194 protein-coding genes, 4 tRNA genes, 1 other RNA gene, 5 pseudogenes and 2 riboswitches (1 of these 206 cut by a window edge) are annotated in these 226,825 nt (G+C 72.9%); of the genes and pseudogenes, 105 read left to right on the forward strand and 99 right to left on the reverse strand.

All coding sequences use genetic code 11. The annotated features are described in order from the left end of the window. Nucleotides 1-230 precede the first annotated feature (230 nt). Nucleotides 231-566, forward strand: a complete 336-nt coding sequence (locus ABGB06_RS10185) for a hypothetical protein (RefSeq protein ID WP_347587570.1) — start codon at nt 231-233, stop codon at nt 564-566. Nucleotides 567-658: 92 nt separating this feature from the next. Here the strand turns inward: ABGB06_RS10185 and rnpB are convergent. Then, nucleotides 659-1,068: RNase P RNA component class A (gene rnpB, locus ABGB06_RS10190), an RNA gene on the reverse strand. A gap of 173 nt (nt 1,069-1,241) precedes the next feature. Between rnpB and ABGB06_RS10195 the strand changes: the two genes are divergently transcribed. Together ABGB06_RS10195 and ABGB06_RS10200 are read left to right on the forward strand one after the other, a co-directional pair. Next, the gene (locus tag ABGB06_RS10195; protein ID WP_347587572.1) at nt 1,242-1,982 is read left to right on the forward strand and encodes a GAF and ANTAR domain-containing protein; all 741 of its coding nucleotides are present in this window, start codon (nt 1,242-1,244) and stop codon (nt 1,980-1,982) included. A 235-nt stretch (nt 1,983-2,217) separates the two neighbouring features. Next, nucleotides 2,218-3,069, forward strand: a pseudogene (locus ABGB06_RS10200) (AraC family transcriptional regulator); the annotation flags it as partial. Here ABGB06_RS10200 and ABGB06_RS10205 read toward each other — a convergent pair. Next, complete coding sequence (locus ABGB06_RS10205; protein ID WP_347587574.1) at nt 3,011-4,069, reverse strand: DMT family transporter; 1,059 nt, start codon at nt 4,067-4,069, stop codon at nt 3,011-3,013. The pseudogene ABGB06_RS10200 and the gene ABGB06_RS10205 overlap by 59 nt on opposite strands. Before the next feature lie 22 nt (nt 4,070-4,091). Next, the gene (locus ABGB06_RS10210; protein ID WP_347588377.1) at nt 4,092-4,919 is read right to left on the reverse strand and encodes an AraC family transcriptional regulator; all 828 of its coding nucleotides are present in this window, start codon (nt 4,917-4,919) and stop codon (nt 4,092-4,094) included. Between the two features lie 307 nt (nt 4,920-5,226). Between ABGB06_RS10210 and yaaA the strand changes: the two genes are divergently transcribed. Continuing rightward, complete coding sequence (yaaA, locus tag ABGB06_RS10215) at nt 5,227-6,018, forward strand: peroxide stress protein YaaA (protein ID WP_347587576.1); 792 nt, start codon at nt 5,227-5,229, stop codon at nt 6,016-6,018. 575 nt (nt 6,019-6,593) lie between these two features. On the opposite strand, the gene ABGB06_RS10220 is transcribed toward yaaA, so the two are convergent. From ABGB06_RS10220 to ABGB06_RS10230, 3 genes are read right to left on the reverse strand one after another with little or no spacing between them, the layout of a single operon-like run. Beyond that, nucleotides 6,594-7,976 (reverse strand): bifunctional RNase H/acid phosphatase, encoded by a 1,383-nt coding sequence (locus ABGB06_RS10220; RefSeq protein WP_347587578.1) that lies wholly within the window; start codon nt 7,974-7,976, stop codon nt 6,594-6,596. Nucleotides 7,977-7,983: 7 nt separating this feature from the next. Beyond that, entirely contained in the window at nt 7,984-8,727 is a 744-nt protein-coding gene (locus ABGB06_RS10225; protein WP_347588379.1) for a C4-type zinc ribbon domain-containing protein, read from the reverse strand. Then, a complete protein-coding gene (locus tag ABGB06_RS10230; RefSeq protein ID WP_347587580.1) occupies nt 8,724-9,581 on the reverse strand; it encodes a Nif3-like dinuclear metal center hexameric protein in 858 nt (285 codons plus the stop codon). The genes ABGB06_RS10225 and ABGB06_RS10230 overlap by 4 nt, the downstream gene beginning before the upstream one ends. A 216-nt stretch (nt 9,582-9,797) precedes the next feature. Here ABGB06_RS10230 and ABGB06_RS10235 point away from each other — a divergent pair, with 216 nt between their 5' ends. From ABGB06_RS10235 to ABGB06_RS10245, 3 genes are all read left to right on the forward strand, one after another. Next, nucleotides 9,798-11,828 carry a hypothetical protein gene (locus tag ABGB06_RS10235; RefSeq protein WP_347587581.1) on the forward strand — a complete coding sequence of 677 codons (2,031 nt, stop codon included), beginning with the start codon at nt 9,798-9,800 and terminating at the stop codon, nt 11,826-11,828. A gap of 170 nt (nt 11,829-11,998) precedes the next feature. Continuing rightward, on the forward strand, nt 11,999-12,601 hold the full coding sequence (locus ABGB06_RS10240; protein WP_347588381.1) for a class I SAM-dependent methyltransferase: 603 nt from the start codon (nt 11,999-12,001) through the stop codon (nt 12,599-12,601). 171 nt (nt 12,602-12,772) lie between these two features. Then, nucleotides 12,773-13,570 carry a hypothetical protein gene (locus tag ABGB06_RS10245; RefSeq protein ID WP_347587583.1) on the forward strand — a complete coding sequence of 266 codons (798 nt, stop codon included), beginning with the start codon at nt 12,773-12,775 and terminating at the stop codon, nt 13,568-13,570. Nucleotides 13,571-13,717: 147 nt separating this feature from the next. Here ABGB06_RS10245 and ABGB06_RS10250 read toward each other — a convergent pair whose 3' ends face one another. From ABGB06_RS10250 to ABGB06_RS10260, 3 genes are all read right to left on the reverse strand, one after another. Then, nucleotides 13,718-14,722, reverse strand: coding sequence for a prenyltransferase (locus ABGB06_RS10250; RefSeq protein WP_347588383.1), 1,005 nt, complete (start codon nt 14,720-14,722; stop codon nt 13,718-13,720). Between the two features lie 98 nt (nt 14,723-14,820). After that, nucleotides 14,821-15,570: a methyltransferase domain-containing protein gene (locus ABGB06_RS10255; protein WP_347587585.1), complete on the reverse strand. Its 750-nt coding sequence runs from the start codon at nt 15,568-15,570 to the stop codon at nt 14,821-14,823. 12 nt (nt 15,571-15,582) lie between these two features. After that, nucleotides 15,583-16,926: a glycosyltransferase family 4 protein gene (locus ABGB06_RS10260; protein ID WP_347587587.1), complete on the reverse strand. Its 1,344-nt coding sequence runs from the start codon at nt 16,924-16,926 to the stop codon at nt 15,583-15,585. Nucleotides 16,927-17,092: 166 nt separating this feature from the next. Between ABGB06_RS10260 and ABGB06_RS10265 the strand changes: the two genes are divergently transcribed. From ABGB06_RS10265 to ABGB06_RS10290, 6 genes and pseudogenes are all read left to right on the forward strand, one after another. Beyond that, nucleotides 17,093-17,779 (forward strand): TetR family transcriptional regulator, encoded by a 687-nt coding sequence (locus ABGB06_RS10265; RefSeq protein WP_347587589.1) that lies wholly within the window; start codon nt 17,093-17,095, stop codon nt 17,777-17,779. Continuing rightward, a riboswitch (cobalamin riboswitch) is annotated at nt 17,776-17,911 on the forward strand. (Overlaps the previous gene by 4 nt.) A gap of 103 nt (nt 17,912-18,014) precedes the next feature. Further along, nucleotides 18,015-19,415 carry a prenyltransferase/squalene oxidase repeat-containing protein gene (locus ABGB06_RS10270; RefSeq protein ID WP_347587591.1) on the forward strand — a complete coding sequence of 467 codons (1,401 nt, stop codon included), beginning with the start codon at nt 18,015-18,017 and terminating at the stop codon, nt 19,413-19,415. Beyond that, a complete protein-coding gene (locus ABGB06_RS10275) occupies nt 19,412-20,098 on the forward strand; it encodes an SCO2322 family protein (protein ID WP_347587593.1) in 687 nt (228 codons plus the stop codon). Before ABGB06_RS10270 ends, ABGB06_RS10275 begins: the two co-directional genes overlap by 4 nt. Before the next feature lie 455 nt (nt 20,099-20,553). Beyond that, a pseudogene (locus tag ABGB06_RS10280) lies at nt 20,554-21,627 on the forward strand (CbiQ family ECF transporter T component); the annotation flags it as partial. 443 nt (nt 21,628-22,070) lie between these two features. Then, nucleotides 22,071-23,744, forward strand: coding sequence for an ATP-binding cassette domain-containing protein (locus tag ABGB06_RS10285; protein WP_347587595.1), 1,674 nt, complete (start codon nt 22,071-22,073; stop codon nt 23,742-23,744). Further along, nucleotides 23,741-24,664, forward strand: a complete 924-nt coding sequence (locus ABGB06_RS10290) for an ECF transporter S component (RefSeq protein WP_347587597.1) — start codon at nt 23,741-23,743, stop codon at nt 24,662-24,664. The genes ABGB06_RS10285 and ABGB06_RS10290 overlap by 4 nt, the downstream gene beginning before the upstream one ends. An 86-nt stretch (nt 24,665-24,750) precedes the next feature. Here the strand turns inward: ABGB06_RS10290 and ABGB06_RS10295 are convergent, their stop codons facing one another. Continuing rightward, entirely contained in the window at nt 24,751-25,695 is a 945-nt protein-coding gene (locus ABGB06_RS10295; protein ID WP_347587599.1) for a peptidoglycan-binding protein, read from the reverse strand. Nucleotides 25,696-25,911: 216 nt separating this feature from the next. On the opposite strand from ABGB06_RS10295, the gene ABGB06_RS10300 reads away from it, so the two are divergent. Continuing rightward, on the forward strand, nt 25,912-27,969 hold the full coding sequence (locus tag ABGB06_RS10300) for an MDR family MFS transporter (protein ID WP_347587601.1): 2,058 nt from the start codon (nt 25,912-25,914) through the stop codon (nt 27,967-27,969). A gap of 180 nt (nt 27,970-28,149) precedes the next feature. Further along, complete coding sequence (locus ABGB06_RS10305) at nt 28,150-28,800, forward strand: HAD-IA family hydrolase (RefSeq protein ID WP_347587602.1); 651 nt, start codon at nt 28,150-28,152, stop codon at nt 28,798-28,800. Between the two features lie 80 nt (nt 28,801-28,880). Here the strand turns inward: ABGB06_RS10305 and ABGB06_RS10310 are convergent, their stop codons facing one another. Together ABGB06_RS10310 and ABGB06_RS10315 are read right to left on the reverse strand one after the other, a co-directional pair. Further along, complete coding sequence (locus ABGB06_RS10310; protein ID WP_347587604.1) at nt 28,881-29,480, reverse strand: TMEM165/GDT1 family protein; 600 nt, start codon at nt 29,478-29,480, stop codon at nt 28,881-28,883. A 222-nt stretch (nt 29,481-29,702) separates the two neighbouring features. Further along, on the reverse strand, nt 29,703-30,413 hold the full coding sequence (locus ABGB06_RS10315; RefSeq protein WP_347587606.1) for a superoxide dismutase family protein: 711 nt from the start codon (nt 30,411-30,413) through the stop codon (nt 29,703-29,705). 225 nt (nt 30,414-30,638) lie between these two features. Here ABGB06_RS10315 and ABGB06_RS10320 point away from each other — a divergent pair, with 225 nt between their 5' ends. Next, the gene (locus ABGB06_RS10320; protein WP_347587608.1) at nt 30,639-31,283 is read left to right on the forward strand and encodes a VTT domain-containing protein; all 645 of its coding nucleotides are present in this window, start codon (nt 30,639-30,641) and stop codon (nt 31,281-31,283) included. A 57-nt stretch (nt 31,284-31,340) separates the two neighbouring features. Here ABGB06_RS10320 and ABGB06_RS10325 read toward each other — a convergent pair whose 3' ends face one another. Together ABGB06_RS10325 and ABGB06_RS10330 are read right to left on the reverse strand one after the other, a co-directional pair. Continuing rightward, nucleotides 31,341-32,450, reverse strand: coding sequence for a methyltransferase (locus tag ABGB06_RS10325; RefSeq protein WP_347587610.1), 1,110 nt, complete (start codon nt 32,448-32,450; stop codon nt 31,341-31,343). Nucleotides 32,451-32,527: 77 nt separating this feature from the next. Beyond that, on the reverse strand, nt 32,528-33,370 hold the full coding sequence (locus ABGB06_RS10330) for a helix-turn-helix domain-containing protein (RefSeq protein ID WP_347587612.1): 843 nt from the start codon (nt 33,368-33,370) through the stop codon (nt 32,528-32,530). Between the two features lie 180 nt (nt 33,371-33,550). Here ABGB06_RS10330 and ABGB06_RS10335 point away from each other — a divergent pair, with 180 nt between their 5' ends. Together ABGB06_RS10335 and ABGB06_RS10340 are read left to right on the forward strand one after the other, a co-directional pair. Beyond that, nucleotides 33,551-34,231, forward strand: a complete 681-nt coding sequence (locus ABGB06_RS10335; RefSeq protein ID WP_347587613.1) for a UdgX family uracil-DNA binding protein — start codon at nt 33,551-33,553, stop codon at nt 34,229-34,231. Between the two features lie 376 nt (nt 34,232-34,607). Then, nucleotides 34,608-35,543, forward strand: coding sequence for a sulfotransferase domain-containing protein (locus ABGB06_RS10340; RefSeq protein WP_347587615.1), 936 nt, complete (start codon nt 34,608-34,610; stop codon nt 35,541-35,543). 83 nt (nt 35,544-35,626) lie between these two features. On the opposite strand, the gene ABGB06_RS10345 is transcribed toward ABGB06_RS10340, so the two are convergent. The 3 genes from ABGB06_RS10345 to ABGB06_RS10355 form a co-directional block, all read right to left on the reverse strand. Further along, entirely contained in the window at nt 35,627-35,818 is a 192-nt protein-coding gene (locus ABGB06_RS10345; RefSeq protein ID WP_347587617.1) for a hypothetical protein, read from the reverse strand. Between the two features lie 44 nt (nt 35,819-35,862). After that, complete coding sequence (locus ABGB06_RS10350; protein WP_347587619.1) at nt 35,863-36,954, reverse strand: helix-turn-helix transcriptional regulator; 1,092 nt, start codon at nt 36,952-36,954, stop codon at nt 35,863-35,865. Between the two features lie 966 nt (nt 36,955-37,920). After that, a complete protein-coding gene (locus ABGB06_RS10355; protein ID WP_347587621.1) occupies nt 37,921-38,487 on the reverse strand; it encodes a flavoprotein in 567 nt (188 codons plus the stop codon). A gap of 123 nt (nt 38,488-38,610) precedes the next feature. On the opposite strand from ABGB06_RS10355, the gene ABGB06_RS10360 reads away from it, so the two are divergent. From ABGB06_RS10360 to ABGB06_RS10375, 4 genes are all read left to right on the forward strand, one after another. Further along, nucleotides 38,611-39,837, forward strand: a complete 1,227-nt coding sequence (locus ABGB06_RS10360; RefSeq protein ID WP_347587623.1) for a helix-turn-helix domain-containing protein — start codon at nt 38,611-38,613, stop codon at nt 39,835-39,837. 196 nt (nt 39,838-40,033) lie between these two features. Further along, nucleotides 40,034-40,339, forward strand: coding sequence for a hypothetical protein (locus ABGB06_RS10365; protein ID WP_347587625.1), 306 nt, complete (start codon nt 40,034-40,036; stop codon nt 40,337-40,339). Between the two features lie 416 nt (nt 40,340-40,755). Then, entirely contained in the window at nt 40,756-41,208 is a 453-nt protein-coding gene (locus ABGB06_RS10370; protein ID WP_347587627.1) for a type II toxin-antitoxin system antitoxin SocA domain-containing protein, read from the forward strand. After that, entirely contained in the window at nt 41,209-41,670 is a 462-nt protein-coding gene (locus ABGB06_RS10375; protein ID WP_347587628.1) for a hypothetical protein, read from the forward strand. Nucleotides 41,671-41,732: 62 nt separating this feature from the next. Here ABGB06_RS10375 and ABGB06_RS10380 read toward each other — a convergent pair whose 3' ends face one another. Further along, entirely contained in the window at nt 41,733-42,452 is a 720-nt protein-coding gene (locus ABGB06_RS10380) for a restriction endonuclease (RefSeq protein ID WP_347587630.1), read from the reverse strand. A 249-nt stretch (nt 42,453-42,701) separates the two neighbouring features. Between ABGB06_RS10380 and ABGB06_RS10385 the strand changes: the two genes are divergently transcribed. After that, nucleotides 42,702-44,024 (forward strand): MFS transporter, encoded by a 1,323-nt coding sequence (locus ABGB06_RS10385; protein ID WP_347587632.1) that lies wholly within the window; start codon nt 42,702-42,704, stop codon nt 44,022-44,024. A 32-nt stretch (nt 44,025-44,056) separates the two neighbouring features. Next, nucleotides 44,057-44,806 carry an SDR family oxidoreductase gene (locus ABGB06_RS10390; protein ID WP_347587634.1) on the forward strand — a complete coding sequence of 250 codons (750 nt, stop codon included), beginning with the start codon at nt 44,057-44,059 and terminating at the stop codon, nt 44,804-44,806. A gap of 83 nt (nt 44,807-44,889) precedes the next feature. Here ABGB06_RS10390 and ABGB06_RS10395 read toward each other — a convergent pair whose 3' ends face one another. After that, nucleotides 44,890-45,342, reverse strand: coding sequence for a MarR family transcriptional regulator (locus tag ABGB06_RS10395; protein WP_347587636.1), 453 nt, complete (start codon nt 45,340-45,342; stop codon nt 44,890-44,892). After that, nucleotides 45,303-45,833: a MarR family transcriptional regulator gene (locus ABGB06_RS10400; protein WP_347587638.1), complete on the reverse strand. Its 531-nt coding sequence runs from the start codon at nt 45,831-45,833 to the stop codon at nt 45,303-45,305. The genes ABGB06_RS10395 and ABGB06_RS10400 overlap by 40 nt, the downstream gene beginning before the upstream one ends. Before the next feature lie 71 nt (nt 45,834-45,904). Between ABGB06_RS10400 and ABGB06_RS10405 the strand changes: the two genes are divergently transcribed. The 3 genes from ABGB06_RS10405 (at nt 45,905) to ABGB06_RS10415 (ending at nt 47,706) form a co-directional block, all read left to right on the forward strand. Further along, complete coding sequence (locus ABGB06_RS10405) at nt 45,905-46,369, forward strand: NUDIX domain-containing protein (protein ID WP_347587640.1); 465 nt, start codon at nt 45,905-45,907, stop codon at nt 46,367-46,369. Nucleotides 46,370-46,592: 223 nt separating this feature from the next. Continuing rightward, on the forward strand, nt 46,593-46,991 hold the full coding sequence (locus tag ABGB06_RS10410) for a hypothetical protein (RefSeq protein WP_347587642.1): 399 nt from the start codon (nt 46,593-46,595) through the stop codon (nt 46,989-46,991). A gap of 523 nt (nt 46,992-47,514) precedes the next feature. Beyond that, nucleotides 47,515-47,706: a hypothetical protein gene (locus tag ABGB06_RS10415; RefSeq protein WP_347588385.1), complete on the forward strand. Its 192-nt coding sequence runs from the start codon at nt 47,515-47,517 to the stop codon at nt 47,704-47,706. Between the two features lie 330 nt (nt 47,707-48,036). On the opposite strand, the gene ABGB06_RS10420 is transcribed toward ABGB06_RS10415, so the two are convergent. Continuing rightward, nucleotides 48,037-48,108: transfer RNA gene (locus ABGB06_RS10420), tRNA-Val, on the reverse strand. Between the two features lie 219 nt (nt 48,109-48,327). Between ABGB06_RS10420 and ABGB06_RS10425 the strand changes: the two genes are divergently transcribed. The 3 genes from ABGB06_RS10425 to ABGB06_RS10435 all read left to right on the forward strand — a co-directional run bounded on the left by ABGB06_RS10425 (nt 48,328) and on the right by ABGB06_RS10435 (nt 50,650). Then, on the forward strand, nt 48,328-49,584 hold the full coding sequence (locus ABGB06_RS10425; RefSeq protein ID WP_347588386.1) for a hypothetical protein: 1,257 nt from the start codon (nt 48,328-48,330) through the stop codon (nt 49,582-49,584). A 26-nt stretch (nt 49,585-49,610) separates the two neighbouring features. Continuing rightward, nucleotides 49,611-49,844, forward strand: coding sequence for a zinc ribbon domain-containing protein (locus tag ABGB06_RS10430; RefSeq protein ID WP_347587644.1), 234 nt, complete (start codon nt 49,611-49,613; stop codon nt 49,842-49,844). A gap of 65 nt (nt 49,845-49,909) precedes the next feature. Then, nucleotides 49,910-50,650, forward strand: a complete 741-nt coding sequence (locus ABGB06_RS10435) for a DUF4383 domain-containing protein (RefSeq protein ID WP_347587646.1) — start codon at nt 49,910-49,912, stop codon at nt 50,648-50,650. Here ABGB06_RS10435 and ABGB06_RS10440 read toward each other — a convergent pair. From ABGB06_RS10440 to ABGB06_RS10450, 3 genes and pseudogenes are all read right to left on the reverse strand, one after another. Continuing rightward, nucleotides 50,619-51,544, reverse strand: a pseudogene (locus ABGB06_RS10440) (HAD family hydrolase). The gene ABGB06_RS10435 and the pseudogene ABGB06_RS10440 overlap by 32 nt on opposite strands. After that, nucleotides 51,541-54,426, reverse strand: a complete 2,886-nt coding sequence (locus ABGB06_RS10445) for a phosphoribosyltransferase (RefSeq protein ID WP_347587648.1) — start codon at nt 54,424-54,426, stop codon at nt 51,541-51,543. The pseudogene ABGB06_RS10440 and the gene ABGB06_RS10445 overlap by 4 nt, the downstream one beginning before the upstream one ends. Then, nucleotides 54,423-55,625 carry an HpcH/HpaI aldolase/citrate lyase family protein gene (locus ABGB06_RS10450; RefSeq protein WP_347587650.1) on the reverse strand — a complete coding sequence of 401 codons (1,203 nt, stop codon included), beginning with the start codon at nt 55,623-55,625 and terminating at the stop codon, nt 54,423-54,425. The genes ABGB06_RS10445 and ABGB06_RS10450 overlap by 4 nt, the downstream gene beginning before the upstream one ends. A 112-nt stretch (nt 55,626-55,737) precedes the next feature. On the opposite strand from ABGB06_RS10450, the gene ABGB06_RS10455 reads away from it, so the two are divergent. After that, entirely contained in the window at nt 55,738-56,523 is a 786-nt protein-coding gene (locus ABGB06_RS10455; RefSeq protein WP_347587652.1) for a TerD family protein, read from the forward strand. Between the two features lie 24 nt (nt 56,524-56,547). Here ABGB06_RS10455 and ABGB06_RS10460 read toward each other — a convergent pair whose 3' ends face one another. From ABGB06_RS10460 to ABGB06_RS10480, 5 genes are all read right to left on the reverse strand, one after another. Then, entirely contained in the window at nt 56,548-57,303 is a 756-nt protein-coding gene (locus ABGB06_RS10460; RefSeq protein ID WP_347587654.1) for a Tellurium resistance, read from the reverse strand. An 89-nt stretch (nt 57,304-57,392) separates the two neighbouring features. Then, nucleotides 57,393-58,538 carry a DUF475 domain-containing protein gene (locus ABGB06_RS10465; protein ID WP_347587656.1) on the reverse strand — a complete coding sequence of 382 codons (1,146 nt, stop codon included), beginning with the start codon at nt 58,536-58,538 and terminating at the stop codon, nt 57,393-57,395. Nucleotides 58,539-58,589: 51 nt separating this feature from the next. Beyond that, nucleotides 58,590-59,183 carry a TerD family protein gene (locus tag ABGB06_RS10470; RefSeq protein WP_347587658.1) on the reverse strand — a complete coding sequence of 198 codons (594 nt, stop codon included), beginning with the start codon at nt 59,181-59,183 and terminating at the stop codon, nt 58,590-58,592. A 186-nt stretch (nt 59,184-59,369) separates the two neighbouring features. Continuing rightward, nucleotides 59,370-59,828 carry a peroxiredoxin gene (locus tag ABGB06_RS10475; RefSeq protein ID WP_347587660.1) on the reverse strand — a complete coding sequence of 153 codons (459 nt, stop codon included), beginning with the start codon at nt 59,826-59,828 and terminating at the stop codon, nt 59,370-59,372. Nucleotides 59,829-59,928: 100 nt separating this feature from the next. After that, entirely contained in the window at nt 59,929-60,363 is a 435-nt protein-coding gene (locus tag ABGB06_RS10480) for a DUF3052 domain-containing protein (protein WP_347587662.1), read from the reverse strand. A 370-nt stretch (nt 60,364-60,733) separates the two neighbouring features. On the opposite strand from ABGB06_RS10480, the gene aceE reads away from it, so the two are divergent. Further along, nucleotides 60,734-63,466 carry a pyruvate dehydrogenase (acetyl-transferring), homodimeric type gene (gene aceE / locus ABGB06_RS10485; RefSeq protein ID WP_347587664.1) on the forward strand — a complete coding sequence of 911 codons (2,733 nt, stop codon included), beginning with the start codon at nt 60,734-60,736 and terminating at the stop codon, nt 63,464-63,466. A 354-nt stretch (nt 63,467-63,820) separates the two neighbouring features. Continuing rightward, a complete protein-coding gene (locus ABGB06_RS10490; RefSeq protein ID WP_347587666.1) occupies nt 63,821-64,705 on the forward strand; it encodes a DUF4429 domain-containing protein in 885 nt (294 codons plus the stop codon). Between the two features lie 515 nt (nt 64,706-65,220). Here ABGB06_RS10490 and ABGB06_RS10495 read toward each other — a convergent pair. Beyond that, nucleotides 65,221-66,249 carry an aldo/keto reductase gene (locus ABGB06_RS10495; RefSeq protein ID WP_347587668.1) on the reverse strand — a complete coding sequence of 343 codons (1,029 nt, stop codon included), beginning with the start codon at nt 66,247-66,249 and terminating at the stop codon, nt 65,221-65,223. After that, complete coding sequence (locus ABGB06_RS10500) at nt 66,246-66,647, reverse strand: MerR family transcriptional regulator (RefSeq protein ID WP_347588388.1); 402 nt, start codon at nt 66,645-66,647, stop codon at nt 66,246-66,248. Before ABGB06_RS10500 ends, ABGB06_RS10495 begins: the two co-directional genes overlap by 4 nt. Nucleotides 66,648-67,152: 505 nt before the next feature. Between ABGB06_RS10500 and ABGB06_RS10505 the strand changes: the two genes are divergently transcribed. Further along, nucleotides 67,153-67,998 (forward strand): serine hydrolase domain-containing protein, encoded by an 846-nt coding sequence (locus ABGB06_RS10505; protein ID WP_347587670.1) that lies wholly within the window; start codon nt 67,153-67,155, stop codon nt 67,996-67,998. Between the two features lie 461 nt (nt 67,999-68,459). Here the strand turns inward: ABGB06_RS10505 and ABGB06_RS10510 are convergent, their stop codons facing one another. From ABGB06_RS10510 to ABGB06_RS10530, 5 genes are all read right to left on the reverse strand, one after another. After that, nucleotides 68,460-69,131 carry a pirin family protein gene (locus ABGB06_RS10510; RefSeq protein ID WP_347587672.1) on the reverse strand — a complete coding sequence of 224 codons (672 nt, stop codon included), beginning with the start codon at nt 69,129-69,131 and terminating at the stop codon, nt 68,460-68,462. 28 nt (nt 69,132-69,159) lie between these two features. Then, complete coding sequence (locus ABGB06_RS10515; protein ID WP_347587674.1) at nt 69,160-70,314, reverse strand: serine hydrolase domain-containing protein; 1,155 nt, start codon at nt 70,312-70,314, stop codon at nt 69,160-69,162. Between the two features lie 73 nt (nt 70,315-70,387). After that, nucleotides 70,388-71,197 carry an ABC transporter permease subunit gene (locus ABGB06_RS10520; RefSeq protein WP_347587675.1) on the reverse strand — a complete coding sequence of 270 codons (810 nt, stop codon included), beginning with the start codon at nt 71,195-71,197 and terminating at the stop codon, nt 70,388-70,390. Then, on the reverse strand, nt 71,194-72,657 hold the full coding sequence (locus ABGB06_RS10525; RefSeq protein WP_347587676.1) for a DUF1349 domain-containing protein: 1,464 nt from the start codon (nt 72,655-72,657) through the stop codon (nt 71,194-71,196). The genes ABGB06_RS10520 and ABGB06_RS10525 overlap by 4 nt, the downstream gene beginning before the upstream one ends. A 5-nt stretch (nt 72,658-72,662) precedes the next feature. Further along, nucleotides 72,663-73,595 carry an ATP-binding cassette domain-containing protein gene (locus tag ABGB06_RS10530; RefSeq protein ID WP_347587677.1) on the reverse strand — a complete coding sequence of 311 codons (933 nt, stop codon included), beginning with the start codon at nt 73,593-73,595 and terminating at the stop codon, nt 72,663-72,665. Between the two features lie 167 nt (nt 73,596-73,762). Here ABGB06_RS10530 and ABGB06_RS10535 point away from each other — a divergent pair, with 167 nt between their 5' ends. The 13 genes from ABGB06_RS10535 (at nt 73,763) to ABGB06_RS10595 (ending at nt 88,844) form a co-directional block, all read left to right on the forward strand. Then, nucleotides 73,763-74,821 (forward strand): histidine kinase, encoded by a 1,059-nt coding sequence (locus ABGB06_RS10535; protein ID WP_347587678.1) that lies wholly within the window; start codon nt 73,763-73,765, stop codon nt 74,819-74,821. Between the two features lie 361 nt (nt 74,822-75,182). Beyond that, the gene (locus ABGB06_RS10540; protein WP_347587680.1) at nt 75,183-75,866 is read left to right on the forward strand and encodes a response regulator transcription factor; all 684 of its coding nucleotides are present in this window, start codon (nt 75,183-75,185) and stop codon (nt 75,864-75,866) included. A 636-nt stretch (nt 75,867-76,502) separates the two neighbouring features. Then, nucleotides 76,503-77,693 carry a helix-turn-helix domain-containing protein gene (locus ABGB06_RS10545; RefSeq protein ID WP_347588390.1) on the forward strand — a complete coding sequence of 397 codons (1,191 nt, stop codon included), beginning with the start codon at nt 76,503-76,505 and terminating at the stop codon, nt 77,691-77,693. 109 nt (nt 77,694-77,802) lie between these two features. After that, entirely contained in the window at nt 77,803-78,771 is a 969-nt protein-coding gene (locus ABGB06_RS10550; protein WP_347587682.1) for an ACP S-malonyltransferase, read from the forward strand. Nucleotides 78,772-78,783: 12 nt separating this feature from the next. Beyond that, a complete protein-coding gene (locus ABGB06_RS10555) occupies nt 78,784-79,782 on the forward strand; it encodes a ketoacyl-ACP synthase III (protein WP_347587684.1) in 999 nt (332 codons plus the stop codon). Between the two features lie 100 nt (nt 79,783-79,882). Continuing rightward, nucleotides 79,883-80,131 (forward strand): acyl carrier protein, encoded by a 249-nt coding sequence (locus tag ABGB06_RS10560; RefSeq protein ID WP_347587686.1) that lies wholly within the window; start codon nt 79,883-79,885, stop codon nt 80,129-80,131. A gap of 91 nt (nt 80,132-80,222) precedes the next feature. After that, complete coding sequence (locus tag ABGB06_RS10565; protein WP_347587688.1) at nt 80,223-81,485, forward strand: beta-ketoacyl-[acyl-carrier-protein] synthase family protein; 1,263 nt, start codon at nt 80,223-80,225, stop codon at nt 81,483-81,485. A 63-nt stretch (nt 81,486-81,548) separates the two neighbouring features. Further along, nucleotides 81,549-81,670, forward strand: a riboswitch (cobalamin riboswitch). A gap of 139 nt (nt 81,671-81,809) precedes the next feature. Beyond that, on the forward strand, nt 81,810-82,859 hold the full coding sequence (locus ABGB06_RS10570) for a hypothetical protein (protein WP_347587690.1): 1,050 nt from the start codon (nt 81,810-81,812) through the stop codon (nt 82,857-82,859). Next, nucleotides 82,856-84,013 (forward strand): CbiQ family ECF transporter T component, encoded by a 1,158-nt coding sequence (locus tag ABGB06_RS10575; RefSeq protein ID WP_347587692.1) that lies wholly within the window; start codon nt 82,856-82,858, stop codon nt 84,011-84,013. Before ABGB06_RS10570 ends, ABGB06_RS10575 begins: the two co-directional genes overlap by 4 nt. Then, nucleotides 84,010-85,857, forward strand: coding sequence for an ATP-binding cassette domain-containing protein (locus ABGB06_RS10580; RefSeq protein WP_347587694.1), 1,848 nt, complete (start codon nt 84,010-84,012; stop codon nt 85,855-85,857). The genes ABGB06_RS10575 and ABGB06_RS10580 overlap by 4 nt, the downstream gene beginning before the upstream one ends. A gap of 82 nt (nt 85,858-85,939) precedes the next feature. Then, the gene (locus ABGB06_RS10585; protein ID WP_347587696.1) at nt 85,940-86,869 is read left to right on the forward strand and encodes an ECF transporter S component; all 930 of its coding nucleotides are present in this window, start codon (nt 85,940-85,942) and stop codon (nt 86,867-86,869) included. Next, nucleotides 86,866-88,305: a prenyltransferase/squalene oxidase repeat-containing protein gene (locus ABGB06_RS10590; RefSeq protein ID WP_347587698.1), complete on the forward strand. Its 1,440-nt coding sequence runs from the start codon at nt 86,866-86,868 to the stop codon at nt 88,303-88,305. Before ABGB06_RS10585 ends, ABGB06_RS10590 begins: the two co-directional genes overlap by 4 nt. A gap of 56 nt (nt 88,306-88,361) precedes the next feature. Continuing rightward, on the forward strand, nt 88,362-88,844 hold the full coding sequence (locus tag ABGB06_RS10595) for a DUF4430 domain-containing protein (protein ID WP_347587700.1): 483 nt from the start codon (nt 88,362-88,364) through the stop codon (nt 88,842-88,844). 34 nt (nt 88,845-88,878) lie between these two features. On the opposite strand, the gene ABGB06_RS10600 is transcribed toward ABGB06_RS10595, so the two are convergent. Then, on the reverse strand, nt 88,879-89,793 hold the full coding sequence (locus tag ABGB06_RS10600; protein ID WP_347587702.1) for an NAD(P)-dependent oxidoreductase: 915 nt from the start codon (nt 89,791-89,793) through the stop codon (nt 88,879-88,881). A 24-nt stretch (nt 89,794-89,817) separates the two neighbouring features. Then, nucleotides 89,818-90,312: a DUF3145 domain-containing protein gene (locus ABGB06_RS10605; protein WP_347587704.1), complete on the reverse strand. Its 495-nt coding sequence runs from the start codon at nt 90,310-90,312 to the stop codon at nt 89,818-89,820. A gap of 173 nt (nt 90,313-90,485) precedes the next feature. Between ABGB06_RS10605 and ABGB06_RS10610 the strand changes: the two genes are divergently transcribed. The 11 genes from ABGB06_RS10610 (at nt 90,486) to ABGB06_RS10660 (ending at nt 105,750) form a co-directional block, all read left to right on the forward strand. Further along, entirely contained in the window at nt 90,486-91,409 is a 924-nt protein-coding gene (locus ABGB06_RS10610) for a GDSL-type esterase/lipase family protein (protein WP_347587706.1), read from the forward strand. 155 nt (nt 91,410-91,564) lie between these two features. After that, the gene (locus ABGB06_RS10615; RefSeq protein WP_347587708.1) at nt 91,565-92,725 is read left to right on the forward strand and encodes a mandelate racemase/muconate lactonizing enzyme family protein; all 1,161 of its coding nucleotides are present in this window, start codon (nt 91,565-91,567) and stop codon (nt 92,723-92,725) included. 33 nt (nt 92,726-92,758) lie between these two features. Further along, nucleotides 92,759-93,781 carry an alcohol dehydrogenase catalytic domain-containing protein gene (locus ABGB06_RS10620; RefSeq protein WP_347587710.1) on the forward strand — a complete coding sequence of 341 codons (1,023 nt, stop codon included), beginning with the start codon at nt 92,759-92,761 and terminating at the stop codon, nt 93,779-93,781. A gap of 58 nt (nt 93,782-93,839) precedes the next feature. Beyond that, nucleotides 93,840-94,943: a hypothetical protein gene (locus tag ABGB06_RS10625; protein WP_347587711.1), complete on the forward strand. Its 1,104-nt coding sequence runs from the start codon at nt 93,840-93,842 to the stop codon at nt 94,941-94,943. Nucleotides 94,944-95,045: 102 nt separating this feature from the next. Continuing rightward, nucleotides 95,046-96,167: a multiple monosaccharide ABC transporter substrate-binding protein gene (gene chvE, locus ABGB06_RS10630; RefSeq protein ID WP_347587713.1), complete on the forward strand. Its 1,122-nt coding sequence runs from the start codon at nt 95,046-95,048 to the stop codon at nt 96,165-96,167. 41 nt (nt 96,168-96,208) lie between these two features. Beyond that, nucleotides 96,209-97,903 (forward strand): multiple monosaccharide ABC transporter ATP-binding protein, encoded by a 1,695-nt coding sequence (mmsA, locus tag ABGB06_RS10635; protein WP_347587715.1) that lies wholly within the window; start codon nt 96,209-96,211, stop codon nt 97,901-97,903. A gap of 1 nt (nt 97,904) precedes the next feature. Next, on the forward strand, nt 97,905-99,152 hold the full coding sequence (gene mmsB, locus ABGB06_RS10640) for a multiple monosaccharide ABC transporter permease (protein WP_347587717.1): 1,248 nt from the start codon (nt 97,905-97,907) through the stop codon (nt 99,150-99,152). Between the two features lie 58 nt (nt 99,153-99,210). Then, nucleotides 99,211-100,380 carry an aldose epimerase family protein gene (locus ABGB06_RS10645; RefSeq protein ID WP_347587719.1) on the forward strand — a complete coding sequence of 390 codons (1,170 nt, stop codon included), beginning with the start codon at nt 99,211-99,213 and terminating at the stop codon, nt 100,378-100,380. A 172-nt stretch (nt 100,381-100,552) separates the two neighbouring features. Beyond that, nucleotides 100,553-102,100: a methionine--tRNA ligase gene (locus ABGB06_RS10650; RefSeq protein ID WP_347587721.1), complete on the forward strand. Its 1,548-nt coding sequence runs from the start codon at nt 100,553-100,555 to the stop codon at nt 102,098-102,100. Between the two features lie 72 nt (nt 102,101-102,172). Then, the gene (locus ABGB06_RS10655; RefSeq protein WP_347587723.1) at nt 102,173-104,773 is read left to right on the forward strand and encodes an ATP-dependent Clp protease ATP-binding subunit; all 2,601 of its coding nucleotides are present in this window, start codon (nt 102,173-102,175) and stop codon (nt 104,771-104,773) included. 101 nt (nt 104,774-104,874) lie between these two features. Next, nucleotides 104,875-105,750 (forward strand): protocatechuate dioxygenase, encoded by an 876-nt coding sequence (locus tag ABGB06_RS10660; RefSeq protein WP_347587725.1) that lies wholly within the window; start codon nt 104,875-104,877, stop codon nt 105,748-105,750. A 51-nt stretch (nt 105,751-105,801) separates the two neighbouring features. Here the strand turns inward: ABGB06_RS10660 and ABGB06_RS10665 are convergent, their stop codons facing one another. Together ABGB06_RS10665 and ABGB06_RS10670 are read right to left on the reverse strand one after the other, a co-directional pair. Further along, nucleotides 105,802-107,346 (reverse strand): alpha-N-arabinofuranosidase, encoded by a 1,545-nt coding sequence (locus ABGB06_RS10665; RefSeq protein WP_347587727.1) that lies wholly within the window; start codon nt 107,344-107,346, stop codon nt 105,802-105,804. A 36-nt stretch (nt 107,347-107,382) separates the two neighbouring features. Beyond that, nucleotides 107,383-108,183: a carbohydrate ABC transporter permease gene (locus ABGB06_RS10670; protein ID WP_347587728.1), complete on the reverse strand. Its 801-nt coding sequence runs from the start codon at nt 108,181-108,183 to the stop codon at nt 107,383-107,385. Between the two features lie 199 nt (nt 108,184-108,382). Here ABGB06_RS10670 and ABGB06_RS10675 point away from each other — a divergent pair, with 199 nt between their 5' ends. Then, on the forward strand, nt 108,383-109,429 hold the full coding sequence (locus ABGB06_RS10675) for a hypothetical protein (RefSeq protein ID WP_347587730.1): 1,047 nt from the start codon (nt 108,383-108,385) through the stop codon (nt 109,427-109,429). A 146-nt stretch (nt 109,430-109,575) separates the two neighbouring features. On the opposite strand, the gene ABGB06_RS10680 is transcribed toward ABGB06_RS10675, so the two are convergent. The 3 genes from ABGB06_RS10680 to ABGB06_RS10690 form a co-directional block, all read right to left on the reverse strand. Beyond that, the gene (locus tag ABGB06_RS10680; RefSeq protein WP_347587732.1) at nt 109,576-110,481 is read right to left on the reverse strand and encodes a carbohydrate ABC transporter permease; all 906 of its coding nucleotides are present in this window, start codon (nt 110,479-110,481) and stop codon (nt 109,576-109,578) included. Between the two features lie 88 nt (nt 110,482-110,569). Further along, complete coding sequence (locus ABGB06_RS10685) at nt 110,570-111,517, reverse strand: sugar ABC transporter permease (RefSeq protein WP_347587734.1); 948 nt, start codon at nt 111,515-111,517, stop codon at nt 110,570-110,572. Then, nucleotides 111,514-112,857 (reverse strand): extracellular solute-binding protein, encoded by a 1,344-nt coding sequence (locus ABGB06_RS10690; protein WP_347587736.1) that lies wholly within the window; start codon nt 112,855-112,857, stop codon nt 111,514-111,516. Before ABGB06_RS10690 ends, ABGB06_RS10685 begins: the two co-directional genes overlap by 4 nt. 345 nt (nt 112,858-113,202) lie before the next feature. Between ABGB06_RS10690 and ABGB06_RS10695 the strand changes: the two genes are divergently transcribed. Further along, a complete protein-coding gene (locus tag ABGB06_RS10695; RefSeq protein ID WP_347587738.1) occupies nt 113,203-114,534 on the forward strand; it encodes a PQQ-binding-like beta-propeller repeat protein in 1,332 nt (443 codons plus the stop codon). Nucleotides 114,535-114,557: 23 nt separating this feature from the next. Here ABGB06_RS10695 and ABGB06_RS10700 read toward each other — a convergent pair whose 3' ends face one another. The 3 genes from ABGB06_RS10700 to ABGB06_RS10710 form a co-directional block, all read right to left on the reverse strand. Beyond that, nucleotides 114,558-115,424 (reverse strand): SMP-30/gluconolactonase/LRE family protein, encoded by an 867-nt coding sequence (locus ABGB06_RS10700; RefSeq protein WP_347587739.1) that lies wholly within the window; start codon nt 115,422-115,424, stop codon nt 114,558-114,560. A 99-nt stretch (nt 115,425-115,523) separates the two neighbouring features. After that, the gene (locus tag ABGB06_RS10705; protein WP_347587741.1) at nt 115,524-116,300 is read right to left on the reverse strand and encodes an IclR family transcriptional regulator; all 777 of its coding nucleotides are present in this window, start codon (nt 116,298-116,300) and stop codon (nt 115,524-115,526) included. A gap of 241 nt (nt 116,301-116,541) precedes the next feature. Next, the gene (locus tag ABGB06_RS10710; protein WP_347587743.1) at nt 116,542-116,838 is read right to left on the reverse strand and encodes a YtxH domain-containing protein; all 297 of its coding nucleotides are present in this window, start codon (nt 116,836-116,838) and stop codon (nt 116,542-116,544) included. 185 nt (nt 116,839-117,023) lie between these two features. Here ABGB06_RS10710 and ABGB06_RS10715 point away from each other — a divergent pair. Further along, nucleotides 117,024-117,096: transfer RNA gene (locus ABGB06_RS10715), tRNA-Asn, on the forward strand. A 188-nt stretch (nt 117,097-117,284) separates the two neighbouring features. Then, a tRNA-Ile gene (locus tag ABGB06_RS10720) sits at nt 117,285-117,358 on the forward strand. Between the two features lie 300 nt (nt 117,359-117,658). Here ABGB06_RS10720 and ABGB06_RS10725 read toward each other — a convergent pair. Next, nucleotides 117,659-117,905, reverse strand: a pseudogene (locus ABGB06_RS10725) (site-specific integrase); the annotation flags it as partial. Nucleotides 117,906-118,387: 482 nt separating this feature from the next. On the opposite strand from ABGB06_RS10725, the gene ABGB06_RS10730 reads away from it, so the two are divergent. Next, nucleotides 118,388-120,055 carry an extracellular solute-binding protein gene (locus tag ABGB06_RS10730; RefSeq protein WP_347587745.1) on the forward strand — a complete coding sequence of 556 codons (1,668 nt, stop codon included), beginning with the start codon at nt 118,388-118,390 and terminating at the stop codon, nt 120,053-120,055. Between the two features lie 346 nt (nt 120,056-120,401). On the opposite strand, the gene ABGB06_RS10735 is transcribed toward ABGB06_RS10730, so the two are convergent. Then, on the reverse strand, nt 120,402-120,527 hold the full coding sequence (locus ABGB06_RS10735) for a hypothetical protein (protein WP_347587747.1): 126 nt from the start codon (nt 120,525-120,527) through the stop codon (nt 120,402-120,404). Between the two features lie 289 nt (nt 120,528-120,816). Between ABGB06_RS10735 and ABGB06_RS10740 the strand changes: the two genes are divergently transcribed. From ABGB06_RS10740 to ABGB06_RS10750, 3 genes are all read left to right on the forward strand, one after another. Further along, nucleotides 120,817-123,192 (forward strand): xyloglucanase, encoded by a 2,376-nt coding sequence (locus tag ABGB06_RS10740; protein WP_347587749.1) that lies wholly within the window; start codon nt 120,817-120,819, stop codon nt 123,190-123,192. A gap of 216 nt (nt 123,193-123,408) precedes the next feature. Next, entirely contained in the window at nt 123,409-124,083 is a 675-nt protein-coding gene (locus ABGB06_RS10745; RefSeq protein ID WP_347587751.1) for a hypothetical protein, read from the forward strand. A 30-nt stretch (nt 124,084-124,113) separates the two neighbouring features. Then, nucleotides 124,114-124,509, forward strand: coding sequence for an SGNH/GDSL hydrolase family protein (locus tag ABGB06_RS10750; RefSeq protein ID WP_347587753.1), 396 nt, complete (start codon nt 124,114-124,116; stop codon nt 124,507-124,509). A 213-nt stretch (nt 124,510-124,722) separates the two neighbouring features. Here ABGB06_RS10750 and ABGB06_RS10755 read toward each other — a convergent pair whose 3' ends face one another. The 5 genes from ABGB06_RS10755 to ABGB06_RS10775 form a co-directional block, all read right to left on the reverse strand. Beyond that, nucleotides 124,723-126,432 carry a glycoside hydrolase 43 family protein gene (locus tag ABGB06_RS10755; protein WP_347587754.1) on the reverse strand — a complete coding sequence of 570 codons (1,710 nt, stop codon included), beginning with the start codon at nt 126,430-126,432 and terminating at the stop codon, nt 124,723-124,725. A 145-nt stretch (nt 126,433-126,577) separates the two neighbouring features. Continuing rightward, nucleotides 126,578-130,015 carry a discoidin domain-containing protein gene (locus ABGB06_RS10760; protein ID WP_347587756.1) on the reverse strand — a complete coding sequence of 1,146 codons (3,438 nt, stop codon included), beginning with the start codon at nt 130,013-130,015 and terminating at the stop codon, nt 126,578-126,580. Between the two features lie 63 nt (nt 130,016-130,078). Beyond that, nucleotides 130,079-131,038, reverse strand: coding sequence for a carbohydrate ABC transporter permease (locus tag ABGB06_RS10765; protein ID WP_347587758.1), 960 nt, complete (start codon nt 131,036-131,038; stop codon nt 130,079-130,081). After that, complete coding sequence (locus ABGB06_RS10770) at nt 131,035-131,973, reverse strand: sugar ABC transporter permease (protein WP_347587760.1); 939 nt, start codon at nt 131,971-131,973, stop codon at nt 131,035-131,037. The genes ABGB06_RS10765 and ABGB06_RS10770 overlap by 4 nt, the downstream gene beginning before the upstream one ends. 10 nt (nt 131,974-131,983) lie before the next feature. Then, entirely contained in the window at nt 131,984-133,306 is a 1,323-nt protein-coding gene (locus ABGB06_RS10775; protein WP_347587762.1) for an extracellular solute-binding protein, read from the reverse strand. A gap of 362 nt (nt 133,307-133,668) precedes the next feature. Between ABGB06_RS10775 and ABGB06_RS10780 the strand changes: the two genes are divergently transcribed. The 3 genes from ABGB06_RS10780 to ABGB06_RS10790 all read left to right on the forward strand — a co-directional run bounded on the left by ABGB06_RS10780 (nt 133,669) and on the right by ABGB06_RS10790 (nt 138,004). Beyond that, nucleotides 133,669-134,766, forward strand: a complete 1,098-nt coding sequence (locus ABGB06_RS10780) for a LacI family DNA-binding transcriptional regulator (RefSeq protein ID WP_347587764.1) — start codon at nt 133,669-133,671, stop codon at nt 134,764-134,766. 108 nt (nt 134,767-134,874) lie between these two features. Continuing rightward, nucleotides 134,875-135,891 carry a hydroxyacid dehydrogenase gene (locus ABGB06_RS10785; RefSeq protein ID WP_347587766.1) on the forward strand — a complete coding sequence of 339 codons (1,017 nt, stop codon included), beginning with the start codon at nt 134,875-134,877 and terminating at the stop codon, nt 135,889-135,891. A gap of 832 nt (nt 135,892-136,723) precedes the next feature. Beyond that, nucleotides 136,724-138,004, forward strand: coding sequence for an alginate lyase family protein (locus tag ABGB06_RS10790; protein WP_347587768.1), 1,281 nt, complete (start codon nt 136,724-136,726; stop codon nt 138,002-138,004). A gap of 169 nt (nt 138,005-138,173) precedes the next feature. Here the strand turns inward: ABGB06_RS10790 and ABGB06_RS10795 are convergent, their stop codons facing one another. Next, the gene (locus ABGB06_RS10795; protein WP_347587770.1) at nt 138,174-138,737 is read right to left on the reverse strand and encodes a hypothetical protein; all 564 of its coding nucleotides are present in this window, start codon (nt 138,735-138,737) and stop codon (nt 138,174-138,176) included. Nucleotides 138,738-138,815: 78 nt separating this feature from the next. On the opposite strand from ABGB06_RS10795, the gene ABGB06_RS10800 reads away from it, so the two are divergent. After that, nucleotides 138,816-139,394 carry a hypothetical protein gene (locus tag ABGB06_RS10800; protein ID WP_347587771.1) on the forward strand — a complete coding sequence of 193 codons (579 nt, stop codon included), beginning with the start codon at nt 138,816-138,818 and terminating at the stop codon, nt 139,392-139,394. Between the two features lie 225 nt (nt 139,395-139,619). Here ABGB06_RS10800 and ABGB06_RS10805 read toward each other — a convergent pair whose 3' ends face one another. The 3 genes from ABGB06_RS10805 to ABGB06_RS10815 all read right to left on the reverse strand — a co-directional run bounded on the left by ABGB06_RS10805 (nt 139,620) and on the right by ABGB06_RS10815 (nt 142,700). Further along, nucleotides 139,620-140,024 carry a type II toxin-antitoxin system VapC family toxin gene (locus tag ABGB06_RS10805; protein WP_347587773.1) on the reverse strand — a complete coding sequence of 135 codons (405 nt, stop codon included), beginning with the start codon at nt 140,022-140,024 and terminating at the stop codon, nt 139,620-139,622. Next, the gene (locus ABGB06_RS10810) at nt 140,021-140,173 is read right to left on the reverse strand and encodes a hypothetical protein (RefSeq protein ID WP_347587775.1); all 153 of its coding nucleotides are present in this window, start codon (nt 140,171-140,173) and stop codon (nt 140,021-140,023) included. The genes ABGB06_RS10805 and ABGB06_RS10810 overlap by 4 nt, the downstream gene beginning before the upstream one ends. A 451-nt stretch (nt 140,174-140,624) precedes the next feature. Continuing rightward, nucleotides 140,625-142,700 (reverse strand): DUF262 domain-containing protein, encoded by a 2,076-nt coding sequence (locus ABGB06_RS10815; protein WP_347587777.1) that lies wholly within the window; start codon nt 142,698-142,700, stop codon nt 140,625-140,627. A gap of 491 nt (nt 142,701-143,191) precedes the next feature. Between ABGB06_RS10815 and ABGB06_RS10820 the strand changes: the two genes are divergently transcribed. Further along, nucleotides 143,192-144,358 (forward strand): DUF371 domain-containing protein, encoded by a 1,167-nt coding sequence (locus ABGB06_RS10820; protein ID WP_347587779.1) that lies wholly within the window; start codon nt 143,192-143,194, stop codon nt 144,356-144,358. Between the two features lie 124 nt (nt 144,359-144,482). On the opposite strand, the gene ABGB06_RS10825 is transcribed toward ABGB06_RS10820, so the two are convergent. Further along, the gene (locus ABGB06_RS10825) at nt 144,483-145,145 is read right to left on the reverse strand and encodes a class I SAM-dependent methyltransferase (protein WP_347587781.1); all 663 of its coding nucleotides are present in this window, start codon (nt 145,143-145,145) and stop codon (nt 144,483-144,485) included. A 26-nt stretch (nt 145,146-145,171) separates the two neighbouring features. Next, the gene (locus ABGB06_RS10830) at nt 145,172-145,666 is read right to left on the reverse strand and encodes an RNA methyltransferase (protein WP_347587783.1); all 495 of its coding nucleotides are present in this window, start codon (nt 145,664-145,666) and stop codon (nt 145,172-145,174) included. Nucleotides 145,667-146,084: 418 nt separating this feature from the next. Between ABGB06_RS10830 and ABGB06_RS10835 the strand changes: the two genes are divergently transcribed. Then, a tRNA-Leu gene (locus tag ABGB06_RS10835) sits at nt 146,085-146,166 on the forward strand. A 7-nt stretch (nt 146,167-146,173) separates the two neighbouring features. Here ABGB06_RS10835 and kdpC read toward each other — a convergent pair. Genes kdpC through kdpF form a run of 4 tightly spaced genes read right to left on the reverse strand, consistent with a single transcriptional unit; the run spans nt 146,174 to nt 150,686 of the window. Further along, complete coding sequence (kdpC, locus tag ABGB06_RS10840; protein ID WP_347587785.1) at nt 146,174-146,797, reverse strand: potassium-transporting ATPase subunit KdpC; 624 nt, start codon at nt 146,795-146,797, stop codon at nt 146,174-146,176. A 15-nt stretch (nt 146,798-146,812) separates the two neighbouring features. Further along, nucleotides 146,813-148,924: a potassium-transporting ATPase subunit KdpB gene (gene kdpB, locus ABGB06_RS10845; RefSeq protein WP_347587787.1), complete on the reverse strand. Its 2,112-nt coding sequence runs from the start codon at nt 148,922-148,924 to the stop codon at nt 146,813-146,815. After that, nucleotides 148,921-150,585 carry a potassium-transporting ATPase subunit KdpA gene (gene kdpA, locus ABGB06_RS10850; protein ID WP_347587789.1) on the reverse strand — a complete coding sequence of 555 codons (1,665 nt, stop codon included), beginning with the start codon at nt 150,583-150,585 and terminating at the stop codon, nt 148,921-148,923. Before kdpA ends, kdpB begins: the two co-directional genes overlap by 4 nt. A gap of 11 nt (nt 150,586-150,596) precedes the next feature. Beyond that, nucleotides 150,597-150,686: a K(+)-transporting ATPase subunit F gene (gene kdpF / locus ABGB06_RS10855; RefSeq protein ID WP_347587791.1), complete on the reverse strand. Its 90-nt coding sequence runs from the start codon at nt 150,684-150,686 to the stop codon at nt 150,597-150,599. 373 nt (nt 150,687-151,059) lie between these two features. Between kdpF and ABGB06_RS10860 the strand changes: the two genes are divergently transcribed. Further along, nucleotides 151,060-151,470, forward strand: a complete 411-nt coding sequence (locus ABGB06_RS10860; protein WP_347587793.1) for a four-helix bundle copper-binding protein — start codon at nt 151,060-151,062, stop codon at nt 151,468-151,470. Between the two features lie 57 nt (nt 151,471-151,527). Continuing rightward, the gene (locus tag ABGB06_RS10865) at nt 151,528-152,046 is read left to right on the forward strand and encodes a hypothetical protein (RefSeq protein WP_347587795.1); all 519 of its coding nucleotides are present in this window, start codon (nt 151,528-151,530) and stop codon (nt 152,044-152,046) included. A 285-nt stretch (nt 152,047-152,331) separates the two neighbouring features. Here the strand turns inward: ABGB06_RS10865 and ABGB06_RS10870 are convergent, their stop codons facing one another. Both ABGB06_RS10870 and ABGB06_RS10875 read right to left on the reverse strand, forming a co-directional pair. Continuing rightward, nucleotides 152,332-153,393, reverse strand: coding sequence for a LacI family DNA-binding transcriptional regulator (locus ABGB06_RS10870; RefSeq protein ID WP_347587797.1), 1,062 nt, complete (start codon nt 153,391-153,393; stop codon nt 152,332-152,334). Next, nucleotides 153,390-154,520 (reverse strand): substrate-binding domain-containing protein, encoded by a 1,131-nt coding sequence (locus ABGB06_RS10875; RefSeq protein WP_347587799.1) that lies wholly within the window; start codon nt 154,518-154,520, stop codon nt 153,390-153,392. The genes ABGB06_RS10870 and ABGB06_RS10875 overlap by 4 nt, the downstream gene beginning before the upstream one ends. Nucleotides 154,521-154,785: 265 nt before the next feature. Here ABGB06_RS10875 and ABGB06_RS10880 point away from each other — a divergent pair, with 265 nt between their 5' ends. The 10 genes from ABGB06_RS10880 (at nt 154,786) to ABGB06_RS10925 (ending at nt 167,301) form a co-directional block, all read left to right on the forward strand. Further along, nucleotides 154,786-155,289, forward strand: coding sequence for a hypothetical protein (locus tag ABGB06_RS10880; RefSeq protein WP_347587801.1), 504 nt, complete (start codon nt 154,786-154,788; stop codon nt 155,287-155,289). Further along, nucleotides 155,286-156,578, forward strand: a complete 1,293-nt coding sequence (locus ABGB06_RS10885) for a sugar ABC transporter substrate-binding protein (RefSeq protein WP_347587803.1) — start codon at nt 155,286-155,288, stop codon at nt 156,576-156,578. The genes ABGB06_RS10880 and ABGB06_RS10885 overlap by 4 nt, the downstream gene beginning before the upstream one ends. Continuing rightward, a complete protein-coding gene (locus tag ABGB06_RS10890; protein WP_347587805.1) occupies nt 156,575-157,567 on the forward strand; it encodes a sugar ABC transporter permease in 993 nt (330 codons plus the stop codon). Before ABGB06_RS10885 ends, ABGB06_RS10890 begins: the two co-directional genes overlap by 4 nt. Next, entirely contained in the window at nt 157,560-158,462 is a 903-nt protein-coding gene (locus ABGB06_RS10895) for a carbohydrate ABC transporter permease (protein WP_347587807.1), read from the forward strand. Before ABGB06_RS10890 ends, ABGB06_RS10895 begins: the two co-directional genes overlap by 8 nt. A 16-nt stretch (nt 158,463-158,478) precedes the next feature. Further along, nucleotides 158,479-160,536: a beta-galactosidase gene (locus ABGB06_RS10900; RefSeq protein ID WP_347587809.1), complete on the forward strand. Its 2,058-nt coding sequence runs from the start codon at nt 158,479-158,481 to the stop codon at nt 160,534-160,536. A gap of 87 nt (nt 160,537-160,623) precedes the next feature. Then, complete coding sequence (locus ABGB06_RS10905; RefSeq protein ID WP_347587811.1) at nt 160,624-161,649, forward strand: LacI family DNA-binding transcriptional regulator; 1,026 nt, start codon at nt 160,624-160,626, stop codon at nt 161,647-161,649. 198 nt (nt 161,650-161,847) lie between these two features. Next, a complete protein-coding gene (locus ABGB06_RS10910; RefSeq protein WP_347587813.1) occupies nt 161,848-163,047 on the forward strand; it encodes a CaiB/BaiF CoA-transferase family protein in 1,200 nt (399 codons plus the stop codon). Between the two features lie 23 nt (nt 163,048-163,070). Beyond that, nucleotides 163,071-164,261 (forward strand): extracellular solute-binding protein, encoded by a 1,191-nt coding sequence (locus ABGB06_RS10915; protein WP_347587815.1) that lies wholly within the window; start codon nt 163,071-163,073, stop codon nt 164,259-164,261. 5 nt (nt 164,262-164,266) lie between these two features. Beyond that, the gene (locus ABGB06_RS10920; RefSeq protein ID WP_347587817.1) at nt 164,267-164,824 is read left to right on the forward strand and encodes a MaoC/PaaZ C-terminal domain-containing protein; all 558 of its coding nucleotides are present in this window, start codon (nt 164,267-164,269) and stop codon (nt 164,822-164,824) included. A 5-nt stretch (nt 164,825-164,829) separates the two neighbouring features. Next, entirely contained in the window at nt 164,830-167,301 is a 2,472-nt protein-coding gene (locus ABGB06_RS10925; protein ID WP_347587819.1) for an extracellular solute-binding protein, read from the forward strand. Between the two features lie 38 nt (nt 167,302-167,339). Here ABGB06_RS10925 and ABGB06_RS10930 read toward each other — a convergent pair whose 3' ends face one another. The 5 genes from ABGB06_RS10930 to ABGB06_RS10950 form a co-directional block, all read right to left on the reverse strand. After that, nucleotides 167,340-168,773 carry a sugar ABC transporter substrate-binding protein gene (locus ABGB06_RS10930; RefSeq protein WP_347587821.1) on the reverse strand — a complete coding sequence of 478 codons (1,434 nt, stop codon included), beginning with the start codon at nt 168,771-168,773 and terminating at the stop codon, nt 167,340-167,342. 16 nt (nt 168,774-168,789) lie between these two features. Further along, nucleotides 168,790-169,719: a carbohydrate ABC transporter permease gene (locus ABGB06_RS10935; RefSeq protein ID WP_347587823.1), complete on the reverse strand. Its 930-nt coding sequence runs from the start codon at nt 169,717-169,719 to the stop codon at nt 168,790-168,792. A gap of 24 nt (nt 169,720-169,743) precedes the next feature. After that, entirely contained in the window at nt 169,744-170,691 is a 948-nt protein-coding gene (locus ABGB06_RS10940) for a sugar ABC transporter permease (RefSeq protein ID WP_347587825.1), read from the reverse strand. A gap of 302 nt (nt 170,692-170,993) precedes the next feature. Further along, a complete protein-coding gene (locus ABGB06_RS10945; protein ID WP_347587827.1) occupies nt 170,994-172,265 on the reverse strand; it encodes a hypothetical protein in 1,272 nt (423 codons plus the stop codon). Nucleotides 172,266-172,468: 203 nt separating this feature from the next. After that, nucleotides 172,469-173,413: an alcohol dehydrogenase catalytic domain-containing protein gene (locus ABGB06_RS10950; RefSeq protein ID WP_347587829.1), complete on the reverse strand. Its 945-nt coding sequence runs from the start codon at nt 173,411-173,413 to the stop codon at nt 172,469-172,471. A 104-nt stretch (nt 173,414-173,517) separates the two neighbouring features. Here ABGB06_RS10950 and ABGB06_RS10955 point away from each other — a divergent pair, with 104 nt between their 5' ends. After that, a complete protein-coding gene (locus ABGB06_RS10955) occupies nt 173,518-174,090 on the forward strand; it encodes a flavoprotein (RefSeq protein ID WP_347587831.1) in 573 nt (190 codons plus the stop codon). A 129-nt stretch (nt 174,091-174,219) separates the two neighbouring features. Here the strand turns inward: ABGB06_RS10955 and ABGB06_RS10960 are convergent, their stop codons facing one another. The 4 genes from ABGB06_RS10960 to ABGB06_RS10975 are packed head-to-tail and all read right to left on the reverse strand — an operon-like array spanning nt 174,220 to nt 175,152. After that, complete coding sequence (locus tag ABGB06_RS10960) at nt 174,220-174,528, reverse strand: hypothetical protein (protein WP_347587833.1); 309 nt, start codon at nt 174,526-174,528, stop codon at nt 174,220-174,222. Further along, on the reverse strand, nt 174,519-174,758 hold the full coding sequence (locus ABGB06_RS10965) for a hypothetical protein (RefSeq protein WP_347587835.1): 240 nt from the start codon (nt 174,756-174,758) through the stop codon (nt 174,519-174,521). The genes ABGB06_RS10960 and ABGB06_RS10965 overlap by 10 nt, the downstream gene beginning before the upstream one ends. After that, complete coding sequence (locus tag ABGB06_RS10970) at nt 174,755-174,913, reverse strand: hypothetical protein (protein WP_347587837.1); 159 nt, start codon at nt 174,911-174,913, stop codon at nt 174,755-174,757. Before ABGB06_RS10970 ends, ABGB06_RS10965 begins: the two co-directional genes overlap by 4 nt. Beyond that, nucleotides 174,910-175,152: a hypothetical protein gene (locus ABGB06_RS10975; protein WP_347587839.1), complete on the reverse strand. Its 243-nt coding sequence runs from the start codon at nt 175,150-175,152 to the stop codon at nt 174,910-174,912. The genes ABGB06_RS10970 and ABGB06_RS10975 overlap by 4 nt, the downstream gene beginning before the upstream one ends. Nucleotides 175,153-175,425: 273 nt before the next feature. Here ABGB06_RS10975 and ABGB06_RS10980 point away from each other — a divergent pair, with 273 nt between their 5' ends. Continuing rightward, nucleotides 175,426-176,763, forward strand: coding sequence for a tetratricopeptide repeat protein (locus tag ABGB06_RS10980; RefSeq protein ID WP_347587841.1), 1,338 nt, complete (start codon nt 175,426-175,428; stop codon nt 176,761-176,763). Between the two features lie 135 nt (nt 176,764-176,898). On the opposite strand, the gene ABGB06_RS10985 is transcribed toward ABGB06_RS10980, so the two are convergent. Then, nucleotides 176,899-177,798 carry a hypothetical protein gene (locus ABGB06_RS10985; protein ID WP_347587843.1) on the reverse strand — a complete coding sequence of 300 codons (900 nt, stop codon included), beginning with the start codon at nt 177,796-177,798 and terminating at the stop codon, nt 176,899-176,901. 151 nt (nt 177,799-177,949) lie between these two features. Between ABGB06_RS10985 and ABGB06_RS10990 the strand changes: the two genes are divergently transcribed. Continuing rightward, nucleotides 177,950-178,225: a hypothetical protein gene (locus tag ABGB06_RS10990; RefSeq protein WP_347587845.1), complete on the forward strand. Its 276-nt coding sequence runs from the start codon at nt 177,950-177,952 to the stop codon at nt 178,223-178,225. A 15-nt stretch (nt 178,226-178,240) separates the two neighbouring features. Here ABGB06_RS10990 and ABGB06_RS10995 read toward each other — a convergent pair whose 3' ends face one another. From ABGB06_RS10995 to ABGB06_RS11035, 9 genes are all read right to left on the reverse strand, one after another. Next, a complete protein-coding gene (locus tag ABGB06_RS10995) occupies nt 178,241-179,257 on the reverse strand; it encodes an FAD-dependent oxidoreductase (RefSeq protein WP_347587847.1) in 1,017 nt (338 codons plus the stop codon). Between the two features lie 43 nt (nt 179,258-179,300). Then, nucleotides 179,301-179,921, reverse strand: a complete 621-nt coding sequence (locus ABGB06_RS11000) for an L-threonylcarbamoyladenylate synthase (RefSeq protein ID WP_347587849.1) — start codon at nt 179,919-179,921, stop codon at nt 179,301-179,303. A 120-nt stretch (nt 179,922-180,041) separates the two neighbouring features. Further along, entirely contained in the window at nt 180,042-182,828 is a 2,787-nt protein-coding gene (locus tag ABGB06_RS11005; RefSeq protein WP_347587851.1) for a family 78 glycoside hydrolase catalytic domain, read from the reverse strand. A gap of 109 nt (nt 182,829-182,937) precedes the next feature. After that, nucleotides 182,938-183,804: a carbohydrate ABC transporter permease gene (locus ABGB06_RS11010; protein WP_347587853.1), complete on the reverse strand. Its 867-nt coding sequence runs from the start codon at nt 183,802-183,804 to the stop codon at nt 182,938-182,940. Next, nucleotides 183,801-184,724: a sugar ABC transporter permease gene (locus ABGB06_RS11015; protein WP_347587855.1), complete on the reverse strand. Its 924-nt coding sequence runs from the start codon at nt 184,722-184,724 to the stop codon at nt 183,801-183,803. Before ABGB06_RS11015 ends, ABGB06_RS11010 begins: the two co-directional genes overlap by 4 nt. Before the next feature lie 103 nt (nt 184,725-184,827). Next, entirely contained in the window at nt 184,828-186,153 is a 1,326-nt protein-coding gene (locus ABGB06_RS11020) for an ABC transporter substrate-binding protein (RefSeq protein WP_347587857.1), read from the reverse strand. Nucleotides 186,154-186,453: 300 nt separating this feature from the next. Beyond that, complete coding sequence (locus ABGB06_RS11025; protein WP_347587859.1) at nt 186,454-187,488, reverse strand: LacI family DNA-binding transcriptional regulator; 1,035 nt, start codon at nt 187,486-187,488, stop codon at nt 186,454-186,456. 175 nt (nt 187,489-187,663) lie between these two features. Then, complete coding sequence (locus tag ABGB06_RS11030) at nt 187,664-191,350, reverse strand: helix-turn-helix domain-containing protein (RefSeq protein ID WP_347587861.1); 3,687 nt, start codon at nt 191,348-191,350, stop codon at nt 187,664-187,666. 590 nt (nt 191,351-191,940) lie between these two features. Continuing rightward, nucleotides 191,941-192,621 carry a TetR/AcrR family transcriptional regulator gene (locus tag ABGB06_RS11035; protein WP_347587863.1) on the reverse strand — a complete coding sequence of 227 codons (681 nt, stop codon included), beginning with the start codon at nt 192,619-192,621 and terminating at the stop codon, nt 191,941-191,943. A 212-nt stretch (nt 192,622-192,833) separates the two neighbouring features. Here ABGB06_RS11035 and ABGB06_RS11040 point away from each other — a divergent pair, with 212 nt between their 5' ends. From ABGB06_RS11040 to ABGB06_RS11055, 4 genes are all read left to right on the forward strand, one after another. Then, the gene (locus ABGB06_RS11040; RefSeq protein ID WP_347587865.1) at nt 192,834-193,748 is read left to right on the forward strand and encodes a shikimate dehydrogenase; all 915 of its coding nucleotides are present in this window, start codon (nt 192,834-192,836) and stop codon (nt 193,746-193,748) included. Nucleotides 193,749-193,839: 91 nt separating this feature from the next. Further along, a complete protein-coding gene (locus ABGB06_RS11045) occupies nt 193,840-195,687 on the forward strand; it encodes a TIM barrel protein (RefSeq protein ID WP_347587867.1) in 1,848 nt (615 codons plus the stop codon). Between the two features lie 82 nt (nt 195,688-195,769). Further along, on the forward strand, nt 195,770-197,170 hold the full coding sequence (locus ABGB06_RS11050) for an Nramp family divalent metal transporter (protein ID WP_347587869.1): 1,401 nt from the start codon (nt 195,770-195,772) through the stop codon (nt 197,168-197,170). 95 nt (nt 197,171-197,265) lie between these two features. Then, nucleotides 197,266-197,913 (forward strand): CatB-related O-acetyltransferase, encoded by a 648-nt coding sequence (locus ABGB06_RS11055; protein WP_347587871.1) that lies wholly within the window; start codon nt 197,266-197,268, stop codon nt 197,911-197,913. Between the two features lie 31 nt (nt 197,914-197,944). On the opposite strand, the gene ABGB06_RS11060 is transcribed toward ABGB06_RS11055, so the two are convergent. Continuing rightward, nucleotides 197,945-200,698, reverse strand: a complete 2,754-nt coding sequence (locus tag ABGB06_RS11060; protein WP_347587873.1) for a tetratricopeptide repeat protein — start codon at nt 200,696-200,698, stop codon at nt 197,945-197,947. Between the two features lie 68 nt (nt 200,699-200,766). After that, the gene (locus tag ABGB06_RS11065) at nt 200,767-201,945 is read right to left on the reverse strand and encodes an alpha/beta fold hydrolase (RefSeq protein ID WP_347587875.1); all 1,179 of its coding nucleotides are present in this window, start codon (nt 201,943-201,945) and stop codon (nt 200,767-200,769) included. 138 nt (nt 201,946-202,083) lie between these two features. Between ABGB06_RS11065 and ABGB06_RS11070 the strand changes: the two genes are divergently transcribed. Together ABGB06_RS11070 and ABGB06_RS11075 are read left to right on the forward strand one after the other, a co-directional pair. Continuing rightward, on the forward strand, nt 202,084-204,303 hold the full coding sequence (locus ABGB06_RS11070) for an NADP-dependent isocitrate dehydrogenase (protein WP_347587877.1): 2,220 nt from the start codon (nt 202,084-202,086) through the stop codon (nt 204,301-204,303). A 135-nt stretch (nt 204,304-204,438) separates the two neighbouring features. Continuing rightward, nucleotides 204,439-206,496: an ABC transporter ATP-binding protein gene (locus ABGB06_RS11075; protein ID WP_347587878.1), complete on the forward strand. Its 2,058-nt coding sequence runs from the start codon at nt 204,439-204,441 to the stop codon at nt 206,494-206,496. 27 nt (nt 206,497-206,523) lie between these two features. Here ABGB06_RS11075 and ABGB06_RS11080 read toward each other — a convergent pair whose 3' ends face one another. Further along, complete coding sequence (locus ABGB06_RS11080) at nt 206,524-207,960, reverse strand: RICIN domain-containing protein (protein ID WP_347587880.1); 1,437 nt, start codon at nt 207,958-207,960, stop codon at nt 206,524-206,526. A 451-nt stretch (nt 207,961-208,411) separates the two neighbouring features. On the opposite strand from ABGB06_RS11080, the gene ABGB06_RS11085 reads away from it, so the two are divergent. Next, nucleotides 208,412-209,014, forward strand: a complete 603-nt coding sequence (locus ABGB06_RS11085) for a gamma carbonic anhydrase family protein (protein ID WP_347587882.1) — start codon at nt 208,412-208,414, stop codon at nt 209,012-209,014. A 30-nt stretch (nt 209,015-209,044) separates the two neighbouring features. Here the strand turns inward: ABGB06_RS11085 and ABGB06_RS11090 are convergent, their stop codons facing one another. Continuing rightward, complete coding sequence (locus ABGB06_RS11090) at nt 209,045-209,725, reverse strand: VanZ family protein (protein WP_347587884.1); 681 nt, start codon at nt 209,723-209,725, stop codon at nt 209,045-209,047. Between the two features lie 261 nt (nt 209,726-209,986). Here ABGB06_RS11090 and ABGB06_RS11095 point away from each other — a divergent pair, with 261 nt between their 5' ends. The 3 genes and pseudogenes from ABGB06_RS11095 to ABGB06_RS11105 form a co-directional block, all read left to right on the forward strand. Continuing rightward, nucleotides 209,987-210,283, forward strand: coding sequence for a hypothetical protein (locus tag ABGB06_RS11095; protein ID WP_347587886.1), 297 nt, complete (start codon nt 209,987-209,989; stop codon nt 210,281-210,283). 297 nt (nt 210,284-210,580) lie between these two features. Further along, the gene (locus tag ABGB06_RS11100) at nt 210,581-211,078 is read left to right on the forward strand and encodes a DUF6069 family protein (RefSeq protein WP_347587888.1); all 498 of its coding nucleotides are present in this window, start codon (nt 210,581-210,583) and stop codon (nt 211,076-211,078) included. Between the two features lie 321 nt (nt 211,079-211,399). Continuing rightward, nucleotides 211,400-211,549: pseudogene (locus tag ABGB06_RS11105) on the forward strand (glycosyl transferase); the annotation flags it as partial. 86 nt (nt 211,550-211,635) lie between these two features. Here ABGB06_RS11105 and pip read toward each other — a convergent pair. Further along, the gene (pip, locus tag ABGB06_RS11110; protein ID WP_347587890.1) at nt 211,636-212,610 is read right to left on the reverse strand and encodes a prolyl aminopeptidase; all 975 of its coding nucleotides are present in this window, start codon (nt 212,608-212,610) and stop codon (nt 211,636-211,638) included. Nucleotides 212,611-212,763: 153 nt separating this feature from the next. Between pip and ABGB06_RS11115 the strand changes: the two genes are divergently transcribed. Next, the gene (locus tag ABGB06_RS11115; RefSeq protein ID WP_347587892.1) at nt 212,764-213,489 is read left to right on the forward strand and encodes a hypothetical protein; all 726 of its coding nucleotides are present in this window, start codon (nt 212,764-212,766) and stop codon (nt 213,487-213,489) included. Between the two features lie 5 nt (nt 213,490-213,494). Here ABGB06_RS11115 and ABGB06_RS11120 read toward each other — a convergent pair whose 3' ends face one another. Further along, nucleotides 213,495-214,433, reverse strand: a complete 939-nt coding sequence (locus tag ABGB06_RS11120) for an alpha/beta hydrolase (protein WP_347587894.1) — start codon at nt 214,431-214,433, stop codon at nt 213,495-213,497. 171 nt (nt 214,434-214,604) lie between these two features. Between ABGB06_RS11120 and ABGB06_RS11125 the strand changes: the two genes are divergently transcribed. Both ABGB06_RS11125 and ABGB06_RS11130 read left to right on the forward strand, forming a co-directional pair. Further along, nucleotides 214,605-215,459: a maleylpyruvate isomerase family mycothiol-dependent enzyme gene (locus ABGB06_RS11125; RefSeq protein WP_347587896.1), complete on the forward strand. Its 855-nt coding sequence runs from the start codon at nt 214,605-214,607 to the stop codon at nt 215,457-215,459. A 251-nt stretch (nt 215,460-215,710) separates the two neighbouring features. Further along, nucleotides 215,711-216,916 carry a Cmx/CmrA family chloramphenicol efflux MFS transporter gene (locus tag ABGB06_RS11130; protein WP_347587898.1) on the forward strand — a complete coding sequence of 402 codons (1,206 nt, stop codon included), beginning with the start codon at nt 215,711-215,713 and terminating at the stop codon, nt 216,914-216,916. Here the strand turns inward: ABGB06_RS11130 and ABGB06_RS11135 are convergent. After that, nucleotides 216,900-217,274 (reverse strand): hypothetical protein, encoded by a 375-nt coding sequence (locus ABGB06_RS11135; RefSeq protein ID WP_347587900.1) that lies wholly within the window; start codon nt 217,272-217,274, stop codon nt 216,900-216,902. The genes ABGB06_RS11130 and ABGB06_RS11135 overlap by 17 nt on opposite strands. 30 nt (nt 217,275-217,304) lie before the next feature. Next, nucleotides 217,305-217,934, reverse strand: a complete 630-nt coding sequence (locus ABGB06_RS11140) for a hypothetical protein (protein WP_347587902.1) — start codon at nt 217,932-217,934, stop codon at nt 217,305-217,307. Between the two features lie 8 nt (nt 217,935-217,942). Here ABGB06_RS11140 and ABGB06_RS11145 point away from each other — a divergent pair, with 8 nt between their 5' ends. After that, complete coding sequence (locus tag ABGB06_RS11145) at nt 217,943-218,161, forward strand: hypothetical protein (RefSeq protein ID WP_347587904.1); 219 nt, start codon at nt 217,943-217,945, stop codon at nt 218,159-218,161. A 69-nt stretch (nt 218,162-218,230) separates the two neighbouring features. Here ABGB06_RS11145 and ABGB06_RS11150 read toward each other — a convergent pair whose 3' ends face one another. Continuing rightward, entirely contained in the window at nt 218,231-218,971 is a 741-nt protein-coding gene (locus ABGB06_RS11150) for a Clp protease N-terminal domain-containing protein (RefSeq protein ID WP_347587906.1), read from the reverse strand. A gap of 138 nt (nt 218,972-219,109) precedes the next feature. Next, entirely contained in the window at nt 219,110-219,562 is a 453-nt protein-coding gene (locus ABGB06_RS11155) for an Lrp/AsnC family transcriptional regulator (RefSeq protein ID WP_347587908.1), read from the reverse strand. Nucleotides 219,563-219,703: 141 nt separating this feature from the next. On the opposite strand from ABGB06_RS11155, the gene ABGB06_RS11160 reads away from it, so the two are divergent. Continuing rightward, a complete protein-coding gene (locus tag ABGB06_RS11160) occupies nt 219,704-220,336 on the forward strand; it encodes a LysE family translocator (RefSeq protein WP_347587910.1) in 633 nt (210 codons plus the stop codon). On the opposite strand, the gene ABGB06_RS11165 is transcribed toward ABGB06_RS11160, so the two are convergent. Next, a complete protein-coding gene (locus ABGB06_RS11165; protein WP_347587912.1) occupies nt 220,333-221,589 on the reverse strand; it encodes a serine hydrolase domain-containing protein in 1,257 nt (418 codons plus the stop codon). The two genes, ABGB06_RS11160 and ABGB06_RS11165, sit on opposite strands and share 4 nt — an antisense overlap. 143 nt (nt 221,590-221,732) lie before the next feature. Between ABGB06_RS11165 and ABGB06_RS11170 the strand changes: the two genes are divergently transcribed. After that, nucleotides 221,733-222,548 carry a metalloregulator ArsR/SmtB family transcription factor gene (locus ABGB06_RS11170; protein WP_347588392.1) on the forward strand — a complete coding sequence of 272 codons (816 nt, stop codon included), beginning with the start codon at nt 221,733-221,735 and terminating at the stop codon, nt 222,546-222,548. A 305-nt stretch (nt 222,549-222,853) separates the two neighbouring features. Here ABGB06_RS11170 and ABGB06_RS11175 read toward each other — a convergent pair whose 3' ends face one another. Both ABGB06_RS11175 and ABGB06_RS11180 read right to left on the reverse strand, forming a co-directional pair. Next, complete coding sequence (locus ABGB06_RS11175) at nt 222,854-223,057, reverse strand: DUF397 domain-containing protein (RefSeq protein WP_347587914.1); 204 nt, start codon at nt 223,055-223,057, stop codon at nt 222,854-222,856. After that, nucleotides 223,054-223,890, reverse strand: a complete 837-nt coding sequence (locus ABGB06_RS11180) for a helix-turn-helix transcriptional regulator (protein WP_347587916.1) — start codon at nt 223,888-223,890, stop codon at nt 223,054-223,056. Before ABGB06_RS11180 ends, ABGB06_RS11175 begins: the two co-directional genes overlap by 4 nt. A 133-nt stretch (nt 223,891-224,023) precedes the next feature. Between ABGB06_RS11180 and ABGB06_RS11185 the strand changes: the two genes are divergently transcribed. Then, nucleotides 224,024-224,479, forward strand: coding sequence for an ATP-binding protein (locus tag ABGB06_RS11185; RefSeq protein ID WP_347587918.1), 456 nt, complete (start codon nt 224,024-224,026; stop codon nt 224,477-224,479). A 94-nt stretch (nt 224,480-224,573) separates the two neighbouring features. On the opposite strand, the gene ABGB06_RS11190 is transcribed toward ABGB06_RS11185, so the two are convergent. Continuing rightward, nucleotides 224,574-225,476 carry a hypothetical protein gene (locus tag ABGB06_RS11190; protein ID WP_347587920.1) on the reverse strand — a complete coding sequence of 301 codons (903 nt, stop codon included), beginning with the start codon at nt 225,474-225,476 and terminating at the stop codon, nt 224,574-224,576. 139 nt (nt 225,477-225,615) lie between these two features. Here ABGB06_RS11190 and ABGB06_RS11195 point away from each other — a divergent pair, with 139 nt between their 5' ends. Then, nucleotides 225,616-226,548, forward strand: coding sequence for a phosphotransferase (locus ABGB06_RS11195; RefSeq protein ID WP_347587922.1), 933 nt, complete (start codon nt 225,616-225,618; stop codon nt 226,546-226,548). A 227-nt stretch (nt 226,549-226,775) separates the two neighbouring features. On the opposite strand, the gene ABGB06_RS11200 is transcribed toward ABGB06_RS11195, so the two are convergent. Beyond that, nucleotides 226,776-226,825: the 3' portion of a hypothetical protein gene (locus ABGB06_RS11200; RefSeq protein WP_347587924.1), read on the reverse strand. The gene runs 118 nt beyond the window's last position; the window shows 50 of its 168 coding nt (coding positions 119-168); its start codon lies off the right edge, out of view; the stop codon is at nt 226,776-226,778.

The following is a 226,825-nucleotide window of genomic DNA, read 5'->3' on the forward strand; positions in this document are numbered from 1 at the left end:
GGAGATCGACATGCTGTATCCGCGGCGGCTGACCGCCTGGCCGGCCGACTGGGACGTCGACACCGGCACGCTCCGCCTCGAGGGCGGGCCCGCGCCCGCCGCCCGGGTCCTCCGGCTCCGGACTCCGAACTGACGCCGCTCCCCGCGAGCGCGCGACGCGCTCACGGCGTTCCGGCGTCCGTTCACGGGGTGGCGCCGACAACCCTCCATACGTCCTGAAAGGTCGGGTCGTGAAGCACTTCACCATGCCAGGCACCGAGATCACCGCGCCGAACGTCGTGCTCGGCCTGATGCGTATCGCCGACAAGACCGATGACGACATCCAGGAACTCGTACGCACGGCCCGCGACGCCGGTATCGACTTCGTCGACCACGCCGACGTGTACGGGAACGAGTTGCGCCGAGCTGACCTTGGTGGCCGAGCACCGGCGCGGACACGGGGCGATGTACGACGCGTCAACCACGGCTGGCTGGAACCGCGCCGAACGTCACACCAAGCCTCCCCTACACGCTCAGTTATGGCCTGGGCTTCACTATTCCGCGAGGGTCGGCAGCAGCTGCAGTAGCCGCCAGAGCACCACGGGACGCCCGGAATTCGACCCGGGCCCACGTGATCACCTTCGGCACAACGCTTCTGACCTGCGCAAACACAGGCCGGCGGACGAGGCGGCCTGTACGCCGGGTTCTGTTCCCTCGGGGTCTTGCGGCCCCGGGGGTGGCGGCCATCCATCTAGGGTCGGTGTCGCCACCGACCTCCAGCGGTCTACCCGCGGACTCGGGCGGGCCGCCCTCGATCGTCCGCGCAGGGGCACGTTCCCGTGCCCCCTCTTGACCTTGCTCCGGGTGGGGTTTACCGAGCCGCCCAGGTCACCCTGGGCGCTGGTGGTCTCTTACACCACCGTTTCACCCTTACCGGCTCGCGGCCGGCGGTCTGTTTTCTGTGGCACTGTCCCGTGGGTCGCCCCAGGTAGGCGTTACCTACCACCCTGCCCTGTGGAGCCCGGACGTTCCTCGGCGGGAGTTCCGGGAGGACCCGGAGGCTCCCGACGCGGCCGCCCGGCCGGCTCGTCCGCCGTGTGGACCATGGTACCCGCGGGAACGCGCCGGTCGGCGTCCGTGTCCGGGATCGCGATCTTCGTTTTCTGGACGGCACGGATCGTTCTCTTCGTCTGTTGCCTTTTCCGGCATGGTGGCCGGCCAGGACGGTGGTACCCGGACGCGCGGAGCGGGAGGTGACACACGTGTTCGTTGGGGCGGATGCCGCGGACGGGGCCGGTCGGGCCGTGGACGAGGAGGGCCTCGCGGTGCGGCTGGCGGATCTGGCGCTGACGCTGGCGGCGGAGGAGGAGCCGGCCGAGGTGCTCAGGCAGGTGGTCGACGCCGCCGCGCGGGAGATACCGGGCACGGCCCACGCCGGCTGCGCGTCGGTGCTCGGCGCCGGGCGGCCCGCGGATCCGGCGTGCACCGACACGCTGGGTGGCCGGCTGGACGCCCTGCAGTACGCGCTGGGCGAGGGTCCGTGCCTGGACGCCGTGGCGCTCGGGGCCGCGGTGCGCGCGAACGATCTCGGGTCCGAGGACCGGTGGCCGGGGTTCACCGCCGCCGCGGTGCGGCAGGGGGTGGGCTCGGCGCTGTCGTTCCCGCTGCTGGTCCCGGCCGGGCCGGTGGGCGCGCTGACGGTCTACGCGGACCGGGCGGGCGCCTTCCCCAACGACGCGGTGCGGGCGGGCGAGATGCTCGCCGCGCACGCCGCGATCGCGGTGTCGCACGCGCGCGAGAAGGCCCAGCTGCGCCTGGCGTTGGACAGCCGCGACACGATCGGGCAGGCGCTCGGCATGCTGCGGGAGCGGTACGGGATCAGCGCGCGGCGCGCCTTCCGGGTGCTGGTCGCCCGCTCGCAGGACACGAACATCAAGCTGCGCGACGTGGCGGCGCATCTGGTCGAGACGGGCGAGCTCCCCCAACGCGGCCCCCATCACTGATCGAACCCCCTTTCGAGACCTTCCTTCGCAACGCGGCCATCCCGGCGTAGGGTGAGAAAACCGGCACCGCCGGCGCGGTGCGCTGACGCACCTGACATGCGAGCGCACCCCTGCCGGAAGGACGTCGATGACCCCTCCCCCGAGACCCGGGACGTTGCGGCCCACCATCCCGCGGCAGGCCGGGCCGCCGGGCGCCGAGTTCGCCACCAGCGACCCGGAGCACGCGCACGCCTTCATGCGCAGCTCCTACGCGGACAACACCATGCGGATCACCGGCAGCGCCGAGGGTTTCCGGATGACGCACTCGGTCCGCGACGCCGGCCCCGTCTCGGTCGCCGTGATGCTCCACACCATGGGCGTCGAACACGTCGCCCAGCCGACCGGGCGGCTGCTCGTCTGCCGGGTGCTCGACGGGCGGATCGAACGACGCACCGCCGGCGAGGTCGTGCGGGCCGGCCGGGACGACATCTTCCTCGCCGCCTCGCCCGAACTGCCCTACGCGGTGCGGTGGGACCGGCTCCGGGTGCAGATCGTCACGCTCGACCTGGCGCTGCTGGCCGACGTCGCCGGCGAGTTCGGCGGCCGGGCGGCCGGTCCGCCGCGGTTCACCAGCCACCAGCCGTCGTCCGCCGCCGCCGGCCGGTACGTCGGACGGCTGATCGACCTGATCGCGTCCGATCTGCCCGCCCACCCGCGGGCGGCGGCGAGCCCGCTGCTGGCCACCACGGCCGCCCGTGGTCTGGCCGCCGCGGTGCTCTCGGCGTTCCCCGGCAGCTACCTGGACGCGCGGGCCGCCACGGACCCCGTGGACCGGGCGGCCAGGTCGCCGGTCACGCTGCGGCGGGCGGTCGAGTTCATCGACGCCCACGCGCACCGCCCGATCGGCCTGGCCGACGTCGCCGACGCCGTCCACGTGACGTCCCGGACCGTGCAGCTCGCCTTCCGGCACCATCTCGACACGACGCCCACCGCGTACCTGCGCCGGGTGCGTCTCGACCACGCGCACCGGGAGTTGCTCGCCGCGGAGCCTACGGGCGACGCGACGGTGACCGCCATCGCGTCCCGTTGGGGCTTCCACCATCCGGGCCGTTTCGCGGCCGCCTACCGCCACGCCTACGGCTGCGCTCCGCGGCAGACCCTGCAACGGGCCGGTCAGGGCTGACCGGGCCCACCGGGCCGGCCTCGGGCGCGGCCGGCTCCGTCGCCCCCGCGCGGTCCCGGGCGGTGGCCAGCAGGCAGCCGGTCAGGATGAGGCCGAAGGAGCCGAGGACGGTGGCCGTGAGCGGCTCGTCGAGGAGGGCCACGCCGGCGACCACGGCGACCGCCGGGCTGACGTAGGTGAAGACCATGGCCCGCGAGGCGCCGACCTCCCGGATCAGCTCGAAGAAGATGACGAACCCGAGCGCCGTGCAGATCACCCCGAGCCCGGCGAGCGAGGCCAGCACCTCGGCCGACGGGCGGGTGTCGGGCCAGGTCGCGACGGCGGGCGGCGCGTAGACGACGGCCGCCAGGGTCAGGCAGGTCGCGGTCAACGGGAGCGTGGGCACCTCGCGCAGCCGGCGCGCGGCGATCAGCGGGGCGGCGGCGTAGCCGACCGCGGTGAGCAGCACCTCGGTCAACGACCAGGCGCTGCCGCCGCTGAGCTGCGGCGCGGCCAGCAGCGCCACGCCGCCGAGGCCCACGGCCAGGCCGGCCCAGCGGCGGACGCCCAGCCGCTCGTCGCCGCCGGTCAGCCGAGCCAGCACCACGGCGAGTATCGGCACGGCCGCGATCAGCAGCCCGGTGGTGGAGCTGTCGAGGTGCCGCTCGGCGTCCGACAGCAGCGCCCAGGGCCCGATGATCTCGAACGCGGCGAAGCCGAGGATCGGCACGGCGTGCCCGCGCAGTTGCCCGAACCGGCCCGCGCGCAGCGCCAGCGGCAGCAGCAGCGCGGCGCCGAGCGCGGTGCGGGCGAAGACCACCATGGGCACCGAGACGCCCCCGCCGGCGTCTCCGCCGCCGCCGTCCACGGCGACCTTGATCATCAGGTACGGGATGCCCCAGATGACGCTCATCAGGGCGAACAGGAACCAGCCACGAGCCGACATGGCGGCCATCCTGCTGCCGCGGTCAGACGTTGTCTTGAACGCTGTTGCGGTACGCGCCCGGGGTCACGCCGGTCACCCGCCGGAACCAGCGGGTCAGATGCGCCTGGTCGGCGAAGCCGACGAGCTCCGCCACCTCGGCGGGGCGCCGCCCGGCCGCCAGCAACGCCCGGGCCCTGGCCACCCGGTGCTGCGCGAGCCAGGCGTACGGCGGCATGCCGGTGCTGGTGCGGAAGGCGCGCAGCACCTGGTAGCGGGAGAGGCCGAGGTCGGCGGCGATCTCGGCGAGCGTGGGCGGGGTCCGCGGCTGGTCGGCGAGCCGCTCCCGTACGACGCGCGCGACGTGCTCGCCGCCCGACACGGTCCTGACCGGACGGGCGCTGTCGGGCGCGGCGTGCCGGCGGACCAGCGCCGCGAGCAGCCACACCACCTCGGACTCCCAACGCAACGGGTCCGGTTCGCCGGTGGCCGCGCGATGCGCCCTGGCCAGCGCGGCGGCCAACCCCTCGTCCTGGACCACGCCGTCGCGGAAGTAGGGGCGCCCGCGGACGCCCTCGGTCAGCAGCCCGGCGGCGGGGTAGAACGCGCGGTAGGCGAAGCCGCCAGGCCGGGCGGCGGAGCCGGTGTGCGGCTCGTCGGGCTCCAGGATCACGATGGTGCCCGGGCCGGCGAGCAGGCGGCCCCGGCGGTAGTCGATGTGCTCGAGGCCCGACAGGCAGACGCCGATGGAGAACTCCTCGTGCACGTGCGGCGCGTAGCAGTGCCGCTCGAAGCGGGCCGTCATCAGGTCGAGCGGGGGCGCGCCGGGCGACAGCCTGACCCGCGACCACCTGGCGCGTTCCCCGTGCCCCAGTGTCCGGGTGACCACGGGCGCGGGCGGCGGAAGGTCGGCGGCGGGGGCGCCTCCCGCGCCGCCCTGGTCCGCGGGACGCTCGTCGAGGGGGGCGCCTCGGCGGGCGGGGGCGCGCCGTCGCGCGCGCCGGTTCGGATCGTGCACGTCGCCGCCTCCCTTCTGCTCCCCCGGCCTGCGGGGGCGTGGGGGGTCGGACGCGATGCTACGACGCGCCGGCGCGGGACGTCGGGGTCCGGGTGCGGTACGGGCTGGGCCCGTACCGCCCGGCGGTCACCGGCCGGGCGGCGCGTGTCGTAGCCTGCGGACCATGCTCGTACTGCTGCCGCCGTCCGAGGGGAAGGCCAGGGTGACCTCGGGGGCGCCCGCCGACCTCGGGAAACTGTCGTTGCCGTCGCTCGCCCCCGCCCGGGAGGCGGTGCTCGACGCGCTGGTCGGGCTGTGCCAGGGCGACGCCGAGAAGGCGCGCGAGGCGCTCGGGCTGAGCGAGGGACAGCGCGACGAGGTGACGCGGAACGCCGGGCTGCGCACGGCCCCGGCCCGCCAGGCCGGCGCCGTGTACACGGGCGTGCTCTACGAGGCGCTCGGCCTGGCCACGCTCGACGAGGCGGCCCGGCGCCGGGCCCGCCGGTCGCTGCTGGTGTTCTCCGGCCTGTGGGGCGCGGTGCGGATCGGCGACCGCATCCCGCCGTACCGCTGCGCGGGCGGCGCGCGGCTGCCCGGGATCGGGGCGCTGCCGACGTTCTGGCGGGAGCCGATGGCGCGGGCGCTGCCGGAGGCGGCGGGCTCGGCCCGTTCGGGGCTGGTGCTCGACCTGCGGTCGACGTCCTACGCCGGCATGTGGCGGCCGACCGGCGAGTTGGCCCGGCGCACCGCGACACTGCGGGTGCTGCACGAGCAGACGGTGGGCGGGGTGACCCGGCGAAGCGTGGTCAGCCACTTCAACAAGGCCGTCAAGGGCCGCGTCGTCCGCGAGCTGCTGACCGCGGGAGCGACCCCACGCACCGTCGAGGCGCTGGCCGCCGCGCTGCGCGACCTCGGCCACACCGTCGAACCGGGCCCGACCCCCGGCGCCCTGGACCTGGTGGTCACGGAGCTCTGACGAGCGGAGCGGCGACGGGGGGCGTGACGAACGCGCCGCGCGCGGCCCATGCTGTCCGGATGGCGCGCCTCGATCCCCAGGACAACGATCACCAGGACAACGTGCGGCGGCTGCTGTACGAGCTGTGCGTCGAACTCGGCTTCTGCCTGCCGCCGGAGGATGCGCGCCGACTGTGCGAGGCGCCACCGGCCGACGCCGGCGACTTCACGGACGCCGTGTTCGCCGCGGAGGGGATGGATCCCGCCGAGCACCCCGACCTACGCCGTCAGATGCGCGCGGCGGTCGAGCGGCACCGGCGCGCCTGGGCGCGGACGCCAGACCACGGCGCCGGTGACGCGACAGGAGACAGGCCCGCCCGCGCGGCACCGGCCTGGCCGGGAACGAACCCGCCAGCCACGGCGCCGGGCGCCCAGGCACCGGCCGACACGACAGGGGACAGACCCACCCACACGGCACCAGACGCCGCTGACGCGACAGGGGCCATGCCCACCCACGCGGCACCGGCGCGCTGCGGCGTCGGGCGCCGGCGGCCGCTGCCGCCGGCGAGCCACGCGCGGCGCGCGGCTCGCCGGGGGTCACGCGAACGGCAGGTTCACCGTGCGGACCGAGGCGTTGCCGTCGGGGTAGTAGGCGATCTCGCTGAGGGACGCCGCGGACAGCTCGATGCGGAACATGCTCTCCGCGGGGGCGCCGAGGGCGAGGCGGAGCAGCGTCTTGATCGGCGTGACGTGCGTGACCACCAGGATCGTCCGGCCCGGATAGCGGGCGATCGCCCGGTCCCTGGCCACCGCGACGCGGCGGGCCACCTCGGCGAAGCTCTCGCCGCCCCCGGTCGGCGGAACCTCCGCGGAGGCCAGCCAGGCGGCCAGGTCGTCCGGGTGGCGCTCGCGCACCTCGGCGAAGGTCAGGCCCTCCCAGGCGCCGAAGTCCGTCTCCCGCCACTCCTTGTCCTGGTGCACGTCCAGGTTCAGGCGGAGCGCGACCGCCTCGGCGGTCTGCCGGCAGCGCAGCAGCGGGGAGCTGATGAGCGCCGTCACGTCGTCGCGGCCGGCGAACGCCGCGGCGAGCGTCTCGGCCTGTTGCCAACCGACCGGCGACAGCTCGGGGTTGGCGCCGCTGCTGCCGGAGAAGCGTTTGTGCGGGGTGAGCGCGGTCTCGCCGTGCCGCAACAGCAGGAACGTGGTGGGCGCCCCGGCCGGCGGGTCCCAGCCGACGGGCGGCGCCACGGGGGCGGCGGCCGCGGCCTGACCCGCCGCGGCGGGGCCCGAAGGGCGCTCCGCCGCGCCGGGGGCACCGCCCACGGCCGGATCGAAGAGCGGCGCCTGCTGCGGGACCGCCCCGAGCCCGGCCGCGCCAGGCCCGGCCGGCTCGCCGGGGTCGGGCACGCCGGCGCCGGTCCGGCCGATCACGGCCTCCGCGGCTGCCTCGGCGGCGGCCCGTTCCTCCGCCAGGGCCTCCCGTTCCTCGTCCTCGTCGAGACCGACCAGGCCGTCGAACCCGCCGGACCCGTCGTCCGCCGTGGAGTTCTCGGGGCGCCAGGGCTGGCCCCGACGGCCGGCGTCCATCGCCTCGTTGGCCAGCCGGTCGGCGTGCCGGTTCCGCTCGCGCGGAATCCACTCGTACCGCACCGCGTTCCGCGGGAAGATCCCCGCGGCCTCCGTCGCCAGCGGCCGCAGGTCGGGGTGCTTGATGCGCCACCGGCCCGACATCTGCTCGACGACCAGCTTCGAGTCCATCCGGACCCGTACCTGGGCGTTCGGGTCCAGCGCGTGCGCCGCGCGCAGCCCGGCGATCAGGCCCCGGTACTCGGCGACGTTGTTGGTGGCCCGCCCGATGTACGCGGCGGTCTCGGCCAGCGCCTGTCCGGAGCGCGCCTCGCGCACCACCGCGCCGTACCCGGCGGGGCCCGGGTTGCCGCGGGAGCCGCCGTCGGCCTCGATGATGAAGGATCGGTTCATCGGCGGCTCACAGGCCCGAGTCGGGGGTGCGCACCAGGATGCGGCGGCAGTTCTCGCAGCGCACCACCGCGTCGGGCTCGGCGGACCGCACCTCGCCCAGCTCGGTGATGTTCAGCTCGAGCCGGCAGCCCTCGCAGCGCCGCTGGTACAGGCGGGCGGCGCCGACTCCGCCGTGCTGCTGGCGCAGCTTGTCGTAGAGGGCGAGCAGGTCGGCCGGGATGTCGCCGGCGACCGCGGCGCGTTCCTCGCGCGCCGCATCGGCCTCGGCGTCGATGTCGCGGCACGCCTCGTCCCGGCGCCCCGCCACCTCGGCGGTCCTGGCCTCCAGCTCCTCGACCCGGGTCGAGAGCTCCTTGGCGCGGGACTGGGCGGTCTCCTGGCGTTCCATGATCTCCAGGACGATGTTCTCCAGATCGTCCTGGCGCCTGGCCAGCGAGGCGATCTCGCTCTGCAGGCTCTCCAGGTCCTTCGGGTTGGTGACCAGGCCCGAGTCGAGCCGCTGCTGGTCCCGGGCGGCGCGCTGACGCACCTGGTCGACGTCCTGTTCGGCCTTGGTCTGCTCGCGCGCGGTGTCGCTCTCCTGGGTCTGCGCCGCCACCAGCAGATCGCGCTGCTGGGCGAGCTCACCGTCCAACGAACGGAGCTCGGCCAGCTCGGGCAGGTTCTCCCGCCGGTGCGCGAGCTGGGTGAGGCGGACGTCCAGGTCCTGGAGGTCGAGCAGGCGGATCTGATCGGCGGGCGCGGCTTTCAGTTGGGGGCTCCTGAGGTGACGAGGGAGGGGCGATGGCTGATCCAGGGATCGGTGACCCGGTGCGAGACATGGGTGCGCAGGTCCCAGCCGTGCCGGTCGGAGACCTCGTCCAGCTGCGCGGCGGCCTGCTCGCACCAGGGCCACTCGGTGGCCCAGTGCGCGGCGTCGAGCAGCGCGAGTCCCGACCGGCCGGCGTGCTCGCGGGCCTCGGATGCGGGGTGGTGCCGCAGGTCGGCGGTGAGGTACGCGTCCACGCCGGCGGCGCGGACGTCGGCGAACAGGCTGTCGCCCGAGCCGCCGCAGACCGCGACCGTGCGGATCGGGCGCTGCGGGTCACCGGCGACGCGGACGCCCTGCGCGGTGGCGGGCAGCCGGGCGGCGGCCCGTTCGGCGAACTCGGCCAGGCTCAGCGGCTCGTCGAGCGCGCACACCCGGCCGAGCCCACGGCGGCCGGCCGGATCGTTCGGGTCGGGCACGAGCGGTCCGGTGACCCGCAGGCCCAGGGCGCCGGCGAGGGCGTCGGAGACGCCGGGGTCGGCGCGGTCGGCGTTGGTGTGCGCGACGTACAGCGCGACGTCGTTCCTGATCAGGGTGTGCACGACGCGGCCCTTGAACGTGTCGGCCGCGACGGACGTGGTGCCCCGCAGGTACAGCGGGTGGTGGGTGATCAGCAGTTGGACACCCAGCGCGATCGCCTCCTCGGCGATCTCGGCGACCGGGTCGACGGCCAGCAGCACCCCGTTGACCTGCGTCGTGGGATCTCCACAGACCGTGCCCACGGCATCCCATCCCTCAGCCGTATCGGGAGGCCATAGGGTGTCGAGCGCGATGATCACTTCGGAGAGTACGGGCACGGGCCCAGGCTACCTGCCCACAGGAGACGCGGAACCGCCGCGATCGGGGCATCTCCCAGGCCCTCAGGGTCTGCGAGAGGGTCGGCCGGAGATACACAGACACCCCCCACAGATCAGCCGAATCCGGAATTCCTCACCCTTAGGCGTGAAGCCAGTCAAGCGGAGTTGCCCGGCAGACAGCATGAACCTAGCGTCCTCGCTGGAGGTGAGGCCTACATGACAGCCCCGTCTTCCGAAGCTTCCGCGGCGACCGCCGCGACCGGGCCGTCCCCGGACGCCGCGGCCCCGGACGCCACGGTCGCGGACGCCGCGGTCGCGGACGCCGCGGCGACCGCGCCGATCCCCGCGCAGGCATCGCCGGACGCCGCGCCCGTACTTCCGACATCGCCCGTAACCCCCGGCCAGTCGGGGCCGTTGACGATCGCCGCCGACGGTTCCTACGCCGCCCGCCTCGTCACCGTGGTCAGCGCGGACGGTTCGGGCGGCGGCTGGTGTCCCGAGCGCTGGACCCTGGACGGACCCGAACCGTACGCGGTGCGGCTGCCCGGCGGGCAGCCGGAGGAGCCGACCAGTCCGGTGCTGCCGCTGCCCGACGGGCGGGTGCTGATCGGCCGCCGGGCGGACGGCCGTTGGCACTTCTCGCTGCTCTACCCCTCGGGCCCCGACACGGGCGAGCTCTCGCTGGGTGCCGTGGAATGCGAACGGTTGACGCTGCTGCCGCCGAGTCCCGACGGCTCGCGGGTCTACGCGCTCGTTCCCGACCCGGACGACGGCCCCGACGACGGCCCGAGCACCGCGCTGTGGCTGGTGTCCGGCGGTTCGTTCGGGCCCGAACTCGTGGCCACGCTGGAGGGCCGCTGCTCGGGCGGCGCCTGGTTGGACCGCGAGGGCCGACTGCTGGCGCTCGACCGCACCGACGCGTCGGGCCGCACCCGGGCCGTGACGGTGACCGTCGACGCGGAGCGCGGCGGCCCGCCGACCGAACTGCTGCGCATCGCCGAGGACAGCAACGACCGGCTGCTGCTGGCCGATCCGGACAGCGGGCTGCTGCTGGTGCGTTCCGACGCGCCGGGCCAGGACCGGATCGGCTGGGGCGTGCTCGGCAGCCACCGGCCGGTGCGGTTCCCCGAGGCGCTGCACGTGCCGGACGCGACGATGCTGCCGTTCGCGGTCCAGCCGGGGCAGATGCTGCTGCCGGAGAGCTGCGGGGTGGCGCTGCGGATGACCACGGCCGAGGCCGACTGGGTGGCGGTGTGGCGGCCGCAGCAGCGGGAGTTGCAGCACCTCGCGGCGCCCGAGGGGTGGCTGGCCGGCACCGGCCGGTGGACGGCGGAGGGCGAGTTGCTGCTCCCCTACACCACGGCGCACGTGCCGTGCGGCCTGGCCCGCATCGCGGTAGCGGTCCCCGAACCGCAACCCCTCCCCCCGGCCCAACCCCCGGCCCCAACCCCGACCCCGGCGACGCCGGAACCGGACCCGGAACCGGCTTCGCTGTCGGAGGCGACGGCCCCGACGGCCGAGGAACCAGCCCCGGACCCGACGCCGGACCGGGCACCAGACCCGGCGGACCTGCCGGTGCAGGAGCCGGCCCCGGCCTCGGAACCGACCGCAACGGCCCTTCCGGCCACGGAAACGCCCCCGGCACAGGACGCGGACGCGGCGGACCTGCCCGTGCAGGAGCCGGTAGCGGCGCCGGCGCCGCTACCGGACGTCGCGGACCTGCCCACCCAGGAACCGACACCGCTGCCCCTGCCGGTGCCCCTGCCGGATCTCGCGGACCTGCCGGTCCAGGAGCCAACACCGGCGCCCCTGCCGGACGTTGCGGCCCCGCCGGCCGCGGAGGCGACGACCACCACACCCGCACCGGCACCGGCACCGGCACCGGCTGTCGCGTCGGCCGAGACAACGACGTCACCGGACCTGATCGGCACGCCTGCCACCGACGCGGGCATGCGGCCGGACCCCCACCTCGGCTGGCAACCGCCGGTGGAGACCGCGACACCCGAGGCGGATCCGACCGGACCCGCCGCCCCGGCGGCCCAGGAGCCGGCCCCGGAGCGAGCCCGGGAGCCGATGGCCGCGCCGTCGTCGGTCCCGGACTCCAGCTCCCACTGGTTGCCGGCCGCCGAGCCGGTCCCGGCGAGCGAACCCGCCACGGCCCTCCAACCCGGCAACGGCCCCGCGAACGAGGGCGTGACCAAGCCCGTGCCGCTCCAGCAGGCGCCGCTCGCCCGGGTCGCGCACTGACGCCAGGCCCGTCGACCCCGTGCCGTGGCGGGACCCGCTCGGCACCAGGGTTGGCGGGTAGGGCAGCATGGGGCCAGACGACGGGGACCACAGGGGGACGCGTGGGTAAGCCAGTCGCGGCCGAGGTGGGCGCGGAACTGCTCGCCGCCTTCGAGGCGGCGAGGGGTTTCATGCCCCGCGACGAGGGCCTCGCCCTGCACGCGGCGGCCGTCGAGGCCGCGACGCTCGGCCTGCCGCTGCTGGAGATCGGCAGCTACTGCGGGCGTTCCACGCTGCTGCTCGCCGACGCCGCCCGCCGGGCCGGCACGGTGGTGGTGACCGTCGACCACCACCGGGGCAGCGAGGAACAGCAGCCGGGGCAGGAGTTCCACGACCCCGACCTCGCCGACCCCGCACGCCCCGGCCGGATGGACACGCTGCCGGCGTTCCGCCGCACGGTGGCCGACGCGGGCCTGGAGGACCACGTCATCGCCGTGGTCGGCGGCTCCGCGCGGGCGGCAGCGGCGCTCGGCGGGGCTGGCGGCGGACGGTTCGGCCTGGTCTTCGTGGACGGCGGCCACACCGACGCGCACGCCACCGCCGACTACGAGAGCTGGGCGCCGAAGCTCGCGCTCGGTGGCCTTCTGGCGATTCACGACGTGTTCCCCGACCCCGCGCTGGGCGGCCAGGCCCCGTACCGCGTGTGGCGGCGGGCGGCGACCTGCGGCGCCTTCGCCGAGGTCGCGGAGCACGCGTCGCTGCGCGTACTCAGACGCATCGGGGAGGGCATCTGACCAGCGGCTGTCGTACGGCAATCCGCAAGGTCACGACCACATCACAAGCGTGTCGCGTGGGATACAGATAATCCCACCCGGCGGCTTCCGGCTCAGGTTCATCCGTACGATGGGGGCCGGCCCGCCCTCATCTGACCAGACCATGACGACAAGACCGACAAAGGATCTGACGTGAACAACCGCTCGCTCAGTCGAGGCGACGCAGTAGTGATCGGAGCAGCGGTCCTGCTCTTCATCTTCTCGTTCCTCGACCTCTACGAAGTCTCCTACGAGGGAATGTCGGACAGCGTTAACGCCTGGGAGTCCGACTACTTCCCGGTCCTTCCGACGGTCTACCTCAACGGCTTGATCGCGGCCGGTCTCATCGTGGGTTCGCGGTTCATGTCGCAGCCGGAGAGGCCGATCGCCGGTCTGCGCCTCGACCAGTGGGGCACGGCCCTCGCGGTGACTCCGGTCTGGGCGGCGATCTGGACGCTCATCGGCGGCCCGGAGGGTCTCGACAAGGGCGTGGGCCTGATCCTCGGCTTCTTCGCCGCCGCGCTGCTGGCGTTCGGCGCCATCGCGTCGCCGCTGATCCCGGCCCTCAAGGCACCGCTGACCAGCAGCACCCCGGGACAGCCGGGCGGCATGGGCCAGCCCTACGGCGGCCAGCAGCAGGGCTACGGCTACCCGGGCGCCCCGCAGCAGCAGCAGCCGGGGCAGCCCTACGGCGCGCAGCCGCAGCAGAACCTGGCGGCCGCTCCCGGCCAGCCCCAGGCCGGCGCCGACCCGAACTTCCAGCCGTTCTGGTTCGCGGTGCCCGCGGCCCGGCCGCTGTACGGCGAGGACGGCTCGCCGACGCCGGTGGCCGAACTGGCGCCCGGCACCTGGTACCTGGCGGTGGAGCAGCGCGGTCAGGCGCTGGTGGCGCAGACGCAGGACGGTCGTCGCGGCGTGCTCCAGGACACCTCCGGCATCCAGCGCGGCTGATTATCCTCCAGGCGAACCGGGGGCGGACCCGGTACAACGCCCCACGTCGGCCCGTCCGGACCCATGGCTCCGGACGGGCCGACGCCGTTCCCGCGTGTGCGCGCCGGTGACCGGTCAGGCACCGGTCAGGCACCGGTCAGGCCCCGGTCAGGCGGGGCAGCAGTCGCGGGCGGGGTCGCGGTCCAGGCCGCGGGGCAGTGCGGTCGGGTCGAAGACGGCGCGGGTGGGCCGGTGGCCGGTGAGCGCGGCGGCGGCCAGCAGCACGGAGCCGGCGGTCCAGGTGGTGCGCTCCCGCGGCCAGACGGTGTCGTCCGCGTACACGTAGCCGGTCCAGTACAGGCCGTCGGGCGCCCGGAGGTGGCCGAGCCAGCCCAGCACCTCGGCCGCGCGCCGCGGCTGGCCCGCCACCCACAGCGCCAGCGCCAACTCGGCGCTCTCCCCGCCGGTGACCCAGCGGTTGGGCAGCACGCAGTGCGCGCCGAGGCCCGGCACCACGAAGTCGTCCCAGCGGCCCGCCAGTCGGGCGGTGGCGGCGGGGCCGCGGACGACGCCGGCGAGCACGGGGTAGTACCAGTCCATGGAGTAGTGGGACTTGTCCAGGAAACGTTCGGGGTGGTCGCGCAGGGCGTGGCCGAGCCGGCCGACGGCCAACTCCCACTCCGGCTGCGGGTCGCGCTGCGCCTCGGCGAGCGCGAGGGCGCAGCGCAGCGCCTGGTAGGCGGAGGAACAGCCGGTGAGCAGCGCGCCGTCCGACGCCGTGCCGTCCGCGTCGCGGCGCCAGCCCAGCTCCCCGCCGGGCCGTTGCAGCGTCAGCACGTACTCGACGGCGGCGCGGACGTGCGGCCACATGCCGCGGCGGAACGCGTCGTCGCCGGTGGCGAGATAGTGGTGCAGCACGCCGACGGCCGGGTAGGCGCAGAAGTTGCTCTCCCGGCCCCGGTCGGTGGGGCGGCCGGGGCCGTCGTCGGCGTAGGCGGCGTACCAGGAGCCGTCCGGGTTCTGGCGGTTCGCGAGCCACCGGTACGCGGCGGCGGCGCGTTCGTGGGCGCCGGCGCTGTCCAGGGCCATGGCGGCCTCGACGTGGTCCCACGGGTCGAGGTGGTGCCCGCGGTACCACGGTATGCCGCCGTCCGCCCGCTGCACGGCGGCGATGCCGGCGGCCGTCTCGGCGACCTCGGCGGCGCCGAGCGGGCTCGCGGCCGGCGCGTGGTCGTCGCCCGTGCCGGCCCGACCACCCGGCCCGGGCCCTGTCACCCGGCCTCCCGGCCAGGGCCTGGCCGCGCCGGCTCGTGCGGTTTGGTCGCGTAGGCGACGAAGCTCTTGCCGATCAGGGGGTCGAGCGCCCGTTCGGCGAGCCGGGTGGCCAGCGGGCGGCGGGTGATGTCCCAGACCAGCAGCTTGTGGTAGGCGCGGACCGGCAGCGCGGTGTCGTTGTCCACGCCCATCGCGCACTTGAGCCACCAGTACGGCGCGTGCAGCGCGTGCGCGTGGTGCGTGCCGTAGGGGGTGAGCCCCGCGCCGCGCAGCCGGTCGAGCAGCTCGTCGGCGCGGTAGATGCGGACGTGGCCGCCCTCCACCTCGTGGTACGCGTCGGACAGCGCCCAGCAGACGCGTTCCGGACCGTGGCGCGGGACGGTGACCGCGAGCCGGCCGCCGGGGCGGAGCACCCGGACGGCCTCGGCCAACGCGCCCTTGTCGTCGGGTATGTGCTCCAGGATCTCGGCGGCGATCACCGCGTCGAAGCTGTCGTCGGGGAACGGCAGCGCGAGGGCGTCGCCCGCCACGGCGACGGCACTCGCCCCGGGCGGCGCCTCGCCGGCCTCCCGCATGGCGGCCAACCAGCCGGTGACCGTGCGGAGTTCGTCCCGGTCCTGGTCCAGGGCGACGACGTGGGCGCCGCGCCGGTAGCACTCGAAGGCGTGCCGTCCCGCGCCGCAGCCCAGGTCGAGCACCCGGTCGCCGGGGGCGAGCGGGAAGCGGGCGAAGTCCACGGTCAACACGCGGTCGGCTCCTCAGTCTCGGTCGGGCTGGTCCTCGGTCTCGGCCTGTGCCACGCCACGCGCCGCGGTGGGCCGCCGCCCCGCCGCCAACGCGGCGCGGTAGTGCTCGACGGTGCCGCGCGCGGCCTGCTCCCAGGTGAAACGTCGCAGCACCCGCTCCCGTCCGGCCGCGGCGATCCGCTCGCGCAGCGCCGCGTCCCCGAGCAGCCGGCCCAGGGCGGCGGCGAGCGCCCCCGCGTCACCCGGCGGCACGGCCAGGCAGCTGACCCCGTCGGGGCCCGCGACCTCGGGGATGGCGCCGCCCGTCGAGGCGACCAACGGCGTGCCGGTGGCCATGGCCTCGGCGGCGGGCAGGCAGAACCCCTCGTACAGCGACGGCACGCAGGCGACCTCGGCGCCGCGCACCAGGTCGGCCAGCTCCGCGTCGCTGATGCCCCTGACGAACTCGACGGCGCCCGAGGCCCCGCCGAGGCCGAACGCGTCGAGCGCGGCGGCCACCGGGCCGTCCGCCGGGCGGGCGCCGACCACCACCAGATGCGCGCCCGGATGTTCGGTGCGCACCTTGGCCAGCGCCTCGACCAGGTGCAGCAGGCCCTTCAGCGGCGCGTCGGCGCTGGCCGTGGTGACGATGCGGCCCGGCACCCGGGGCACGGCCGGATCCGGGTGGAAGACCCGGGTGTCGGCGCCGATGGGCACGACGTGCACCCGTCCGGCCCGCACCCGGAAGTCCTCGACGATCTCCCGCCGGGAGGCGGCGGAGACGGTCAGCACGGACGGCAGCCGGCGGGCGACCCGGCGCTGCATCCGGGTGAAGCCGTACCAGCGGCGCAGCGACATCCGGCGCTGCCAGGTCGGCGCCGCGGCCAACTCCAGCCGGCGGTCGACGGTGATGGGGTGGTGGATGGTGGTGACCAGCGGCCGGGCCGCGCCGCCGGGCACCAGCAGGCCGTAGCCGAGCGTCTGGTTGTCGTGCACCACGTCGAACTCGCCCCGCCGGGCCGCGAGATGGCGGCGGGCGCGGAGCGAGAAGGTCAACGGCTCGGGGAAGCCGCCGCTCCACATCGTGGCGACCTCCAGCACGTCGATCCAGTCGCGGAACTCGTCGCGGGACGGCGTGCGGAACGGGTCGGGCTGCCGGTAGAGGTCGAGGCTGGGCAGCTCGGTGAGGGCGACGCCCGGGTCGAGCACGGGGTACGGCTGGCCGCCGATGACCTCGACCCGGTGGCCCAGCCTGGCCAGTTCGCGGGAGAGGTGCCGGACGTAGACGCCCTGGCCGCCGCAGAACGGGTTGCCCTTGTAGCTGAGAAGCGCGATCCGGAGCGGACGGTCTTCCCCCGGTCCAGGCTCCGCGGTCACTCAGGCCCCCGTTCGCGTGCTACTCGCAGGTATGGAAGTGATCTGAACGATAACGTGCCCGCGCACCGGGGGGCACCTCCCCGCCCCGGGCCAGGGGCGGGCCGGGGCGGGGCATGGGGCAGCGTGCCGGGGGACGAAATTCGTCGTCCGATGGTCTGATGGACGGATGAGGCAACCGCAGCAGCCGTCCGGACCGGCCGCCCAGCCGGCGGCGGACGACACCCCCCTGGGTCTGAGGGAGACCCCGACCGCGGCGCTGGCCCGCACCGAGCGGCAGCGGGCCCGCCGGCGGCGCATCCTGGACGCCAGCACGTCGCTGGCCTCGGCCGGCGGCTTCGACGCGGTGCAGATGCGGGAGGTCGCCGAGACCGCGCAGGTGGCACTCGGCACCCTCTACCGGTACTTCCCTTCCAAGGTGCACCTGCTGGTCGCCGTGCTGCACGACCAGTTGGAGCGGCTCTGGGACACCCTGCGGGAGCGGCCGTTGGTCGAGGCGGACCCGGCGGACCGGCTGGCGCACGCGCTGCGCCGCGCGTTCCGCGCGCACCAGCGCGAACCCCGGCTCGCGGAGGCCATGATGCGCGCCCTGCTCTTCGCCGACGCCTCCGCACGGGCCGAGGTCACCGCCGTCTCGGCGCTCACCAGCCGGCTGTTGCTCGACGCCTCCGGGCTGCCGGAACCGGCCTCGGCCGCCGAGGCGGAGCACCGGCTGAGCGCGATCCGGGTCATCCAGCACACCTGGCAGTCCACGCTGGTCTACTGGCTCTCCGGCACGATCACCCTGGCCCAGGCGCACGCCGACCTGGAGACCGCCTGCCGCCTGGTGGCCCCGTACCCCGCGCCCGACCGTTAGAGTGAGCGCACAGTTCGCCCGCGAGTGGGGGAAGCCGGTGCGAATCCGGCGCTGACCCGCAACCGTGAGCGTGCCCGCTGCCTTCCGCGGCGCGGCGCGCGAGCCGGGATGCCCACTCGTGGTCCGCACTGGGCCCGTCGAGGAATACGGAGCTGAGCCCGGTGCCCACAGCGCACAGCCGCGCCGTGTGGTCCGCCGTGCCCGGTGACCGACCAGCACAGCGAAAGGCTGACACGTGTCCTTCACCGCGCCGCTGCGCCGCAGCGCACTCGTCCTGGCCTCCGCCGCCGCCCTGGCCGCGGCGGCGACCCCGGCGGTGGCCGACTCCGGGGACGGCGAACCGGCCGACCGGCTGGACCAGGAGGCCCTCTTCGGCGAGGGCGACCCGACGTACGACGGGGTGCTGCGTCAGTCCCTGGCGCTGCTCGCCCAGCACACCGCCGGCTACACCCCGGCCGAGGAGGCCGTCGACTGGCTGGTGGAGCAGCAGTGCGACGACGGCTCCTATCTCTCCTACCGGGCGGACACCGGCGAGCCCTGCCAGGACGTCACCGCCGCCGACAGCAACGCCACCGCGTTCGCCGTCCAGGCGCTGAGCGCGCTCGGCGGCCACGAGGGGTCCGTGGCGGACGGGCTGCGCTGGCTGCGCGGCGTGCAGAACGCGGACGGCGGCTGGAGCTTCAACCCCGGCGGGGCCAGCGACGCGAACTCCACCGCCGTCGTCGTCGGCGCCTTCGCCGCCGCCGGCGAGGACCCGGCCGAGGTGCGGCTCGAGGACGCGTCCCCGTACGACGCGCTCGGCGCGCTGCAACTGGGCTGTGACGCGACGGAGGAGGAGCGCGGCGCGTTCGCCTGGCAGCCCGACGCCGAGTCGGGCGAGCTGTTCGCCAACGACGTGGCCACGGTGGACGCGGTGCTCGCCGCGCAGGGCAGCGGGGTGCTGGTCGACCCCGAGCAGGCCGCCGACGCCCCGGCCGTCGAGCCGCCGTCCTGCGACGGGGACACCGGTGAGACCGGTGAGACCGACGAGACCGGCGAGACCGGCGAGACGACGGAGGACCCGACCGACGGGGCGACGGACGGGGCGAGCGACGAGGCCACCGGGGAGGGCGTGGACGACGGCGCGGCCGAGGAGCAGCCGGTTCACCTCCAGGTCGGGGCGGCCGGCGCCCGGTACCTGGCGGGCGCGCTCGACGCGCGGGAACAGCACCTGGTGACGCTCGCCGAGGACGGGGAGGAGCAGCCCGACTACGCCAGCACGGCGAAGGCCGTGCTGGCCCTTGTCGCCGGCGGCGAGCGGGAGGCCGCCGAGGGGCCGCTCGACTGGCTGCAGGAGCAGCACGTGTCCTGGACGGGCTACGCCAAGAGCCCGGCGGCGCTCGCCACGCTGGTGCTGGCCGCCCACGCCGGCGACGTGTCCCCCGAGGACTTCGGCGGCACCGACCTGATCGCCCAGCTCAACGCGTTGGGCCCCGGGCCCGAGGAGGCGGCGGACGGCGCGGCGGCGGACGCCGCGTCGGACGGGGGCGGCGGCGTGAGCGTGCTGCTGTGGGTCGGCGGCATCGCCTTGGTGCTGGGCATCGCCGTGGGCGTCGTGCTGGGCCGCCGGCGGCGGGCCGGCCGGGCGGCGGAGTGATCGGCCGGGTGATCGGCGCGCTGCGGGGACCGGGCGCGCTCGCCGCCGCGGGCGCCGTCCTCGCCACGACGGCGCTGTTCGCCGCGCCGGCGCGGGCGGACGGCTCGGGCTACCGCTACTGGTCGTTCTGGGAGGGTGCGGCCGACGGCGCCTGGGCGTACGCCGCCGAGGGACCCGGCACGGCCCGGACGCATCCGGGCGACGTGCTCGGCTTCCGCTTCGCGGTCAGCCAGGAGGCGTCCGACGCGCACCAGCCGCGCGGCGCGGCGGACTTCGCCGCCATCTGCGGCGCGGACGGGGGCGGCGACGACCAGGGGGTCGCGCTGGTCATCGACTTCGGCGAACGGGCGGACGCGCCGGACGGCGACCACCCGCCCGAGCCGCGCACGGAGTGCGCCCGCGTCCCGGACGGCGCGACGGCCGCCGAGGCGCTGGCCGAGGTCGCGGAGCCGCTGCGCTACAACGCCGACGGCCTGCTGTGCGCCATCGCCGGCTATCCGGAGCAGGGCTGCGGCGAGCAGCTCACCGAGGGGGGTGGCGCCGGCGACGAGGCCGGCGACGACACGGCCGCGGACGACGCGGGCGGCGGCGGTGGTCCGGTCGCGATCGCCGCCGGCATCGGCGTGGTGCTGCTGCTCGCCACCGCGGCGGCCCGCCGCGGCCGCCGCGGCCGACAGGACTGACCCCGCCCATGTATCCCGCCGCCTCGGCCCTGCGCCGCCCGCCGCCCGCGCGCCCAGTCCGGCGCGGACCGTCCCCGCGGCACCCCGGGCGGGCGTGGCTGGCCGTGCGCGCCGCGCTGGCCGCGGGCCGGAACGTGGCGCACGCGTCGTGGCACGCCGACGGTCGTTCCCGAGGTCCTGGGACCCGCCGGCCGGTCGCGGGACCTGCCCCCAGCTACGGGTACGTGGCGCGGCAGCGGTCCGCGCCCGTCCCGGCGACCCGGGGAGCAGGGTCGCCCGGAGATGACGCCGGTCCCGGCCGCGACGCCGGAGCGTCCGGGGTCGTCCTCCGGGGCCTGGCCGGCCCCGGTCCCCGGGACGGCGCACCGCCCGCCTCCTCACCCGCCGCTCCGCACCGGGCGGGCGGGGCGCGGCGAGGCGGTACGCGTTGGTGGGCGCCCGGGTGGGCGCGGGCGCTGCGTGCGCCCCGGGCCGAGCGGGGCAACGCGCTGCACGCCGGCGCGTGGTGGCTGTGGGCGCTGGGTCTGGCCGCCGCGGCCTCCCGGACCACCAACCCGTTGCTGCTCGCGCTGATCGTCGCCGTCGCCGGCTATGTGGTCGCCGCCCGCCGCACGGACGCGCCGTGGGCCCGGGCCTTCGGGGTTTTCCTGGTGCTGGGCGGGCTGGTGGTCGTCATCCGGATCGTGTTCGCGATCGCGCTCGGCTCCCCGATCGGCGGCACTCGGGTGCTGTTCGCGCTGCCCGAGGTGCCGTTGCCTGACTGGCTGGCCGGGGTGCGGCTCGGCGGCCGGGTGACCGCCGAGGCGCTGGTGTTCGCCGGCTACGACGGGCTCCGGCTGGCCACCCTGCTGATCTGTCTGGGCGCCGCCAACGCCCTGGCCAACCCCGCCCGCCTGCTGAAGTCACTCCCCGGGGCGCTGTACGAGTGGGGGGTCGCGGTGGTGGTCGCCATGACCTTCGCCCCGCATCTGGTCTCCGACCTGCTCCGGATGCGCGCGGCGCGCCGGCTGCGCGGGCGGAGCGACCGGGGCGCACGTTCGGTGCTGCAGGTCGCGCGGCCGGTGCTGGAGGGCGGGCTGGAACGCGCCGTCGCGCTCGCCGCGGCCATGGACGCCCGCGGCTACGGCCGCGCGGTACAGGTGCCGCCCGCCGTCCGGCGCGCGACGACCGCGCTGAGCCTGGGCGGACTGCTGGGGGCGTGCGCCGGCTGCTACGGGCTGCTGGCCGCCGAGGGCGCGGGCTACGGCGCGCCGCTGCTGGTCGGTGGCCTGTTGGCCGGGCTCGCCGGCCTGTGGTTGGGGGGGCGGCGCAGCCTCCGCACCCGCTACCGGCCCGACCGCTGGGGCGTGCGGGCCTGGTTGGTCACCGGCTCCGGCCTGGCCGTGGTCGCCGGCCTGCAGGTCGTGGCGTCGGCCCACCCCGGCGCGCTGCACCCGCCGGCCGTCCCGCTCACCGCGCCCGCCTTCCCGCCCGGGGCCGCCGCGGCCATCCTCCTCGGCCTGCTCCCCGCCGTCGTGGCCCCCCGCCCGGTCGGCGCCCGGGACACACCGGCGGAACAGCCGGCGTCGTTGACCCGGCCGTCCCCGACCGCGCCGGACCGCCGGCACCGCGCGGAGCCACCTGGGGCGACGGGCACCCTCCGCCCGGCGGCCGTGCCGACCGGCCCGGGCACCGACTCCCACCCCGCCCGCGCCCCCCGCGCGGACGTCGCCTCGGACGAGGGCGACGCGCCGCCGCGTCAGCGCGGCCAGGGCGTATCACCCGCGCCCGACGACGCGCCCGGCCCGGGTCGCGCCGACGCCACCACCGATTCCCCTGACCAGGGAGGCAGCGCCGTGGCCAGGTCTCCGGGCCGCCGGGCCCGGGCCGTACCGCCGCCGGCCCGACCGGGGCCGTCCGACGGGCCGCCTGCCGCGGGCTCGCGGCGCCCGTCCGCGGAGAGCGGAGAGGCGGAAAGCCGCGGAGGTGCGTCGTGATCACGTTCTCCGAGGTGTCCGTCACGTACGACGGGGCCGGGGCGCCGGCGGTCGACGGGGTGGACTTCCACCTCGCCGAGGGCGAGCTGTGCCTGGTGGTCGGCCCGTCGGGCGCGGGCAAGTCGACGCTGCTCGGGGCCGTTTCCGGGCTGGTGCCGCATTTCACCGGCGGCACGCTGCGCGGCCGGGTGACGGTGGCCGGCCGGGACACCAGAACGCACCGGCCGCGCGACCTCGCCGACGTCGTCGGCACCGTCGGCCAGGACCCGCTCGCGCATTTCGTCACCGACACGGTCGAGGACGAACTCGCGTACGGCATGGAGTCGCTCGGCGTGCCCCCGGACACCATGCGACGGCGGGTGGAGGAGACGCTCGACCTGCTCGGCCTGGCGGAGCTGCGGGACCGGCCGATCGCCTCGCTCTCCGGCGGCCAGCGGCAGCGCGTCGCGATCGGTTCCGTGCTCACCCCGCACCCCCGGGTGCTGGTGCTGGACGAGCCGACCTCGGCGCTCGACCCGGTCGCCGCCGAGGAGGTGCTCGCCGTGCTGCAACGCCTGGTCCACGATCTGGGCACCACCGTGCTGATGGCCGAACACCGGCTGGAGCGGGTGGTGCAGTACGCCGACCAGGTGCTGCTGCTGCCCGGACCCGGCGCCCCGGTGGAACTGGGCGAGCCCGCGGCGGTCATGGCCCGCTCCCCCGTCCACCCGCCGGTGGTCGCGCTGGGCCGGCTCGCCGGCTGGGACCCGCTGCCGCTCACGGTGCGCGACGCCCGCCGCCGCGCCGCGTCCCTCGGGCGGCGCCTGGCCGCGCCACCGCGGCAGCCCGCGCCGGCGCCGACGCCGGCCAAGCCCGCGGCCGGCGCGGACCCGCTGGCCTCCGTACGTGGCCTGACCGTGCGTCGGGGCCGGGCCGAGGTGCTGCGGAAGGTGGACCTGACGCTGCGCCCGGGCGAGATCGTGGCGCTGATGGGCCGCAACGGCGCCGGCAAGTCGACGCTGTTGCGCGCCCTGCTCGGCCTGCACGCCCCGGCCGCGGGCGGCGTGCGGCTGGCCGGCGCGCCCGAGCCGCCGCACCGCACCGACCCGGCGGCGCTGCTGCGGCACGCCGGGCTGGTGCCGCAGGACCCGCGCGATCTGCTGTTCGCCGAGACGGTGGCCGACGAGTGCGCGGCGGCGGACGCGGACGCCGCCGCGGCGTCCCGGGAGCGCCTCGCCGAGGGACGCTGCCGGGCGCTGGTGTCCCGGCTGCTGCCCGAGGTGCCGGACGCCGCCCACCCCCGGGACCTGTCGGAGGGGCAACGACTGGCGCTGGCCCTGGCCGTGATCCTCACCGCCGCCCCGCCGCTGCTGCTCCTCGACGAGCCGACCCGGGGCCTGGACTACGCGGCCAAGGCGCGGCTCGCCGGGATCCTGCGGGAGCTGGCGGCGGAGGGACACGGCACCCTGCTGGCCACCCACGACGTGGAGCTGGCCGCCGAACTGGCCGACCGGGTGGTGGTGCTGGCGGACGGCGAGGTGGTGGCCGACGGGCCGACGGCCGAGGTGGTGGTCGCGTCGCCGGCGTTCGCGCCGCAGGTCACGAAGGTGCTGGGCGGCCCGTGGCTGACGGTCGACCAGGTCGGGGCCGCGCTGGCCGGCCCCGCCGAGACCGGGGAGGCGCCGGCGTGAGCACCCCGCCCGACGCCCGCCCCGACCCGCGCCCCGGCGCTCGGGTCACCGCCGTGCGCCTCGGCTGGCGCTCCGCGACGGCGCTCGCGCTGGTGTCGGCCGCCGGCGTGGCCGCGTTCGGCTGGCCGCTGCTGGCCGACCCCTCGTCCTCGCTGGCGCACTCCGCCGACGCGCCGTGGCTGTTCGCCCTGCTGCTGCCGCTGCTGCTGGCCGTGGCCGGCGCCACCGTCGCCGACACCGGCCTGGACGCCAAGGCCGTGGCGATGCTGGGCGTGCTCGCCGCCGCGGGCGCCGCGCTGCGCCCGCTGGGCGCGGGCACCGCCGGGCTCCAGCCGATGTTCTTCCTGATGGTGCTGGCCGGCCGGGTGCTGGGACCGGGGTTCGGCTTCGTGCTGGGCGCGGTGTCGATGTTCGCGTCGGCCCTGCTGACCGGCGGCGTGGGGCCGTGGCTGCCGTTCCAGATGCTGGCCATGGGCTGGGTCGTCCTGGGCGCCGGGCTGCTGCCGGGCGCCGACCGGCTGCGCGGCCGTCCGGAGCTGCTGCTGCTCGCCGGGTACGGCGTCGTCTCCTCGCTCGGCTACGGCCTGGTGATGAACCTGCAGGGCTGGCCGTACCTGGCGGGCATGAGCTCGAACATCTCCTACGTGCCGGGCGACCCGCTCGCCGACAACCTCGGCCGTTACCTCGCCTACGTGCTGACCACCTCGCTCGGCTGGGACATCCCGCGGGCGCTGCTCACCGCCGGGCTGGTGCTCGGCTTCGGCGGCACGGTGCTGCGGGCGCTGCGCCGGGCCACCCGGCGGGCGGCGTTCGACGTCCCGGCGCGGTTCGCCGAAGCGCCGACCCCCGCCGCGCCGGCGGCACCGGCAGCACCGGCAGCACCGGCAGCACCGGCAGCGGCACCGGACGCCGACCGCTAGGGCCGGGTCCGCCTGCGCACCATCGCCGTCTCGCTCACCAGGCCCCGCACCGGACGCCGGCCGCCAGGGCCGTCAGGGCTGGCCGGTCAGGGCTCCTCGGTGGCCGTCTCCAGGGTGAGGCGGGTGTTCCGGCCGTACACGCCCTCGGCGTCGCCCTGGATCCCGTAGGCGACCTGGAAGGTGGCCACCGCCTCCCGGGTCGCCGAGTCGAAGCGACCGTGGGCCTCGCCCATGTAGACCCAGTTGAGCTGGCGCAGCCGCTTCTGCAGCTCGACCACCTCCCGGCCGACGTCGCCCTCGCGCAGCACCAAGGGCGTCGGGCCCTCGGTCTCGGTCGGCGGGGCGGAGGTGCTGGGGTCGCCGGTCGCGGTGGGCGGCGTCGAGCCGGGGTCGTCCGGGTCGGGCTCCGGATCCGCGGTGGCGGACGGGTCGCTCGTCTCCTCGGGCGTCGGCTCGGGCGACGCCGACGCGGAGGCCGAGGGGCGCGGGGTGGGGTCGTCGGAGGTGTCGGGGCGGTCGTCCGGGGTGCCGGACGGCCCGTCCTCGCCGGCCTCGCCCGGGGCCGGCCGGTCGCTGCCGCCGCCGGCGTCCTGGTCGGGGTCGTACGGCACCAGTCCGCCGTCCGGGAGGGCCAGCGTCGGATTGACCTCGGCGAGCTGCCCGTCCTGCGGCTGGCTGCCGCCGAACAGCGACGCGGCCAGCGCGGTGCAGCCGACCACCGCGGCCATGGCGCCGCCGGTGGCCGCGGCGAACCTGGTGCGCGAGGCCCTGCGGTGGGCGCCGCCGGACGTGGACGGCGGGCGCACCGGAACGGCGGGCTCCTCCGGGGGCGGCGGCCGGTGGCGCAGCGGCCTGGGCGGGGTGGGAGCCGGGGCGGCGACCAGCGGGAAACGGGCCACGTCCGCCGGGTCGGGGCCGTGTTCCGGCGGTTTCACGGGGCGGGACAGGGAGTGCGTGACGCAGTCGCACGACGGCTCGCCGGACGGCAGCGCGGGCCGGCTACAGATCAGACAGTCGACCCGGTCGTCCACGGGACCCTCCCCCTTCGCCTGGCCTTCCCCTGCCCAGTCGTTTGGCAGCGATTATGCCGGAGTCAGGGCCCCCACGGCCGGGGATCGGCCATCTCCGCCAACAGGCTGGTTTGCCCCGGTTCCGGCACAATGATCCGGACAAACAAACCATCCCGTCCGCCCGATCCCCACCCGCACCACACGGCACCCGCACCGCACCCGCGCAGGAGGCGCCCGATGACGGCGCACACCTCCCCCGACACCACCCCGCGAGCGCCGGGCGGGCACCCCCGGAGCACCCTGTGGCTGTCGCTGGGCGCCCTGTTGCTCGGCATGTTCCTGGCGGCGCTCGACCAGACGATCGTGGCCACCGCGCTGCCCACCATCGTCAGCGACCTGGGCGGCATCGACCATCTCTCCTGGGTGGTCACGGCGTATCTGCTGGCCGCCACCGCGGGCACGCCGCTGTGGGGGAAGCTGGGCGACCAGTACGGGCGCAAGCGGCTGTTCCAGACCGCGATCGTCATCTTCCTGGTGGGCTCGGCGCTGTGTGGGATGGCCCAGAACATGGCGGAGCTGATCGGCTTCCGCTTCCTGCAGGGGCTGGGCGGCGGCGGGCTGATGGCGCTGTCGATGGCGATCGTGGGGGATCTGGTGCCGCCCCGGGAACGCGGCCGGTACCAGGGCCTGTTCGGCGCGGTGTTCGGCGCGACGAGCGTGCTCGGGCCGCTGCTCGGCGGCCTGTTCGTGGACCATCTGAGCTGGCGTTGGGTGTTCTACGTCAACCTCCCGGTGGGCCTGGTCGCGCTCGTCGTGGTCGCCGCCGTGCTGCACATCCCGGCCCGGGAGCGGCGGCACGTCATCGACTACGCGGGCACGGTGCTGATCGCCGCCGTGGCGGTCTGCCTGGTGCTGGTCGCCTCGCTCGGCGGAGCGACCTGGCCGTGGGACTCGCCGGGGATCGTCGGCCTCGGCGTGCTGGCGGTGGCCTGCGCCGGGGCGTTCGTGGTCGTGGAGCGGCGGGCGGTGGAGCCGGTGCTGCCGCCGGGCCTCTTCCGGGTGCGCACCTTCGCGCTGTGCTGCGGGATCGCGTTCGTCATCGGCTTCGCGATGTTCGGCGGACTGACCTACCTGCCGACGTTCCTCCAGGTGGTGCACGGCATCTCGCCGACGTTGTCGGGGGTGCACATGCTGCCGATGGTGCTGGGCCTGCTGGCCACCTCGACGCTCTCCGGGCAGCTGATCAGCCACACCGGCCGGTGGAAGGTCTACCCCGTGCTCGGCACCGCGGTCACGGCGGCCGGCCTGGTGGCACTGCACGGGCTGGACGAGCGCAGCGGCGACCTGGCGATGAGCGCGGCGTTCCTGCTGTTCGGGCTCGGCCTCGGCATGGTGCTCCAGGTGCTGGTGCTCGCGGTGCAGAACGCGGTCGGGTACCAGGACCTGGGGGTGGCCACCTCGGGGGTGACGTTCTTCCGCTCGATCGGGGCCGCGTTCGGCGTGGCGGTGTTCGGCACGATCTTCGCGCGCCGCCTGGCGGACGGGCTGGCCGACGCGCTGCGCGGGGTCACGCTGCCGCCCGGGGTGTCGGCGGACTCCCTGCTGCACGATCCGCGCGGCGTGGCGCGGCTGACCGGGGACGCCCGGCGGGGCGTGCTGGACGCCTACTCGGACGCGATCACCAGCGTCTTCCTGTACGCGGTACCGGTGGTGGCGATCGCCCATCTGCTGGCCTGGTCGCTGCGGGAGGACCCGCTGCGCGGCAGCGTGCAGGCGCCGGAGGCCAGCGAGACCGTGGCGCCGAACCCGGTGGCGCGCAGTTCGCGGGACGAGTGCGCCCGGGCGCTCTCGGTGCTGGGGACCCGGGCCGGGCGGCGCGAGGTGTACGCCCGGATCGGCGCCGAGGCCGGCGTCGACCTGCTGCCGGCCGCCTGCTGGTTGCTGCTGCGGATCCGGCGGCTGGGGTCGGTCGATCCGGCCGTGCTGGCCGAGCGGAACGCGGTGCCGCTGGACGTGGTGCTGCCCGCGGCGCGGCAGTTGGAGGGGCGCGGGCTGGCGTCGCGGGACGGGATGGCGCTGACGGCCACGAAGGCGGGGCGGGAGCTGGCGGAGCGGCTGGCGCGGGCCAGGGAGGACGCGCTGGCCGAGCTGCTCGGCGACTGGTGGACCCCGGAGCGGCCGCGGGATCTGGCCGAGCTGGTGCGGGAGCTGAGCCGGGAGCTGGCCGGATCCGATAACGACTGCCCGCGCGCCGAGGCGGCCAAACGAACGGAAAATGGCGTGAAACACGCATGAACGGGAGTGAACGCGCGCGAACAGGCGGGTGAAAGGTCGATCTCGGTCCCGGAAGGGGTGGCGGAACCGGTCCCCGATTTGTATCGTGGAGAAACAAAGTGGTTCCGCCCGCTTCCCCGACCAGAATCCGGGCGGAGCCACTGGCTTGTCCGCCCATCGTCACGTCGGGAGCCCGCCCTCATGGAACTGACCGCCCGCGCGCTGCTGTTCGACATGGACGGCACGCTGGTCGACTCGGACGCCGTGGTGCTGCGCGTCTGGAGCCGCTGGGCCGCCGCGCACGGCGTGGACATGGCCGAGGTGCTGAAGATCGTGCACGGCCGCCAGGCGTACGCCACCATGGCCGAGTTGCTGCCCGAGCGCCCGATGGCGGTCAACCACGCGGAGGCCGCGGAGCTGCTGGCCCGCGAGACGGCCGACGTCGAGGGCGTGACGCCGGTGCCCGGCGCGCCCGCGCTGCTGGCCGCCGTCGCCCGCCTGCCGCACGCCCTGGTCACCTCGGCCGACGTCGCCCTGGCCGGCGCCCGGATGCACGCCGCCGGGCTGCGCATGCCGCCGACCATGATCACCGCGGAGTCGGTCAGCGCCAGCAAGCCCGACCCCGAGGGATTCCTCAAGGGCGCCGCCGAACTGGGCGCCGACCCGGCCGACTGCGTGGTCTTCGAGGACTCGGGGGCGGGCATCGAGGCCGGACGCGCGGCCGGCATGCGAGTGGTGGGCGTCGGGCCGCGCGCCGGAGCGCACGCGCCCACCGCGCTCGTGGACACCCTGGAGCGGGTGCGGGCCGAGGCGCTGCCGGACGGCGGCGTGCGGCTGGTCATCGCGGACTGAGCGACGGCGCTCCACGCCAGAGCCGGCCCGCACCGTCCGCGCACCACACCGGGCCCGCCACCAACGCGCTCGCGGGCCGGTCAGCCGGCGATCGCCTCGTAGAGGCTGAACGCGGCGAGCACCAGCATCACCCCCGCGGCGACGGTGCTGATCAGCCGCAGCGGCACCCAGCGCAGCAACGCCCGGCCGCCCACGATGCCGAGCGCCGCGACCGCCCACAGGGCCAGCACCGCGCCGACCCCGACCGACAGCGGTTGGTCGTAGCCGGCGGCCAGGTTGGCGGTCATGATCTGCGTGATGTCGCCGAACTCGGCGACCAGGATGAGCATGAAGCCGCTGCCGGCCACCTTCCAGAACGACGGGTCGCTCGGCACCCGCGCGCCCTCGGCCTCGTCGTCCTCGGCCCCCCGCTTGCGCGACTCGATCAGCACCAGCACCGCGCCGCCCAGGAAGAGCAGCCCCACCACGGCCTGCAGCGGGCGTTGCGGCAGCAGGGTCAGCACGCTGCCGGCCGCCACCGCGAGCACCACGTGCACCACGAAGGCGGCGGCCACACCGACGAAGACGTACGAGGCGCGGAACCGGGTGCCGAGCAGCAGCCCGGCGAGCGCGGTCTTGTCGGGAAGCTCGGCCAGGAAGATGACGCCGAAGACCACGGCGGCGGTGGTGAGACTGAACACGGGGGACCCTCGACTCCTTCGTGGACGCGTCCCGCGCCGAGAGTCCGCGGGCAGCGCACGCTTCGGCACGGCAGCGACCGTGACGATGCGACACGTGACACTGCGGCCGAAGGTCTCGCTGGCGGGCGGCGACCGAGGTCGGCGACGCCCGCTCCGGGCACCGGGCCCGGCCGTTCGCGCGAGGCGGTCGGCGGGCCAGTATGTCGATGGTCCGGCGAAGAGCTACTCCCCTTCAGACGGCACCACTGTAGGCGATGCCGGCTCCCCGACGAACGGCACCGTGACGCAGGCCACCCGGTCGCCCGCGTGGCCCGGCGTGCCGCCGTGGTGTCCGGTCTCGGTGGCGTGCTCGTGCAGCACCACCGAACCCGCCCCGCCCTCCCGGAAGCTCCAGTCCTGCAGCGCCACGGCCCGCCCGTCGCCCGACGCGTCCGCGGTGAAGTCGAGCCACACCTCGTTCCCCGGATTGGCCAGCCCCGGATCCTCGCCGGGCCGGTCCTGGTAGTGGCCGCCGGCCGCCGCGGGATCGTCGGCGCACGGCTCCGTGTGCACGTGACCGCCGAAGGTGTGCCCGGGCGCCACGCCGTCGACCGCCACGGCGACCATCGTCCCCTCCCCCACCTGGTGCTGGGTCACGGTGATGGCGGCGCCCGCCGGCACCAGCGTCGCGTCGTAGGTCAGCGCCACCGGGGTGCCGTCCTCCACCGGCGCGCCGTCCTCCAGCGGGCGGGTGGCCGCGACGGCCGTGGTGCCCGCCAGGAGCGACACGGCCGGCACGACCCCTGCGGCCGGTGCGGCCGGTGCGGCCGGCAGGAACACCGCCTGCACCCGGAGCACCTCCCCCGCGCCGCCGGCCGCCGACGTCCCGCTTCCCGCCCCGGCCAGCACGCCCACCAGCACCGCCGCCGCCCCTGCCGCCATCGCCTTGCGCATCGCCCACTCCGTTCTGCCCGGGCCCCGTCGAACCCCGTCCGCAGGGCTCAACGCGCGCCACCCCACCCGCGACACGGCCGAGCCGCGGCGAGCGCGAAGCGAGACACGGACTACCCGTACCCGGATACACCGTGCGAACGGTGCAGGCGTACGCTGTACGGCGAACGGACGCCCGTTCGGGGCGTCACCGTCCACCGGCAGGTGCGGCAGGGATCGGGGAGCGCCGTGGAGGAGACCTTGGGGACGTTGCTCTACGCCCCCTGGATCTACGTCATCATCGTGCTGTCCATCCTGCTCGACGTCTTCCTGCCGGTGCTGCCGAGCGGCGCGCTGGTGATCACCGCGGCGACCGTCGCGGCCGGCACCACGGCGGACGCGGCCGGCCTGCCGGCGCCGGCCGACGACGTCCACCTCCCCCAGGCGCCGTTGCTCCTGCTGTGCGCCGCCGGCGCCTCGTTCCTCGGCGATCTCCTGGCCTACCGGCTGGCGCGCCGCGGCGGGCGCCGCTTCCAGGACAGCATCACCCGCTCCCGCCGGCTCGCCACCGCCCAGGCGCGGGTCGGCACGGCGCTGGAGCGCGGCGGCGGCCCGCTGGTCGTGCTGGCCAGGTTCGCCCCGGCCGGGCGGGCGGTGGTCAGCCTCGGCTCCGGCGCCACCCGGCGCCGGCCGCGCGACTTCCTGCCCTGGTCCGCGCTGGCCGCCGTGTGCTGGGCCGGGTACAGCGTCGGAATCGGCTATCTCGGCGGCCGCCTGCTGGGCGCGAGTTGGTTCAGCACCGGCCTGTCGCTGCTGGCGCTGGTCGCGGCCGGGGCGCTCGCCGCCCACTGGCTCCGCCCCGCCGAACCGCCCGCCGCGGCCCAGACGGGCTGAGGCCCGCCCGGCCGAGGCCCGTTCGGGCGAATCCTTCGGGCGGCCCGTTCGGGCGGCTCAGCCGGCCTCGGCCTCGATGAGGGAGTACGGCGCGGCCTCCGGGAGCGGGATCACCGACACGAGGGACAGGCCGGCGCGCCGGCACACGTCCTCGAAGTCCCCGCGGGTGCGCTCCCTGCCGCCCACGTTCACCAGCATGTTGAGGTCGCTGAGATAGGTGAGTCCCTCGTCGGCGGCATGGGCCCCGGCCTGGGACGCGGCGTCGGCGGTGTCGGTGTCGGTGTCGGTGTCGGTGTCGGTGTCGACGACGTCGGGCAGCACCGGCTCCACGATCAGCACGCGGCCGCCGGGCGGCAGCACCGCGCGGCAGTGGCCGAGGATCGTGACCGCCTGCTCGTCCGTCCAGTCGTGCAGGACGCTCTTCATCAGGTAGAGGTCCGAACCCTCGGGTACCGCGCGGAAGAAGTCGCCGGCGACCAGCGTGCAGCGCTCCGTCAGCCCGTTCCGGCGCAGCGTCTCCGGCGCCTGGGCCAGGCCGTCCGCCGTGTCGAGGAGGACACCGGTGAGTGCCGGATGCGCGGTCAGCACGCCGGCCAGCAGCGTTCCGTCGCCGCCGCCGACGTCCGTTACCGCGCGGTACCGGCCGAAGTCGAAGGCGCGCGGCAGGACGGCGGCGGTCTCGCCGGCGGCCTGGCTCATCGCCGCGTTGAAGTCCGCCGACAGCTCGGGGTGCTGGGCGAGATGGCTGAAGAAGTCCGTGCCGAAGACGGCGTCGAACGCGACGTCGCCGGTGCGGACGCTGTCGTCCAGATGCTCCCAGGCGCGCACGACCACGGGCTCGGTGAACACCCGCACCAGGGACGTGAGTGAACCGGGGCGGCGGGGGTCGAGGTGGGCGCCCGCCGGGGTGACCGAGAACGAGTCGGGGGCGTGTTCCCGCAGCAGGCCGAGGCCGGCCAGGGCGCGCAGCAGCCGGGTCATGGGCTGGTGCGCCGCGCCGGCGTCGGCGGCCACGTCGGCGGCCCGGCGCGGCGCGTCGCCGATCAGCTCGACCACCCGCAGCCGGACGGCGGCGCGCAGGGTCTGCGCGGCCATGCTCCCGAAGACGAGCCGGACGATCAGGCCGCGGTCGGCCGTCTCCGCCGTTGGGACATCGGTGCTCAGCACAGGGGGTTTCCTTCCCGTCGTTCTTCTCGGGATTCTCGTGACTATTGGGGTTATCAGAATTATTGGGGCTTGTGGGGTCAGTGGGGTTCTTCCCGGCCGGCGGACGTCGCCGTGTCCACCAGGGCACTCGGCGTACACCCGGCGAACGCCTGTACGTCGCGGTGCAGATGCGGCTGGTCGACGTACCCGCACGCCAGGGCCACGTCGGCGGCGTTGGCGCCCGCGCTGAGCGCCCGGGCGGCGTGGTCGAAGCGGACCAGCATGGCGGCGCGTTTGGGGGTGAGGCCGATCTGGGCGCTGAACCTGGACCACAGCCGCTTGCGGCTCCAACCGCACGACGCGGCGAGCTCGCCGACCCGCACCCGGCCGCGACGGGCCACGATGTCGGCCCAGACGGCGGCGACCTCGGGCGCGATCGACGGCGCCCGCGCGGCCCGCCGCAGGAGGAACTCGTCGATCAGCATGAGGCGTTCCGCCCAGGTCGGGACGTCGGCCAGCCGCTCGCGGAGGAGGCGCTCGGGCCGCCCCCACAGGTCCCCGAGGCCGGTGACGGCCCCGTCCAGCTCGCGCGGGGAGACGCCCAGCAGCGCGTAGGCGGCCCGGGGCGACAGGCGCAGCTCGACGCACTCGACCCGCGCGCCGCGGATCCGGGCGGGACCGGGAGACAGCCCGGCGACGAGGGTCCGCGACGATCGCCGCCCGGCGCCGCCCTCGACCGTGAAGGGATCGTCCCCGATCCCGATGACCACGATCACGGCGGGCTGCGGCAGCACCCGCATGTCCAGCCCGGCGGCGGCCAGGTCCCGGAACCCGGCCATACCGACCCCGTCGAGGGAGGAGCCGCCGCGGGGGCGGACGACCTCCCAGCCGTTCCCGGCCTCGCGGTCCCCGGGATCGGCCCGCACGTCGTGGCTGCGCATGCCTCCACCATCGCCGACGCCGGCGCCCCGCGTCTTGGACGAAAGTTCCCGTCCGGCGCCGGTGCCGGTGCCCGCGCCGGAAGGGTGAATCCACCCGCGGGAACGCCCGTGCCGCACCGGCCGCACCGATGTGGCCTGGATCAACCGCGTGAAATCCACCCGTAGGGGTACTCATGCCCCATGAGTGAGACGGACGAGCGATCCGAGGCGCCCGAGGCGTACGACGCGGGGCCCTTCGTGCCCGACCGCGCGGACCTCGACGGGCTGCGCCGGGCCGCCGCCGGCTGCCACGGCTGCCCACTGTTCCGCGACGCCACCCAGACGGTGTTCGGCGCCGGGTCCGCCGACGCGCGGGTGATGCTCGTCGGCGAGGAGCCCGGCGACCAGGAGGACCGGCAGGGCGAGCCCTTCGTCGGCCCCGCCGGGCGGCTGCTGACCCGGGCGGTCGACGAGGCCGGCATCGACCCGGCGCAGATCTATCTCACGAACGCCGTCAAGCACTTCAAGTTCACCCGGCAGGAACGCGGCAAGCGGCGCATTCACAAGGCGCCGAGCCTGCGCGAGGCCAGCGCCTGCAAGCCCTGGCTGGCGGCGGAGCTGCGGCAGGTCGAGCCCGAGGTGCTGGTGACCCTCGGCGCCACGGCGAGCCGGGCGCTGCTGGGCTCGTCGTTCCGGGTGACCCGGCAGCGCGGCCTGCGGATGCCGCTGCCCGAGAGCCTGGCGGACGGCGCGACCGGGACGCTGGTGGCCACGATCCATCCCTCGGCCGTGCTGCGGGCCGACGACGCGGACCGGGAGGCCGCGTTCGCCGGTCTGGTCGCCGATCTTCGGGTCGCCGCCGGCGCGTTGGACTCCGGCTGAGCCCTGGACTCCGGCTGAGCGGGCCTTGGTGGTGTGTCCGCTCAGCCGGTCGGGACCCGGATCTGTGGGATCTGCTGGATCTCCGGAGATCCAGCAGATCCCACAGATCGAAGATCCAGAGTTCCGGAGATCGGGAACGCCCCCTCCTCAGGAGGCGGGTATTTCTGCGAGCATGACGTGAGTGAATCTCCTCCCGGCCTCCGCGTCCGGAACGGCTTCCCCCGCTCGTCGCCCGGTTCCCGGCGGTGAACAGGCCGGATGCCGACCTAACGGATCGACAAAGAGGACGTTGCAGATATTTCGGTCACATTAACGGCCATGAATAGGGGGGAGGCGCTATTGCCTAGGGGTGGGTATCCGGGCGCAGACTTCTCCCATGGACCTGCAGCTGACCCCGCGCCAGACCCCACAGCGCACGTACCGAAGTTTCACGCTGGACAGCAAGCTCTGGGATCGGTACGAGCCTCGTCCCGGAGACATCGTCATCTCCACTCCGGCCAAGGTGGGGACGACCTGGACGCAGCGGATAGCCTCCGTACTCGTCTTCCAGAGCACCGAGTTGCCGGCGCCGTTGCTGGACATCAGTCCGTGGCTGGAGAGCCCGTTCGTTCCCATCGACGTGATGCTGAAGACGCTTGAGGGGCAGGAGCACCGGCGCTTCATCAAGTGTCACCTCCCGATGGACGCCTTACCGATCTACGACGAGGTGTCCTACATCGTCGTCGGCCGGGACCTGCGCGACGCCGCGGTGTCGACGCACAACCAGATGGTCGGGATGAACGACTCCCGCCACTTCCAGCCACCCGGACTTCCCTCGGGCGATGACGTCTACCTGCGCGAGCATCCCGAGGTGCCGACGGACATCCGGGAGTTCTGGCAGAAGTTCTTCACGGAGAGCCCGTTCCCCTGGGAGTCCAACGGCTGGCCGTACAACTCGCCCACCTACCACCTCGAGTCGTTCTGGAAGCACCGGGACGAGTCCAACATCATCTTCCTGCACTACCAGGACATGCTCGACGACCTGGACAAGGAGATGCGCCGCGTCAGCGCGTTCCTCGGCATCCCGGTCAACGAGGAGATCTGGCCCAGCCTGGTGGAGGCCTGCACGTTCTCCGACATGAAGGCCAAGAAGGACAAGATGTTCGCCGGTCCGATGGCGACCGTGCTGAACAAGTTCGAGTTCTTCCACAAGGGCACCAACGGCCAGTGGGTCGACGTGCTCTCCGAGCGGGAGCTCGCCGTCTACGAGGCCGCCATGGAACCGCTTCCGGCCGATCTGCGCAGCTGGCTGGCCCGCAGCGCGAGGGCCTGAACCCGCGCCTCACCCGAAGGTCCGGTTCCCCGCCTGCCCGGCGGGGCCCGGACGGCCTCGCGTCTCACGGACGGTCTCGCGTCTCACGGTCGGGCCGTGGCGTGCGGTTTGCCGCGGACGGCCGCCAACCAGGCGGCCCGCAGCCGGTCGAGCTCGGTGCGTTCCTTCGCGCTCCAGGGCCTGCGACCGTGGGCGCTGACGTACTGCCGGATCGCCTCGTTGACGGCACTGGCGTCGGGCCAGGCCGGGGTGCGGTCGTGGCGTGCTTGCGTCATGCGTGGTCCCCCCTCTCCGGGTAATGGTGGCTTCGGTGCGTCGGCTAGCCGAAGGCGGCGGCCGGCGGGCCGACGACGGCGCCGATCGGGAACGCCGGCCCGTGCCGGTCGCGACCGCCGCGGGCGGCGCGCCACAGGGCACGGAAGTTGACCGGATCGCCGCCCAGGGCGCTGACGAAGCGGTCCACCCTGCCCCAGTCGGGCAGCTCCCACCCGTACAGCAACTCGGCGATGTCCGCCCGGCTCAGCACGCCACCGCTGGCGTCCCGCACGGAGTCCGGATGCGGCTGCCCCGCGGCCAGGTGCAGGTCGCGCAGCGTGTCGTGGAAGGCGGCGGGCGAGATGGCCACCGCGGTGGGATGGCCGCGGGAGTCCTCCCACAACGGCAGCAGGTCCGCCGGATCGCCGCCGCACGCCTCGACCAGACCGCGGGTCACCCGCCACGAGGGGCGACGATCGCCCGAGAGCACCCGGGAGACGTAGGAGGCGGAGACGCCGGCCCGTTCGGCGAGGGCCCGCAGCGTCTGCCGGCTGCCCCGGTGCAGCGCGGAGAGCGCGCAGGCCAGCGGGCCGGGATCGGGTCCCGCCGGCTCCTGCCGCTGGCCCGGTGGCAGGATCACCGCCGGACCGTCCTCCGTTCCCGTCCCCTCGCCCCCCTCGGCCCTCTCGGTCGCGCGGCCGTCGTCCTCGCGCCGACGCCGCTGCCGCAGCCGTCGCTCCACCGCGACCGCGGCGAAACGGCGGCTGACCGTGCCCGGCGCCAGGTTCAGCTGGCTGGCGATCTGGGCCAGGGACGCCCCGCGCTCGCGGGCCTGCCGGACCGCGCCGGCCTCCAGGTCGTCGAGGTCGACGCGGAGTTCCTGGACCTGCCGGAGCACGCCGAGCGCGGTCCGCTCGGTGTCGTCGTCCTCGTGGACGGCCCGTACCAGGGTGTCGGCGCGGCGGCCGACGGCGTCGGCGATCCACCCAATCCCGTCGTCGCCCCTCTTCCCGGCCGCCGGCGACCGGGGGCCCTGCGCCGAACGGTAGGCCGCGTCCCGGCACGGCTTCCCGCAGTACTCCCGGGGGCGACCGCGGTCGTTGGGCACGAAGGGCCTGCGGCAGGCCGGATTCTTGCATTCCTTGCAGAGTGACATCGTTCCTCGACTGGCTCGGTGATACGGGTTCCACGGACGGTTACTGACGTTTCGTCGCGCGTGCATGACGCATATGCACGTGCAGCACGCGGAAATTCCGGGCACGGCCCCGGTCGGGGCGACGACCACCGCCGCCCCGACCGGCTCCCTCACCGTCAGCCCGCCCGAAGACGCCAATACCGGCGGTAGCAGCACCGTCCCCCGAACGCGGCCACCAGCGTCGCCAACCCTTCCCATGCCTGGGGCGGGGCCGCGAACACCACCAGGGGGACCGCCAGCACGGCGAGGAACGCCGCGACGGAGGCGTTGACGCCCTTGGCAGACCAATCCGTGGTTTCCCCCGCGCACAATCGCGGAATGGTACGGTCAGCACGCTGCGGCGCCCTCTTCACCAGGGACGATCGCTGCAGCGGGGGTCGTTCGTGGATCATGGAGATTCCCCTCCGGTTTCCATGTTCGATTTCTCAGAACGAAGGAGCCCGGCCTGGCCTACCAAACCAATTGGCCGGGCCCTTCGTGTGCCAGGACGCTACCGCCACACGCTGTGGAAGGCCAGCACTACTAGCTGTTAAAAGCACGCCGGTATCGGCCTGCGGCGAAACGCCCCTGAGACAATGCAAAACCAGTCAATAACAGTCAGGATTCGCCCTCCTTCGATCAATCATTTGTTCGGGAGGGCTGCATATTGCCGATCTCACGGGACTCAACGAGATCGAGCATATTTTTACGGGCGCAGGGCGTGGTCGGCGCTGGCCATCCGCGGAGGGGCGCGCTAGGCTTGTTGTTAGAGCCCGTTGGAGGGCTCCGGAAAAGGCAAGCAAGCCAGGAAACTGGATCTTCGACCGCAAGGTTGGAGTAGCCACCGGAGCCTTCCAGCGGGCTCACTCCTGTCTGGGAGCGGCGCCGCCCGACTACGGAGCGGGCACGCGTGCCACCTGCCTGTGATCAATTATGTGCGGCGAACTGTCAGTCCCGATCGTTCCCGAAATCCCCGGCCCGCGCGTCGCCGTCGGACAGGGCGGCGACGGCTCTGTCCCAGGGAAAGGCGGCCGGATCGCCCTGCCGAGGCGGGTGCGGTGCGTAGCCGTCCGGGCCCAGCAGCACCCGGACCCCCTGCTCGCGCAGCGTCGCCACCGCCCGCGGCACGGCCGGCTGCGCCCCCAACGCCGTGGACCAGTACGGCATCGCCACCACCGGTACCCCCATGTGCACGGCCTCCGCCGGCAGACCGAGCGACAGCGTGTCCGTGATGCCGGCCGCCCACCGGCACGCGCTGGTCGTCGTCAACGGCGCCACCAACATCGCGTCCGCCGCCGGCAACCCGCCCCGCTCCCCCGGCAGGGTGTACCGGTGCCGCACCGGATGCCCGGTCAGCACCTGCAGGTCGGGGGTCCGTCCCTGCCACCAGCGCGCGGCCGTCGGGGACAGCACGAGACAGGTGTCCCACCCGGCCGCCCGCGCGACGCGCACCCCACGATCCACGTACTCGGCCGGCCCGGCGGCACACGCGATCAGATACAGAACGCGACTCATCCGCGGAGTCCACACCGCTCCGCGAGCCCGCGCAAGTCCGTCCTGGCGGAAACGGACACGAACGTCACATCCCGACCCTATGCTGGCAAGTGACCGGCAAGCGGCACAGGACAGGGGATCGTCATGCACGCTGACGGTGCAACGGGCCGCCGAGTTCGACAGGCACGCGACGACCTCGGCCTCACTCAGGAGCAGTTGGCCGACCGCGCAGGGCTGAGCGTGGGCGTGGTGAAGAAGGTCGAACGCGGGGGCACCTGCCGCATCGACACCTACCACGCGCTGGCCCAGGCCCTCGGGCTCCGGACCAGCCAGCTGTTCGAGCAGCCGAGCATAGCGGCCAACCTGCACGCCGGAGACCAGGTCTTCAGCCTCATGCCCCTGCGCCAGGCCATCTCCCCTCCGGTGGACATCACCGGCCATCCGAGCCTGGGAGACGCTGGCGAAGAGCCGAACCTGCCGAGTCTCCGGCAGGCCGTCGAAGCCCTCGGGACGCTCTACGACCGCGACGACTACGCCGCACTCGGCGCGGCCCTGCCCGGCCTGATCGTCAGCGCGCACCACGCCGTGGCGCACTTCGACTCGGGCTCCGATCGGGCTGCCGCGCTGTCCCTGCGCGCCGACGTGCTCCTGGAGGCCGGTAGGTACCTGACCCAGGTCCGAGCCTACGACCTGGGGCACATCGCGCTGGCCGACGCCGTACGCGACGCCGTGGCGGCCGGCGACGCGACCACCGCGGCGTCCGGCGTCTACCTTCAGGGTTGGACGCTGCTCCGGCAAGGACGCCTGGACGAGGCCGAGCGGCTCTCCGTGGCGACGGCCGACCGGGTCGAGCCCCGGCTGTCGCGGGCCACTCGCGCCGACCTCGGCGTGTGGGGACGACTGCTGCTCCGCGCGTCGTCGTCGGCCGCACGGAACAACAGGACCAGCGAGGCACGCGACATGCTCCGGCTGGCACGCTCGGCAGCCACGGCCCTCGGGCGCGCCACAGCGACGGCGCCGCACAGCTACGGGCGGTTCGACTCGTCGTCGGTGGCGCTCATGGGCATCGAGAACAACATGGTCGTCGGGCGCCATGACCGGGTGCTAGCGCTCTCGGCCCGTCTGCCGCGCGGCTTGGAGTTGTCCTCGGACAACCGCCATCGGCACATGCTGAGCGTGGCCTATTCCCAGGCGAAGCTGCGGAAGACCAGCGAGGCGTTCGGCGTGCTGCAGCAGCTGCGGGCCTCGACGCCGGACTGGCTTCAGCACCAGCAGTTGGGGCGCGACACGTTCCGGGCGGCGCGGAAGGGCCGGCGCGCCGCTCTCACTCGGGAACAGCGGGAGCTCGGGGAGTTCCTCCGGGTGACGTGAAGGGCACGATCCGTGTCCCAGTTCCGGTGCCCTCTCCCGACGGGGCACGTTCCGCGCCTGTCTCCTACCGGCTGACGGCTCGTAACTTCTGGCATTGACGTTCCGTACACATCGCGTCACCGGAGCCGAACATGCCTGAGCCCGCCGCATCATCCCCGCCCACCCGTCCCGAGTGGCTGCCGTTACCGTCCGCGGCGTGCGGAGCGCCCCGTGCGGGCGGTGGTTCGACGCCGTGGTCGTGGACGCGTTCGATGCCGTACTGGCCATCGGCCGGATACAGCACCGTTCGGGGCCGGTCATCGAGGACCAGGTGGAGGACGCCGTCAGCTGGCTGGTGCCCATCGACACCGCCGACGCCTGGGGCCTGCGGGGCATCCGAATCCTGGGGGGCAGGAGATCTGGGTCCCGCCGCCGGGCTGGCGCGGAGCGATCCAGTGGCTGGTCGAACCACCCGCCGTGGGCGACTGCCTCACCAGCCCGGAACTGCTGCGCGGCACGCTGACCGCCGTGCTCGGAGCGACCCGCCGTGCCTGAGTCGCGGGAGCTGCCGGCTCCGCCCACGGGAACCGGCCTCGTGGTGGTGTGGTGCCCGCCCGGACGAGGACCACGACTGCCCGGAACGACCCCACCCCGACCTCGGAGGCCCGCCGCCGTGCCATGCACACCCATGCCCGACATCCCCCGCGCCGAGGCGATAGCCGGGCGAGCAGATGATCATGATCGTCACTCGAACTGGTGAATGCTCATCCGATGAGTCACATCTTGTCCGCATCTTCACCCGCTCTCTTCTGATCACCTCGCACCCCCGATAGGCTGGGACAACTGGGGGAAAAACGCATCCCCGCCGCCTGCCCGCGAGCGGTGCGCACACGGGCAACGTGACTACGGTGGGCCGGAGAGATGGCGAGGGGAGTAAGCATGGCAAGCGTGCATGACGTGGCCGCCTACGTACTGAGCGCCAGAGGCCCGATGTCGGCGATGAAGCTCCAGAAGCTGTGCTACTTCGCCTACGGGTACCACATGGCTTGGGAGGATCGCCGGCTCTTCCAGGAGCGGTTCGAGGCGTGGGCGAACGGTCCGGTCGTCCCGGACCTGTATGCGCGGCATCGCGGCCGGTTCCAACTCGCGGCAGGGGAGATTGCCGGTGACCCAACGGCCCTGGACGCCGGCGAGCGTGAATCGATCGACGTTGTTCTGAGAAGTTTCGACTCCTACAGCGCCCACCAGCTCTCCGCGATGACGCACGAGGCAGGGCCCTGGGTGTACGCGCGGCGCCGAGCCGGGGTGGGCGACCTGGACCGCAGTGACGAGCCGCTGACCGACACCGAGATCGCCGACTACTTTGGCGCCCTGCTGTACAGCGAGAGCTGAGTGGGCAAGGCAAAGAAGAAGGTCACCGCGCCGAAGGTCCCTCCGACGCCGGGGAAGGTCACAGGCAATCCCGCACGCCTCCTGCCAGGTGCTCATTCTTCGCACGAACGGGTCTCGTGGCGTTTCACGCACGTCGATCACGAGAGCAGGTGGGGCTTCGCCGCGATGGGGTCCGTCGTGCTGTGTGAGGTGTTACGGAAGCTCGCGCACTGCGAGACGATGACCCTCAACGAGTTGCGGACGACACGACGGTTCTTCAAGGAGTACGAACTCCCGAGCGGGCTGTGCGGCGAGGCGCTGGATCGACTGGCACGCACGGGCCGCGACGACATGACGAAGATCCACCGACTGGAGTTCACCGGAACCCAGCGGCTCTACGGATTCCTGGAGGGAAGCGTCTTCCACGTCGTGTGGTGGGACCCGAAGCACGAGGTGTACCCGAGTTCCAAGAGGAACACCTGATCACGACGGAGAAGCACGTCCCGGGACAACCCCGTGCTCCCGCGCGGCACATCCGAGCGGCTTCAGCTCGCGCGCTTCTGCCTGCGCCTTCTGCTGGTCTTGCCATACGCCTTGTTCCACTCCGTCAGGTGACGGCGGTCGCCCTGGCCGCCGCTGCCGATCTCGAGCAGGGACTCCAGCGTGGCGCCCTTGAGCCACGAGGCGAGCAGGTTGCGGCCGATGGCGACGATCTCGTTGTCCTTCGCGTACTTCTCGGCATCAGTGGTGAACCTGGTGTTCGTCACGAAGATCGCGACATCGGCCGTGAAGTTCGTCCTTGCCCCTAACAGGCGCTGCATGTCGCCGCTCACGACCGACCGGTGAGTGGCGAAGAGCTTGCACTGGACCACCATCGACCGACCATCCGGTAGCACGCCCGTCACGTCCCTGCCTCGGTCTCCTCCTTGGCCGACCCACTCGACCTCGGTGCAGCCGCCCTCACGGAGCAACGCGGCCACCATCCGCTCGAAGTCGCGCCAGTGGAGCTTGTCCACCTCCTCCAACGTCCGGTTCGCGTCCAGCACCCGCTGTTCCGCGCGGAAGACCTCGTCCCTGCGGCGGATCTCCCGGTGCGTGCGCCAGCCCCACCACACCAGGGCCGCGAGTCCGCCCAGCGCTGCCGCCGCGAGCACGAACGGCCAGGTGCGCGACCAGAAGACGACCAGCACCGCCACCAGCAGCGCGACGCCGGCGACCGCAGACCGCCGGTTCCGCCTACGCCGCCATCCACGCCGACGCGCCATCAGCCTCATCCCCTCCCCCATCAACCTCCGGCACCAAGGGTGAGGGAGGAGACACCCAGCGCGAAAGGGTGCCTCGCGACCGTTAAAGGGCTTGACCCATCAGCCGGCGCTGATCGAAACTGCTCGTCTTGCCCTTTTCGGGGTAGGGCCGCACGCGGAACGCCGTGTGGCTGGGACACACCCCGAAAGGATGCAGCCGTGCGTGCATGGCTTCCCGACGCTCGCGGCCATCGGCGCCTGCTTGCGGCGTTGTCCATCGACGCTCTGGGCAGCGGCCTCTTTCTTCCCTTCTCGATCCTCTACTTCACCGCGACGACCGACCTGGCCCTCGGTGAGGTCGGGCTGGCGCTGTCCATCGCCGCGCTGGTGCGCATTCCCGCGACCGCGGCCTCCGGGATGTTCTGCGACCGGTTCGGCGCGCGCACCACGGTGATCGTCTCCAACCTCGCCCAGGCCGTCGGGTTCGTCGCCTACCTGGTGGTGGGCTCCTTCAGCAGCCTGCTACTCGCCGCGATCGTCGTGCAGCTCGGCAACTCGGCGTTCTGGGTGGCCTATCCGGCCCTGGTCCACGACGTCGCCGAGGGGCGGAGCCAGGAGCCCTGGTTCGCGTTGATCACCGCGTTGCGCCATGCGGGGCTCGCCGTCGGCGCGCTCGGCGCCAGCCTGGCCCTCGCCATGGGCGGGACGAACGGCTACACCGCGATCGTGGCCGTCAACGCCGCGTCGTTCGCCGTCGCGGCGCTGCTGACCCGGCTCGACCGGGGCCGGTCCGGCGGCGGTCGCGTCCCGCGGGCCAGCGACGGCGACGGCGACGCCGCCGCGAGCAGCAGCAGCTGGTCCGGTGTGCTCCGCGACCGCCCCTTCCTCGGCTTCGTCGTCCTCAACCTCGGCTTCGCCCTGCTCTCCCTGGCCTTCGTCATCGCCGTGCCCGTCTTCCTGGTCACCACGGTGGGCCTGCCGCCGTGGATCCCCGGCACGGTCCTCGCGGTCAACGCGGTGCTCGGCGCGCTGGGCGCCACGCCCATCGGCGCGGCCCTCACCGGGCGCCGGCGCAGCCACACCCTGGTGGTGTCGCAGGCCGTCGTCGGCGGCGCGTTCGTCGCGGTGCTGTGCTCCGCCTACGTGCCGCTGGCGGTCAGCGTCTGCCTCGCGCTCACCGCGGTGGTCCTGGTGACCACCGGCGAGCTCATGCAGGGCCTGATCGTGCCGTCCATCGTCAACGACCGTGCCACCGCGGCGAGTCGAGGCCGGTACAACTCGCTCTACCAGATGGCGTTCAGCACCGGCGACATCGTCACGCCCGCCCTGATGACCACCCTCCTCGCCCACGGACCCGTCGCCACCTGGACGCCGCTGGTGGCCCTCGCGGCGCTCGACATGCTCGGCATCGTCCTGCTGGCCCGCCGGCTGCCCGCGATGCGGTACCGCGTCAATCGTCCGCACGTCGTCGCCGAGGCGGCGACGGTCGAGCACCCAGCGGTCGAGCACCCAGCGGACGGGCGCGCGGCGGACGAGCACGCGCCGGCCGGCGATCGTGTGTCGAAATCCGACGAGCCGTCTCGTCGTCACTGACGATGACCCTGACGACGAGGAAGGATCGGGACATGCTGCTGGAGAACAAGGTGGCCGTGGTGTACGGGGCGGGAGGGGCGATCGGTGGCGCGGTGGCCCGCGCGTTCGCGCGCGAGGGGGCGCACGTCCACCTCGCCGGGCGCACCGGGGGGAAGCTCGACGAGCTCGCCGACGCGATCCGCGCGGAGCACGGCGTGGCCGAGGCGGGCGTCGTCGACGCCCTGGACGAGCAGGACGTGGACGCCTACGTCGACGGCGTCGTCATGCGCGAGGGGCGGATCGACGTCTCGTTCAACCTCATCGGGTACGGCGACGTGCAGCGGCCGTTGACCGAGATCTCCGTGAACGACTTCCTTCAGCCGATCACGACCGCGACCCGCTCCCAGTTCCTCACCACCAGGGCGGCGGCGCGCCACATGACCGCGCGCGGGTCCGGGGTGATCCTGACGTTCGGCGGGAGCGGCCCGCAGACGCTCCCGGGGCTGGGCGGCTTCAAGACCGCGCTGGACGCGTTGGAGGGCCTGCGCCGCCAGTGGGCGCTCGAACTGGGCCCCTTCGGCATCCGCGTCGTCACCCTCAAGACGGGCGGCATCCCCGAAACGCTGCCCGAGGGGTTCCCCGGCGGTGAGGAGATCCGCGCCAGCCTCCGGCAGGCGACGCTGCTGGGCCGCGCGGCCACGCTTCACGACGTGGGCGAGACGGCCGCCTTCGTCGCCTCCGACAAGGCCCGCACGCTGACCTCGACCGAGGTCAACATCTCCTGCGGCGCGATCGTGGACTGATCCTCGGGCCGCCCGCTGTCGCTGGTCAACAGGCCAGGACCAGCGGGCGGCCGCATCCGGTTCGCGTCGGTCATGACGACGCCTCAGGCGGCGGCGTCCGCCAGCTCGGCGTTCGCGCGCTCCGTGACCAGGGTCAGCACGCCGCCCGCGACCGCGAGCTCGTCGGCCGTGATACCCGCGTACAGCCGGGCGGCGATCTCGGCGGCCTCGGCCGTGGTGCTCTCGTGCAGCTCCCGTCCGGCGTCCGTGAGCCGCAGCCGGGACGGATCCGCCGGGTCCTCCTCCAGCCGTCTCGCCGCCGTCAGTTCCCCGATCACGGCGTGCACGACCGAATCGTCGGTCTTCAGCAGGCCGTTGACCTCGGTGACCAGTGCGCCGCGGTCGATGGACTCGCCCGCCGCCACGACGACGCGGAGCGTCACGCTCTGGTGGAACGTGGCGCCGTGCCGGTCCAGCACGCGCTCCAGGAGGGCTCGCCCGGCGAAGTGGGCCAGGGCTATGACCCGGCCGTTGACCGTGGGTGTGGTGGTGGACATGACTGCTCCTCGGTGTCGTTCCCGGTGTCTTCGGTGGATGTGTCGAGTGGCGCGTCGAGCAGGGTCACCAGCTCCTGCTTGAACTGCCGGGTGCGCGGGCTGTCCTGTCCGCCGAGCGGCGCCAGCAGCTGGTCCAGCAGGTCCTGGACCACCCCGATCGCGCGGCGGACGACGTCGCGCCCCTGCTCGGTGAGCGCCAGCTGCACGGCGCGCGGGTCCTTCGGGTCCCGGGTGCGGGTGAGGAGTCCGGCGGACTCCAGGGCGCGGGCGAGTTTGGAGACGTACAGCGGTTCCAGCCCGGTCTGGTCGGCGAGCCGCCGCTGGCTGGGCCGCAGCCCGGAGCGCGACATGCCGTACAGCGACGCCATCACCACGTACTGGGCATGCGTCAGGCCCAACGGCGCGACCGCCCGGTCGACGGCCACCCGCCATTTCATCGACAGGCGCCAGACCAGAAACCCGGCCGTGGCGCGCTCGGCTGCTGAACTCACACCGGATACAGTACATGGCTACTATGTCTATGGCTACTATTTTTGTCGGACCCGGACCGCATGATGGGTACGTGCCGATTCCCAGAGCGGTCGCCGTGGTCATCGACGGTCAGCGAGCGTTGGTCATCAGGCGCTTCCTCAGAAGCGCCTCGTCAAAGTCCTGCGCGATGTGCGAGGACAGGGGCTGGGCCGGACCGGACTGCCGGGGGCATCGCTACGCGGTCCTTCCCGGTGGACATGTCGAGGAGGGCGAGAGCGCCGAGCAGGCGGCGTTGCGCGAGCTCCGCGAGGAGACGACGCTGACGGCGCGAACGGACCGGCTGCTGTGGACCGGCCGACACAACGGCCGCCCGGCCTCGTACTTCCTGATGACGGCCGTCACGGGCACACCCACGCTCTCCGGTCCCGAGGCCGAGGCCCACGGGCCGGACAACAGCTTCGAACTCCTGTGGGCGACAGCCGACGACCTCGACCCCCTGGGCCTGCACCCCGCCGACCTCCGCGCCCCCCTCGCCCGGCTGTTGCGACGTCACTGACCCCTGCCGCCCATCCATGCCCGGGTCACGCGGCCGACCTCGGGCAGCATCGCGCCCCATACCGCGCGTCGCTCGCCAACCGACCGAACCCCTGCGCGCCGGCCGACGAACGACAACCGCCCGATCACGTCATCACAAATTAGGCACATCTACGCCAACTTCATGAAGATGGCGTGAAATTCCGTCATGCTCCCCGACACACCCACCAGACAGAGGGGGGACCATGACCACCCAACAGCACCCGCACGCCCCGCACCCCTACGGCTACCCGCCCCACTACCCCGCGCCGCCCCAGCACCCACGCAACGGGTTCGGCATCACCGCGCTCTGCCTGGCCATCCCCGGCGTGCTCTTCGGCCTGATCCCCATTCTCGGCTTCTTCGCCGTCATCCTCGGCGCCCTGGGGATGATCTTCGGATGCATCGGGTGGGGGCGCGCCCAGCGCGGCATCGCGACGAACAAGGTCATGTCCATCATCTCGACGTTCCTCGCCGCCGGCGCCATCACGCTCGGCATCATCGGCATCGGCATCGTCATCAACGCCGCCGAGGAGTTCGACGAGGACCTCCAGGAGATCGAGGAGGACTTCGAGCGCGACATGCAGGAACTGGAGAACCAGTAACACACCGGCCGCCCAGACCCACGCCCGCGGCGGACGCCTTGACGGTCGCTCCGAACCTCAACCCCTGGGCCTTCCGGACCAGCTCCTGCGAACCGCTGATCCCCCGCCCCGGTCGGGTCTCCGTGTCGATCCAGCCGTCCGCCGCGAGACGGACGGTCAGTGCCCGGGGATCCGTCGTGCCGTCGTCCGCGGGGACGGCGGGGAGGAGGTCCGCCGCCGTGGTCGGCGACAGCCGGTGCGGCCTGGCCAACTCCCTTCCCACCTGGTGCAGGACGCGCCGGGTGTCGGCGGTGGGCGGTCCGAACTCGGCGAAACCGTCTCCCGGTGCCCGGGTCAACACCATGTAGGGCACGCCCACCTCGGTGCGGCTGGCGTCGAAGGCGACGACATCCGGAGTGTTCACGCCGGCGTCCCGGGCGACGGGGCTGACCGCGGCCTCCTTGACCAGGTCACGGAGGAACCGTTCGGTGCGCGGGATGCGCAGGACCAGGTCGCCCCCGAGGCCGAGGCGGCGAGGCGAGCCATGCCCACGGATCTGCGCACCCGGTTCGAGGGCGAGATCAAGAAGACCCTGGGGCGTGACCCCTACGGCCATGGCTCCGCCTCGATCAGTGGGGAGAAGGATCGCCGAGAGGCGACCGTGGCAGGGGTGATCGTCGTGTACTACGTCTCCCGGACGGTCATGATCGTGACCGCGGTCAAGCTCGTGTTCTGACCGGCCGCTCGCAGGACAGCGCCCTATCCCCGGGAGGATGGGGCGTTTTGCGTCGGAGGGCTTAGGCCGCTCCGGCGTCGGTGTCGTCGAGGGGGACGCAGCCGGTGAAGTCGCCCGCTTCGAGTCGCGCGAACATCTCGTCGTCGGCGGCACGGATGTCGGGTCGGGTCTCCAGCGCCCAGTGGCCGAGGAGACGCTGCAGGTCTCCGGCGCGCGCGGCCTGTCGCGCGCGAGGTGTCTGGACACGACGGAACCACGGGCTGGCTGGGTGTGGTGGCGCGACGGTGGCGACGGGAGCGCGCCGCCACGATGCGGAAGAACTTCGGAGGGTGGGTGCAGACGGGTTCGAACCGCCGACATCCGCCTTGTAAGGGCGGCGCTCTACCGCTGAGCTATGCACCCTGGGGTGTGGTGAGACGCGCGGAGGGGAGGCGTGCACAGCCTACATGGCCCGGCACGGCGCCCGGTCCGTGCCCGGGGCGGGGGTGGGTGGGAGAATGACGTCACGGCCGACACACCACGGCGGGGGAGAGGGATCACGTGACAGTGACGCGCACCGCGAAGGACCTCGCCGCACTCGTGTTGCTGCCGTTGTCCGTGCTGGCCGCCGCCGCGGTCGCGATGCCCGCGTCGTTCAGTGGTGGCGGCCCCCGGCGGTGGGGGCGCGGCCGGGTGGAGGATCTGCGCGCGGAGGCGCAGGAGGCGAAGGACGCCGCGGTGGAGGCGTTCTACGAGTTGGACACCGCGCAGCGCGATCTGCGGATCACCATCGAGACGATCACCGCCGCCGACGACTCGGCGCACGCGGCCGGGGCCGGGGTGGCGTTCAAGGCGCTCAGCGACCGGATCGACCAGGTCAGCCAGGAGTACATCACGGCGATGGACTCGCACGACCTGGACGGGGCGGAGCTGGACGCCGGCACCGCCGCCCGGGCCCGGCAGGAGCTGCTGCGGGCGCGGGACGCGCTGCGGCAGGTCAAGGCCGAGCTGGAGCGCTTCGGCGCGGGGCTCGGCGATCTGGTGGAACGGGCCGAGTCGCAGCTGGCGAAGGTGGCGCCGGCCGTCGAGCGGGCTCGGCAGGCGCTGCGCGAGGCGACGAAGGCGCTGGAGACGGCGCGCGCCGCCGGGCTGCGCGCCGAGGAGCTGGCCGCCTCGCTCGCCGCGCTGGGCCCGGAGCTGCGCCGGCTGAACGAGGGCGCGGGACAGCACGGCATCAAGCCGACGATCCGGCGCGCCGAGCAGGTGCGGCGGCGGGCCGAGGCGATCGCCGCCGAGGCGGAGCGGCTGCCCCGGCGGGCCGCGGATATCGACCGCCGGCTGGTCAGCCTGCGCACCCGGGCGGAGGCCATCATCACCAGGTCGGGCCAGGTCGAGCCGGTGCTGAGCGAGCTGCGCCGCCGGTTCAGCGTGGCCTGCTGGCAGGACCTGCAGCGGGTGCCGGCGCAGGCGGCGGAGTCCGTGCGGGAAGCCGAAACGATGCTGCGCGAGGCGCGGCAGGCGCTCAGCGAGCAGCGCTTCGACGACGCCACGGCCCGGCTGTCCACGGTGCACGGGCTGTTGGGCCGCACCGACGAGGCGGTGTCGGCGGCCGGCGAGCGCCTGCGCCGGCTGAACGAGGTGTCGTTCGACCCGAGCCGCGAGATCGAGCGGACACGCTTCGTGATCAGGGACGCGCAGCGGCTGGCGATGACCGGGCGCAGCATCCCCGACCCGCGGCACGCGGGCCCGTTGGACGCGGCGGTCGGGCGGCTGGATCGCGCCGTGCGGGAGCTGGAGGGCGGCGGCAAGCACCCCGACTACTGGCTGTTCCTGACCGAGACGGAGGCGGTGCGCGGGATGGTCGCCGCGGTGGTCGAGGAGATCCGCGGGGTCCGCTGAGCGGCCGGGGAGGCTACGCTGCTCGCATGCCCCGTTATGAGTATCGGTGCCGCGCGTGCGGCAGCCAGTTCGAGCTGAGCCGGCCGATGGCCGAGTCGGACGCGCCGGCCAGCTGCCCGTCCGGGCACGACGACACCGTGAAGCTGCTGTCGATGGTCGCGGTCGGCGGCCGGGCCAGCGGTTCCGGCGCCGCGGCGGCGCAGGCCGCCCCGGCCGGCGGCGGTGGCGGCGGCTGCTGCGGGGGCGGCTGCTGCGGCTGACCGACCGGCGGCCTGAGGGCCTGACCGGCTGATTCAGCCCGGGGCAAGCGGGCACTCGGCATTCCATGCGTACCTCGGACAGCACTCACCGCAGCCACCGTACGGATACGCCGGACACACCGGACAGCACGGACGAGCTGGAGGCCCCGGCGACCCCGGAGGTCGCGGACGGGCACGGCACGGCGCGGTCCGGGCACGGGCGCCTGTCGGAGCACGAGCCGCGGGTGCCCGACGCGGGGCCGCGCGGCCTGCTGGCCCGGGCCCGGCTCGACGAGCACCTGCCCGTCGACCGCCGGCTGAGCGTGGTCTACCGGATCGGCGCCGGTCTGATGGGCCTCTGCCTGGCCACGTTCGGTGTCCTCGGCGTCGTCGACAGCATCGGGTTCTTCTCGACCGGCGACAACGAGATCGTCGGCCTGAACACCAACGGCGCCCTGGGCTGGCTGTCGATCGTGGTGGGCCTGATCCTGCTGGCCGGCATGGTCGTGGGCGGCAACGTCGCCTCGTCGCTCAACATGGTGCTCGGCGTGCTGTTCGTGCTCAGCGGCTTCGTCAACCTGACGCTACTGGAACGGGGCGACGCCAACATCCTCGCGTTCCGGCTGGAGAACGTGGTCTTCAGCTTCGCCGTCGGCCTGCTGCTGCTGACGTTCGGCATGTACGGCCGGGTCAGCGGCCGGCTGCCGCACGACAACCCGTACTGGCGGGCCCGGCACCCCGGCCAGGCCGAGGCCGAGGAGCGCGGCCGCCAGGTCAGGAGCCGCCGCCGGAAGCTCAACGCCCAGGCGCGTCGTCAGGCCGGCTAGCGACCGTCTGGTCCGCGCCGCCCGGCCGCCCCGCGCGGGATGACGTCTCCGCCAGCAGGGCCCGGAGGATCTCCTCGCCGCAGCCGACGCCGCGCCCCGCCAGCGCCGTGACGTGCGGCGCCGACCAGCCGGTGTCGGCCAGCTCGCCGTGGCCCGGGCGCCAGCCGAGGTCCGCGGCGAGCAGCAGGTCCGTGTCGAGCAGCGAGTCGCCGGCGGCCAACACCGTGGCGGCGCCGGTGCGGCGGCGGATCTCGGCGACGGCGGCGCTCTTGGTGAGCGGGCGCGGCACCGCGTAGAGCTTGCGGCCCTGCAACGAGACGTCCAGCCGCGCGGCCCGGCCCAGTCGGCCAGTTCCTTGGCCCAGGTGTCGGGCAGCCGGCCGCGGTCCACCACGAGGTAGGCGAAGAGTCCCTCGGCGTCGCGCTCCTTCAGCAGCCAGGCCGGGTCGGCGGTGCGCCGCAGATGGTCGGTGACCTTGGAGAGCGGGGCGCAGTCCGCGGCGAGGCGACGGCGGATGGCGGCGTGCCAGTCCGGGTCGCTCTCGCCGTCCACGAGCAGGTGGCCCCCGTTGGCGCAGATCGCGTAGCGCGGCGGCGGGCCCGGCAGGCTGATCCGGTGGTACTGCTCGCGGGTGCGGGTCGTGGTGGGCACGAAGAACGCGTCGGGCGAGGCGGCCAGTTCGGCCAGCAGCCCGGCCGCCGCCTCGGTGACGAAGGACTGCGGGCGGGAGCCGTACACCTCGACGCACAGCAGGCGCGGCGCGTCCGCGTCCGGCATGTCGAGCGCCAGGGCGGCGGCCGAGTAGATGAGGGTGCGGTCCAGGTCGCTGGCCACCACCACGGTCGGCGTGCCAGCGGGGCCGCTGGTCACCGGGCTGCTCATCGGGCTGGTCATCGGTTCGCCGCCTTTCCGTCGGCGCCGGTGGCGCCCCTGGTGTACCGGGGGTGGATCAGGCCGACGCAGCTGTAGGGCAGGTCGTCGGCCTCCTCGACCGGCACGCCCCGCTGCTCGGCGAGCAGCCGGATGTGGTCGAGTTCCGCGCCCGCGCCGCGCCGGGCGAGCACCCGCCACGGCACCCGGCGCAGCAGCACCCGGGTGGTCTCGCCGACGCCGGGCTTGACCAGGTTCACGTCGCCGATGCCGTACGCCTCGCTGATCCGCTCCACCGCCCGCCAGCCGGCCCAGGTCGGGGTGCGGTCGGTGGCCAGCAGCGCGGCGGCGTCGGCGGTCGCCTCGGCGGCGACGTCGGGGAAGTGGGCGCTGACGGCGTCGAGGAAACGACCCGAGACGTCCGCGTCGGCCAGTTCGCGGTAGTGCTTGGCGCCGTGGAAGTCGTGCGGCCCGATCAGGTCGGCGCGCAGCACGGTGCGCGAGATCAGGCCGGAGACCGTGGAGTTCAGGCAGGCCGAGGGGATCAGGAAGTCCTCGCGGGTGCCGTAGGTGGTGACGCAGCCGCCGGGGTCGGCGAGCACCGCGAGCGCCGGGTCGAAGCCCGGCTCGTGATCGAACGCGGCGAGCGCCGCGGCGAGTTCGCGGGCGATGGCGCCCTTGCCCGTCCAGCCGTCCACGAAGACGACGCCGGCCGGGTCGTGGTGGGCGGCCAGCCAGCGCAACGCGGTGGTGTCGATGCCGCGGCCCCGCACGATGGAGACGGCGTAGTGCGGCAGGTCGAGGCCGTGCGCGTGGTGCGCCCAGCGGCGCAGCAGGATGCCGATCGGGGTGCCGGCCCGGGCCAGCGAGACCAGCACGGGCGGGCGTCCGGGGGCGCCGCGCTCGGCCAGCACCGCCTCCGTGACGGTGCCGACGGCGCGGGCGATGCGGCGGGCGGAGTCGGCCAGCGCGGCGTGGAACAGCCGCTGGTAGTCGGCGCTCGGCTGGTACTCGACGGGCAGCGACTCGGCGTAGTGCGCGCCGCCCTGCTGGATGGCCTCCTCGCGCTCCTCGGTGGGGCGCTCCAGGGTGACGTCGGAGAGGTCCTTCAGCAGCCAGCCCACCTCCTCCGGGGCGTAGGAGGAGAACGCGGGGCCGCGCAACGGTGCCGGCAGTGGTTCCGGCAGTGAATCCGGGAGCGGGCCGGAGGGCGGTTCGGGGGACGGGACGAAGGAGGGGATCACGGCCAGCAGCAGGTGGGGGGCGTGGGCGGCGAGCCGGTCGAGGAGGCCGCCGGGGGCGTGCAGTTCGGGGGTGTCGCCGGCCGAGTCGGTGACCAGGACCACGGCGTCCCAGGCGCGGCCGGCGACGTTGTAGGCGTACCGCTGGCCCGGACCGTCGGCGGGCCGGTCGTGGGCGGGGAAGGCGATCCCGGTCCGGATCGCGTAGCCCGGGTCGTCGACGGCCAGCACGGGCGAGCGGGTGGTGGAGGAGAAGTACGCCTCGTGGCCGGTGCCGGAACCCGTGCCGTCGAGCGCCTCGGCGAGCCGCAGCGGCACGTACATCAGCTCCTCGGTGCCGAGCACCAGCACCCGGCCGGCGCCGGCCGGCAGCGCGGCGGCGAGCCGGGCGGCGAGCCCGGGCAGCGCGGCCCGGAGCCGGTTCCGGTGCGCGGGGGTGAAGCCGTGCCGGGCACCGTCCGGAAGCCCGGCCGGCCAGCCGAGATCCACCCGCACGGGGCGGGCGGCGGGCGGCCCCGCCGGCTCGTCGGCCGCGGCGCCCTCGGCGCCCGCGGGGAGCCGCCCCCGCTCCTCGGCCAGCGCCGCGCCGCGCGCGAGCACGTCGGGCGGCAGCCGCAGCCGACCCCGGGCGAGCGAGGTGACCTCGACGGTCGCCCCCAGCTCGGCGGCGAACTTCGCCAGCGCCTCCCGGTCCGCGTCGGTGCGCATGTCCACCAGCGCGGCGACGACGTACCGCTGGCGCGGCCAGCTCCGGTGCAGCGCGGCGATGGTGTTGCGCACGGTGCGGCCGGTGGACAGTTCGTCGTCGACCAGCACCAGCGGCCCGTCGCCGGCCAGCAGGGCCGGGTCGGCGGGCAGCAGCAGATGCGAGGTGTGGTGGCTGTGCTCCTCCTCGAAGCCGCCGACCGGCGTCATCCCCGGCACCGGGCGCCGGGTGGAGTGCAGGTACGGCACGCCGGCCGCGCCGCCGAGCCCGTCGGCGACGCTGTGGCCCAGGCCGGTGGCGGTCTCCGCGTAGCCGAGCACGACGGCCTTGCCGGCCGCGGGGCCGAGCAGCTCCCGCACCCGGTGCCCCAGCTCGACGCCGGTGCCGTGCACGCGGCCCGGGCGCTGCGGCACATGCTTGCCCAGCACGGTGGAAACCAACAGATGCGCCCGCCGCGGATTCCGCCGTATCGCCAGCCCCAGCAGCTCCCGCACATCAGCGCTTCCCGCGCCGGCACCAGCCCCGTCGGCACCGAGGATGCCGGGGGTGCCGCTCCCCCGGGCTCCGCCCGGGCCCGCCCCGGCGCCTTCGCCGCTCCGCCCGCCGCCGGAGGCGGGCGCCTCGCCGAGGCCCGGGCCGACGCTGGTGCCCGCTGCCACGCCGGCACCCCCCGGACCGTCGTCCCGGTCCGCCGCGTCCGCGCCGGGCACCCGGCCGCCGCCCGGGCCCGGGCCGGCATGACCGGCCTCGCCGACAGCCTCCGGACCGCCGCCCCGGCCATCCGGCCGGTAGCCGGCCACGGCCGGACCGGCGTCCTGGTCAGCCGCGTCCGCGCCGGCCGGGGCGGTGTCGGGCGTGGGAAGGGCGAGGGCCTGTTCGCCGCGCAGGTCGACGCCGAGGTGTTCGGTGACCCAGGTGCCCGGCCATATCGGGCCGTCGGGGCCCGCGGGGGTGCTCATGCGGCCTGGCCTATGCCGGCGGTCAGCAGATCGACGAAGTCGACGCCGTCCCTGGCCACGCCGAAGACCTCGGCGCGCAGCATGGTGCGTTCGGCCCAGGCGCGGTGCGGCTTCACCTCGTTCATCTTGTTCGTGTACGCGGAGCGCAGCACGCCTCCGCCGCCGGGCCCGGTGCGCAGGATGTCGGCCGCGTCGCTGAACTCCTCGTGGCTGACGACGGAGAGCGCGTGCACCGGCGCGACGTGCGAGGGGTGGATGCAGGTCTTGCCCAGCAGCCCGTTGGCCCGGTCCAGCTCGATCTCCCGCAGCAGGCCGTCCAGGTCGTGGTCGATCAGCCGGGCCCTGAGCTTCTCGGCGCGTCCGCTGAACGGGCTGCTGCGCAGCTGCGGCTTGAACATCCGCTCCGGGGTGCGGAAGTACTCCCACACCGGTCCTGTGACGGTGTAGCCGCGGCCGTCCGCGCGGCCGAAGACGTTGACCACGTCGCCGACGACCGAGGCGACGAGCTGCACGTCGTAGGCGGTCATGTCGGGGGTGCGGCGCAGCCCGTAGGCGGAACAGAAGTCGGTGACGCCGAGCCGGATCGCGGGTATGCGCTCGCGGTACTTGTCGATGACCTGGGCGGCTCCGCGCAGCGCCTCGGCGCGGCTCTCCAGATGCAGCAGTTCGGGCGACTCCAGCACGGGCATGGCCAGCAGCCGCCGGCCGCACAGCACCTCGGCGTCGGTGAGCGCCTCCAGGAACGCGGGCCCCGAGGCGGCGGTGAACTTCGGCAGCACGAAGCCGGCCAGCAGCCGCAGCGCGGGCCCGAGCCGGGCGGCGATGCCGGTGATCTGCACCGGCTCCCGCACCCGGACGAAGAGCAGCGGCAACGCCGCCCCCGCGTCGGCCCCGGCGTCGGCCCGTCGGGCGTGCTCGTCGGTGTGCAGCTGGTGCAGCTGGCGGAGCAGGTTCTGCTCGGCGTCGGGGACCTCCGCGTCGCCGATGGAGTCCTCCAGGCACAGCACCATGGAGACCACGCCGGCCGCCGCCTGTTTGCGGACGTCCGCGGCGAGGCTGGGGCGGGTGGCCGGGCTGTAGAGGGTGGCGCCCAGGGCGGCGCCGAGGGTTCGGACCGGGGAGGCCATGCCGAACTCGGCGGGCTCCTGGTGAAACAGCGCGTGGCGTTGCGCCGCCGCGAGGTGGCCATAGTGCCGCATAGGTCTCCCCGTTGTTGCCGCGAAGCCGGGCGCCCGTGCGGCACTCCCGGTCTCTCGGCAATCGTAAGCGCGCCGTTGTTTCGGGAAGGTGGCGACAGGCAGGATTCTTCATATGACCCATGCGCTGGAGAAGGGGGCGACGCTGCGGCTGGCGTCGTCGGTCGTGGCGGTCCGCGCGGTGCTCCGCTGGACCCCCGGGGGGTCGGGGCCCGGCGCGGTGGACATCGATCTCTCCGCGCTGTTGCTCGACGCGGGCGGGCGGGTGCGCGCGGAGAGCGATCTCGTCTTCTACAACCAGCCCCGGCATCCGTCGGGGCTGGTGCGGCGGCTGCCGAAGCGGCGGGACGGCCAGGGGTGGATGGACACGGTGGAGGCCGACCTCGGCCGCCTCGATCCCGGGGTGACCCGGCTGGTGCTCGCCGCCTCGGCGGACGGCGGCTTCCGCACGGAGACCAGCCGGCCGCGGCTGGTGCTCCTCGACGGCACCACCGGCGGGCCCGAGGGCGACCGCGGCACGGAGCTCGCCCTGGTGACGCTGGCGCCCGGCCCCGGCGACACGGGGCTGGTCTGCGGCGAGCTGGTGCGGGTGCCCGGCGGCTGGGAGTTCCGCGCGGTCAGCGGCGGATTCGCCGGCGGGCTGGCGGAGTTGGCGGCCGGCTTCGGCGTGACCGCGTCCGCGCCGCCCGCGGGCCCGCACGGCCCGCAGGGCCCCGGCGGTGCCAGCGGTGCCCCCGTGCCGGCGGCGCCGGCCGCGAGCCCGTCCCGGAGCCGGCTGCCCGCGCCCTCGGGCCCCGACCCCAGGCGGCACGGCGCGTACGGCTATCCGCAGCCCGATCCGGCGTTCACGCTGCCGCCGCAGGGCCCGCAGTTCCTGCCGCCGCCCGGCCGCCGCGGCTGACGACGCAGCCGCCGCCCGCGCGGTTCACGCGCGGGTGCGGCTGGGCTTGTAGGCGCGGCCCCAGGACATGCCCCAGCCATAGAGCCGGTCGATCTCGGACTGGAAGCCGTAGACATACTTCACCTGGCGGCGGGCGACCAACTCGCCCTTGTGGTGCTCGATCAGCGCCACCGCGCAGGAGCGCGCCCCGGGCGCCGGGTCGGTCAGGCCGACCTCGACGTTCTTGCCGTCGGCGGTGACCAGGGTGACCACGACGTCGGCGCGGTCGAAGACGGGCACCCCGTCGTAGACGTAGACGAAGACCAGCAGCCGCTTGAACTGGTCCTTGTGGTCGAGGTTGAGGTAGAGCGTCTCCCCCGACGCCGTGCCGAACCGGTCGTCGCCGCTGAGCTTCACGTACGGCGGCTCGCTGAAGTCGCCCAGCAGGCCGCCGAGCGGCTGGACGACGCCCTTGGAGCCGTCGTTCAGCTCGTACAGACAGCCCAGGTCGAGGTCGACGTTGGCCAGGCCCTGCGTGTGGCTCTGTATCTCCGCCGGCTTGAACAGCCGCAGCGGCTGGCGCCACGGTGGGGTCTTGCGGACGGTGCTGGCCAGGCCCGAGCCGTGCATCCGCCAGGACAGGTCCACCCGCAGCGTGCCGGTCTCCGCGCCCTCGCTGGTCAGCGTGGCCATCGGGGAGCGGCGCGTCAGTTCCATCGCATAGGTGTTCGGACCGCCGACGGTGTCGAACCGCTGCGACGGTGATCCGCCGTGCCGCCAGTAGCTCCACAGGGAGACCATGAGTGTGGCCCTCTCTCCCGTTCACACCGCAGCGGGGCGGTCAGGGTGACCGCCCCGCTACGAAAGACTTCCCCGTCTGGCGACCCGGCTCACACGCCGGAGGGCACCGCGGGTTTCTCCTCGCTCCCGCCGGACGATCCGGCGGCCCCGTCGGCCCGGTTCGCCCGCACCGAGGACCAGAACGAGAGCCCGATCAGCGCGACGCCGCTGACTCCGGTGATGACCTCGTTGATGTGCCAGCGGATGCTGATCAGCAGGATCACGGCCAGGACGCCGATCGCGTAGTGCGCGCCGTGCTCCAGGTACCGGTACTCGTCGAGGGTCCCCTCGCGCACCAGGTAGACGGTGAGCGACCGCACGTACATCGCGCCGATGCCGAGGCCCAGCGCCATCCAGAAGATGTGGTTGGTGATCGCGAAGGCCCCGATGACGCCGTCGAACGAGAACGAGGCGTCCAGCACCTCCAGGTACAGGAAGAGGAAGAACGCCGCCTTGCCCGCGACGCCGACCGCCGAGGGCTGCCGGCCGGCGCGCTGCGCCGCCTCCTCGGCCTCGTGCTCCCGCTCCTCCTCTTCCTCAAGGCGGTCCTCGAAGTATCCGGAGAGGCCTGCGACGACGAGATACGTCAGCACGCCCGCGACGCCGGCCAGCAGCACCGTGTCGGTCTTGTCCGCGTAGTGGCCGCCGTGCTGGTAGGCCTTGTGGGCGACGGTGGTGGCGGTCAGCAGCAGGGCGGCCAGGGCGACGCCCACGGCCGCGGCGTCGATCTTGCCGAGCTTGCTCAGGGGCCGCTCCAGCCACGGCAGCCACTTGTGCTCCCGCTCCTCGAACACGAAGTTGAGGAAGATCATCAACAGGAACATCCCGCCGAACGCGGCGATCGACGGGTGGGCGTCGGTCACCATCTGCTCGTACTGGTCCGGCTCGTCGAGCGCGAGCTCGACCGCCTCGATCGGGCCGACCCCCGCCGTGATGGCGACGATCACCACCGGGAAGACCAGCCGCATGCCGAACACGGCGATCAGGATGCCGATGGTCAGGAAGATCTTCTGCCAGAAGGCGTTCATCTTCTTCAGCACGCCGGCGTTGACCACCGCGTTGTCGAAGGAGAGGGAGATCTCCAGGATGGACAGGATCGCCACGATGGCGAATCCCTCCCATCCCCAGAAAATCAGGGCGGCGACGAGGCCGACGACGGTGACGCCGAAGGACCAGCCAAAGGTTCTCAACAACACGGGATTTCCTAGCTCGCGGGTATGCGGTCGGTGGCGTCGGGCTGCGGCATGTCAGACGTTCACGCCGTAGTCCAGGGCGATGCCCCGCAGCCCGGAGGCGTAGCCCTGACCGATGGCGCGGAACTTCCACTCCCCGCCGTGCCGGTAGAGCTCGCCGAAGACCATCGCGGTCTCCGTGGATGCGTCCTCGGTGAGGTCGTAACGGGCCAGCTCGCGCCCGTCCGCCTGGTTGATGATGCGAATGTAGGCGCCGGTGACCTGGCCGAAGTTCTGCTGGCGGGAGTCGGCGTCGTAGATGGAGACCGGGAAGACGATCTTCTGGACGTCGGGGGACATGTTGGCGAGGTCGACCTTGACCTCCTCCTCGTCCTGGTCGGCGCCCACACCGCTGCCGCCGACCAGTTCGTCGCCCAGATGCTCGACCGTGCCGTCGGGGCTCTTGAGGTTGTTGAAGAAGACGAAGTGCTGGTCGCTGAGCACCTTGCCCTGCGGTCCGGTCATCAGCGCGCTGGCGTCGAGGTCGAAGTCCGCCCCCGTGGTGCTGCGCGCCTGCCAGCCCAGGCCCACGGTCACCGCGGTGAGATTCGGGGCCTCCTTCGTCAGCGAGACATTACCGCCCTTGGTAAGGCTGACTCCTCCTGCCACGGGGTCCTCCACTCCCTTCTGCGGGACCGAACCGGTCCCGATCCGCGCCCGACAGCGCTCTGCTACGCTGTGTCATCGCCTCGTCGCGCCGACCGGGCCGGGTGGCAGGCGCGCGCCGGTGCGCACGCCCCTCCCCCGCCTCCCCAGGCGGCTCAGTCGTAGCTTCCCCCACCACCGGCGCCGGATTCACAGCGCGGCGAGCGCCGTGACGTAATCGTTCACATCACGGGCGTCGGGGAGGGCGTTGACGACGGTCCAGCGCACGACGCCCTCCTGGTCGATGACGAAGGTGCCACGCAGCGCACAGCCCTTCTCATCATCAAAGACGCCGTAGGCCCGCGAAACAGTTCCGTGCGGCCAGAAGTCGGACAGCAGCGGGTAGCCGAAACCCTCCTGGTCGGAGAAGACGCGCAGCGCGGAGGGCGGGTCGTTGGAGACCGCGAGCAGCTGCACCTGGTCGTTGACGAAGGCGGGGAGCCGGTCACGCAGCGCACACAGCTCGCCGGTGCAGACTCCGGTGAAGGCGAAGGGGAAGAAGACGAGCATCACGCTCCGCAGGCCGCGGAAGTCGGACAGAGCGACCGTCTGGCCGTGCTGGTCCCTGAGCTCGAAGTCGGGCGCCTTGGCGCCGGGCTCGATCGCCATGGGCGGATGTCCGTTCCCCTCGGGTGGCGTGATGTCGCCCCCAGCCTACGACGCCGTCCCGGCGGGCGACGCGGTCCGGAGATCGCGCCACCCGCCCTCACTACTTCTTGCCGGCGGCTTTGGGGGTGACCAGGCGGCTACCCGACCAGTCCTTACCGGCGCTGACGCTGCTGGTCTGGGCCAGCCCGGCGGTCTGGGCCGCCTCGCCGATCTCGCTGGGCTCGACGTAGCCGTCGCGGCCGGTCTTCGGTGTCAGCAGCCACACCGGTGCCCCGGGGTCGATCATCGTGGTGGCATCCACCAGCGCGTCGGTGAGATCACCGTCGTCCTCGCGGAACCACAGCACCACGGCGTCGGGAACGTCGTCGAAATCCTCGTCGACGAGCTCCTGACCCGTGATGGCCTCGATGCCCTCGCGGAGTGCCTGTTCGGCGTCGTCGCTGTAGCCGAACTCCTGGACCACCTGCCCGGCCTGGAATCCCAGGCGGGCGGCGGGGTTGGTCCGCTCCTCCGCGTGGTCCGCGGTCGCGCTCACGAATTGCTCCTGTCCTGTCTCGGGATACGTGGCGGTGGGCTCGCGCCTGCGCGCGGCTTGGGCGTAGTCCACACGGGCTGGCCGGATCGCGCAAGTACCCGCCTGCGAGCCCGCCCGAACGTTGACGCCTTGGTCCACGCTACTGGGCCACTCACCCGTTCCACATCAGCGCCGCGAGTCGGGACCGGCGGGACGTCCCGGCGTGATCTGTGCCATACCGGGGCGAGCCCCGCCCCGGGGTGCCCCGGCGCACGGCCACGTGGCGGGGGGATTACCGTCCAGTAGAGATGACGTTTCACCTTCGTCGGGGGCACGATGGAGAGCGGCGCGACACCAGCAGAGCAGACAACACTCACAGTGAAGGAACAGTGTGGCTTCCGGATCAGATCGCAACCCGATCATCATTGGCGGCCTTCCTAGCCAGGTCCCGGATTTCGATCCTGAGGAGACCCAGGAGTGGCTCGACTCGCTCGACGCGGCCGTGGACCAACGCGGCCGGGAACGCGCCCGCTACCTCATGCTCCGGCTGATCGAGCGCGCCCGCGAGAAGCGCGTGGCCGTGCCCGAGATGCGCAGCACGGACTACGTCAACACGATCGCCACGAAGGACGAGCCGTTCTTCCCCGGTAACGAGGAGATCGAGCGGAGGATACTGAACGCCACCCGCTGGAACGCGGCCGTGATGGTCTCGCGCGCCCAGCGGCCCGGCATCGGCGTCGGCGGTCACATCGCCACCTTCGCCTCGTCCGCCTCGCTCTACGACGTGGGCTTCAACCACTTCTTCCGCGGCAAGGACGGCGGCGACAGCGGCGACCAGGTGTTCTTCCAGGGACACGCCTCGCCTGGCGTCTACGCCCGCGCCTTCCTGCTCGACCGGCTCTCCGAGGAGAGCCTGGACGCGTTCCGGCAGGAGAAGTCCAAGGCCCCGCACGGCCTGTCCAGCTATCCGCACCCGCGGATGATGCCGGACTTCTGGGAGTTCCCGACGGTGTCCATGGGCCTCGGCCCGATCAGCGCGATCTACCAGGCCCGGATGAACCGGTACCTGCACGCGCGCGGGATCGCCGACACCTCGCGCTCCCAGGTGTGGGCCTTCCTCGGCGACGGCGAGATGGACGAGCCGGAGTCGCTCGGCCAGCTGTCCATCGCGGCCCGCGAGGGCCTGGACAACCTCACCTTCGTCGTCAACTGCAACCTGCAGCGCCTGGACGGCCCGGTGCGCGGCAACGGCAAGATCATCCAGGAGCTGGAGTCCGTCTTCCGCGGCGCCGGCTGGAACGTGATCAAGCTGGTCTGGGACCGCTCCTGGGACCCGCTGCTCGCGCAGGACCGGGACGGCGTGCTGGTCAACAAGCTGAACACCACGCCGGACGGGCAGTTCCAGACGTACGCCACGGAGACCGGCGCGTACATCAGGGACCACTTCTTCGGCGGCGACTCGCGGCTGCGGTCCATGGTCGAAGGCATGACCGACGACCAGATCCTGCACCTGGGCCGCGGCGGCCACGACCACCGCAAGGTGTACGCGGCGTACAAGGCCGCGGTGGAGCACCAGGGCCAGCCGACGGTGATCCTCGCCCAGACGATCAAGGGGTGGACGCTCGGCCCGAGCTTCGAGGGCCGCAACGCCACACACCAGATGAAGAAGCTGACGGTCGCCGACCTGAAGGGCTTCCGGGACCGGCTGCGGCTGCCGATTCCCGACAGCGAACTGGAGTCCGGGCTGCCCCCGTACTACCACCCGGGTCGGGACTCCGAGGAGATCCAGTACATGCACGACCGCCGGCAGGACCTCGGCGGGTACCTGCCGAAGCGGGTGAACCGCGCCAAGCCGTTGGTGCTGCCCGGCGACAAGGCGTACGCGGCGGTCAGGAAGGGCTCGGGCCAGCAGCAGGTCGCCACCACCATGGCGTTCGTGCGGCTGCTCAAGGACCTGATGCGGGACAAGGAGATCGGCAAGCGTTTCGTGCCGATCGCGCCGGACGAGTACCGCACGTTCGGCATGGACTCGCTCTTCCCGTCGGCCAAGATCTACAATCCGCTCGGGCAGACGTACGAGTCGGTCGACCGTGACCTGCTGCTGTCCTACAAGGAGTCGCCGACCGGGCAGATGCTGCACGACGGCATCACCGAGGCCGGCTGCACGGCGTCGCTGATCGCCGCGGGCTCCTCGTACGCCACGCACGGCGAGCCGCTGATCCCGATCTACGTCTTCTACTCGATGTTCGGTTTCCAGCGGACCGGCGACCAGTTCTGGCAGATGGGCGACCAGCTCGCGCGCGGCTTCGTGCTGGGCGCGACCGCCGGGCGCACGACGCTGACCGGTGAGGGCACGCAGCACGCCGACGGGCACTCCCAGCTGCTGGCCTCGACGAACCCGGCCTGCGTGGCCTACGACCCGGCCTTCGGGTACGAGATCGCGCATATCGTCAAGGACGGGCTGCGCCGGATGTACGGCGAGGACTCCGAGGACGTCTTCTACTACCTCACGGTCTACAACGAGCCGATCGTCCAGCCGGCCGAGCCGGAGGACGTGGACGCCGAGGGCATCGTCAAGGGCCTGTACCGGCTGAGGACCGGCGAGGGCGGCAACGTACCCGCGCAGATCCTGGCCTCCGGCGTGGCCGTGCCGTGGGCGCTGGAGGCCCAGCGGATGCTGGCCGAGGAGTGGGACGTGCGGGCCGACGTCTGGTCCGCCACCTCGTGGAACGAGCTCCGCAGGGACGCGGTGGCGGCCGAGCAGCACAACCTGCTGCACCCGGAGGAGGAGCAGCGCGTGCCGTACGTGACGCGCAAGCTGTCCGGGGCGCAGGGCCCGGTGGTCGCGGTGTCCGACTGGATGCGCTCGGTGCCCGACCAGATCGCCCGCTGGGTGCCCGGCACGTACCAGTCGCTGGGCGGCGACGGCTTCGGCTTCGCCGACACCCGTGGCGCGGCGCGGCGGTTCTTCCACATCGACGCGCCGTCGATCGTGCTCGGGGTGCTGACCGAGCTCGCCAAGGAGGGCAAGATCGACCGCTCGGTGCTCAAGCAGGCCATCGACCGCTACCAGCTGCTCGACGTGGCGGCGGCCGACCCGGGCAGCGCGGGCGGCGACGCGTAGCCGCTTCCCGCGGCGTGACCTGGCGTGGGTCCCCGCGCCCCTCTGGGGGCGCGGGGACCCACTGCGTTGCGGACGCCGCCAACCGCCGGCGTGATGCCGCGGCCCCGGCTGGGCGCGGCGGGCCACGGCACGAGGTGCCGGGTGGCCGACGGCCGCGTGGCAACGGGTGAGCCGACGGAGTGGTCGGCTGCCACGCGCGCGTTCGGCCGCGCCGGAGGCGCGTCGGTCGGGGTCGCGCGCCGGGCGTGCGGATGAGGAGAGGGGGCGCAGCATAGCCGGAATGGCGAGGAGACGCCCGTGACACGCGCTCCAGAGGCAGTGGATTCACCAGTCTGGGCCCTTACGATGACCCGCATGGGTGATGTGCTGGCGGGAATCCACTCCACTTGGGAGTTCGACACCGATTCCGTGCTCATCCGCTTCGAACGGGGAATTCGAACGCCGAAGCTCTTCCAGGTCCTGGGCGAGCGCCGCATCCCGTACGAGGCGTTGCGCTCGGTAACACTTGAGCCCGGGAGCAGAAAGGGCACGGTGGTGCTGCACGCCGTGCCTCGCCCCGGGGCCGATCCGCTGCTGGAGGCCGCCGCGGGGCAACTGCGGACGGCCGCCGATCCGTACCGCCTGGTGCTGCCGGCCGAACGGGAGACCCTGGCGGACTACTACGCGAGCGAGTTGCGCTCGGCGCTCGTTCCCCAGCCGGACGAGGAGTGCGGGGACTACCTGGTCACGGCGCCGACGGTGCCGCTGCAGTTCAAGGCCTTCGACGCGAAGGTGGCGTTCGACGGAAAGGTGGTCTCCTTCCGCTGGTTCTGGACGGGCGCGTCGTCCGCCAAGTGGAAGGCCGGGGACCAGTCGTTTCCGGTCAGCGAGCTGGCCGGCGTCGAGTGGCGCTCCCCCGAGATAGCCGGCGGGCACCTGCGGCTGCGCCGGCGCGGTCCGGACGGATCGCCCGAGGAGGTCAGCGGCCCGGCCGACCAGGACCCGGCCGCCGTGGTCTTCGGCCTCGGGTACGGACTGGTGCACGAGTCGCTGCCGCTGGCCGCCGCCGTGCTGGAGGCGGTCCGCGCGGCGGAGCCCGACCTGGGAGACCCCCTCGACGGCGGCGGGCGACGCACCCGCCGGGCCAACCCGGCGGACATAGCGGAGCGCATCCGCCACCTCGGGGACCTGCACAAGGACGGCCTGCTGACCGACGAGGAGTTCACCACGAAGAAGGCCGAACTACTCGCCGAACTCTAGGCGCGTAGCCCTTACCGGGCGGAAAGCCCCGGAACGGCCCGCGCCCCGGTTCCGGAGGCGCTCCGCGGGCGGCATCCCGCCCGGATCCCCTTCCGGGTCAGGCCCGGAAGGGGATCCGGGGCGTGCTCGCCGAGTGCCGTGCCCCGGCCCAGGTTCGGCGGTCCGGGAGGCGCCCTCTCACCGGGCGGGTAGCCGTGGTGCCGAGCGGACCCCGGTCGGGGTCCGGGGATGACGGCCGCCGGCGGCGCGTCCGCGGGTCGGGCCGCCATGTCACGCGATCGGGGCCGGCGCATCGCCAGCCCCGGCCTCCGGGGCGCGGAGGGCCGGTCCAGCCAGCGCGGGGACCGCCACGTCCGGCCTCGCGCCGCCCTCCCACGCGAATCCGCCGGCGCCGGCAGCGCAGCCGGGAATCGGGCCAGCGTGCTACGCGGTCGGGGCGCGCGCCCGGGCCCGGCGAGGAGCCGGGGCCCGGGCGCCGCGACCTCAGGTCGCGGGGTGGCCGAGCCGACCGCAGGTCATTCGCGGCCGGCGGAGGTGAAGGACATGTCGGGGTAGCGGTCGCCCGTGACCCGTTCCGCGATCTGGTTCAGCTCCGACAGCTCCGCGTCGTCCAGCTCGATCCGGCTCGCCGCCGTGTTCTCGGCCACCCGGGCCGGCCTGCGGGTGCCGGGGATCGGGACGACCGGCAGGTCCCACAGCCGGGCCTGCTGGTGCACCCAGGCCAGGGCGATCTGCCCCAGGCTGGCGTCGTGCGCCTTGGCGATCGCCCGGATGGGCTCCAGCAGCTCCCGGTTGGCCGCCGCGTTGGCGCCCTGGTAGCGCGGCTGGGTGCGCCGGAAGTCGTCGGCGCTCAGCTCCGTGTTGGCATCCGCGAACGCTCCGGTCAGGAAGCCGCGGCCGAGCGGCGAGTAGGGCACGAAGGCGACGCCGAGTTCGGCGGCGGCCGGCACGACGGTGCGTTCCACGTCCCGGGAGAAGAGCGACCACTCGGACTGGACCGCGGCGATCGGGTGCACCGCGTGGGCCGCGCGCAGTTCCTCGCCGGTGACCTCGCTCAGGCCCAACCACCGCACCTTGCCCTCGGCGACCAGCTCGGCCATCGCGCCGACGGCGTCCTCGATCGGCACGGCCAGGTCGCGGCGGTGCATGTAGTACAGGTCGATCACGTCGACGTCCAGCCGGCGCAGGCTGTTCTCCACGCACTGCTGGACGTACGGCCGGTCGTTGCGGGTGCCCCGCTTCGACGGGTCGTCGGGGTCGAGCACGATGCCGAACTTGGTGGCGATGGTGACCTCGTCCCGGTGCGCCCGGAAGAACGGCGAGAGGAAGGTCTCGTTCTCCCCCGACCCGTACATGTCCGCCGTGTCGTAGAGGGTGACCCCGAGCTCCAGGGCGCGGTCCAGCGTGGCGCGGGCCTCGTCCGCGTCGGTCGGGCCGTAGGCGAAGCTCATGCCCATGCAGCCCAGGCCCTGCACGCCGACCTCGGGGCCGTCCGCGCCAAGCCGAACGGTGGCGAGCGGAGTGTCGTTCGCGGGTGTGCTCATGCGGAGGTTTCAGACCTTTCCGACACCCGTGGGGCGTCAGCGTAGATGTCGATCTTGAAGTCGAGCACCGCCAGTGTGCCCTGCAACTCTGCGATGCGGCGACGCACGTCCTCCCGCGTGGCACAGAGCAGCGCGTGGCGCTCGGCGAAGGTGTGGTCGCCCTGCCGTACCAGATCGGCGTAGCGGACCATGTCCGCGACCGCCATTCCGGTCAGCCTCAGCTTGCCGACCAGGGCGAGCCAGTCCAGGTCCCGGTTGGTGTACCTGCGCTGTCCGGTGTGCGAACGATCGATGTGCGGCATCAGCCCGATCCGCTCGTACCAGCGCAGCGTGTGGGCGCTCAGCCCGGTGTGCGCGGCGACCTCGGAGATGGTGTAACGGTCCCGCCCGTCGGGCATCGGGTGCGGGCGCTCGACCGAGGCGCAGTGGTCGACGTCGTCACCCTCGTCGACGGGCTCGATGCTCCCGACGGGTTTCAGGGTCTCGCGTGTCAGGGTCATGGACTCACGCTAGAACCTTGGAGTGCACTCCAGGCAATACCCGTCGCCGGGAAGCCGCGGCCGGCACAGCGTCAGGCTACCGTCGGACCCGCGTGTCAGGATCGGGGCGACGGCCACGAATCGTCGGCGGACGGCGCCGCCGCGGCGCCCGCGCGGGTGAGGAGGCCACGCGGTGGGGCTCGTGCTGAACGGTACTCCGGCGCCGCGGAGCCGGCGGCGCCTGCCGGGGAGACGTTCGCCGGCGCGGTGCGGCGGTCGGGGGAACGCCGGGTCGCCGTCGCCATGACCGACGGGCCGCGCGCGGGCCTGGCGCTGGTGGAGAGCCTGGACGCCGGCCCGCGGACGGCCCGGAGGGGTGCCCGGCCGACGACTCGCATCACCCGTTCGCGTTACGCTCGGCCCCATGGCTGACCGTACGGGCCTGACGAGCCTGGAGATGATCGACAGCTGGCCGGTGCCGCACGCGGCCGCGGCCGTGCTCACCGGCGACGGCGAGCTGGCGGGCTCGCGCGGGCCCGCCGACCTGCCGTTCCAACTCGCCTCGGTCACCAAGCCGCTGACCGCCTACGCCGTGCTGATCGCCGTCGAGGAGGGCGCGACGGAGCTGTCCGAGCCGGCGGGACCGGCGGGATCCACGGTGCGGCACCTGCTGGCGCACGCCTCGGGCCTGGCCTTCGACGAGCACCGCACGGTCGCCGAACCGGGCGAGCGCCGGCTGTACTCCAACGCCGGCTTCGAGGTGCTCGGCGATCATGTGGCCAAGGCCGCGGGCATGCCGTTCGCGGAGTACCTGCGGCAGGCCGTGCTGGAGCCGCTCGGCATGAACGCCACGGAGCTGCCGGGGTCGCCGGCCAAGGACGGCGTCTCGACGCTGGCCGACCTGACCCGGTTCGCCGCCGAGCTGCTCGCGCCACGGCTGCTGGCCCCGGAGACCCTGCGGGAGGCGACGGCCGTGGTGTACCCCGGGCTCAACGGCGTGCTGCCCGGCTACGGCCACCAGCGGCCGAACGACTGGGGCCTCGGCTTCTCGATCCGCGACCACAAGTCCCCGCACTGGACCGGCGCCACGTCCTCGCCGCGCACCTTCGGCCATTTCGGCCAGGCCGGCACGTTCCTGTGGGTCGACCCGGAGGCGGCCTCGGGCGCCGGCGCGGCCTGCGTAGCCCTCACCGACCGCGCCTTCGGCCCCTGGTCCACGGAGTCCTGGCCCGCCTTCACCGACGCGGTGCTCGCGGAGCTGAGCGCTTAGCACACGGCGCCTTGCCGGCGCGCCCGCCCCGACGGCCCTGACCGTGGCGGCTGGCCCCGCCCGCCCCTCGTGCCGGTGCCCGTAGCCGGTCCAGAGCCGCAGCGGCGGGCCGGCCTCGGGCTCCGCCCGGGGACTGGACTGGGCTGCTTCCGGTGCCCGACCGGTGCGGTCGCGCGGTCGACCGGCCTCCGCCCGGCGACCCGTCCCCCCGGACGGGCTGGGCCCCGGAGCCCGGGCGGGCCAACCTTCACCCACACCGTCCTCGCCGACCCAAGCGCGCGGCGCCTGGCCGGCGCAGGGCCCGTGCCGACGGCCTGACCGGGGCGTCCGGGCAGGCGGGGCGTGCGAAACCGGTCCGGAGCCGGGACACCGGGCACGGTGACGGCCGGGCGCCGCCCGGTGGGCCGTTTCTCGGGCGGGCCGGGCCACGGCGGGCCGGCCCGCCCGCCCGCCGTGGCCGGTCACACCCCGGCAAGGGGCCCGTGCAGCTCCCAGACGAGGAGTTCGGCCTCGTCGGGGGCGTGGGCGGCCAGCTCGCCGGCGGCGGTGGCGCGGAGGGCGTCGCCCGCGGTCAGCACCTCGTCGGCGAGGCGCACCGTCCCGCGCACCACGTGCAGGTACACGAGGGGCGCGGCCGGGACCGCGGTGCGGGCGCCGTCGCGCAGCCGCCGCACGTGCAGCACCGCGTCGGTGCGCGGCAGCGCGTAGGGCGTGCCGTCCGCGATGCCGCGCACCACCTCGTACTCCGGTGGGCCGCCCGGCTCCCCGGCCACCAGCCACATCTGCAGGAAGCGCAACGGCGCGGGCCCGGCGTTGCGCTCCACGTGCCGGACGCCGGAGCCGGCGGTGAGCCGCTGCACGTCGCCGGGGCGGACCGTGCCGACCCGGCCCGACGAGTCCTCGTGGGTCAGCTCGCCCTCGATCACCCAGCTGACGATCTCCAGGTCCCGGTGCGGATGCTCGTCGAAGCCCGCACCCGGCGCGAGCCGCTCCTCGTTGCACGCGGTGAGCGGGCCGAACCGGACGTTGGCGGGGTCGTAGAAGCCGGCGAAGGAGAACGCGTGCCGGGTGTCGATCCCGGCGGCCGGATCGCCGCCCGGATACCGCTGGCCGGATCGCCACACCTCAAGCATGGGCCCACGGTAGCGGGGCGGCGTGCCGTCAGTCGGCGTCCCTGGCCAGCGCGGCGAGGTCCAGGGAGAACTCGGGCTCCTGTTCGTCCAGGTCCCATTCGCCGTCCCGGTAGGCGCTGTTGCTGACCCAGAACACCATCGTCCCCTCGTCGGGGAGCTGCGCGTACCGGCAGAGCGACCAGTCGTTGCCACCGTTGTGGGTGACGACGGTGCCGCGGTCCGGCACCTCGGCGATCACCCAGCCGTAGCCGTAGAACGTGCCGAGGCCGGGCTCGGGCACGTGGGGCTCCCACATCAGGTCCTTGGCGCGCTGGTCCAGCACGTCGTCGCCCGCCAGCGCCCGGTACCAGGCGAGCATGTCCGTGGCCGTGGACAGCAGGCCGCCGTTGCCGCGCAGGTTCCAGTGCGGTCCGTCGTCGGCCCAGGGGTGCTCGTACGGCCGGCCGTGCGGCGTGCCATGGCGGTCGTACTCCACCGCGACGCGTTCGGGGTCCCAGTCGGGGAGCACGTAGCCGGTCCGGGTCATGCCGGCCGGCTCGAACAGCTCGTCGCGCAGGAACCGCTCGTAGTCCCGGCCCGAGACGACCTCGACGAGGGCGGCGAGCAGGCTGTACCCCACGTTCGAGTAGTGGTACTCGTCGCCGGGGGCGGAGACCGGCTCGGCCGCCAGGGCGCCGGTGATCATCTCCTCTCGGGACAGCGGGTCGTAGTCGTCGCCGAGCGCCTCCGGGAGCCCGGCGGTGTGCGTCAGCAGCTGGTGCACGGTGATGCCGCGCCCGTCCTCCGGCGGCCGGCCGAGGTAGCGGCTGACCGGCGCGTCGAGCTCGATGTCGCCGCTCGACTCCAGCACCAGCACGGCCGCGGCGGTGAACGACTTGGTGACGGAGCCGATGTCGTACACGGTGTCGCAGTCCGCCGCCGTGCCGGCGGCGCGGTCGGCCAGCCCGCGCCCCTCGCAGGCGACGGGCTCGCCGTCGCGGGCGAGGAGCACGGTGCCGCCGGCGCCGTCGGGCCAGTGCTCGTCGAGGTAGCGGTCGAGCGACCCGAGTTCCCCGAACGGCTCGGCCGAGGGGTCGCCGCGGTCCGAGGGCGGGGCGAATCGTTCCTTCTCCTGGGCCCCGCAGGCCGCGGCCCCGAGGGCCAGGGCGGTGACGAGGAGCAGGGCGACGTGGTTTCGGCGCATGACTCTCCTGAGGTGCGGAACGAGGGTGGTGGGCGCGGTGGACGGCCGCGGGTGGGTGGGCGCCGGTCGCGGGTCAGGCGGCGTCCCGCCGGACGAACAGCAGCCCGCCCAGGCACAGGGCCGCGGCGGCGTAGCCGGCGAGCACGCCGAGCCCGGCCCACGGCCCGACGGGCAGTTCGGCCAGGTTCCTGGTGGCCTGCACGGCCAGCCCCGCGTCCATCGGGGCGAGCCGCGCCAGGCGCTCCCGCCACCGCTCGTCGGCGACCATCTCGACGACGACGGGCGCGAGGAACAGCAGGCCCAGCACGGTGCTGACGGCCGCCGCGCTCTCCCGGACCGCGACGCCGACGCCGAGCGCGAGCAGCGCGATCAGCACCAGGTAGAGCACGGTTCCGGCGGCGGCCCGCAGCGTCGGCCCGTCGGCCAGCGACAGCGCCGGGTAACCGTGGGCGGGTGTGAAGCCGTTGCCCGGCAGCAGCAGCCGGCCGACGGCCAACGAGCCGAGGGTGCCGGCCGCGCCCGCCACCAGCACGGTGGCCGCGACGACGAGCGCCTTCGCGCGCAGCACGACCAGCCGCCGCGGGGTGGCGGCGAGCGTGGTCTGGATGGTGCCGGTGGCGTACTCGCCGCCGATCACCAGGATGGCGAGCACCACGGCCGGCACCTGCCCGAACCGCACGCCGGCGAGGCTGAGCCTGACGACGTCCTCGTGGCAGCCGGCCGGCGTCGGGCAGTTGCCGGTGTCCACGGGCGCGACGGTCGCGGCGCCGGCCAGCACCGTGGCCGCCGCGACGGCCACCACGAGCCACGGCAGCAGCGGCAGGGTGCGCAGCTTCGTCCACTCCGCGCGCACCGCGGACGGGGCGGGACCCGGCCGGTTCACACGTCGCTCCGGCGCAGCCGCCAGCCGCCGAACGCCAGCGCCACGGCCGCGTAGCAGCAGGTCACGCCGAGCCCGGCCCACGGCCCGATCGCGGTGTCGTAGCGCGGCACGGTCTGCTGGATCGCGAAGCCGGCGGCCGGGCTGAGCCGGTCCAGCCAGGCCGCGGCGGACAGCGGCAGCCCGCTGGAGACGATCTGCGGCACCAGCACGAGCAGCAGCACCACGGTGATCGCGGCCGGACCGCGGCGCAGCGCCGTGGCGACGCCGAGGCTGAACAGCGCGACGAGGGCCACCAGCGCGGCCGTGCCCAGCGCCGCCCGCAGCACCGGCCCTTCGGCGAGGGACGCCGTGGGCAGGCCGTTGGACTCCCGCAGCGGTGCGGAGAGCAACAGCGCGCCGCACGCGGCCAGCGCGCCGGTCAGGAACGTGACCCCGGCCAGCACCACCGCCTTGGCCGCCAGCGCCCGCCCCCGCCGCGGGCTCGCGGCCAGGGTGGCGCGGATCGCGCCCCACCGGTACTCGGCGGCGCCGAACAACACGGCGAGGGTGATCACCGCCATCAGGCCCACCAGCACGGCGCTCAGCGTGTCCCGCGCGGTGTCGTCACCGAACTCGTAGGGCCCGATGTCGCCCGTGCCGGTGAGCGTGAACGTGTCCCCTGACCGGGTGGTCTCGCCGGGCATGCGCGTGGGGTCGCCGTCCCGCCACGCGGCGTCCGACGGCTGCTCGCCCGCCTGTTCGCCAGGCTGTTCGGCGGTCAGCCGCACGCCGTCGAACGTCGCCTCGGCCTCGGTGAACGTGCTGGAGATGCTCTCGGCCCCGAAGGCCCGCTGCACCTCCACGTCGTCGGGCGAGGCGACGAAGAGGCCGATCGTCACGGTCTCCGGCAGCCCGGTCAGCTCGACCGTCCCGATCCGGGACCAGTCCGCGCCGTCCCCGGAGGCGTACGCGGTGACGGAGTCGCCGGCGCGGGTCAGCCGCAGCCAGTACGGGGCGGAGCCCGGGGCGCGGGCGACGTCGTCCCCGAAGTCGTGCTGCAGCCGGAGGCCGTGGTCCGGCGTCACCATGACGGCGGCGTAGGGCGTGCCCGGCACGGCGTCGGCGCGGACCATCAGGCCGGCCTTGGCCCAGGGGTGGCTGTCCCGCTGCGCCGCCACCCGGGCGACGAGGCTGCCGTCGCCGGTCAGCGGCTGGTGCACGTAGTGGCCCGCGTCCTGGACGCCGGGCCCCGCCGGCTTCAGGTCCCCGCCGCCGCCACCGCCGCCGGCCTGGTTCGCGGTGCCGCCGGCCGCCAGCAGCGCGACCAGCGCCGTCAGCACGACCGCGGCCAGCAGGGTCAGCCGCCACCGCGGCACCGACCTGAGCTTGGTCCACTCGGCCAGCAGCAGCCGGCCGAAGCCGTCGCCGCCGGGTTCGACCGTGCTGCGGTAGGAGACGCGTTCGTCCGTGGTGGTCGTCATGGTCGTCACGCCTCCCGGCCGCCGGTCGCCGCGGCGCGGTAGTCCACCGCGTCGCGGGTGAGCTCCATGTACGCCTCCTCCAGCGAGGCGCGGTGCCCGGCCAGTTCGGAGACGGGCAGGCCGTGCTCGGACAGCAGCGCCGCGACCCGTTCGGCCGGCAGCTCCGACACGACCACCGTCTCGTCGTCCGTGGCGGCCACCGTGGCGCCGGCGTTGGCCAGTACGGTCATCGCCTCGGACCGCCGGGCGGTGCGCAGCCGCACCCGGTCGCGGGACGCCGCGGCGATCAGCTCCGGCACCGTCGCCTCGGCGACCAGCCGGCCGCGGCCGATCACCACCAGATGGTCGGCGCTGCCCTCCAGCTCGCTCATCAGATGGCTGGAGAGCAGCACCGCCCGGCCCTCCGCGGCGAGCGACCGCAGCAGCCCGCGGATCCACCGGACGCCCTCCGGGTCCAGGCCGTTGACCGGCTCGTCGAACATCAGCACCGGCGGGTCGCCGAGCAGCGCGCCGGCGATGCCCAGGCGCTGCCGCATGCCCAGCGAGAAGCCGCCGACCGGCCGCCCCGCCACCTCGGCCAGCCCTACCAGGTCCAGCACGTGGTCCACCCGGCGCGGCGGCACCCCGCCGGCGTGCGCTATCCACCGCAGATGGTCGCGGGCCCGGCGGGCGGGGTGGATCAGGGTGGCGTCGAGCATCGCGCCGACCCGGCACAGCGGGGTCGTCAGCTCCTGGTACGGCAGCCCGCCGACCAGCGCGGTGCCGCCGTCCGGGCGCGCCAGTCCCATGATCATCCGCAGCGTGGTGGACTTCCCCGAGCCGTTGGGCCCGACGAAGCCGGTGACCTGGCCGGCGCCGACCGTGAACGACAGCTCGTCGACGGCGACGGTCGGGCCGTAGCGCTTGGTCAGGCCGCGCACTTCGATGGTTGCTTCCATGGCCAGGAGGCTACGAAGCGGCGGGCCCCGCGGTCGTCCCGCCGGGGAGCCGTCCGTGGCGTCCCCGGGCCGTGGGACGGCCGCGCCGCGCGTCCCCCTGGGGAGGGACGCCGGAACCCTGGCCACGGGGGACGCCGGCCCGGCGGTCCCCGGCGAGAATGGCAGGCATGCCGTCTCCTCCCGCGCTGGTCGACGCGGCGCACCGGGCCGCCGAATGGCGCCGCCCGGTCGCCGGCGTGACGCTCGCGCTGCTCTCGGCCGTGGAGGCCGTCGTCCGGGTGGCCGACCCGGGCGCCGACCTGCCGCTGGCCCTGCTGCTCGGCGTCAGCGCCACGCTGCCGCTGGCGTTCGAGCGCGGCCATCCGGCGGCCGTGGCGGCGGCGATCACCGTGGCCGGCTGCCTGACCATGGTGTTCTACCGGGGCGTGGCGGGCGCGCCGCTCGCCGCGCTGCTCGTCGTCTGGTGGTTGGCCGCCCGGCGGCGGCTGCGCGCCCGGCGCGCCCTGGCCGCCGAACGGGACGCCTCCCGCCGGGCCGTCGAGACCACGCTGCTGGAGCTGACCGCGCGCGGCGAGCGGGCCCGGATCGCGCGGGAGTTGCACGACGTGGTGGCGCACCACATCTCGATGATCTCGGTGCAGGCCGAGACCGCCCGGCTGGCCACCCCGGGGATGCCCGAGGAGGGCGCCAAGCGGCTCCTGGCCATCGGCGACACGGCCAGGACGGCGCTCACCGAGATGCGCAGGCTGCTCGGCGTGCTGCGCGAGGACGCCAGCGCCGAGCCCACCCGGCGGCCGCAGCCGGGACTGGCCCAGCTGCTGGAGCTGGTGGACGAGTCCCGGAACGCGGCGGGCGGGCAGGCCCGGCTCATCGTCCGCGGCCCCGTCACCCCGCTCGACCCGGGCGTGGAGATCGCGGCGTACCGCATCGTCCAGGAGGCGCTGACGAACGCCCGCCGGCACGCCCCGGCCGCGGCGGTGGACGTGGAGCTGGAGTACCGCCCGGACGCGCTGGCGTTGCGGGTGCTGGACAACGGGCCGGGACCGCCGCCGCCCGGCCCCGAGGGCCACGGGCCGGGCGGGGGGCACGGCCTGCTCGGCATGCGGGAGCGGGTCGGCACGGTGGGCGGCGAGCTGCGCGCCGGGCCCGCCCCCCTCGGCGGCTTCCTCGTCGAGGCGCTCCTCCCCACGGCCCGCCCGGACGACACGCAGGGGGCCACCCGATGACGGCCGGCAGCTTCCCGGCGGCGGCACAGCTCCGCGGCACCGACCGGCGGGCACACCGGCCCCCGGTGACGACCGCCGGCAGAGCGCACGAGGCCCCGCGCCGCCCGCCCGAGCCGACGCGGTGGCGCCGCGGCCACCCGATGGCTCCCCCGGAGGCCGTCCCGGCGGGTCGCCCGGGGGCCGCCGAGGTTGCGCCGCCGCCGGTGTCCGGCTCCGGCATCGCCACTGTCGCGGCCACCCGGCCGCCGACCACGCGGACCCTTGGCCCGTTCGTCGCCCCGGGCGACGGCACCCGGAGCGCGGCCCGCCCCCGCGGGCCCGCGCCGGCGGGGGCGGGCCGTCGAGGAAGCGGGGCCACCCGGTGACCGGGGCGGCAAGCCCACCCGTGCGGCTGGTCGTCGCCGACGACCAGGAAGTGGTGCGCGCGGGGTTCGCCGCGCTGCTCGGCACCCAGCCGGACCTCACGGTGGTCGGCACGGCGGCCGACGGCGCGGAGGCGATCCGGGTCTGCCGGGAGCTGCGGCCCGACCTGGTGCTGATGGACGTGCGGATGCCGACCATGGACGGCATCGAGGCCACCCGGCGGATCACCGCCGGCGACGCCGCGCCGCGGATCCTCATGCTGACCACCTTCGACCTGGACGAGCACGTGTACGACGCGCTGCTCGCGGGCGCCAGCGGCTTCCTGCTGAAGGACGTGACGGCGGAGCGGCTCTTCGACGCGGTGCGGGTGGTGGCCGCCGGCGAGGCGTTGCTGGCGCCGAGCGTCACCCGCCGCCTGATCGGGGAGTTCGCCCGGCTCCGCCCGCGACCGGCCGGCCGCGCGCTGGCCGCGCTCACGCCCCGGGAGACGGACGTGCTGCGGCTGGTCGCCGAGGGCCTGTCCAACGCGGAGATCGCCGCGCGCCTGGTGGTCGGCGAGGAGACCGTCAAGACGCACGTGAGCCGGGTGCTGCGCAAGCTGGCACTACGAGACCGGGCGCAGGCGGTGGTGACCGCGTACGAGTCCGGCCTCGTCGTCCCCCGCGGCGACGGCGGCCCCTGACCCCGGCCGACCAGTTCCGGCGGAGCCCGGTCGAGAACACCCCGACCGGCCAGCACGACCAGGCGCGGTGACCGCATACGAGTCAGCGCTGGTCCCCGCCGGCCAGCGCAACCAGGCGCAGGCACGCATGACCGCGCGGAAGTCCGGCCTCGTCGTCCCCCCCGGCGACGGCGGCCCCTGACCCCGGCCGACCAGTTCCGGCGGAGCTGGATCGGGAAGGCCGGAACCGGCCAGCGCCACCGGGCATGGTGACCGCGGACCAGTCGGGACTGGGTCGTCCCCGCGGCGACGGCGGCCGCAACGCCCGCCGGCCGGTCCGGCGGAGCCCGGTCGGGACCGCCCCGCCCCGGCCCGTTGACCAGGGGTGACGCCCGTCGGGCCGGCAGCCGGGCGGCGCGGCGAAAGCGCCGGCCCGCCCGCCCTCGACACCCGGTGATCGGCCCTCGCGGCCGTCCGGTCCGCCGTCCCACCCCACCAGACGCTGCCGCACCAGTAACCCCGCCCGAGAAGCGGCAAGCGCCCCCGCGGGCATGGTGGGCGCCGGGATGAGGCAGGCTGGTTGTCGTGTCCGATGCCTCCGATGCCTCCGGTATCTCCGACGACGAGAAGTCCGCCCAGAGCCCCGCGCGCCCCGACATCAACCCACCCTCGGAGAACTCCGCGTCGCATCAGGCGCACGTCGCCACCGTGCGCCGACTCGAACAGTCGTCGGGGAAGCTCGCCGCCGCCGCCATCTCGCGCATGGACCAGCAGTTGTCCTGGTACCGCGCCATGCCCCCGGAGAACCGGTCCTGGATCGGCCTGGTCGCCCAGGCCGGCATCGCGGCGTTCACCGAGTGGTTCCGGCACCCGGACGCGCCGCAGGCGATCAGCACCGACGTCTTCGGTACCGCGCCGCGCGAGCTGACCCGCGCGATCACCCTGCGGCAGACCGTGGAGATGGTGCGGACCACCATCGAGGTGGTGGAGTCCGCCATCGACGAGATCGCCGCGCCGGGCGGCGAACGCGCGCTGCGCAACGCGATCCTGGTCTACGCCCGGGAGATCGCCTTCGCCACCGCCCAGGTGTACGCCCAGGCCGCGGAGGCGCGGGGCGCCTGGGACGCCCGGCTGGAGTCCCTGGTGGTGAACGCCGTGGTGTCCGGCGAGGCCGACGAGTCCGACGTCTCGCGGGCCGCCGCGCTGGGCTGGAAGGCGCCGGAAAGCGTCACCGTGGTGCTGGGCAGCGCGCCCAACGGGGACAGCGAGCTGACCGTGGAGGCGATCAGGCGGGCCGCCAGGTACGCGAAGCTGCAGGTGCTGACCGGGGTGCTCGGCAAACGGCTGGTGGTGATCGCGGGGGGCAGCGACGATCCGGTGCAGGCGGCGAAGGCGCTGCTCGGCCCGTTCGCCGCGGGCCCCGTGGTGGCGGGACCGGTGGTCGGCGACCTGCTCGACGCCACCCGGTCCGCGCAGGCCGCGGCGGCCGGGCTGCGCGCGGTGGGCGCCTGGCCGGACGCGCCGCGCCCGGTGCACGCCGACGACCTGCTGCCCGAACGCGCCATGGCCGGCGACCCGGTGGCGCGCCAGCTGCTGGTGGACGAGGTCTACCGGCCGCTGGAGGAGGCCGGTTCGGCGCTGCTGGAGACGCTCAGCGTCTACCTGGAACAGGCCAGCAGTCTGGAGGGTGCGGCCAGGATGTTGTTTGTACACCCCAACACCGTCCGCTACCGGCTGCGGCGTGTGACCGACGTCACCGGCTGGCCCCCTTCCGATGTACGATCGGCGTTCACGCTGCGGATCGCCCTGATGCTCGGCCGTCTCGGGGACGACGACGGGCGGCAGTAGCCCGCCGCCGGCTTGACACATGTTTTGTGTGAGGACGACAAATCCCCACGCTGTTCTTCGTCCTCGCCCCCACCCACGCTTCCGGGGCCTGTCGGGAGAGAGTGTGAGGGTGTTGGTACTCGTCGCTCCCGGCCAGGGCTCACAGGCTCCTGGTTTCCTGACTCCGTGGCTCGAACTGCCCGGCGCCGCCGACCGGCTGCGCGCGTGGTCGGACCTGGTGGGTCTTGACCTGGTTCACTACGGCACCGAGGCGGACGCGGAGGAGATCCGCGACACCGCGGTGGCGCAGCCGCTGCTGGTCGCCGGCGCGCTGCTGTCCGCGGCCGCGTTGTTCGGCGACGGCGTCGACGGCGCCGAGGAGGTCGCCGCGCGGCGCGCGGCGGTGGGCGTCACGGCCGGGCACAGCGTGGGCGAGCTGGCGGCGGCCGCGCTCGCCGGGGTGTTCTCGGCGGACGACGCGATGCGGCTCGTCCGCCGCCGGGGCCTGGCCATGGCCGAGGCCGCCGCGGTCACCGACACCGGAATGTCCGCGGTGCTGGGCGGCGATCCGGAGGAGGTCGCGGGCATTCTGGAGAAGCTCGGGCTGACCGCGGCGAACGACAACGGCGGCGGCCAGATCGTCGCCGCCGGCACCACCGAACAGCTGGCCGCCCTCGCCGCCGCCAAGCCGGACCGGGCCCGGGTCCGCCCGCTCCAGGTGGCCGGCGCCTTCCACACGCACCACATGGCCCCGGCCGTGGCGGCCATGAACGAGGCCGTGGCGGGCGTCGAGGTCGCGGATCCGGGAATGCGGTACGTGTCGAACGCGGACGGTGGTCTCGTCGCCGACGGCGGGCAGATCCTGCGGCGGCTGGTGGACCAGGTGTCCAGCCCGGTCCGCTGGGACCTGTGCATGGAAACGTTCCGGCGGCTCGGCGTGACCGGATTCGTCGAGCTGTGTCCCGGTGGCACGCTCGCCGGGCTGGCCAGGCGCAACCTGCCGGACGTGCGGCGGGTCGCGCTCAAGACCCCGGATAACCTGACCGCGGCTCGGGAGCTGATCGCCGAGCACTCCGCCGACGAGGCGACCAAGGCGTAGAGGAGCTAGAGCATGCCCGCGACACTCAAGGTCAGCCGGGGCGCGCCGTACGCGCGGATCCTCGGCGTCGGTGGCTACCGGCCGACCCGGGTCGTGCCCAACGACGAGATCCTCAAGCACATCGACTCCTCCGACGAGTGGATCAGGTCCCGTTCCGGCATCGTGACGAGGAACTGGGCCGGCGAGGAGGAGACGGTGGCCGAGATGTCGCTGGCCGCCGCGGGGAAGGCGGTGGCGGACGCCGGTATCGACGCCGAGCAGGTGGACGCCGTCATCATCTCGACCGTCTCGCACATGAAGCAGACGCCGGCCGTGGCCACCGAGATCGCGCACCGGCTCGGCGCCGGCACGCCCGCCGCCTTCGACATCTCCGCCGCCTGCGCCGGCTTCGGCTACGCGCTGACCGTCGGCAGGGGGCTGGTCGTGGACGGCAGCGCCCGGCACGTGCTGGTCGTCGGCGTCGAGCGGCTGTCGGACCTCACCGACCTGACCGACCGGTCCACGGCGTTCCTGTTCGGCGACGGCGCCGGTGCGGTGGTCCTCGGCCCGTCGGAGGTGCCGGCCATCGGCCCGACCGTCTGGGGCTCGGAGGGCGACCGGGCGGAGACCATCACCCAGACCGTCGCCTGGGACAGGTTCCAGCCGGGTGACAAGCGTCCCGCGCTGCGCCAGGAGGGCCAGACGGTCTTCCGGTGGGCGGTGTTCGACATGGCCAAGGTCGCCCAGCAGGCGCTGGACGCGGCCGGCATCACCGCGGACGACCTGGACGTCTTCATCCCGCACCAGGCGAACATGCGGATCATCGACTCGATGGTGAAGACCCTCAAGCTGCCGGAGCACGTCGCGGTCGCCCGCGACATCGAGACCACCGGCAACACCTCGGCCGCCTCCATCCCCCTGGCCATGGAGCGGATGTTGGCGACCGGGCAGGCGAAGAGCGGCGACACCGCCCTTCTCATCGGCTTCGGGGCGGGCCTCGTGTACGCCGCGACGGTCGTTACTCTCCCCTAAGCACATCCCCGTGCAACCCACGCAAGTCCTGAAGTCCGCATGCGGCCGGGAGACCGATTCCGGACCGCACAGCATCGCCAGACAGTGAAGGAGCGCCGCAATGGCTGCCGACAAGAAAGAGATCGTCGAGGGCCTCGCCGAGATCGTCAACGAGATCGCCGGGATCCCGGAGGACGAGGTGACCGAGGAGAAGTCCTTCACCGACGACCTGGACGTCGACTCGCTGTCCATGGTCGAGGTGGTCGTGGCCGCTGAGGAGCGGTTCGGCGTCAAGATCCCGGACGACGACGTCAAGGGTCTGAAGACGGTCGGCGACGCTGTCGAGTACATCGTCAAGCACCAGGACTGACCTCCGTCCCGCGCTCAACGCACGCGCATGTCGCCACCTGACGGGTGGCGAGTGATCAACAAACCCCCGACTAGCGGAGCTAACAAATCCCGTGAACGCGACCAATCGATCGGTGGTCGTCACCGGCATCGGCGCAACAACACCGCTGGGTGGCGACAGCGCGACGACCTGGGACGGCCTGGTGGCCGGCAGGTCAGGCGTCGGAGTCCTGACGCAGGAGTGGGCCTCCCGGCTTCCCGTCCAGATCGGCGCCCAGGCGGCGTCCGACCCGGCCGAGGTGCTGCCCCGGCCGCTGATGCGCCGCCTGGACCGCTCGGCCCAGTTCGCGCTGATCGCCACGCGTGAGGCGTGGGCGGACGCCGGCTTCACGGCGAAGGCCGGGGAGGGCGCCGACGTCGAGCCGGGACGCCTGGGCGCGGTCGTCGCGTCCGGCATCGGCGGCGTCACCACGCTGCTCGACCAGTACGACGTGCTCAACGAGAAGGGCGCGCGCAAGGTGTCCCCGCACACCGTGCCGATGCTGATGCCCAACAGCCCGGCGGCCAACGTCGGCCTGGAGGTCGGCGCGCGCGCCGGCGTGCACACGCCGGTGAGCGCCTGTGCCTCGGGCGCGGAGGCCGTGGGGTACGCCGCGGAGATGATCCGCACGGGCCGGGCCGACATCGTCGTCGCCGGCGGCACCGAGGCGTGCATCCACCCGCTGCCCATCGCGGCGTTCGCGAACATGATGGCGCTGTCGAAGAACGAGGGCGATCCGACGAAGGTGTCCCGCCCCTTCGACACGGCGCGCGACGGCTTCGTGCTCGGTGAGGGCGCGGGCATCGTGGTGCTGGAGTCCGCCGAACACGCCGCGGCGCGTGGCGCGCGGATCTACTGCGAGATGCTCGGCCAGGGGCTGTCCGCGGACAGCCACCACATCGCGCAGCCCGAGCCGACCGGCGCCGGCATCGCCACGGCGGTGCGCCATCTGCTGGAGCAGACCGACCTGAAGCCGGAGCAGTTGACCCACGTCAACGCGCACGCCACCTCGACGCCGCTGGGCGACGTCGCGGAGATCCGGGCGCTGCGCCAGGTGCTGGGCGACGATCTGGACCATGTGGCGGTCTCGTCGACGAAGTCGATGACCGGCCACCTGCTCGGCGGCGCCGGCGGCATCGAGACGGTCGCCACGGTGCTGGCGCTGCACCACCGGACGGCTCCGCCGACGATCAACGTGGACGAGCTCGACCCGGAGGTGGACGCCGACATCATCCGGGACACGCCGCGCACGCTGCCCTCGGGCACCATCGCGGCCATCAACAACTCCTTCGGATTCGGCGGTCACAACGTGGTACTGGCCTTCCGAACGGTCTGATCGGAGCGTTACCCTGAGGGACGGTCATCGGCTGGAACAGGCCGGTGACCGTCCACTCGTCTCCACAACTTCATGCGCGTACGTGCGAGGGAAGCCGGTGCGAATCCGGCGCTGACCTGCAACCGTGAGCGGCACCGCCAAGGGGCCGCGAGTCGGGACGCTCGGCGTACGACGCGAACCGCTTCCCACTGTCACGGACTGCAGCGTGGAGCCCTCAGCCGCCCCGGCTCGTCGGCCCCCTGACGCCTCGCTTCGCGAACGCGCGCCAGGGGTTTCGCACGTCGGGCGGCAGGTGGGACCGGCTGCCGGAAGGAAGGGCATGCCATGTCCCCCGCCCGAGCCGTTGTCGCGCTGCTGCTCGCGATCTCCCCGGTCCTCCCGGTCCTCCCGGTCCTTCCGGCGAGCCCCGCCGCCGCGGCGACCCCTCGCGCCGGCGCCCCCGGGTTCTGCCCCGACGGCGACGGGGTCACGGTGGTCGTCGACTTCCGGGCCCTGGGCGGCGAGCAGGTGGTGCGCTGCGCGCCGGGCCCGCAGGAGGACGGCGTGGACGCGTTGCGCGGCGCCGGATTCGAGGTGGAGGGCACCAACCGCTGGGGGGACTCCTTCGTCTGCCGGATCAACGGCCGCCCCGGGCCCGACGCCGAACCGTGCGTGGACACCCCGCCGGCCTCGGCGTACTGGTCGTACTGGCACGCGCCCGACGGCGGTGCGTGGGAGTACAGCCAGTACGGCGCCACCTACCGGACCCCGCCGGAGGGGAGCTTCGAGGGCTGGGTTTTCTCGACGAACGACGGGGAGGGCGAGGCGTCGCCGCCCGGCGTCGCGCCCGAACGCCCCGGCGACGGCGGCTCGTCGGGCAGCGGGTCCGGCGGTGCGGGCGACGGCTCGTCGGGTGGCGGGAATTCGAGCGGCGGGGGATCGGGCGACGGCGGGGCGGACGGCGAGGGCTCCGCCGACGGCGGCGCGTCGGCCGGCGGCACGCAGTCCGGCGGCTCGGGTGGCGCGGACGAGGCGGGCTCGGACGGCCCGGGCGGAGCGGGCGGAGCGGGCGACAGCGACGGCTCTGCCGACACAGGGAGTCCCGACGACGAGCACCAGGACGAGGGCGAGGACCGCTCAGACGCCCCCGCTGACGGTGCGGGTCCGGGGCAGGGCGACGCGTCCGACGACGCGTCCGCGCCCAGCCCGACCGAGGCGTCGGACTGGTCGGGCGAGGACACCGAGTTCGAGGAGCGCCGGTCCGCCGCGGCCGAGGATTCGGCCGGACCGCCCGCGTCCACGCTGGTCGCGCTGGGCCTGCTCGTCGCGCTGGTCGGGACGGCCGGGCTCGCCGTCTGGCGCAGACGTCGGGCACGCGGGGCGGAGCACCCGTGAGCCGCGTCCTCGTCCGGCCGCGCGGGGTGCTGCCCCGCACCCTGCACCCGGGCGCCTGGTGGCTGTGGGCGCTGGGCCTGGCCGTCGCCGCCAGCCGCACCACCAACCCGCTGTTGCTCGCCCTGCTCGTCGCCGTGGCCGGCCTGGTCGTGGTGCGGCGCCGCACCGACGCGCCGTGGGCGTTGTCCTTCCGGATGTATCTGCTGTTCGGTGCCGTCATCGTCGTGCTGCGGGTGCTCTTCCGCGTCGTGTTCGGCGGCGGTTCGGGCTCGACCGTGCTGTTCACCCTGCCCGAGATCCCGCTGCCGGAGGCCGCCGCCGGCATCCGGCTGCTCGGCGAGGTCGCCGCCGAGGAGGTGCTCGGCGGGCTCTACGACGGCCTGCAACTGGCGGCCATGGTGGTGTGCGTGGGCGCGGCCAACGCCCTGGCCAACCCGAAGCGGATGCTGAAGGCCATGCCGGGCGCGCTGTACGAGATCGGCACGTCCGTCGTCGTCGCGCTGTCCGTCGCGCCCCAGCTGATCGAGAGTGCCGGGCGGGTGCGCCGCGCGCGCCGGCTGCGCGGCGCCCGGGAGCGGGGGTGGCGTGCGCTGCGCGGCATCCTGATACCCGTCCTGGAGGACGCGCTGAGCCGGTCGTTGGCGCTGGCCGCCGCCATGGCATCGCGCGGCTACGGCCGCACCGGCGCCGTCCCCGCGCGGACGAGGCTGCTCGTCGGCGTCCTGGTGCTGGCCGGGCTGCTCGGCATCGCGGCCGGCCTGTACGGGGCGCTCGACCCGGCGGCCCCGCGCTCCCTGGGCGCGCCGCTCCTGTTGGCCGGCGTGGCGCTGGCCGTCGCCGGCCTCGCCCTCGGCGGCCGGCGGGTGCGCCGCAGCCACTACCGCCCCGACCGCTGGCGTGCCGGCGAACTCCTCGCGGCGGCCTCGGGACTGGCCGCGGCGACGCTGATGTACGCGGCGACCCGTGTGGATCCCGCCGACCTGTACCCGTCGCTCTCGCCCCTCGCCTGGCCGGAGGTGCCGCCGCTGCCGGTCGTGGCCGTGCTGCTCGGCCTCCTGCCCGCCGTCCTCGGCCCACCGTCGCCGTCGGCGGCGCCGTCCGCGCGTCCCGGCCGCCCGGGACGCGCGGCCCGTTCGAGGGAGTCCGTCGCGTGATCACGTTCGAGCAGGTGAGCGTCACCTACCACCAGGCCGCCCGGCCCACGCTGCGGGACGTGGAGCTGCACGTCGAGGAGGGCGAGCTGTGCCTGGTCGCCGGGCGGACCGGCACCGGCAAGTCCACGCTGCTCGGCGCCGTCAACGGCCTGGTCCCGAGGTTCACCGGCGGCCGGCTGGCCGGCCGGGTCTCGGTGGCCGGGCGGACCACCCAGAGCCACGCGCCGCAGGAGTTCGCGCATCTGGTCGGCGTGGTCGGCCAGGACCCGCTCGCCGGGTTCGTCACCGACACCGTCGAGGAGGAACTCGCCTACGGCATGGAGCAGCTCGCCGTCCCGGCCGAGACCATGCGGAAACGGGTGGAGGAGACCCTCGACCTGCTGGGCATCGCCGAGTTGCGGCACCGGCCGTTGCGGACGCTCTCCGGCGGCCAGCAGCAGCGGGTCGCGATCGGCGCGGTGCTCACCGCCCATCCGGCGGTCCTGGTGCTCGACGAGCCGACCTCGGCACTCGACCCCACGGCGGCCGAGGAGGTGCTGGCGGCCGTGCTCCGCCTGGTGCACGACCTGGGCACCACCGTGCTGGTGGCCGAGCACCGGATGGAACGCGTGCTGCAGTACGCCGACCGGCTGCTGTACCTGCCGGGCGACGGAACGGTCAGGGCGGGCCCGCCGGCCGAGTTGGTCGACGCGGCGGACGTCGCGCCGCCCGTCGTCGAACTCGGCCGCGCCGCCGGCTGGTACCCGCTCCCGCTGTCCGTGCGCGACGCCCGCCGCCACGCGCCCGCGCTCCGCGACCGCCTCGCCGGCGCGGAGCCGCCCCAGCCCTGGACGGTCACGGACACGATCCGGCAGGTCGCGCGGCCGGCGGACGACGCGCCGGGCGGGGCGCCGACGGGCCCGTCCCGCGTCTCCGCGTCGACGGTCGAACCGGACGCGGCCGGTTCGGCGCGGTGGGACACCGACCGGTCGCGGACGCCGCTCGGCACATCGCGCCCGGGCCGCGGCCACCGTACGCCCGCCGTCGTGGGGTCCGGCGGGTCCCACGACACCGCCCTGCGGGCCGAGCGGGTCACGGTCGTGCACGGGGACGTCGTCGCCGTGCGGGAGGTGTCGCTCGTGCTGTGGCCGGGCCGGGTGACCGCGTTGATGGGGCGCAACGGCTCGGGCAAGTCCTCGCTGCTGTGGGCGCTGCAGGGCTCGGGACCGCGCCGGTCGGGCCGGGTCGACGTGGCCGGCGACGACCCCGGCGGGCTGCCCCCGCACCGGGCGCGCGCCCGGGTCGGCCTCGTGCCGCAGACCGCCGCCGACCTGCTGTACCTCCAGACCGTGGACGCCGAATGCGCCCAGGCCGACCGGGAGTCGGACGCCGGCCCCGGCACCTGCCGCGCGCTGCTCGACCGCCTCGCCCCCGGGCTGCCGGGCGACCGCCATCCGCGCGACCTGTCCGAGGGCCAACGGCTCGCCCTGGTGCTGGCCGTGCAGCTGACCGCCGCCCCCGGGGTCGTGTTGCTGGACGAGCCCACCCGGGGCCTCGACTACCACGCGAAAGGCGCCCTCGGCGGGACGCTCAGGGAACTCGCCGAGGACGGCCGCTCCGTCATGGTCGCCACGCACGACGTGGAGTTCGTCGCCGCCGTCGCGGACCGGGTGGTGGTGCTCGCCGAGGGCGAGACGGTCGCGGACGGTCCGACCGCCGACGTCGTCTGCGCTTCTCCCGGCTTCGCGCCGCAGGTGGCCAAGATCCTCCGCCCGGCGCCGTGGCTGACCCCCGACCAGGTCGCCCACGCCCTCGCCGCCGGGCCCGGCGGGCGCCCGGCGGCGGAGCGGGAGGTGACCGGATGAGCGGGTCGCCCGCCGACCACGTCACCCACTCCCCCACCACCCGGTCCGACGAACCACCGACGCCGAAGCCGGAGACTGCCTGATGACCAGCCAGAGCAGTGCCCTCGCCACCCGGACGACCGCGCTGCGGGTGGGCCCGCGCGCCGCCGTCGTGCTGGCCGTGGCCAGCCTGATCGGGCTCGCCATGTTCTGCTGGCCGCTGCTCTCGCCCCCGGAACCGCAGACGATCGCGCACGCCGGGCACGCGCCGTTGCTCTTCGTGCTGCTGCTGCCCGTGGTGCTCGCCGTGGTGCTCGCCGAGATCTCGGAGGGCGGCATCGATCCCAGGACGCTGGCGCTGCTGGGCGTGCTCGCGGCCGTCAACGCCGCGCTGCGCCCGCTGGGCGCCGGCACGGCCGGGGTCGAGACGGTGTTCTTCCTGCTGGTGTTGGCCGGCCGGGTCTTCGGCCCCGGCTTCGGCTTCGCGCTGGGCAACGTGTCGCTCTTCGCGTCCGCGCTGCTGACCGCCGGCGTCGGCCCCTGGCTGCCGTTCCAGATGATGGCCGCGGGCTGGGTCGGCCTGCTGGCCGGGCTGCTGCCCGGACGGCCGACGGGGCGGGGCGAGGTGGCGATGCTGGCCGGCTACGGCGTGCTGGCGGCGTACGCCTTCGGCTTCCTGATGAACCTGTGGTTCTGGCCGTACGCCACGGGCCCGGACACGGAGCTGTCCATCGACCCGGACGCCGGCGTGCTGGCGAACCTGCACACCTTCGTCCTCTACACCGTGGCCACCTCGACGTTCGGCTGGGACACCGGCCGCGCGCTCACCAACGCGGTCGCCGTCTCGGTCCTGGGCCCGGCCGTGCTGATGACGCTGCGCCGGGCCGCCCGCCGCGCCGCCTTCGACGCGCCCGTCACCTTCGCCGCCGAGACCGCGACGCCGCCCTCCCCGACAGCGGCCTCCCCGAACCGGCCGACCGACCCGACCGACCCGGCACACGAACCCCCCAACAAGGGAGCGATCAACCGATGAACAGACCCAGGCGGCGCCTCGCCGCGCTGCTGCCCGCCGCGTTCCTGGCCACGGCCGCGCTGGTCGTGCTGCCCGGCACCGCGTCCCACGCGGACGCACCGCCGGAGCTCGACGACCCGGCGGCGGCCGCGGCCAGTTGGGCGGTCGGCCAGCTGACCGACGGCACCCACGCCGCCGGCGACCACGGCCTGACCGCGGACATCGTGATGGGCCTGGCCGCCACCGGCACCGCGGGCGACGCCGCCGACCGGGCGACGGACTGGCTGGCGGAGAACGCCGGCGACTACCTCACCCGGGGCGCGCCGGACAGCGACACCGTGTTCGCCGGCGGCGCCGCCAAACTGGCCCTGGTCGCGGCGATCGAACACCGCGACCCCGGTGACTTCGGCGGACACGACCTCACCGGGATGCTGCTCGACCGGCTCCAGGACGACGGCCGGTTCACCGACGCCGGCGGCACCGACATGTCCAACCAGTTCACCCAGTCGCTGGCCGTCCTGGCCCTGGGACGCACCGGCGACCTGCCCGACTCCGCGGTGGACTTCCTCGCCTCCACACGCTGCGCCGACGGCGGCTACCCGCTCTCGTTGCGCCGCGACCCGAACCGCTGCACGTCGGACACGGACAGCACGGGACTGGCCGCACAGGCCCTGCTGGCCGCCGGCCGGACGGCCGACGCGGCGCCCGCCCTCGACTGGCTGGAGGGCCGGCAGCGGGACGACGGCGGCTTCGGCTACAACGCCGCGAGCGACCCCAACTCCAACTCCACGGCGCTGGCCGTGCAGGCGCTGACGGCGGGCGGCCGGGAGGAGGCCGCCGGGGACGGCACGACCTGGCTGCTGTCCCGGCAGCTCGGCTGCGCCGCCGCCGCCACGGACCGCGGCGCCGTGGGCTACCTGGAGCCGGTCGCCGACGGGATGGCGCTGCGCGCCACGGCCCAGGCCATTCCCGCGCTCGCCGGCCAGCCGCTGGGCGCGATCGACGGCGCGTCCGCGACGCCGGAACCGGCCGCCATCGACTGCTCCCCCGACGACGGCGGTTCGGGCGGCGCCCAGGGCGGCGCGGCCGCCGGAGGCGCGAGCGCGGGCGGCACGGACGGCGGCGCGTCGGGAGACCCGACGGGCGGCGCCTCCGCGGGCGGGTCCGGCGGCGGGGACGGCGGCACGAGCACGTCCGGCGCGTCCGGCGGCACCGGCGACCCGGCCGACGCCTCCGGCGGGTCGTCGGGCGGCGACCTCGGCGGCTCGGGCGGCTCCGGTGACGCGAACGGCTCGGGCGACACGGGCTGGGACGACGCCTCGGACGGGCTGTCGCCCGACGGCGGCCTCGCCGACACCGGGTCGAACGTCCTGCCGCTGCTCGGCGGGGCCGTCGCCCTGCTGGTGCTCGGCGCCGCCGCGTACCTCCTCGCCCGGCGACGGAGCTCCGGGCGCTGAGCCACGCCGCCAGTCAACTTCCCTCCGCGAAACATCACTCGTACGAGAGGACAGCGATGTTCAGAACCTCACTGCGCCGTGCCGCGACCGCCGCCGCCGCGGGTCTCGCCCTCGCGGCGGCGGCACCGACCGCCACGGCCGCGCCGACCGTCACCGCCGCGCCGGTGACGGTGGGCCTGACCCTCACCGGACCCGACGGGGTCCTCTTCGCCGGCGAGGTCACCACCACCGGCCACACGGTGACTCCGCTGACCGGCGACGCCCACCCGTGCGACGGCACCAACAACGGCGCCAACCCGACGGCCGGCGCGACGCCCACCGCGGCGCTCGACGACGCGGCCGACCAGCACGGTCTCGACTGGGACGGCGTCTGGTACGCGTCGTTCGAGGACTATCTGGTGACCGAGATCGACGGGCACGCGCAGACCGCCGACTTCTTCTATCTCATCGAGGTCAACGGCACGGCGACGCCGGTCGGCGGCTGCCAGTTCCTCGTCGAGGAGGGGGACGAGGTCGCGTTCACCTGGACCGGGATCTGAGCCCACCGCCGGTCGTCACGGTCGCCCCCGCCCGTCAGGCCGGGGGCCCGCCGTCGAAGCTGGCCAGGTAGCTGGCGGCCATGTCCTTGTCGCCGTGGCCCTGTTCCACGGCGCGCCGGAATCGCTCCGCACCCGCGGCGGCCACGTCGAGACGGACGCCCGCGGCCTCGCCGGCCGCGACGATCAGCCGGGCGTCCTTCTCCGCGGTGGTCACGGCGAAGCTCGGCGTGTAGTCGCCCTCCCTGATGGCGGCGGCCTTGACGCGCAGGTACCCGAGGTCGAGCGGCCCGCCGCCGATCGCGTCGAGGAAGTCCGCCGGTTCCACGCCGAGGCCCGCCGCGAGGGCCAGGGCCTCGGCCGTGCCGTGGGTGGCGGCCAGCACCCAGCTGTTGCACACCAGCTTCAGCCTGGTGGCGGCGCCCGGTTCCTCGCCCAGCCACAGGGTGCGAGCGCCCACGGCGTCGAGCACGGGCGCGAGCCGGCCGCGCGTCTCCTCGGGGCCGGCGGCCAGCACGACCAGCTGCCCGGCCTCGGCCGGCTGCCGGGTGCCGAGCACCGGGGCGTCGACGAACGTCAGGCCGTGCGTGCCGGCCAGGTCGAGCAGGGGTCCGAGGCCGTCGATCCCGGCGGTGGTGCACTGCAGCCACACGCTGCCCGCGGCCAGGCCCGGCGCGGCGGCGCGCATCGTCTCCTCGGTGGCCACCGCGTCGTGGAGCATCGTCAGCACGATGCCGGCGCCGGTCACCGCCTCGGCGGGCGTCTCGGCCACCCGGGCGCCGTCGGCGGCCAGGGGGTCGGCCCTGGCCCGGGTGCGGTTCCAGACGGTCACCCGCAGGCCGGCGCGGCACAGGTTGCGCGCCATGGCCGCGCCCATGATGCCGGTGCCCAACACGGCCACCGCCGGCGCCGCCGTGGGGCCGTCAGATGCCTGCCGCTCCGCCGCCGTCATCCTCGCTCCTCCCGGATGCCCCGATCAGACCACCTGGTGCAACCAACGCACCGGTGCGCCCTCACCCGCGTGGCGGAAGGGCTCCAACTCGTCGTCCCACGGTTTGCCCAGCAACCGGGTGATCTCGGCGTGCAGGTCGCTCTCGCCGCGCGCCGCCCGATCGGCGGCGGCGCGCAGCCGGTCCTCGGGGATCATGATGTCGCCGTGCACGCCGGTGACGGCGTGGTAGATGCCGAGCTCGGGCGTGCAGCTGAAGCGCTCGCCCTCGCCGTGCTGGCAGGGCTCCGAGGTGACCTCGAACCGCAGCAGCTGCCAGCCGCGGAGCGCGGAGGCGAGCCGGGAGGCGATGCCGGCCTCGCCCTGCCAGGACAACTCGGCGCGCCAGGTGCCGGGGGAGGCGGGCTGCCTGGTCCAGTCGAGGCTGACCCGACTGCCGAGGACGGAGGCCACGGCCCACTCGATATGCGGGCACAGGGCGCGCGGCGCGGAGTGCACGTACAGGACACCACGCGTGGTCATCGAACCTCCATCTTCTCCCTCGTGGAACCAACGTGTGATGGAAAGTCATCTCTTACGCTGGTGAGGGGCCTCCCGTCGGCGCTGTGCAGTGTCAGGACCCAAAGCTACCGTGAGGGCAGGTACCCGGCTCGGTCGCCGTACCGTCGAATGACAACACGAAGAAGAGGATCCACATGCTGGTCAGCCGCCGCCCCGTGGCCCTCGCGCTCGCCTCCGCCGCCCTGCTGCTGGCCGGCTGCTCGTCCTCCGACGACTCGGGCGCCGCGGGCGACGCCGACGTGGCCGCGGCCGAGGCCGGCGACGAGGAGCGGCGGCCCGCCCCGCCGGCCACCCGGGTGTGGGACACCAGCCCGTCCTCGGTGGCCGCGATCGGGGACTCCATCACCCGCGGCTTCGACACCTGCTCGCTGCTCACCGACTGCCCCGAGGCGTCGTGGGCCACCGGCACCGACGCCGCGGTGGACAGCCTGGCCATGCAGTTGCTGGCCGGCGAGGGCGGCGGTGACATCACCGACCGCTCGTGGAACCTGGCGGAGAGCGGTGCGACCGTGGCCGATCTGCCGGACCAGGCCCGGCAGGCCGCCGGGCACCAGCCGCAGCTGGTGACGGTGCTGATCGGCGCCAACGACGCCTGCGCCGCGGACCTCGCGTCGATGACCGACGTGGCGGACTTCGAGGCGGACTTCAGCGACGCGCTCCGGGCGCTGCGCGCGGAGTCGCCCGACACCCAGGTGTACGTCTCCAGCGTGCCCGACCTGATGCGGCTGTGGCGCGAGGGCAGCGAGTCGATGATGGCGCGCACGGTCTGGCAGATGGCCAACATCTGCCCGTCCATGCTCAGCGACCCGAACGACGAGACGGACGACGCGACCACGCGGCGCGAGGCGGTGCGCGAGCGGGTCCAGGAGTACAACGAGGTGCTGGAGCGGGTCTGCGCGACCGACGAGCTGTGCCGGTACGACGGCGGCGCCGTCTTCGACTACGAGTTCACCACCGACCATCTCAGCCAGTGGGACTGGTTCCACCCGGGCGAGTCGGGCCAACGCCAGCTCGCGGCCCTGGCCTACGAACAGGTTGCCGCGGACCAGGTGCGGTAGCGCACTGCCCCATGGGGCAGGAGCAGACCGGGTCCGGGGCCGGGACCAGTACGCGGTAGGCGCTAGCCATTGACAGCGCATGGGCGCGCTGACTACTTTCACGCACAGCATTTCGAACGCATATCGAAATACCGAACACCGGAGGGTTGGCTCCCGTGCGCATCACCGGAATCAGCACGCACGTCGTCGGTACGCCCTGGCGCAACCTCACCTACGTGCAGGTGCACACCGACGAGGGACTGACCGGCGTCGGCGAGACGCGGATGCTGGGGCACACCGACGCGCTTCTCGGCTACCTGCGTGAGGCGGAGGAGAACCACATCAAGGGCTCGGACCCGTTCGCCCTCGAGGACCTCGTGCGCCGCATGAAGTACGGCGACTTCGGGCGCGCCGGGGAGATCGTGATGTCGGGCATCGCCTGTGTGGAGATGGCCTGTTGGGACATCAAGGGCCAGGCGCTCGGGGTGCCGGTCTGGCAGCTGCTCGGCGGCCGGGCGAACGCCTCGGACAACCGGGTGAAGGCGTACGCCAACGGCTGGTACACCGTCGAGCGCACGCCCGAGGCGTTCCACAAGGCGGCGCAGGGCGTGGTGGAGCGCGGTTACCGGGCGCTGAAGCTGGACCCCTTCGGCACCGGCAGCTTCGAGCTGGACCACGCCGAGTCGCTGCGCTCGGTCTCGCTGGTGGAGGCGGTGCGCGACGCGATAGGCCCGGAGGCCGAGCTGCTGGTGGAGATGCACGGCCGGTTCAGCCCCGCCACCGCGATCCGGCTCGCCCGCGAGCTGGAGCGGTTCAACCCGTCCTGGCTGGAGGAGCCGGTCCCGCCGGAGAACCTCAAGGCGCTGGAGAAGGTGGCCGCGAAGACCACCCTGCCGATCGCCACCGGCGAGCGCATCCACGACCGGATCGAGTTCCGCGAGCTCTTCGAGTCGCAGGCCGTCGACATCATCCAGCCGGACCTCGGCCACCTCGGCGGCATCGGCGAGATGCGCAAGCTCGCGGCGACCGCCGAGACCCACTACATGATGGTCGCCCCGCACAACGTCGGCGGCTCGGTGCTCACCGCGGCCAGCCTCCAACTGGCGGGCTGCACGCCGAACTTCAAGATCCTGGAGCATTTCAACGACTTCGCGGACGCGGAGATCAAGCGCGTCGTCAGGAACGCGCCCGAGGTGGTCGACGGGTACTTCACGCTCTCCGAGGCCCCCGGACTCGGGGTCAGCCTGGACACCGACGCGGCGGCCGAGTTCCCGCAGCAGCGGGCCCACTTCGACCTCTGGGCCGAGGGCTGGGAGAAGCGTGAGGGCTCCAAGTGACCGTCCGGGGCGGTGCGACGTGGAGGGCCGGCCGTGACCGGGGGTGAGGCCCGGCGGGTGGTCGTGGACGAACCGGGGCGGCACCGGCTGGAGACCGGCGAGGTGCCGCGTCCCGGGCCCGGCGAGGTGCGGGTGGCGGTGCACGCCGCCGGCATCTGCGCCAGCGACCGCGAGCTGTACGACGGCACCAGGGCCGCGGGGTACGTGCGGTACCCGGTGACGCCCGGGCACGAGTGGTCGGGCACGGTGGACGCGGTCGGCGAGGGCGTCGACCCGGCGCTGGCCGGCCGCCGGACGGTCGGCGAGGGCTTCCGCGCCTGCCAGGTCTGCGCGCGCTGCCGCGCCGGCGAGACGAGCCTGTGCACCGCCGGGTACGAGGAGACCGGCTTCACCCAGCCGGGCGCCTTCGCCGACTACCTGGTGCTGCCGGCCCGGCTACTGCACCCGCTGGACGACGCCGCCGACCTGTCCGCCGCCGCGCTGCTGGAGCCGGCCGCGGTGGTGGCGGCCGCCGTGCTGCGGGCCGCCGCCCGGCCCACCGAGCGGATCGCGGTGGTCGGCGCCGGGACGCTGGGCCTGCTGGCGGTGCAGCTGCTGGCCGCCTCCTCCCCCGCCGAACTGCTGGCCGTCGACCCGCGCGCCCGGCCGCTGGCCCAGGCGACCGCGATGGGCGCCACCGACGCCGCCACCCCGGAGCAGGCCGGAGAGCTGCACGGCCGCTACGACCTGGTGGTGGAGACGGCGGGCGCGCCCGGCACCGCGCGCGACTCCTGCCTGCTGGCCCGCCGCGGCGGCCGGGTGGTGCTGACCGGGCTGCCCGAACCGGGCGCCCACGGCATCGACCCGGTGCACCTGGGGGTCAGCCAGCTCACCGTCACCAGCGTCTTCGGCGCGACGCCGGCCGCCTGGTCGTACGCCACCCGCGCGTTCGACGTCGGGCTGCTGCGCCCCGCCGCGTTGATCACCCACCGCCTGCCCCTCACCGCCTTCGCCACGGCGATCGAGCTCGTCGGTAGCGGAGAACCCGAGGTGGGCAAGGTTCTGATGATGCCTTAGCCAGGATGTGTCAAAAAATTGACCAAACGAAAACGTACGAAAACGAACCGCTAGACCTATGGTTCCAACAAACCCGAACGGAGCACCGCGCATCGTGTCTGAGTCCGACTCCGGAACACCCCGACGCCCGGGCGACGCAGCGCTCGCCTCGCTCGGCTACCCAGCCACGGCCGAAGACCCTACCGACGCGTCCACGCACACCTTCCCCGACGGGGGCACCTGGCGGACCGAGGTTCCGTCCGTCGAGGGTCCCGAGGCCCTGGCCACCGTCCTGAAGGAGGCGGCCTCGCTCGACGTGCCCGTGCACCGGATCAGCCAGGGCAGCGGCGTGTGGATGCTGACCGACGCCGAGATCACCGAGATGGTCGGCGCCTGCGCCCAGGCCGGCGTCGAGCTGTGCCTGTTCACCGGCCCGCGCGGCACCTGGGACATCGGCGCCGGCACCCGCACCTCCTCCGGCGGCGCGGGCCTGCGGGCCCGCGGGCACGCCGCGGTCGCCGGCTGCGTGGAGGACGCCGTGCGCGCCACCGAGCTCGGGGTGCGCTGCCTCCTGGTCGCCGACGAGGGCGTCCTGTGGCTGCTGCACCGGCTGCGCGCCGCCGGCACCCTGCCCGCCGACACCACCCTGAAGGTGTCCGCCCTGGTCGGCCCCGTGAACCCGGCATCGGTCTCGGTGCTGGAGCGGCTCGGCGCGGACTCGGTGAACATCCCCTCCGACCTGACCCTGGAGCACCTGACCGAGATCCGCCGGGTCAGCCGGGTGCCGCTCGACTTCTACCTGGAGGCCCCGGACGACCTCGGCGGCTACGTCCGGATGTACGAGATCGCCGAGCTGATCCGCCGTGGCTCCCCGATCTACCTGAAGTTCGGCCTCAGCAAGGCGCCGGCCATCTACCCGTACGGCGCGCACCTCCGCGACGTCACCCTGGACACCGCCAGGGAGCGGGTGCGCCGCGGCCGGTTGGCCCTGGACCTGCTGACCCGGCTCGGCGCCCACACCGGAATGGCCAAGCTAGGCTCTCGCCTGCCCGGGGAGCTGAACCGTTTCCCCGCGGACGAGCCCAGCGCGGCGACGCCGCGGACGGCCGCTGCACCACCAGCACCGCCAGCACAACCCGCACAGCCGGGTTCCGTGCCCGTCACACCCGGCTCCACCTCTTGAACCTCCTGATGTCAGTACCACCAGCACAGCCCGCACGACCGGGGATCGCGTCCGTCACCCCCGGATTACCTCTTGACCACTGATCGAAAGGTCGTGACCACCATGTTCCGTCCTCGAGTCGCCGCCCGCGCCAGCGCCGCCGTGGCCGCCGCCCTCGCCATCTCCCTCACTGCCACCGCGTGCGGCCAGGATTCCGAGGGCGGTTCGGAGAACAACAACGGCGGCGGGGAGGAAGGCGGCACCGTCGGCATCGCCATGCCCACCAGGTCCTCGGAGCGCTGGATAGCCGACGGCGAGAACATGGTGCGGCAGTTCGAGGAGGCCGGCTACGAGACGGACCTCCAGTACGGCGAGAACCAGATCGAGGACCAGATCAGCCAGATCGAGAACATGATCTCGGGCGGCGTGAACCTGCTGGTGGTGGCCGCGATCGACGGCGCCTCGCTCGGCAACGTGCTGCAACAGGCGGCCGACGCCGACATCCCGGTCGTCTCCTACGACCGGCTGCTGATGGACACCGAGAACGTCAACTGCTACGCCACGTTCGACAACGAGAAGGTCGGCCAGCTCCAGGCGCAGTACATCGTGGACTCGCTCGGCCTGGAGGAGAACCCGGACGAGTCGTTCAACATCGAGCTCTTCGCCGGCGACCCCGACGACAACAACACCAGGTACTTCTTCCAGGGCGCCATGGACGTCCTCCAGCCCTACCTGGACAGCGGCCAGCTGGTGGTGCGCAGCGGGCAGACCGATCTGAACCAGGTCACCACCATCCGCTGGGACGGGGCCACCGCCCAGGACCGCATGGACGACCTGCTGACCTCGGACTACCGCACCGAGCGGCTCGACGCGGTGCTGTCGCCGTACGACGGCATCTCCCTCGGCGTCCTCGCCGCGGTCAAGGCCGTCGACTACGGTTCCGAGTCGCAGCCGTTCCCGATCATCACCGGGCAGGACGCCGAGGTCGCCTCGGTGAAGTCGATCATCGCCGGCGAGCAGACCCAGACGGTCTTCAAGGACACCCGCGACCTGGCCGCCCAGGCGGTGGACATGGGTGAGGCCCTGCTCAACGGCGAGGAGTGCGAGGCCAACGACACCGAGACCTACGACAACAACGTCAAGGTCGTGCCGTCCTACCTGCTGGAGCCGGTCAGCGTCGACGCCGACAACTATCAGCTCCTGATCGACGAGGGCTACTACACCGAGGAAGACCTCGAGAGCTGACGGCGATCGCCGCGACGAGCTACCACGGGAGCGCTTGAGCCATGGCACAGGCACAGACACCGGTCGAGCACGTCCTCGACATGCGCCGCATCACCAAGACCTTCCCTGGTGTGAAGGCCCTGGACGGCGTCAGCATGGCCGTGCGGCCCGCTGAGATCCACGCCATCTGCGGCGAGAACGGCGCGGGCAAGTCCACGCTGATGAAGGTGCTCAGCGGTGTCCATCCGCACGGCTCGTACCAGGGAGAGATCCTCTTCCAGGGCGAGCCGTGCCACTTCAGGGACATCCGGGCCAGCGAACGACGCGGGATCGTCATCATCCACCAGGAGCTGGCCCTGGTCCCGCAGCTGTCCATCGCCGAGAACATCTTCCTGGGCAACGAGCGGGCCGGCCGCACCGGGCTGATCAGCTGGTCCACCACGCTGATGGAGACCGAGCGGCTGCTGAAGCGGGTCGGCCTGGTCGGCGAACGCCCGCAGACGAAGATCTCCGAACTCGGGGTCGGCAAGCAGCAGCTGGTGGAGATCGCCAAGGCGCTCGCCAAGGAGGTGAAGCTGCTCATCCTCGACGAGCCGACCGCGGCGCTCAACGACTCGGACAGCCGCAAGCTGCTCGACCTGGTGACCGAGTTCCGGGACCACGGGATCTCCTGCATCCTCATCTCGCACAAGCTCAACGAGGTGCTGCAGGTGGCGGACGCCGTAACGATTCTGCGGGACGGCCAGACCATCGAGACGCTGCAGATCCGCGAGGAGGCGGGCCAGCCGCCGCAGGTCTCCGAGGACCGGCTGATCCGCGGCATGGTCGGACGGGAGCTGACGCAGTACTTCCCCGAGCGCACCCCGTACGAGGGGGAGCGCGCCGGACAGGTCGCGCTCTCGGTGACCGACTGGACCGTGCGGCACCCCCTGGACAGCACGCGCCGGGTGGTGGACTCGGTCTCCTTCGAGGTCCGGCACGGCGAGATCCTCGGCATCGCCGGACTGATGGGCGCCGGCCGCACCGAACTGGCGATGAGCCTGTTCGGCCGTTCCTGGGGCCGGTACGAGCGCGGCCGGGTCGCCCTGCACGGCAGGGAGATCTCCACCCGGACCGTGGCCGAGGCGGTGAAGCACGGCATCGCGTACGTCACCGAGGACCGCAAGACGTACGGGCTGAACCTCATCGACACCATCAGCCGCAACATCTCGCTGGCCGCCCTGCCCCGGGTGGCCAGGCGGGGGGTCGTGGACGAGCACGCGGAGACCAGGGTCGCGGAGCGGTTCCGCGCCTCGATGAACATCAAGGCGCCCACGGTGTTCGAGCAGACCGGGCGGCTGTCCGGCGGCAACCAGCAGAAGGTCGTGCTCAGCCGCTGGATCAACGCCGAACCCGAGGTGCTGATCCTGGACGAGCCGACCCGCGGCATCGACGTGGGCGCCAAGTCCGAGATCTACCAGGTGATCGACAAGCTGGCCGCCGAGGGCAAGGCGGTCGTGCTCATCTCCTCGGAGCTGCCCGAACTTCTGGGCCTGTGCGACCGCATCTGCACCATGGCCGCCGGCCGGATGACCGGTGTGCTGAGCCGCTCCGAGGCGGACCAGGAGTCGCTGCTGCGGCTCATGACCATGACCCGCAACGGCAACGGCAACGGCATCGGCAACGGCGCCGACCGGCGCGGCGAAGGCGGGGAACACGACGAGCCACAGGACGAGCGCCCGTCGTCGACACGCACCAGCGGAACGGGAGAGGGCTGAAATGGAGCAGGTCACCCTGGGCAAGGCCGAGGCCGGTGGCCCGTCCTCGGGCCGCGGGCCCACGGGCGAGCCGCACGGGACCGTCGGTGTGATGCTGCGCAGCCTGCGCACCAACATGCGGCAGTACGGCATGCTGATCGCCCTGACGCTGCTGGTGATCGTCTTCCAGGTCTGGAGTGACGGCGAACTGCTGCTGCCCCGCAACGTCAGCAACATCATCCAGCAGAACGGCTACATCCTGATCCTGGCGATCGGCATGATGATCGTCATCATCAACGGGCATATCGACCTGTCGGTGGGCTCGATCGCCGGTTTCTGCGGAGCGGCCGCCGGCGTGATGATGGTCGATCACGACATGTCCTGGCAGCTGGCGTTCTTCTTCGCGCTGCTGATCGGCGCGGTGGTCGGCGCCTGGCAGGGCTTCTGGATCGCCTACGTCGGCATACCGTCGTTCATCGTCACCCTCGCCGGCATGTTGTTGTTCCGCGGCGCCACCCGAATACTCCTGGGCGGCGAGTCGCTCTCCCCGTTCCCCGCCGGGTTCAACGACATCAGTCAGGGCTTCCTCCCGGAGACCGGCCCGGAGACGAACTACCACAACCTCACCGTGCTGCTCGGCGTGATCGTCTGCGCCGTCGCGGTCTTCCAGGAGTGGCGCCGGCGCCAGCAGCAGCGGTTCTACGAGCTCCAGGTGCTGCCGTTCAAGCTCTTCGTGCTCAAGTGCGCCGCGCTCGTGGCCGCGGTGATGGCGTTCACGATGACCCTCGCCAGCTACCGGGGCGCGCCCGTCGTGCTGTTGATCCTCGGCGGTCTGTTGATCATCATGGGCTTCGTGATGCGTAACTCCATCATCGGACGCCACGTCTACGCCCTCGGCGGCAACCGCCAGGCGGCCCAGCTCTCCGGCGTGAAGGACCAGCGGGTCACCTTCCTGGTGTTCGTCAACATGGGCGTGCTGGCCGCGCTCGCGGGCTGCGTCTTCACCGCGCGGCTCGGCGTCGCGACGACCGGCGCCGGCGAGCTGTTCGAGCTGGAGGCCATCGCGGCCGCGTTCATCGGCGGTGCCTCGATGAGCGGCGGCGTCGGCACCGTGCTCGGCGCCGTCATCGGCGGTCTCGTGCTCGGCGTGCTCGACAACGGCATGTCGCTGGTCGGCGTCGGCGAGGACTGGCAGCAGGTCATCAAGGGCCTGGTGCTGCTCGCCGCGGTGGCCTTCGACATCTGGAACAAGCGCCGGGCCACCACCTGACACCCAGTACCACCGTTCCACCCTCCCCTTGCCCCACCCCAGAAGGAGCGGTACCACCATGTCCACCAGCAGAAGAGCCGTCATAGCCAGCGCCGCGGCGGCGGGCCTGACCGCCGCCGCGGCGGGAGCCGCCCACGCGAGCGGCGCCAGCGCGGGCCGCGCCAACGCGCAGCCGCCGCGCAGCGAACGCTTCGGCGTCCTGGCAGACGGCACCGAGGTCCAGCGCTGGATCCTCAGCAACGGCGGCACCCGGCTGAAGGTGCTGAGCTACGGCGGCATCGTGCAGTCCCTGGAGCTGCCCGACCGGGAGGGCACGTACACCAACGTGTCGCTCGGCTTCGACCAGCTCTCCTCCTACGTCAAGGACTCGCCCTACTTCGGCGCCCTCATCGGCCGGTACGGCAACCGGATCGCCAACGGCCGCTTCACCCTGGACGGCACCGAGTACCAGCTGCCGGTCAACGACGGCCCGAACAGCCTGCACGGCGGCGACCAGGGCTTCGACAAGCGGGTGTGGGAGGTGACCCCCTTCACCAGCGGCGACGACGTCGGCCTGACCCTGCGCTACAGCAGCCCGGACGGCGAGATGGGCTACCCCGGCACGCTCGACACGAAGGTGGTCTACACGCTCACCAGGCAGGGCGACTTCCGCATCGACTACGAGGCCACCACCGACGCCCCCACGGTCGTCAACCTCACCAGCCACATCTACTTCAACCTCGCCGGGGAGGGCAACGGCAGCATCTCCGACCACTGGCTGCGCATCGCCGCCTCGAACTACACCCCGGTCAACCCGACCCTGATCCCGACCGGTCGGATCACCAAGGTCGCCGGCAGCCCGTTCGACTTCCGCGAGGGCAAGTCGGTCGGCCGGGACATCCGGATCGCCCACGCCCAGCTGCTGCGCGGCCAGGGCTTCGACCACAACTTCGTCCTCGACAAGGGGATCACGGCGCAGCCGGAGCACGTCGCCACCCTGTTCGAGCCGGAGTCGGGCCGCCGGATGGAGGTCGCCACCACCGAGCCGGGCCTGCAGTTCTACAGCGGCAACTTCCTCGACGGCACGCTGGTCGGCAGCCGCGGCCGGGTCTACCGGCAGGGCGACGCCCTGTGCCTGGAGACCCAGCACTTCCCCGACTCCCCCAACCAGCCGGGCTTCCCCACCACCGTGCTGCGCCCGGGCGAGACGTACCGCTCCAGCACCGTCCACACCTTCTCCACCCGCTGACGGCAGCACCCCGCAGCACCCCGCAGTACCCCGCACGCCCCGCGACGGCCGCTCCCGGCCGGCGCGGGGCGTGCCCCGTCCGGGACCGCCCCCACCCCACGGCGAAACGCGCGAGCGACCGGTCAGGGGCCTTCGTTAGACTGGGCGTCCGGCACGGATTCCCGAGGAGATCATGTCCGCCACCGCCTTCGTCTCCACCACGATTCCCTACGTCAACGCACGCCCGCATCTGGGTCACGCGTTCGAGTACCTGCAGGCGGACGCGTTCGCTCGACACATGGCGATGCGCGGGCGGGATGTCTACTTCCTCAGCGGCTCCGACGAGAACAGCCTGAAGAACGTCCTGGCCGCCGAGAAGGAAGGCATCACGGCCCGGGAGCTCGTCGACCGGAACGTCACGTACTTCGAGCAGCTGATCGACGCGCTCGGCCTCGACCTGTCCGGTTTCGTCCGCACCAGCTCGGACCCCGACCACCTGGCGGGCGCCACCGAGATCTGGCGGCGGATGGACGAGAAGGGCGACATCTACGCCAAGGACTACGAGGGCCTGTACTGCGTCGGCTGCGAGCAGTTCTACAGCCCCTCCGAGCTGGTCGACGGCAAGTGCCCCGAGCACAACGTGCCGCCCGAGGTGATCAGCGAGCACAACTACTTCTTCCGGCTCTCCCGGTACGCCGACCAGCTGGTCGAGGAGCTGGAGTCGGGCCGGCTGCGCGTCGTGCCCGAGACCCGGCTGAACGAGACGCTGGGCTTCATCCGCTCGGGGCTCGCCGACATCAGCGTCTCCCGGTCCACCGACCGCGCCCGCGGCTGGGGCATCCCGGTGCCCGGCGACGACGGCCAGGTGATGTACGTCTGGATCGACGCGCTGACGAACTACATCAACGCGCTGGGCTGGACCCACGGCGACGAGCGGTACAAGCGGTACTGGGAGGCCGCCGACAAGCGCACGCACGTGCTCGGCAAGGGCGTGCTGCGTTTCCACGCGGTGTACTGGCCGGCGATGCTGCTCTCCGCCGGACTGCCGCTGCCGACCGAGGTCGTGGTCCACGGGTACATCACCAACCTGGGCCAGAAGCTCAGCAAGTCCACGGGCAACGTGGTGGAGCCGATGGGCCTGGTGGACCGGTACGGCCAGGACGCCGTCCGGTACTACCTGCTCGCCGACTTCTCCCCGTTCGGGGACGGCGACTTCAGCGAGGAGCGGCTCGCCTCCCGGTACAACACCGACCTGGCCAACGGGCTGGGGAACCTGGTCAGCCGGGTCACCTCGATGACCGTCAGGTACCGGGACGGCGTGACGCCGCCGGTGCGCGTCACCGAGGAGCCCGAGCGGCAGGTCACCGAGCTCCGGGAGGCCGTGGCCAGGGAGGCCGCCGAGGCCATGGACCGGTACGACCACCGGCAGGCGCTGGCCCGGATCTGGGACCTGGTGCGCCGGGTGAACGCGTACGTGGACGAGCGGGCGCCCTGGCACCTGGCCAAGGCCGCGGACGGCGGCGACGAGGCGGCGGGACAGCTGCTCGACACCGTACTGCGCACGGTGCTGGAGGCGGTCCGCGACCTCGGCATCCTGCTGCGCCCGTACGTGCCCGGGGCCAGCGCCCGGATCCTGGAGGCGATCGGGGAGCCGGCGGACGCGACCGCCGACGCGCTCGCCGACCTGACGGGCCGCACGCTGGCGAAGAGCCCGCCGCTCTTCCCGCGCCTGGAGTCCTGACAGCGAGCTCCGCCCCTTTTGCACCCTCCGCTCCCGTTTGCGGAGGGTGCCCGGCATTGGTCTAGTAGAGGGATGACCATGTCGCCCTTCGGGCCGTCGCCCGACCCCTTCTCGGAGCTGCTCGACCGCTTCTTCGGGATGTCGCCGGCGGCCTCGCCGCCCGCCGTGCAGCGGGTGCCGACGGGGCGGCTGCTGTCGGACGCCGCGCGGGACCTGATCTCCCGCGCCTCCGAGCGCGCCGCCGCCGGCGGCGGGGTGGACCTGGGCACCGAGCACCTGTTGTGGGCCGCGACCTCGGTCGAGCCCTCGCGCGGCCTGCTCGCCGCCGCCGGGGCCGATCCGGAGGGACTGGCCGCCGACATCGCCGCCGCGCTACCCGGGGGCGGTCCCCCGCCGGCCGGTGAGCCCGGGCTCACCCCGGCCGCGAAGCGCACGCTGACCGCCGCACACGCCCGCTCCGGCACGTCGGGGGTCTCCTACATCGGCCCCGAGCACATCCTCGGCGCCCTGCTCGACGACCCCGACTCGGGCGCCGGGCGGATGCTCCGGCAGGCCCACCTGGACACCGGGCAGCTGTCCGGCGCCCGCCGGCACGCGGGGTCGCCGGAGTTCCCGGAGTTCCCGGAGTTCCCGGAGACGTCCTCGGGCCCGGAGCCTCTCCCGGGCCCCTGGGGGCCCGGGAGCTACCCCCTGGGATCGCGCCCGCCGAGCGCCACCCCGACGCTGGACCGGTACGGCCGCGACCTCACCGCCGAGGCGCGGACCGGCCGGCTCGACCCGGTGGTGGGCCGGGCGGCGGAGATCGAGCAGACCATCGAGATCCTCGGCCGGCGCACCCGGAACAACCCGGCCCTGGTCGGCGAGCCCGGCGTCGGCCGGACCGCCGTCGTCGCCGGGCTCGCACAGCGCATCGTGTCGGGCGACGTGCCGGAGCCGCTGGCCGGGCGGCGCGTCGTCGCCCTCGACCTGCCGGGGCTGGTGGCCGGCGCCCGGCACCGGGGCGAGCTGGAGGAGCGGCTGCGGGCGGTCGTGGCGGAGACCGCCGCCGACGGCCCGGCCGCGCCCGGGGTGCTGCTCTTCGTGGACGCGCTGGCCACGGCGGTCGGCGCGGTGGATCCGGCGGATGCGGCCGAGGCGGCGGGCGCGCCGGGACGCCTCGCCGGGCCTCAGGGGTTCGGCGGGGAGATCCTCGGCCCGGCGCTGGCCCGGGGCGAGCTGCGGGTCATCGGCGCCATCACCCCGGGCGCGTACCGCCGGCACGTGGCGGCGGACCCGGCCCTGGAGCGGCGGTTCCAGCCGGTGCCCGTCGCCGAGCCCGACGTCGCCGGCACGGTGCGGATCCTGACCGGGCTCAGGGACGCGTACGAGGCGCACCACCAGGTCAGGTTCGCCGACGAGGCGCTGACCGCGGCGGCCCGGCTGGCCGACCGTTATCTGGTCGACCGGCGGCTGCCCGACAAGGCGATCGACCTGCTCGACCAGGCCGGCGCGCGGGTCCGGCTGGCCGCCCAGGCCCGCACCGGCGAGGACGCGCGGCGGCGGGAGCGGCTCGCGCAGCTGAACCGGGAGAAGGACCAGGCGATCGCGGGCGAGGAGTACGAGCGAGCCGCCGATCTCCGGAAGCTGATCGGGGAGTTGGAGGACGAACGGGCGCCCGCCGAGGACGGCGGGGCGGCGGTGACCACGGTCACCGCGGCCGCCGTCGCCGAGGTGGTCGCCCGGCGCACCGGCATCCCGGTCCCCCAGCTCGTCGAGAGCGACCGGGACCGGCTGCTCAAGCTGGGGCACGCGCTGCGCGAACGGGTGGTCGGCCAGGAGGAGGCGGTGGCCGCGGTCGCGGAGGCGCTGCGGCGCAACGGGGCGGGCATGGTCGCACCCGGGCGCCCGGCCGCCGCGTTCCTCTTCCTCGGCCCGGCCGGCGTCGGCCGGGCCGAGCTGGCCAGGGCGCTGGCCGAGGTGCTGTACGGCAGCGCGGACCGGCTGACCCGGTTCGGCGCCGACGAGCTCCAGGGACCCGAGGCGGTGGCCCGGATGGCCTGGACGGTGAGCCGGCAGCCGCACGGCGTGCTGCTGCTCGACGGGATCGAGCGGGCGCATCCGGAGGTCGTCCGGGCCCTGCTCCGGGTCCTGGACGGCGCTCCCCTCCCCCAGCGCGACGGCGGCGCGGCGAACGCGCGCGGCGTGGTGCTGGTGGTGACCAGCACGCTCGACCCGGCGGATCTCGGCGGTACCGCCGGGGCGGGAGGGGCGGAGGCACTGGCCGGGGTGGCCGGCCTGGCGGCGCTGCGGGAACGGGTGGACGAGACGGTCGTCTTCCACCGTCTCCGCCCCGACGAGCTGGACCGGGTGGTGGCGCTGCTGCTGCGGCCCAGCGAGCAACGGGTACGGGAGCGGGGCATGCGCCTGGACGTCACGCCGGCCGCCCGCCGGCTGCTCGCCGAGCACGGCCACCGCGCGGAGACCGGCGCCCGACCGCTGAGCCGCGCCATCCACCAGGAACTGGACGGCCGGATCGCCGCGTTGCTGCTGGCCGACGGGGCACGGGTGGGCGACACGATCATCGCCGACGTCAGCGACGGAGAACTGGTCTGCGCGATCGGGGGCGGCGCCGACGACACGACGAACCAGGCGGAGGCCGACGCCGAAGCCGAGGGCTGGCCCCCCGCGGCGTAGACCAGGCGGCGGCTGGCCGTGTCCGCCATTGCGGTGGCGCGTCGGGGCGTTCGCCCGTCACTCCCCGTTGCGTCTCAGGAGTGAACCGTAGCGTTATCTGCATGAACGATAGTGAACTAAGTCGCCGTCGGATTCTGCTGCTCGGCGGGGCCGGTGTGGCCGGCGTCGCGGTGGTCGGCCGCGGGACCGTCGGGGAGGCCAGCGCGGCCCAGCTGACCCCCGGCGGCGGCGGAAGCACCAGCGACTCCCCCTGCGTTCTCTCAGCCAACGCCGTGTCCACCCCGTACGGCCTGGACGCCGCCCTCGCGCGCCGGGACATCACGGACGGCAAGGCCGGTGTGCCGCTGTCGCTCTGCCTGACGGTGCGCTGCGTTCCGGAGGAATGGCAGCTGACCCCCGGGGTGGCGGTGGAGATCTGGCACTGCGACGCGTGGGGCCACTACGCCGGCTATCCGGAGCGGGCGTCCGGCGCGGAGGCGCTCACCTCCTCGGGCGCGGCCGGCGTCGCCGACCCGGCCCACCAACTGCGCGGTTTCCAGGTCTCCGACGCCGAGGGCCGGGTGCGGTTCACCACCATCGTGCCCGGATGGCACGGGACCCGGGCGCCGCACGTCCACGTGCGGGTGCACTCCGGCACGGCCGGGGCGGACGGCGGATACGCGGGGGGCGCCCTCAGCCACTCGGGGCAGCTCTTCTTCGACGACGCGCTGATCCAGGAGGCGCACGCGCGGAGCCCGTACACCGAGCACACCGGCGAGGGACCCGCGACGCTGGCCGAGGACGTCGTCTACCAGGAGGCGGGCGTGGCGGCCGGGCTGCTGGTGGTCGAGCCGCTGGGCGAGGGCCAGGACGGCTACCGCGGCTCGCTGACCCTGGGCATCACCACCGGCACCTCCACCGGCAGGCCGCCCGAGACCCAACCGGAGACCCAGCCCGAGACCCAACCAGCGCCCCAGTCCGGAACCCTGCCGGGCTGAGCGCCGCCGGCTCCGGCGTGGCGGCCGCCATGCCGGAGCCGGCGCCGGTCCTCAGGGCGCGATCCTGATCACGTTCCAGGAGAGCGGCTCCAGCGTGGCGTGCAGCGTCCGGCCCTCGTCGAGCCGGGTGCCCTGCCCGGCGTGCGGGGTGACCCGGTCCGGGTCGGCGCTGGTGTTCCTGGCGTCCGGGTCGGCGTCGGACAGCACGCTGTGCTCCACGACCCGCCCCAGGCCGAGGCCGCCGAGCGCCACCTCGAGGGGCAGTGCCTCGGTCTGGCTGCGGTTGACGGCGAACACCGTGACGGCGCCGCCGCCGTCCGGGCCGTCCTCCCGCACCGCCGTGGCGTGCAGCAGGTCCACCTCGCCGAACCGCTCGGTGTGGTGCCGCGGGCCGCGCGGAGCGACCTGGAGCACCGTGCCGCGTCCGTACCGGGACGCCTGGGCGAACGGGAAGAAGGTGGTCTGCCGCCAGGCGTGACCGCCGGGTTCGGTGGCGATCGGCGCGATGACGTTGACCAGCTGCGCCAGGCAGGCCCCCTTGACGCGGTCGGCGTGCCGGAGCAACGCGATCAGCAGCGAGCCGAAGACCACGGCGTCGGTGACGCTGTAGTTGTCCTCCAGCAGCCGCGGCGCCTCGTCCCAGTCCTGGTTCGGTGGCGCGTCCGGGGCCAGCTGCGGGCAGCCGCCCTTCTGGTACCAGACGTTCCACTCGTCGAAGGAGAGGTTGATCCGCTTCTCCGCCTTCAGCCGGGCCCGCACGTGGTCGGCGGTGGCCACCACGTTCTCGATGAACGACTCGGTGTCCACGGCCGAGGCCAGGAACGAGTCCCGGTCGCCGTTCTGCTCGTGGTAGTAGGCGTGCAGCGAGACGTGGTCCACCTGGTCGTAGGCGAGCTCCAGGACGGTGGACTCCCAGGACGCGAAGGTGGGCATGCCCTGGTTGGAGCTGCCGCAGGCGACCAGTTCCACGTCGGGGTCGATCTGCCGCATCGCGCGGGCCGTCTCGGCGGCCAGCCGGCCGTACTCGGCGGCGGTCTTGTGGCCGGTCTGCCACGGGCCGTCCAGCTCGTTGCCCAGGCACCACAGCCGGATGGCGTACGGGTCCTTGTCGCCGTGCGCCGCGCGCCGGTCGGACAGTTCGGTGCCGCCGGGGTGGTTGGCGTACTCCTGCAGCTCGATGGCCTCGGCGACGCCGCGGGTGCCGAGGTTGATCGCCATCATCGGCTCGGCGTCGATCTTGCGCACGAAGTCGACGAACTCGCCGAGGCCGAACTGGTTGCTCTCGGTGGACTTCCAGGCCAGGTCGAGCCGGCGCGGCCGGGCGTCACGGGGGCCGACGCCGTCCTCCCACCGGTAGCCGGAGACGAAGTTGCCGCCGGGGTACCGGACGACGGTCACCCCCATCTCCCGGATCAGCTCCAGTACGTCGGTGCGCAGTCCGGCCTCGTCGGCGCTCGGATGGCCCGGCTCGTAGACGCCGGTGTAGACGCAGCGACCCAGGTGCTCGACGAACGAGCCGAACAGCCGCGGGTCAACGGCGGAGACGGTGAAGGCGGGGTCGAGGGTGAAGCGGGCGGTGTGCGAATCGTCGCTCATGCCTGTCCTTGGGTGGTTCTTGCCTGTTCTTTTTCACTACTGCCCGGCGATGCCCGTGTGGGCGACGCCGCGCACGATCTGACGTTGGAAGAAGACGAACACGATCAGCAGCGGCAGGGCCGCCAGCAACGCGCCGGCCATCAGCTGGGCCCAGCGGATGCCGAAGGACGACTGCACGGTGGCCAGTCCCACCGGCAGGGTCGCCAGGTCGGGGTCGGTGGTGACCAGGTAGGGCCACATGAAGTTGTTCCACGACACGATGAAGGTGAAGATCGACACCGCCGCCAGCACGGGCCGGGACAGCGGCAGCACCACCTGGAAGAAGATCCGCCAGCGCCCGGCGCCGTCGATCCGGGCCGCCTCCTCCAGCTCCCGCGGGATCTCCTGGAAGAACCGGAAGAGGATGAACACCAGGGCCGGCGCGGAGACCTGCGGAAGGATGACGCCCCAGTAGGTGTCCACCAGGCCCAACGCCCGCATCTCCGTGAACAGCGGCGCGGTGATGACGGTGCCGGGCACCATGATCCCGGCCAGCGTGAGCCCGAACAGCGCCTTCCGGTAGCGGAAGGTGGTGCGGGCGAACCCGTAGGCCGCCAGGGCCGAGACCGCGACCGCGAGGACGGTGACACCGGTGGAGACGATGACCGAGTTCAGCAGCCACTTGGGGATGTCGCCCTCGCCGAGGACGCTGCGGTAGGCGTCCAGGTTCATGTTGGACTGGACCCACTTCAGCGGCAGCAGCTGGGTGTCGGCCTCGGGCTTGAACGAGGTGGACAGCGCCCAGCCGAACGGCACCAGCCACAGCGCGGCCAGCGCCGCGCCCACGGTGGTCAGCACGATCTGCCCGGCGTTGCGCCGCAGCCGGACGCCCAGCGGTCGCGGCGGCCGGGAGCACGGCGATGTCCATGGCGCTCCGGTACTCCGACTGCGGCTCCATGGACAGGTACTCGGGGTCGCGGAGGACCGGCAGGTAGGCCGGCACGTGGCTGGCGGCCGCCCAGGCGACGCTGTGCCGGACCAGCCAGGAGACCAGGGTGTGCGCGGCCGCGTTCGCGGCGCCACCGCGGTCCTGCTGGTGGGGCAGGACCAGCACGTGGGACTCGGCCTGGGTGGCGGGGCGCCCGAACAGCGTGGGGTAGGGCCGGGCGCCAAAGTCGATCCCGGCCTCCTGGAAGTTGATGACCAGCCAGCTGCCGAAGAAGACGAAGCCGCCGCCGTTGACCAGGTAGCCGACCAGGTCCTGGCCGGGGATCGCGTACTCCTCGGCGACCAGCCTGGCCATGAAGGCCAGCACCTCCTCGGCCCGGTCGTCGTCGAGCGTGATCTCCTCCGCGTCGGGGCTGAGGATGGTGCCGCCGGTCTGGGCGTACAGGCCGAGGAAGGACCACCAGCACTCCTCGGGCATCAGCGCGTTCCAGCCCAGCGGGGACTGGCCGATGACGTCGCGGACGGCGTCCAGGGCGTCGAAGAACGCCTCGGTGCCGTCGATCTCGGTCAGCATCCCGTCGGCGTCCAGCAGTCCGGCCGGTTCCAGGGCGGCGCGGTTGTAGTAGAACGTCGAGGGGTGGATGTCCAGCGGCAGGCCGTAGAGCTCGCCGCCGATCATCGCCCGGTCCCACAGGCCGGGGTCGAAGTCCTCGCGCCGCACGCCGTGCTCCGCCAGCAGCCCGGTGTCGAAGGGGTCGAGCAGCCGGCCCGGCGCGAAACCGGCCAGCCGGCCCAGGTGCAGCACGCCGACCTCGGGCGCACGCCCGCCGGCGCCGGCCATGGCGAGCTTGGTGTAGTACCGGTCGCCCCAGGCCAGGGTGGTGTCCTCCACCGGGATCTCCGGGTGCTCGGCGCGGAACTCGTCGAGCATGGCCCGCATGTTCGCCCCGTCGCCGCCGCTGAAGAGGTTCCAGAACCGCACCCGGTCGGGATCGGCGGCCAGCGCGGTCGGCGATCCGCAGCCCGCGGTCGAGCCGACCGCGGCCAGGGTGCCGAGCCCGGCCACGCCGCCGAGCAGGCGCCGGCGGCTCAGGCCCGGGGGCGGCAGCGAGAGTGGGGGCATGCCGAAACCTCTCCCGTTCGTTATTTCGAATGACGACCGGATATACGAACGGAACGTATTGGGGTGGCGGGGCCGGGGTCAACACCCGGGGCGGGGGAAAGTTGAATCGATTCGATCAACGCGGCGAACGGGGCGGTGGCCGGCTTCGCGCCGGCTACCGCCCCGTTGGCTCGGTCCGGCTACTGACCGGCGAGGCCCGTGTGGGCGACGCCGCGGACGATCTGGCGCTGGAAGAAGACGAAGACCACCAGCAGCGGCAGGCCGCCCAGCACCACGGACGCCATCATCTCGGCGTAGCGGACGCCGTACGAGGACTGGACGTTGACCAGGCCGACCGGCAGCGTCATCCCGTTGGGGTCGGTGGTGACCAGGAACGGCCACAGGAAGTTGTTCCAGGTCTGGATGAACGTGAAGATGGCGACCGCCGCCAGCACCGGACGGGACAGCGGGACGACGATCTGCCAGAACACCCGCCAGCGGCCCGCCCCGTCCACATAGGCGGCCTCCTCCAGCTCGCGGGGCAGCCCGTCGAAGAACTTCACCAGGATGAACACCATGGCGGGGACGGCCACCTGGGGCAGGATGACGCCCCAGTACGTGTCCACCAGGCCGAGCGCCACCATCTCGGCGAACAGCGGGGCCAGCACCACCTGTGGCGGCACCATGATGCCCGCCAGCACCAGCCCGTAGAGCACCTTGCGGCCGCGGAACTCGGTGCGGGAGAAGCCGTAGGCCGCCATCGCGGTGAGCAGCACCGTGAGGATCGTGGTCATCGAGGCTATGTAGGCCGTGTTCAGCAGCCAGCGGGTGAGGTTGCCCGACTCCCACACCGCCTCGTAGGCGCCGAAGGTGATCTTCGAGCCGATCCACTGGAGCCCGGTGTCGGTGGTCTCGTCCTCCGGCTTCAGCGAGGTGGCGAAGGCCCAGGCCAGCGGCAGCACCCACAGCACGGCCAGCACCACGGCGCACACCAGCAGGCCGATGCGGCCCCGCGTCCAGCGCGGTTTGCGGCCGCCGAAGTCCTCCTCGTCGTTCTTCGGGGCGACGATCTGCCGGACGGCCCGAAACGTGGTCAGGGCGCTCATTCTGCATCTTCTCCGTTCGCTTCTCCGTCCGCGCGGCAGCGCGCGGCCATCGTGGTGATCGGCGGCCCGGCAGCCGCGCGCACGTCGCTCACGCGGCCTCCCGGGAGCGGCGGGTCAGCCGCAGATGGATCAGCGAGACGATGACGATCAGGGCGAAGAAGATGTACGAGATGGCGGAGGCGTAGCCGATCCGGTAGCCGGTGAAGCCCGTCTGGTAGACGTACTGGAGGATCGGCCGGGTGGAGTCGTCGGGGCCGCCGCTGGTCATGATGTACACCTGGTCGAAGATCTTCAGCGAGTGCAGCAGCTGGAGCACCACGACGACCACCGTCGTGCGGTTGAGCATCGGCAGCGTGATGTGCCAGAGCCGGTGCCAGGGCCCCGCGCCGTCGATCTCCGCGGCCTCGTAGAGGTGCCGGGGTATGGCCTGGAGCGCGGCGAGGTAGAGCAGGAAGTTGAAGCCGACCGTCCACCACACGGTGGTCAGGACCACCGAGAGCATCGCGTAGCGGGTCTCGGTGAGCCAGCCGATGCCCGGCTCCAGGCCGATGGCGGCCAGCAGTTGGTCCGCGAAGCCGAAGTCGGAGGGGTAGATCACCCACAGCCACAGCAGGCAGACCACGCCGGAGGGCAGCAGGAACGGCGCGAACCAGCTGAGCCGCCACACCCAGCTGACGAAGCGCAGGTGGTGCGCGAGCAGGGCCAGCACCAGGCCGAGCACCACCAGCGGAACGGTGGAGAGCGCGGTGAACCAGACGGTGTTCCACAGCGAGGACCAGACGTCCGGGTCCTGCAGCGCCTCGGCGTAGTTGTCGAAGCCGATGTAGTCGGACTGGGTGCCGGCGATGTCGGCGTTGGTGAGGCTCATCCGGACGCCGTAGACCAGCGGCCAGATCAGGAAGACGGCGTAGACGACGAGGAAGGGCAGGGTGAACGCGAGCCCGTGCTCGCTCCAGTGCCGGCGTATGCCGCGCGGCGCGGGTCGCTCGGGTGTCTCGGCGACGGCGTCCGGCGGGGGGGTGGTCGTGGTCGTCATGCGGTCTCTCCGAAGGGGCTCGGCGTGTCCAGGAGCTCCTGGAGGCGCGACTTGAACTCGTCCAGCGCGCCCCGCGGGGAGCGGGAGCCGGTGAGCACGCCGGAGAGGACGGCACCGAGTTCCAGCTGCATGACCGAGGCGGAACCGGCGAACCAGGCGGGCGGGTCGAGCGCGACGTCGTCGATGACCGAGCGGTACTCCGACTGCGGCTCCAGCGAGAGGTAGTCCGGCTCCTCCAGGGTGGGCAGGTAGGCCGGCACGTGGCCACCGGCCCCCCAGTCCGCCGAGTTCTTGAACATCCAGGCGGCGAACGCGTGCGCCGCCTCGTTGGTCGCGCCGCCGCGGTTCGTCTGGTGCGGCAGCACGAAGGCGTGGCAGTCGGCCTGCGTGGACGGCCGGCCGAAGATGTTGGGTACGGGGGCCATGGAGAACGGCAGCCCGGTGTTGGTGAAGGTGCTGACCTCCCACTCACCGTTCAGGAAGAAGCCGTGGTTGCCGCTGGCGAAGAGGCCGACGGTGCCCTGGTAGTCCACCTGCCGGGTGGCGAGCCCTTCCGAGGTGAGCATCTGCATGTACTCCATCGCCCGGAGCGCCTTGTCATCGTCCATGACGATGCGGGTGGCGTCCTCGTCGAGGTACGTGCCGCCGGTCTGCGAGTAGAAGGTGGCGAACACCCGCCAGGGGCCGACCGAGTCCGCGCCCAGCGTCTCGAACACCAGCCCCGGCTCGCCGGTGACCTCGCCGGCGGCGCGCATCGCCTCGACGAAGGCGTCCGGCCCCTCGATGGGTCGCAGCCGCCCGTCGCCGTCCAGCAGCCCCGCCTCCTCGCAGATCTCGGTGTTGAAGTAGAGCACCTGGGGGTGGGTGTCGAGCGGGATGGCGTACTGCTGGCCGTCGACCGTGCCGCGCGACCACATCGCGGGCGGGAAGTCGTCCTCGGTGACCCCGTGCTCGGCCAGCAGGTCGAGGTCGAACGGGTCGAGCAGCCGGCCCGGCGCGAAGCCCGCCAGCCGGCTGATGTGCAGGATGGCGATCTCCGGCGCGCGGCCACCGGCCCCGGCCATGCCCAGCTTGGTGTAGTACGGCGCGCCCCACTCCAGCTGGGCCGCCTCCATGTCGATGTCCGGGTGGCTCGCCCGGAAGGCGTCGATCAGCGCCGCCATGTTCACGCCGTCGCCGCCGCCGAAGAGATGCCAGTAGCGGAGCCCGGTCTTGCCGCCGTCGATACCGGACGGGGCCGCGCAGCCGGCTGCGGCACCCGCGGCGAGCGCACCGAGCCCGGCCGCGGCGCCGAGCAGACGTCGCCGACTCAGTCCGGGATGGTGTGTCGATGGATCCATGCAGCACGACCTCACAATCCACAGTTCGCCGTATGTCGACGCGCCTCATTCGCGATTTCGAACGAGGATCGTAAATACGAACGAGAACCTAGGTCGGGGCCCACCACACGTCAACGGTTCGGGCAACCGCCCGTCGCAACTTTCGTCGAAACATTTTCGACGCTGCCGCCCGTGCCAGCTCGGTCACGGTTGGCCGCCATGACGTGCCCGTTCGCCGGGACCTCCACTACCGTCCTGATCAAGGTTCGCGCCAGGGACCGGTGGGTGACGGTCTAGCACAGGACCGGCGCACTGCCCAGGGACGCGGACCGCCGGACACGGAGACCACGGGGGACGGGGACGGGCATGCGGGGCGTGCGGGGGACGCGGGACGGGATCAGGGGACGGCTGGCCGGCACGGCGACGGCCGCGCTGGCGGTGGTCGCGGTGGCCGCCGCGGCGGGCGGCTGCACGGGAGGCGACGGGGGCGGCGGCGAACCCACGCCGGACGGCGCGACGTACCCGCCGGCGGACGCGCTGGAACGGCTCTGGGCGGTGCCGGGCGGCGACACCGGCGTGGCCGGCTGGAGCACGCCCGACACGTTCGCGACCGCCGTGCTACCTGGCACGCTGCGCGGCTACGACCCGGAGACCGGCGCGGAGCGCTGGCGGCTGGCCCTGCCCGAGGGCAGCACCGAGATCTGCGCCATGTCGGAGGAACCGAACGCCGCGGGGATCGTCGCGGTGGTGTTCCGCACGCCCGTCGCGGAGGGCGAGTTCGACGACGGCTTCGGCGGGAGCTGCTCGACGGTCGGCGCGGTCTCGCTGGACGACGGTGACCTGCTGTGGTCGGAGAGCCTGGTGGACCGCGTCGAGTACGCCGCCGAGCCGGAGGTGGCGCTGGGTGAGTCGGTGCTGACCTACGCCGCCCCGTACGGCGAGGTCTTCCGGTTCCGCGCGGCGGACGGCGAGGAGCTGTCGGCGGCCACGTCGCCGGGCCCGCGGACCGCCGTCCTCGGCGAGCGGCGGCACGTCCTCCTCGACCAGAGCGGCGAGGAGGACTGGCTACGGGTGCGGGACGCGGAGACCGACGAGTTGCTGTGGGAGCGGCCGGCCGGGGAGAACGAGGGCGAGCCGCTCCAGATCGTCGCCGACGACCCCGACGTCCCGCTTCTGGTGCTCTTCGACGACGGCGGCCAGGCGACGCTCAGGGCGTACGACGACACCGGCGAGCCGCGGTACGAACTCGGCCCCGACGACGCGGGCGCGCCGGCCACCGAGAACGCGTGGGTTCCCTTCCGGGGGCCGCTGGTCGAGGACGGCGTGCTGGTCACCGGGTACGCCGACGACCCGCGGCTCCACGCGCACGACCTGACCACCGGCGAGGAGCTCTGGTCCACGCCGCTGGAGGGCGGGCGGCCGTTCGCCATCCAGGACGGTCGGCTGCTGGTTTCCGTCCCCGAGCACCCGGACGACGAGCACCGCTTCGAACAGCGGCTGTACGCCTACGACCTGCACGGCGGCGAGCGGACCGAGCTGGGCCTGGTCGCGCACCTGCACCCGTGGGATCCGGACGGGCCGACGACCCCGCTGGAGACGGCGGTGATCCCGCTCGCCACCGACGCCGACCGGACGTACGTGCTGCACCTGGTGTCCGGCGGCGACGGCCCGCGGATCCTGGCCTACCCGCTGCCGTAACGGGGCCGGCCCGACCGGGCCGGTCAGCCGGCGAACGCCGGCTGCGGCAGGCCGCGGCCGGCGTCGGGGAGCACCAGCACCGAACCGGCCAGCGGCTCGGCCCCGGGCGCCACGCCGACCCGCGCCGTCGTGATGTAGAGGTCGGTCAGCCCGGGGCCGCCGAAGGCGCAGGAGGTGGTGTTGGTGGCGGGCACGGCGACCGTCCGGTCCAGCCTCCCGTCGGGCGTGAAGCGGCGCACCGCGCCGCCGCCCCAGAACGCGACCCACAGGCAGCCGTCCGCGTCCACGGCGAGGCCGTCGGGCGAGCCCTCCAGGTCCGCCGTGTCCACCAGCGTCCGCCGCTCCCCCACCGTCGCGGGGCCGGTGACGGGGTAGACGTCGACCCGGTCGGTCACGGTGTCCACGTAGTACATCAGGGAGCCGTCCGGGCTCCACCCGGTGCCGTTGCTGATGGTGACCTCGGGCAGCACGGTCGCCGCCGCGCCGTCCGGCGCGATCCGGGTCAGCGTGCCGCCACCGGGCCCCTCGTCGTAGCGCATGGTGCCGGCCCAGAACGAGCCGTCGGACGCCACCACCGCCTCGTTGCCGCGCCGGCCCTCGACCGGCTCGTGGCGCAGCCAGTCGAACGCGCCGGCCTCGTCGTAGAGCCCTATCCCGTCCCTGAGGTTCACCACCAGGCCGCCGCCGGCTCGCGGCCGGGCGGAGCCGACGTGCTGGTCGGTGTCGAGTACGGAACGCTCCCCGCTCACCGGGTCGAAGAAGTGCACCCGGCTGGAGAGTATGTCCACCCAGATCAGCCGATCCCGCGCGCCGTCCCAGACCGGCCCCTCGCCCAGCTCGGCCTCGGCCCGTACCGCCGTCTCCAGACCCTTCTCAGGACCGTCGTGCACGCTGCTCTCCCTCACCCGGTTTCCCGCCGTCGTCCACCTGTCGTCCACCCGTCGTTCGCCCGCCGCGCCGGCACGGGGCCGGCACGCGGCGGCGCCGGGTCAGTTCCGTCCGTGGTGGCCGAGGCGCTCCGACAGCTGGCCGGCGCCCTTGACGGACAGCTCCGTCAGCTCGGCCTGGCGCTCCTCGCTCCAGCGCACCATCGGCACCGAGATGCTCAGCGCCGCGACGACCCGCCCCGCGCGGTCCCTGACCGGCGCGGCCACACAGGACACGTCCGGATTGGACTCCCGCTGCTCCGAGGCGACGCCCCGCTCCCTGACCTCCGTCAGCACCCCGCGCAGTTCCTCGAGCGAGGTGATCGAGTTCGGCGTCAGGGACCGCAGCCGGCCGTCCTCCTCGGGCAGCCGCGCGTCCAGTTCCTCCGGCGGCAGCGAGGCGAGCAGCATCTTGCCGACCGCCGTGCAGTGCGCGGGCAGCCGCCGGCCGGCGGCCGACACCATGCGCACCGCGTGGGTGCTGTCCACCTTGGCGATGTAGATGACGTCCACGTCCTCCAGGACGGCGACGTGCACGGTCTCGCCGCAGGTCTCCGCCACGGACCTGGCGACCTGCTGGCCCTCCGCGGCCAGGTCCAGCTGCTCCGCGTACCGACTGCCCAGCTGGTACGTGCGCACGCCCAGCCGGTAGCGCCCGGGCTGCTCGGGCACGGGGACCAGGTACGAGCGGGCGGCCAGGGTGGTCACCAGCTCGTGGACCGTGGTCCGCGGCAGCTGAAGCTTGCGGGTGATCTCGGGGGCGGACAGCATTCCGTCCCCCTCCAGAAACAGCTCCAATATGTCCAACGCCCGGCTCACCGCCGGTACGCGACGCCCCATTCGGATGCCTCCGCCAGCCCTCTGAATCGTTCGACATGCCGATCGTTAAACGGCATGCCGAACACACGCTAGCTGGCCTGCGACGGTTCCCACAATGGCCGGGACAGACCCACATTGCGTGGCCTCGCCCCGTTCCCCTCGTTACCCCCCGTCGCACACGGCAGGACGGGCCCGTGTGGCGCGGCGTCGCCTCGGGCCCGTCCTGCCGCTCTTCTGCTGTGCCCGTCCTCCCGGCCCACCCTCAGCCGGTGGCTCGACGGTCCTGAGGCTCGTCGTCGGCCTTGTGGCCCTGCACCGAGCGTAGCCTCTCGGCCATCGGGCCAGGCAGCCGCCCTCCGGCCTTGTCCACCACCACCCCGGCGGCCCGGGACGCCGCCTCCCGGCCCGTCTGCGTCGCGGTGTCCACGGTGTTCCGCAGCGCGGGGTTGGCCCGCAGCCGCTGCGTCGCCTCCCGCATCTGCTCGTACCGCTCCCGCCCGGCCCGGGTGCCGAGCACGTACCCGACCGCCAGTCCCGCGATGAACGTCAGCTTTCGCATGGGACGCTCCCTTCCCAGTTCGTCCAGGTTGTGCCAGATCGTCGTGGTCCGAGGCTGACTCGCCGCGCCACCGACAACCGGGTAGCCCGATTACCGATTTCGAAGCACCCCCTCACATGCGCTAATCTATGGGCGGCAGCGCGGTCGCGCCCCCGAGACGTGGGAGGCGGACCCGAGCGGAGCAATCCCCTGTAGCTCAATTGGCAGAGCAGCCGGCTGTTAACCGGCAGGTTACTGGTTCGAGTCCAGTCGGGGGAGCATCACTCCAAGGGCCCCGTCCGGGGCCCTTCGTCGTTTTCCGTGCATCACCGCTCGGGCGACGGGAACCGATGTCCCCATGTCGGCAGTCCATGCTTGCGAACGACCTCCCCCGTCCGGGCGGGAGATCGTATGAGCAGCTATGCTGCGGCAGACGGCGCGCACACATGTGCGCGGCACGCCGATTCGGGGCAGTAGCTCAGCCGGTTAGAGCAACGGACTCATAATCCGTCGGCCGTGGGTTCGAGTCCCACCTGCCCCACCTCGGTGTCCGTCAGAAAGGCGCCCTGGCCTGTGGAAAACGCCTGCCCGAAGGGCTCTCCAAGGGGCGCCGAGAGCCACATGTCCGGATCTGCTGCCTGTTGGTTTCCAGCACACACGGTCCGGACCTCACGTCAGCTCGCTCACCCGCCTGACCTGGGCCTAAGCGCTCCGCCGACGTACACGCCATCACCGGCTGACCGATCAGTCCTCCATGCGGAAGCATGGCGGGAGCGGAGGTAGAAACGGCTCCGGCTCGCCGGACCCGGGGCACGATTCTGGCGCCCGCCCTCGACCACTTCACAGGGCCAGGCTTCTCAGCCGTCTCGCGCGACCGCCGCACCCGCTCCCCCGTCCACAGCAGCGGTTTGGGCCGCTGGCCGGCCTCCCACTCGTCATGGGCGAGCCGGGTTGAAGACGATCAACTGCTGCGCGATGGCGACGTTCAGCGCGGCCCGGAGCGCACGGCGGATGGACGGACAGCTAGCCGGGCCGGCGATCCTGCGGAAGAGTGGCAACTCGGCGAGCTTGACGCGCTCCGCGGCCAGCCTCGCGGCCTCCGCCGCGGATGGCCTCCTTATCTTGCCCCCTGCTCGCGCCGGGAACGGGCCTCCAGACGAGCGCCCCGAACCGGTGGACGAACCACCGACCCTCGCCCGGGACACCGCGCCTCGTCGTCACGATGGCCGGCGGAGGCGGGGGCACCCGAGTCGGGCGGACCAGGAGACGGTTCCGGGGCGGGGAGGCGTCGCGCCAGGCGCGACGGCCCCTGATGCTGCGGTCGACCCCGCATTCGAAGCGCTTCGACGCCGAGTCAGAGTCCCGATCCTGTCAAGGGACCGCGACGACTACGAGGCGGGATGTCTGCAAGTCCCCTCCCATGCGTCCCCAGATTTCCCTTCGAACTTCTGCCGCAGGGCTTGTGCAACCGGCCCAGGGCTCCTAACCTCCCCGGGCATCGAAGCGCTTCGATGATTCGTCTTATGTCTTGCGGAGCGCGAGGCGCAGTGTCACGAAGGGTGTCGACGTCATGCCGAACTCACGCTCCGGGCAGAGTCGGAGAAGCTTCCTGGCCTCCACCGCGGTGGCCACCGCCGCGGTCGGCGGCCTGCCACTGCTGTCCGCGTGCGGGGGTGAGGGGAGCGGCGGGCAGGAGGGGCGGGTCTCCGAGGAGGAGCTGCGGTCCATCCTGCCGACCTACCAGGCGTCGGACGCGGCCGTGGACCCGGACATCGCCATCGAGCACGGCTCCAGCCCTGGCTACACCCGGTGGATCCCGGAGGGCGAGCTGGGCGTCTCCGTGCCCGAGCCGCGGGGCGGCGGCGGCCGGATCACCGCCATGACCCCGCTGTGGGGCACCCCGCCGGAGTCGGGCAACCCCTTCTGGCAGGCGATGGACGAAGCCATCGGCGTGCGCATGAACTGGCTGGTCCAGGACGGCAACACCTACGGAGAGAAGCTTGCCGCCACCGTCGCCGGCAGCGAGATCCCCGACGCGGTGTGCATCCCCAGCTGGGAGTTCCAGGGCCAGATACCGCAGGCCATATCCAGCCGTTTCGCCGACCTGGGCCCGTTCCTCTCCGGCGACAGGGTGCTGGACTACCCGAACCTCGCCGCCATCCCCACCGAGGCGTGGCAGGCGTCGGTCTTCGGCGGCGCGCTGCGCGGCCTGCCCATGCCCGCCAACCCCAACAGCGGCGTCCTTCTCTACTACCGGCAGGACATCTTCGACGCCAACGGCTGGGAGCAGCCCAGAAGCGCCCGGGAGTTCTACGACTTCTGCGTGGAGATCACCAACGCCCGCGACCGGGTCTGGGCGATCGACGACCCCAAGTGGTTCGGGGCGCGGATGCACGGCGTGCTGCCCGACAAGCCCCTCTACTGGAGGCAGGAGAACGGGCGGCTGATCAACCGCGTGGAGACCGAGGAGTACATCGAGGCCCTGGAGTGGACCCGCACCCTCTACGAGGCCGAGGTGGTTCACCCCGACGCGGTCGCCGCCACCGGCGACCAGACCGGCCGCTTCGCCGCCGGCGAGTGCCTCATGTACATCACGGGTGACGGCAGCTGGTACGGCACAGCGGCCGAACAGCGCGCCAGCAACCCCGAGTTCCAGATGAACGCCATGGACTACTTCGCCCCCGACGGCGGTGACCCCGTGCTGTGGCGGGGCAACGGCTCCAGCATCTGGACGTTCGTCAACAAGAACCTCTCCGAGGACCGCGTCCGGGCGGTGTTGGAGCTGGCCAACTTCACCGCCGCGCCGTACGGCACGGTGGAGCAGCGGCTGAAGCAGTACGGGATCGAGGGCACCCACTACACCCTGGAGGACGGGCTGCCGGTCCGCACCGAGCAGGGCAACATCGAGGTCGTCCCCGAGACCTACACCTTCATCGCCTCGCCGCAGAGCTTCGTCGCCTTCCCCGACCTGCCGCGGGTCGTCGAGGACTTCACCTCCTGGCAGCAGCGGAACTTCCCCTTCACCCAGGACCCGCTCTTCATCGGCCGGCAGATCCAGGAACCCGCGCGCCTGGCCAACCTCAGCGACGCCTTCGAGGACCTGGAGGACGACGTCGTGCGCGGCCGCCAGTCCATCCGCGACCTGCGCAACGCCGTCGACGACTGGCGACGCAACGGCGGCGACGAGCTGCGCGACTTCTACCAGGGCCTCCTGGACGAAGGAGACGGAGCCGCCTGACCTCGACGCGTACTCCCATCACCACACAGAGACGGTGCTCCGGGCGGGGACCTCCCGCCCGCCCGGGACGCTGCGGACAGCAAGGAGAGTCCGGTGTCGCAGAGCACGGTCCCGCGGCCCTCCGTATCGCGGGAGAGCGGCGGTGGCCCGCCGCCGCATCACCGTGAACAGGACGGTTGCCCCGGTCCGGCCGCCGTCGCCGCGCCCCGCGGCGTCTCCAGGGCGGGATCACTTTCGGGCGGGACTGTCCGCTGAACCTGATGGCACTGCCCGTCATCATCCTGCTGGCGGTGTTCGCGTACACCCCCGATCGCCGCCAACGCGATCGCTTCCCGTTCTACGAACCCTACCTGGGAACGAACTTCTTCGACTCCATGTCGCGGAGTGCCTGGAGAGGGCTGGAGAACTTCGCGCGGACGAGGGACGCCCCGGAGTCCTGGAGCGCCGTCCAGCACACCCAGATCTTCTCCACCCTCCAGAGTCGAAACGCTTCGACATCACTGGCGCTCGACGCTTGGATTCGGGCCATCCCTCCCTTGACGGCGGTGGGTCGCCGCAGCGGGCGAGGGTCGTTCTCTCTTGCGTTCAGGGGCTTGTGCAGCCCCTGCACCGCTCCTACTGTCTTCCGACAGGAGTTATCGAAGCGCTTCGATGAGCGCCTCGACAACGGTGCCGTGTGCGTCCCCCCGTCCCCTCTCCAGATGGACGTTTCGGCGCCAGGTTCTGCCGGATATGCCGCCATGCCATGAAAGGTGAGCCCAGTGCCGAGTTCCCCTGTTCCCCCGCCTTCCTCCCCAGCCACCGGTGGTCCTGGCAGGCGCGCCGTTCTCCGCACGGCGACGGCCGCGGCAGCCGCAGTCGCCGCGGGCGGCGTCTCCCTGGCGCCGTCCGCCACCGCCCAACCCGCGAACGCCCCGGCCCGGTCCACCCGAGGGTATGTCTGGCGCAACGCGGAGGTCGTCGGCGGCGGCTTCGTCACCGGCATCGTCTTCAGCCAGAGCGAGCCGGGCCTGGTGTACGCGCGCACCGACATCGGTGGCGCCTACCGGCTCAACCAGCGCACGGGCCGCTGGGTCCCGCTGCTCGACTGGGTGGACTGGGACCACTACGGCCACACCGGCGTGATCAGCATCGCCACCGACGAGCTCGACCCCGACCGGGTGTACGCGGCCGTGGGTACGTACCCCATGCCCGAGTGGGATCCGACGATGGCGGCGATCCTGCGCTCCACGGACCGCGGCCGCACCTGGCGCACGACCATGCTGCCCTTCCGCCTCGGCGGGAACATGCCGGGCCGCGGCATCGGCGAGCGCCTGGCCGTCGATCCGCACCGCAACGGCGTTCTCTACCTCGGGGTGCGCGGCGGCAACGGACTGTGGCGCTCGGTGGACCACGGAGAGACCTGGGCGAAGGTCGAGAGCTTCCCCAACGCCGGCAACTTCGTGCCCGACCCCGACGATGTCGACGGCCCCAACGGCGACAACCTCGGCGTGCTCCAGGTGCTGTTCGACAAGCGCGACGGCCGGCGCGGGCGCCCGACGCGGACGCTGTACGTCACGGTGGCCGACACCGAGAACATCCTCTACCGCTCCACCGACGCCGGCCGGACCTGGCAGCGGGTGCCCGGTCAGCCCACCGGCTTCATCCCCCACAAGGCCGTCTTCGACCACGAGAGCGGTCACCTCTACCTGGCCACGAGCAACACCGCGGGCCCGTACGACGGTTCCAAGGGCGACGTGTGGAGGCTGGACACCGCCACCGACACCTGGACGCGCATCAGCCCGGTGCCCTCCACCAGCCCCGACTGCCAGTGGGGCTACTCCGGCCTGTCCATCGACCGGCAGAACCCCGACACCCTCATGGTGGCCACCCAGATCCTGTGGTGGCCCGACGTCATCTTCTTCCGCTCCACCGACGGCGGCGCGAGCTGGACCCGCGCCTGGGACATGAACGCGGACAACGAGCGCACCTTCCGCTACACCATGGACATCTCGGCCTCCCCCTGGCTGACCTGGAACGCCAACCCCGCCCCACCCGAGTTCACGCCGAAGCTGGGGTGGATGACCGAGGCGCTGGAGATCGACCCCTTCTCCTCCGACCACTTCCTGTACGGCACGGGCGCCACGATCCACGGATCCGACAACCTCACCGACTGGGACACCGGCGGCACCGTGCGGATCGACGTCCGCGCCGAGGGCCTGGAGGAGACCGCGGTCCTCTCCGTGATCAGCCCGCCGGCCGGCGCACACCTGCTCTCCGGCCTCGGGGACGTCGGTGGCTTCCGACACACGGACCTCACCCGCGCCACGAGAATGTACGACACGCCCACCTTCTCGACGACGGTCGCTCTGGACTACGCGGAGCAGGCACCCCGTACGATCGTCCGGGTCGGCCACCCCACCGGTGCGTGGACCCAGCGCTTCGCGATCTCGACCGACGGCGGCGACACCTGGGCCCCCTCCGGAAGCGAACCGGACGGCGTGACCGGCCCAGGCGTCGAGGACACGTCCGTCGCGATCGCGACGGACGGCGGCCGGGTCGTGTGGGCTCCCGTGGGCGCGCCGGTGAGCTGGAGCGCCGACGCGGGCCAGACATGGACCGCGTGCCAGGGCGTCCCGTCCGGCGCCGGGGTGCGCGCGGACCGCGTCAACCCCGCCGTCTTCTACGCCTGCCACGCCGGCACCTTCTACCGCAGCACCGACGGCGGCGAGCACTTCGAGGCGACCCCGGCGACCGGCCTGCCCGCCCAGGGCAACGTCCGGTTCAAGCCGGTCCCCGGCCACGAAGGCGACATCTGGCTCGGCGGCGGCGAGGCGGACAGCGTCTACGGGCTGTGGCGGTCCACCGACGCCGGTACCTCCTTCACCCGCCTGCCGGGCGTCGAGGAGGGCGACAACGTCGGCTTCGGCAAGCCCGCACCCGGGCGCTCCTATCCGGCCGTCTACACCAGTTCCCGCATCGGCGGCGTGCGCGGCGTCTTCCGCTCGGACAACGCCGGCCGCACCTGGACCCGGATCAACGACGACCAGCACCAGTACGCCTGGACCGGAAACACCATCACCGGCGACCCGCGCGTCTACGGCCGCGTCTACTTCGGCACCAACGGCCGCGGCGTCATCTACGGCGACCCGGCCTGACCGACCTCCTGACCGACCTCCTGACTGGCCAGCGAGGACACGTGAGGACGACGCTCGAAGCTCAGGCGAGGGCCGGGCGGGGCAGCCCGCCGGGCGGCGAGCGCGTCGCCACCGGCACGCTCGACCAGCGGTGGCGTCCCGCGCCGTATGACGCTCCGAGGGCTGTGCGTCCCGAATGACCGGACTGCCCGTATCCACCCCCACAAAGGATGTCACATGCAGAAAGTTCACCGTCTGTCCCGACGGTCGTTCGTCACGGCCACCGCCGTGGGCTCCGTCACCGCACTCGTGGCCGCGTCGCGAGCATCCGCCGCCCCGCTCTCCGACGTTCACACGGTCGGTCGGGTCAGGGAGGCCGCCGACGGGTTCGTGGAGTACTCCTGGCCCGGCATCTCCTTCGAGGGCCGGTTCCGCGGCACGGGCGTCGGCGTCATCCTCGACGACGCCAACAACGACTACGACGTCCAGATCGACGGAACGACCGTCGCCACCCTGGTGACCCCCGGCAGGACCACCCGGTGGATCAACAACCTCTCCTCCGGTGACCACACGGTACGGCTGGTCAAGCGGACCGAGAGCACCTGGGCCGCGGGCCGGTTCGGCGGCTTCACGGCCGCACCCGGCGGCGAGATCCTCGCCAAGCCCTCGGCGCGAACCAGGCAGATGGAGTTCATCGGCGACTCCCACACCGTCGGCTACGGCAACGTCTCGGAGCAGCGCGACTGCTCCACCAACGGCGGGGTCAACCGCAACACCAACGCCGACATCAGCTTCGGGGCTCTGACCGCTCGGAGTCTGGACGCCGACTACCAGATCAACGCCTTCTCGGGCCTCGGCATGGTCCGCAACTACAACGGCGGCAGCCCCGGCAGCACCTACCGCACGTTCTAGGACCGGGCGCTGCTCCACGTCGACGGCGACGTGTGGCAGAAGCCGGCCACCTGGCAGCCGCAGGTCGTCGTGGTCGGCCTGGGCACCAACGACTTCTCCACCCCCCTCAACCCGGGCGAACGATGGGCCACGCAGGAGGAACTCGTCGCCGACTACGAGAGCGCCTACCACGGTTTCCTCGACACCCTGCGCACCCGCTACGGCCCCGAGACGTTCCTCGTCCTCAGCGCCAGCTCGTTCGGCGACATCATCCAGCGCATCGTTCAGGACCGTAACGCCCAGGGTGACGACCGCGTCACCGACCTGGACTACGGCAACGCACCGTTGGACCTCCTCGGCTGCGACTGGCACCCGTCGGCCAACGACCACCGGATCCTCTCCGGCCTCCTCGGTGACCGCCTGGCCGGCCTCCCGATCGCCTGGTAGCCGGGGGACCAGAACCTCGGCCGGCCTCACCTGGCCTGTCCGACGAGCGTCCCCGTCTCGCGTTCGGGGCCGCCGCGCCGCAACCGACGGCGAGACGGGTGCGGGGCGCGCGCCCCGGACGGGTCGGGCCCCGGCTTCCCGGTGGTCCCGGTTAGCCGGTGACGCGGTGGAAGGTCCCTCTCTGGTTGGAGCCGCCGTTGTCGCGGTACTGGATCAGCGCGACACCGTCGGCCGCACCGCCTCCGCCGACGTCGAGCACCTTGCCGCTGGGTGCTCGCTGACGCACGTGTAGGCCGTGGTGGGTGCGAGGGTGTACCGCACCGATTCGACGTCGACGTGGCCGGTGCCGTTCGGGTTGTAGGTGTAGATGCCGACCCGGTCACCGCGGTAACCGCCCCACGTGAGCTGGTAGGTGCCGCCGAAGGCCGTGAACGTGCTTCCGTTGAGGCTGTAGGTGAAGCGGCTGACCCCGTTCACGTCCCACGAGGTGCGCAGCCACACGGCGTTCTGTGTGACCGCCGGGCCGTGGGTCAGGCTGCCGCCGTCGTTGTACGCGATCGTGGTGGTGGTCCCGGAGCGGCGGACGCCCAACCCGGCGTAGGTCGCCGCGTAGTGGCACAGCCCGGCGTGCTGGCCGTCGTCGAGGCCGGCCAGGTCGAGGCGGACGGTCACGGTCGCGCCGCCCGCCGTGCGCAGCACCCGTTGGGTGAGTGTGTTCCCGGCCTTGGTCAGGTTGTCGGCCGCCAGTGGTGCGAACGCCTTCAGACGTAGGGAGCCTGTGCGTTCGGTCAACGACCACCGGTCCGCGCGCGGCTGGTAGTGCCACTCCCACTGCGGCTTGAGGCGGGTGTCGGTGAACACGTCGCTGGTCACCACGGGCGGCAGGGCGTCGGCCGGCGTACCGGGTGTGCCACCGGCGGGCACCTGGCCCGTCCACACCATGGTGCCGATGCCGTCCGCGCCCACCGTGCCCGGGATCGGCCAGCCGTCCACCCAGGTCACCGGCAGCAGGGACAGCACACGTCCCTCCCAGTCGCCGTGTCCGTGGTGGGTCACGAAGTACCAGTCGCCGTCGGGAGCCCGCACCAGCCCGCCCTGGTTGGGCTCACGGTCCGTCGAGGCGTTGACGTGCATCAGCTGCCTGGTCTCGAACGGACCGTAGAGGCTGGGGCCGCGGTTCATCATGAGCACCCGCCCCTCGGACCTCACCTCGCTGAAGAGGTGGTAGTAGGTGCCATCGATCTTGTACAGCTTGTTGGCCTCGCTGCCCCGCGACTGGTGGATGACCGTGGAGGGGCCGACCAGCGACCTGCCGTCCTCGGACAGCTTGAACAGGTGCACCCTGTAGTCGTCCGCGTAGTGCGTGGTGACCAGGTAGCCCTGGCCGTCGTCGTCCCAGAACGGGCACACGTCGTTCCAGCCGGTGGTCCGCCACAGCGCGTGCAGCGGCTCCCACGGCCCGGTCGGCGACTGGGCCGACGTCATGAAGAAGCCTTCGTCGGGCGTGTTGAAGTACACCCGGAACCGCCCCGCGTGGTGGCGGATGGCCCCGGCCCACACGCCACGACCGTAGCGGTTCATCCGGTCCCAGTTCAGCTCTGGTCCGATGCGGGTGACATCGTCGACCGCGCCGCCGAGCGTCCGCCAGGTGACCAGGTCCTTCGAGTGGAGGACGGCCATACCGGGCGAGTACCCGAACGTGCTGGTGATGCCGTAGTAGTCGGCGCCGACCCGGATGCAGTCCCAGTCGCTGAGGTCGGCCGGGACGACGGGGTTGACGTAGGTGCCGTCGCCCTGGTCGCCCCACGTTCCATCCCAGGGCGAGGCTGCCACGGCCCTGCCCGGTGGCAGCAGACCCGGCAGCAGGAGCGGCCCGGTGCCGACCGCGGCGACCCGGCCGAGCTGTCGTCTGGTGATGTCCACGATTCCGTCCTTGGTTCGGAGTCGTCATGTGTGTCGGCGCTCTTCGACGTGCGACGAGCGTGATGTTCGGGTGAGAGCCCGAGGAATCCGTCAGCGCTCACGGAGCGCTGACGGATTCCTCGGTCATGCGTGCCTTCGAGTCGACCTACGCGGCGTCGATGTCGCCGTAGAACTCGACCTCGGAGAGGTTGCCGTTCCAGTTCGCGGCGTTGTGGATCCGCAGGTACCGGTAGTGGTCCTCACCTGAGGCGGACCGATGGCTCCAGTCGTTCGCGACGGCCCCGGTGACGGGTTCGGTGAGGTCGGTCCAGGTCTGGCCGTCGTTCGATCCCTGCACGACCGTGCCGTTGGCCCGCTGCGGGTGGCTGGCCCGCGGCAGCATCAGCACCAGTTCGGGCCGCACGGCCGTGTCGGCGCCGAAGTCGATCTCGTAGTACGCGCCTGGCCCGGTGTTCAGGTCGCTGTACGTGTCGGGGTCGCCGTCGAAGAGCAGGTAGCCGACCTCGTCGGCGCCCAGTCCGTCCCCTGGCCACTGCCTGTCGGAGGCGGTGACGGTGGCCAGCTCGGCCACGTCGACGAAGCGGGCGGGGTCCACGACGAAGAGCTCCGATCCGTCGGTGGTGCCGTGGAAGGTCGGTCCCGCCCTGCCGTCGGAGCCCGTGTAGTCGACGGTGAGGGTGACCGGGCCGGCCTCGACGTCGTCCAGGGCGACCGAGGCGTTCCAGGTGACGCCGTCCTCCGACGTGGCCTCCGCCGTTGTGCCCGCCACGTCGACGGTGAGAGAGTCGAGCGGCTCCTTCGCGGTGACGGAGACGTCGACGGTGTCGCCCATCGCGATCCTGCCCGCGACGGCCTGGTCGGAGGAGATCGAGGTCGCCGAGATCAGGTTGCCGGTCTCGTGGCGTTCGCCGTGGATGTGGAACTCGGTCATCTCGAACACGCCCCGCACGATCCCGTAGAGGACGTCCGGCTGCTGTTCGAGCATCTGGACCTTGAGGTAGCGGAACTGGTCGTCCTGGAGGTCCTCGGCGACGTCCAGCGTGTGGAAGTCCTGGGTGAACGCCGTGACCCCCGGGGTGAGCCGGGTCCAGTGGGTGCCGTCGTTGGAGCCGTACACGGTCGAGTTGGCGAGGCGGTCGGCGAAGATGTTGCTCTGGAATCCGAACCTCGTGGCCGAGACTCTGAAGTCGGGGCCGAAGTCGAAGGTGTGCGACATGTCGACGGCCTGGGGGTAGACGGTGCCGGTCTGTTCGTCGCCGTCGACCATGTTCTCGATACGGTCCCCGGTGGTGGAGGAGGCGACGAGCCCCGGGTAGTCGAGGCTGCCGTCCAGATCGGTCGTCGGCGAGAGCAGGCGCAGTCCGTCGACGGCCGCGACGACGTCGGCCAGCGCTGCCAGGTACTCGGCGTCGGAGCCGTGCCTGCGCAGGTCCTCGGCGGTGTCGTCGGCGGCGGCGTAGGCGGCCTCGGGCGCGGACTCGTACGTGGCCCTGGAGTCGTACCCGTCCTCGGCGAGCGCCAGGGCGCCCTTGCGGTCGTCGGCGGCGGCCAGGGTGAGGTGGCGGGCGGCGGCGTTGGTGCCGTCGTCGGCGGCGAGGGTGACCGTCCAGGAGCCGGCATCGGCCGGGGTCCAGGTCAGGGTGCCGGTGTCCGGGTCGAGTTCGGCGCCGTCGGGGAGCCCGGTCGCGGTGTAGACCGTGCCCTCGGCGGCGGTCGCGGCGAGGTCGACGGTGACGTCGGCGCCGGCCCAGCCGACGATCCGCTCGGCCGCGCCCTCGGGGAAGACCGGCCCGGTGAGCTCCGCTTCGGCGTTGATGTTGATGTGGTCGAGGTCGACGGTGGCACCTTCGGTCTCGATGAACAGGATGTCGTCCATAGGGCCGTCGACCGTGACATACCGCCATTCCCCGCCGGTGTCCGGCACGTTCACGGGGTAGTCGCGTTCCATGGAACGGCCGTCTCTGGCGGTGCGCAGGTGGATCACGGCGTCGGCTTCGGTGCGGACGAGGAAGCCGAGCCGCGGACGGTTGGCCTGACCGCTGAGGTAGGCGATCTCCGCGCCGTCGGCCAGGCGCACGTAGCCGTCGCCGGTCTCGACGTCCCCGGCCAGATGCGTGTAGCGGTCCTCGACCTCGTAGATGTTGGGGTTGTCGCTCAGCGGCGGGGTCGACTCCCCGGCCGCCTCGGCGGGCGCGAACAGCCACGAGTCACCGCCGCCGTCACCACCGTCCCAGGAGATGTTCACGGTTCCGCCGCGGTGGTACAGCGGGCCGGGGCGTTTGGCATAGGCCTCGGCGAAGTAGGGGGCCATCGCCTCGATGTCCTTGCCGAGCGTGAACTTGTAGTAGTAATAGATCTCCCAGAAGCTCGCGGTCGCGTATCGGCCGCGATAGCCGTCGGCGATGTGGTTGTAGGTGTCGCGGATCGTGCCATCCGGCGAGATCGCGTAGCCGACGGGCGTCCACTCGGTGTCGTAGCCGAGCATGAACTGCCAGAAGTAGTCGGCGGCATCCAGGATGCGGTCGTTCAGGAACTCGTACGGCCCCACCGCGTCCTCGGCGGTCGAGACCGTGCCGTCGACCGGGTCCACCTTGGTGTCCTGGGCGAGCAGCATGCGGGCCAGGACCGCGAAGTTGGTGAGATTGCCGCCGGCGTGCGCCTGATCGCGGCCCATCTCGACGAGCTGCACGTGTGGGTCGTCGATCGGCTCGCCCGTCTTGTCATTGCTGTCGACCCAGCGGGCCAGCCGGGCGATGGAACCGTTGAAACCCTCGTCCCTGGCGGCTGAGTTGACGGTGAACCACTCGACCTTCTCCTCGTAGAGGGCGGTGTCGTCCATGAAGATCGCCCCGGCCATGGCGCCCATCAGCGGGTAGTTGTGCTGGTTCATGAAATGGTCGGGAGAGGACATGAACGTCTCGATGGACGGCACGATGAGATTCTCGGTGAGGGTCTGGGTGTCGGTCTCGGTCCACGGGTAGGCCTCGTCCGCGCCGCAGCCGGAGTAGCGCAGGAGCTCGGCGGCGGAGACCATGCGGAAGAGCGGGACGCCGGTGTAGATGTGCGAGTCGGTGTGGTACTCGTACTTGGCGGGGTCCATCTGCGCCCAGATGCGGAGGATGCCCAGGGCGTTCCTGCGGTGGACCTCCTTCCCGGTGAGCACGTACATGACCGCCTGCGTGTAGGCCTTCAGACCGTCGGCGACGAACCGCCCTCTCACGCCCGCGTTGAACGCGTCGGAGGCAGGCTTGGTCGGGTCGGACCCGGAGGCATTGGACGAGGTCACGTTCTCGCCGGCCGCGGAGCTCGTCTTCATGGCCTCGAACGAGGAGGTCCACGGCTCAGCGCCCGCGGCGATCTGCTGGCGGGCGTTCTCCAGGATCGGCTCGGTCAGGCCGACTCCGGGGTGGGCGAACCCCTGCTCGCTGACGGTGGACTGGACCGTCACGTCGCACGTGCCGAGATCCTGCCCGGGGGCTGGCCGGGCCAGCGCGACGAGGAGTCCGGTGACGAGCAGGAGCACCGCGGCGAACGCACCGAAGCGTCTGCCGTGGCCGCCTGCGGCAACTACAGTCTGATCCACAAGAGGCACCTTCTTCGTTGACGTGGAGAATGCAGGGACGTGTGGGGCGGCGGGCCTCCGCGGTCACTTCAGGCTGCCGAGGCTGACTCCCGAACGCCAGAAGCGCTGCATGGCGATCATCAGCACGGCCATCGGGATGAGGGAGATGATCGAGCCGACCACGACCATGCCGGTCAGGTCGGCGGACTGGTCGGTCTTCACCGTCAGCCAGGAGTAGAGGCCAAGCATGACGGTCCACTTCTCGCTGCTGCGCAGGAAGACCAGAGGACCGAAGAAGGAATTCCACATCCCGACGAATCCGAGCAGGAAGATGGTGGCCGCACCCGTGGACATCAGGCGGAGGCCGATCTGGAAGAAGACCCGGTACTCGCCCGCGCCGTCGATGCGGGCCGCCTCCAGAAGCTCGTGCGGAATGGCTCCCTCGGCGTACACCTTGGCGAGGTAGACCGAGAAGGCGTTGAAGAAGCTGGGGACGATGATCGCGGTCGGCGTGTCGATGATGCGCAGGTCGGTGTAGAGCAGGAAGGACGGAATGGTGAGCAGCGCGCCGGGCACCAGGAAGGAGCCGATGATGCAGCCCATCAGGAAGCCGCGTCCCCGGAAGCTGTACATCGCCAGGCCGTAGCCACACGCGACGGATATCAGCGTCATGCCCGCCGTGCCGACGATGCCGTAGAACAGGGTGTTCCCCATCCACGTCAGGAAGATCCCGTCCTGGTAGGTGAAGAGATCCTCGAGATTCCGCATGAGGTTGAACTCGGCGAACCACAGGCCGTTGGAGGTGTAGAGGTCCCGCTGCGACTTGGTCGCGGAGACGATCAGCCACCAGACGGGGGCCAGGGAGTAGAGGGCGAACAGCAGCAGACCGGTGATGATCAGGGCCCGGGTCCGCCGGGTGGTCCGGGCCCCGTTCGCCACCGTCCCGCGCGTGGTGTGGCGGCGGACGGGAGGTTTCGCCCGCCGTCCGGTCGATGGTGTGGTCGACTCCGGCGGAACGGCCTTCGGGTGGGTGGTGGTGGTCATGAGGTGGGCGCCTTGTTCGTGAGCCGGTAGAAGAGGGCCGAGACGGTGCCCACCACGAGGGCCAGGATGATGGACAGGGTGGCGGCGTAGTTGAACTCACCCTGCGCGAACGCCCAGTCGTAGATGGCCATGATCGGCGTGAAGTCGCGGGTGACCGTCTCCGGGGTCATCGAGCGGAACAGCACGGGGTCGCTGAAGATCTGCAGCGTTCCGATGATGGCCAGTACCGTGGTGAGCACCAGCGTGCGGCGGACCATCGGAATCTTGATCGACCATGCGACGCGCCATTCGGACGCGCCGTCGACGTACGCGCTGTCGTAGATCTCGCGCGGAACCGACCGCAGTGAGGCGTAGATGATGAGCATGTTGAAGCCGATCGCGCCCCACGCCATGAGGTTCCCGATCGAGACCCAGATCATCTCGCCGCTGTAGAAGTTGGCGTCGATGCCGACGGCGTCGAACATCGGCGTCAGCGGGCCGACGTCCGGGCTGTATACGTAGACCCAGATCAGCGTGGCGACGATGCCCGGAACCATGTACGGAATGAGCAGCGGCAGCCGGAACACGTTCGCGACGCGCTGCGTGGCGGAGTCGAGCAGCAGCGCCAGGAGCACGCTGAGGATCTGGATCGCGGGAATGCAGACCAGCGCGAAAAGCGCCACCCGCAGCATCGCCGCCCAGAACCGGTCGTCGTCGAATCCCTCGATGAAGTTGTCGAGGCCGACGAACTCCACCGTCTTCTCGCCGAAGCCGAGGCCCGAGCTCTGTTCCCGGTAGAAGCTCTCCCGCAGCGCCATCACCAGGGGAACGACGGTGAAGACGACGAATCCGAGGAAGAACGGAAGGGTGAAGGACGCGCCCTTGAGCGCCACCAGCCGGTGCCAGCGCGGCAACCGGTTGGTGGGCGGCTTTCGCTGATCGACGGAAGCGGCCACGGCCTGAGCCTCAGCTTCCGAGGACGTTGATGTTCTTGGAGCGCAGATCCTCCACCGTGAAGTCCTGCATCCGCTCCAGCAGCTCCACCATGGTGATCTCGCCGTTGACGGCGTTGGCCCACTGGTCCTGCAGCTCGGCGAAGACGCCGGTGTAGTTGGGCCCGACCACCCACGGGTCCCGGCCGGCCTCGACCGACCTCGTTATCACGTCGTCGGCCTCGTCGCGGTGCTCGCCGAAGAGGCGTTCGGGGACGGCGGAGTCGACCCACGGGGACGGGTCGGGTACGGCGCCCGGCCAGGCGTACGCGCCGGTCTGCGGGTCGAGCGTGGCGTTGATCGCCTCCTCGTTCGTGGCCTTCCAGACGGAGACCTCGACCGCCTCCTCCACGTGCTCGCAGCCCTCGGGCACGAGCTCGGCGCCGCCGTGAGCGGGCGTGACGAACTCCTCGGCGTCCGAGAACTGGGGCAGGTCGATGGGCTGCCAGTCGCCGGTCGACTGCGCGAAGTCGATCTCGTACTTGGTCAGCTGCCAGGTCGAGGTCGGCAGGGAGACCATCCGGCCCGAGTCGAAGTAGTCGATCAGCGCGGGCCGGTCGAGGTAGGTCTGGTGGGCGACCAGGTCCTTGTCTATGAGCTGCTGCACGATGTCGGCGGCCCTGCGGGACTCCTCGGAGAGGAAGTCGACGCGCCAGGCGTCGCCCTCGATCTCGTACCACGAGCCGCCGGCCTGCTGCACCAGGTTGACGAGGGTGGAGGGGTCCTCGCCGGCGAGGTTCATGACGTAGACACCGTGCGGGCGCAACTCCTCGCCCGCCGCGATGAGTTCGTCCCAGGTGGTGGGCACCTCGATGCCGTACTCGTCGTACACGGCGCGGTTGATCATCATGAAGCTGGGGTTGAAGCCGGAGGGCACGCCGAAGTAGCGGTCGCCGACCATGGCGCCGGGCAGCGCCGCCTCGTTGAAGAGGCCGTCGTCGAGGTAGGGCTGGAGCGCGTCGGTGACGTCGGTCAGCAGGCCCTCGGAGGTGAGGGCGGGCACCTCGCCGATGCTCTGCACCAGGCAGGGGACGTCCTCGCCGGAGGCGATGGCGTTGCGGAGGTTGGCGGCGGTGCCGGGGAGGTCCACCTGCTTCACGAACCTCAGCTGGATGTCGTCGTGGGTGGCGTTGAACTTGTCGACGACCGGCTGCACCAGCCGTTCCTCGTTCCAGGACCACATCTCGATGACGACCGGGCCGTCGCCCCGGTCGCCCGCGGCGCCGCCGCACCCCGTCGCCAGCAGGGACAGCGTGACGGCGACCGCGGACGTCAGGGTGATTCTCGCGGGTTGCATAGGACACTCCCGGGATGGTGAGGGGCTGTCAGGCGGGATAACGCTGCTTATGTCTTAGTTATCGTTTTCTATCGGTTGCGCATGGTCGAGCAAACTAGGCGAGGGGGTGGACCGCGTCAATCGTCTGGACAAAGGTTTTCTATCCTTGCCGGCCGCTCGGGGCGACTCGCTGCAGGACTGGCGGGACGAGCGGCGCGGCCCGCTGACCGTCCTCGCCGCGCGCTTGGTCGTCGCATCCCAACGCTGCCGTGCGCGCGGCAGGCGGGCGACGGCGACCAGGTCGCCCCTCGTCTGAAGCGGGCCCGAGGACACCGGTGGGCCATGCCGGACGCGCCGTCCGCCCACCCCCTTACGCTGTGCGGGTGACAAACGATTTCGGCGAGGGTGCGGACAGCGCGCGCCGTGGGCGCGCGACGTTGAAGGATGTCGCCGGTCGGTCCGGGGTCTCGATGACGACCGTCTCCCGCGTCCTCGCCGGCGACTATCCCGTCGCGCTGGCCACCAGGCGGCGGGTGGAGAAGGCGCTGCGCGAGCTGGACTACGTCCCCAACACCCACGCCCGCGCGCTGCGCGGGCACGGCGCGGGAAGCGTGGCATTCGTCCTGAAGGACGTGCGGGGGGAGGCGTTCGCGCAGTTCGCGCACGGCATCGAGGAGGAGGCGTCCCGCCGGGGCCGGCTGTGCCTGCTGTGCGTCAGCGGCGGCGACCCCATCCGGGAGCTGCGGGTTCTGCACCTCATGCGTCAGCAGGGCGCCGAGGTCGTCATCGTGATGGGCAGCGTCGTGGACGACGAGGCGTACCGGCGGCAGATGGCCGAGATCGCGCGCTCCCTGGACCAGGTCGGCTCCCGGCTGGTGCTGTGCGGCCGCCCGTCGCTGGGCGAGGGCGTGCCCGTGACGGTCGTGGAGTACGACAACGAGGGCGGCGCGTACGCCGTCACCAGCCGTTTGCTGGCGGCCGGCCACCGTCGTGTCCTGCTGTTCGGTGGCGACGTCGCGTTCACCACCAGCGCCCAGCGCCTCGCCGGCTACCGCAGGGCGCTGGCCGACTATGGCGTCTCCTACGAGAAGGACCTGGTCGTCAAGGCCGCCTTCGACCGCGCGGGCGCGTATCTGCGGATGCGGGAACGGCTCGCCGCCGCATGCGACTTCACCGGCGTCTTCGCCCTCACCGACGTCGTCGCGGCCGGCGCGCTGCGGGCCCTGACCGAGGCCGGCCTTCAGGTGCCGGGGGACGTCTCGCTCGTCGGGTACGACGACGTGCCGCCGGCCACGGACCTCAGGCCGCTGCTGACCACCGTGCACGTGCCGTACGAGGAGATGGGCCGCACCGCGGTCCGGCTCGCGCTCGACCGCCGGGGCGGCAGCGGCCGGGGCGCGGGCGAGGGCCACGTGCTGCTCGGCACCCACGTGGTCGTCCGCGACTCCGTCGCGCCCCCACCGCCGGCCGGCACGGGCTGAGTTCCGCGCTCGCCGCGCCCTGGCCCGCCTCGGGACGGTTGACCCCGGTGAGGCACGCGCTTACTGTAGAGAACGATTTCTACGCCGCCCGGAAGGGACTCCCGTCCTATGCCTGAGCGACCCTCGGTGCTGTTCGCCCTGGAGTCCCGTTACCTCTCGCTGCTCTTCCCGCCGGAGGTCATGGCTCGGCTCACCGCCCTCGCGGACGTCGATCCGGACACCGTCGTCGACCTGCGGCATCCGGGCCCCGCCGCCGCTGCCCGGCAGCTGCTGGCCGACGCGGAGGTGCTGATCACCGGCTGGGGTTGTCCGGCGCTCGCCGTGGACGTCCTCGAGGCCGCGCCCAAGCTGCGCGCGGTGCTCCACACCGGCGGCTCGGTCAAGCACCTGCTACCGCCGGAGGGCTGGGAGCGGGGCGTGGTGGTCTCCTCCGCCGCCGCCGCGAACGCGCTGCCGGTGGCGGAATACACGCTCGGCATGATCCTGCTGGCCGGCAAGGGCGTGTTCGAACTGCGCGAGCGCCTGCGGACCGAGCGCGGCTTCGTCCTGGGCGAGATCCACCCGCACGTCGGGAACGTCGGCCGCCGCGTCGGCCTCGTCGGTGCCTCCAGGATCGGCCGGCGGGTGATCGAGTTGCTGCGACCATTCGACTTCGAGGTGCTGCTCCACGACCCGTACGTGGACCGGGCCGAGGCGGCACGACTGGGCGCGCGGCAGGTCCCGCTGGCGACGCTGCTCGCGACCAGCGACATCGTCAGCGTCCACGCCCCCGCCACCGTCGAGACCCGCCACATGATCGACCGCGCCGGGTTGGCGTCGATGCGCGACAGCGCGGTCCTGGTCAACACCTCGCGCGGCAGCCTCATCGACCACGACGCGCTCGCCGCCGAACTCGTCTCCGGGCGGCTGTCGGCCATCCTGGACGTCACCGAACCCGAGCCCCTGCCGGCCTCCTCACCCCTGTACGAGCTGCCGAACGTGCTGCTCACCCCACACATCGCCGGATCCCACGGCAACGAGCTGCGCCGCCTGGGCCTGACCGCCGTCGAGGAGCTGGAACGACTGCTCGCGGGGCACGCCCTGCGGTACCGGGTCGACCACGGCGACCTCCACCGCGTCGCCTGACCGGGTCCGGGTCCGGGTCCGGGTCCGGGGGCGGCGGCGCGGCGCAGGTGGCGCTGGCCCTGGGCACTGGCTCGGGGTCGGCGGCCGCGTGGGCGGCGGCCACCACACACCAGGCAAGGCGGCAGAGGCGGAGCGTGCGGCGATGCGTCGAACACGGTTCCCCTCCAGACTGACGGCTGACGGTGGATCGGTCGGGCCCGTGGGTTGAACGAGTCGGGCACGCACGCCCCGCTTCCAGAACGTCGCCCGCACCCGGTGCGTCAGGCGGAATCTCGCCATGGTTGAGCTCTGACCGCGCTGCCTGCCCGCCTGGATGCGCCCGCCATGCGCGGAAGGCTGGTTCGCGAACGACCCGGACATCCTCCCGGAGGCACCCCGCCACACGGAGACGAGCGACGAAGCCCTCGTCTGCGTGATATCGCCGCGGCGGCCCCGGCACCGCCGACCCGTCACCGGCCTGACCACCTCCCTCATGGCCGCCGCGCCGACCGGTTTCGAGGTCGAGCGAGAGGTGACGACCCGACTCGACGGACGCAACCAGAGGGCTTCCTGGGGGACGGCGCGCCCCCGAGTGGCTGGTAGCCCTGACCGACAACGGCCCCCACACCAGCCAGTCACGCTCCACCGGCCCGTGGGTTCGACGTCCGCGGCGCCTCGACCCGACGGCGCCGCCGCGGACTGGCTCGGCACCACTGATCCACCTCGCTCCGCAAAGGAGCTCGAAAACTTTCGAAACCCTCGCATCATAGAGAACCTTTTCTATCTGTGGGCACCATGGGGGTGGCACACGGGACACGTGCCGACCACCCCCACACCAGAAAGAGTGATTCTCATGAAGGGCACGCATCGTCCGGAGGAGGAGAACCCCGGCCGCCGTCGCCTCCTGAAGGCCGCCGTGCTCGGCGGCGGCGCGCTGGCGCTCCCCGGCGCCGTCTACGCCGGCCAGTCCGCCGCCAGCACCGCCGGCACCGAGGCGCGGCCGCACGTCGCCCGGCCGCTGGCGTTCACCCACCCCGGGGCGCTCCACACCCAGGAGGCGTTCGACCGGATGGCGGAGCACGTGGCCGCGGGCGACGAGCCGTGGCTCGCGGGCTGGAACCGGCTGGTCGCCAACCCGCATTCGGCCGCCGGCTGGACCCCCAACCCGCAGGAGACGATCATCCGCGGCTCCGGTGGCTCGGGGCCGGAGAACTACGGGATCCTCTACAACGACATCCACGCGGCGTACCAGAACGCGCTGCGCTGGAAGATCACCGGCGACACCGCCCACGGCGACACCGCGCGGGACATCTGCAACGCGTGGTCGGAGACGCTCACATCGATCGACGCCGGCCCCTCCGACTCCCGTCTCGCGTCGGGCATCTACGGGTACCAGTTCGCGAACGTCGGCGAGATCATCCGCGACTACGAGGGCTTCGACCTGGTCCGATTCCAGGATCTCATGCAGAACGTTTTCTATCCGCTCAACTCCGACTTCCTGGTCCGGCACAACGGCACCTGCGAGTCCCACTACTGGGCCAACTGGGACCTGTGCAACATGGCCTCGATCATGGCCATCGGGATTCTGCGCGACGACCAGGCCCAGTTCGACGAGGCGGTGGACTACTTCCACGACGGCCTGGGCACCGGCAACCTCATGAACGCGGCCCCGTTCGTTTACGACGACGTCGGTCTGGCCCAGTGGCAGGAGAGTGGGCGCGACCAGGCCCACAGCATGATGGGCATCGGGCTGATGGGCACGCTCTGCGAGATGGCCTACAGCCAGGGCGTCGACCTCTACGCAGCGGACGACTACAGGTTCCGCAAGGCGTGTGAGTACGTGGCCCGGTACAACCTGGGCAACGACGACGTGCCGTTCACCACCTACGAGAACTGCGAGGGGCAGGTGCACACCGTCATCTCCGAAGGCGGCCGTGGTCAGGTGCGCCCGGTCTGGGAGCGGGTCTTCCACCACTACTGGGGCCGGCTGAACCAGGACTGCCCGAGCATGCGGGAAATGGCCCTGGCCAACTCCCCGGAGGGCGGCGGTGGCGACTACGGCGGCACCAGCGGGGGCTTCGACGAGTTGGGCTTCGGCACGCTCACGTACGTCGATCGCCTGGTGAGCGAATGACGGGGGCGCTACCGTCTCCGACTCGCGTCCCGCGACCACTCCGAGGCAAGGGGTGCTGATCGACCGATGGCCAGGTCGGCAGATGAGCCATCGCTGAATGTGCTCTTCTGTGCCCGGTGGGCCCGAATCCATGACGTGATCCGGGCCCGCCGGCTCGGGGGCAGGCGCGTCAGGCGGCGGCGGTGACCGAGGTTCCCGACTTGGTCACGTGGTACGTCACGGTGGCGCCGCTCCAATAGTGGAAGGCGAGCGTCACCCGCGCGTCGTCGTTCACCTCGTTGAAGAATGCCGAGGTGAGGAGGGTGGTGTTGTTGGTGTAGTCAGGCCTGAAGTTGTCCCAGTAGAACTGACAGGAGCAGCCGATGCGGCAACGTCCGCAACACACCGACATCCAGCACCCGACCCGCCAGACGCCACGCGTACAGCGCCATGGGCTGTTCGTCGGGTCGGTGGTGGCCAGCACGTGCGCGCCGGCGGCCGCCGCCTCGGCCGCGTACCGCAGGCTGTCCGACGGCGGCGCGGAGAGCCGTTCCAGGTGCTGGCGCACGGCGTCCCGGTGGACGGGAGGCGTGCGGTAGCCGTGGGCGAACGCGAGCGGCCGCCCGCGTTCCTCGCCGTCCTCGATCCGGTTGAGGTGGTGGAGCATCCCGGGTGTGACCACGATGTCGACCAGGTCGCTCAGCCACTCGGCACGCGGCGCCTGGGCATCGCTGGTGGCCTCAGGCTCGGACATCTGGGCCAAGGCCGCCGTCCAGTTCAACGAGTGGAACCGCGGGCGTACGGCTCTGAACGCCCAGCGGATGAAGCAGGATTGCTCCTCGATCAGGTGCGCACGCTCCAGGCGCGGTTCGACCAGCACGGCCTGTCCGAGCTCGGGCACGCCCCGGTCGACGAACCGACCGGCCAGCCCGACACCTTCGCCGAGATCCTGCGGCGCATGGACGAGCTTCCCCGTCTCCGCTTCACGGGTGATCCGAAGGTCACCCAGGCTCTGGACGATCATTCCGTGGGCAACTGGGTCGAGGTGGCCTGGGACGCCCTGTGCGCGCTGAACGAGTACGCCGCCGCCTCTGCGGCGGGAACCGCCGGCGGCGACTTCCGTCACTGGTGTCTGCGTCAGCCGGAGGATCGCGAGCACCGCTTCTCGGCGGGCAAGGTCAAGATGAAGGAGTCCGAGGGGGTGGGCAACCGCGGCAAGTGGCGCGGTGAACGTACCTTCCCGGTGCCCGTCTCCGTCGACCCGAGCGGGAGGCTGTTCATGCAGGCGCACCTGTGCGTCGGCGGCGGCAACACCGTCGCGCCTCGTCTCTACTTCCACGACGACGGGCCCGGCACGGGTCTCGTGTACGTGGGGTACATAGGCCCGCATCCGAGCAACACGCTGACCTGATCCCGGTGGGCGGTGAGCCGAGGCCGGTGAGCCGATCACCGCCGAGTGGGGCACGGGCCACGCCCCGGTCACCCCTGTCGCGCCGGCGCCCCCGGACCACCTCCGTTCCTCGAAGGCGAGGACGGCCTCCTCCAGGTCTCCGGGCTGGGGCGGCGGCGCCTCCCCGTGGACGGGCTTCGGCGTCCTTCCCCGGGGGAAACAGCCCTTCCGGCGTGGGCGGGGAGCTCAGGACGGGCCGCATACCGGCAGGCCGAGGTCCTCAGCGGCCCTCGTCAGCTCCTGATCGTAGGTGACGAAGTGGGTCAGCTCCACGCGGAACGGGTCGGCGCTCGCGAGGTGAAGGGAGTCGAGTGAGCCGAGCCTGCGTGTCCGGTAGGCCATGGCACGCGCCAGAACGGTGGTGGTGAGATCAATGAGATAGAGCCCTCGCACCGCTTGCCCCACGTAGTACGGCACTCGCTCGGGATCGACGCCGGCACGGTGCAGGGTGCGGGTGATCTCCAGACGAGAAAGATCGTCGGTGAGCAACTCGGTCCCGCCAGGCAAGCTGGCGCGCCAAGCGCGCAGAGCCTCGGTCTCCTTCTCCGACTTGATGAACTTCAGCAGCGCGCAGGCATCGAGGTAGATCAACGGCGGCGCTCGCTCTCGCGTTCTTCGAGGAGAATGTCGGAGAGGCTCTCCACCTCTGGGGTCAGTTCGGGAACGATCTCCGGCATGCCCTGTTCGGCGGGCGGGGACGCGTCTCCGGCTTCGAGCATGCGGTGCAGCGGGTTGGGCACCTGCTTTCAGGCACCATCCTGAGCACCGGGACGCCCCGGTCGGTCACGACGATCGACACACCGGCCCGGACCCTGGCCACCGCCTTGGACGGATTCTGGTTCAGCTCGCGCAATCCGATGGTCTCCATGCCACATATAGACCTACATCATGTAGGTACCGCAGATCGTATCCATTCGGGCTCCTCATCGCGCTGGAACCCGAACAGACCCGCCTACTCGATGCCGTTGCCGACGGGCCGCTGATCACCGTGGACGATCTCCGACAGGTCGGTGTTCTCCCCGTCCCGCCGTCGGCGGCCAAGGAGCCGAGGGTCCCCAAGACGCCGCCTCCTGAGAGGCGTGAAGTACCCATTCAGGAGACCGTGCGCGTGTAGTCCCATCTCGTGGGACTACACGCGCACGGAACGCCAAAACGAGCCGTGCCGTACGTACGGGCAGGGAGAAAAACGACTCAGCCGCGGCGGGCGCGGTACTCCCGACGTAGGTCGTCCAGTGTCTGCGTGCCCTCACGGGTGCGGGCGCGCCAGAACGTCCAGCCGTTCGCGCTGGAGCCGAGGGAACGGGCCGCGCCGGACGGGGAGTCGTAGCGCTGGCCGTCGAGCACGATGGTGCCGTCCGCGTCGAGTTCGCCGGTGGCCTCGTAGCTGCCCTGCCGCGGCACCAGCTGGGTGCCGGGTTCCAGCAGTCCGGCGGCGAGGAGGTCGGCCAGAGCGATCCACTGCTCGGCGGGCTGCGGGGCGGAGACCGCGGGGTAGACGGGGTGGTAGTCGTGGCTGCCCAGGGTGCGGAACGCTTCGTGCACCACCTCGGCCATCAGGGTGCGCCGGGCGGCGAGGAAGTCCCCGTAGGGCAGGTGCTCCCAGCCGTCCGGGAGGGCGTGCCAGTGGCGCTGCCGGGCGAGGCGCTCCTCGGGGAGCTGCTTGCGGGCGAGCTGCCGGGGCCAGTAGTCGGCGGGCGGGGCGTCGGAGATGGCGATGTTGTCGCTCCACTCCACCAGGGCCATGTTGGCGATCTGGTTGATCCGGCTGACCTCCGTGATGCCCTGGCTCTTCAGGTGGTTGCGGGGGAAGAGGTGGTGACGTTCGATGCCCTTCCTCAGCATCACGGCGGGGTCCAGCCGGGTGCGGACCCTGGTCGTGGACAGCAGGGCGTCGGCGTCGAGGATGTTCAGCGCGGCGACATAGGCCATCAGGGCGGGGGACTTGGACGCCGAGCTGTCCAGCTCGTTGGGGAGGGTGATCTCCCAGTAGTCCCGGCCGAGGGTGTCGTCGATGATCTTGTCCAGGGTGGCGGTGAAGCCGGGGCCGTCCTGGGCGGCACTGCTCAGGCGGGAGAGGTCGTGCTCCATGCGGCTCTCGAACGAGCCGGAGTAGCGGCCGGTCAGATGAGCCATGAAGAACCAGCGCGCGATCACCTCGCGCAGCCGGTCGATCGGCACCTGGTGCTCGACCCGGCCGATCAGCCAGAGGGCGTAGCTGTAGAGGACGGCGTTCTCCGCGGAGATCATCTTCGTGCCGCGGAAGCCGGCCCGCTCCAGGCACTGGAGGAACTCGTGCCAGTGGGTGAGGTCCAGCACGTTGCGCTGGGCCCGCTGGAGCCTGGCGAACTGTTCGTCGCGGCGGGCCGGGTCGGGCTTGCCGGTCTCCAGGGACCTCCCGCGCAGGGCCGTGTACACCTGCTTCAGCACGGCGCGTCGGAGGGCCACGGTGGTGGTGACACGCAGCAGCTGGGAGGGCTGGGGCTGGATGAACCAGTTGAACGGGGACTCCCCTCGCAGGGACGGCTCGCGGGCGGCCCGGCAGAAGTCCTCCAGCTCGCGGCGGCCCTTCTCCCAGAACACCGACATGAGCGTCAGGATGAAGTCGGCCTGGTTGAGGGCGACGCCCTTGCTGTTGATGCGGACGAAGATCTCCGCGACCTCCTCCTCGTCGAGGGAGCCGGCCAGTTCGACGACCTTGAAGGTGTAGGAGGCGAGTTCGTGGACGCCGTCGACGGCGTCCGCGAGGGAGTCCCGTTCCCTCTCGCCCAGTTCGCGCTTCTCCGCCAGCCGGCTCAGGAAGGCGCGCACGGTCTGCCTCCGATGTCCCGGCTTCCACAGCTCGGTGATGTCCGCGAGGTACTCGGGGTCCCGTTCGATGGCCGCGTCGGTGACGGCGAACGTGGCGTCGGCGGGGCGGAAGGCGAGGCGGATGCGTCCCGTCGAGTAATCCTCACGCACCACCGGGGACCCGGTCATCACCGCGTAGAGGGAGGTCAGCCGCTGCTGGCCGTCGACGATCAGCTGCCGGGGGACGCGCCGGCCGCCTCCGGTGCCGATCTGACGGGTCTCGGCGTCCGCCTCCGTCTCCCAGAAGAGCAGGTATCCCACGGGGAAGCCCCGGTACATCGAGTCGAAGAGGTCCCGCGCCTTGGCGGCCGGCCACACGTAGGGCCGTTGCAGGTCGGGCAGGGCGATGTCGCCCCGTTGGATGTCCTCGACCAGGCGGGAGACGGTCAGGCTGGTGTCCTTGTAGCGGGCCTCGGCCATGGGAGTGGCTGGTTCCTTTCCTGGTGAGGTGCCGGGACCAGGGCCGGAACCCCAGTCGGGTTCGCCGTGGTGGAGCCGGGTGGCTCCCCGTCGTGCGGGGTGCGGAGCAGGGTGATCGCGGCGGCTGAGGGCCGGCGCTGGAGGCAGACCAGGGGTGGCCAGCCAGGGCTGTGGGCGGGCAGGGCTGTGGTGGCCGCCGGCCCAGGGCGGCGCGGGCACGGTGGAATGAGTGAACGGGCCGTGTGACGCGCCGCGTTCGGACTCGTGCGAGGCGGCCATCATTGCCTCGTATTGTCCTCCATGTGCGGCGTCGCCGAGGCAGAATTGCTCCGGTCCGGGAGGCCGCGACACGCCGGGGCGCGCCCCGCGTGGGTGACTGGACCGGTCGCTCCGGGTGGGCCATGCGGCCCAGGGCGGTCCCCGGACCGTCCAGCCGATCACGTAGCATCGGGCTGCTCCGCTCCGCCGCTGTTCGATCCGGGTTGGCACTGATGCGCAAGGCTCGCAGCACCGTGGTTCGTGCGGTCGGTCATCCGGCGATCCGAGCCACTCATTCCAAGACGCTGGAGCTCACCCGCGAGCGGGAGGTCACCCAGCGGTCGACGTGTGTGGCGGGCGTCGAGGCGGAGTTCGACGCCGCCGAGCTCGGCCTGCTGCGCGGTCCGGTGGCCCTCACCCTGTCGACGCCGGGTGGGTCGGCCTCGGGGACCGCCGTCGTCAATCCCGACCACGAGGTCGGGGAGCGGCTCGTCGTCCGGCGCAGCCGGCATCGGGACGCGGACACGCTCGCGGTCGACGCCACGCTCACGGCGGCGGACCTCGGCCGCGAGCTGGTCGCGGAGCTGAGCGATCCCGGCGGCCGGGTGACCCTGCACGTCGCCGAACTGGAGCCGCCCGCTCCGCTGGTACTCGTCGGTCCGGCGAGGCCCGCCGGCCGCCTCGGGAGCCTGTGGGAGGCCGCCGACGCCGTGGTCGATCTGGACGGCGGGCGGGGTCTCGCGGGCGGACTCGCCGCGCTGACGCCGGGTGGCGTGGTCGCGGCGTCGCTCACCGCGCCGCTCGACGAGGTCGTCGAGGCCGCGGCGAACTGGCTCGTCGAGGCGGCCCGACGCGGGGCGCGGCTGTGGCTGCCGGGCGCCGGGCCGGCGGAGACGGCGCTGCTGGCCTCGGGTTTGCCGGTCACTCCGTCGCTTCGGCTGGGCCACGTCGACCGCCGTGCCGTGCGCGGGCGGGAGGTCATCCGGCGGTTCGGCTCGCCGCTGCCCGTCGTCTTCACCGTGCCGGTCGCCGAGGCCGAGGCCGTGCTGCGGCCCGTCGCGGCGCTGTCCCCCCGACGGCGGATGGCGCTGCCCGGCGAGGAGCTCGACGTGGGCACGGCCATGCGCTGGACCACCGCGGAAGCGGCTGTCGGGGCGCTGCGGAACCGCGACGCGGAGACCGTCGTCGCGGTGCTGGGTCCCGCGGACCAGGACGCCTCGTCCGGCGACCTCGACGAGGTGACCAGGGCGCTGCTCGACGCGGGGGTGCATCCGCGCACCCTCGGCGAGGCGCTGCGGCCGTTCGGCGTGACCCGTCGCCACCTGTACGCGATGATCCAGGACCAACGCGCCGACGCCGACGGGGAAGCTGACAGGGAAGGCGACGACCGCCAAGCCTGAGCCAGCCCGAGACGGGGCCGACGCCGACCGGGACGACGACACGGGCTGAGCCGGAGTCGGAGCCCAGCGGGAGTCGACGGCCAAGGACGCGCCGCGAGCAGGCGCGGCCAGTCCGCCTACCGTCCTACCGGTCGGGCTTCGGCTCGAACGTGCCGGTCAGCGACAGCACGTCGAACTGCGCCCGGGACGCGTTCAGTCGTTTGGTCCACGACGTGGCGAGCGCGGCGATCCGCGCCTCGTCCAGGTACTCGGCCCCGTCCAGCCGCCAGCCCGCGTCGGCGTACGTCGCCGCCAGCTGCTCCGTCGCCCACCGCGGATCGGGCTCGGGCACCTCGCCCACCTCGGGCACCGGAGGGCGCCAGGCGTGCAGGTTGAGGGTGACCAGGAAGGTCGCGCCGGGGGCCGTGATCGTCCCCAGCCCGGCGAGCATGTCGCGGTCGTTCCCGACCATGCCGCGCAACAGGCTGCCCCACGGCATCAGCACGTGGACCTCGTCGATGTCCACCAGCCCGGCCGGCAGCCGCTCGGCCGCGGCGCGGACGAACAGGGCGTTGGCCAGCCCGCCCCGGGCGGGGGACGCCGCGGCCCGCGTCGAGGACTTCCGCATCCGGTCCGCGCTCGCGTCGAGCCCGACCACCAGCCAGTCGGGCCGGCCGCGGGCCAGGTGCAGCACGTGCTTCCCGTCGCCCGTGCCCACGTCGATCAGGGCCGCTGAGTACCGCTTCCGGAGCTCGGCGTACTCCTCCGGGGAGAAGTCGACCATCCGGCGGCCAATGACTCGATGCACCTGTCCTCCTTCCTCCTCTCGACCGGTCAGCCCCGGGGGTACTGCCGGCAGTACTCGTAGAGCGCCATGCCGGTGGCGGTCGCCACGTTGTAGCTGTTGGGGAGATTCCATACCGGGATCTCGACGCATTCGTCGAGATGTACCAGTTCCTCCTCCGTGAGCCCGAGGCGTTCGTTTCCGATGACCAGGGCCGTCTTACGGGGGAACTCGAACGTGTGCAGGCTCTGCGAATTCGTGGTCTGTTCCAGTCCGACTCGCGTGTAGCCCTGCCGGCCCAGCTCCTTGAGAACCGCGGGCAGCGTTCGGCGGACTTCGATACGTACCTGGTCGGCACCGTCCCTGGCGACCTCCGGGTCAATTCTTCCGTTACCGCACGCTATTACCCTGCCAATGCCGCAACTGCTGGCGGTGCGCACGATGCTGGACAGGTTGGCACGGCTTCTCAGGGGTGCGCAGACGACGAGGATCTCGCGCTCCCTTTCCAGCGTGGTGGGCGGCTTGTGCCGGAGATGCTCAAACATCTGATCAGTGACCTATCGTGCTGACGTGGGCGTTGTGCCCGCTTAGCCTAACGCACATCACGAGGCGGGCCGAGAAAACGCCGAGTTGGCCGGCATCCGATATCCGCCGGCCGACCGTCGAGAAATTGATTCCGGCTTCTCCGGACGAGGCACGCACAGCCGCCCGCACGGTGACCGTGCGGACGGCGTGGCGCGCGGCGGCCGGGCCATGTGTCGGCCGGCCGCCGCGGCACCGGATGAAAGCATTCCGGATGCACGTGCATTCCGGGCGCGTGACCGGTCCGGCGTCGCCGCGACGGCTTCCGGGTTCGTACTTTCGGACAACATCCGCCGAAAATCAGGCTGTTCGCGAGACGTCGCCGGACCGGCTCAGTAAACTGTGCGCAATGCGCGACGCACGAAACGGTTTGGGATCTGTGCCCGGATGGTGGAATGCAGACACGGTGAGCTTAAAACTCGCTGGCCTTCGGGCTGTGCCGGTTCAAGTCCGGCTCCGGGCACCCCACGTCATCCCGAGCCCTGAGCGATCTCGCGCAGCGCGAGGTTGAGCTCCAGCACGTTGACCCGGTCGGCGCCGAGGAAGCCGAGGTCCCGGCCCTCGACGTGGTCCTCGACCAGCCGGGCGACGTCGGCGCGCGGCAGGCCGTTGGCCTCGGCGACCCGGTCGACCTGGAGGCGGGCGTACGCGGGTGAGACGTGCGGGTCGATCGCGGAGGCCGAGCCGGTGACCGCGTCCGCCGGGACCTCGGAGACGGGCACGCCGTTGAAGGCGGCCACCTCTTCCCGAGCCTTCCGGACCATCTCCAGCAAGGTCGGGTCGCTGGCGCCCAGTTGGCTGGAGCCGGTGGCGCGCGGGTCGTAGTCGCTGTTGGAGGGCCGGGGTTGGAACCACCGGGGGTCGGGCTCGCCGTCCGGGCCGTTCCAGGTCTGGCCGATCAGCTCGGAGCCCACCACCTGGCCGTCCGCCACGATCTTCGAGCCGTTCGCCTGGTGCGGGAAGGCGGCCTGGGCGATGCCGGTGACCGCCAGCGGATAGAGCACGCCCGTCACCACGGTGAGGACGAGGAGTGCGCGGAAGGCGGCCCACAGCGGGCGGCTCAACGCGCGGGGGCTGAGGGAACTGGGGAACATCACGATCACCGATGCCTAGGAGATGCCGGGGAGCAGGGAGAGGAGCAGGTCGATGAGTTTGATGCCGACGAACGGGACGACGAGGCCGCCGAGGCCGTACACCGCGAGGTTGCGGCGCAGCAGCTGGTCGGCGCTCATCGGCCGGTAGGCCACGCCGCGCAGCGCGAGCGGGACCAGCGCGACGATGACCAGCGCGTTGAAGATCACCGCGGAGAGGATCGCGGACTGCGGGCTGGACAGGCCCATGATGTTGAGCTTGTCCAGGCTCGGATAGGCCGCCGCGAACATCGCCGGGATGATGGCGAAGTACTTGGCGACGTCGTTGGCGAGCGAGAAGGTGGTCAGCGCCCCGCGGGTGATCAGGAGTTGCTTGCCGATCTGCACGATGTCGATCAGCTTGGTCGGGTCGGAGTCCAGGTCCACCATGTTCCCGGCCTCCTTGGCGGCCGAGGTGCCGGTGTTCATGGCCACGCCGACGTCGGCCTGGGCCAGGGCGGGCGCGTCGTTGGTGCCGTCGCCGGTCATCGCGACCAGCCGGCCGCCGGCCTGCTCCCGTTTGATCAACGCCATCTTGTCCTCGGGCGTGGCCTCCGCGAGGACATCGTCCACGCCCGCCTCGGCGGCGATGGCCCGCGCGGTGACGGCGTTGTCGCCGGTGATCATGACGGTGCGGATGCCCATCTCCCGCAGCCGCTCGAAGCGTTCGGACATGCCCGGTTTGACGACGTCCTTGAGGTGGATCACGCCCAGCAGCCGGGCGCCGCCGGAGTCGGCGGTGGCGACCAGCAGCGGGGTGCCGCCGGAGGCGGCGATCTCGTCCACGACCCGGTCCGTCTCGTCGGGGACGGTGCCGCCGAGGTCGGTCGCCCAGGCGGTGACCGCGGCGACGGCGCCCTTGCGGACGCGCCGGTCCGCGATGTCCACGCCGGACATCCGGCTCTGGGCGGTGAAGGGCACGGGCTCCAGGGTCTCGGCGTCCGGCCGGGCGGCGTCCCCGCCCGCGCCCTGCGCCTCGCACAGCGCCACGATGCTGCGGCCCTCGGGCGTTTCGTCCGCGAGGCTGGCCGACCAGGCCGCGGCGACCAGTTCCCGCGCCGACGTGTCGCCGACCGGGACGAGGCGGGTGGCCCGGCGCGAGCCCAACGTGATGGTGCCGGTCTTGTCCAGCAGCAGGGTGGTGACGTCGCCGGCGGCCTCGACGGCCCGTCCCGAGGTGGCCAGCACGTTGCGCTGCACCAGGCGGTCCATGCCGGCGATGCCGATGGCCGACAGCAGCGCGCCGATGGTGGTCGGGATCAGGCACACCAGCAGCGCGACGAGCACGACCAGCGGCTGTTCGGCGCCCGCGTAGATCGCGAAGGGCTGGAGCGTGACCACCACCAGCAGGAAGACGATCGTCAGCGAGGCGAGCAGGATGTTCAGCGCGATCTCGTTGGGCGTCCGCTGCCGCTGGGCCCCCTCCACCAGGGAGATCATCCGGTCCAGGAACGTCTCGCCGGGCGGGGTGGTGATCCGCACCACGATCCGGTCGGACAGCACCCGGGTGCCGCCGGTCACGGCCGTGCGGTCGCCGCCGGACTCCCTGATGACCGGCGCGGACTCGCCGGTGATCGCGGACTCGTCCACCGAGGCGACGCCCTCGACGACGTCCCCGTCGCCGGGGACCAGGTCGCCGGCCTCGCAGACGACCCGGTCGCCCACCCGCAACTCGGTGCCGGGCACCCGCTCCTGGGAGCCGTCGGCGGCCAGCCGCCGGGCGACCGCGTCCGTACGCGCCCGGCGCAGCGTCTCGGCCTGCGCCCTGCCGCGGCCCTCGGCGACCGCCTCGGCCAGGTTGGCGCACAGCACGGTCAGCCACAGCCAGGCGGCGATGGTCCAGCCGAACCAGTCGCCGGGGTCGCCGACGGCCAACAGCGTGGTGAGCAGCGCGCCGATCTCGACGACGAAGATCACCGGGGAGGCGACCAGCACCCGGGGGTGCAGCTTGCGCAACGCCTCGGGCAGGGACTCCCACAGCTGGCGCGGGGCGAACGCGCCGCGCGCCACGCGGGGTGGCCGCCGCGCCGCGCCGGGACCCGGGGGGTCGGCGGACGGTCTGGGGGTGCGGGTCGGGGTGATGGTGCTCATGTGGCGAGTCCTTCCGCGAGCGGGCCGAGCGAGAGCGCGGGGAAGAAGGTCAGCCCGGCGACGACCACGGCGGTGGCCACGAGCAGCCCGCTGAAGAGGGGGTTGTGGGTCCTGAGGGTGCCGGCGGTGACCGGTACGTGGCGCTGTTCCGCGAGGGAGCCGGCCAGGGCCAGCACGAAGACCATCGGCAGGAACCGGCCCAGCAGCATCGCCAGGCCCAGCGTGGTGTTGAAGAAGTCGGTGTTGGCGGCGAGGCCGGCGAAGGCGCTGCCGTTGTTGTTGGCGGCCGAGGCGTAGGCGTAGAGCACCTCGGAGAAGCCGTGCGGCCCGACGTTGGTCATGCTCTCCTCGCCGTCGCCCAGCGCCATGGCGAGGCCGGTGCCGATCAGCACCAGCGCGGGGGTGACGAGGATCGCGCAGGCGGCGAGCTTGATCTCCCGGGCGCCGAGCTTCTTGCCCAGGTACTCCGGGGTGCGGCCGATCATCAGGCCGGCCAGGAACACGGCGATCACCGCCATGATCAGCATTCCGTAGAGCCCGGAGCCGACGCCGCCGGGGGCGACCTCGCCGAGCACCATGCCGAAGATCAGCACGCCGCCGGACAGGCCCTGGTAGGAGTCGTGGAAGGAGTTCACCGAACCCGTCGACGTCATCGTCGTGGACACGGCGAACAGGGAGGAGCCGCCGATGCCGAACCGCTGCTCCTTGCCCTCCATCGAGCCGCCCGCGAGCTGGGACGCCGAGCCGGGCGCCTGGTGTTCGACGATCGTGACGGCCACCACGCCGGCCAGCCAGATGACGCCCATGGCCGCGACGATGGCGTAGCCCTGCCGGACCGAGCCGACCATCTTCCCGAAGGTGCGCGGCAGCGAGAACGGGATCAGCAGGAGCAGCAGGATCTCCAGGATGTTGCTGATGCCGTCGGGGTTCTCGTAGGGGTGGGCGGAGTTGGCGTTGTACGGGCCGCCGCCGTTGGTGCCCAGGTCCTTGATGGCCTCCTGCGAGGCGATCGGCCCGCCGGTGAGGTGCTGGGTGGCGCCGGAGAGGGTGTGCGCCTCGGTGCCACCCGAGAAGTTCTGGATGGCGCCCAGCGCGACCAGCGTGACCGCGGCCAGGGCGGCGATCGGCAGCAGGATGCGCACCGTGCCGCGCACCAGGTCGGCCCAGAAGTTGCCCAGTTCGCCGGTGCGGTGGCGGGCGAAGCCGCGCACCAGGGCGACGGCGACCGCCATGCCCACGGCCGCGGACAGGAAGTTCTGCACGGCGAGGCCGCCGGCCTGCACCAGGTGTCCCATCGCGGCCTCGCCGGAGTAGGACTGCCAGTTGGTGTTCGACACGAACGAGACCGCCGTGTTGAACGCCTGGTCGGGCGGGATGGCCTCGAAGCCGAGGGACAGCGGCAGGCGGTCCTGCACCCGCTGGAAGAGGTAGAGGAAGAGGACGCTCACCACGGAGAACGCGAGCACTCCGCGCAGGTAGGCCGGCCAGCGCATCTCCGCGTCGGGGTCGGCGCCGACGCAGCGGTAGATCCAGCGTTCCACCCGCAGGTGGCGGCGGGAGGAGTAGACGGCCGCCATGTAGTCGCCGAGGGGGCGGTGCACCAGTGCAAGCACCACGACCACGGCCGATATCTGCAGCACGTCCGTCGTTGTCTCGTTCATCGCCTCGCCGCTCAGAACTTCTCGGGGAACAGCAGGGCGAGGGCCAGGTAGCCGACCAGCAGGCCGGCCACGACCAGTCCGACGGCGTTCTCGACGCTCACAGCCTGGTCACCCCCTGGCCGACCAGGGCCACCAGCGCGAACCCCGCGAGGGTGACCAGGACGAAGACGACGTCGGTCATCGCTGCTCCTGTGGGAAGGGAAACGGTCTCGGAATCGGTCTCACGCGCTCAGGAAACATCCGCTACGGACCTCCGCGAACACCCCTGACACGTTGCTGACGCCGCCGGGCGCAGCCCTGATGCGGCGCATACGGGACCCCCGCCCGGACGTGTCCGGGGTCACAGCGTGTGCGTTCCGTCACCGCACGCGCTCCGACCTGACCGTTACGGACGGGTTTGCGCCCGGGGGCCAGGTGTTACCCGTGGCCGGAGGAGGAGCCAGATCCCGTGAGGGCTTGCGAAAGGTGGAACCCATGACCGCTCCGGTGAAGGAGATGCTGCAGACCTATCCGGCCGATCTCGGCGGGATCGACCGTCAGGCGCTGACCCGGTGCATCCAGGAGACGCTCGCCTGCGCCCAGGCCTGCACCGCGTGCGCGGACGCCTGTCTGTCCGAGGACCGGGTCGCGGAGCTGCGCAAGTGCGTCCGCACGGATCTGGACTGCGCGGACATCTGCCAGACCACCGCCCGGGTGCTGTCCCGCCACACCGGCTACGACGCGAACATCACCCGGGCCCAGCTGGAGGTGTGCGTGACGGCGTGCATGGCGTGCGCGGAGGAGTGCGAGCAGCATTCCGGGGAGCACGAGCACTGCCGGCTGTGCGCCGAGGCCTGCCGGCGCTGCGCGCAGGCGTGCCGGGACCTGCTCGGCTCGCTCGGCTGAACGCGGACGGCGATCCGTTCGCCCCATGTCGGAGGGGGCCAGGAGGGAGGCACCGCCATGGTGCGTAAGAAGGTGGAGGGCGACGAGGTGCAGCGGCGGGCGGCCGCCCACCAGGCCCAGAAGGCCGGCGAGACGCCGAGCGCCCGCGGCGAGACGACCGGGGCCTCGAAGCAGCGGACGCACGTGTCGCACCGTTCCTCGCTGTCGCACGCGGAGAAGGTGGCCCCGATCCACCGGGGCAAGCAGGAGCGGCACGAGGAGTCGGCCAGGGAGCGGGCGGCGGGCAGGGCCGCGCGGTTGCGGGAGCAGGACGCCGTGGCGCGCGGGGACGTCGAGCCGTCGTCGGAGTACACCGAGGCGCATGCTCGGGTGTTCCGCGCCCTCGCGGTGGCGGAGAGCGAGCACGGTGGCGACGCCGTCCACCTCGACGAGGTCGCGCGCGACGCCGACCTGCCGCGCGACGAGACCCACGCGCTGTTGCGCGAGTTGATGAGCGTGCACCGGCTGGTCACCGAGCTGCAGGGCACGGACGTTCCCGACCAGGGACCCCGGTTCGAGACCAAGTCCCGCCGCTGAGCGTCCCGGACGCTCGGGAGGCGCCGGACCCCCGCCTTTCCGCTACACTTCCTTCACATTCGTGAGGGGGCGGGCCGATGGTGGCGACGGGGAACGATGCCGCGGCGGGGATGTTCGTGGTGGGGCTGGCGTTCGTGCTGATGGCGGCGGTGACGTGGAGTCCAGTGTGGCTGGGGATCGGTGGTCCGCTGGTGCTGGGGGCCGTGGTGGTGGCCACGGCCAGGCGCCGGCACCCGGGGGCCGGCCCGGCGCGCGGCTCCGGCCCCGGCGCGGTGGGGCCGCTCGCTAGCCGGCGGGCCCGAGGCGGCCGTGTGGCGGCTCCGCCAGCAGGGTCCGCGGGACCCGGGAGGGATGGGCGGGCGCCCGTCCGGTGGACTCCCTGACGACCAGGTCCACCGACAGGTCGAGGCGGATGGGGGCGAGTGACGGGTCGTCCGACACGGCCTCCAGGACGCGGATGGCCTCGGCCGCCATCTCCTCGAACGGCTGGCGCACCGTGGTCAACGCCGGGGCCGCCGAACGCGCGGGGTCCAGATCGTCGAACCCGACGACCGAGACGTCGTCGGGCACCCGCAGCCCGCGTTCCGCGCAGGCCTCGATGATGCCGAGCGCCTGAAGGTCGTTGCCGGCCACGAAGGCGGTCGGGGGCTCGTAGTGGTCCAGCATGGCGTGCGCCGCCCGCCGGGCCGGTTCGGACTGGAACGGCACGCTGCGGATGAGGGCGCGGTCGGCGCGGATCCGGGTCTCGCGCAGTGCCGCGAGGTAGCCGCCGAAGCGGGCGCGGCAGCAGACCCGGTCGAGCGGCCCGCCGATCAGCCCGATCCGCCGGTGCCCGAGCTCCGTGATGTGCTGGGCCGCCAGCGTCCCGCCGCGCCACTGGGTGGCCCCGACGGTGTTCATGCCGGCCGGCGCGTCGCCGATGGTGTCGAGGATGACGGTGGGCAGCCGCGTCTCGGACAGCCGCTGCTGGACCGCGGGCGGCACCGGCGAGAGCACCAGCACGATCCCGCCGGGCCGGTGGGCGAGCAGGTTGTCCAGCCATTCGGCGCCCTCGTCGGCGTGGCTGACGGTGAGCGCCCGGCCGCTCGGCGAGAGCACACCGGAGAAGCCGCGCAGCAGTTGCGCGTTGACGGCGTTGCCCACGCTGCCGAACACCACCTCCACCGAACCGTGGCGGGAGGCGCGGCGGTGCCACTGGTAGCCGGTCGCCGCGACGGCGTCCAGGACCCGCTGGCGGACCGGGGCGGAGACGCCGGGGCGGCCGTTGAGCACCTTGGAGACGACGCTCTGGGAGACGTTGGCCGCCTGGGCCACGGTGACCATCCGCACGGTCGGATGCTTCGTCATGACGCCCTCCGCTTCGTGTTCCGACCCGTCTCGTTCCCGGCTGGTTCGTTCCCGGCTGGTTCGTTCCCGGCCGGCTCGTTCCCGGCCGGCTCGTTCCCGGCCGGCTCGCCGCCGGCCCCGCCGGTTGGCGGCGCGGTGCTCTGCCGGACGACCAGCGACGTCGCCAACTCCACGCGCCGGCCCGCCGTCGATCCGGACCGCGCGTGCTCCTGGGCGATGAGCCGCACGCCCTCGGTCGCCATCTCCGCCAGCGGCTGGCGAACGGTGGTCAGTGGCGGAGCCAGCATCGCGCAGAGCACGGTGTCGTCGAAACCCACGACGGACAGGTCGACGGGAATCCGCAGGCCGCGGGCCCGGGCCGCCTGGTAGACGCCGGCGGCCTGGCCGTCGGAACCGGCGAAGACGGCGGTCGGCGGGTCGGCGAGGTCGAGCAGCGCGGCTCCGTGCTCCGCCCCGCCGGTGACGAGGAAGTTCCCGTAGCGGGTGAGCGCGGGATCGGGGTCGAGCGAGAACTCCCGGTGCGCGGCGAGGTATCCCTCGTGGCGTTCCCGCGTGCAGCTCATCTCGGGCGAGCCGCCGATGAACCCGACGCGCCGGTGGCCGAGTTCCAGCAGGTGCCGGGTGGCGGCCGCGCCGCCCGACCAGTTGGTGGTGCCGACCGTGGGAATGGTCGGGTCGCTGGTGCCCACCGGGTCGAGCAGGATCAGCGGGGCCGGCAGGCTGGCCAGGGCGGTGATCTCGTCGTGGCGGGCCCGGGAGAGGACGAGGATGACGCCCTCGGGTGGCCGGGCGCGGCGCGTCTCGACCCAGTCGCTGATGCGGAAGCGCGGGTGGCTCGTGGCGGTGACCGCGAGCGTGAAGCCCTGGCTGAACGCGGCCGCCTGGGCGCCGGCGATGAGCTCGCCCGCCCATGCCGTGGTGAACCCCTCGATGAGGACGTCGAGAAGGCCGCCGCGCTGCTGCCCGCGACCGCGGCGCGCGGCGTAGCCGGTCTCCTCGGCCGCCCTGGCGACGCGGTGGCGGGTCTCCTCCGATATGTCTGGCCTGTCTCCCAGCACCCGCGACACCGTGGAGACGGAGACCCCCGCCGCCCTGGCCACCTGCGCCATCGTTACCCGGCCGGCCATGCCAACTCCTCTCCGCCGACGCGCATGCTCGTCCCCGTTCCTCGTTGTCCGTTCCGCAAATATCCGCAACAACTCGCAGAATATTCCGCCACTGACTTATGCAAAAGCCGCCTGAGCCGCATTTTTTGTCTTCTGCCTTGACACACGTTTTTACCAATACCTAGCTTGCGCGTCATGCCCGCCCGCAATTCTTGCGGAGTTCGTTGCGGGCGGATCGATCCGGTTGCCGAGAATTTCGGACCGCCGAGCACGGAGAAGGCCATTCGTGTCTGCCCTCGATGACGCAGCTACCACGTTCGACCACGACCGGGCGGTGGAGCGGGTGCTCCGGCAGAAGGCCGAACCCGGCCCGCTGGCCGCCGACTGGGAGCCCGTGACCGGTCCCGCTCCGGAACTTGACGACGCCGAGGACCGACGGCTGGCCGGCGCCCTCGCCGAACGCTCGGTCATCCTGCTGCGCCACGACGGCCTGCTGCCGCCGGGCGAGGCGGGGCCGGCTCGGATCGCGGTGCTCGGCTGTTACTCCTTCGCCCACCACGTGCAGCCTTGGGAGTCAGCCGGGGTGCGGATCACCACGGGGCGCGGCACCGGCGTCGAGGCCTCGAACTCCCGGGCGCGCGACGCCGTCGTCCCCACCCGGCTGCTGGCGTTCACCGGCCGGGACGGCCGGCGCGTGCTCGACGGCTCCGAGCCGCGCCTCAGCACCGTGCCCGTCTCCCCCGTCTCCGTCTCCCCTCTCACCCACGCTCAAGGAAGAGCCCACTCATGACACGAAGAGTTTCGCTCAGCCGCGCTCACCGATTCGCCGCCGCAGCAGCCGTGGGGACCCTTCTCGTCCTGACCGGCTGCGGGGGCGGCGACTCCTCGGACGACGACGCGTCCGGAAAGCAGACCCTCACCTTCTGGGGCTGGACCGACATGTCGGAGCCGGTCGACCTGTGGAACGAGACCCACCCGGACATCCAGGTCAACTTCCAGATGATCACTTCCGACTTCTTCCCCAAGCTCCAGGCCGCGATCAGCGGCGAGACCGGCGCGCCCGACGTGGTCCAGGTGGACTACCCCAACCTCACCTCCACGGTGGTGGACGGCGCGCTGATGGACATCACGGAGGCGAGCGGGGACATCGAGTCGCACTACGCGCCCGCGGTGTGGGACCAGGTGGTGATCGACGGCAAGGTGTGGGGCATCCCGCAGGACATCGGCACCCAGGCGCTGTTCTACCGCTCCGACCTGTTCGAGGAGGCGGGCCTGGACGCGCCCACCACCTGGGACGAGTACCGGGACGCCGCCGCCACGCTGAAGCGGGAGCACCCCGACTCCTTCGTCACCGCGCTGCCCAGCAACGGCGGCGCGTGGCTGGCCTCGCTCGCCTGGAACGCGCAGGCCCGGTGGTTCGGGACGAGCGGCGACTCCTGGCAGGTCGACATCGACGACGAGGCCACCCGGCAGGTCGCCGAGTACTGGCAGGGGATGCTGGACGAGGGCTACGTCAGGGGCGACCAGCACTGGCAGCCGACGTGGTTCCGCGGCATGGCCGACGGCACCTACCTGACCTGGATCGGGCCGGCCTGGGGCGGCGCCTCGCTGAAGGAGAACGCGCCCGACCTGGAGGGGAAGTGGTCCGTCGCCCCGCTGCCGCAGTGGTCCTCGGGTGACGACGCCCCGGTCTACTGGGGCGGGTCGCTGACCGCGCTGACCAGTGTCACCGAGAAGTCGGACGCGGCGCTGGAGTTCGCCACCTGGCTGAACACCCACGAGGACAGCGCGGAGATCCTCGCGGAGAGCGTCCTCCCGGCCTCCGAGGAGGGGCAGGCGGTCGAGGCCGTCAACCAGCCCGACCCGTACTTCGGCGACCAGGTGGTCAACGAGGTGTTCACCGCCGACGGTTCGTCGAACCCGTGGGTCTGGGGCCCGACGATGACCGACACCACGGCCTACCTCGACGACGCGTTGCAGGCCGTGATCAACGGCTCCACGACGCTTCCGGAGGAGCTGGCGGACATCGACCGGCGGACGGAGACGCAGATGCGCGACAAGGGGCTGTCCGTCCAGTGACCGCGCCACCCCCCACCACCACCGCCCCGCGGGCGCCGGCGACCTCCGACGGCACGGAGGCGCCGGGCCCGCGCCCGCCCGCGGTGCTGCGCAACAAGCGCCGCTTCGGCGCGGACTGGAAGATGGGCTGGCTGTTCGCCACGCCGTTCTTCGCGGTGTTCGCGCTGTTCCACTTCGTGCCGGTCGGCTACGCCCTCTGGCAGAGCGTGCACGGCGCCTCCGAGTCGGGCCTCGGCTTCGGCACGTCCAGCGTCACGTTCGTCGGCCTCGACAACTACACCCGGGCCTTCGGCAACTCCGAACTGCTCGCCGCCGTCGGCCGGGTGCTGCTCTACGGCGCCGTGCAGGTGCCGGTGATGCTCGGGCTCGCCCTGATCATGGCCCTCATCTTCGACGCGGCCGTGGTCAGGATGCGCGGCCTGTTCCAGCTCGCCGCCTTCCTGCCCTACGCGGTGCCGGGCGTCATCGCGTCGATCCTGTGGGCGTTCCTCTACCTGCCGGGCGTCAGCCCCGTCGTGGACCTGCTCGACGACGCCGGCGCGCACGTCGACTTCCTGTCCCGGGGCACCGTGCTGTGGTCGATCGCCAACGTCGCCACCTGGCAGTGGACCGGCTACAACATGATCATCATCTTCGCGGCCCTGCAGGCGATCCAGCGGGAGCTGTACGAGGCCGCGCGGATCGACGGGGCGAGCAACTGGCAGATCGCCTGGCGGATCAAGGTGCCGCTGGTGGTGCCGGCCATCGTCGTCACCGGGCTGTTCTCGGTGATCGGCACGCTCCAGCTCTTCTCCGAGCCGATGGTGCTGCGCACCATCACCGGCAACGTCACCTACAACTACACGCCGAACATGATCGTGTACAACCTGGCGTTCGGCTCGAACGAGCCGCACTACGCGGCCGCCGTCGCGGTCCTCATCGCCGTCGCCTCGTTCCTGCTGTCGTTCGGCTTCCTGCGGCTGCTGCAGAAGAGGAACCCCCATGACTGACGTCACCGCGCCCCGCCGGCCGCCGGTCCCGCGGCGCCGCGGCCCGGGGCGGCAGAGCCGCGCGCCGCTGTCCACCCGGGTCATCCTGACCTCGACGATCGTGGCGCTGACCGCGTACTTCCTGATCCCCGTCGCCTGGATGCTGTTCGCGTCCACCAAGTCGACCGACGACATCAACCGGTCCTTCGGCTTCTGGTTCGCCCGGATCGACCTCTGGCAGAACCTCCAGGACCTGTTCGCCTTCCGCGACGGCGTGTTCGTGCGCTGGGTGGTGAACTCGCTGATCTACTCGGGCTGCGGGGCGCTCGGCGCCACGTTCCTGGCCGCGCTGTGCGGTTTCGCGCTGGCCAAGTACCGCTTCCGTGGCCGGAACGTGCTGATGGGCGCCATCCTCGGCGGGGTGCTGATCCCCGGCACCGTGCTGGCCCTGCCGACCTACCTGCTGCTGAACTCGATGGGCCTGATCAACACCTACTGGGCGGTCATCCTGCCCAGCCTCTCCAGCGCCTTCGGGGTGTTCCTGGTCCGCATCTACGCGGCCGCCGCCGTGCCGGACGAGATCCTGGAGTCCGCGCGCATCGACGGGGCCGGCGACATCCGGATCTTCTTCACCATCGTGCTGCGCATCCTGGTGCCCAGCCTCGTCACCGTCTACCTCTTCGCGTTCATCTCCATCTGGAACAACTTCCTCCTCCCGCTGATCGTGCTGAACGACGAGACGCTGTGGCCCGTCACCCTCGGGCTCTACTCCTGGCAGCTCAACGCGATGAGCGAGCCCGACATGGTCCGGATCGTCGTCACCGGATCCATGGTCGGCACCATCCCCCTGATCATCCTCTTCCTCTCGCTCCAGAAGTACTGGCGCAGCGGCATCACGACCGGAGCCATCAAGTGACCACGGGAGCCACCAAGTGACCAGCAACGAGGCGCGACATGGCGGGACCAGCCGGATGGAGGCGTTCCGGGCCCGCATCGGCGGCTTCGCCTTCGGCGGGGACTACAACCCCGAGCAGTGGGACCGTTCCGTCTGGGACGAGGACGTCGCCCTGATGCGGCGCGCCGGGGTCAACCTGGTCACCCTCGGCGTCTTCGCCTGGGCCTCGCTGGAGCCGGAGCCGGGCCGTTTCACCTTCGCGTGGATGGACGAGGCGCTGGACCTGCTGCACGCGCACGGCATCAGCGTGGACCTGGCCACGCCGACGGCCGCGCCGCCGGTCTGGCTGACCGACGGGCACCCCGAGGTCCATCCGGTCATGGAGGACGGCGAGGTGTTCGGCTTCGGCAACCGGCTGCACTTCGACCCCACCTCGCCCCGCTACCGGGAGCACGCCGCCCGCATCACCACGGCGCTGGCCGAGCGGTACGCCGACCATCCGGCCGTCGCGATGTGGCACATCAGCAACGAGTACGGCCCGGTGCCCTACACGCCGCAGAGCGCGGTCGCCTTCCGGGACTGGCTCAGGAGGCGGTACGGCACCCTGGAGGCGCTCAACGACGCCTGGTACACCCGCTTCTGGTCCCAGGTGTACACCTCCTGGGACCAGGTCAACCCGCCGGAGATCCCGCGGTCCTGGTCCAACCCGACCCGCCGCCTGGACTACAAGCGGTTCGTCTCGGACGCGCTCCTGGAGTGCTACGTGATGGAGCGGGACATCGTCCGCGCGCACCGGAGCGACCTGCCGATCCTCACCAACTACATGCGCTTCTACCGGCACGCCGACTACTGGCGGTGGGCCCGGGAGCAGGACGCCGTCGCGCTCGACATCTACCCCAACCCGGGACACGACGACGCGTTCGTCTCCGCGGCCGTGAACTACGACCTGATGCGCTCGCTGCGCGACGAGCCGTGGATCCTGATGGAACAGGCCGCGAGCAGCGTCTCGCAGTGGCAGGTCAACAACGTCAAGCGCCCGGGACACCTGCGGCTCGGCTCCTACCAGGCGATCGCGCACGGCGCCGACAGCGTGCTGTTCTTCCAGTGGCGCGCCAGCCGCGGCGGGCACGAGCGGTTCCACTCGGCCATGCTGCCGCACTCCGGCACCGGGGCCCGTTCCTGGCAGGAGGTCGAGGCCCTCGGCACCGAACTGCCGCGGATCGCCGAGGCGGTCGGCGCCACCTCGCGGGCGGACGTCGCGCTGCTCTTCGACTGGAACGCCTGGTGGGGCCTGACCGAGACGCACGGCCTGCCGCGCAACGACTTCGACTATCCGGCCCTGGTCACCGACCACTACCGGCCGCTGCTGGAGGCCCAGCACGCCGTCGACATGGTGAACTTCGACTCGGACCTGAGCGGCTACCGGGTGCTGGTGATCCCCAACGCCTACCTCGTCGACGACCGCTTCACGGCGGAGGTCTCGCGTTTCGTGCACGCCGGCGGGACCCTCGTCTGCTCCTACTTCTCCGGCGTCGTGGACGCCCGCAACCAGGTGCGCCAGCCCGCCTACCCCGGCGCCTTCCGGGCCCTCGTCGGCGGGTACGTCGACGAGTACTGGCCGGCCAGGGAGAACGAGACGTTCGACGTCGAGTTCGCCGACGGCTCCACCGCGCGGGCCGACTTCTGGCAGGACAGCATCCACCCGGAGACCGCGACCGTCCTCGCCTCCTACGCCTCCGGGCAGCTGGCGGGGCGGCCCGCGATCCTGGACAACGCCGTGGGCGCCGGCCGCGTCGTCTACGTCGGCACCCGGCTGGAGGCGGACGCCTTCCGCGACACGCTGCTGGGCGCCGTCGCGGACGCCGGCGTGCGCCCGCTGCTCGCCGGCGCCCCGGCCTGCGTGGAGGCGACCCGGCGCTCCACAGCGGAGGCCGACTACCTGTTCCTGCTCAACCATTCGGAGACCGACCCCGCCGAGGTCCCCCTCCCCGGCGCCGGCCAGGACCTGCTGACCGGCAAGGACGCCACCGACCCGATCGTCCTCGCCCCGCTGGGCGTCGCGGTGGTCAGGACCGCCTCCGCCGACGCTCCCTGACCCGGCCGCGAAGCCACCACCCGGCCCACCATGGGAAGGTGGAGCCCGGGTGGTGGCGGGCGGGCGGTCGTGGAGACGGATGGAAACATGGCAACGCTGAAGGACATCGCGCGACGCGCGGGTGTGTCGGTGCCCCTGGTGTCGCGCGTGCTCAACAACGACCCGCAGGTGCGGCTGCGCGAGGAGACGCGCGAGCGGGTGTTGCGCATCGCGGAGCAGCTGAACTACACGGCGAACTACGCCGGCCGCGCGCTGCGCCTGTCCCGCACCGGCACGCTGGGACTCCTCGTGCCCGACGTGAACAACGCGATCTTCGCCGAGCTGTTGCGCGGCGTCGAGGACGCCGCGGACGAGAGCGACTACATCGTGCTGCTCGGCAGCGCGGACCGGGTGCGGCCAGGAAGCGACCTGCTGCGCCGCCTCGTGGGCGAGGGCCGCGTCGACGGGTGCCTGCTCCAGCGCCGGGACAATCTGGACGACAGCGCCCTCCAGCAGTTGGTCGAGGCCGACGTCCCGGTGGTCCTGGTGAACTCGGTCGGACGGCGCGGGCTGCGGCCGGGCGGCAGCGTGACCATGGACGACGCCGCGGGCGCCCGCCTCGGAACGGAACACCTCATTCGTTGCGGCCACCGGCACATCGGGCTGGTGTCGGGCCTGCCGGGGCATGACACCGCTCGGCGGCGGGAGGAGGGCTTCCGGGCGGCCCTGCACGAGGCCGGCCTGCGGCAGCGCACCGGCTGGACCCGCCGCTTCGGCTACCGGCCCGAGGACGGCCATCGGGCGTTGCGCGACATGCTCGCCGGCGAGGCGCGGCTGCCCACGGCGCTGCTCGTGGCGAACGTCAACGCGGCGATCGGCGTACTCGGCGCCGCGCGGGAGGCCGGGATCGACGTGCCGGGTGAGCTGTCCGTGGCCACCGTGCACGACAGCTGGGTCGCGGAGCACACCTGGCCGCCGCTGACCGCGGTGCGGATGCCGTTGTACGAGATGGGGTGTGCGGCCGTGACGATGCTGGTCGGCCGGCTCAAGGACGAGCGCCCGACCGAGGACTCCGTGGTCGACGCGGCGCCCGAACTCGTCGTGCGGTCCTCCACCGGCCCGCCGGGACGGTGACGCCCGACGCGACGTGGCCGTCGCCGTGGCCCGACAGCGGTCCCTGCGGCGGTCCTGACGGCGGTCCTGACGGTGGTCTTGACGGCGTCAACTCCGAGAGGTACAACAGGTAAAACGTTTGCTCTCGGGCGGCCTTCCGGGCCTCCCCCCGTCGCACAGCCACCGTGTCCGTAAGTCGTTCACCAGTGGGGGTCCTTCGTGGCATATCACGCCCTGCCCCAGGCCGACCGCCCGCTCGACGGAATGCTGGTGCTGGACTTCAGCCAGTTCCTGGCCGGCCCTGTAGCCGCCCTGCGGCTGGCCGACCTCGGTGCGCGCGTCATCAAGATCGAGCGGCCGGGAACCGGCGACATCGGCCGGCGCCTGGCCTTCGCCGGCCTCGAACTGGACGGCGACACGCTGTCGTTCCACGCCATGAACCGCGGGAAGCAGAGCTTCACCGCCGACCTGAAGAGCGCCCCCGGACTCGATCGGGTCAAGGAGCTGGTGCGCCAGGCCGACGTCCTGGTGCAGAACTTCCGCCCGGGCGTGATGGAGCGGATCGGCCTGGACTACGAGTCGGCCAGCGCCCTCAACCCCCGCCTCGTCTACGGCACGATCACCGGCTACGGTCCGGACGGGCCGTGGCGGGACAAGCCGGGCCAGGATCTGCTCGCGCAGAGCGTGTCCGGACTGCCGTGGCTGAACGGCAACGGGGCGCAGGGTCCGGTGGCGGTCGGCCTCTCCCTGGCCGACTCCCTCGCCTCCATCCACCTCGCCCACGGCATCACCGCGCTGCTGCTGAGGCGTGAACGCACCGGCCGCGGTGGGACGATCGAGACCAGCCTGCTGGAGGGCATGCTCGACCTCCAGTTCGAGCTGCTGACCGCGCGCTTCTTCGACCCGGACCTGGCCGTGAAGCGCGGCTCCACCCACAGCGCGCACGCCTTCCTGCCCGCCCCCTACGGCATCTACCCCACCGCGGACGGCCATCTGGCGCTGGCGATGAACCCGGTGCCGAGGATCGGCTCCCTCATCGGTCTGCCCGCCCTGACGGCCTACCAGGACCCGAGGACGTGGTGGACGGAGCAGGAGAAGATCTCCGAGCTGCTGGCCGCGCACCTGGCCACCCGTCCCACCGACCACTGGCTCGACCTGCTGGAGCCCGCGGACGTGTGGTGCGCGCCGGTCCACGCCCTGCCCGAGCTGATCGACCACGAGGGGTTCACCGCCCTGGAGATGACGCACGAGGTCAGGCGCGCCCCCGACCCCGGGTCGCCCGCCGAGGACGCGCCCCCCGCGGTGCGGACCACGCGCAGCCCGCTGCGCATCGACGGCGGCCTGCTGAGCGGAGGCGGCGCCGCGCCACGACTCGGCGAGCACAACGAGGCGGTGCGAGCCGAGTTCCTGGAGGGATAGCGGTGGCCGTGACACTGCGCGGAATGACCTGGGACCACCCCAGGGGAGTCGGTTGCCTGCTGGCTGCCGGAGAGGTGTGGCGACGGGTGCGCCCGGACGTCGAGGTGACGTGGCAGACCCGCTCCCTCCAGGCGTTCGCGGACTTCCCACTGGAAGAGCTCGTGGCGCGCTACGACGTCGTCGTGATCGACCACCCGCACGTCCCGCACGCCCACGATCACGGCCTGCTGCTGCCGCTCGACGGCCGGGGGCACGACGCGCGTCTCGCCGCGCTCGCCGCCCGGAGCGTGGGCGCGTCCTACCCCAGCTACGAGCACGGCGGACACCAGTACGGCCTCCCGGTCGACGCCGCGGCCCAGGTCGCCGCGTACCGCCACGACCTGCTGCCGCGCCCGCCCCGGACGTGGGAGGAGTGCCTCGAACTCGCCGCCGATGGCCGGGTGCTGTGGCCCGCGAAGCCGGTGGACGCCATCTCCAGCTTCCTGACCCTGGCCGCGAACCAGGGCCACCCGGTGGCCGCGGGTCCCGACCGCTTCGTCGCACCAGAGGCGGGTCTCGCCGTGCTCGACCAGTTGCACCGGCTCGCCGACTCGGTGCCTCCGGCCTGCCTGTCCGAGAACCCCATCGAGACCGCGGAACGCCTGTCCACCTCGGACACCTGGGCATACGCGCCCCTGCTGTTCGGCTACACCAACTACAGCCGGTCGGGGTTCAGGCCCCGCCCGCTGACCTACACCGACATCCCCGAGGGCCCGGGCGGGGTGGCCGGCTCCTGTCTCGGCGGCGCGGGCATCGCGGTCTCAGCACGCACCGCGCACCCGGACGAGGCGGCCGAGTACGCCCTCTGGCTCGCCTCGGACTCGGTGCAGCGCGGCAGCTACTTCGCCGGCGGTGGTCAGCCGGCGAACGCCGCCGCCTGGGAGGACGAGGCGGTGAACGCCGACTGCCGCGGCTTCTTCCGCAACACCCGCCGCACCCTGGAGCAGTCCTGGTTGCGCCCGCGCTACGCCGGCTGGCTCGCGGTGCAGGACGCGGCCGGCACCGCGATCAACGCGGCGCTGCGGCGGCGGATCGACGACGACGAATGCCTGCGGCGGATGGAGCGGTCGTACGCCCGCTCGTTGGAGGCCGCCACGGACACGGACACGGACGCGGACGCGGACACGGGCGCGGACACGGGCGCCGCCACGGACGCCGGTCCGACGGAGGGGTGAGCGGGATGCGCACGGTCGAGGAGTACTTCGACGACTACGAGATAGGCCGGGTGCGGACGACGACCGGCCGGACGGTCACCGAGGCGGACATCGTCCTGCACGCGGGCCAGACCGGCGACCTCTTCCCGCACCACATGGACGCCGCATGGTGCGCCACCCAGCCGTTCCAGCGGCGGATGGCGCACGGGACCCTGGTGATGTCGCTCGCGGTGGGCATGACCGCCGGCGACATCAACCCCCGCGCCATGAGCTACGGCTACGAGAGGGTGCGCTTCGTCCAACCGGTGTTCATCGGCGACACCCTCCGGGTGCGGGCCGAGATCACGACGAAGCGGGAGCACCCACGGCGCCCGCTCACCCACGGATTCGTCGACGAGACGGTGACCGCGGTGAACCAGGAGGAGCGGACGGTGCTGTCGCTGGTGCACGTCTACCTGGTGGAGAGACAGCCCGGAGAGACCGCGGCGGAAGAGCCGGAAGAGAACGCCGGAGCGCCCAGCAGGACCAGCGAAACCAGCGGAATCAGTGAATCCAGCGAGACCAGCGAGACCAGCGAGAGGTGACAGCGATGCCCAGGACGCTGCGGGTGGCCCACCGCGCCTTCGAGGGCTTCGACCGGGCGCTCGCCCGCCAGATCGAGGCGCTGCGCACCACCCGCCCCGACATCGAGGTGGAGACGGTCAGCCTGGAGATCCACGAGCTGTACCAGCGGCTGGTCGCCGATCCCGGCGGGCCGCCCGCCGACTGGGACGTGGTGCTGTGCAACACGGACTGGCTGCCCGCGCTGATCGCCGGGGAGCGGCTGCTCCCGCTGGACGACCGGCTGGCCGCGAGCCCTCCGCCGGACTGGCCCGAGGGCTGGAGCCCGACCCTGCGCGGTCTCCAGCGCGGCCCGGACGGCGCCACGTACGGGCTGCCGTACCACGACGGGCCGCAGATGCTGATCTACCGCACGGACCTGTTCGAGGACGCGGCCGAGCGGGCACGCTTCGAGCGCCGCCACGGATATCCGCTGCGGGCGCCCCGTACCTGGACGGAGTTCCTGGACGTCGCGCGCTTCTTCACCCGCCCGGGCGACGGCCTGTACGGCTGCGCGCTCGCCGGGATGCCCGACGGGCACAACAACGTCTACGACTTCCTCATCCAGCTGTGGAGCAGGGGCGGCGAGGTGCTCGACGGGCGCCGGGCGGCGTTCGCGGACGACCGGGGCCGGCGGGCGCTCGAGTACCTGCGCGGCCTGGTGCTCGACCACCGGGTCACCCAGCCGGATCCCCGCGAGTACGACAGCGTCAGGGCCGGCGACCACTACGCCGGCGGCGGCGCGGCCATGATGTGGAACTGGTGCGGGTTCGCGGCGGTCGCCGAGGGGCCGGACGCCGCGGTGCGCGGCCGCAACGGGCTGGCCCCGATCCCCGCGGGCACGCCGGGGGAAAGCGTCTCGCTGTCCGTGTACTGGGTGATGACGCTGCCTCGCCAGGCCCGCGACCCCGACCTGGGCTGGGAGTTCCTGCGGCATCTCGCCACGCCGGGGATGGACCGGGTGACCGCGCTCGAGGGCGGGATCGGTTGCCGCCTGTCGACGTGGCGCGACCCCGAGGTGCGGCGCCGCTACCCGTGCTACGACCTGATCGAGGAGGTCAACGCCACCGCCAGGCTGATGCCCGCCCTCCCCGAGTACCCGGACGTCAACGACGTGCTCAGCGACGCGATCGACTCCGTCCACACCGGGGCGGCGTCCCCCGCCGAGGCGCTGGCGCGCGCGGCGGAGGCCACCGACGCCCTGCTGGCGCGCACCGACGGCCAGAAGGGCACGCAGCCAGACCAACCGACGCGGCAGCCCACGCAGACCTCGGGCCCGACACCCGACCAGACCACGCCGGCCGCCCCGCTCTCCGAACCGAAGCAACAGCCCTGTCGGGCGTCAGGCCCAGTGCCCAACGACACCGCGCTGGCCGCCCTGTCGTTCGACCACCGGCCCGTCCTGCCCGAGCGGCCCAGGCCGATCGGGATCGTCGGCGCGGGTGCCATCGTGCGGGCCGGTCACCTCCCGGCCTACCGGGCGGCCGGGCTGCCGGTGGTGGCGATCGCCGACCTCGACGCCGACGCCGCCCGGCGGGTGGCCGGGGCGTTCGGCATACCGACCGTGTACCGCAGCGCGGACGAGCTGATCGCCGACCCCGAGGTCGAGGTCGTCGACATCGCGGTGACCGCCAACACCCAGGCCCCGATCGTGCGGGCGGCGCTCAGGGCGGGCAAGCCGGTGCTCGCGCAGAAGCCGCTCACCGAGGATCTCTCCGAGGCCGTCGACCTGGTGGCCGAGGCCGCGGCGGCGGGCGTCCCCCTGGCCGTCAACCAGCAGATGCGCTGGGACCCGGTCGTCGCCGGCACCCGGGCCCTCATCGACGCGGGCTGGTTCGGGCGGCTCGCCGGCGGCGCGTTCGACATCGACGTGCTGACCGACTGGAGCCTGTGGCCGAACCTGCTCCGCACGCCCCGCCTCGAGTACTTCAACCACTCGATCCACTACGTGGACGCGCTGCGCCACCTCTTCGGCGACCCGGTCGCCGTCACGGCGACCACGGCCCGCTTCCCCGGCCAGCGGGCTCGGGGGGAGAGCCGCACCTTCACCGTCTACGAGTACACCGAGGACCTCGTCGTGGTCGTCAACAGCGAGCACAACAACTGGTCGAGCACGCCGCGCGCCGTGCTGCGCTGCCAGGGCACGGAGGGCAGGTCCGAGGGATACCTCGGATCGCTCTACGACTATCCGCAGGGCCGTCCCGACGTGCTGGAGTTCGTCTCCCGCAACCACCTGCCAGGACACCGCCTCATCCGCGAGTTCGACGAGCGGTGGATCCCGGACGCCTTCGCCGGCCCGATGGCCGACCTGCAACGCGCCTGCGCCGAGGGACGCGAGCCCGCGGTGTCCGGCCGGGACAACCTGACCACCCTGCGCCTGGTCCACGCGGCCTACCGGGCGGCCCAGGAGGGGCGCAGGGTCCCGCTGGCGGAGGTCGAGTTGCCCGACCGGACGACCTGACCCCCTGACCACCCCGGGTCTGGCCTGGTCCACGCGGCCTACCGATCACCCAGCAGGATCGGGTCCACGCCGTCGCGGATCTGGCCCATCGCGTCCGCCACGTCGGTCCGTCCGTCGCGCACCCGGTCCCAGATGGGCTTGATCGTGTCCTTGATCTTGGGGGCGCTGGGCAGGTGGAGCACGCCGTCGGCGGTGGCGTACGAGTCCAGCGCGTCGTAGAAGAGTCGCGCGCCGTTCGGGGCGTTGGGCGAGCGGAGATAGGCCGGCCAGGCGGACTTCCGGCCGGGACTGCCGCTGCCGGTCGAGGCGAACATGAAGGTCAGCCCGGCGGTGGACATGTACTCGTTGAGGTAGACCCAGGCGGCGTCCTGGTGCTGGCTCCCCGAGGTGATCCCGTAGCAGCTTCCGACCGCGCTGGTGGAGCGGCGGACGGGACCGGCGGGCCAGTGGCTGAAGTCGTACTGGAAGGCGTCCTGGCCGCGCAGCATGGGCCCGAGCCAGGAGCCGGCGATGTCCATGGCGGCCCGACCCTGGAGGAACGCGCCGGTGATGTTCAGTGCCTGGTGCTCGCCCAGGGTGGGGGTCGCCGGCATCAGCGCGTCCACCCACCAGCGCGCCGCCTCTCTCGCCCGCGCGCTGGTGACGACGCAGTGCGTCTGCTCCTGGTCGAGGACGCGGCCGCCGAAGGGTTGCAGGAACAGCGGCGAGGCGTAGGGGAAGGACAGGTCGGGGAACGAGGAGAACCCGTAGATCCTGTCCGCACCGCTGCCCTGGGTGAGGTGACGCGCCGCGTCCCGCAGGTCGTTGAGCGTCCAGTCCTCGTTCGGATAGGGCACCCCGCCGTCGTCGAAGATGTCCTTGTTGTAGGCGAGCATCACCGGGCCGCAGTCGTAGCCGAGGCCGTGGAGGGAGCCGCCGAGCCGGTAGTAGTCGAGCGCCGGCCTGGTGAAGTCGGCCTCGTCGAAGTCGGGCTGGCGGGCCACGTACGCGTCGAGCGCCGCGAACTTCCCCGCCTGGATGAAGGACTGGGCGAAGCCGTACTGCGCGTACATGAGGTCGGGAAGCGAGCCGCTGGCCGCCTGGATCACGTACTTGGACAGGTAGTCGCCGCCCGGGGTGTTCTCGGTGGCCACCTCGATGGTCGGGTGGCGCTCCATGAAGAACGTGTCGAACTGCATCTGCCGCACCCAGAAGTCCGGCGTCCAGGTGTGGGCGACGACGATCTTGGTCCGTTTCGCGGGATCGCCGATGCTCCGCGGCCAGTTCAACGAACGGTTGAGCCGCCTCGCCTCGTCGAGCGGGTACAGCTCGCTGTCCACCGGCTGCCCCTCGATGCTCTGGCCGCCGGGAGATCCGGCGCATCCGGCGAGCCCCGGCACGGCCACGGCGGCCGCTCCCGCGGCCGTGGCGCCCGACAGGAACCGGCGCCTGGACAGACCGGAGGCGTTCGCGTCCGTGGGACGGCGCGTCATGGGACCACTCCTTCCGTCAGCGCCCGCCGAAACCGGACAGGGCCACGCCGCGGATGAACATGCGCTGGGCGATGAGGAAAACGACGATGACCGGGATGAGTGTCAGCAGAGCCACGGCCATCATCTGGTTGTACTGGGTGCTGTACTGCCCCTGAAAGAGACTCAGGCCCAGGGCCAGCGTGTACTGGTCCTGGTCACGCAGGTAGATCAGCGGTCCGAGCAGGTTGTTCCAGTTGCTGATGAACGAGAAGGCGGTGACGGTGGCGATGGCCGGTTTGATCTGCGGCACGATGATCTGGAACAGGATGCGCATGTGCGACGCCCCGTCGATGCGAGCCGCCTCGTCCAGTTCCTGCGGGACGGTCATCATGAACTGCCGGATGAGGAAGGTGAAGTAGGCGGAGCCGAACCAGGCCGGCAGGATCAGCGGCCAGAAGGTGTTGACGAGCTGCAGCTTGGCGAACATCGCGAACACCGGCACGATGGTGATCTCCGCCGGCACCATCATGGTGGCCAGCATCAGGCCGAAGAGCACCCCCCGCCCGCGCGCCCGGACGCGGGCGAAGGCGTAGGCGGTGAGCAGGCAGGAGAGCACGGTCCCGACCACCGCCGCGGTGGTGATCAGGACCGTGTTGAGGAGGAAGGTGCCGAACGGCAGGGCCTGCCAGCCCTTCACGAAGTTGTCCCAGTGGAAGCTGGTGGGCAGGAAGTCCGGCGGGTACTGCGAGATCTCGTCGTCGCCCTTGAGCGCCGTGGAGAGCATCCACAGGAACGGCAGGATGAAGACCGCCGCCCCGACGACCAGCAACAGATAGCTCACCACACGTTGCGCGCGCTCCGCACGCACCGTGGACAGCCGCGCCCCGGGCGCCGCACGGCCACGCCCCGCCGCGTGGACGGATGTGGTGACTGGTGTGGTGACTGACGTGGTGACTTGTTTGGTCATCGGATCGCGCCTCCCTTCCTCCGGTCACGAGGACTCGTAGTAGACCCAGCGCCGCGCGATCCGGAACTGGACGAAGGTGACGACCATGATCAACATGAGCATCACCCAGGCCAGTGCGGACGCGTAGCCCAGGTCGAAGTACACGAACGCCTGGCGATAGATGTAGAGGCCGAACAGCAGCGTGGCGTTGCCGGGACCGCCGTCGGTCATGATCAGGACCAGGACGTACGCCTGGAGGCTTCCGATCAGGCCGGTGATCACGTTGAAGAAGATGACCGGCGACATGAAGGGGATGGTCACGTGCCAGAACCGCCCCCACCAGCCGGCGCCGTCCAGGGTGGCCACCTCGTACATCTCCTGCGGCACGCTCTGGAGCCCGGCGAGGTAGATCACCATCGTGGTGCCGGCGCCCCAGACGCTCATCATGATCAGAGCGGGGATCGCCCACTCCGGCGAGGACAGCCACCCGGGTCCGCGGATGCCGACCACCCCCAACAGGCGGTTCAGCAGCCCGTAGTCGGGGTGGAGGATCTGCACCCACAGCAACGCCGTCGCGAGACCGGAGACGATCGACGGCATGTAGAAGACCATGCGGAAGAAGCCGATGGCCCTGACCGGCTGGTTCAGCAGCAGCGCGAGGCCGAAGGTCAGGAGCACGCTCACCAGCACGGATCCGAAACCGAAGTACACGGTGTTGCGTAGCGACTGGTAGAAGGTCGGGTCGTTCAGCATCTCCCGGTAGTTGCGCAGGCCCACCCAGTGCGGCGTGGACAGCAGCGACCAGTCGGTGAGGCTGATGACCGCCGAGGCGATGATCGGGCCGCCGCCGAAGAAGACGAAGCCGACCATCCACGGCGTGGCGAACAGGTAGAAGCGGCGCTCCTCCCGCCGGGCCAGTGGCGACAGGCGCGGCCTCCGGCCGGGCGCCGCCTCCGCCGACCCGGCGTCGGGAACGACGCGGTCGGCGGTCACGAGATCGAGTTCCCCATGAGTCGAGCTCCCCACGAACGGGCGAGGATGCGCGAGCACCTCGCGGACGGCGGGCAACCGGGAAGGTGACGCAGCGATGCACCACGGACCATGAACAATCGTTATATCTAAGTGCGAGACATTAGAGGGCAACGTTCAGGTCACTGTCAATGGTTAAGTCGCCATCCCGTGGCGGAACTTCGACGCATCAAGGCAAACGTTTGATCACGAGGGCTTCACCTCGGCTTCGCCCCGTCGAGAGGATGTCGGTGACGAGCCCTGCCCGTCACCGACATCGTCGCGTGTCAGCCCTGGACGAGCCCGTTGAGGTAGCGCTCGACGTTGGTGTAGCCGCTGGCGTCGGTGCCGTGGGCGTCGGACGGGTCGTCGGGGTTGAGGCCCTGGCCGTCCTCCCAGGCGTCCGGCATGCCGTCGCGGTCGCCGTCGACCGGTGCGGTGCCGCCGTTCAGCTGGCCGAAGCCGCCGACGGCGGCCGGGTCGGTGATCAGGGCGCCGGACTCGTTCCGCACGTCGTCGACCAGGCGTTCGTCGATGGCGTCGCGGTGCAGCGAGGCGCCGGCCTCCGCGAGGACCGTCTCGTACGCGTCCTGGGCGGACTGCACCGCGATGTCCGGGAAGTCGAACGGCTGGTCCATGATGGTGGCCGGGCCGAGGTCGGCGTCGGTGGTCTCCCGGCCGTCGAGCTGGCCGTCCTTGTCGCCGTCGTAGTAGTTGCCGTCGGCGTAGATCATGTAGTTGGCGTTGGCGCGGGAGTACGGGGCGCCGGAGGTCGACGGGCCGGCGACGAAGTAGTTGCCGAGGGCGTTGGCGTTACTGATGCCGGCCGAGTCGCCCAGGATGTACGCGTCCGAGCCCCAGTTGTAGACCACGTTGTTGACGTACTGCAGCACGCCCTTGGACTTGGGGTTGCGCGTCTTGTTGTGGGCGTAGAGGTTGTGGCTCAGCGTCACGCCGTCGCTCTGCACCAGCCCGCCGCAGGAGTGCGGTTCCAGGCCCTCGGAGATGATCGAGTACTGCACCGTGATGTTCTGGCTGGAGTTGATCGAGAAGTTCTCGTCGCGGCCCCAGGAGGCCGAGACGTGGTCGAAGACGATGGTGCTGGCGCCGTCCATGGTGATCGCGTCGCGGTTCTGGTCCGGCGTCAGGCCGTGCCGGAAGCGCATGTAGCGGACGATGACGTTCTCGGAGTCGGAGAACGACACCTGGTACCCGCGGGTGGCCACCCCGTCGCCCGGGGCGGTCTGGCCGGCGATCGTGATGTTGCTGGACACGTGCAGCGGGGAGGCGAGCGAGATGTAGCCGCCGACGTCGAAGACGACGATGCGGTTCTCCTCGCTCACCGCGTCCCGGAAGGACCCTGACCCCGAGTCGTTCAGGTTCGTGACGTGGTACACCTCGCCACCCCGTCCCCCGGTGGCCTGCGCCCCGAATCCCTCCGCCCCGGGGAACGCGACGGGGGCCAGCGCCGGAGCGCTCCCGGCCGCGGCCGGCGCGACGACCCCCGACACGGCGACGAGGGCGACCACGCCCAGGGTGTTTCTCCACCTGCGTGACACGAGCGACACTCCCTTCCGATCAGGCTCTTGCACCTGACGTGTTGTCGCCCACGGAGCCCCGAAAGGTTGCCGTGTGCATGACCAGTCCCCTGACCACCCGCCTCCCCTACGTCGCGGCGGCCGGCGGCGGGGTCGCCGCCATCCTGCTGGCCTCGCTGCTCACCAGTGGGCCGTGCTGCGCGGCTCGTCGCGGCGGGGGTCCGTCAGAGGGTGACCACGGCCTTGACGAAGCCGCGGGGTTTGGTCTCCAGGGCGTGGTACGCCTCCTCGACGCGATCCAGCGGATAGCGGTGGGTGACCAGGTGCGTCAGGTCGAGGCGGCCGGAGGCGAGCAGGTCCATCGCCCGGCGGGTGGCCGTCGCCAGCAGGTGGCGGTCGCGGACGTGGGCGTTGACCACGTCGAGCGCCTTCCAGTTCCACGTGCCGAGGTCCACCTCGCGGGGCGTCTGGTGGTAGCCGAGCACGGCGAGGGTGCCGTGTTCCGCGGCCAGGTCGGTGGCGAGCCGCAGCCCGGCGGCCGTGCCGCTGGCCTCGACGACGAGTTCGGCCGTCGAGCGCGGCGGGTCGGCGTCCTCGGGGTGGCCGAGCCGGGTGGCGCCCAGCGTGCCGGCGACGGCCCGGGCGTCGTCGCGGGGGTCGATGGCCGCCACCTCCGCGGTGGGGCTGAGGGCCAGCAGCCGGGTCATCACGAGGCCCATGAAGCCGAGGCCGACCACGGCGGTTCGCGCGCCGACGGCCGGGGCCGCCCGCCGGTAGCCCTCGACGACGCAGCCGAGCGGCTCGCCGAGGGCCAGCGTCGGGTCCAGGCCGTCCGGCACCGGCACGAGGTCGACCGGATCGGCCGTCACGTAGTCGGCGAACGCGGGCACCAGCCGGCCGGTGACCCGCTGCCCCACCCGCAACCCCTCGACCCCGGCGCCGAGCAGCGCCACGGTGCCGACCGGCTCGTGCCCGAGCCGGGCCGGGACGGCCGGATCGGCCGGGCCGCGCCGCCAGGCGGTCAGATCGCTGGCGCAGATGCCGACGGCCTCCACCCGGACCAGCACCCGCCCGGCCGGGGGCGGCGGGAAACGCTCCTCGCGGACGGCGAACGTGCGGGGCCCGGTGAGTTCGGCGACGCGACCGGTGAGATCGTCGAGCGGGGTCATGGGCGGCTCCAACCGGGCGGCGGGGACGAAGGGGCACCGTGGCCAGCGTGCCCGACGTGCCGCCGGGGAACCGCCGGCCGACGCCCTGTGGTGGGATGCCCACCATGAGCGATCGGGTGACGGGTCGGGTGCTGTATCTGCTGGGGTGTGCCGCGCCGCCCGTGCGGTACGTCGAGGGGGCGGTGCGCGCGGCGCGGGCGCGGGGGTGGGAGGTGTGCCTCGGGCTGACGCCGACGGCGGCGGGGTGGCTCGGGGAGTCGCTGCCCGGGCTGGCCGAGGCGACCGGCCGGCGGGTGCGGACCGCCCCGTCCACGCCCGGGGCGCGCGGGGACTGGCCGCCGGCCGACGTGGTCGCCGTGGCGCCCGCCACGCTGAACACGGTCAACGCCATCGCGCTGGGCCTGACCCCGACCTGGGTGGCGAACACCGGCGTGGACGCCGTCGGCAGGCGCATCCCCCTCGTCGTCATGCCGTGCGTGAACACCGACTACGCCCGGCACCCCCAGTTCGCCCGGTCCCTCGACGCGCTGCGGGCCGAGGGCGTCCGGGTGCTGTACGGTCCCGGCGGGTTCGAGCCCAACCCACCCGGCCAGGGCCGGCCGGAGGCGTACCCCTGGCACCTGCTCCTCGACGCGGCCGAGGACGCCGGGGGGAGGTCGGCGGCGGAGTCGGCGTAGCCACCCGCGCCCGGGGTCCGGAGGCGGGGGCGGCTGGGCTGGGGATGTTCGCGCGCCCCCGCCGGTCTCCGTGACCACGGGGGCGTCCTCGGAGAGTCATCCAGCGCGGGTCGGAGTCTGGTCGTCTGGTCACGCGACGGGCGGGTTCGTCGGGCGGGGCGGCATCCTGCCGTCGGGCCACCACGTACCGGGCTCCCTGCGCGGGAGGGGGCACGCGGGGGCGCATCCGTACAGCGGCACGTCGTTGCCGCGCCGGTCGGTCACGCTGCCCAGGGCGCGGGCACGGACCCCGATGCGGTTGCCGCACAGGGCACAGTCGATTCCGGTCTGTTGGCGCATGGTGAGCTGTGCCAGGCCGGGCAGCTCCGGGTCGTGCGCGGTGTCGGCGCCCTGCTGCCGCGCATCGGGGCGTTTGGCGGTCACCGTCGTCACTGCCACGCTCGCGCCTCGGCCCGGTAGGGGCGCGTGATGGGCTCGCGGTAGCTGAGGTGATCACGGTTGGCCTTCAGATGCTCCGCCGCCCAGACGGTGACCTGCCCGGGGTGGGTGCCCGTCGGGCCTGTCACGCCGCACGCGGTGCACTGCATCGTGTACGTCCACGCCTCAGCCTCGGGTCGCTCGTCGGGCACGATCCCGTACTCGCGGAAGCGGTACGTCGCGCGGCTCATGACCGGCCCCCGCGCGTCTTGCCGCCCTTGCTCTCCCGGTTCTTCCTGTTGATCTCGTTGACTCGCCTGACCTCCTCGCGCAGCCTCCTCATGGTCGCGCTGTCCTGCGTTCCCTGCCGTCCCTCGGCCGGGGCCGCCGTCGTCCCCGCGCTCACCGCTCGACCACCTCAACGGCGCGGGCACAGACCGGGGTGATGACGCGCTTGACCGTGGCCGCCATGCGGCGGCGGTTCTCCGGGGTGTAGAGGGACGGATCGACGAGCGTGCCCCAGTTCTCCGGGTCGATACCGCAGGCCACCATGGCGGCGTCCAACTCGACCCTGGCGTCAGCGATCACCCGCAACAACGCGACCACATCGGCGCCATCGCCCGTCGCGTTCGTCTCCTCGCTCACCGCGCGTCCCCCGGAGTGAGAGCCTGCGTGAGCTTCCGAGCCGTGGCCTCCTGGCGCGGTGTCGGCGCCGGAACCGGTTCGAGGTTCCGGGCGGTTCCTGTGTGAGACTCGGGCATGGTTGCCTGCTTCCTTCAGGTGATCCACGCCCCCGGGCCGCTCGCAGCGCGGTCGCGGGGGTCTTACATTTCCAGGCAACCGGCCCCTGTCTCGCGGCGGTACCGTGGCAGGAGCGACCGCTTTTAAGAGCTTTAAGCGCCTGGGGAGTTGAGGCCAATGGATAACCCAGAGCCCAACGGCGATCTCGAACGGCTGTACCGTGCGGCGGGCTGGACGCTCCGTCAGTTCGTCCAGGCGGTCAACCGGGTGGGCACCGAGCAGGGCACACCACTCAAGTACCGGGAGCCGTCGGCGCATCAGTGGCTCGCGGGTCACCTGCCCAGGAAGAACGTGCGACCCGTGATCCTCGAAGCTCTTTCCCGCAGACTTGGCCGTCCGGTCTCGCATTCCGAGGCGGGCTTTCCGACCCCTTCGGCGCGGTCAGTCCGCCGTCCAGGAACGGTTGAGGGGGTGATTGATCTCGGCAGACAAGACATGGACCCGTCACGGCGCGGCGTTCTGGGAGCGAGTCTGTTCTCCGTCGCTGTGACCGTTCCCGACTGGCCTGACGTCGTAGGGCGCATGGAAGCGGCCCAGACCGGCCAGACGCAGCGCATAGGAATGCCTGAGGTCGATATGGTCATCGCCATGACTGAGCGAATCTCAGAGCTGGATGACCAGTTCGGTGGACGACATGCGCGGCCCATGGCCGCGGCGTTTCTTGTCAATACGGTGTCCCCGTATCTACGCTGCGACGCTCCCGAGTCAGTTCGGCAGGCCATGATGTCGGCGGCCTCCGATCTCTGCTACCTGACCGGATACATGGCGGTAGACGAGGGAGTTCACGAGCTCGCTCAACAGTATTACCTGAAGGCCCTGGAACTTGCCGGAGCAGCGCAGGACCATGTCACGTACTGCACGACGTTGCGCGGGATGAGCGTGCAAGCGGTCGATACCGGCCACGGAAGAGAGGCCATGCGACTCGCTGACGCCGCAGCCGCCGCCCCGCAGGCAGGCCCGAGAATGCGAGCGTTTCTCGCGGGACAGCAGGCTCACGCCTCCGCCCAAATCGGAGACCGCAACAATGCGCTGATGTATCTCCGCGAAGCCGAGGTAGCAATGGAAAAAGCCGAGGCCAGAGAAAAGGCATTCGGGTCCTACGATCCTGCGGCATTGAACTATCACACGAGCCAGGTTCGGTACGAGCTGGGCGACATGAACGGCGCGGTCGAGGCGATGCAACAATCCGACAGGCTGCGCTATGCCGTGTACCGGCGGACTCGCGTGAAAGAGCGCATAATCCTCGCCGAGCGCCAACTGTCGATCGGGCACCTGGAAGCGGCGTGTGCCACCTGGAATCAAGCTCTCGACGATTACCCACTGGTCCAGTCGGGGCGAGTCGATCAGAAGATGCAGGCAATGTTTGGACTCATCCGTCCGCATCTCAGGAATCACGCGGCTCGGGAGCTGTACGAACGGGCAAGGCTCACCACCCCCGCCTCACTCATGGCATGACGCGACGAAAGCCGCCGTACCGGCCTGGGAAGGCTGGCACGGTGGCGCGGCCACCTGGCCGCATGTGGTGGGCGCCGCGCGCGGCGGCGCTGCGGTACGGCGGCGCGGGGCCGTCGATTCCCGGGTGGGGGCGGGTCAGGGCGCTCGGGGGTCGAACCGGGCCGAGACCGCCTGTTCCAGGGTGACGCCGCTGGCGTCGTCGTCGGGTTCGAGGAAGGCGTGGATGATCGCGAGCGCCACCGTGCCCATCAGGGAGCGGTGGTTCTCGTGGTCCACGACGCCGGCGCCCGGGTCGCCGATGGCGCGCAGGGTCAGGCCGTCCGTGGTCGCGGACAGCGCGTTGGCCAGGTCATCCAGCGTGAGGCCGGCACGTAGCCGGAGGCCGCGTTGCCGCATGACGGCCGCGTAGACCTCCTTCCAGTAGCCCAGGTAGTGCTCGTACATGCCGGAGATGGCCGCCCGCACGTCGTCGTCGCCCTCGGCGGCCGTCATCAGGGCGAGGCCCAGCCGCACCGAGGGCATCTCGACGCCCTCGGCCGTGTGTTGGAAGGCCATCTCGTGCACCGCACGCACGAAGTCGGGCCCGTTGACCAGCCGCCGGGTGATGGCGGCGCGCCGGTCCTGGTAGCCGGGACGGTAGTTCTCGCGCCAGACCGCGAAGTTGATCAGGTCGGCCACGAAGTCGGACTGGGCCTTCCAACGGTCCCGCAGCATCGCGACGCTGCCCCGCCGGGTGAACGGGCGCGGGTTGTTGGCGACCTCGGCGGCGACAGCGCGCTGTGAGAGGAAGCTCAAGAACAGACGTCCGTCGTGGTCGGGGTGTTGCGGTGCTGGGCCCAGGTGCCGGCTGAGCAGCCGCATGCCGGCGGCCAGGTACGCGGCGGTGATCGGGTCGTTGGCGAGCCGGGTGCGGAAGGTGCGGGTGCGGCGGTTGAGATGGCGCAGCACGCCCGACAGGTCCCGGTCGTACGGATAGGGCAGCTCCCCCTTCGGGGACCTGCGCCTGGGCGCCGGCGGTTCGTTCTCGTCGACCATGCGGGCATGTTCCCCCGCCCTCGTCCGGAACGACAGGGGCGCGGCTGCGCGGAAGTCGCGGTCGCGCCCCACCTCCGCGCAGCCGCGCGGCAGCGGGCCGCCGGCCGGCCGCGCTACACAGGAGGTCCCAGAGGACGGAGGAGTGGTCACGATGGATCCCGACGCGAACCCCGACAGGAACCCAGCCAGGAACACCGCCATGAACCCCGACGTTCCCGACGCCGCCGGGCACGATGCCGCCGTGGCGCGGCACTGGGTCGCCGTCAGCAACGCGGCGGTCCGGCTGGTGCTCGGCGTGCTCGCCCTCCGCCTGGCCAGCAGGGCGCTGACCCCGTCCGGCGCGTCGCGGGCCGCGGACCGCACGCGGGCCCAGCGTCTGGCGGCGCTGCGGACCCTGCTCGCCGAGGCGCGGCGCCCCCGCCGTTGAGCCGGCCGCCCCGGGTCACCCCGTGAGGAGCGCGGCGGCGTCCGAGGCGCAGGCCCAGGAGAGCGTGACGCCGGCGCCGCCGTGGCCGTAGTTGTGCACGCAGACCGCGCCGCCGGGCAACGCCTCGCGCTCCAGCCGGATCGCCGGCCGGTAGGGGCGCAGGCCGACGCGGTGGTCCAGCACCCGGGCGGCGCCGAGGCGGGGGTCGAACGCGGCGGCGCGCTCGACGATCCGCGCGGCCAACTCGGGATCGGGGTCGGTGTCCCCGCGGTCCTCGTGCGCGGTGCCGCCGAGGACGACGATCTCGGGCTGCGGCAGGACGTAGAGCAACTCCGTGCCGCCGGCCGGGTCCCGCACGGCCTCGTCGGGGGACTCCGCGAACCACTCGTCGACGCGCGGGGTGGGCTGCGCGACGACCACGAGCTGGCCCCTGACCGGGCGGAGCAGCGGGTCGGGCACCAGCTCGCGGGCGCCGAGCCCGGCGCAGTTGACGATGGCGGGTGCCTCCCGCGCGGCCTCGGCCAGCGAGGCGAGGGCGCGCCGTTCGAGCACGCCGCCGGCGGCGGCGAGCCGGCGTTCGAGGTGGCCGAGGTAGGCCGGCATGTCCAGCAGCGGCAGGCGGGCCCGGTACCCGGCGCGGTACCCGGCCGGCAGCCCTTCGGAGATCAGGGACGGGCGCAGCTCGGCCGGCAGCCCGGCGACCCAGGAGGGCAGCCGGAACGAGGCGGAACGGGCGGCCTTGAGACCCGCGACCATCCGCACCCCCGTCTCGTCCGGCGTGGCGGCGAGGGCCGTGAGGGTGTCGAGGGTGCGCCGGGCCCAGCCGGCGACCCGGTCCGCCGGGTGGGCGCGGTACGGCTCCCACAGGGCGCCGGCCGCCGCGGAGGTGGTGCGGGCGGCCGGCTCCCGGGTCACGACGCGGACCCGGCGGCCCGCCTCGGCGAGCACGACGGCCGTGGTCAGCCCGAGCACGCCACCGCCGACGACCAGCACGTCCTCACTCACTCCGCCACGCCCGCCCGGATCGCCCATGCCGCAACGCTAGCCGCCGGGGCTGTCGCGCACACCGGTGCCGCTACTCGAACGGGGCCGGGTCGCCCGCGCCGTACCGGACGATCTCGGGCTCGCCGTCGGAGAAGTCGATCACGGTGGTGGGCTCGACGCCGCAGTCGCCGGAGTCGACCACCGCGTCCACCACGTGGTCGAGGCGTTCCTTGATCTCCCAGCCCTGGGTCAGCGGCTCCTTCTCGTCGGGCAGCAGCAGCGTGCTGGACAGCAGCGGCTCGCCCAGCTCGGCGAGGAGCGCCTGGGCGACGATGTGGTCGGGGATGCGGACGCCGACGGTCTTCCGCTTCGGGTGCAGCATCCGGCGCGGCGCCTCCTTGCTCGCCGGCAGGATGAACGTGTAACTGCCGGGTGTGGCGGCCTTGATCGAACGGAACGCCGCGTTGTCGATCCGCACGAAGTGGCCGAGCTGCGCGAAGTCCCGGCAGACGAGCGTGAAGTGGTGCCGGTCGTCCAGGGCCCTGATGGACCGGATCCGGTCCAGGCCGGCGGCGTTGCCGAGCTGGCAGCCGAGCGCGAAGCAGGAGTCCGTCGGGTACACGATCAGCCCGCCGGACCTGACCAGGTCCACGATCTGGCCGATGGTCCGGCGCTGCGGGTTCTCCGGATGAACGTCAAAGTATCTGGCCACGCCGCCGAGGGTACGCCCGGACGGCCCGGCGGGTCCCGCCCCGCCCCGCACGGGAGCGGGGGGGGGGGGGGTGGGGTGGGGTGGGGCGGGGCGGGTCAGCTGACGCCGCCGGGGATCTCGTCAGGTGGTGCCCGGGCGGGCGAGCAACGCGACGAGCGCCTGCCGCGCCTCCTCCGCCGCCTCCGTGAACTCGTTGCGGGCCAGGTGGAGCGGCAGCTCGTGGGCGGGCGCGTCCAGGTACCGGGTCGCCTTGTGGGCGAGGTCGGCGGGGTCCTCGGCGAGGCCCTGGGCGACGATCAGGGTGGCCGCGTCGGTCCAGAGGGTCGGGTCGTCGATGAGGTCGCGGACGGTGCCGACCGGCCGGACGGCGGGCGCCGGGTCGGCGACCGTCCAGCTGTGGCTGCCGTGCCCGACGCTCAGGGGTTCCGTGCCGTCGGGGAGGTGGACCGTGGCCGTGACGCCGACCGGGACGTCGGCCTCCAGGGTGAACCGCCCCTTCTCGCGGCGCCAGGCCACCCGCGCCTCGCCGTACGGGGTGAGGTGGCGGGCGGTGGCGTGGGTGAGCGTCGGGTACGGCAGGGGCCGGACGGTGATCTCGCGGTAGCCGGGGGCGGCCGGCGCGAGGCCGGCGACCACCCGGTGCATCCAGTCGGCGACGGCGCCGAGCGCGTAGTGGTTGAACGAGGTCATCTGCCCCGGGTTGATGCTGCCGTCGGGGAGCATCGAGTCCCAGCGCTCCCAGACCGTGGTGGCGCCCATGGTGACCGGGTAGAGCCAGGACGGGCAGCCGCGTTCCAGCAGCAGCCGGTGGGCGAGGTCGGCGCGGCCGGCGGAGGTGAGCGCGTCCGCGATGAGCGGGGTGCCGACGAAGCCGGTGGCGATGCGGAAACCGCCCGCGCGCACCAGGTCGGCGAGCCGCTCGCCGGCGCCGGCGCGCTGCTCCTCGCCCGGCAGCAGCGCCCATTCGACGGCGAGGGCGTAGACGGTGGGCGCGTCGGAGAGGATCCGGCCGGCGCCGGTGACGTAGTGCCGGGCGAACGCCTCCCGGGTCCGCGCGGCGAGCGCCGCGTAGTGCTCGCCGTCGGCGCCGATGACGACGGCGGCGTCGGCCACGATCTCCGCGGAACGGGCCAGGTAGGCGGTCGCGATGACGTCGGCGTCGGCCCGGGCGGCGAACGGGTTGTCCGGCGGCGCGGCGGGGTCGAGCCAGTCGCCGAACTGGAAGCCGCCGGCCCGGACGCCGTCGATGGTGAGCGAGGAGATGCGGTCCACCCAGGCCCGCATCGAGTCGAACTGCCGCTCCAGAATCCGGGCGTCGCCGTAGCGCTGGTAGAGCACCCAGGGCACCACGGTGGCCGCGTCGCCCCATGCGGCGGCGGTCGCGTTGTCGCCGCCCAGCGCGTCGGGGACGACGAACGGGACGGAGCCGTCGGGAAGTTGGTCGGCCGCCAGATCGGCGAGCCAGGAGGACAGGAAGCCGGCGGTGTCGAAGAGGAAGCTGGCGGTCGGCGAGAAGACCTGGATGTCGCCGGTCCAGCCGAGCCGTTCGTCGCGCTGCGGGCAGTCGGTGGGGACGTCGAGGAAGTTGCCGCGCATGCCCCAGACGACGTTCTCGTGGAACTGGTTGAGGTCGGGGTCCGAGCATTCGAACCAGCCGGTGCGGCGCAGGTCGCTGTGCACCACCACGGCCTCCGCCTCGAAGGCGTCGAGCCCGGTGACCTCGGCGTAGCGGAAGCCGTGGAAGGTCAGGCTCGGCTCCAGCACGATCTCGCCGGCGGCCGGCAGGAGATACGTGTCGGTGGCCTCGGCGGTGCGCAGCGGGCGAACGCCGAGCTCCTCGTGCTCCAGCACCTCGGCGTGCCGGACGGTGACCTCGGCGCCCTCGCCGGTGTCGCGGGCGGTGATCCTGACCCAGCCGACAAGGTTCTGCCCGAAGTCGACCAGGGTGCGGCCGGAGGGCGAGGTCCACACCTTGACGGCGGGCAGCACCTGGGTGGCCCGCACGGGCGGTCCCTCGGGCGCGACCAGCCGGCCCAGGTCGGCCTCGACGACCTCCACCGCGCCGCCGGCTTCGCCCGCACCCGCCCCGCCCGCGGCGGGCCGCAGGTCGGTGCGCTGGCCGTCGTAGAGGTCGTCGGCGAGCACACCGCTGGTCCGGGCGGTCCAGCGCTCGTCGGTGCCGACGGTCTCCACCGAACCGTCGGCGTACGTCACCTCCAGCTGCGCGAGCAGCGCGAGCCGGTCCCCGTAGAAGGCCCGCCCGCCGTCCCAGCCGAGGCGGCCGCGGTACCAGCCGTTGCCGAGCAGCACCTCCAGGCTGTTCTCGCCGGGCCGCAGCAGCCCGGTGACGTCGTGGGTCTGGTAGCGGAGGCGCTCGGCGTAGGCGGTCCAGCCGGGGGCCAGGATCTCGTCGCCGACGCGGGCGCCGTTGAGCGTGGCCACGTACACGCCGTGCGCGGTGGCGTAGAGCCGGGCCGACGCGATCGCCGAGTCGGTCCGCAGCGTCACGGTGCGGCCGAGGACCGGGGCGGGGTCGCCGACGCCGCCGAGGGTGACGGGGCTGACGAACCGCGCCGTCCAGTCCTCCGGGGCCAGCAGGCCGGCCTCGACGGTGGCGGGCTCGCTCCACTCCGACCACCGCTCCCCGTCGGCGACGCGCACCCGCACGGTGGCGCGGGCGCGGGCGGCCAGCGGTTCGAAGGGCCAGGGCACCAGCACCCGGTCCGGGGACGCCACCCGGACCGTGGTGCCGTCGAGTTCCAGTTCGTAGGCGGTCTGGGTCCAGGCCGGGTCCTCCGTGCCGACCTGCCACGACAGGCGCGGCGTCGGGGTGCCGACGCCCAGGTCGAGGTTTCCGTGGAGGTCCCGGTGCTCGAAGCGGACGGGGCTGACGGACAGCGAACTCATGGTGCTTTCTCCAACGTCGGAGCGGGTCGGTGGTCGTGTCGTCGTGTCGTCGTGCGGCCAGGCGGTCAGGAGGTCAGGCCGGGCAGTCGGGCCAGGCCGTGAGGTCCACTCAGCCCTTGATCGCCCCCGAGGTCATGCCGGCCACGATCTGCCGGTTGAAGAAGAGGAACATGACCAGGGGCGGGAGCGTGATGAGCAGGATGTCCATGAAGAGCAGGTTGTACTGCGTCTCGAACTGGCTCTGGAAGTTGAACAGGGTCAGCTGGACGGTGGCGTTCTCCTCGCCGGGCAGGAAGTAGAGCGGGTTGGCGAAGTCGTTGAAGACGGCCACCGACTGGACGACGATCACCGTGATGGTGACCGGCCGCAGCAGCGGGAAGATCACCCGGAAGAAGAGCCGCAACGGGCCCGCCCCGTCGATCACCGCCGACTCGTCCAGCTCGCGCGGGACGGTGGCGATGAAGGCGCGGAAGAGCAGGACGGAGAACGCGAGACCGAAGGTGATCTCGACCATGATGAGCCCGAGCAGCGTCTTGAACAGCCCGATCTCCTGGAGCACCCAGATGGTCGGGACGACGGCCGGCGGGATGATGAGCCCGGACAGCACCAGGAGGTTGACCGGGCCGGTCCACGGGCCGCGCCTGCGGTGCAGCACGAAGGCCACCATCGAGGCGATCACCACCATGACGGTGACGCTGGAGACGGTCAGCACCACGCTGTTGATGAACGCGATGATCAGCAGGTAGTCGCGGGCCTCCAGGACCGCCTGGAGGTTCTCGCCGAACTGCCAGTCCGACGGCAGCGAGAAGTCCAGCAGCGACGCCTCCTGCTGCCCCTTGGCGGCGGTCAGCACGATGAAGGCGAAGGGCACCAGGAACACCACGGCGAAGGCCAGCAGCGCCAGCGCGGTGAGCCAGTAGTTGGGCCGGCCCCGCCGGCCCTGCCGCCCCCGCGGCGCGGTTCTCGTCTGCCTCACAGCTCGGTCTCCTTGCGGCTGAGGAACCAGAACAGCGGGACGACGATCGCGGACACCAGCAGGAAGAGCACGACGTTGCCCGCCGTGGACAGGCCGTAGAAGCCGGCCTGGTACTGCTTGTAGATGACCGAGGCGATGACGTCCGAGGTGAATCCGGGACCGCCGCCGGTCATGGTCCAGATCAGGTCGAACGACCGCAGCCCGCCGATCAGCGACAGGATGATGACGGTGACCATGGCGGGGCGGGCCAGCGGCAGCGTGATGTGCCAGAAGCGCTGGAACGGGGTGGCGCCGTCCACCTGCGCCGCCTCGTAGTACTCCTGCGGGATGGACACGATGCCCGCGATGTAGATCACGGTGGCCAGCCCGACGCCCTGCCACACGTCGACCAGCGCGACGGACAGCAGGGCGAACGACGGGTCGGTCAACCAGGCGGGCCCGTCGACGCCGACCTGCTCCAGCGCCCGGTTGATGACGCCCTCGGAGGGGTGCATCAGCGCCGTGAAGGTGATGCCGACGCCGATCAGGCTCACCAGCACCGGGAAGAAGACGACCGAGCGCAGGAAGCCGCGCCCGATGATCTGGGAGGTCAGCAGCACGCCGAGCAGCAGCCCGAGCACCACCTTGGACCCGGACGTCACGACGGCGTAGATGAGGGTGTTGGTCAGGCCCTTCACCAGCGCCGGCTCGCGGAAGAACTGCGTGAAGTTCTCGAAGCCGATGAACTCGTAGTCGAACAGGGTCCAGCGGGTGAGGCTGAAGAAGAAGGACGCGCAGGTCGGCAGCAGGAACAGCGTCGCGTAGATGATCGCGGCCGGCAGGTAGAACCAGTGCGGGTACGAGCTCCGCCGGCCGGGGCCGGCGCGGCGCGCGGCCTGCCGGCCCGGCCGGGCCGCCTTCTTCTCGAGGGTCAGGGACATGGGCGAGCACCTCGGATGGGTCGGGGTACGGCGGATCGGGAGGCCGCGGGGCGGATCGCGCGGGAGGCCCCCGCGGCCGCCGGCGGCGGGTGCGCCGGCCGGGTCACCAGCCGTCGAGGCCGAGTTGCTGCGCCTGCTTCTCCACGTCCTCGTCGTACAGCTCCGCGCCCGACTGCGCCGAACGGATGCCCGAGCCGACCTCGACGGTGATCTGCTCCAGCGCCGGGCCCTTGACCGGGGACAGGAACTCCAGCGCCGGACTGACCGCCTCCTCGTCGAAGTACGCCTGGGTGTCCTGGACGGCCTGCGGCACGTCGGCGGGCAGTTCGCAGCCCTCGACGGCGTACGGGCCCGACGGCATGGCCGCCGCGAGCTGGGACTCGCAGCCGGCGGGGCTGGCGATGAACGCCAGGAGCTGCTTCGCCGCGTCCAGCTGTTCCCCCTCGGTGGTCTTCGGGATGTAGACGCCGGCCGGGGTCCACACGGTCAGGCCGTTGCTGGCCGCGTCGTCGCCGGGCAGCGCGAAGAAGCCGACGTCCTGCTCGGCGGCGGGCACGGTGTCCACCATCGGGGGGACCGCGTTGGTCAGCATCGGGTAGTGCGCGACCTCGCCCTCGCCGATCAGCCGGAGGCCGTCCTCGTAGGTCGCGGAGGCGAAGTCCTCGTTGAGGTAGTCGGCCTCGTACACCTCCTGGAGGTGCTCGAAGCCCTGGATCGCGGCGGGCGAGCTCGCGTACTTGGCCTCGTTGGCGGTGTAGTCCTCGGCGAAGTTCGGCTCCGCGGCGGTCACGTTGTGGAAGTCGCCCAGCACGAACAGCTGCGAGGTCCAGGTGTCCTGGTAGGTCTGGGCTACGGGGGCGACGCCGGCGTCCTTGATCGCGGCGTTGTTCGCCATGAACTCGTCCCAGGTGGTCGGCACCTCCAGGTCGAGGTCGGCGTACACCTCCCGGTTGTAGAGCACGCCGCCGCCCATGTGGGTGCCGAACGGCGCGCCGTAGACGTCGTCCTCGGCGGTGACGGTGGAGCGGAAGGAGTCGTCGATGTCGCCGACCCAGCCCTCGTCGGTGACCGGCACCAGGTTCTGCTGCGGGTTCAGCGCCTGGAACAGGGAGCCGGAGTTGTACAGGAAGACGTCGTTCATCTCGCCGGTCGCCAGCCTGGTCTTCACCAGGTTGTCGCCCTCGCCGCCCTGCGGACGGGTCTCGATGTCGACGGCGATGTCGGGGTGGGCCTCCTCGAAGTCCCGCACGAGCTGCTCCGCCGACTCGACCCCCTGCGGGCTGTTGTCGACCAGATAGGACAGGGTCACCTTGCCGTCGTCGCTCCCGCTCGACCCCAGGTCACCCGCGCTGCAGGCGGCCAGGGGGAGCGAGAGCGCCGCGACCGCGGCGAGTACGGACGGGCGGTGAGCGGTTGAGCCGAACCTCATGTCGTCGAACCTCCTTGGCCCGGAGTGCGTTGGCGAGTCCGAACCGGAAACCTGGGGAGTTCTGCTACGCGGGAGGGAGTGCGTCGCGGGAAGGGAAGAGCACGGAAGCGGGGAGGCGGGTTTCGGGGAGCCGGAGGGGGATGGCGGGGACGCGGAGGCGTCGAGGGCCGGCTCACAGCCGGCCGGGCGTAGAACGTTGTCCGGGTTGAAGCGTTTCAAAGGCTGACCGGTGAGCCGCCGTGCGTCAACCCGGGCGTTTATAACGAAGGGATAAACGGGACGGGCCGGGAGTCCTGCTCGCTACGCCCGCGGCGGCTTCGCGGTGGTGCGGCGGACCACCAACTGCGGGGATACGGAGACGAGCTGGGCGCGGGTGCGGCGGCCCTCGACGCGCTCCAGCAGCAGCCGGGCCGCCGCCGCCCCCATCGCGTGCCCCGCCTGGTCGACGCTGGTGAGCTGGACCGGCGGCAGCGCGGCGACGGCCGTGTTGTTGAAGCCGACCAGGGAGACGTCGTCGGGGATGGCCAGGCCCAGTTCCCCGGCGGCCCGGAACACCCCGAGGGCGGCGACGTCGGCCCCGACGAGGATGGCGGTCGGGCGGGTGCCCGCGGCGAGCAGCCGCAGGCCCGCCTGGTAGCCGAACTCCTCGGAGAACCTGACCCTGATGATCTGCTCGTGCTCGGCCAGGCCGTGCCGCCGCATCGCCTCCCGGTATCCCTCGGCGAGCGCCACCTCCGGCCTACGGGCCCACCGGCCCACGCTGTTGCCCAGGGCGGAGACGTGCGCGATCCTGCGGTGCCCCAGCGCCACCAGGTGGTCGACGACCAGCCCGCCCCCGGTGGCGTCGTCGTCGACGACGGAGTCGAACTCGGCGGCGCGGTCGTGGTGGCCGATGACGACCGTGGGCACGTGCGTCGCGGTGGCGGCCACCTCGCCCCTGGGGATGCCGGGCGCGATGAGGATCAGGCCGTCCATCCGGCGGTCCACCATCGCGTGCGCGACCCGAGCCTGGTCCCCCGGCGCGAAGCCCGCCGCGCCGACCAGCACCGTGTACTCGCTGTCGCTCAGCTCCTCGGTGACGCCCTCCAGCAGGTCGGCGAAGAAGGCGTTGCGGATGTTGTCCAGCAACACCCCGACCGTGTACGTCCGGCCGCGCATGCCGCGGGCCGCCGCGTGCGGCCGGTAGCCGAGCTCCGTCATGGTGGCGCGCACCCGCTCGCGCATGCCGGGGCTGACCCCGCGGGCGTTGCGCAACACCTTGCTGACCGCCGAGGTGGACACGCCCGCCCGGCGCGCGACGTCGGCGATCGTCACCCGCCGCGCCGTCGGCTCCATGACCGCTCCCCCACTCCCCCCAGCCTGTGGACGCGCCCATTCATACCACGGTGCCGCGGAGTGGACGGCGGCCCTGACGGAGAACGTTCTACGCCGCGAGGCCCCGCCCGCCAGGCCGCCCCGCACACCGGCCACGACCGAACCACGCCCCAGCCACGACCCGACCACGACCCGGCTAACAGACGGGCCGCACCCGGTCGTCGGGCAGGTAGAGCAGACGCTCCTCCTCGGTGAGGTCCCGGTTGACGGCCTGGCACACCTGGTCGATGGCCTCGGTCGGCGTGAACACGTCCTCCTCCCAGTACCGGACCCTGCCCTGCCGGTCGCCGGTGGCGAGGGTGGCGCCGTCCGGGGAGAACGCCAGCGCCTCGACGGCGGTGCGGTGCCCCATGATGGTCGAGCGCTTCTCCAGCGTCGCGGTGTCCCAGACCTGCACGGTGCCGTCCTCGCTGCCCACGGCGAGGGTGGTGCGGTCGGGGCTGAAGGCCACCGTGACGAGGGTGTGCCGCGCGTCCTTGATGTCGCCCAGGCGCTGTCCGGTGGCGATGTCCCACAGCCGGACCAGCCCGTCCTGGCCGGCGGAGGCGAGAGTGGTGCCGTCGGGGTCGACGGACAGCGAGGTCGTCCAGCCGGTGCCGACGAGCGTGGTGCGGAGCCCGCCCGTGACGGTGTTCCACAGCCGGGTCCGCCCCTCGACGCCGCCGGTGGCGAGGACAGCGCCGTCGGGCGAGAACGCCATCGCGGTCACCCAGCCCGTCGCCAGCGTCTCGCGGGTCTCGCCGGTGGCGACGTCCCACAGCCGCAGCGTGCCGCCGTCGTAGCCGACGGCAAGCGTCTCGCCGTCGGGGCTGAAGGCCAACGAGGCCACCCAGCCGGCGCGCGCCGGCAGCTCCCGGATCCTCGTGCCCGCGGCGACGTCCCAGAGTCGCACGGTGCCGTCGGTGGCGCCGGTGGCCAGCATGGTCCCGTCGGGCGACAGGACCGTCGTGGTCACCGGTCCGGTAGCGGTCTCGGCACGGGGCTCGCCGCTGGCCGTGTGCCACTGCCGGGCCGTCCCGTCGCCGCCCGCCGAGGCCAGCAGCGAACCGTCGGGGCTGAACTGGAGGGAGGTCACCTCGGCGCCGTCGTCGGCCAACCGGTACCGCGGGGTGCCGGCCTCGGTGTCCCACAGCCGGATGGTGCCGGCGCTGTCGCCGCTGGCGAGCGTGGCGCTGCCCGCGCCGAAGGCCAGGGACGTGATGCTGTGCTGGTGGCCGTTGAGGGCGATCCGCATCATGCCGGTATCCGTGTCCCAGAGCCGCACGGGCCCGTCCTCGCTGCCGGTGGCCAGCACGTCGTCGGCGCCGAACGTCACCGCCCGCACCGCGGCCTCCCGCGGGGTCACGATGAACGTGTAGCGCGGCTCGCCGGCGGTCGGCTCCCACACCCGCGCGGTGCCGTCCTCGCTGCCGGTGGCCAGCAGCGAGCCGTCCCTGTTGAAGGCCAGGGAGGTGAGGCTCTCCGTGTGGTCCGTGAGGATCCGCCGGAGCGTTCCGGTGTGCGCGTCCAGAAGCCGGACGTCGCCCCGCATGTCCCCGGTGGCCAGGGTGACGCCGTCCGGGCTGAAGGCGAGCGACACGACGCCCGACGAGCCGCCGGGGATCTCGTCACCGCGGCGCTCCCCGGTCGCCACGTCCCACATCCGCACGTCTCCTCCCACGTCGCCGGTGGCGAGGAGGGAGCCGTCCGGGCTGAAGGCGAGCGAGCTCACCCAGGACGCGTCGTCGAGGAGCCGGAAGTCGCCGGTGGCCACGTCCCACAACTGCACGATGCCCCCGGCGACGTCGCTGTGGCTGGCCAGGAGGGAGCCGTCCGGGCTGAAGACGATCTCCTGCACCGGACCGCGCGGATAGTCGGTGGCGCTGCGGGCCGGGTTGAGCGTCATCCGGGGCTCGCCGGTGTCCGCGTCCCACAGCCGGATCGTGCCCTCGGCGGTGCCGGCGGCGAGCAGGTTCGCCTCGGGGCTGAGGGCCAGTGTCCTGACCGGGCCCGGGGTGGTGAGGCGGTACTTGAGGGGAACCGTGGCGGCGGCGTGCAGGCTGCTCCTGGCCTCGGCGGTGGGGTCGAGCCGGTAGGCCTCGACGGCCAGCAGCGACGCCAGGTCCGGATTGCTGCCCAGCAACGCCCGGGACTCGGCGGCCAGTTGCCGGGAGCGCGCGGTGTCCTGCGCGGCGACGGCCCGCTGTTGTTCGCGCACCGACGCCTGCTGCTGGTTCACGGCGATCACGGTGGTGCTCAGCGCGGTGACCAGCAGGACCGCCAGACCGATGGCGAGGGCCCGCAGCCGGCGGGTGGTGCGGGCGGCGGCCTGGTGCTCCTGTTCCCGGGCGTGCAGGCTGGCGGTGAGGAAGACCCGCTCCAGGTCGGTGAGCTCGCCGCGGCGTTCGGCGGGGAAGAGATCCTCGGCGCCGGCCAGGCGGCTGCCGCGGTAGAGGGCGCCCGGGTCGCGGCGCAGGTCCTGCCAGGAGCCGGCGTCGTCGGTCAGCCGCCGATGGACCCGGAGCCGTTCCCGTTCGGCGTCGATCCAGCGGGCGAAGCGGGGCCACGCGGTGATCAACGCCTCGTGCGCCAGGTCGATGCCGGTGCCGTCCAGGGTCAGCAGCCGGGCCCTGGCCAGGTGTTCCAGCACCGCGTCGATCTCCGCCGGGTCGGCGAAGGCCAGCTCCCGCCGGTCGATGGGCCGCCGGGTGTCCGGCGCGCCCTCGCCCGGGGTGACCAGCCGGAGCAGGATCCGTCGGGCCAGGTCGCCCTGTTCCTCGGTGAGCTGCCCCCACGCCTCCTCCGCGGTGTGGGCGACCGCGCCGCGGACGCCCCCGGCGGACTCGTAGCCCGCCAGGCTCAGGCTGCGGCCCTTGCGCCGGCGCCAGGTCTCCAGCAGGGCGTGCGACATCAGCGGCAGCCCGCCGGGCTCGTCGGCGACCTCGGAGATGACCCGGGCGGTCAACGCCCGCTCGACGATCAGCCCCTCGGCCTGCGCCGGCTTGACGATGGCCTCCCGTAACTGGTCCGGCTCCATCGGCCCGACCAGCAGGCTGGCCTCGTTCAACGCGCGGGCGAGCGCGGGGTGTTCGGCGCAGCGGCCGTAGAAGTCGGCCCGCACCGCGACCACGACCCGTAAGCGGCTGTCGGGCTCGCGGGCGGCCAGCACCCGGTCCACGAACCGCGACCGTTCGCCCGGGTCCCGGCAGAGCGTGAAGACCTCCTCGAACTGGTCCACCACCACCAGGGTGTCCCCGTCCCCGTCGCCCTCGCGCGGCGCGAGCACGCCGGCGCTGACACCCATCGGGTGTTCGCCTGGCGTGCAGATCCGGATGCCGTCGGGCGCCGGCAGTTGCGCCCGCCCGTTCCGCAGCGCCGGAATGAGCCCGGCCCGCAGCAGCGAGGACTTTCCGCTCCCCGACGGCCCGAACAGCACCGAGAAGCGCGCGTCGCGCACCATCCGCAGCAGGTCGTCGACCAGCTCGTCGCGGCCGAAGAACCGTTTCCGGTCCGTCGGCTCGAACCGGGCCAGGCCGGGATACGGTGCCGTCGCCTCGGCGGCGTCGTCCGCCTGGACGGCGACCACGTCGGAGACCAGCCGCCAGCGCGCCTCCCACTCCTGCGGGTCGCCGCCGCAGGCCGCGACGTAGGCCAGGGTCACCGGCAGCGACGGCAGCCGTTCGCCGCCCGCCGCCCGGGACAGCGTGGAGACCGTGTAGGGGGTGCGCTCGGCCATCGCCCGGTAGGTCATGCCCCCGGCCTCGCGGCGCAGTTCCCGTAACTGCGCGGCGAAGCGCTGCACCTCGCCGGCGTCCGGATCCAACTGCCTTTCCTGACGGCCCATGTCGACGATCCCCCTCGCAAGGCTCCGGCGCCCGGACGTCCGCCGACCAGTGGCCAGGCTAAACACTCCTTTCGTACTCCAGCAACGCTGCCAGCCACGGGTCCCGGCGCCCGCCGGCGTCGCGGCCGACGATCTCCCGTTTTGTTGCATCCGGTGGGCCGGGGCTGCGCAACAAGCCGATCACCGCCGAGACTGTCGGTCAGTGCGCACCGGGACGAGGGCCGAGGGACGTCGGTGGCCCGACGTGGGGAGGGCCGGCGGACCGGAGTGCACGGGGGCGCACTGCCAGACGTGACACCTCGGGGCTTGTGGGGGGCCCGAGGCGTGGGCGATCGGGGTTGGGCGTCGCCGGAGAACGGTGCGGGCTGCCGGCACAGGCCGCCTTCTTCTCTGGGGGGAGGAGGAGGGGCCCGCGGGAAGACGACCGAGCGGCGCGCCGTGACGCCGCGAGGGGAACGGTCGGGTCATCCCGTGGGTTCGGCGCCGCACCACGTCCACGCTCGTTCCCTGGCCCGTGGCGGGTCAGGGAACGAGCAGGGGACGGGAGATCGCCTCGGGACCACCCCTCGGGAACCGCCTCGGGAACCGCCTCATCCCGCCGGGCCCGGCCGGGGGGCGGGTGGGGCCGTGGTCGTGAGGTAGCCGACGATCATGTCGCCGACCATCGCGCGGTAGTGTTCGCGCCGGTCGCCGGCGACCAGGTCGCGGTGGAAGAGCGCGCCGAAGGTGTGCCGGTTGGCCACCCGGAAGAAGCAGAACGAGCTGATCAGCACGTGCACGTCCACGGCGTCCACGTCGTCCCGGAACACCCCGGCGGCGCGGCCCGACGCCAGGATGCGGTCGAGCACGTCGATCGCCGGGGAGCTCAGCCGCCCGAGCTCCGCCGAGGCGAGGATGTGCTCGGCCTCCCGGATGTTCTCGATGCTGACCAGCCGGATGAACTCCGGATGCGACTCGTGGTGGTCGAAGGTCAGCTCGGCGAGGCGGCGGATCGCGGCGACCGGGTCGAGGTGGTCGACGTCCAGCGCCTGCTCCGCCTCCCGGATGGTCGTGTACATGCGCTCCAGCACCGCGGTGAAGAGCTTCTTCTTGCTGCCGAAGTAGTAGTAGATCATCCGCTTCGTGGTCCGGGTGAGCGCGGCGATCTCGTCCACCCGCGCGCCCGCGAACCCGGCTCTGGCGAACTCCCCGGTGGCGACGTCCAGGATCTCGGCGCGCGTGCGGTCCGCGTCCCGGATGCGGGCCCGTGCCGGCTCCCCCTCGCTGCTCATCCGTCTCCCTCCATGGCCCCGCCGCTCATCCGTCTCCCGCCGCGGCCCGGCCCGCGGCGTCGGCCCTCCGGCGTTCGGCTCGTCCGCGGGGCGCCGGTCGCGATTCTAGGAGTGGCCGCGACGGCGGCGATCGCCGCACGACGTCTTCCCAGGCGGCGACGTGGGTGGTATCACTAACGAACTAGTTCGTACATTACTGGGAAGGGAAGCCGGTGAACGGTCCCTCGTACCTCGTCGGACTGATCGGCTCCGGCATCGGCCCGTCGCTCAGCCCCGCGCTGCACGAGCGCGAGGCCGACCGGCAGGGCGTGCGCTACCTGTACCGGCTCATCGACATCGCCACGCTCGGGGTGCCGCCCGAACGGGTCGGCGACCTGGTCAGGGCCGCCCGCGACGTGGGCTACGACGGGCTCAACGTCACCCATCCGTGCAAGCAGGCGGTGCTCCCCCACCTCGACGCGCTCGCGCCCCAGGCCAGGGCGCTGGGCGCGGTCAACACCATCGTCTTCGACGACGGCGCGGCCGTCGGCCACAACACCGACGTCACCGGGTTCGGCGCGGCGTTCGCCCGCGGGCTGCCGGACGCGCCGCGGGACCGGGTGGTGCTGCTCGGGGCGGGCGGCGCCGGGGCCGCCGTGGCGCACGCCCTGCTCGGCCTCGGAGCCGGCCGGCTGACCGTCGTGGACGCGCTGCCGGCCCGCGCTGCCGGCCTGGCCGCCGCCCTGAACGGTCACTTCGGCGACGGGCGGGCGGCCGCGGCGGACCGGGACGCGCTGCCCCGGCTGCTGCGCGGGGCCGACGGGCTGGTGCACGCCACCCCGACCGGCATGGCGGGACATCCGGGGCTGCCGCTGCCGGCCGCGCTGCTGGACCGGCGCCTGTGGGTCGCCGAGGTGGTCTACCGGCCGCTGGAGACCGAACTGCTGCGGGCCGCCCGGGCGCGCGGCTGCGCCACGCTCGACGGCGGCGGCATGGCCGCCGTGCAGGCGGCGGAGGCGTTCCGGCTGATCACCCGGTGCGAGCCGGACACGGCGCGGATGCTCGCCGACCTCGCCGAGCTGGCGGGCGGCGCCGAGCCGGCCCTCGACCAGGCCCCGCCGGGGGCGCGGGGGGCGCCCCGTGTCTGACGCCGCCGACGCACCGCGCCCCGACGCCCAGCCCTCAGCCGCACCGCACCGCCACGCACCCCCATCCGGAAACCATCCGAGGAGTCACCTGATGCGCACGTCGATCGCGACCGTCTCGCTCAGCGGATCGCTGACCGAGAAGCTCGCCGCGGCGGCCCGCGCCGGGTTCGACGGCGTGGAGCTCTTCGAGAACGACCTGCTGGCCAGCCCGCTCACCCCGGAGGAGGTCAGGGCCCGCGCCGCCGACCTCGGGCTCGCGCTCTACCTCTACCAGCCGATGCGGGACGTCGAGGCCGTGCCCGCTGAGGAGTTCGCCCGCAACCTGCGCCGCGCCGCGCACAAGTTCCGCCTGATGCGCCGGCTCGGCACGGACACCGTGCTGGTGTGCTCCAGCGTCGCGCCGACGGCCGTGGACGACGACGCGCTGGCCGCCGAACAGCTCTCCGCGCTCGCCGGGTTGGCGCAGGAGCACGGCGTGCGGGTGGCGTACGAGGCGCTCGCCTGGGGCCGGCACGTCAGCACCTACGACCACGCCTGGCGGGTGGTGGCCGCCGCCGACCATCCGGCGCTCGGCCTCTGCCTGGACAGCTTCCACATCCTCGCCCGCGGGTCGGCGCCGGAGGGCGTCGCGGCCCTGCCCGGCGAGAAGATCTTCTTCCTCCAGCTCGCGGACGCCCCGATGCTCGCCATGGACGTCCTCCAGTGGAGCCGCCACTACCGCTGCTTCCCCGGTCAGGGCGGCCTCGACGTCACCGGGCTGGTCCGGGCGGCGGTCCGCGCCGGCTACCGGGGTCCGCTGTCCCTGGAGGTGTTCAACGACGTCTTCCGCCAGGCCGAGGCCGGCAGCACCGCCGTGGACGCGCGCCGTTCGCTGGTCGCGCTCCAGGAGGCGGCCGGCCTGGGGGCGCCGCCCGCCTCCGTCGCCCCCACCGGCGTCGCCTTCGCCGAGCTGGTCACCCCGGACACCGAGCCGGTGACCGGGCTGCTGCGCGCGCTGGGCTTCGCCCGCACCGCCCGGCACGCCTCCAAACCGGTCGACCTGTGGTCCCAGGGCGAGGCCAGGGTGCTGGTCAACACCGCGTCGGCCACCCGGAGGGACGGCCTCACCGTGGCGGCGATCGGCCTGGAGTCGCCGGATCCCGCCGCCGCGGCGGAGCGCGCCGAGACGCTGCTGGCGCCGGTGCTGCCGCGCCGCCGGGCGGCCGAGGACGCGCCGCTCGACGCCGTCGCGGCGCCGGACGGAACCGAGCTCTTCTTCTGCGCCACGGACCGCCCCGGGCTGCCCAGCTGGACCGACGACTTCCGCCCGCTGCCCCACCGCGCGGCGGACCCGCCGAACGCGGCGCCCGGCGAGAGCCCGGACCAGGCCCCGTACCAGGACTCGGGGCCGGGCATCGACGGGGTGGACCATCTGGCGCTCACCCAGCCCTGGCACCAGTTCGACGAGGCGGCGCTGTTCCACCGCACCGTCCTCGGCCTGCAGGCGCACGGCAGCGTCGACATCGCCGACCCCTACGGGCTGCTGCGCAGCCGCGCCGTCACCAACGAGGACGGCTCCGTCCGCATCGCGCTGGCCGTCGGCCCCGCACCCACGGACGACGCCGCCCGCCCGCAGCACGTCGCGCTGGCCACCCGGGACATCGTGGCCGTCGCCCGCCGCCTGCGGGACGCCGGCCACCTGCTGCGGATCCCCGACAACTACTACGACGACCTGGCCGCCCAGTTCGCCCTCGACCCGGACCAGCTGGCGACGTACCGGGAGTTCGGCATCCTCTACGACCGCGACGACGGCGGCGCGTTCCGGCACTGCTACACCACCGCCGTCGACCGCGTCTTCTTCGAGATCGTCCAGCGCGACCCCGGCTACCTGGGCTTCGGCGCCCGCAACGCCCCGATCCGCCTCGCCGCGCAGCACGCCCGGCACGCCGCCCACCTGTGACCGGCCCCCGCTCCTCCCCCGCTTCCCCCGTTCCCCGTATCGCTCCCCGCCCCGTCCCCGCCTGGAGGTCCCCATGGCACGCATGAAAAGAAAGGTTCCCGCGCCGCCGGTCGAGCTGCGCGACCTCCCCGAACCCCCGCCGCTGCGCCGGATGATCGGCCCCGGCGTGGTCGCCGTCGGCATCGGGATGGCGGCCGGGGAGATCATCCTGTGGCCCTACCTGACCTCCATAGGCGGCCTCGGCCTGCTGTGGCTCGCGCTGCTCACCGTGCTGATCCAGACGGTCATCAACCTGGAGATCGAGCGGTACACGCTGGCCACCGGGCAGACCGTGGTCGCCGGGGTGTCGCGCTGGTGGCGGGGCTGGGGCGTGGTGATATGCCTGGCCGGCGCCTTCCAGTACGTCTGGCCCGGATGGGCGACCAGCGGCTCCACGGTGTTCACCTACCTGGTCGGCTGGGGCGATCCGGTGTGGGTGTCGGTCGTGGTGCTGTTCCTGATCGGCGGGCTGCTGTCCGCCTCCCGGGTCATCTACCGGACGGTCGAGCGCGTCGAGGTCGTGAAGGTGGCGCTGACCCTCTTCTTCCTCCTGGTGGTCGTGGTCTTCGTCATCTCCGCGTCGAGCTGGGGCGAGGGCGCAGAGGAGACGGTGACCGGCTTCGGCCAGATCCCGGACGGGATCACGTTCACCATGCTGCTCAGCGCGATCGGCGCGGCCGGCGCCGGCGGCGTGCACAACCTCGTGCTCAGCAACTGGATACGGGACAAGGGCTACGGCATGGGCGCTCACGTCCCGCGCCTCGTCTCCCCCATCACCGGCCGCGAGGAGGCGGCCGGCACCGACCGCTACGCCTTCCCCGAGGACGAACGGAACCTGGCCCGCTGGCAGCTGTGGTGGAAGCGCGCCAACGCCGAGCATCTGGTGACGTTCACCGTGGTCTGCGTGGTCACCATCGGCATCATGAGCCTGCTGGCCTACGAGACCCTCTTCGGCCGCGACGACCTGGACTCCTCGCCCGCGTTCCTCGACATCCAGGGCGGCATCCTCCAGGACGAGGTCGGCACCTGGCTGAAGCTGCTGTTCTTCGCGATCGCCGCGGTGTCGCTGTGGGCGTGCGCCATGGGCCTGCTCGACGTCATCGGCCGGGTCACCGCCGACTTCCTGCACCGCACCTACCTGCGCGGCTCCGCCCACTGGACCGAGTCCCGCCTCTACCTGACGGTGGTGTGGACGGAGATCGTCCTCGGCTCGATCATCCTGGTCGCCGGCTTCACCCAGCCGATCGGCCTCCTGGTCGTCTCCACCTGCGCCGCCTCGGTGGTCACCCTGCTCTACTCGGTCCTGATCGTCCGCCTCAACACCCACGACCTCCCGCGCCGGATCCGCCTCGGCGGCCCCCGCCTGTTCGGCATGCTGGCGGCCATCGGCTTCTACGGCTTCTTCGCCGTCGCCATGCTGGTCACCCAGATCCAGGACCTCTGAGATCCGGGGCCTCTGACCCGCGGCCGACCACGGCACCGCGATCATGGAAACTGGGAGAGGAGTCCGACCCGTACCACCCGAGGAAGTCGAACCGCATGCCCCTCGTCCCCGCCGACCCCGACGTCCTGCACCCCGTGCCGGAGCAGCCCCGCGTGGTGCTGCTGAAGCCGCTGGTGACCTCGCCGTTGATCGAGGTCGGGGAGTTCACGTACTACGACGACCCGGACGACCCGACGGCGTTCGAGACCCGGAACGTGCTGTACCACTACGGTCCCGAGCGGCTCGTCATCGGGAAGTACTGCGCGTTGGGCGAGGGGGTGCGGTTCATCATGAACGGCGCCAACCACCGGATGGACGGGCCCTCGACCTTCCCCTTCCCGATCATGGGCGGCTCCTGGTCGGAGCACTTCGACCTGATCACCGGCCTCCCCGGTCGTGGTGACACGGTCGTCGGCAACGACGTGTGGCTCGGCTACCAGGCCATGGTGATGCCCGGCGTCCGCATCGGACACGGCGCGGTCGTCGCCTCGGGCTCCGTGGTGGTCGACGACGTCCCGGACTACGCCATCGTCGGCGGCAACCCGGCCCGCCTGATCCGCCGCCGCTTCGACGACGCGGACATCGCCCGCCTCCTCGACCTGGCCTGGTGGGACTGGCCGCTGGACCACCTCACCCAGCACGTCCGCACCGTCATGTCCGGCAGCGTGGCCGACCTGGCCGCCGTGGCCCCGCCCCGAACGTAGGCGGAGCCGGGCGCCCGCCACCGCCACGGCATCACAGCCCGGGCTGTCCCGCCTCCGGAGGGCCGAGATCCGCGATCCGGCGGTGGACCCGCCCGGCCTCCTCGGCGCGGCCCAGGTCTTCGAGTACGCCTGCCAGCAGTTGCAGCGCGGTGCGCAGCGGGCCGGCGAAGCTTTCCGGTCGCGCCACCGCCAGCGAGCCGAACAGCTCCACCGCCTCCAGCACCGCCACCAGGGCCGCCGGGAGTTCGCGCCCGCCGTCAACGCTCAGACAGGCCAGGAAGAGGAGCAGGGAGGCCAGCTCGGACTCGATGCGGGGATCGTGGTTCGCCACGTCGCGGTAGATCGCCACCGCCCGCTCCAGCGCGACGCTTCCGTCGCCGCGCCGTCCGACCTCGACCAGCGCCAGGCCGAGTTTGCTCAGTGCTGCGGCCTCGCTCGGGCGGTCGCCCGCCTCCCGGTAGCTGTCGGCCGAGCCGGCGAACGTGTCGGCGGCCTCCGCGTACCGTCCCGCGTCGCTCAGGACCAGGCCGAGGTTGGTCAGCGCCATGCCCTCGCCATGCCGGTCGCTGGTCTCCCGGTAGCGGTCGACGGCGCGGGTGCCGGCGTCCATGGCCTCCGCGAACCGTCCCACCTCGTTCAGGGCGGCGCAGAGATTGTTCAGCACCGTGGCCTCGCCGTGGCGGTCACCGGTCTCCCGGTTCAGGTCGGCGGCGGCGGTGAGCACCTCGACGGCCTCCGCGAACCGTCCCACCTCGCTCAGGGCGGCGCCGAGGTTGGTCGATGCCTGGCCCTCGCCGTGGCGGTCACCGGCCTCGCGGAAGAGGTCGGCGGCGGCGGTGAGCTCCTCGACGGCCTCCGCGAAGCGACCCGACTCCCCCAGGGCTGAGCCGAGATTGTTCAGCGCCATGCCCTCGCCCTGGCGGTCACCGGTCTCCCGGTGGAGGTCGACGGCGCGGGTGCCGGCGTCCACGGCCTCCCCGAACCTGCGCACCTCCCGCAGGACGACGCTCAGGTTGTTCAACGCCGTGCCCTCACCTCGGCGGTCGCCCGCCCCCCGGTTCAGGTCGGCGGCGGCGGTGAGCACCTCGACGGCCTCCGCGAACCTGCGCACTCCCCGCAGTGCGGCGCCGAGGTTGGCCAGCGCCCTGGCTTCGCCGTGGTGGTCGCCGGTCTCCCGGCGGAGGTCGACGGCGCGGGTGCCGGCGTCCACGGCCTCCCCGAACCTGCGCACCTCCCGCAGGACGACGCTCAGGTTGTTCAACGCCGTGCCCTCACCTCGGCGGTCGCCGGCCTCCCGGACGACGGCCAGGGCGGTGGTGGTGAGGGCGAGCCAGTCGTCGAAGTGACGGCGGTGGTTGAGGTGGTGGGCGAGGGTGAAGGCGAGTGCGGTGGCGGTTGCCGGGTGTCCGAGGCGGGGGGCGGTGGTCGCGGTGGCGACGAGGTTGGCGTGTTCGGCGTCCAGCCACCGCAGCGCCTGTTCGCGGTCGCGGAAACGGGATGGCCCTGAGCGGTCACCGGGGTCGGCCGCCACGTGGCCGGCGGCGGCAGAAGCGGCGGCGGCGGTGTCCCGGTAATGGGTGAACAGGCGGGTTCGGGCCGCCTCGCGTTCGTCGGTGTCGGCCTGGGCGCGGCCGTGCTCGCCGGCGTACAGGCGGACCAGGTCGTGCATGCCCCAGCGTCGGCCCGGTTTGCGTTCGATCAGGTGGGCGCGGGCCAGGCGGGTCAGGAGGTGCCTGGCGTCCCGTTCCTCGACGGCGGCGAGGTGGGCGGCGGCCTCGCCGGACACGTCGGGCCCGGGGTTGAGGGGCAGGAGCCGGAACAGCCGGGCCTGCCGCTGGTCGAGACGCCGGTAGGACAGGTCGAACGCGGCGCGGACCGCGCGTTCGTCGTAGCTGAGCTGTTCCAGCCGGGTGTGTTCGGACTCCAGTTCCTCGACCAGGTCGGCCGCGGTGTAGTCCTGGGTGTCGTCCTCGGCCAGCAGGGAGGCGGCGATGCTCAACGCCAGCGGCAGGCCGGCGCACAGCCGGGCGATCCGCCCCGCGGCCTCGGGGGCCCGGCTGATGCGGGTGTCGCCGTCGCCGCGGGCCACGCGCAGCGTCTCACGCAGCATTCCGACGGCTTCGGGCTCGTCCAGGACGTTGAGGTCGTGCAGGCGGGCGTCGAGGGCCAGGGTGTGACGGGAGGTGACCAGGGCGGCGTTGACGCCGTCGGCGGGCAGCAGGGGGCGGGCCTGGTCGGCGGTGGCGGCGTTGTCGATCACGACGAGGATCCGCCGGCCCTCCTCGGCGTAGGCGGCCAGGATGCTGCGGTAGAGCCGTTGCCGGTCCTGGAGCGTGTGCGGGACGTGCTCACCGGGCACGGCCAACGCCCGCAGCAGCCCTTCCAACGCCTGCTCGGGGGCGACGTGGCGCTCCGGGTCGTAGCCGTGCAGCTCGGTGAACAGCACCCCACCGGGGAACCAGCCCCACTCCTGCCACGCGAGGGTGCCGACCTTCACCGCCAGCTCGGTCTTGCCGACGCCGGCCAGCCCGGAGACGGCACTGACCAGCACCGTCCGCGGCCCACCTGCATCGCTCCCACCCGGGGCCAGGACCTCCCGCACCCTCTCGATGTCCCGCTGGCGGCCGGTGAACGCGGGCGAGGGTGCCGGTAGCCCGCCCAGCGCCGGCGTGATCCGCGGCGGCAACCGCACGGTGACGTCCCGGGCCTGGATGACCGGACCGAGGTAGAGGCCACCGCTGATCGTGTTCACGACCCGGAACTCCGGCCCGCCCGTGGCCACCATGCCGTCCCCTTCCCCCAGCCGTTACCCGTGACGGTAGCGGGACCTCCCGGCCCCTCGCCCCGTTGTCGCTACGCCGCGGCCCGCCCCGGCTCGGCCGGGAGGAAGGTGTCGAGGGCGGCGGCCACCAGGTCCGGGCGTTCCAGGGTCTGCATGTGCGGGGTGCCGGGGAGTTCCTCGTAGTGGGCGCCCGGGATGCGGTCGGCGATGGGGCGCATCAGCTGCGGGCCGGTCGAGGCGTCCAGTTCGCCGGCCAGCACCAGGGTCGGGACGCCCACGTCGGCGAGGCGGCCGTGGACGTCGAGGCCCTTGAAGGCGCGCCAGGCGGCGGCCCAGTCGGCCGGGACGGCGCACCGGATCCGCTCCCGGGCGTACCGCACGCCCCAGCCGCCCTCCGCCAGGGCCTCGGCGGTGAACCAGCGGGTCAGCGTGGGCGCCACCTGCGCCGACATGCCGTCCCGCTCGGCGGCGGCCGCCCGGTCCTCGAACGACTCCAGCGGCCGGTCGGTGGTGGCCAGCAGGGCCAGCGAGGCGACGCGTTCCGGGTAGGCCACCGCGGCGGTCTGGGCGACCGCGCCGCCGTAGGACAGGCCGACGACGTGGGCCCGGGCCAGGCCGAGCGCGTCGAGCACGCCGACGAGGTCGGCCGCGGCGTCCGCGAGGGTGAAAGGCGCGGGCGCGCCGGCCGCCCGGCCGTGGCCCCGCAGGTCGTAGGCGAACACCCGCCGCCCGGCGGCCAGCCGCGGCATCACCGGCTCCCACATCCGCCAGTCCAGGCCGAGCGCGTGCAGCAGCAGCACCGGCGGGCCCGCCGTGCCGCGCTGGGCGACCAGCGTCTCGTGGTCGGTCAGCCGCGCCCGGTGCGGCACCGCGGGACGGTCGGCGCCCTCCCGGACCAGCACGTCGTCCAGCACGGTGAGCGCGTCGAGCGCCCGCGGGATGCCGGCGTAGCTGGCGACGTGTTCGGCCACCGCGAGCAGCTCGGTCGGCGCGTAGCCGCCGCGCAGGGCGGCCCGGGCGTGGGTGGCCAGCTGCTGTTCGGCGCCGCCCTGCGCGGCCAGCATCGCGACGGTCGCCAGCGCGCGTTCGGCGCGGCCGAGGTCGGCGTTGGCCGCGTTGTCGCCGTAGGCTCCCGCGACGATGGCGTCGTAGAGCCGGGGAGAGCGCCGGCGCACCCACGACAGCGCGTCCTCGGGGGCGGTCCCGGTCAGCGCCACGTACTCGTGGGCGCCCCGGTCGGTGCGGTCCATGGCACCACCATGCGCGACGGAGGCGGCGGGCCGTCCCAGACCCGCCGGGGGTTGGTGTCCGAGCCGAGCGCGCACGAGATATCTTGATATCGAGACGACTTCGTAGCGACCAGAAGCGACCCAGAAGCGGGGTTACCGGTGACTGACTCGACCATCATCTACACCCACACGGACGAGGCCCCGGCCCTGGCCACGTACTCGTTCCTGCCCGTGATCCGGGCGTACGCGGCGACGGCCGGCGTGCCCGTGGAGACCCGCGACATCTCCCTCGCCGGCCGGATCATCGCCAGCTTCCCCGAGCACCTTGCGGCGGACCAGCGGATCGACGACGCGCTCGCCGAGCTCGGCGAGCTGGCCAGGACCCCGAGCGCCAACATCATCAAGCTGCCGAACATCTCCGCCTCCATTCCGCAGCTCAAGGCGGCCGTCGCGGAGCTGCGGGAGCAGGGCTACGCGGTCCCGGAGTACCCGGACGAGCCGAAGACCGACGAGGAGCGCGAGGTCCGCGCCCGTTACGACCGGGTCAAGGGCAGCGCGGTGAACCCGGTGCTGCGCGAGGGCAACTCCGACCGCCGCGCGCCCGCCTCGGTGAAGAGCTACGCCAAGGCCCACCCGCACCGGATGGGGGCCTGGACCTCCGAGTCGCGGACGAACGTCGCGACCATGGGCGTCGACGACTTCCGCTCGACGGAGAAGTCCGCGGTCGTCGCCGCGGACGGCTCGCTGCGCATCGAGCTGGTGGGCGACGACGGCAGCACCACCGTGCTGCGCGAGTCGGTGCCGGTGCTGGCGGGCGAGGTTGTGGACGCGTCCGTGATGCGGGTGGCGGCGCTGCGCGAGTTCCTGACCGCGCAGGTGGGCCGTGCCAAGGCCGAGGGCGTGCTGTTCTCGCTGCACCTGAAGGCCACGATGATGAAGGTCTCCGACCCGATCATCTTCGGTCACGCGGTACGCGCGTTCTTCCCGAAGACGTTCGCCGCGCACGGCGAGACCCTGGCGGCGGCCGGCCTGTCCCCGAACGACGGCCTCGGCGGCCTCCTCAAGGGCCTGGAGGCGCTGGACGGCGGCGCGGAGATCGCGGCCTCCTTCGAGGCCGAGCTGGCCGAGGGCCCCGCCATGGCCATGGTGGACTCGGACCGCGGCATCACCAACCTGCACGTGCCCAGCGACGTCATCGTGGACGCCTCCATGCCGGCCATGATCCGCACCTCGGGACACATGTGGGGCCCGGACGGCCAGGAGGCCGACACCCTCGCGGTGCTCCCCGACAGCAGCTACGCCGGCATCTACCAGGTGGTCATCGACGACTGCCGGGCGAACGGCGCCTTCGACCCCGCCACCATGGGCTCCGTGCCGAACGTCGGCCTGATGGCGCAGAAGGCCGAGGAGTACGGCAGCCACGACAAGACCTTCGAGGTGCCCGGCACCGGCACCGTGCGGGTGGTGGACGAGTCCGGCACCGCGGTGCTGGAGCAGGCGGTGGGCGCCGGGGACATCTTCCGGATGTGCCAGACCAAGGACGAGCCCGTCCGGGACTGGGTGAAGCTGGCCGTCACCCGGGCCCGGGCCACCGGTGACCCGGCCGTGTTCTGGCTGGACGAGACCCGCGCGCACGACGCCGAGCTCATCGCCAAGGTCCGCGCCTACCTGCCGGAGCACGACACCGAGGGCCTGCGGATCGAGATCATGGCGCCGGTCGACGCGATCGCGTTCTCCCTGGAGCGGATCCGCCGGGGCGAGAACACCATCTCCGTCACCGGCAACGTGCTGCGCGACTACCTGACCGACCTCTTCCCGATCCTGGAGCTCGGCACCAGCGCCAAGATGCTCTCCGTCGTCCCGCTGATGAACGGCGGCGGGCTGTTCGAGACCGGCGCCGGCGGCTCCGCGCCCAAGCACGTGCAGCAGCTGGTCAGGGAGAACTACCTGCGCTGGGACAGCCTCGGCGAGTTCCTGGCGCTGGCGGTCAGCTTCGAGCACTTCGCGCAGGTCACCGGCAACCAGGGCGCCAAGGTGCTCGGCGAGACGCTGGACCGGGCGACGGCGACCTTCCTCAACGAGAACAAGTCGCCCACCCGGCGGCTCGGCGGCATCGACAACCGCGGCAGCCACTTCTACCTGGCGCTGTACTGGGCCAGGGAGCTGGCCGCGCAGACCGACGACCCGGCGCTCGCCGAGGCGTTCGGCCGACTCGCCGAGACGCTGGGCGAGCAGGAGCAGGCCATCGTCGAGGAACTGCTCGCGGTCCAGGGCTCCGCGGCCGACATCGGCGGCTACTTCCGGCCCGACCCGGCCAGGGCGTCGGCCGTCATGCGCCCGTCCAAGCGCTTCAACGACGCGCTCGCCAGCCTGGGCTGACCACGGCCGGCTGACCGGAGGCCGGGGAGCGGGCCCGACGCGGCCCGCCCCCGGCCTCCGGCGTCCCGGCGCGTGACGGCGTCGGGCCTCCTCTCGTTGGGCAGACCGCCTGAGGACTCGGGATGGGGAGGCGCGATGCGTGGCGGCCGGGCACGGCGAGATACCGGAGCGAACGGCAGGTCCGGCGCGGGAGACGCCGCGGGCGGCGGCGCGGGGTCCGAGAAGGGTTCCCCCGGCTCGGCGGACGAGCCCACCGTCTCCGCGTCCGAGCGGGAGTTGTTCGGCGGGCGGCTGGTGTACGACACCTCCTGGGCGCGGTACGAGGAGGAGCGCTACCAGCTCGGCCTGCCGGCCATGATCCGCTCGCTGCCGGCCCTGGTGGGCATGGCCGTCACCCTGGCCTGGCACGCCGACCGCCGGGCCACCCGGACCGTGGCGGCGGCCGAGGTCGGCCGGGGCGTCGCCGAGGCCGCCGGCCTGCTGGGCGTCAACGCCCTGCTGACCACGCTGCTCGCCGACGGGGCCATGGCGGACCGGCTGCGCCAGGCGCTGCCGGTGGCGATCTTCCTGGCCTGCGCCGCGGCCGTCGGCGCGCTGTGCCAGGCGGCGTCCACCCTGGCCAGCGGACCGTTGGAGCCGAAGGTCGAACGGGTGGCCCGCGAGCGGTATCTGGAGCGCGCCTGCCAGGTCGAGATGGCGGCCATGGAGGACGAGGAGTTCCACCGGCTGCTGAGCTCGGCGCAGTGGGGCGCCTCCTCGGCCCGGTACCTGGTAGGCGGCTGCGTCACCGTGATCTCGTCCCTGCTCTCCCTGCTGGCCACGGCCTCCGTGCTGACCGTGCTGCACCCGGTGCTGCTGCCCATGCTGGTGGTGATGGTGCTGCCCCGCGCCTGGGCCACGTTGACCGTCGCCCGCCGCCGTTACCGCAGCTTCCACCGCTGGATCCAGCACTCGCGGGGCGCGAGCATGCTCGCCGACCTGATGACGAACACCGACGCGGCGCCCGAGATCCGGGTGCACGACGTGGGGCCGTTCATCCTCCGGCACTTCCGCGGCATGTCGGTCAGCCAGGAGACCGAACAGGCCCGCCTGGCCCGGCTGGCCGCCCGCACCGAGCTGCTGGCCGGCTGCTGCACCGGCGCCGCGGCCGGGGCGACCTACCTGCTGCTGGCCGGGCTGCTGTGGACCGGCGCGATGGCCCTGGCCGCCGCCGGGACGGCCGTGCTGGCCATCCGCACCGGCGCCGCCAACCTCGACGGCCTGGTCCGCACCATCAACCGGGTGCACGAGGACTCGCTGCACGTCGGCGACCTCAAACGGCTGCTCGCCGAGTCCGAACACCGGCGGATCCCCGTCGGCGGGCGCCCGCTCCCGGACGCGGTCCGGCGGATCAGCCTGGAGCGCGTGACGTTCGCGTACCCGGGCTCCACCGGGGCGCCGGCGCTGGACGACGTCAGCCTGACGATCCCCACCACCGGCGGCGTCATCGCCCTGGTCGGGGAGAACGGCTCGGGAAAGACCACGTTGGTCAAGCTGCTGTGCGGCCTGTACCTGCCGCAGCGCGGCCGCATCCTCTGGGACGGGGAGGACGCCGCGACCGTGGACCGGGCCGAGGTGTTCTCCCGCTTCTCCATCGTCCACCAGGATCATTTCCGCTGGCCCATGACCGCCCGGGTCAACGCCACCATCTCCCGCGCCAACACCCCGGTCGACGACGAACGCCTGCGGCACGCCGCGGCCAGCACCGGCGCCGACGACGTCGTCACCGCCCTCCCCCGCGGCTGGCACACGCTCCTGTCCCGCACCTTCCAGGGCGGCCACCAGCTCTCCGGCGGCCAGTGGCAGCGCCTGGGCATCACCCGCGCGCACTACCGTTCGGCGGACATACTCATCGTGGACGAGCCGACGGCGGCCCTGGACGCGCACGCGGAGCAGCGGGTGTTCGACCAGATCCGGGCGCTGGCCGACGCCGGGCAGACGGTCGTGCTGATCACCCACCGGATGGCGTCGGTCCGGCACGCCGACCTGGTCCACGTGCTCCGCGACGGCCGGCTCGTCGAATCGGGCCCGCCCCGGGAGCTGCTGGCCCGCCCCGACGGCCAGTTCGCCGCGATGTACGCCCTCCAGGCCAGCCAGTTCCGGCTCCCCGGCCCGGTGGCCGGGGAGCCGGAGGGAACGGGTGACCCGAGGTGACCCGGGGGACCCGAGGTGGGCTGCCGGTCAGACGCCGATGTCGCTCTGCGGGCCGGCGTAGGTGCGGAGCAGGTTCGGGACCTCGCTCGCCGGGTCCAGCGTGTAGGAGTAGTAGTCGGACGGGTTGAACCCGCTGCCGCCGGTCTCCTGCTGGCCGTCGCAGTCGACCAGGATCGAGCCGCGCTGGACGAGTTGCGCGCCGTCGTCGCGGTAGTAGGGGTCGTGGACGTTCTCGAAGTAGCTGTTCTCGATGACCGTCTTCGACGAGCCCCGGGAGTAGTTGCCGTAGCCGCTGACGTCCTGCAGGTAGTTGTTGTAGAGGTGGGCCAGGGCGACGTTGTCGATGCTCGGGTTGCGCGAGTTGGTGTCGTGGATCCAGTTGTGGTGAATGGTCATCCGCGCGGTGACGTTGCTCGTCCAGCCGATGCCGAAGGACTTGTTGCCCTCCATGAGGACGTTCCAGGACACGGTGAGGTAGCTGGTGTCCTCGCGGCTGTCGATCAGGCCGTCGTTCATCCGCTGGATGCGGTTGTGGTCGATCCAGACGTGGTCGGCGTTGTCCATCTGGATGCCGTCGTAGTCGTACGCGTCGTCGCCCGGGTCGTCGTCGGACATCCGGGTGTCCCGGATGGTGAGGTTGCGGATGATGACGTTGCTGGTGTCCTCGCCCAGGAAGAACCCGCCGTTGACGATGTGGCCCGAGGTGCCGACGCCGATGATGGTCTTGTTCGACGCGACCTCGATCTCCTCGCCGTACGGGGTGACGGTGATCGCCGCGGCCACCCGGATGACGTACGGCGTGCTGGACGTGGCGTACCGCTCCAGATCGCCGAAGTTGGTGACGGTGACGGTGGAGCCGGCCGCGCCGCCGGTGGTGCCGCCGCCGGTGGACGCGAAGCCGTCCGGGCTGTTCGACCAGTCACCTCCGCCGCCGACCTGCTGGAACAGCCACTGTTGGCGGGGAGTCGCGGCGCAGGTCTCCTGAACGATGGCGGCGCCGTTGGACGTCGAGGACCCCTGCACCGACATGCACAGGCCGCTGCTCACGCTGACGATCTGGTACGTGCCGTCACCGCTGGCCGTCAGCGTCCACTGCTGGTTGGCCTTGGTGCCGTCGCCACACCCCCACTGCTGCAACTGGGTGCCGCTGGACGTCGAATGCCCGGTGACGTCGACGCACCGGCCGCTGCTGACGCCCTCCAGCCGGTACCGGCCCGAGCCCGCGGACGCCCACCGGAACTGCTGCCACGACGCCGACGTGCACCCCCACTGCTGCAGCATCGCGCCGTTGTCCTGCGACCCCGCGGTCACGTCCACGCACCGGCCGCTGTGGCCGGCCACCAGCTGGTACGTCCCGCCGGCCGACGGCACCGCCAACGGCGACGGCGGCTCGGCGAGGGCGGGGGCCTGTCCCGACGCCAGGCCGGCGACGGCGAGGAGGAGGGCGGCGAGGACGGACAGCACGCGCCGGTGCGGGGCGCGGCCGGGTCTCCTCGAAAGTTTCGTTCTGTTCGACTGGCTGAACACGGCGTTGGACCTCTCTCGTGCGCACGTCTCGCGGACGTGCGTTGCTGGGCATGACGGACGCCATGGGCAGGGGAGGTCGCGGACGCGGACGAGCGCCCGAGCGGGTCCCGGAACCATGGCGCGTTGGTGCGGTGGAGCGCGGGACGGACACACCACGACTCCGCGCGAACTCCCCTTCCGGACGGCGGCTCAGCCGGAGTCGGGGCGGTGACGTGGCGCGGAGGAACCGAGGCGGCGAGAGAGTGCGGTCCCTGACAGAGCAGTGGAGCGCTGTTCGAAATTTTCGGTGGGACTTCGAAATTCTGACGGGAAGATAGATGCACGAACCCGTCGTGTCAACGGCTCCCGAGGCTTGCGCCGGGCCGGTGCGCGCCCGATGATCCCGTGCATGCTGATCGATCACGAGGGCGTCTCGCCGACCGTCGACCCGTCCGCCTACGTCGCGCCCACGGCCACGCTGTGCGGGGACGTGCGCGTGGCCGCCGGGTGCCGGGTGCTGTTCGGCGCGGTGCTCACCGCGGAGGGCGGCCCGGTGGAACTGGGCGAGGGATGCATCGTGATGGAGAACGCGGTGCTGCGCGGCACCCGCCGGGACCCGCTCCGGATCGGGAACCAGGTGCTGGTCGGCCCCGGCTCGTACCTCACGGGGTGCACGGTCGAGGACGAGGCGTTCCTGGCGACCGGCAGCCGCGTCTTCAACGGCGCCCGGGTCGGCGCCCGGGCCGAGGTCCGCATCAACGGCATCGTGCACCTGCGGACGGTGCTACCGCCCGACGCGCTGGTCCCGATCGGCTGGGTCGCGGTCGGCGATCCGGTGCGGATCCTGCCGCCCGAACGGCACGAGGAGATCTGGGCCGTCCAGAAGGACCTCGACTTCCCCGGCTACGTGTTCGGCCTGACGCGCCCGCCCGCGGGCGAGAGCATCATGCCCGCCGTCTCCACCCGCTTCGGCCACGCCCTGGCCCGCCACCGCAACGACGAGGTCCTCTGAGCAGGCTGCTCCCCCGCGCTCGGTGGACGGTCAGGGGACGCGGTGGGTGCGGACGCGGCGGAGCCAGCCGGGGCGGCCGTCGGGGCCCTCGACGTGGTCCGGGGCGCCGGTGAAGCGGTGCCACCAGTGGTGGCGTCGCGGGTACAGCGCCCGCCCGAGCCGGCGGCCGACGAGGAGGTAGCCGAGCAGCGCGCCGGTCATGTTGAGGAGCACGTCGTCGATGTCGAACGCCCGCCCCTCGACGATCAGGCCCTGGAAGACCTCCACGATCACCATCACCAGCGCGGTGAACGCCGTCACCCGCACGGTCCCCCTGATCCGCGGGAAGAGCATCGGCAGCAGGATGCCGAACGGCACGCCCAGCAGCACGTTGCCGCCGATCTGCCGCACCGTGTCGAACCAGTCGGGCTGGTCGAAGTAGGTGCGGATCGAGGCGCCGGGGCGGAGGTTGGTGTGGGTCAGGTCGACCGAACCGGGCGACGGCACCAGGGTGACCCGGGCCAGCGCCACCGCGAAGCCCACCATGCACACCAGCGCGGCGAAGAGGACCACACCGCGCAGCACCAGCGCCCGCCAGGAGTCGCGTTGCAGCAGCGGCGGCTCGGGAGGCCCGGCCGGCTCGCCCTCCGACGCGGGGGCCACGGCCGCCACGGGCGGCGCGGGTGCGGTCTTCCGTGTCCGTCCCCAGGGAAACGAGATGGACCTGGACATGGTCACCGTCACCGTCCTCACTGCGCCGCGCCCGGCTCCCTCCGCCGGCATCATCGGACCCACCGGGTACCCCGGCCCGGCGCCCCCGTAACGCCCAAGCGCGTCTGACCGGGCGTTAGTTGGTCCCTCGCGTCCAGGTTGCCGCGGTCCGGTTCCCGCAACGTGCCGCTCACCACGTGCCGGGCGGCCGGCCCGGCCCTTGCCGGGCGGATGTGCCTCGCCTTCAATGAGGAGGCTGCTGCTGCCTCAAGGAGGTCAATGATGCGAACTCGTGTGCGTGCGCTCGTTGTTGCCGGTGTCACGGTGGCCGGTCTGGCACTCGGCGGCGGCGCGACGGCGGTGGCGTCGCCGACCGCGGCGCCCGCGGCCGAGCGCCCCGACGGCGGGCCCGTGGGCGCGCTCGACTACTGGCAGTTCCACGATCACTACGCGACCCTCGAGGAGTGCGTCGCCGTGGGCGAGGAGTACCTGTACCCGCACAACCCGGGCGGCGCCGACGACTACGAGTGCGAGGCGAAGGGCGACGGCTGGGACCTCTGGCTGATCTTCGCCACCTGATCCCGACGCGCACCGGCACGGGCCCGTTGCCGGTGCCGGTGCCGTTGCCGGTGAGGCCCGGTTCCCGTGCCGGGCCTCATCCGGAGAGCAACGCGCCGATCCGCGCCGCCCGCGGCGTTCGGAGCCCGACCTCGACGCGTCCTGGCTGGTCGGCGTCGGTCCGAGCGGCGGCTGCGCGGTGGCGATCCGGCTTCCCGAAAAGATTCTCCCGGCGAGCGATGAGTTCCGGTGGTGGTCCCGGTCTACCCCTCAGACAGACACACACCAACTCCCGCTCGACACACAGGAGACACCACCATGAGCGCCACCACTCCCCAGACCCTGACCGCCGCCACCACCACCGCCGCCGCTCCCTCCTCCTCCGGCGTCGCCCGGTTCGTCGCCACCCGCCCCGTGTGGCTCGTCTCGATCGCGGCCGTGCTCGTCGGCGCCGTCGTCACCGAGGCCTTCGCGCTCGTCACCCGAGCCGCGGGCGTGCCGATGGAGGCCGCCAGTCCCGGCGAGACCGAGGCCGCGGCGATCCCCGTCGGCGGCTTCGCCGGAGGCGTCGTCTTCTGGGCCATCGCCGGCATCGTCCTCGCGATAGCCCTGGGCCGGTGGGCCAAGCGTCCCGCCCGCACCTGGGTCATCACCACCACGATCCTGACCGTGGCGTCCTTCGCCGGCCCGATCGTCGCCCCGCACACCGCGGTCTCCACCCAGATCGTGCTGTCCCTCTCCCACGTCGTGGCCGCCGCGGTGATCATCCCCCCGATCGCGCACCGCCTCTCCCACCTCCCCCGCCAGAGCCGGTGACCCCACGCACCACGTCCGGCACCGACCCACCATCGAACCAGCCCTACATCACCCATAGCTCGGCGACATCTCAGCCACATCCCGGTTCTCACCGGCGGTGTGGCTGAGCGCTTTGAGGGCCCCTGCCGGTCCCACGAACGCGATCGTCACCTGAGCATCCTGCTGCGGAAAACCGAGGAACTGGACGACCATCGCCGGCACTGTCTGGTCGGCTTCCTCGCCCCCGAGTTGGCGCGCCCCAACCTTCGGCCCGGTGCCCAACTGCTCATCCTCGAAGGTCCGCGCGTGGTCGGGCCCGCGCGGGTCGCCACCGACGCCACCGACGCCACCGCCGACGCGCTGCGGGACGCGGTGGTCGAACTGACAGGCAGCGCGGAGGTGGCGGCGCGCTGCGCGGCGCTGCGGGACGAGGCGCGCGCCGAGGGCGGCACGGCCCGGGCGGCGGACCTCGTCGAGGGCCTGCTGGACTGAGGTTGGAGTGCTGAGGCTGGAATGCTCGGAGTTGGAGGCGCCGCGTCTCGCGGGTGCGGCGTCTCCGCAGGGCCTCCGTGGCGGCCTCAGCGCCTGGTGCCGAAGCGGTCGAGCGTCTGCAGGATGGCCTTCAGCATGGCGGGGCTGCCGATGTGGCCCGCGTCGCGGATGACCCGCAGTTCGGCGTCCGGCCACGCCCTGGCCAGCTCCCATCCGGTCACCAGTGGGCTGCCGAGGTCGAGCGCGCCGTGGAACAGCACACCGGGGATGCCCGCCAACCGGTCTGCGTCGCGCAGCAGTTGGCCGTCCTCCAGCCAGGCCCGGTGGGCGAAGTAGTGCGTGCAGATCCGGACGAAGGCCATCAGCGCGTCGCTCGGCCGGTCGCTGTACGCGCCCGGGTGGCCGAGTGCCTCGTGCGCGATGACGGCGTCCTCCCAGGTGCACCAGTCCCGCGCGGCCCGCGAACGCACCGCCGGATCCGGGTCGTTGACCAGCCGGGCGTAGGCGGCCACCAGGTCGCCGCCCCGGTCCCCGGGCGGCAGCGCGTCGCGGAACGCCTCCCAGGCGCCGGGCAGGAACCGGCCGACGCCCCCGTAGAGCCAGTCGATCTCCTCCGGGCGGGTCATGGTGACGCCGGTGATGACGATCTCGGAGACCCGCTCGGGGTACCGCTCGGCGTAGGCGAGGATCAGCGTCGAGCCCCAGGAGCCGCCGTACAGCAGCCACCGTTCCACGCCGAGGTGTTCGCGCAGCCGTTCCATGTCGGCGACGAGGTGCTGGGTGGTGTTGTGCTCCAGGCTGACCGCCGGGTCCCCGGCGTGCGGCCGGCTCTCGCCGCAGCCGCGCTGGTCGAACAGGATGATGCGGTACGTGGCGGGGTCGAAGACCGTGCGGGCGCCGCGGCGCCCGCCGCTGCCGGGGCCGCCGTGCACGCACAACGCCGGCTTGCCGTCGGGGTTGCCGCTGGTCTCCCAGTAGATCCGGTTGACGTCGGCGCCGCCGTCGCCGACGTCGAGCAGCCCGTGTGCGTACGGCTTGACGGGCGGGAACGGCTTGGACACGGCGGTCTCCTCGTACGGCGTGGGTGGCGGGCGGCCCCGCGACGTTACCGAGTTCCGGGCCGCGAGGCGCCCCCGGGCTCCTCGTCCGGCGGGGCCGGCCGGGCCGGCCGGGGGCCGTACGCCCCGGCTCGCCGTCCTGGTTAGGGTGGCGGGGTGGTGCCGACCTCACATCCCCTGCTCACCCTCCTCCTCGCCGCCGCCGACGGTCACTATCCGCCCGTGGACGGCGGCGTGACGGTGCTGCCGCCGCTGCGCCGCGGGCTGGAGTGCTCGGTCGCGTTCACCGGACACGCCGTCGTGGCCACGGCGTTGTCCGAGGAGACCGTCCTCGGGCTGGGCGCGAACGGCTTCGGGGGATCCCTGACGCCCGGCCTGCTGAGCCATCTCGCGGGCCCGGGCGGCTGGATCGACGTCATCGACGTGACGCTGGTCGCGCGCGGCACCGGCCGCGCGAGCGCTCCGCCGTCGGCACCGGCGACGGCATCGGCACCGGCGACGCCTGCGCTGCCGGAACGCCACGACGCCGAGGACTTTCCGCGGGTGCGGCACGCGCGCGACGTCCGGCGCGGCGTCCGCGTCTACGGCGACGAGCGCGGGGTGGTCACGCTGGCGGCCGACGGTCTGGCCGGGCGGCGCGAGCTGAGCATCGAGCTCGAAGGTTCCGAGCGCACGGCCGGCCGGGGCGCCGGCCGGGCGCTGCTGCGCGACGCGTTGGACCTGGTGCCGGCGGGCGAGCCGGTTTTCGCCGCCGTCTCCCCCGGCAACGCCCGCTCGCTGCGCGCCTTCCTGGCCGCCGGTTTCACGCCGCTCGGCAGCGAGGTGCTGCTCCGCCCCGCGCGCGACACGGCGGCGCCGGTCGCCGCGGCGGGCGCCCCCTAGTCGAGCTAGTCGAGCGCGGACTCCCACGCGGTGCCGTCGGACGTCGCGTCGGCGCGGAGGCGGTCGCGGGCCGTCGGGTCGGCGTAGAGGCTCCAGCGCATCCAGTCGACGAGGGCGTCCCGGGTCTGCGGGTACGTCGCGCCGTCCTCGTAGACGTACTCGTCGTGGCCCTGGTCGAGGTGGGTGAGGAACGCCTTGGGCCAGGCCGTCTCCTCGTACATCCGCCGGGCGACCGCGTAGTCGGCGGTCGGGTCCGCGGCGCCGTGCACGAACAGGACGTTGACCGGCGCGCCGGCCGGATCGCCCACCTCGAACGCGGCGAGCAGCGCGGCGGCGGCGATCCGTTCGTCCCGCCAGTCGGTCAGCAGGGCGTGGGTGGTCATGCCGCCCAGCGAATGGCCGGCGGCGCCGATGCCGTTGCGGTCGTCCAGATGGCCGTTGAACGGGTCGCCGGGGGCGGCGTTCAGGGCGAGGGTCAGGGAGACGACCTCGGAGAGGTCCTTCGGCCGGGTGCCGTCGGTGACGGCGTCGGCGGTGTTGTCGGGGAAGTCCGGGGCGGTGACGACGAATCCGGCGGCGGCGAGCGGGAGGATGAGGGAGAGGTAGCTCTCCGGCGTGGTGCGCATGCCGTGGCTGAACGCCACGACGGGGAAGCGGCCGTCGGCGATCAGGGCCTCCGTCACGGGGTCGCTTCCCGGGGTGCCGATCGCCGGGTACCAGATCCGGGTGAGGAGCGGGCGGCCCTCCCGCAGCCAGGAGAACTCCCGCACGCCGACGGCGAACGGCTCGTCCGGCGCCCGCGGCGCCCGGCCGTCCGCGGCGCCCTGGACCCGGGTCGGCGTCCCCGTCGGGGACCGGTCCAGCATCCGCTCGGCGCCCAGCGCGGCAGCGCCGACGCCGGTCGCGGCGGTGATGGTGAGTAACGTGCGCCTACGCACGGACATGCAGACTCCTGGGGACGTGGTGTGGGGACACACTCCGCCTCCCAGCCCGCGCCGAACGTAACAGCGCGGCCGGGTCCGTGTCAGCAGAACGGTTCGGCTGCCCGAACGTCGCGACGGCACGCGGCGATTTCCGGTGGCCGGGCGGGCGGCGCGGCTGGCAGGCTGAGGCGCATGACGCCGAACGCCGTCGGCGTGCCCGAGCACGGATGGCTCGGCGCGCCCCTCAACGCACGCCCGCTGTTCGCGCCGGAGCACGCGGCGCTCGTCGGGACGCTGCGCGCGCTCGCGCCGGCGGACTGGACGCGCGAGGCGGTGCCGGGGTGGACCGTCCGCGACCTGGCCGTCCACGTGCTGGGTGATCAGTACGGCCGGTTGGCCCGCCGGGACGGCCATCGCACCGGGCCGGGTCCGGGCCCGGGCGAGTCGCTGGAGGCGTTCATCCACCGCGTCAACCAGGAGTGGGTGGACGCCCACACCCGGCTGAGCCCGGCCGCGCTCACGGACACGCTGGAGCTGACCGGCGGCCAGGTCGCGCGCTTCTTCGTCGAGGCGGACCCGGCGGAGGCGTCGTTGGGCGTGTCCTGGGCCGGGATCGACCCGTCGCCGATGTGGCTGGACACCGCCCGCGAGTTCACCGAGTACTGGACCCATCGGCAGCAGATCCGGCACGCGGTCGGCCAGCCCACCGACCCCGACCCGGGCGCGCTGTCGCTGGTCCTGGACACGTTCCTGCGCGCCCTGCCGCACACGCTCCGCTCCGTCGCGGCGCCGGCCGGCACCCGGGTCCGCGTCGTGGTGACCGGCCCGGCGGGCGGCGCCTGGACCGCGACGGCGACGCCCGCGGGCCGCTGGTCCCTGGCCGAGCCGCCGGGCGAGGCCGCCGCCACGGTCACGCTGGACGCGGAGACCGCCTGGCGCCTCTGCACCCGCGGCGTCACCCCGTCCGTCGCCCTGTCCCGTGCCGACGTCGCGGGCGATCCCGCCCTGGCCGAGGCCGCCTGCCAGATCGTCTCGATCGTCTACTGACCCCCGACAATCCGGTTGAGCGGCCGGGCGGGGCCGGGTTACGTTGGCCCCGTGACGAGCCCCGAATCAGACAGAGCGGAGCCGCCGGTCGTCCGGCGGCGGGTCGTTGACTGACCGACACTGCTCGGCTCTCTGATCGTTCCCCCTTCCGGTGACCGGACGCGTGCTCCGCGTGTCTGGTGCGGTCTCGACGTCCGTCGAGGTCCGGCGCGCGGATCTTCCTGTTCGCGCTCAACGCCGGAGTCGATTCCTTGCCTCTCTTCGTCTACGTTCTCGGGCTCGCCGTCTTCGCCCAGGGAACCTCCGAGTTCATGCTGGCCGGCCTCGTGCCGGGCATCGCTCACGACCTGTCCGTCTCCGAGGGCGCGGCCGCGAGCCTGACCTCCGCCTACGCCGTCGGAATGATCGTCGGCGCGCCCGTGATGGCCGCGCTCGGCGCGCGGTGGCCGCGCCGGCGGGCGCTGGCCGGCTTCCTGGCGGCGTTCGTCGTCGTGCACCTCGTCGGCGCGGTGACGACGTACTATCCGCTGCTGTTCGGCACCCGGATCGCCGCCGCGATCAGCAACGCCGGCTTCCTCGCGGTCGCCATGTCCGTGGCCACCAGCCTCGTCGCCCCGGAGCGGCGGGCGCGGGCCACCGCGGTCCTGCTGTCCGGGGTGACGCTGGCGTGCGTCGTCGGCGTGCCCGCGGGCGCGCTGCTCGGGGACCGGGCCGGCTGGCGCTCCGCCTTCCTCGCGGTCGCCGTCCTGTGCCTGCCGGCGCTGGCACTGGTGTTCCGGTCGGCGCCCGCCGGCGCGGCGCGTCGGCCGAACGTCGAACTCCGGCGGGAGGCACGGGCGTTGCGGTCGCGCGCCGTGCGGCTGGCGCTGGTGCTCGCGGCGTTGGTCAACGGGGCGACGTTCGCGACGTTCGCCTACCTCGCCGTCATCGCCACCGAGGTCACCCGGCTGCCCGACGGGGCGGTTCCCGGGCTGCTCGCCGCGTTCGGCGTGGGCGCGTTCCTCGGGGTCAACGCGGCGGGGCGCGGCGACGGGCGGCTGCGGCGGGGCCTCGTCCTGGCCCTGTGCGCACTGCCCGCCGGGTGGCTGATGCTGGGCGTGGCCAGCCCGCACGCCGTCGCGCTGTTCCTGGTGTCGGTGGTGCTGGGCGGCCTGTCGTTCGGCGTCGGCTCCGCCCTCGTCGGTCGGGTGATGCACGTCGCGTCCGACGCGCCGGCGCTGAACGGGGCGTTCGCCACCGTGGCGTTGAACGCGGGGGCGTTCCTGGGGCCGTTGCTCGCCGGCGCGGTGACCGGGGCGACGGGCAGCGCCCAGGGCGCGCCGTGGGTGAGTGCGGGGCTGGCGACGGCGGCGCTCGCCGTCCTGGCCGCCGCGCGGCTCCGCGGTGCTCCCGAACCCGCGACGCGCGCTCCAGGTGAACAGCCGCGGACGAGCCGCGATGTCAGTGGCGCCACCTAGGGTCACTGTCCGTGACCTCACGACTCGACACGGGTAGCCCGGCCTCGTCCCGGCCGGCGCTGCCCCGGACATACCTCCTCTGGCTCGCCGGCACCCGGGCCTCGTTGCTCGGCGACGCCGTCATGTACTTCGCGCTGGGCTGGGCGGCCAGCGCGCACGGCGGCGCCATGGCCGCCCTGGTGTTGACGGCCGTCACGTTCCCGCGGATGGCACTGCTGCTGCTCGGCGGCGCGGTCGGCGACCGGTTCGGCGCCCGGCGGGTGATGGTCGTCGGCGACTCCGTCATGATCACGGTGGCGCTGCTCCTGGCGGTCGTGAGCCTGCGATGGGGGACGCCGCCGTGGCTGCTCCTGGTCACCGCCGCGGCCATGGGCACCGTCGACGCGTTCTATCTGCCCGCGACGGGATCGATGCCGCGGCGGTTGGTGGGCCGGGAGCTCCTTCCGCGCGCACTGGCCCTCCAGCAGGCCAGCGCGCAGGTCGCGCTCCTGCTCGGCGCGCCGCTCGGCGGCTTGCTCGTCGCGGCCGGCGGGCTGTCCGGCGCGGCCGTCGCCGACGCGGCGACCTTCGCGGTGGTCCTGGTGGTGCTCGTCCGTCTCCGGCCGGCGTTCGAGGCCGAGCGGTCGCCCCGCGAGGGAAGCCTGCTCGGCGAGGCGGTCGACGGGGTGCGGCTGGCGATGCGGGACCCGGTGCTGCGGCCCGCGTTGTTGCTGACGGCCGGCGCCGCGGGGTCGCTGCTGCCGGTGGTCTCGCTGCTCAACCCGCTGCTGGCCAGGGAGCACGGCTGGGGCGCGGGGGTGGCGGGGCTGGTGGCCGGCGGCCAGAGCCTGGGGATGGTGGCGGTGTCGCTGGTGGTCACGCGGCGCGGCGCCCTGCGCCGGGTGGGCGTGGGGGCGGCGGGCGGACTGTGCGCCGCGGCCCTCGGCATCGCCGCGCTGGCCGCGGCGCCCGTCGCCGGCGTGGCGGTGGCGGCGGGGACCGTGGTGGGCGTGGGGTCCGGGATGTTCGCCTGCCACATCGCCCCCGTTGCTGCTGACGAACATCCCGGAGACGCATCTCTCCCGGGTCCAGGCCCTGGTGACGCTCGTGCAGAGCACGTCCCTGGTGATATCCAACAACGCCCTCGGCGTTCTCGCGGACACCAGGTCCGCGACGCTCGCCACGGCGGTCTGCGCGGTCGCCGTCTGCGGCACGGGCGTCGTCGGGCTCATCTCCGGGCCGCTCCGCCACCTGCGCCAGGGCTGAACCCGGCAGGACCGAACCCCGTGGGAAGGGCCACGGCGGGGCGGGCCACGGCGGGCGAGCGGGTGGGCGTCACTTCTCCTTGTCGGCGACGATCGTGCCGATCTGCTGCTCGATGCTCGCCTCGGCCGCGGCCTTGTCGACGCCGAGGTCGGACAGCGGGCCCGTGCCGCCCTCGTGTTCCAGGAGCGCGAGCAGGAGGTGCTCGGTGCCGATGTAGTTGTGGCCGAGGCGCAGGGCCTCCCGGAAGGTGAGCTCCAGCGCCTTCTTCGCGTCGGCGTCGTACGGGATCAGCTCCGGGACGTCGCCCTCGGCGGCCGGCGGCAGGGTGGCGATCACCGCCTCGCGCACGGCCTCCAGCGTCACGCTCTGCGCGAGGATCGCCTGGGCGGCGATCGCGGTGGGCTCGCTGAGCAGGCCGAGCACCAGATGCCCGGTGCCGGTGTGGGCGTGGTTGGCGGCGTGGGCCTCGTTGTGGGCCGCCATGACGACGTTCTTGGCGCGCGGGGTGAACCGGTTGAAGCCCTGGCTGGGGTCGAGGTCCGTCCCCTCACCCGGGTTCTTCGGCACGAACCGCTTCTGGGCGGCCTGCCGGGTCACGCCCATGCTCTTGCCGATCTCCGTCCAGGAGGCGCCGGAACGCCGCGCCTGATCCACGAAGTGCCCGATGAGATGGTCCGCCACCTCGCCGAGGTGGTCGGCGGCGATGACGGCGTCGGTGAGTTGGTCGAGCGGGTCGGGGTGAACCTTCGTGATGGCGTCGATCAGGTCGTCGAGACGGATCGGGTGGGTGCTGCGCGAGGAGTTCGACATGAGGCAACCCTAGGTTGACAGTCCCCGATCGTCAACCCGAGGTTGACAGTCCCGTCAGGAGCGGACGGCCGCCGACGACGCGCCTCGTCACCAGCGAGCGTTCAAGGTCAACCGCCGGACACCCGGCAGCGCGACCGGTCACGCCGGAAGCGGGCGGTCACTCACGACGTGCTTCATCACCAGTGTGGAGGTCAGCCGCTGGACGCCGGGCAGCGTCGCCAGATGGTCGTCGTAGAGCCGCTGGAACGCGGCCAGGTCGGCGGTCACCACGCGCAGCAGGTAGTCGGGCTGGCCGAAGAGCCGTTGGGCCTGGAGCACCTGGGGAATCGCGGACACGCCGCGCTCGAAGTCGGCGACCGTGTCGCGGTCGCCCTGCCGCAGCGTGGCCATCACCAGGGACTCGAAGTTCAGCCCGACCCGGGCCGGGTCCACGACCGCGCGGTAGCCGCGGATCGCCCCCGACCGCTCCAGCTCCCGCAGCCGCCGATGGCACGGCGAGACGCTCAGCCGCACCCGCGCGGCCAACTCCGTCACCGTGAGCCGGCCGTCCTGTTGCAGCTCGGCAAGTATCTGTCGATCCAGCGCGTCCATGAGCAAAATCCTCCCCCGAACAGGCCGCTGAAGGGAAGAACTCGGGAACACTTCCGCCGAGAACGGACATAGTCTCCCTCCCAGACCCAGACCCAGACCCAGACCCAGAACCGGACCCGGATCCGGCGGGAGGAGCGAGGCATGGACACGCGCAGCGCGGCGGCGTTCCTGATCATCGACCTGCTGCTGGTCTGCACGCCGGGCGCCGACTGGGCCTACGCGATCAGCGCCGGCCTGCGGGAGCGGTCGGTCGTCCCCGCGGTCGGCGGCATGGTGGCCGCCTACGCCGCCCACACCGTGCTCGCGCTCACCGGCCTCACCCTGCTCGTCGCGGGCTCCGCCGGGCTGCTCACCGCGCTGACCGTGGCCGGCGCCGGCTACCTCGTCTGGCTGGGCGGAACGGTGCTGACCCGCCCGGCCGGGCCCGTCTCCCCGGAGGCACCGGGCGTCGCCGCCTCACCGTGGCGGACGGCCGCGAAGGGCTTCGGGATCAGCGGACTCAACCCCAAGGGGCTGCTGCTCTACTTCTCCCTGTTCCCCCAGTTCGTCAGCACCGACGCCGGCGCCTGGCCGGTCGCCGCCCAGACGGCCCTGCTCGGCGGCCTCCACATGACCAACTGCGCCACCGTCTATCTCGCCGTCGGTGTGCTGGCCCGCCGGACGCTCGCGGCGCGTCCGGCGGCGGCCCGCGCGGTCACCCGGGTGTCCGGCGCGGCCATGGTCGGCATCGGCGCCCTGCTCCTGGCGGAACACCTCACGCCCTGGGACGCCTAGGAGGCGCCGCTCCGGCACAACTCCTGGTCCACGAGCGTCATCATGGCCGACTGGGTGTCCTGGGACCCGTCGCCGGTGACGTACACCGTGCCGGTCCTGGCTCCGTCGGGGGTGACGCCGACCCAGGTGGTGTAGCCGAGCAGCTCGCCCCGGTGGCCGTAGTAGCTGCCGCCACAGGACAGCGGGATCTCCGCCAGGCCGAGTCCGTAGCGCGCGGGGTCCAGTTCGGGCGCGGGCACCGTGGCCGTCAGCGCGTCGACCTCCGCCGGCTCCAGCAGTCGGCCGTCGAGCAGGGCTGCGTAGAACCGGTTCAGGTCGTGCGTGGTGCTGATGATCGAGCCGGAGGCGACGGCCATGCTCGGGTTGAGCTCGGTGACGTCGATGGTGGTGTCGGTGCCGAAGGCGGCGTAACCGTGGGCGTGCGGGCCCCGGACGAACGGGAAGGTGGTGGGCGTGCTGGTGTCCGCCAGGTCCAGCGGGCGGATGATCCGGGAGTTCACCTCCTGCGCCCAGCTCCGGCCGGTGACCTCGTGGATGATCATTCCGGCGAGGACGTAGTTGGTGTTGGAGTACGACCAGTCGGTGCCCGGGGGGAACTCGCGGGTCTGCCGCATCGCGAGCGCCACCAGCTCCTCGGCGGTGTAGTCGCGGTACCGCTCGGCCCGGTAGCCGTCGGCGGTGTTCAACGCGGGGATCTCGGCCAGCACGTCGGGGATGCCGCTGGTGTGCTGCAGCAGCTGCCGGACCGTGACCTGGCTGCCGTCGTTGCCGTTGCCCTGGACCACCCCCGGTAGCCAGTGTTCGACGGTGTCGTCGAGGGACATCTCCCCCTCGCCCACGAGTTGCAGCACGACGGCGGCGGTGAAGGTCTTGGTGGCGCTGCCGATCCGGAACCTGCCGTCCCACGGCATCGGCCGCCCGGTGCCCTGTTCCGCCGTCCCGGCCCGAGCGCGGTTCCGGGCGTCCGGTGACGTCGACTCCGCGGACACGCCGACGGTTCCGGTGTCGTGGACCGCGTCCACCAGCCGCTGGAGCTGGTCGGCCGGCCGTCGTTCCGTGGCCGCCGCCGACTCCGCCCCGGCGTCGGCCGACGCGGCCGCCGCGCCGGCCGCCACGGCCATCACGATCCCGGCCACGGTGGTCCGAACGAACAGGCCGCGCCGACGTCTTCCCGGCAACAGCATGGTGATCCCCTTGTGCTGCGGAGCTGGTGGTCGGCGTCCATCCCACCAGCGCAGGAGGGCTCGATCCATCCGGCCTCCCCCCGGACCGGCCGGCCTGCCCACCCCCACGCCGACCTGCGGTTAACCCCCGTACGCGCGGTACACGCAGTACACGCAGTACACGCACGGGCTTGATAGGCAACCATTAGGTTGCCTATAGTGGCGGCGTGACCATGGACGAGGCGTTCCGCGCGCTCGCCGATCCGAGCCGACGGCGGCTCCTGGACCGGCTCAACGCGCGCAACGGGCAGAGCCTGCGCGAGCTGGGCGAGGGCCTGGAGATGAGCAGGCAGGCCGTGAGCAAGCACCTGGCCGTGCTGGAGCGGGCCCGACTGGTGACGGCCGTCCGGCGCGGCCGGGAGAAGCTGCACTATCTCAACCCCGTCCCCATCCAGGAGATCGCCGACCGCTGGATCGGCCGATACGAGCGCGGCCGACTGGCGGCGCTCACCCATCTGAAGGACACGCTGGAAGGACCAGCCATGAACAAGCCAGAGTTCGTCTACGTGATCTACATCCAGACCACCCCGGAGAAGCTGTACCAGGCGCTGACCGACTGGGAGTTCATCAGGAGCTACATGGACGGGTGGGGGCCGGAGTCGGACTGGCGGGTCGGCTCGCCGGTCAGGTGGAAGATGGGCCCCGACGGGGAGTTCGAGGACCTTGACCAGCGGGTGCTGGAGGCGGAGCCCGGTCGGCGGCTCTCGTACACCTGGCACGCGTTCCAGCCCATGCACCGCGAGCTCTTCGACTCGGACGAGGAGTTCGAGGCGGCGCGCGGCGAACGCTCGAAGGTCACCTTCGACATCGAGCCGGCCGAGGAACCCGGCACCGGGGTGCGGCTGACCATCACCCACGACGGCTTCGACGGCCCGGACAGCAAGATGCTGGAGGCCGTCAGCGGCGGCTGGATCATGATCCTCTCGTCCCTCAAGACCCTGTTGGAGGGCGGCCACCGGATCGCCCCCTCGGCCGCGCCCACGAACTAGCGGTGCCTCGACGCGGCCTGGGACTCCTTCGCCCTGCTGATCCGACGGATGGAGCACCTGCCGGTGCTGCCGCGGGTCCGGGAGCTCTGGCACAACCTCTCCCCCTACGACGCGATGTACGTCGCCCTCACGGAAGGGCTGGGCGTCCCCCTGGTCACCGGCGACGCGAGCATCGCCCGTGCGGGAACGCCCGTTGCACCATCGAGGTGTTCGTGGAGTCGGACGGCTGAGGCAGGTCGGTCTGGGGTGGCGCCGGATGGGCCGAGGACCGTGTCGCCGAGCTCCGTGGCACCCGTCCGTTCGAATCAAGCGGGGAGTGAGCCACCGCGTTCGGCCGCGTCCGCGAGGAAGGCCGCCCACGCCTCGGCGGAGAAGCGCAGTCGGTCCCCGTCGGCGTCCTTCGAGTCCCGCACCCGCACGACGCCGCCCGTGCCGGCGACCTCGACGCAGTCACCGCCGCCAGAGCCGCTGTAGCTGCTTCTGCGCCATACCAGGGTCTCCGAAATCATTGCTCTCCCGCCAACCGCTGGATGAATCGGGCCGATTCCTCGATGTTGAGGGCCTGCGAACGCAGCTTGCCATATCTCAGCCCAAAGGCGGTGACCATGGCGGGATCGGAGACGAAGGACCCGATTTCCTGGGATTCGACATATCCGACGCGTCGATGCTTCGAGGTTTCCAGAAGTACCATCGGGCCGTTGAGTCCCGGATGCCAACCGGCGGTCGTCGGCATGACCTGGATTTCCACGTTGCGCTGGCTGCCGACGTCGACCAGGTGCCGCAGCTGCCGACGCATCACCGCCTCACCGCCCAGTCCGTTCACCAGCGCGGGCTCCCCTATGACGAACGAGATCTCGACCAACGGCGTCCGGCCGAGCAGTCGTTGCCTGCCGATGCGCGCCTCGACGTGCCGCTCCAGGATCTCGTCGTCGAAAGGCGGACAGTGCCCGGCGAAAAGGGCCCTGGCATATTCTTCGGTCTGCAACAGTCCGGGCACCAGCAACGGGTCGTAGGAGAAGCGACTTATGGCCTCGGCCTCGATGCTCGCGAAGTCCTGGAAAAACGCCGGTAACTTGGCCAGATCCACGTCGTCCTGCAGCGTGGACAACACCCCTTGGGCGTTCAGCACGCGCTCGGCGGCCTCCGTGAAGGCGACCTTCGCGGGCCGCCGGCCCTGTTCGATGGACGCGACCTGCTCCGCCGAGTATCCGACCTCCGCGGCGAGCTGCTCCTGCGTGAGCCGGGCGCGCTCCCGGAACAACTTCGCCAGCTTGCCGTAGCCGACCCAGATGGCCGGTAACTCCCGCTCGCTGGTGCGGCCTCTCGGGCGGTTGTTTCCCACACCTGCTCAACGGGGAGGGCGCCCCGTGGGTAACGGGTGCCGAGCCGTACAGAACGGGCCGTCACCCGTACAACTCCGGGCCGTAGGGATCGGCGACCTGTTTCGCCACCCGTCGCGGCGCCACGGTGACACCATGACCACGAAGGCCCGCCTGCCCACCGCCGCTCCCCCGCTCATCCACCGCGCACGGTTCGCCTCGAACGGGCGGGGCGCCCACGAGGCCCGGCGGGCGACCCTGCGGCGGCTGGCCGACTGGGGCGTGCCGGACGGCTCCACCGGGTCGTTCGCGATCGCCTCGATCACCGCCGAGTTGTGCGCCAACGCCATCACCCACGGCCGCACGCCGGGCGACGAGTTCGGGCTGTGCCTGCGGCTGACACCGGCGGTGATCCGCGTCGAGGTGACCGACACCAGACCCGACCTGCTGCCGCCGCCGCCCGTCTCGGAACCGGGGGACCCGCCACCGGCCGAGGCCCCGCACGGCCGCGGCCTCCTGATCGTCGCCGCGCTCGCGCACCGCTGGGGCTACACGACCCTGGCCCCGCATCTCAAGATCGTTTGGGCGGAGGTGCCGGCCGCCTCCCCGTAGCCGGGTGGCTCCCCGCGGAGCGGACGTTCCCCGGCATGGATGGGCGGAGGCCGTGCCGGGGAACGCCCGGGCTCCCGGGCGGGCGCGGAGCGCGTCAGGCGGGGATGCCGTAGCGGGACTTGAGGTGACGCCAGAAGTCGCGGGCCATCCACATGTCGAACTCGGTGACCTGGGTGGCGGAACCGGCCTTCATCAGGAAGCCGCTGACGCCGGTCGGGGTCCAGTCGTAGAAGTCGTCGAGGCCCAGCGTGTGGCCCATCTCATGGAGCAGGATATGGATGTTCTGCTGGCCGAGCGCGCCCAGGTAGTACTCGCTGCCCATGCGCTGACCCCAGTCGCCGCCGGCGCCGCCGCCGAAGCCGTCGGTCAGCCAGAGGGACTGGTCGTAGTGCCGGGCCTCGCCGCCCGGGCACTGGGAGTAGTTGCCGTCCTGGTGGAAGAAACGGCCGCACTCCGGCGCGCACTGGGGTGCGCCGCCGCTGTCGAGTTCGCCGATGTACAGATCGACGGAGTCGTCGTTCCACTGGAGGGTGTCCCGGTCGGCGGCGGCCCAGCCGACCACCTCGACGGGCACGTCCGTGTACGGGAAGCCGTCGAAGCCCTCGAGGCCGTCGAACCAGCGGGACCACTGCTCCTCGAGCGAGGCGTTGATCCGGTCACGCAGGTCGGCGTTCACGGGGGTGTCCGACTCCCAGCGGACGCAGTAGGTGAACGTTCCGTCGTTGGCGACGAGTTGGTCCCAGCCGTAGTTGGGGAAGCCGAGGAGGTTGCCGTAGGTGTCCTCCATGTGCTGCCAGACCTCGTCCAGGCCCTGGGCGTACTGGGCCGGCGGGTTCCACTCGGCGTCGGGATGGTCGGTGGGACGCGGCGCCTCGGCCCCCGCCGGGGAGGCGAAGACCAGGGCGAGGGCGGTGAGCACGGTGCCGACGACACCGAACGTCCGCCGCGGCCAGCGGCGACGTGCGCGCGCGGGAGGGTGTGGGGGTGGCGGGGACATGCTGCCTCCTCGGGAACGGGCGAGCCCTATCGTGTACATGTCAGTCGCCACCGCCCCCCGAGAGGTTGTCGGACGCGGCCGCCGCCCGGTGGGGAAACTCGTGTGACGGCGGGGCGTGTGCTTTCTAGGGTGGGATCTCGTGCTCTCCCGACCCTCCTTCGTCAGCGATGACGCGATCGGCCGTGTGGTCGCCGTCCACTGGCTCGCCGAGACCGCCGAGACCGACCATCTGCCCTGGGGGTTCGGCGCGCACCACTGGCGCGTGGCCGGCGGTGGTCGGGTCCTGTTCGTCACCCTGGACCGGTTGGCGCCTCGGCACACCGCGACGTCGCTGGAGGCCGCCTACGCGGGGGCCGCGGCGCTGGCCGCGGGCGGCCTGGACCTGGTGTGCGCGCCGCTGCGGGCGCGGTCCGGGCGCTTCACCGTCCCCGTGGGGTCCGGCGCGCTCAGCGTGACGCCGTGGCTGGACGGTCGGACGCCGAACGAGGCGGAGTCCCGCGAGCCCCGGCACGTCCGGGAGGCCGTCGCGGCGCTGGCCACCCTGCACCGCGCGGCGCCGCCGGACGGCCTGCCGCGCTGGACGCCCCGGGTCGGCCCGGGGTTCGCCGACGAGTTGCGCGCCCACACGGCGCGACCCTGGACCTCAGGCCCGCTCGCGGAGCGGGCCCGGGACGCGATCGCCACCCACTGCGCCGCGATCGAGCGCTGGACCGGCCGTTACCTGGAACTGGCGGACGTCGCGCGGTCCCGCCGGGACGCCTGGGTGCCGACCCACGGCGAGCCGCATCACGCCAACCGGGTGGTGACTCCGGAGGGCCTGAAGCTGGTCGACTGGGAGTCGCTGGCCCTCGCCCCGCGCGAGCGGGACTACGCGGGCCTGCCGAACCGTGGCGTGGGCCTCGGCCTGAGCCCCGAACCGGCGATGGTCGAGCTGTTCGCGCTCGACTGGCGGCTCTCCGAGATCGCCGAGTACGCCCGCTGGTTCGCGGCCCCCCACACCGGCACCGAGGACGATCACACCGCGCTGGAGGACCTCCACGAGGAGCTGTCCGACGCCCAGCGATGTTCCTGACATCGCTGTGAGCTTGGGCATCGACGGTCAGGGGCTCGACGCCGTGTACGGGCCGGCCGATCTGGGGTTGGGGGCGGCCTGGGGAGGAGGCGTCGCCGCTCGCGCCGTGTCAGGGCCGGAGATCGGCGCAGGTCGATCGCCGCCGGGCGGCGGGTGCCCCGGTCCTCCCCCGCCGCGCGACACGGCCCCGCACACCGCCGGCGTGCCGCCTCAGCCGGAGACAACGCTCAGCGGGTGGGCGTGCGGCCGCTGCGGCGTAGGAGCAGGATGCCGAGGG

It is taken from the genome of Streptomyces sp. B6B3 (assembly GCF_039871525.1).
In the GTDB taxonomy this organism is placed as follows: Bacteria; Actinomycetota; Actinomycetes; order Streptomycetales; family Streptomycetaceae; genus Streptomyces.

What these genes read in the sequence shown, in the direction of transcription:
- ABGB06_RS10490 (WP_347587666.1), top strand. Translation starts at nt 63,821, where the DNA reads ATGGGTGATGTGCTGGCGGGAATCCACTCCACTTGGGAGTTCGACACC.
- ABGB06_RS10415 (WP_347588385.1), top strand. Translation starts at nt 47,515, where the DNA reads ATGCCCACGGATCTGCGCACCCGGTTCGAGGGCGAGATCAAGAAGACC.
- ABGB06_RS11190 (WP_347587920.1), bottom strand. Translation starts at nt 225,476, where the DNA reads ATGTCCCCGCCACCCCCACACCCTCCCGCGCGCGCACGTCGCCGCTGG.
- ABGB06_RS10765 (WP_347587758.1), bottom strand. Translation starts at nt 131,038, where the DNA reads ATGACCACCACCACCCACCCGAAGGCCGTTCCGCCGGAGTCGACCACA.
- yaaA (WP_347587576.1), top strand. Translation starts at nt 5,227, where the DNA reads ATGCTCGTACTGCTGCCGCCGTCCGAGGGGAAGGCCAGGGTGACCTCG.
- ABGB06_RS10535 (WP_347587678.1), top strand. Translation starts at nt 73,763, where the DNA reads ATGCCGTCTCCTCCCGCGCTGGTCGACGCGGCGCACCGGGCCGCCGAA.
- ABGB06_RS11150 (WP_347587906.1), bottom strand. Translation starts at nt 218,971, where the DNA reads ATGTCGAACTCCTCGCGCAGCACCCACCCGATCCGTCTCGACGACCTG.
- ABGB06_RS11165 (WP_347587912.1), bottom strand. Translation starts at nt 221,589, where the DNA reads ATGGATCGAGCCCTCCTGCGCTGGTGGGATGGACGCCGACCACCAGCT.
- ABGB06_RS10650 (WP_347587721.1), top strand. Translation starts at nt 100,553, where the DNA reads ATGTCCGCCACCGCCTTCGTCTCCACCACGATTCCCTACGTCAACGCA.
- ABGB06_RS10610 (WP_347587706.1), top strand. Translation starts at nt 90,486, where the DNA reads ATGCTGGTCAGCCGCCGCCCCGTGGCCCTCGCGCTCGCCTCCGCCGCC.
- ABGB06_RS10955 (WP_347587831.1), top strand. Translation starts at nt 173,518, where the DNA reads ATGAGCGATCGGGTGACGGGTCGGGTGCTGTATCTGCTGGGGTGTGCC.
- kdpC (WP_347587785.1), bottom strand. Translation starts at nt 146,797, where the DNA reads ATGTTCCCCAGTTCCCTCAGCCCCCGCGCGTTGAGCCGCCCGCTGTGG.
- ABGB06_RS10305 (WP_347587602.1), top strand. Translation starts at nt 28,150, where the DNA reads ATGGAACTGACCGCCCGCGCGCTGCTGTTCGACATGGACGGCACGCTG.
- ABGB06_RS10730 (WP_347587745.1), top strand. Translation starts at nt 118,388, where the DNA reads ATGCCGAACTCACGCTCCGGGCAGAGTCGGAGAAGCTTCCTGGCCTCC.
- ABGB06_RS11045 (WP_347587867.1), top strand. Translation starts at nt 193,840, where the DNA reads ATGCGCACGTCGATCGCGACCGTCTCGCTCAGCGGATCGCTGACCGAG.
- ABGB06_RS10795 (WP_347587770.1), bottom strand. Translation starts at nt 138,737, where the DNA reads ATGTCCGAGCCTGAGGCCACCAGCGATGCCCAGGCGCCGCGTGCCGAG.
- ABGB06_RS10435 (WP_347587646.1), top strand. Translation starts at nt 49,910, where the DNA reads ATGCGTACCTCGGACAGCACTCACCGCAGCCACCGTACGGATACGCCG.
- ABGB06_RS10370 (WP_347587627.1), top strand. Translation starts at nt 40,756, where the DNA reads ATGGCAAGCGTGCATGACGTGGCCGCCTACGTACTGAGCGCCAGAGGC.
- ABGB06_RS10560 (WP_347587686.1), top strand. Translation starts at nt 79,883, where the DNA reads ATGGCTGCCGACAAGAAAGAGATCGTCGAGGGCCTCGCCGAGATCGTC.
- ABGB06_RS11185 (WP_347587918.1), top strand. Translation starts at nt 224,024, where the DNA reads ATGACCACGAAGGCCCGCCTGCCCACCGCCGCTCCCCCGCTCATCCAC.
- ABGB06_RS10425 (WP_347588386.1), top strand. Translation starts at nt 48,328, where the DNA reads ATGCCCGCGTCGTTCAGTGGTGGCGGCCCCCGGCGGTGGGGGCGCGGC.
- ABGB06_RS10820 (WP_347587779.1), top strand. Translation starts at nt 143,192, where the DNA reads ATGCGCAAGGCTCGCAGCACCGTGGTTCGTGCGGTCGGTCATCCGGCG.
- ABGB06_RS10685 (WP_347587734.1), bottom strand. Translation starts at nt 111,517, where the DNA reads ATGACGACCACGACCACCCCCCCGCCGGACGCCGTCGCCGAGACACCC.
- ABGB06_RS11030 (WP_347587861.1), bottom strand. Translation starts at nt 191,350, where the DNA reads ATGGGCCGTCAGGAAAGGCAGTTGGATCCGGACGCCGGCGAGGTGCAG.
- ABGB06_RS10885 (WP_347587803.1), top strand. Translation starts at nt 155,286, where the DNA reads ATGACACGAAGAGTTTCGCTCAGCCGCGCTCACCGATTCGCCGCCGCA.
- kdpB (WP_347587787.1), bottom strand. Translation starts at nt 148,924, where the DNA reads ATGAGCACCATCACCCCGACCCGCACCCCCAGACCGTCCGCCGACCCC.
- ABGB06_RS10380 (WP_347587630.1), bottom strand. Translation starts at nt 42,452, where the DNA reads ATGGCGCGTCGGCGTGGATGGCGGCGTAGGCGGAACCGGCGGTCTGCG.
- ABGB06_RS10585 (WP_347587696.1), top strand. Translation starts at nt 85,940, where the DNA reads ATGACCAGCCAGAGCAGTGCCCTCGCCACCCGGACGACCGCGCTGCGG.
- ABGB06_RS10785 (WP_347587766.1), top strand. Translation starts at nt 134,875, where the DNA reads ATGCCTGAGCGACCCTCGGTGCTGTTCGCCCTGGAGTCCCGTTACCTC.
- ABGB06_RS11085 (WP_347587882.1), top strand. Translation starts at nt 208,412, where the DNA reads ATGCTGATCGATCACGAGGGCGTCTCGCCGACCGTCGACCCGTCCGCC.
- ABGB06_RS11055 (WP_347587871.1), top strand. Translation starts at nt 197,266, where the DNA reads ATGCCCCTCGTCCCCGCCGACCCCGACGTCCTGCACCCCGTGCCGGAG.
- ABGB06_RS10475 (WP_347587660.1), bottom strand. Translation starts at nt 59,828, where the DNA reads ATGGCGATCGAGCCCGGCGCCAAGGCGCCCGACTTCGAGCTCAGGGAC.
- ABGB06_RS10660 (WP_347587725.1), top strand. Translation starts at nt 104,875, where the DNA reads ATGAACGATAGTGAACTAAGTCGCCGTCGGATTCTGCTGCTCGGCGGG.
- ABGB06_RS11175 (WP_347587914.1), bottom strand. Translation starts at nt 223,057, where the DNA reads ATGATTTCGGAGACCCTGGTATGGCGCAGAAGCAGCTACAGCGGCTCT.
- ABGB06_RS10355 (WP_347587621.1), bottom strand. Translation starts at nt 38,487, where the DNA reads ATGAGTCGCGTTCTGTATCTGATCGCGTGTGCCGCCGGGCCGGCCGAG.
- ABGB06_RS10395 (WP_347587636.1), bottom strand. Translation starts at nt 45,342, where the DNA reads ATGTCCACCACCACACCCACGGTCAACGGCCGGGTCATAGCCCTGGCC.
- ABGB06_RS11035 (WP_347587863.1), bottom strand. Translation starts at nt 192,621, where the DNA reads ATGAGCAGCGAGGGGGAGCCGGCACGGGCCCGCATCCGGGACGCGGAC.
- ABGB06_RS10505 (WP_347587670.1), top strand. Translation starts at nt 67,153, where the DNA reads ATGGCTGACCGTACGGGCCTGACGAGCCTGGAGATGATCGACAGCTGG.
- ABGB06_RS10870 (WP_347587797.1), bottom strand. Translation starts at nt 153,393, where the DNA reads ATGACGAAGCATCCGACCGTGCGGATGGTCACCGTGGCCCAGGCGGCC.
- ABGB06_RS10950 (WP_347587829.1), bottom strand. Translation starts at nt 173,413, where the DNA reads ATGACCCCGCTCGACGATCTCACCGGTCGCGTCGCCGAACTCACCGGG.
- kdpA (WP_347587789.1), bottom strand. Translation starts at nt 150,585, where the DNA reads ATGAACGAGACAACGACGGACGTGCTGCAGATATCGGCCGTGGTCGTG.
- ABGB06_RS10625 (WP_347587711.1), top strand. Translation starts at nt 93,840, where the DNA reads ATGGTTCCAACAAACCCGAACGGAGCACCGCGCATCGTGTCTGAGTCC.
- ABGB06_RS10995 (WP_347587847.1), bottom strand. Translation starts at nt 179,257, where the DNA reads ATGGGCGATCCGGGCGGGCGTGGCGGAGTGAGTGAGGACGTGCTGGTC.
- ABGB06_RS11005 (WP_347587851.1), bottom strand. Translation starts at nt 182,828, where the DNA reads ATGAGTTCGCTGTCCGTCAGCCCCGTCCGCTTCGAGCACCGGGACCTC.
- ABGB06_RS10205 (WP_347587574.1), bottom strand. Translation starts at nt 4,069, where the DNA reads ATGTCGGCTCGTGGCTGGTTCCTGTTCGCCCTGATGAGCGTCATCTGG.
- ABGB06_RS10510 (WP_347587672.1), bottom strand. Translation starts at nt 69,131, where the DNA reads ATGCTTGAGGTGTGGCGATCCGGCCAGCGGTATCCGGGCGGCGATCCG.
- ABGB06_RS10655 (WP_347587723.1), top strand. Translation starts at nt 102,173, where the DNA reads ATGACCATGTCGCCCTTCGGGCCGTCGCCCGACCCCTTCTCGGAGCTG.
- ABGB06_RS10410 (WP_347587642.1), top strand. Translation starts at nt 46,593, where the DNA reads ATGACCACCCAACAGCACCCGCACGCCCCGCACCCCTACGGCTACCCG.
- ABGB06_RS10360 (WP_347587623.1), top strand. Translation starts at nt 38,611, where the DNA reads ATGCACGCTGACGGTGCAACGGGCCGCCGAGTTCGACAGGCACGCGAC.
- ABGB06_RS10345 (WP_347587617.1), bottom strand. Translation starts at nt 35,818, where the DNA reads ATGACGCAAGCACGCCACGACCGCACCCCGGCCTGGCCCGACGCCAGT.
- ABGB06_RS10930 (WP_347587821.1), bottom strand. Translation starts at nt 168,773, where the DNA reads ATGACGCGCCGTCCCACGGACGCGAACGCCTCCGGTCTGTCCAGGCGC.
- ABGB06_RS10965 (WP_347587835.1), bottom strand. Translation starts at nt 174,758, where the DNA reads ATGAGCCGCGCGACGTACCGCTTCCGCGAGTACGGGATCGTGCCCGAC.
- ABGB06_RS11095 (WP_347587886.1), top strand. Translation starts at nt 209,987, where the DNA reads ATGCGAACTCGTGTGCGTGCGCTCGTTGTTGCCGGTGTCACGGTGGCC.
- ABGB06_RS10665 (WP_347587727.1), bottom strand. Translation starts at nt 107,346, where the DNA reads ATGAGCGACGATTCGCACACCGCCCGCTTCACCCTCGACCCCGCCTTC.
- chvE (WP_347587713.1), top strand. Translation starts at nt 95,046, where the DNA reads ATGTTCCGTCCTCGAGTCGCCGCCCGCGCCAGCGCCGCCGTGGCCGCC.
- ABGB06_RS10350 (WP_347587619.1), bottom strand. Translation starts at nt 36,954, where the DNA reads ATGTCACTCTGCAAGGAATGCAAGAATCCGGCCTGCCGCAGGCCCTTC.
- ABGB06_RS10495 (WP_347587668.1), bottom strand. Translation starts at nt 66,249, where the DNA reads ATGAGCACACCCGCGAACGACACTCCGCTCGCCACCGTTCGGCTTGGC.
- ABGB06_RS10775 (WP_347587762.1), bottom strand. Translation starts at nt 133,306, where the DNA reads ATGCAACCCGCGAGAATCACCCTGACGTCCGCGGTCGCCGTCACGCTG.
- ABGB06_RS10605 (WP_347587704.1), bottom strand. Translation starts at nt 90,312, where the DNA reads ATGACCACGCGTGGTGTCCTGTACGTGCACTCCGCGCCGCGCGCCCTG.
- ABGB06_RS10680 (WP_347587732.1), bottom strand. Translation starts at nt 110,481, where the DNA reads ATGAGCGCCCTGACCACGTTTCGGGCCGTCCGGCAGATCGTCGCCCCG.
- ABGB06_RS10935 (WP_347587823.1), bottom strand. Translation starts at nt 169,719, where the DNA reads ATGACCAAACAAGTCACCACGTCAGTCACCACACCAGTCACCACATCC.
- ABGB06_RS10455 (WP_347587652.1), top strand. Translation starts at nt 55,738, where the DNA reads ATGACCCATGCGCTGGAGAAGGGGGCGACGCTGCGGCTGGCGTCGTCG.
- ABGB06_RS11160 (WP_347587910.1), top strand. Translation starts at nt 219,704, where the DNA reads ATGGACACGCGCAGCGCGGCGGCGTTCCTGATCATCGACCTGCTGCTG.
- ABGB06_RS10790 (WP_347587768.1), top strand. Translation starts at nt 136,724, where the DNA reads ATGAAGGGCACGCATCGTCCGGAGGAGGAGAACCCCGGCCGCCGTCGC.
- ABGB06_RS11060 (WP_347587873.1), bottom strand. Translation starts at nt 200,698, where the DNA reads ATGGTGGCCACGGGCGGGCCGGAGTTCCGGGTCGTGAACACGATCAGC.
- ABGB06_RS10875 (WP_347587799.1), bottom strand. Translation starts at nt 154,520, where the DNA reads ATGGCCGGCCGGGTAACGATGGCGCAGGTGGCCAGGGCGGCGGGGGTC.
- ABGB06_RS10990 (WP_347587845.1), top strand. Translation starts at nt 177,950, where the DNA reads ATGGATCCCGACGCGAACCCCGACAGGAACCCAGCCAGGAACACCGCC.
- ABGB06_RS10695 (WP_347587738.1), top strand. Translation starts at nt 113,203, where the DNA reads ATGCGGGGCGTGCGGGGGACGCGGGACGGGATCAGGGGACGGCTGGCC.
- ABGB06_RS10460 (WP_347587654.1), bottom strand. Translation starts at nt 57,303, where the DNA reads ATGGTCTCCCTGTGGAGCTACTGGCGGCACGGCGGATCACCGTCGCAG.
- ABGB06_RS10600 (WP_347587702.1), bottom strand. Translation starts at nt 89,793, where the DNA reads ATGACGGCGGCGGAGCGGCAGGCATCTGACGGCCCCACGGCGGCGCCG.
- ABGB06_RS10445 (WP_347587648.1), bottom strand. Translation starts at nt 54,426, where the DNA reads ATGAGCACCCCCGCGGGCCCCGACGGCCCGATATGGCCGGGCACCTGG.
- ABGB06_RS10645 (WP_347587719.1), top strand. Translation starts at nt 99,211, where the DNA reads ATGTCCACCAGCAGAAGAGCCGTCATAGCCAGCGCCGCGGCGGCGGGC.
- ABGB06_RS11025 (WP_347587859.1), bottom strand. Translation starts at nt 187,488, where the DNA reads ATGGAGCCGACGGCGCGGCGGGTGACGATCGCCGACGTCGCGCGCCGG.
- ABGB06_RS10590 (WP_347587698.1), top strand. Translation starts at nt 86,866, where the DNA reads ATGAACAGACCCAGGCGGCGCCTCGCCGCGCTGCTGCCCGCCGCGTTC.
- ABGB06_RS10300 (WP_347587601.1), top strand. Translation starts at nt 25,912, where the DNA reads ATGACGGCGCACACCTCCCCCGACACCACCCCGCGAGCGCCGGGCGGG.
- ABGB06_RS10860 (WP_347587793.1), top strand. Translation starts at nt 151,060, where the DNA reads ATGACCGCTCCGGTGAAGGAGATGCTGCAGACCTATCCGGCCGATCTC.
- ABGB06_RS10265 (WP_347587589.1), top strand. Translation starts at nt 17,093, where the DNA reads ATGAGGCAACCGCAGCAGCCGTCCGGACCGGCCGCCCAGCCGGCGGCG.
- ABGB06_RS10390 (WP_347587634.1), top strand. Translation starts at nt 44,057, where the DNA reads ATGCTGCTGGAGAACAAGGTGGCCGTGGTGTACGGGGCGGGAGGGGCG.
- ABGB06_RS10705 (WP_347587741.1), bottom strand. Translation starts at nt 116,300, where the DNA reads ATGGGGCGTCGCGTACCGGCGGTGAGCCGGGCGTTGGACATATTGGAG.
- ABGB06_RS10980 (WP_347587841.1), top strand. Translation starts at nt 175,426, where the DNA reads ATGGATAACCCAGAGCCCAACGGCGATCTCGAACGGCTGTACCGTGCG.
- ABGB06_RS10830 (WP_347587783.1), bottom strand. Translation starts at nt 145,666, where the DNA reads ATGTTTGAGCATCTCCGGCACAAGCCGCCCACCACGCTGGAAAGGGAG.
- ABGB06_RS10530 (WP_347587677.1), bottom strand. Translation starts at nt 73,595, where the DNA reads ATGGAAGCAACCATCGAAGTGCGCGGCCTGACCAAGCGCTACGGCCCG.
- ABGB06_RS11140 (WP_347587902.1), bottom strand. Translation starts at nt 217,934, where the DNA reads ATGTGGCAGGCGAACATCCCGGACCCCACGCCCACCACGGTCCCCGCC.
- ABGB06_RS10240 (WP_347588381.1), top strand. Translation starts at nt 11,999, where the DNA reads ATGCCCCGCGACGAGGGCCTCGCCCTGCACGCGGCGGCCGTCGAGGCC.
- ABGB06_RS11125 (WP_347587896.1), top strand. Translation starts at nt 214,605, where the DNA reads ATGACGCCGAACGCCGTCGGCGTGCCCGAGCACGGATGGCTCGGCGCG.
- ABGB06_RS10500 (WP_347588388.1), bottom strand. Translation starts at nt 66,647, where the DNA reads ATGCCCGACGGGCGGGACCGTTACACCATCTCCGAGGTCGCCGCGCAC.
- ABGB06_RS10525 (WP_347587676.1), bottom strand. Translation starts at nt 72,657, where the DNA reads ATGACGACCACCACGGACGAACGCGTCTCCTACCGCAGCACGGTCGAA.
- ABGB06_RS10430 (WP_347587644.1), top strand. Translation starts at nt 49,611, where the DNA reads ATGCCCCGTTATGAGTATCGGTGCCGCGCGTGCGGCAGCCAGTTCGAG.
- ABGB06_RS11015 (WP_347587855.1), bottom strand. Translation starts at nt 184,724, where the DNA reads ATGTCCCTGACCCTCGAGAAGAAGGCGGCCCGGCCGGGCCGGCAGGCC.
- ABGB06_RS10985 (WP_347587843.1), bottom strand. Translation starts at nt 177,798, where the DNA reads ATGGTCGACGAGAACGAACCGCCGGCGCCCAGGCGCAGGTCCCCGAAG.
- ABGB06_RS10450 (WP_347587650.1), bottom strand. Translation starts at nt 55,625, where the DNA reads ATGCGGCACTATGGCCACCTCGCGGCGGCGCAACGCCACGCGCTGTTT.
- ABGB06_RS10690 (WP_347587736.1), bottom strand. Translation starts at nt 112,857, where the DNA reads ATGGATCCATCGACACACCATCCCGGACTGAGTCGGCGACGTCTGCTC.
- ABGB06_RS11090 (WP_347587884.1), bottom strand. Translation starts at nt 209,725, where the DNA reads ATGTCCAGGTCCATCTCGTTTCCCTGGGGACGGACACGGAAGACCGCA.
- ABGB06_RS10555 (WP_347587684.1), top strand. Translation starts at nt 78,784, where the DNA reads ATGCCCGCGACACTCAAGGTCAGCCGGGGCGCGCCGTACGCGCGGATC.
- ABGB06_RS10745 (WP_347587751.1), top strand. Translation starts at nt 123,409, where the DNA reads ATGCAGAAAGTTCACCGTCTGTCCCGACGGTCGTTCGTCACGGCCACC.
- mmsA (WP_347587715.1), top strand. Translation starts at nt 96,209, where the DNA reads ATGGCACAGGCACAGACACCGGTCGAGCACGTCCTCGACATGCGCCGC.
- ABGB06_RS11050 (WP_347587869.1), top strand. Translation starts at nt 195,770, where the DNA reads ATGAAAAGAAAGGTTCCCGCGCCGCCGGTCGAGCTGCGCGACCTCCCC.
- ABGB06_RS11020 (WP_347587857.1), bottom strand. Translation starts at nt 186,153, where the DNA reads ATGAGGTTCGGCTCAACCGCTCACCGCCCGTCCGTACTCGCCGCGGTC.
- ABGB06_RS11170 (WP_347588392.1), top strand. Translation starts at nt 221,733, where the DNA reads ATGGACGAGGCGTTCCGCGCGCTCGCCGATCCGAGCCGACGGCGGCTC.
- ABGB06_RS10925 (WP_347587819.1), top strand. Translation starts at nt 164,830, where the DNA reads ATGCCCAGGACGCTGCGGGTGGCCCACCGCGCCTTCGAGGGCTTCGAC.
- ABGB06_RS10710 (WP_347587743.1), bottom strand. Translation starts at nt 116,838, where the DNA reads ATGCGAAAGCTGACGTTCATCGCGGGACTGGCGGTCGGGTACGTGCTC.
- ABGB06_RS10340 (WP_347587615.1), top strand. Translation starts at nt 34,608, where the DNA reads ATGGACCTGCAGCTGACCCCGCGCCAGACCCCACAGCGCACGTACCGA.
- ABGB06_RS10595 (WP_347587700.1), top strand. Translation starts at nt 88,362, where the DNA reads ATGTTCAGAACCTCACTGCGCCGTGCCGCGACCGCCGCCGCCGCGGGT.
- ABGB06_RS11120 (WP_347587894.1), bottom strand. Translation starts at nt 214,433, where the DNA reads ATGTCCGTGCGTAGGCGCACGTTACTCACCATCACCGCCGCGACCGGC.
- ABGB06_RS10915 (WP_347587815.1), top strand. Translation starts at nt 163,071, where the DNA reads ATGACCTGGGACCACCCCAGGGGAGTCGGTTGCCTGCTGGCTGCCGGA.
- mmsB (WP_347587717.1), top strand. Translation starts at nt 97,905, where the DNA reads ATGGAGCAGGTCACCCTGGGCAAGGCCGAGGCCGGTGGCCCGTCCTCG.
- ABGB06_RS10315 (WP_347587606.1), bottom strand. Translation starts at nt 30,413, where the DNA reads ATGCGCAAGGCGATGGCGGCAGGGGCGGCGGCGGTGCTGGTGGGCGTG.
- ABGB06_RS10330 (WP_347587612.1), bottom strand. Translation starts at nt 33,370, where the DNA reads ATGCGCAGCCACGACGTGCGGGCCGATCCCGGGGACCGCGAGGCCGGG.
- ABGB06_RS10220 (WP_347587578.1), bottom strand. Translation starts at nt 7,976, where the DNA reads ATGAACCGATCCTTCATCATCGAGGCCGACGGCGGCTCCCGCGGCAAC.
- ABGB06_RS10815 (WP_347587777.1), bottom strand. Translation starts at nt 142,700, where the DNA reads ATGGCCGAGGCCCGCTACAAGGACACCAGCCTGACCGTCTCCCGCCTG.
- ABGB06_RS10895 (WP_347587807.1), top strand. Translation starts at nt 157,560, where the DNA reads ATGACTGACGTCACCGCGCCCCGCCGGCCGCCGGTCCCGCGGCGCCGC.
- ABGB06_RS10335 (WP_347587613.1), top strand. Translation starts at nt 33,551, where the DNA reads ATGAGTGAGACGGACGAGCGATCCGAGGCGCCCGAGGCGTACGACGCG.
- ABGB06_RS10920 (WP_347587817.1), top strand. Translation starts at nt 164,267, where the DNA reads ATGCGCACGGTCGAGGAGTACTTCGACGACTACGAGATAGGCCGGGTG.
- ABGB06_RS10570 (WP_347587690.1), top strand. Translation starts at nt 81,810, where the DNA reads ATGTCCCCCGCCCGAGCCGTTGTCGCGCTGCTGCTCGCGATCTCCCCG.
- ABGB06_RS11075 (WP_347587878.1), top strand. Translation starts at nt 204,439, where the DNA reads ATGCGTGGCGGCCGGGCACGGCGAGATACCGGAGCGAACGGCAGGTCC.
- ABGB06_RS11065 (WP_347587875.1), bottom strand. Translation starts at nt 201,945, where the DNA reads ATGGACCGCACCGACCGGGGCGCCCACGAGTACGTGGCGCTGACCGGG.
- ABGB06_RS11100 (WP_347587888.1), top strand. Translation starts at nt 210,581, where the DNA reads ATGAGCGCCACCACTCCCCAGACCCTGACCGCCGCCACCACCACCGCC.
- ABGB06_RS11155 (WP_347587908.1), bottom strand. Translation starts at nt 219,562, where the DNA reads ATGGACGCGCTGGATCGACAGATACTTGCCGAGCTGCAACAGGACGGC.
- ABGB06_RS10905 (WP_347587811.1), top strand. Translation starts at nt 160,624, where the DNA reads ATGGCAACGCTGAAGGACATCGCGCGACGCGCGGGTGTGTCGGTGCCC.
- ABGB06_RS10235 (WP_347587581.1), top strand. Translation starts at nt 9,798, where the DNA reads ATGACAGCCCCGTCTTCCGAAGCTTCCGCGGCGACCGCCGCGACCGGG.
- ABGB06_RS10865 (WP_347587795.1), top strand. Translation starts at nt 151,528, where the DNA reads ATGGTGCGTAAGAAGGTGGAGGGCGACGAGGTGCAGCGGCGGGCGGCC.
- ABGB06_RS10515 (WP_347587674.1), bottom strand. Translation starts at nt 70,314, where the DNA reads ATGCGCCGAAACCACGTCGCCCTGCTCCTCGTCACCGCCCTGGCCCTC.